Here is a 230686-nt window from a genome sequence, read left to right as displayed (position 1 = left end):
ATAATTACGTAACTGCTCGCAGATTTTCGTAACGCTCTGCAAAAACTAAAGGCCGCTTTCGCGGCCTTTTCCATTTCTGTTATCTGTCGTTTGTGCCTGTTTTCCGGGGCGGCTATCGTGGTGTGGCTGTCAACAAACAAGGAGATAACAGCATGAAATGTGGAATCAAAGTACTGCTCATTACACTGGCTATTGCCACCACCGGGATGAGCGCTGGCGCGCTGGCTGCAAAAGCACAGGTCGTACAAAGTCAGGCAGAGACACCAGCACAAACGAATGCTCCCGCCAAAACAACAGGGAGTAACAAAGCGGCTGACAATGATGGCTCGCGAGTCAGCATCAATTCAGCATCAGCAGAGGATATCGCTCGCGTGATGAATGGGGTAGGGCTGAAAAAGGCGCAGGCCATTGTCAGCTACCGCGAAGAGTATGGCCCCTTTAAAACGGTCGACGACCTGAAGCAGGTCCCGGGGATGGGTAGCTCACTGGTTGAGCGCAATCTCTCACACCTGACGTTGTAAATAAGCAATTTCTTGCACTGCTGCAAAAATTTGCCAGGATAATGAGGTCATACCAGTTGTGACCTCTAATCCTATAACAACACTAAAGGCTATTGCGCTATGCAGACAAAAATCAAAGTTCGCGGTTTCCATCTTGATGTATACCAGCATGTCAATAACGCCCGCTATCTTGAGTTTCTTGAGGAGGCTCGCTGGGACGGTCTGGAAAACAGCGAAAGTTTTCAATGGCTGACTGCGCATAACATCGCGTTCGTGGTCGTCAATATTAATATTAACTACCGCCGTCCTGCCGTACTGGGGGATGTGCTGACTGTCACCAGCCAGGTACAGCAGCTAAATGGGAAGAGTGGCGTGTTAAGTCAGGTAGTGACGCTGGATCCCGAAGGACAGGTGGTGGCTGATGCTCTCATTACCTTTGTCTGTATTGATCTTAAAACCCAGAAAGCGCTGCCGCTGGAAGGAGAGTTGCGTGAAAAGCTGGAGCAGATGATCGTGTAGGGTTTTTTTCCAGTTCACCTGTGCTGTCGACGCTCATTCGTCGACAGCACGGTAACTCTATTTCAGACCGGTTTTTTTCTGCATCGCGGCCATTACGCTGGCCTTATCGGCCAGGTAGTGATTAAGCCCGTTGGCACGCAGGTTACAAGCGGCGCACTGACCGCAACCGTCGCCTTTGATACCGTTATAGCAGGTGAGGGTTTCACTGCGAACCAGGTCCAGTTTGCCCCAGTAGTCCGCCAGTGCCCAGGTCTCTGCTTTATTCAGCCACATCAGTGGTGTTTCAAAGCGCGTCTCTTTCGCCATCCCAAGATTGACCGCGTGGTTTAGTGCCTTCACGAACTCGTCGCGGCAGTCCGGGTAGCCAGAGAAGTCGGTCTCACATACGCCGGTGATCACCGCTTCGGCTTGCACCTGGTAAGCATAAATCGCCGTCAGGGTCAGAAAAAGAATATTACGGCCAGGAACAAAGGTATTTGGGATACCGCTGGCGTCAGGTACATAGTCAGGTACAGGAATACTGTCGCGTGTGAGGCTACTGACGGCGAGTTCATTTAACAGCGTAACGTCCAGCACCTTGTGCGCGCGTGCGCCCAGTTTCAGAGCCAGTTCACGCGCAACGTCGATTTCAGCGCGATGGCGTTGACCGTAATCGAAAGTGACACAGTGAACTTCATCATACTGATGAAGGGCCTGAACCAGGCAGGTAGTAGAATCTTGTCCTCCGCTGAACACGACGACGGCACGTTTCATAAATCATCTCGATAGTTACGATAAAACGTTATGTTACCGCCTGACCACGACGGCGACCAGCTTCTTCACGATTTGGGGGCGGGCAGCCAGGCTTCGGTAAAATCAAACCAGCCGCGAGTGTTGAGCCGAATACCGTTGACCCCTGGCGGGGCGCTGATCTGGTATTGATAGTTGAACAGTGGCGTTAGTACAGCTTTTTCCATGAGCTGTGAGAAAATGGCTTTGAGCCCGGCATGTCTGGCCTGTTCGTCGGTCTGGGTCTGTACGGCGTCCAGAGTGGCCTGCAGATGGGCAAACTGCGGCGCGTTCAGCAGGTGTGCCCATAAGACGTCACAGCGCAGCCATTGTTCAAGCGTATATTCCGGCGCTTCGCCAATCAGTCTGTCCCCCATCATGATGTCAGCATCAGCAAGATTTTGGCATCCGTCCCAGGTTTTCGCATCGTAAAAGATGACCGTAAGCTCACAGCCCTGTTGCGCAAGATACAGTTTTAGTTGGCTTGCCATCGTATGTAACTCGACGGGCAAATGGTAAGCCAGTGTTAATTTTTCCGGCAGAGGTACATTCGTTAAATCAGGCCACTGCGGGATCGCCCAGCCGGGAAGTAACTCCTCTGTCGGGGTAATCAACCCTTCATCCAGTGGAAGCGTATGCAGAAGCGTTGAGAGATGGATGATATTGATGAGCCGCCGAGCCTGCATTTCACTCAGGCGCGGGCTTTGCTTCAGGGTGAGATAACAAAAACCCAGACTGGTGCTGTTAGTGACCAGACGCAGGCGCTCCAGTTCATCCGGCTCGCCAATGGCGATCTGCACCGGATGGCGACAGCTGGTACCTAACCCATAGTCAAACAGCGACGGTGTTATCCAGTATTCGATAGCTTTAAGCAATGGATGGCTGAGATGGTACTGTTCGTGGCTTTCAAGACGCACCAGGTCGGGGTCGTACACGCTGAGTCTGAAGGGGCCGCTACCCGTCATCGGCTGGTCGGGATGCGCAAGCCGGCTACAGTAGGTTGCCAACCGGTGCGCCAGCCAGAAGTCCGGTTGATGCAGGATAAAGGTCAGGCACTGGGGATGGGTGACTTCAATACGTAAGACGCTCTGGAACAACTTACGCAAGGAAGGCAGGGCAAGCAGTGCCATCAGGCTTTGTTGAAGCTGCATGGTTTCGACCTTATCACCGTTATGCCAGTGTAGCGTGGAGCGAATATAAAAATGCCAGCGCAAACCGTCCTCTGACACTTCCCAGTGATGGGCAAGATCGCCAGTTGGTTCACTGCTGTCGCCGTGAAAGCGTGTTAACCCGGAAAAAACCTGTCCTGCCAGGTGCTGTTCTGCCCGGCCGGGTAAAAAACCCGGATGAAGGGGATCCAGTGAGCGGTAATAGGGAATGCGCAGCGTCGGCGTATCGTTTTGCCATTGCCCGCCTAAGAACGGATGCAGCAATGAACGTAACTCTTGTGGCGCAAGCTGGGCCAGCTCAAGCGCATTGTGCTGCTGTCCATGCTTCAGAGCCTCTTCCATCATCGCATTGCGCAGCGACTCCGGGGTGACATGGAACGTCAGTTCACCGCGCTTTCCGCGACCAGACTGTGCACGCCAGGTAAGCCATCCCGCGTCATGAGCCTGACGCAGCAGCGTTCGAACATGTCTTTCACTACAGAAACAGCGGGTGGCCAGTTCGCTGATGGTGACGTGTTGTGTCGCGCCAGCGGAAGGCTGCCACAAACGGTGATACTGGTTGAGTCGGTTGAGCTGGCGCATGAGAAACCCGGAACAATATTTGTCATCTATTCACTATTACTTCCGTATATCTCACGTAATACTGAAGCACAAGTTAACCGCATCACACTTCAGGAGTAATCATGGCTCGGCTCGCTGCATTTGATATGGACGGTACGCTGTTAATGCCGGATCACCGTTTAGGGGAGAAAACCCTGAATACGCTGAAGCGCCTGCACGAGCGTGATGTCACTCTGACGTTTGCCACCGGTCGCCATGTGCTGGAGATGCGCCATTTACTGGGGGCGTTTTCCCTGGACGCTTTTCTGATCACGGGCAACGGGACGCGCATTCATTCCGTGGAAGGGGACGTTCTGCACCGTCAGGATCTTAACCCGGAAGTGGCGGATATCGTGCTACACAGTACCTGGGATACGCAGGCCAGCCTCCATGTTTTTAACGATAACGGCTGGTTTACCGGGCGTGAAATACCGGAGCTGTTGCATGCACATGTCTACAGCGGTTTTAAATATCAGCTTATCGATCTGCGTCGGATCCCTGCCCATGCGGTGACCAAAATCTGTTTTTGTGGCGATCATGACGATCTCTGTCGCTTGCGCATTCAGTTAAATGAGGCTCTGGGAGACAAGGCGCACCTGACCTTCTCGGCGGTGGATTGCCTGGAAGTGCTCCCCGTTGGCTGTAACAAAGGTTCTGCCCTGGCGGTACTGAGTGACCACCTGGGCTTCACACTGCAGGATTGTATGGCGTTTGGCGATGCCATGAATGACCGCGAGATGCTGGGCAGCGTGGGTCGCGGTTTGATAATGGGGAATGCGATGCCGCAGCTAATTGCAGAACTTCCTCATCTGCCTGTTATCGGGCATTGCGGTAACGAAGCGGTGTCCCATTTTTTGACGCATTGGCTGGACAACAACAACCTCCCATATTCCCCCGAATAGTGAGACCCTTCCAGCAAGCCAGACTTCGGTCTGGCTTTTTTTATTTCACCAGCTGTGCAATTTGCGCTTTCCAGGGCTCAATATCGCCGATATTTGCCTGCACCCATTGCGCATTGTAATAGGTCTCAAGGTAGCGCTCGCCGCTGTCGCAGAGCAGGGTGACGATGGATCCTGTTCGACCCTCTTCACGCATGCGTACCGCTAGCTGCAGGGCTCCCCACATATTGGTCCCGGTAGAAGCGCCGACTTTGCGGCCAAGCTGGGTCTCCAGCCAGTGCGCGGTGGCGACACTTGCGGCATCCGGCACGCGCAACATCTCATCCACCACATCCGGGATGAACGACGGTTCCACGCGTGGGCGGCCAATCCCTTCAATTTTACTGCCCACCGGGCTGCGCAGGCCGATATCGCGGTTCTGCCAGTAGTCGAGGAACACGGAGTTTTGCGGATCAACCACCATTAGTTGGGTGTCGTAGCCCTGGCAGCGGATATAACGCCCGATGGTGGCGGAGGTGCCGCCCGTCCCGGCGCTCATCACAATGTATGAGGGAATGGGATGCGGCTCGTGGGACATCTGACGGAAAATACTGTCGGCGATATTGTTATTACCGCGCCAGTCGGTGGCTCGTTCCGCAAAGGTGAACTGATCCATGTAGTGGCCGTTCAGCTCGTGTGCCAGCATTTCAGATGCCGCATAGATTTCACAGGCGCTTTCCACAAAGTGGCAGCGTCCGCCGTAGAATTCGATCTGTTCAATTTTACGTTTCGCCGTGCAGGAAGGCATCACGGCGATGAAGGGTAAACCCAGCAGGCGGGCAAAATAGGCTTCAGACACCGCCGTTGAACCGGATGAGGATTCAATGATGGTGGTACCTTCTTTAATCCAGCCGTTACATAAACCGTATAAAAACAGTGAACGCGCCAGGCGATGCTTCAGGCTACCGGTAGGATGGGTGCTTTCATCTTTCAGATAGAGCTGAATACCGTCAAATCCCGGCAGGGAAAATCGAATCAGGTGCGTATCCGCCGAGCGCTGATAGTCGGCATTGATTTCGCTGATGGCATGTTTAACCCAGGAGCTATTCATCGTAGTTATCCGTTTGTCATTTTGTGCCCAGCATAGCGAAAAGCACAGAAAAAATTGTTGCTATCTGGCCTTTAAAATAGAATGGAGGGAGAAAAATTTTCTCTGTGAGGTGGGTATGCTAGATAAAATTGACCGCAAGCTCCTTTCATTGCTGCAAAGTGACTGTACCCTCTCTTTGCAGGCGCTGGCAGATGCCGTTAATCTGACCACCACACCGTGCTGGAAGCGCCTCAAGAAGCTTGAAGATGACGGCATTCTTCTGGGACGCGTCGCGTTATTAGATCCCGAAAAACTGGGGCTTGGGTTAACGGCATTTGTGCTGATTAAAACCCAGCATCACAGCAGCGAGTGGTATTGCCGTTTTGTCACTCAGGTTTCTGACATGCCTGAGGTGCTCGGTTTCTGGCGTATGGCCGGAGAGTACGATTACCTGATGCGCGTTCAGGTAGCTGACATGAAGCGCTATGACGATTTTTACAAACGACTGGTGAACAGCGTGCCGGGCTTGTCGGACGTCACCTCGAGCTTCGCCATGGAACAGATTAAATACACCACAGCACTACCTATTGAATAACTTCGTAAAATACCTTCAGGAACAAACCGCGTGCGATTATTTGCCCAATTAAGCTGGTACTTTCGTCGGGAGTGGCAACGCTACCTCGGTGCAGTAGCCCTGCTTATTATCATTGCCATTCTGCAGCTGATCCCGCCGAAGGTGGTGGGCTACGTCGTGGATGGCGTCACCGAACAGCATTACACCACCGCACGGGTGTTGATGTGGGTTGGCACGCTGGTGCTGACGGCCGTCATTGTCTATCTGCTGCGCTACGTCTGGCGCGTGCTCCTTTTTGGCGCTTCCTATCAGCTGGCCGTTGAGCTGCGTGAAGATTTTTACCGCCAGCTGAGCCGACAACACCCAGAGTTTTATCTGCGACATCGCACCGGGGATCTCATCGCACGCGCGACAAACGACGTCGATCGCGTGGTGTTCGCCGCAGGAGAAGGGGTGTTAACGCTGGTGGATTCTCTGGTCATGGGGTGCGCAGTCCTGATTGTGATGTCGACCCAGATCAGCTGGCAGCTCACCCTGCTGGCATTGTTGCCGATGCCGCTGATGGCACTGGCGATCAACCGTTTTGGTGAGCAACTGCATGAGCGCTTTAAGCTGGCGCAGGCGGCGTTCTCTTCACTGAACGACCGTACGCAGGAGAGTATGACCAGCATCCGTATGATTAAAGCCTTTGGTCTGGAGGACCGGCAATCAGCACTGTTTGCCGCCGATGCCGCTGACACGGGGGCGAAGAACATGCGCGTCGCGCGAATTGATGCGCGTTTTGACCCGACAATCTATGTCGCGATCGGTATGGCAAACCTGCTGGCTATTGGTGGGGGGAGCTGGATGGTGGTACAGGGCTCGTTAACCCTGGGACAATTGACCAGCTTTGCGATGTACCTGGGGCTGATGATTTGGCCGATGCTGGCATTGGCCTGGATGTTTAACATCGTGGAGCGCGGCAGCGCCGCCTACAGCCGTATTCGCGCCATGCTGGCCGAAGCACCGGTGGTGAATGACGGCAACGAAGCCGTACCGGAAGGGCGCGGTGTCATAAATGTTGACGTCCGTAAGTTTGTTTATCCGCAAACGGAACATCCGGTACTGGAGAACGTTAGTTTTACGCTCAAGCCTGGTCAGATGTTGGGCATTTGTGGCCCAACAGGTTCTGGCAAAAGTACCGTGCTCTCATTGATTCAGCGCCACTTTGACGTCACGCAGGGCGATATTCGCTTCCATGATATTCCCCTGACGCAACTGCTGCTGGACGACTGGCGAGGTCGTCTGGCGGTCGTCAGCCAGACGCCGTTTTTATTTTCGGACACGGTAGCAAACAATATCGCCCTCGGACGCCCGTCGGCGACGCAGGAAGAGATTGAGCATGTGGCGCGTTTAGCCAGCGTACATGATGATATTTTGCGTCTGCCGCAGGGCTACGAAACGGAAGTCGGGGAACGTGGCGTCATGTTGTCCGGAGGACAAAAGCAGCGAATCTCAATTGCCCGCGCGCTGCTTCTCAATGCCGAAATCCTGATTCTTGATGATGCGCTTTCCGCTGTGGATGGGCGTACCGAGCACCAGATCCTGCATAACCTGCGCCAGTGGGGCGACGGACGTACGGTGATTATCAGTGCCCACCGTTTGTCGGCGTTGGCGGAAGCCAGCGAAATTTTAGTGTTGCAGCATGGGCACATTGCCCAGCGCGGGCAGCATGAAAAACTGGCTGAGCAATCGGGCTGGTATCGCGACATGTATCGTTATCAACAGCTTGAAGCGGCGCTGGATTATGCCCCGGAGCAGGATACGGAGGCCGCTAATGCGTAAATTTGGCTCGATGTGGCCGACGCTAAAACGTCTGCTGGCCTACGGTTCACCGTGGCGAAAACCGCTGTCTGTTGCCGTGCTGTTGCTCTGGATTGCGGCGATTGCTGAAGTCAGCGGTCCACTGCTTATTAGCTATTTCATCGACAATATGGTTGCCAAAAGCTACCTGCCTCTGGGGCTGGTGGCGGGCCTGGGTGTGGCTTACGTTGGCTTACAGCTGACGGCGGCGGGGCTTCATTATGCCCAGTCGTTGCTGTTTAACCGTGCAGCCGTGGGGGTCGTGCAGCAGTTGCGTACTGATGTCATGGACGCTGCGCTGCGCCAGCCGCTCAGTGAGTTTGATACCCAGCCGGTCGGGCAGGTGATATCGCGCGTGACCAACGATACGGAGGTGATCCGCGATCTGTACGTCACCGTGGTGGCAACCGTCCTGCGCAGCGCGGCGCTGATTGGTGCGATGCTGGTGGCGATGTTCAGCCTCGACTGGCGTATGGCATTGGTGGCGATCACCATCTTCCCGGCGGTGTTGATTGTGATGATTATCTATCAACGTTACAGCACTCCCATTGTGCGTCGGGTGCGAGCCTATCTGGCCGATATTAATGATGGCTTCAATGAAGTGATCAACGGCATGAGCGTCATCCAGCAGTTCCGCCAGCAGGCACGTTTTGGCGAGCGGATGGGCGAAGCCAGTCGTTCACACTATATGGCGCGTATGCAGACGCTGCGGCTGGACGGTTTCCTGTTGCGCCCGCTGTTGAGCCTCTTCTCCGCGCTGGTGCTCTGTGGTCTGCTCATGCTGTTTGGCCTGACCACTCACGGAACTATTGAGGTTGGGGTCCTGTATGCTTTTATCAGCTACCTTGGCCGCCTTAACGAACCGTTGATTGAGCTTACGACACAGCAGTCGATGCTCCAGCAGGCCGTCGTGGCAGGGGAGCGAGTGTTCGAGTTGATGGACAGACCGCGTCAGACCTACGGCAACGATGACCGCGCGCTGCAAAGCGGGGCCATTGCCTTTGATAACGTCTCGTTTGCTTATCGCGAAGACCGGCTGGTATTGCAGGACATCACGCTGGATGTCCCGTCGCGGGGCTTTGTTGCGCTGGTGGGGCATACCGGCAGCGGTAAGAGTACGCTCGCAAGCCTGTTGATGGGTTACTACCCGCTAAGCCAAGGTGAAATTCGCCTCGACGGACGCCCGCTCGCGTCTCTCAACCATAATGTGTTACGTAAAGGCGTTGCAATGGTGCAGCAGGATCCGGTCGTGATGGCGGATACCTTCTACGCCAACGTGACGCTGGGTCGGGACTATACCCATGAACAGGTCTGGGATGTGCTGGAGAAAGTGCAGCTGGCAGAGCTGGCTCGTGGGTTCAGCGACGGGATCAATACGAAGCTGGGTGAGCAGGGGAACAATCTCTCTGTTGGGCAAAAACAGCTTCTGGCGCTGGCGCGGGTACTGATTGAAACGCCGCAAATTTTGATTCTGGACGAAGCAACGGCCAGTATTGATTCCGGTACCGAACAAGCTATCCAGCAGGCACTTGCCGCCGTGCGTGACCATACGACGCTGGTGGTAATTGCCCACCGCCTTTCCACGATTGTTGATGCGGATACTATTCTGGTGCTGCACCGTGGACAAGCCGTTGAGCGCGGTACACACCGGGAGTTGCTGGAAGCAAAAGGGCGCTACTGGCAGATGTACCAGTTGCAACTGGCAGGCGAAGAGCTGGCTGCCAGCGTGCGCGAGGAAGAGTCACTGAGCGCCTGACGCACCAAAATGAGGCGGCGCACTAACAGTCATTCCTGTTGGTGCAAAACTGAAACGCACCGTGCACCGGCATGGTGCGTTTTTTTTCACCCGTTTGTTGATCAAGGCCGCGTAACGCTCCTTGCACCGCGATTCACCCTGTTTTTCATTTCTGGCACACCCCTTGCAATATCCTCTGCGTTAGCTGCGGCCATTACCGAATTCTGACTGGAGGGGATCTATGAAGCTGGTTACGGTTGTAATCAAACCATTCAAACTCGAAGACGTGCGTGAAGCGTTGTCTTCAATGGGTATTCAGGGACTGACTGTCACCGAAGTGAAAGGCTTTGGTCGTCAGAAAGGTCATGCCGAGCTTTATCGCGGGGCGGAATACAGCGTTAACTTCCTGCCAAAAGTAAAAATTGATGTCGCGATTGCTGATGACCAGCTTGATGAAGTCATCGATGTGATCAGCAAAGCGGCCTACACCGGCAAAATTGGCGACGGCAAAATTTTCGTTGCCGAACTGCAGCGCGTCATTCGCATCCGTACCGGCGAATCTGACGAAGCGGCACTGTAAGTAACTCCTGGCACACAGTGATAGGGATCGAGAAAATGAAGATAGCAACACTTAAAACGGGTCTGGGTTCGCTGGCACTGCTGCCGGGCCTGGCGCTGGCTGCTGCTCCTGCGGTGGCAGACAAAGCCGATAACGCCTTTATGATGATCAGCACCGCGCTGGTGCTGTTCATGTCTATTCCGGGCATCGCGCTGTTTTACGGCGGCCTGATCCGTGGCAAAAACGTTCTCTCCATGCTGACGCAGGTTGCCGTGACGTTTGCACTGGTCTGCGTGCTATGGGTGGTTTACGGTTACTCGCTGGCCTTCGGCACGGGCAACGCCTTCTTTGGCAACTTCGACTGGGTGATGCTGAAAAATATTGAGCTGACCGCGCTGATGGGCAGCTTCTACCAGTACATCCATGTTGCTTTCCAGGGCTCGTTCGCCTGTATTACTGTCGGGCTGATTGTGGGCGCGCTGGCTGAACGTATTCGCTTCTCTGCTGTGCTGATTTTTGTCGTGGTCTGGCTGACGCTCTCCTATGTGCCAATTGCACACATGGTCTGGGGCGGTGGTCTGCTGGCAACGCACGGTGCGCTGGACTTCGCGGGCGGTACCGTTGTACACATCAACGCCGCGGTAGCGGGTCTGGTAGGGGCCTACCTGATTGGCAAACGTGTTGGCTTCGGTAAAGAGGCGTTCAAACCGCACAACCTGCCGATGGTCTTTACGGGTACTGCGATCCTCTACTTTGGCTGGTTCGGCTTCAACGCCGGTTCGGCAAGTGCCGCGAACGAAATTGCTGCACTGGCTTTCGTGAACACTGTAGTGGCAACGGCGGGTGCAATCCTCTCCTGGGTGTTTGGTGAGTGGGCGGTGCGCGGTAAACCTTCCCTGCTGGGTGCCTGTTCAGGGGCGATTGCCGGTCTGGTTGGCATCACGCCAGCGTGTGGTTATGTAGGTGTAGGCGGTGCGCTGCTGGTCGGCCTGGTGTCCGGTCTGGCGGGTCTGTGGGGCGTGACTGCACTGAAACGTATTCTGCGCGTTGATGACCCTTGCGATGTGTTTGGTGTACACGGCGTGTGCGGCATCATCGGTTGTATCATGACAGGTATCTTCGCCGCGAAATCTCTCGGTGGCGTGGGTTATGCAGAAGGCGTCACCATGGCTCATCAGCTGCTGGTACAGCTGGAAAGTATTGCTATCACCGTTGTGTGGTCTGCTGTAGTGGCCTTCATTGGCTATAAACTGGCGGACATGACGGTCGGTCTGCGCGTACCGGAAGAGCAGGAACGCGAAGGTCTGGACGTCAACAGTCACGGCGAGAATGCGTATAACGCATAATAAACAGCAAAACGGCAACTTCGGTTGCCGTTTTTAATGGTTGTTCCCTCAGCCTCTATTACGCATCACCCCTTCCTGTACCGTCGAGGCCACCAGCACGCCATCCTGGGTATAAAACTCCCCACGTACAAACCCGCGTGCGCTTGATGCCGACGTACTTTCCACACTGTAGAGCAACCACTCATTCATGTTGAAAGGACGGTGGAACCACATGGAGTGATCAATCGTCGCAACCTGCATCCCTTTTTCCAGGAACCCGACGCCGTGCGGCTGCAGCGCCACCGGCAGGAAGTTGAAATCAGACGCATAACCCAGCAAATACTGATGAACGCGGAAGTCTTCTGGCACATTACCGTTAGCCCGGATCCAGACCTGGCGCGTCGGCTCGGCGGTGTGACCTTTCATCGGGTTATGGAACTCGACGGGACGGATCTCAAGCGGCTTGTCACAGAGGAACTTCTCTTTGACCTGCGGTGGAAGCAGATGCGCCAGCGCGCGGGCGATGTCGGTTTCAGATTTCAGCTCGTCGGGTACCGGGGCCGGAGGCATCGCCTTCTGGTGCTCATATCCGGTTTCAGGTGCCTGGAAAGAGGCGGTCATGTAAAAGATTGGCTTACCGTTCTGAATGGCTGCTACGCGGCGCGCGCTGAAACTGTTGCCATCTCGCAAGACTTCGACGTCATAAACAATCGGTTTTGCGCTATCGCCGGGGCGTAAGAAGTAGCTGTGGAATGAATGCACCAGACGGTCTGCCGGGACAGTCTCCTTTGCAGCGTACAGCGCTTGTCCAACGACTTGCCCGCCGAAGACCTGGCGTAAGCCCAAATCTTCGCTCTGTCCGCGAAAGAGTCCTTCCTCAATTTTTTCCAGATTCAGTAATGTCAGCAGATTGTTCAGTGCCTGACTCATAGTTGTCCTCAATAAACGCCGTAGCGAAAGATAGGCAGAGTATAACGCAGAAATGAAAGTGGTCCGATGGGTAGAATAATCTGAATATCGGGACGATCTCAGGCATTAATCAGTGATCTGTGCCACACTTGAATACGTTATGTGATTGAAACGACATCGGATGGGATCGATCCCGCTGGTGCATTGATGATAAGGAGACTTCAATGAAACTCGTGCCCATGCTAAGTGGTGTAGCTATTGCGGTGGCGTTGTCCGCCTGTGCCGGTAAGAGCGCCCAGGTGCCAGTGCCAGCAGCAGACCCAAACGGGATTAATACCCTTTCTCAGCAATCCATTCAGCAGCCTAACGTTTCCGGTACCATCTGGATTAAACAGAAAGTGGCCTTACCGCCGGATGCGGTATTAACGGTAACCCTGTCTGATGCTTCTCTGGCAGACGCGCCGTCGAAAGTGCTGGCGCAGCGTGCCGTCCGTACTGAAGGTAAGCAAGCACCGTTTAGCTTCGTGTTGCCGTACAACCCATCAGACGTGCAGCCTAATGCCCGTATCCTGCTGAGCGCAGCGGTAACCATTAACGGTAAGCTGGTCTTTATCACCGATACGGTCCAGGAAGCGATTAACAACGGTGGGACCAAAGTTGACCTGAACCTGGTGCCGGTGCAGCAGACCGAAGTCCCGGTTGCTCCGCAGACCAATCAGCCTTCCCTGCCAACCCCACCGACGCAGATGTAATTTCTGCATTGCCCCTCTCCTTCGGGAGAGGGGTCAATATACCCAGCGATACTTCTGTAAATCGATCTGCCCGGACCCCGACACCTGCACACCTTCTGAGAGTAATGCCTGACGTTGACGCTGGAGATCCGGACCCGTCAGCGAGATGACACCATGACGGTTCACCACCCGGTGCCAGGGCAGGGTACTCCCTTCCGGTAGTCTTTTCAAGACACCGCCCACCTGCCGCGCTGCACGCGGGGAACCCGCCAGACGCGCGACATCACCATAGGTGGTAACATAGCCTTCCGGAACAGAGGCCACGATTTGCCATACACGCTGTGGAAATGAGTCGTGTTCGTCCATACGTTCACCTGCGGGATTTACTGGACAGCCATGTTAAACGAAGATCGTCAGGATTGCTGCGCCAGTTTGCGCAAGAAACCAGCATCCGGTTCCTGGCAGCTTGCAATTGGGCGTTAGCACAGGGATAATGCGCCAGCGCGTTGGTTATCAACGCTCTCAATGGGGGCTCTGTTGGTTCTCCCGCAACGCTACTCTGTTCACCAGGTCAGGTCCGGAAGGAAGCAGCCAGGGCAGACGACGTGTGTGCCGGGATGTAGCTGGCAGGGCCCCCACCACTAATGGATAAGTACTTGATTATTAATGATAACAGTACTGACAGCCTCCTCCCAAAGCTCGAGTGGTACAAAAGTTGTGTATCACCTTAGGGCTGCACAATGTCTCTCATGCTCTCCCGACACGGGATTTGGTACTACCGAAAAGTTAATCTCATGCCATGCGGTAAACGCCGCGAGTATCGTCGTTCGTTAGGTACACGTTCAAAAACGGAAGCTCTAAAGCGTGTTGAACGTTTTGCAGATCGTCAATGGACGGTGGTTGATACTCCCGTAGTAGCCTCACCATTACAAGTTTTTGCACCAGCTTCTCTTGGCTTTGATGAATTAAAATATCAATCTGAACAGTACGTTACTTTCAAAAGTAAAGAAGTTGGGGAAAGAGAAACAGCATCAATACGACGCTGCTTGAACAGTTACTTCAAGTTTACCAACCAACCTGCAAGCAAAAGCCAGGCAGCAGCGTTTATTGCTGGGCTTGATCTATCAATTCCGACAAAGAATAAGTACGTTAAGAAAATTGGTAGCTTTTTCCGGTGGTTAAGTAATCGAGTGGATTTCGAGGTAAAGAACCCATTTGATGGTTTAATGCAGAAGGATAAGGAGTCTGCTGCCAGCAAACGCGGAAGTTACAGTGTTAGCCAGCTAAAGCGACTAATTTCTTCCCTGGAGTCATTGCCTGAGTGGAAACGATGGATCATTCTGTTAGGTCGTTTTACTGGGATGAGAGCTAATGAAATTTGTCAGCTATATCATTGTGACATAAAGAAAATCGATGAAATCTGGTGTGCAGTGGTTGATGATAGTCAAGAAGGGCAAACAGTCAAAACAGATAACAGTAAACGAAGTATTCCCTTGCACCAGGAGCTGATTTCTAACGGTTTTCTTGAGTATGTAGAGAATGCAAAAGGTCGTTTGTTCCCGCAACTGACATATTATAAAGGTTCATTCAGCCATTACTTCACTCGCTGGTTCAGCAGTTTCCGGAAGAGGATTTCTGTGCCTGAATTTCACTCACTCAGGCATTACGTTGCAACAGCGTTCAAAACGGCTGGTGTCGCAGAACAATTTGCGGGAGCATTTCTAGGGCATGCAAACAGTTCAATTACGTATAATCGCTATGGTAAATCTATTAGATTGTCAGAGCTTTATGCGTTATTGGTGCATCTTTAGTTTTGCTTCCGTGGTCGGTACTAGGATTCCTGGCTGGCAAAGTGACGTTCCGGTGGCTTGAGGTTCGATGTAAGGCAGTGTTCACGGGCTGAGGGGGAGACTGATACGGGGCACTAGATACTCAGGATGATGGTCTGGGGCCAGTACTGCATCGTGTTCTAGGGTATCATGAGCCTACTACAGCCATGTTTAAAATTCGTTTACTATGTAGTTCTTTTTGTTTCGTGTTCACTAAAAAACTGCCCATGACTAGCCCATTAAGAGTAGATGTTGATGCATGATATCCAAGCCAAGTTATCGTCAAATTTAATAGGTAGGCTACTGGGTAAAGACTGCATTTGTGTCCAGAATGACTTCCTGATCGCATTAAAGAATGATATTTCGATCGCATCAGATTCATTTCGTGAATGCAAAGGTTTTGCAACTTTGCAAAATGGTATCTTTGGTCAGGTCTTGGTCCTCAGTATTGGCAATAAGTCCGTAAAATATCGATTTCTCCAAAAGAGCGGCTCAGCAGAATTTCTGAAAGTCCTCAATGCATCCATTGCCGAATTCATCAACGACTATCTTTCTAAAACCTTCAATGAATTCGAAGCCTATGTGATTCGTGAGTACCCAAGAGACACCCGCATGGGCAGCATTTCACTGCTTTGCCAGAGTTTGAGTGAGTATTACCACGCACAAGCTGATGTATGGGATATGTGTCTAAAATCAGAGTCCATACAAAAAGTTAAGCAAATTGTCGGCTACCACCCAGTACAGGCGGAAGTTCTACGTGAATATCACGAGAATTTCCAGCTTGAAAAACGGATGTCATTCTTCGATCGGGTTGAATCAAACCCATTGACTCACGAACAACGTTTGGGTGTCTTGCGGTCTAATGATATGAACATGGTTTTGGCAGCAGCAGGCACGGGTAAAACATCCGTTATGGTTGCTAAGGCTCTTGATCTTATTGACCGTGGCTTGGCAAACCCTTCAGAAATACTAGTGCTGGCCTATAACCGTACGGCAGCCGAAGAGCTCAGAGAACGCCTTGTTGACAAAGCAGAATCAGGTCGTATCAAGTTAGAATCATTCCCACAAATATCGACATTTCATGCATTAGGCAGGTGGCTTCTACGTAATACCGGAGTACCAACCTACTTGAGTGAATTTACTCAAGACGAAATGAAATTCAAGCAGTGGGTTACTTCGTGGTTAGAAAAACACCTCGAATCAAATAGTACTAACTTACTGAACTTCATAAGCCTTTTCCCTCAACCTGTAAACCCTTTTGGCTTCAATACTCAAGCTGAATATGAAAGGTATGTTCGAGATAATGAGTTCAGAACCTTAAACGGTGAGAAAGTTAAAAGTTATCAGGAGCTTCTGATAGCTAATTTTTTGTACATGAATGGGGTTGCTTATACCTACGAAGCTCCTTATGTGAGTAAAAGACGTATCAATATTGGCTTCGACTATCGCCCTGATTTTTATATTCAAGACACAAATATTTACATTGAGCACTTCGGTATAGATCGTCAGGGGAAGACTCGGGCAGACATTGATGCAGCGAAATACAATGAAGCTATTCGTAACAAGCGTGTACTTCATGCTGAATATGGGACATCCCTTATTGAAACGTTCCATTATGAATGGATTGAAGAGAATCTGACTTCCAGCCTGAAAATTAAACTGGAGAAGCAAGGTATCATATGTAAGCCCATAAAATCAGAAGATGTGTTGAAAAAACTTCGCGAGGAAGGGCGTATAGCCGACTGGAGTGACCTATTGAAAAAGGCACTTCAAGCAATTCGAGTTGAGCGGTTGACGGAAGAGTTAATAGTGAACAGGCTTGAGAGGGCTGGTATAAGCCAACCTAAAAATGCCGCAACATTATTGGATGCATTACATCAAGGGTACATTCAAGAACTCAAAAATCAAAATGCCATTGATTTTGACGACATGATTATTCGAGCCATTCAGGTAATTGAAAATGAGGACTACATCCCTAAGTGGCGGTACATCCTGGTCGATGAATTCCAGGATATATCAGCGGCACGTATGGAGTTCATTAAAGCCATTATAGCGAAAGGGCCTGAACCATCCCTGACAGTAGTAGGGGATGACTGGCAGTCAATATATCGCTTCTCTGGTGGTAAGTTGGAGCTGACAACTAGATTTGGTGAAATGATCGGTCACTACACCGCTACCAAATTACAAAAAACCTTTCGCTACAACAACAGTATCGCAAACACTGCAGGGCAATTTATAATGGAAAACCCTGAGCAGTATAAAAAACACATCGAAACGCACACAAAGGTAAATCTGTCACAGATATATTTGCTGGATAGTAAACCTGAGAAACTGCAAGGAGTATACGAGCGAGTTAAGGAAGTCGTTCTGAAGATTAGAGAGAACGATGCCAATGGCAGTATCGCAGTCATTGCACGATATAACTACCTGATAAATGAAGCTAAAGAATTGTTGATTCATTCTCGGCTACAAAAAAATACTAGCTTTTGGACCTTTCATAAATCAAAGGGGCTAGAGGCAGATTACTGTATTCTTATTGGTTTCTTCCAGGGAAGGAAGGGATTTCCTAATGAAAATAAGGATGAAGCTATCATTGAAGCCTTACTCCCATCTCTGGATTCGTATCCTCATTCTGAAGAAAGACGTCTTCTGTACGTTGGTATTACACGTGCAAAGAAAAAGGTGTACATAATTGCTGATCCCACAGCTCCGTCTAGTTTCATTACCGAATTACTTGCTCCTAAGTACGATCTGAATATTGTGTCGGCAACATTTAAGGAGCAGTACAGGAAAATTTTCAAGTGCCCTAACTGTGAGGATGGGTACTTAAGGTTGATTAAAGGTGTCTACGGTGAATTCTACACATGCAGCACAGGGCTCGGGTGTAGCGTTGGTAAGGCTAGGGTTTGTTCAATGTGCCGGGCACCTTCTGTTGATTCTAGATACACAAGTACCTGTAATAACGTTGCATGTGGTAACTCGATTAAAATATGTGACAAATGTGGACGCCCAATGAAACTTCGTCATGGTAAAGATGGCGAATTCTGGGGATGCACAGGTTATGGAATCAATAACGATCAATGCAAAAACACGAATAAAAAGTAAAATAACGTTCTAAATCAAACTGTTATAGGAGGAGCCCGTGTCGGGAGAGCATGAGAGACATTGTGCAGCCCTAAGGTGATACACAACTTTTGTACCACTCGAGCTTTGGGAGGAGGCTGTCAGTACTGTTATCATTAATAATCAAGTACTTATCCATTAGTGGTGGGGGCCCTGCCATCAGCCAGTAGTACTGAATTGTGTAGAGTTATCATGAGATTACGTTTTGGTGCAACAAAGGTAATGTAGCACCTTGTGAAGCGTTGTCCAGTACTGAACCAGTACTGACAGCGTGACGGGTCATCGTGCGGCTTTATGAGGATGCAGCAGGTTAACGCAGGGGCATGAAACGGGATGGTTTGGTGAGGGGGGTACTGTCAGTACAGGTCAGTACTGGCTTCGGTCCCTTACCTATTGGTGGGGGGCAAGGGAACGTTTTTACTTATAGGGGGTAGGTAGTTATATATAATTACACTACCCCTATAAGTAAAATCCCCGCTCCCTTCCTGCACTGGTAGGCAAGGCGTTACGCCGCGTTACGCATGAACCATTCAGTTCTGGCTTTGTCGTAGTCCACGCCTTTTCCCAGTACTGGCACAGTGCCGCTTCTGAAAGGCATTGCTGTGTTCAATGTGTCATTGCTACCATATCCCCAGAACTATAAACACATGCACAGATAGCACAAAACACTGAGACGCGGTACTTTAATCAGTACAACTCTAAATTTGAAATAAACTCATTAAAGAGATACTTTTACCTTAACATCATTTATAGTCATAGTGAGCATTGATCAATTCATTGTATAAACTTGTGGCCTAAGGATATATTATCAACATGCTTAATCTCAGAATTAAAAAGTTAATATTTCATCTGGAATCAATAGAGTCAAAACATGAAGGGATAATTATATCCACTCTTACAAATAAAGATTCTGATTTGTATATAGCGGAACACATCCAAGAAATAGAAAAGAAAAAAATAAATCAAATTATTGAAAGCATTGCAAAACTAACAAAAAGTACACAGCAAGAAATAAGAAGCCGAGTTTTAAAAAAATTCTCAATCGCTGAAAGACAGTTAGTATCCACAACAACCTATGGTAAAATTATAGGAATAGATGCAAAGCACTGTCTTTTTGATTTTCTTCTAAAAAAAGGAGTTATAACAAAAGACAATAACAAGTACAAGCTGACTGATTATGGTATGGAATATGGTGATTATTTACATAATGAAAACGGAGAACAGTTTATTGGTTGGCATAAATCAAAGCTTGATACTATAACCAAAGAACTTTCAAGCATATATTTAGAAAAACTCACATTTAGACTTTTTCATATGACGCACATATCTAATCTAAAGGGAATAATGGAAGTCGGTATATTATCTCATGACATGGCTACTGATTATCTAGATATCAGTAATCATAATGTTAATAGTAGAAGAAACAAAAATGACAACCCTCACAAAATAAGCTTGCATAAATACGTTCCTTTGTACTTCAATCCTAGAAATGCAATGTTATTTGCATGCCAAAAAAAATACGGTGATAATATTGTTATTCTTGAAATTGATAACGAAGTTATTTCCAATGATTATACATTATTTTCTGAAGGTAATGCAGCAAGAAAAGACTCGAAAATAACAACCAACAAGTTGGATGTCAAAAATTTTCAATGGCATACAATAAACAGTTCCACTTGGACGAGTGATATTGATGGTATTAATGAAGATGTTAAGAGTCTAATTATGAGTGAATGTTTAATTTTAAACAAAATAGAAACCAATAAAATTATAAACATTCACTGCCAAAATGAATTGATAACATCTCAACTAAATGAAGATCCAAATATAAGAACAAAAGCAATAACAAATAAAGATCTATTCTTTTAATAATGTTTGCTCACAGCAAACAAATTGTTAAAATAGATTCCTTTGCATTCCTTTCGCAGTTTGCTTAGTACAAAATTGGTATATTTTTTCCAATGTTACAACACCAACCTCATCTATGTTAAGCAATTGATTTACTTGATAAAAATTATTATCACTGATAGATTTTAAAATGTTATCTATAATTGATCTTCTGATTTTAGTTTCATTCGATAAATGATCTAAATCTGTGTTTAGAATGATACTCTTTATTTTAAAAAATACATCATCATATGCTTTATCATCATACTCATAAATTTTCACTTCTAAATCTAATGGATTTAGATAATGCATCATAATCTCTAAGGATTTTTCTTTTTTTAGCCCACCTTTATCCGCTCCCAGTAAAGGAAAAGCTATAGATTTTATTTTCTTTTCTTCATAAGTCTCTGTAAATTTTTTCAAACCATCAATTAAGTATTTTTCTTTTGATGGATTTTTCCAATTATTTTTTGTAGGAAAATTTAAAATTCGTATATTTTCACTCTTATACAACCAAAGAAGACCTGGTTTCAAAAGATTTTTATTACATATCTCACGGTATTTAGAATACATTTCTGGGTAGCGAAGCCTAAACTCCAGAGCAAGCCCTGCCCCCATAACGCCAACACAGTTCACTGGATTAACTAATACCTCAACTCTTGAGGTAAAGATATTTCCTTTAATATATTCAACAGTCAAAATATGCTCTCACGTTTAACAATTAAAAAAATGATCTAAATCTATATGATCTGCGTCATCTGAGGAGTACCAGTAATCTATAATTTTTTGAACAATAATTATTCTAACTTTACTCTTTGTAATCATATTTGCTGGCAAATGCATTATAGCTCTTGTTAGCGATTGTTGTGGCCCGTCCGGGCCATCGACATCTTGAGACGAATTACTCATAGCAGCTTCAAATTCAGTAATGCTAAAAGCATTTTTGGACACAAATTCTTGTGCCTCGTCATTACCTAAGGATGCAGCTTCTAACTCTTCTAAGATGAACTGATAAGCAGTCTCTGCATTCTTAATTTTATTGTTAATTAAATTAAAGATCTGATCACAAACATCATAGATATAATCACTTTCAGAATTTTGTAATTCTTCAGCAATGCAATGTTGATAGATAGAGAAAATATCTTCTGAATTTTCACTCAAGTACTTAATCCCTTCAAAAGTTATAATACTTAAGTCATGTTCGCTGATGCCTTGATCTAATAAACAAGAGCAGTATCCTTTAGCAAAATGCCATAACTCGGTACCATTAAAATCAGGGGAACTTAATGATTTTATGTTTAAATATTTAAAGTAAGTTTTTTTTAATAATTTATACACCCAAGGATTTTTTTTATTTACATTGCTAATGTAAGCAACTACTACACAGTAGTCTTCAAATTTTTCAAAATCTGAAGATACTCTTACCATATACTGTTGTATTTTCTCTGACAAACTATCAGACATTTATACCTCGCCCCAAAACTCAGACATAATAATACCAACATTCTTATTTTTATATACATCACCGTCGAACAAATAAGCCTGTGTTTGGCCATTATTAACCATGAAGTGCTTATTGTCTTTCTTATATAAGTGAAATGTATAGTAGTATTGAGATGAATATTTTCCAGTTGATGAAAAAACATTATTAATGTTGTTTTTAGCCATGAATTTGAAAATCTCCGAGGCTACATAATTCAATCTTTCATCACGACCAGCTCCCACAGTAAACATCATGTAAGAATCTTGATCATCAAATGCAACGAATATCTCAATCACCTCATTTCCGCTCTTGAAGATAAAATTAACAACTCTACCATCTAGCTTCATATCATTATCTTTATCGACTATATAAAGCTCATCAACATAATTGTTGACATACATAATACTTTCATCCTTCACAATAAACATGATATCAACTTCGGCATCATCTAGCCTCATTCTACCGTTGTAATTAACTCTTTTATTTTCGCTGCCATTATTTTTTTTAATGAACAAGTCAAATAACCCCATGATATATCCCTTTCGTTTAAAATAAGTAAGTAGTCAAAAGTATATATTACCATATTTTACTGTAGTTTCAATGTGTAGTAGCCTGCCGCCTTTTTATGTTTTTTATCAATGAATTACTGTGATCCCTTGCATTAAATCGATGAATAAAATATGGAAATATTACCCCCTCAGCTGCCAGTCATGTTGACGCTACAATATCTTCTCAACAAACCAAGTAGCACGGTAAATGGAAGAATGATACGACCATAACGGGATTGTTAAAAACCGCCATACAACTGACCCAATAAGGCGTGCAAGACAAGAAATATTGCTTATTATCGGAGTTATATCAAGGATTAAAAAATTATTACGAGGATACCGCCCCTATACCTGGTGGAAAAGAAATTAGCGGCTCTGAGTTGATCTCAGCAGGGCTTCAGTACTGTCACGCTCCCCCAGCATCAGGATAGTAATGTCAGTAATGGATATAGCCCCGTATTACAATGCTTCAGCGTTTTATAGTTGTATCCGTTCGTGATACTGCCAGTACTGGCACACACAATCGTTATGGCACCACTCAACCACGTGAACACTATTCCACTGCTCCCTGTTGGCCTTTAATGCACTCCTGAACACGAACGCGGCTAAGGTTACTCGTTTTTAGTGAGGCAATATAATAATTACAGTAATTTTATTTGTGTCAGCAGAATGTTAAGCAATTACTTACCCAGATAAAAAATGCTTCATATTTTTAGCCCAGCGTTCTCATTTCGGACAACAGTTCAGTTTTTACTTCCCTTGGAACTAAAACCATTACGGCTAGCGAAGTGAAACCGACGCATTATCACACCTCTCATGGTAGTACCGGTATGTAGTACATTCAGTCTTAAAAGGATGTCGTTTTATGACCGACAAAAATGTTCATTTTATGTGCATAATTTCAGTCTCAAAAGTTTGATATAAAACAAGACCAGTCTTATAATAAAACAACTACCTTTAGAGACTGGGGACTATTATGGCTGTGATCGGATATGCTCGTGTAAGTACGGATGAACAGACTGTAGAAAATCAGCGGCAGCAACTTGCAGTCTATAATGTGGAACGCTGGTTTATTGATGAAGGTATCAGTGGAACAAAGGAAGCACTAAAGCGTGACGGGTTCGGTACATTGATGAACTATGTCCGCGAAGGGGATACTGTGGTTTGTGTGGCAATTGATCGTATTGGACGTAATACCATAGACGTATTGTCTACAGTCGAAGCACTGAAAACCAAAGGCGTTAAATTAATCAGCAACCGTGAAGGTTTTGATTTAAGTACACCAGCAGGTGAAGCCATGCTAACGATTATGGCAGCACTGGCAAAACTGGAATTAGCGACCTTGGCAGAACGTAGAGCAGCAGGTATCAAGCGAGCACAGGCGGCTGGTAAACATTGTGGTCGTCCAGCCAAAAGCGACAGTGCAACAGTAACAGGGCTCTTTAATGCTGGAAAGACCTGGCGAGAAATTGCAGAAATTACCGGGCTGAGTAAAGCAAGTATATATCGCCTGAGATCTCAGGTAATGGTGGCAGGACAGAATTGATTTTACGGTTCGTGCCAAAGGGATTGTTGTTAATCTATTGAATTATATAGCGTAACAACATAGACCTGACCAGTTCAGCAAGATGATATCAATACTGGCACCTGAAAAAGGCTGCATACGTGAAAGAACTTAGGAAAGTCTGGCGAAGGCAAAAGAACTTGGTGTCTCTATCGCTACCGTAAAGAGGTACTGGAACTATGCCCAGTGATAAAGATTTAATTACCTGTCGTGAAGAGCGAAAGGAGTTCTGGCGTTTTGTTGAAAAGTACTATCAAGATGAAGACGACATATTACTGTATGGTGTACTCGTTTGTGAGTTCGATACAGAACTTATACATAAAATATCCAAATGTGCTTTCCCGCCAGTGAATTCAGGCACGTACCATTAGGGGATGTTTTCCCGACATATAGCAGAAAGTATATCCCCTCAAGATTTGACGCCTTGGCTCCATAAGGATCGGTTGAATTTCATCCAACTTCCTATCAAACATACCCACGCATTTTTTTCAAAATACATGAAATTATTTCCACTTAGGTGGTACTATTATAAGTACCTTGCAGTGCTACTGCTGTACCTAAGAGATTGCTCGCTTGTACGATAAATACATATATATGAAGGCGAATAGGTTAACCCACACTTGTGGGATATTTCTTGTCCGTTCTTTTTCATTAAATGTAAACGTATAAGAGAGTACAAGATGAATAAGTTTAAAAAGACAAAAGTTGTGGCTGTTCGCATAAATGAACAGCAGTATGATGCATTGCATGTTCTCATTAATAATGGGAAGGCTCAATCAATATCAGGTGCAATTCAGTATCTGATAAGCCAGCATATAATCCTGGGTAATTAAGGTGCGTAAGTCTGTCAATCAATTGGCAGACTTACTAAACAATACCACGATGCTTAGCTCACAACGACATTGTTAACTCCTTCATTAGACGAATAATAATATTCCCATGCAAAGATGTAAGTTACAACAAGATCTGTACCTTACTGAGCAACAATTACAGTACTTGGGGATGATCCAAGCAAGCTTCAGTATTAAATTTAGCAAAATTAACTAATTTTTCTGGATAAAGTAATCCGTCGATGACTGTTAATTAATATCTGTACCCCCAATAAAAAACCAGCACTGGAAAGCACTGGGGCCTTCACAAACTAAGGATAAAATGAAAATGAAAACATTGAGTGCTATTTACACTACGCCTAGCCGCAGTCTAACAAATAAAGAATATAACATTTTTGGATTGAACCCTAAAAAAGGTGAACATTCAAAGATGATATGTGCGAATATGAACTGGGATGATATCGTTAAAAATTTTTCTGATTCTGAAAAATGGCAAAAAATTGGCGGCGATACCGAATCCACCAAGAGTGACCTGCTCATGATAATTTTCGGCAGAACTATAACCTCCGACATTGATCAATGGTGTACACGCAATAACACAAATATTGTGGCACGTTCCGGTTTCATTCTTGATTATGACGGAGAAGGTAATAAGTCCTTTAGTGATATTCAGAAGGTAATTAGTGAGTACGAGTATTTCCTGTTTTCAAGTCCGTCATACGGTATAAAACCAGGTGATCGTTGCCGCATCTACTTGCCTTTTGAGTGCGAGATATCTGCTGACGAATGGCAGGTTCGAAAAAAATCATTTGTACAATATTTCAATGACATAGGAATTACAATTGATGCAAGTTGTATGGTACTGAGTCAGGGACAGAATGAACCAGCATATGACGTTACTGCGTCTAAGCCGCCATATGCATATTACAACAAAGGACGGTTCATCAATCCGCTAGTTGATATCAAACATATTTCTCCGTCACAAATACCAAGACTGACAACTACCTATAACCCCACAAATACAAGTACGAGTTCCTTGACTGCACTGTTGCAAGAGGTCTGCAATCACAATGCTGGCTCACTGGCTTATTGTGACCGACGGACGTTGGCATCATTACTGGTATTACTGGGTGTTGAATATTACGAGATTGAACGAGTTCTGACTCACTGTTCACGCCCTGGGTTCACTCAGTCTAATACGGATATCATTGATGGTTGTGGCGTCTTCAGCAATCTATATGGCCTGTACAAGTTTGTATCAAAAGGATTCAGGATCCCAGAAGATATACTGCCTAATACGACGGCAATCGCTATTCCGCAGGTAGGTCCTGTGACACTCAGTACTGCATATCACTGGGACTATAAGAAAAAATTGATAAGTGAACAGACACTCAGTGATATAACTACAGAGATGCCTCATAACCAACTAGGAAAGCATTTAGTTGTCTGTGGTTGTGCAGTTGGTAAAACCTATGAATCCGCGAATAACTCCGACTCTTTGACAATCGTCCCTAATACTTCAATTGTTTCCCAGTATACAGCACCTGAATATATAGGAACGCCTGATGAAAATACGTTGGGCAGTAATATTTGCACATGGAACCAGTTAGAGAAGTTAGTTGGTAAAACACATGAACAATTGTCCATCATATTGGGTGATCGCAGAATATTAGATATAGATGAGTGTCACGGTCTATTTTGTGATTACTCGTATAAACGTAAGACCATAGATGCTATTTTCAAGGTGTTGAGTGCTGGGTATTTCAGACAGGTACGCTTTCTGTCAGGGACAATATTACCAACTGACTTCTACGGCATCAGCTTTGACAGTGTTTCATTTATTGAACGCACCAGCACAATGAAGAAGACTATAAATGTGATCTATTCACATAATCTGAGTAATAAGAAAACGAAGTATCCAGAATTCAATACTACTAACTGCTTTGATTTCATTGCCCGCAATAATACCGATGCCAAAAAGTTGATCCTGATAAATGACAAGAAAAAATGTGCCGCTATGTCCATTGCGTTGGAGAAAGCAACAGGCAAGAAATATCTGGTCGTTAATGCTGATCGGAAAGAAGAAACCGAAATAAAGGCGTTATTCTCTACTGGGTTGCTGGGTGAGTATGACGGAGTCATTGGTACTGCCTCAATATTCGAGGGATGGAACTGTAACGAAGTATGTGAATTTGGGGAGTGTCATATGATCGGAGATTTCAGTACCGCACGCATTCAGCAATTCACACATCGGTGGCGAAAATGTTCCAGCGTTAATGTCTACCACTACCGAAAGAAGCCAGAAAAATCGACAACTAAAACATTAGATGAATTACTGGGAAATATAGTAGACGAAGCTAACGCCCAGTTATCTATCGCTAATCGCCGTATTAATGGTGAATGCCCGGCATACATTGCAAAATATGCAATAGATAATAATTCAGCACTGATTAAGTACGACAAAGACCTGTCTCCTGATGCTTTCGTATTGAATGAGGTAGGGATCAGTTACAACCGTTTTGAAGAAATGGCACGATATGAGCAGTTAGATAGTAATACGTATTACTCAAATCTTATGCTCCACGGTTTTGAACTGGGGTTTGAAAAGACCGAGATGAAACCGTTTGGCGATTTTTACAAGGTGTTGGCGGATATAGAAAAGGTACACCGTGAGTTACGCACTGCGAAAATTGATCAAACCATTCAGTATTGGAAGAATAAGACTCCGGTCACTGAGATTACTGACCCGTGGATCAAGCTCCTGTACGGACGAATGGAGCAAATCAGTAACAGCAAATCCGGTATGGTTAGTGCTGATACAGTGCCTGAAGTACTGGAGGCGTACAAGAGTAATGAAAAGATATTGGAAGTGGTCGAATCTGACTATGATTTCAATGTAGATGGATCTCTGGTTCGTGAATATCTGAATAAAATTCTGCCTAGTTACTTGGTACTACCCGGCACGAAATATGACGGGTTATGGCTATCCCGTGAAAGCCGCGATAGGCTTGCCACTGAAGGGGTCAACTTCGTGCTTAAAGCTATCTATGGCGGTTCTGTAGCTGAAATGGTTGGTAGTCCCGAATGGCGTGGATTGATCGAATTAGATGGTAATAGTTGGAAATTTTGTCCAGATCATCAGGTGATTGGCAAGCTCCTTGGTAAGTGGTTTGGCTGTATTGAGCATAAACAGTTGTGTGTCGCGGGTAAGCGTGGCTACTACTGGCAGATCCACAAAATGCGTTCATGTTTGCCAGTACTGGGCAAACGCGTGGGCTACGACAAGGCCAGAACTGAATGGTTCATGCGTAACGCGGCGTAACGCCTTGCCTACCAGTGCAGGAAGGGAGCGGGGATTTTACTTATAGGGGTAGTGTAATTATATATAACTACCTACCCCCTATAAGTAAAAACGATCTCTTGCCCCATCAATAGTTAAGGAACCAATGCCAGTACTGAGCAGTACTGGCATTAATCTCCTTGAGCAGTACTGAACTCTGCTTCATGGGACCTGTCCCGATTGAACACTGCATACTCATCAGAAGCGATACGATGCCCGCCACGCTGGCAGTACTGGTAGTCAGTATTCGAACCAGTTCGTCCTGTCTCACGCCCCTTCATTAACCTGCGGCTGATCTTACCCAAGAATAGTGGACACGGGACTAAGTGAGTAAACTCTCATCCAGAGGTGACTAATGACAAAACCAGTATCAAGTCTCAGTGGCATCAGAAACGGTGTGGTTTTGAGGAGAGTATATGACCTTTGTTCAGGTGGCCAAATTCAGTAAACCACTACAACAATAGCGGAGCTATGTTCATTGTTAGTGAACGTACCGGACAATACTGTAAAAGTTAAAGGAAAATTTTAGCACTCAATAGTTGACAAATATAGCTAAGTGATAGAATTATCATTCATGACAGAATTTTTATAATTATCAAACATGAACCACTGCTCATCGGGAAGGATGAATGAAAATATCTCACATAGCACTAATCGTATCATTTATATGTTTTGGAAAAACAGCTACTGCCACTTCATTTGATTGCAATAAAGCAAGCGGGTATGTTGAGCTAACAATTTGCACTACGCCAGCATTATCTTCTTTAGATGATCAGTTAAATGTATTATATAAAAAAGTAAATCAATCCAAGCCCGAGAGTGCTCAGCTAATTAAAAAATCTCAATTGAGCTGGTTAAAGGATGTGCGGAATAAAGCAACAACGGCCCAAGGGATTACAAATGCATACACAGCACGAATTAATGACTTGAATATGATGTTAGGCGAAGGACATACAGTGCAAGTTCAACAATCAACTCCCGCACAAGCACCTATACAGCAAACATATCCTAAACAGCCACAGCCACAGCCACAGCCACAGCCACAAGATAATGTACCCCCTCCCCAACATAATGCTGATGATGTAGAGCAGAAAGAAAATAACATACCGAAAATCGCTTGGGAAAATAGTGATATGCAGGGCGGGGTTGAGCAAATATATAAACTCATTGAAAGGGATTTTAAAGAGAACCCAAACTTGACACTGAGCATACTTAAAAAAATTGACGCTAATAAAGATGATTTCGCTTCATTCATCGTATCCAAAAAAAGTTACATCGACTATGGTGTCAGTTTCGAAACAATGACGTCGGCCCTCAACAATTCAAACTGTAGACAGGAACATAAAGCACGAGAATCTTTGATTACAGCGTGGTACAAATCTAATGATTGGCGGCCCTTCAATGAGTTTCCTGAAAATATGAGAGCACAAGAACAAAATCGAAGAAATGAAATTAATGCAGAAGTTGGCAGAAGGCAGACTGAGTCAATTAATCTTTTTAACCAATGCACATATAATTCATTATCCTCGAACCCCAATCGACTTTCGAGGCCTAAACCTCCTGTTGAGAAACCTTACGGGGGCTGAATAAAATGTAATCATTCACTCAGCGGGATGCTGCAAACTGAATGGTTCATGCGTAACGCGGCGTAACGCCTTGCCTACCAGTGCAGGAAGGGAGCGGGGGTTTTACTTAGAGGGGTAGTGTAATTATATATAACTACCTACCCCCTATAAGTAAAAACGATCCCTTGCCCCCCACCAATAGGTAAGGGACCGAAGCCAGTACTCAGTACCCGCCTCACCAAACCATCCCATCTCATGTACCTGGGTTAACCTGCTGCATCCTCATAAAGCCGCACGATGACCCGTCACGCTGTCAGTACTGGTTCAGTACTGGACAACGCTTCACAAGGTGCTACATTACCTTTGTTGCACCAAAACGTAATCTCATGATAACTCTACACAATTCAGTACTACTGGCTGATGGCAGGGCCCCCACCCATTTGTGGCTCCGCAAGACTTACCCTGCTTCTCCTTCCCCTTAAACGGTTAGTCCACAATATTAGTACGCCTATATCGTGTAATATATATTTCATTGTATTGAAATATTATTGTCATAAACCTGTAATAATAGACTGTCATTTTATCATTGGATGTCTATTTTCTTCCATAACTCAAAAAAATATATATCTGGATAACATTGTTAACTTCGTGTATTAAATAAAACACTTATTCCGAAGGGAAGTGACAAACATGGCTACTGCGGTATTAAACGTTAAAATTGATGGCGCGCTAAAAGAAAGACTTCGTCACTATGCGGAAGTGAATAACGAGAATTTAAGCGTGACGACAGAGAAACTGCTGCTGCTGGCATTTGAAGCAGTAGAAGAGGCGGGAGTATCGGAAGAGGATATTGATAATCAGCATACGGAAGAAGAGAGTGTTTCTCCTTTTACTCCTAAAGAAATCAAAGCTCTACGTAAACTTCTGAAGAAGAGAAAATGAAACAACAACTGTCTACTGCCAGTGACTACAAAGAGGCCTGCGATTTGTTGCGTTCTGGCTACGTGAAGCATGTACGTCTTGGCTGGAATGTCGGTAGTGATGAGTTCTTTCGTATTGCGTCTGACTGGTGCGATACCGGCGCAAAAATAAAGAAAGACGGTGAAAACTTCGTTATTTCACTGAAAGGCTTTCCTATTCCTCCTCAGCACTAAATCCTGACAGGTGAAAACTGCTGACTGCATGTATTACAGTCAGCAGTTTTTATTTTATGATCAACTTCAAGTTTTTATATTACACCAGACTGCGTTTTACTGATGGCGCGTTTTTATTCAGGGAGAGCCAGAGTGGCTTAATCCTCAGTAAAGCCTGTTCAAGCTCTGTCGGTTCGAGCGAAAAAGGCATACGTAAATAGCGGTCGAACGCCCCCGATAAGCCAAACCGTGTACCGGTCCCCAGGTTGATCCCTAGTATTTCCGCTCGTGCGGCTAGCTGTGTTGCCTGCATACCAGGCAGTTCGATCCAGTATGAGAGTCCACCTTCCGCTTCATGAAATTTCCATTCCGGGAAATGTTCGCGTAGCAATTCACCACATCGATCACGTCGTTCTGCCAACATTTTTCGTCGGGCAGGGAGAAACGTCTCGCTATTGTTAATCAGCCACAGCGTCGCCAGTTGCTCCAGCAGCGGAGATCCCAGATCCAGGGTATCTCGGGTCTGAGCGAGTGTCGCGATGGTGCGCGAAGAGGCGCGGATCCAGCCGAGACGCAGCCCTCCCCAGAAACTTTTTCCGGCAGAACCTAACGTGATTACGTTGGCTTGCGGGTTAAACGAGGCCAGCGGTGGCGGTGGTGGTGAGTCAAACCAGAGATCGACCATCGTCTCATCCACCACCAGCGCCGTACGGGTCTGTGCGGCGATATCGGTTAGTGCCTGGCGGGTCGCTATATCCATACATCGCCCGGTTGGGTTATGAAAGTCTGGCATCAGATACGCCAGACGAGGCGCCGTCTGGGCAAGCGTTGCCGCAAAGCCATTCGTATCCCAGCCGGTTTCCGGCAGTGAGACCCCCACGGGCCGACACTGTGCCCCCTGAATGGCGGCAATCGCCAGCGGATAGGTGGGATGATCGACCACGACACGATCCCCCGGCCCGGTCATCATCCGCAGTACCAGCGCAAAACCACTGACGGCACCATTAACCACCATCACCTCGTCCGCCCTGGTCGGAAGACCACGCGCGGTATAGCGTGCAGCGATGGCTTCCCGCAGTGACGGCAGCCCAAGCTGATCGTAACCCGTCAGCGAGAGATGCTGGGTAATGGCCGTGAGCGCATGGGTATAAGCCTGGTGGATCTCTGGCCCGGCATTGAGCGCGGCAGTGGAGAGATCCAGCGCGGCGCTTGCCGCTGAAAGTGTTGGAACGGCGCGCGTATCCGGGAGGATCACGCGCGATCCGCTTCCGTGGCGGCTTTCGAGGAATCCCTCCTCGCGCAGATGGGCGAGGGCGCTGCTGATGGTGGTCCGGCTCACATCCAGCGCAGAGGCCAGTTCCCGTTCGCCTGGTAGCCGCGTATTCAGTGCCAGCCTGCCATCAAGGATCAACAGACGCAGCGCGTCGGCCAGTTGACGCCATAGCGGTGTGCGGGATGAGGTTTGCTGCCAGTGGCCTAAAAGGCGTACCAGAGACTGGCTTCCGAAGCGACGTGATGACATGTTCAGTCCACTATTTGAAAACTGGACATTAATCATAGTGCCATTTTAGGTCAGGATGAAAGCCTGGTTCACTGGAGAAGATAAAAAATGGTACGTCGCCTGCTACAACTCTATGTCGGTTTAGGATTGTATGGCCTTTCCACCGCAATGTTTATTCGTTCCGATTTGGGTGTCGATCCCTGGGATGTTTTTCACCTTGGGGTGGGGATACAGCTGGGAATGACTATCGGGACGGTGATCATTGTGACCGGCGCTGCGGTGCTGCTGCTGTGGATCCCACTGCGTCAGATGCCGGGCCTTGGCACAATCAGTAACGTGATTTGTATCGGTCTGGCGGCGGACGCCAGCATGGCGCTTATCCCGGAACTTGATTCCTTATCCGTTCGAATCGCTTTCCTGGTGTCGGGCATCGTGATGAACGCGATTGCGACCAGCATGTACATCGGTGCCGGTTTCGGACCTGGACCGCGCGACGGTCTGATGACCGGTATTCATGCCCGGCTGGGGTGGTCCATTCGCAGCGTGCGTACGTCAATTGAAGTGTCCGTCCTGCTGATTGGGTGCGTGCTTGGCGGCACGTTTGGTGTGGGAACCGTCTTGTATGCCCTGACCATTGGTCCGCTTATCCAGCTCTGTCTGCCCTGGTTCCGCCAGAAGCCGCGCATTGAGGAAGTATCTCAGCCGGAACGGGTTGTTTAATTTTGCGAAGCGCTCACATGCTTTAACGGCATCGCTGTGCCAGAATAGAAGCTTCTAAAATTGCGATGCCAGAATGCATGAAAGCAATCACACTCTATGATGTTGCCCTCCTTGCGGGGGTTTCTTATCAGACCGTGTCCCGCGTTATTAACGATGCGGAACACGTCTCTGCCCGCACGCGGGAAAAGGTGCAGCAGGCGATGGCGGAGCTGCACTATGTCCCTAACCTTCGGGCACAGCAGCTGGCGGGTAAACGCACCCGTACGTTGGGTCTCATCACTACCGACCTGGCCCTGCACGCGCCTTCACAAATTGTGTCGGCGGTAAAATTGCGTGCGTCGGAACAGGGGGCGAGCGTCCTTATTTCCATGGTTGAGCAACCGCAGCAGTGTCAGATCGCACTTCAGGCGTTGCTGGCGCAGCGCGTGGAAGCGCTACTGGTGAATGTGCCGCTTGACGATCGTCTCGCTGAACAGCTCAGGGCGCTGGCGTCACCCGTCCCGGTGCTGTTCATTGATGTATCGCCTGCAGCGCAGGTGAACAGCCTGGTGTTTAATGCCGCGCAGGGGGCACGTCTGGGCGTTGAGCATTTACTTTCATTAGGGCATCAACGCATTGCCCTCCTGAGTGGACCGGAAAGCTCGGTTTCTGCGCGGGCGCGTCTGGCGGGTTGGAAAGCTACGCTGGCAGAGGCTGGCCTTGAACCCATCGCGTTGGCATACGGTGACTGGAGTGCGGCTTGTGGATATGAGAAAGGATATCTGCTGTTATCGGCGGTGGAATTACCTGATGCCATTCTGGTAGCGAACGATCAAATGGCGCTCGGAGTAATGCGTGCCTGCGCAGAAAAGGGGATATCCATTCCCGGCCAGATATCCGTGGTTGGATTTGACGATACCGCAGACAGCGCCTGGTTTTCCCCGCCGCTGACAACCGTTCGCCAGGCGTTTCGTGAGGCGGGAGAGCAAAGTGTGGAGTGGCTGCTGGCGCCCACTCAGGGAGAAGAGTGCTGGCAGGTTCAGTTGCCTGTTACGCTGGTGACCCGTCATTCCAGCGCGCGCCGTGTGCCGCAGCAGGCAGAATATGAGGATCTCGCGCAGCAGCTCAGAAGCCTGGCGCTACGGGCTGAACAACTTGCCCGTAAATAAGACTTTTGTGATCTGACTCGCTACCCCACGATCGAACACTTTACCGTAACCCAGTGGCAGGGCATGTTAAGCAAAATTGTGAGCGCTTCGCAAAAGAGGTTGATATGCCCAACACACCATCGCTGACTCTCAGCGCAATTCTGGCCCGTCGGGACTGGGAAAACCCAGGGGTAACACAGTGGAACCGCCTGACCGCACACGCGCCGTTACACAGTTGGCTTCATGAACAACCTGCCCGGGATGATGCCGCATCTCTCAGCAAACGCTCCCTTAATGGGGAATGGCAATTTAGCTACTTTCCAGCGCCGGAGCAGGTTCCCCAGAAATGGGTGACAGAAGATTGCGCGGATGCTGTCACGATGCCCGTACCGTCTAACTGGCAGATGCAGGGTTTTGACACCCCCATCTACACCAACGTCACTTATCCAATACCTGTTAACCCACCTTTCGTTCCGCAGGAAAACCCGACTGGTTGTTATTCGCTCACATTTGAAGTGGATGATGCCTGGCTGCAGAGCGGGCAAACCCGGATTATCTTTGACGGCGTGAACTCGGCGTTTCATCTGTGGTGCAACGGGCAGTGGATGGGGTATTCACAGGACAGCCGACTCCCTGCCGAGTTTGATCTCTCGGCGGCATTACGCCCCGGACAAAACCGCCTGGCAGTTATGGTCTTACGCTGGTGTGATGGGAGTTATCTGGAAGATCAGGATATGTGGCGCATGAGCGGCATTTTCCGTGATGTGTCATTGCTGCATAAACCTGAGACGCAGATTGCCGATTATCAGGTGGCGACAGACCTGAATGCAGAGCTGGACCGTGCAGTGCTGAAGGTCGACGTCCAGCTTGCAGGCGCTGGTTTTACGGGCTGCGAGGTGGTCTTTACCCTGTGGCGTAAGGGGGAAAAATGCGCCAGCGCAACCCAATGCCCTGGGTCTGTTATTGTGGACGAGCGCGGCTGTTGGGCCGAGCGTTTAACGGTAGCCATTCCCGTTGATGCCCCAGCGTTATGGAGTGCTGAAACGCCGGAGCTCTATCGCCTGACCATCGCGCTTCGGGATGCGCAGGGCAATGTGCTGGAGATTGAAGCCTGCGATGTTGGCTTCCGTCGCGTTGAAATCAGTAACGGTCTGCTGAAACTCAACGGTAAAGCGATGCTGATCCGCGGGGTTAACCGGCACGAACATCATCCGGAAAATGGCCAGGTGATGGACGAAGCGACGATGCGGCGCGATATCGAAATCATGAAGCAGCACAACTTCAACGCTGTGCGCTGCTCGCACTACCCAAACCATCCGCTGTGGTACACGTTATGCGACCGCTACGGGCTATATGTCATTGACGAAGCTAATATCGAAACCCATGGCATGGTGCCGATGAGTCGCCTCGCAGACGATCCGCGCTGGTTGCCCGCTATGAGCGAGCGTGTGACCCGCATGGTGCAGCGCGATCGTAATCATCCCTCAATTATCATTTGGTCGCTGGGCAATGAGTCCGGGCACGGTGCAAACCACGACGCACTGTATCGCTGGGTGAAATCCACGGATCCAACGCGCCCGGTACAGTATGAAGGTGGCGGCGCGAACACAGCCGCGACCGATATTGTTTGCCCGATGTACGCCCGGGTCGATCAGGACCAGCCTTTCCCTGCTGTACCCAAATGGTCAATAAAAAAATGGATCGGCATGCCGGATGAAACGCGTCCGCTGATCCTCTGCGAATACGCCCACGCGATGGGGAACAGCTTCGGTGGGTTCGCGAAATACTGGCAGGCGTTTCGCAGCCATCCTCGCCTGCAGGGTGGCTTTGTCTGGGACTGGGTCGATCAGGCCCTGGTGAAGCAAGATGAAAATGGCAACACGTTCTGGGCGTACGGCGGGGACTTTGGCGATAAACCGAATGACCGTCAGTTCTGCCTCAATGGCCTGGTGTTCCCCGATCGCACGCCACATCCGGCGCTGTATGAGGCGCAGCGTGCGCAGCAGTTTTTCACGTTTACGTGGGTGAGTACGTCTCCGCGGGTAATCGCGGTAAAAAGCGACTATCTGTTCCGCCATACCGATAACGAGGTGCTGAGATGGACGATTACCCGGGATGGAAACGTACTGGACGCGGGCGAGGTCACACTCGCTGTTGCTCCTGGAGAGACTCAGCATGTGGAAATCGATCTTCCGGAGATCACGCCAGAGCCGGGTGAAGTCTGGCTGAATGTCGAAGTATTTCAGCCGCAGGCAACACCGTGGTCACCGGCAGATCATCGCTGCGCGTGGGAACAGTGGCCGCTTCCGGCTCCGCTGTTTATCTCTCCGCCAGCTCCCGCGGGTGTGGCTCCTGTTTTGACGCAAAACGATCGTATGCTTGAAATCACGCATCAGCAACAACGCTGGCAGTTCGACCGCCAGTCTGGGAACCTGACGCAATGGTGGCGTAATGGTGTTGAAACGCTGATTTCACCTGTGACGGATAACTTCAGCCGTGCACCGCTGGACAATGACATTGGTGTGAGTGAGGCGACGCGGATCGATCCGAATGCCTGGGTTGAGCGCTGGAAAGCGGCGGGTATATACGATCTTACTTCGCGCGTTCTGCAGTGTGGCTCAGAGCAGCACGCAGGTGAGGTGGTGGTGACCACCCTGCATGCTCTGGAGTTTCGCGGCAAAGCGCTGTTCCTGAGTCGTAAAATCTGGCGGGTGGACGATCAGGGCGTGCTGCATGGTGACATTCAGGTCGATATTGCGTCTGATATTCCGCAGCCCGCGCGCGTTGGACTGAGCGTTCATCTCCTCGAAACGCCGGAAAACGTCCACTGGCTTGGACTGGGACCACACGAAAACTACCCGGACAGAAAGCTGGCAGCACAGCAGGGGCGCTGGACACTACCACTGGAGGCGATGCACACACCGTATATTTTCCCTACGGAGAATGGTTTGCGCTGCGATACACGTGAAGTTGTGCTGGGAAGGCACCAGTTAAAGGGTAGGTTCCATTTCTCCGTGAGCCGCTACAGCCAACAACAGTTGCGTGAGACAACTCACCATCATTTGTTGTGTGAGGAGCCGGGTTGCTGGCTCAATCTCGATGCGTTCCATATGGGCGTGGGCGGCGACGACTCCTGGAGCCCCAGCGTCTCGCCGGAGTTCATCCTGCAGACACGCCAGCTTCGCTATACCTTCAGCTGGCAGCAGAACTCTTAACTGACCATGAAGATGCGGCCACAGAGCGTGGCCGCAGTCTTACGCCAGAATGCCGCTCAGGCCATGCAGGCTCATGTAAATCCCTACTATGGTAATCAGCGCAGCGGAGATCCATGGCGCTTTACGGGAGAATTCGCTAAACCCGGGCCAGCGTTTGGTCGCGTGCTTGAGGCTTAAGGCGGCAATTGCGCCGGAAGCCACCAGCGTGATCGCCAGGCCAATGCTGAAACTGAACACCAGCGTTGCGCCGAGGGCAAAATGCTTCAGCTGCAGGCAGATCAGCAGGACAGTTATTGATGCTGGGCAGGGGATAAGCCCCCCGGTCAGGCCAAACATCGCGATCTGCCCGGTGGTGACGTTTTGACCGTTGAAACGTCGGTTAATATCCTGTGCGTGCGCCCGTTGATGGGCGTCCTGCCACTCCTCCTCAACCAGTTGATGTCCATGGTGGTGATGCTCATGATGGTGGTCATGGTCATGGTCATGGTCATGGTGGTGATCGTGATGATGATCGTGCGGCTGACTCTCTTTCCAGGTTCGCCAGGCCATCCACAAGGCGATTGCTATGATCAATACCCCGGAGATCAGCTGGAACCAGGGTTCGGACGTGTGTGCATCCCATCCCTGACCAAACCATAAACCAGCCATGGCAATGATCCAGACCACCGCCGTGTGGGAAAGTGTTGCCGACAGACCGAGCATCACAGCCTGTTTCATCGTACCGCGGATTGCCACGATAAAGGCGGCCATCATCGTTTTTGAGTGGCCCGGCTCGAGGCCATGCAGCGCGCCGAGCAGGATAGCGCTGGGGACAAACAGCCAGGCGTTGCCCTGTTGCAGGAGTGAAGCAAAATCGTTCATCGAAGATTCCGGAATGGAAAGCGAGATCAAATACTACTCCCCCCCAGTAAATTAATACTACCCCCCAGTAGAAAAATACTCAGGGGGAGTAGAGCGTGATATGCTTTAAACGTCAAAAAAGAGAAGGGATCACCAGATGTCACATACCGTTCGCGACAAGAAAATGTTATTGACTCGCCTGAAGAAAATTCAGGGGCAGAGTAACGCCCTGGAGAAAATGCTGGACAGTGATCACGAATGCGCCGAGGTGCTACAACAGCTGGCGGCGATCCGTGGAGCGGTTAACGGCATGATGATGCAGGTGATCGAAGGGCATTTAACCGATCACGTGGTGAAAGAGCCCGAAGAAGCAAAGCGTGAAGCCGATCTTGGCGTGGTGTTACAGGTGATCAAATCCTACCTTAAGTAGAATGCAACCTGAGGTTATTTTCTGCCCAAAAAATAAATTCCGCTTTTGGTAGCGCCTTACTGTAGTACCACCCCTGTCCATACTGCACCCCGTGGCGGTGCAACCACTCGAGCTGTCCTGCGGTCTCAATCCCTTCCGCAACCATCGCCAGCTTCAGCGATTTCGCTATTTCAATAATGTGCGGGGTGACGTTTTTGTACTCCAGTGCATCCACAAACGATTTATCAATTTTTAGCGTATCGACATCAAGATCCTGCAGATAGCTCAGGCTGGAATAGCCAGTGCCAAAATCATCAATATAGACAGAGTGCCCTGAACGACGGAAGGCGGCGATGGCTGGCGCGCTGATTTTAGGATCGGCAAAGCCACGTTCGGTTAACTCAAGGGCGATTTGTTTCGGATGGACTGCCCACTTATTCAGTAATTGACCCAGCAGAGGTGGCAGATCGCCGGAGGTCAAATCCGCAGGCGCGAGGTTGATGGAGATATGCTGTTCCTCGTGAAGGTGCAGCCAGTTGCCCATATCTTCGAATACTTTTTCGATAACTAACTGGGTCAACTGCGAGATGAGCCCGGTTTGTTCAGCAAGTGGAACAAAAATATCTGGCGCGAGAATGCTCCCGTCTGGCTGAGGCCAGCGTGCCAGCGCCTCAGCACCCACAATTTTTCCGCTACAGAGTGCCACAATGGGTTGATAGTGAATCACAATGTCGCGGCTGTTAATGGCGTCAAGCAGGCGATTGCGCGGCGACTGGATACGGCGCAATACGCGCAAGACGAAGAACGCGGCAAGCAGGCTTATCAGTATGCCGAAAGGTAGCCAGAAAATAAGCTGCTGGTGCCAGGTTTCAGCCAGTGGCTTGAGTGCAGCCCAGGCCACGATCGTAAACCCTAACTCAGGCACCGGCTTCATGATGTACATTGACCCGTTGTACTGAATGCTGGAGACCTTCTGCCCCATAACCATGTTACGGATATGCGGATCAAGTTTGTTACTGCTGGCAAAAATGAGATGTGTTTTATGCCCCACCAGGGAGGCATTGATCGTGAGTTGACTGAAAGGGATTACATCGACAAGCGAGGCGGGATCAATCAGTACAAGGTAATGGCCTTTCCCCATGACAGCCATATAGCGGTTAAAGCCGAGATCGTTTTGTGTGGTCAGCCATGTGCTGTAACCATCTTCTGTAATACGCATCGGAGGGGGAAAAGAGACCGCTTTGCTGGTTTGCTCCAGGGAGGAGCAGAGGGGCTTAAGATTGTCGACATAGATAACTTCCTGGACATAACGCCACGAGAAAGCGGACCGGCGCATTTCCATTAAATGCGTAGGGCTACAGGGGACTCCCTTAAAGGCCTGCAAATGAGTTAGCGCCTCTTTTGCCTGCGCCATAACCATGTCAGTACGTACCAGTACACGTGAGGCATACCTGTCCAGCGCATCGACAAATTTTTCTTCTGCCTGGCGGTGCGCCAGCCAGATGCTAAGGCAAATGGGGATCAACACAGAAAAGATAAGTACGCCAGTCACCAGACTGACCATATGCCGGGTTTTCATGCTGTCGTTTCCTTCCTCATATGCCCGTTCCTGGGTACAGAGTTCCCTGCCTGAAGAGAAAGATTTTACCGCGAAATGATGTAGTTATAGCACGTGTGTAGCCTGGTTTTCATTTTATCTAAGGCAAATCAGAAAATAGCATCAGGATAGAGGGGGGTTGTTATTTCATCAGAGCTTCGATATCATTTTGTTATGTTATAACAAAACAAAAAGAGCTTACGATGAAACCAGATATCCATCCCGCCTATCGCACCGTGGTTTTCCACGATACCAGTGCCAATGAGTACTTTAAAGTTGGCTCGACCATAAAGACCGACCGCGAAATTGAACTCGACGGTGAAACCTATCCCTACATCACTATTGAGGTCTCTTCAAAATCGCATCCGTTCTATACCGGCAAGCAGAAAACGTTCTCTACGGATGGCAGTGCGGCACGCTTCCGCAAGCGTTTTGGTGGTTTTCTTAATGCGAAGCGGGGCTAACTATGCAGGTACTTAACTCATTACGTAGTGCGAAACAGCGTCACCCGGATTGCCAGATAGTCAAACGCAAGGGACGCTTATATGTGATTTGCAAATCTAACCCGCGCTTTAAGGCGGTTCAGGGACGTAAAAAAAGACGCTAGATGCGTGTTTCTCGCCAACTTTCCAGGGATCTTTTCTGTTTGCCATCGGCAGTAAAATTGTCGATGGCAAGCCACCCTTCAAAGACCTTCGCCAGCGCCGGCCACTCTTTGTCGAGTATCGAAAACCAGTCGGTATCCCGGTTATGACCTTTTGTGACCAGCGCCTGGCGAAAACGCCCCTCAAACTGAAAACCAAGACGCAGTGCCGCTTTGCGCGAAGGTTCGTTCAGACTGTTACATTTCCACTCATAACGGCGGTAGCCAAGAGTATCGAACACGTACTGCATCAGCAGATATTGCGCTTCTGTTGACTCTGGCGTGCGGCTTAACAGTGGGGAGAAATGAACGTGTCCCACTTCCACTACACCGTTTTTAGGATCGATCCGCATCAGGGCCAGTGTTCCGACAGGAGACTGTGTGTGGTTATTAATTACGGTAAAGTGAATGGGATCGGATAATTCACACACGCTCGCCACCCACCCGGCAAACTCACCCGCCGAGGCATCTGGCTCCCGTAGCAGCCATGTCCAGCTGCGGGTATCTTCGGCCCGGGAATAAGCGTTGAACAGTGCGTCGGCATGCTCCACTCGCAGAGGCTCAAGCCGACAATAGCGCCCCTGAAGGACGACCCGAGACGGGTGCTGACGAGGTTGCCAGTCGTTAAGAGGTTCACCCACTGGCTGACCAAACTGATTGAATGTCTTCATCTTAATGTCCGTGACGTTGAAAAGAGTTCCAGACTAGTGAGTTACTGGTTCCATAAAAAGAACCACTCGGCTATGTTTTGGTGGTACCAGGCGGAGGTGAGATGAATATACCCGGTGATGAATTTTATACGTTGCTCAATGCTGCTCTGAAAGCGCGTGGTGAGGAGACGCTTCAACGTACGCTCTATCTAACATTGCGGGAGGCCATACTGTGCGGCAGGTTACAGTCTGGCTGCCAGCTTGCGGGTTCGCGGACGCTGGCTCGTCAACTTTCTCTTTCGCGGAACACCGTGAATGCAGCGCTGGATCAGCTCACGCTCGAAGGATATTTACTGCGTAACCGACAGGGAACGCGTGTGGCACAGTTAGCTCACCGTTCTGTCGCCCGGGCATTGCCGGATTCTGTCATCACGCTCGCAAAGCGGGTCTCATTGTTACCTGCGCCAGTGGCCCGGGATACACCGGTTATGGCATTCACCCCCGGGACGCCTGCCATCAACTATTTTCCTCTACCGCTGTGGCGAAGATTGTTCGATCGCGTGTTGCGGGAGGAGGGGAGTAGCCTGTTGGGATATGGTTCACCTGCCGGGGAACCGTCGCTGCGGGCGGCCATTGCCCGTCATCTTGCCCTGTCTCGCGGAATTGACTGTGACGCCAGCCAGATTGTAATAACGGAAGGCGCGCTTGAAGGCGTCAATCTTTGCACGATGCTGTTGAGCGAGCAGGGAGATGTCGCGTGGGTGGAAAATCCCGGATATAGCGGGGCAAAAAGTGCTTTTGTAAAAAACGGTCTGAAGATGACGGCAATACCTGTTGATGACGAGGGAATGTGCTGGGAAGGGCTGGATGTTCCTTCCCCCTCGCTTATTTTCACCTCGCCTTCACATCAATTCCCTTACGGAAGCGTACTCAGTGCGCGGCGGCGTCTGGCATTGCTGGAACTTGCCCGGCAACATAACGCCTGGATTATTGAGGACGATTACGACAGTGAGTTCCGTTACACCGGTGAGCCCGTGCCGGCAATGTTGGGAATGGTAGCGAATGCCCCCGTTGTCTATCTGGGGACATTCAGCAAAACGCTGTTTCCGTCGCTCAGAATGGGGTTCATGGTGTTACCCCCGGCGCTGGGAAATGCGGCTCATCCGGCTATTGGTGCACTGTTACGCGGTGGACACCGTGCTGAACAGCGTACTCTGGCGCTGTTTATTGAAGAAGGCCATTATGCCCGTCATCTTGCCGCCATGCGTCGGCTCTATCGTAAACGTTACCGCCAGTTACGGGAGGTGCTGAGCGGGGAGCTTCATACTCCGCATCGCATTCTTGCTGGCGAGGGCGGAATGCACCTGACGCTGGCGATAGAAGGGATTGATGACCAGAAGCTGGTGGAGCAGGCGAGGGCGTTTCAGCTGGCCCCCGCTGCATTGAGCGGATATTACCTGGAGAAGAAGCAGGGGCAAACCGGTCTGGTATTAGGTTACGGCAATACCTCTGCTTCTCAGTTTGTGCCGGGGATCCGACGCCTGCAGGCCTTAATTACGCAGCAACAGGGCGAGAAAGGGTAAAGACATCGTAGAAAGAAAGCTGACCTTTGGTAGAGATCATTTTCTGTAGCTTCTCTTTTTGCACGTTTTCGACAGCCGGAGAGTGCATGATGCTGTCGATTAGCTCTGTTGGTACGTAACGGGTGTTGTACCATTCGCCGTTGTAGCAGACCCGAAAATCGAGTACGTCGATATCTTCGTAGCGGTAGCGGGGATTCACGTCGAAAAAGAAAAAGGCGTTAAATACAACAAACAGCACAACGAGTAGCCAGACGGAGTCCACCAGCGTTTCGGATTTCAGCATCACAATAAGCGTCGCCAGCCAGGCGGCATACATTGCAACAAAGAGTCCGGGATGTTTGCGGATAAAGCTAATGCTAAAGCGCGGGCGATTGTCGCGCTTTTCGCGGAGGTTGAGTTCGTCGATGGTGGCAGTGAGCAGGCGCTGTATCTCGGTCATTTTTTGCCTTCATGAGAGTTGACAATACAGGGGATCTGCCAATTTTAGGGGAGCCATTTGGTTGAAAAAAGTAACAGTATGGCGCTAAAAGACCATAACAGTTGACTCCCCGCAGCCTTACAGTTTTTTGATGATTTTTGCCGGGTTACCGCCAACGACGACATTGGTCGGGACGTCTTTCGTCACGACAGCGCCGGAGGCCACCACTACATTATCGCCAATGGTTACGCCGGGATTAATGACCGCACGTCCGCCAATCCAGACATTGTTACCGATTCTCACGGGTTTGCCAAACTCCACGCCGCTATTACGTTCTTCGGCGTCCAGTGGATGGGTTGCCGTATAAATATGAACTCCCGGCGCGAGCATGCAGTTATCACCAATGTGAATTGGGCACACATCGAGCATCACGCAGTCGAAGTTAGCGTAAAAGTCTTTACCCAGATAAATGTTATATCCGTAGTCGCATCGGAAGCTCGGTTCAATATAAGCCCCTTCGCTTTTTCCCAGAAGTTCCGCCAGAATGTTCTGGCGTTCTGTTTTTTCATCAGGTGCGGTGTGGTTATAACGATGAACCAGATGGCGGGCCCGCAGGCGGTCAGTCCGTAATGTCTCATCACCAGGGCGATAAGGTTCACCTGCAATCATCTTCTGTTTTTCAATGCTCATCCTGGAAACCTCTGTGAACGTATTTACCGCAGGGTAATATTAACCGCTCGACATGGGAACGTTCCCTAATAACCGATGTGACTATTGTCACAACATTGTTGTTGATGCGCATGTTTTACATGGAGACCTGGCTTTTGCACAGGGAGCATAGCTGGATAGGTGAATACAGTTCAGAACGTGGCGTAGAACTCTACAGGCACACTTCAAAGATTAACGAACAAATTTCCATACAGAAGTAGGAATTTTGTCATACAACTTATTCATCGTCAGCTCAGCAAGACGATGGTCTGCAGCTGAATAAAATACCGCCAGTTCATTATCAGAAAGCTCGTATTTATTCTTTTCAATGACACGTTCGAGCGTGTCAATTGACTGACAGCGTCGTAAGCGCATCAAATAATCGATCTTTGTGAGTGGTTTATCAGACATAAATTCACCTTAGTAATTGTAATAATTTTAACAGGAAAGACTAACCGGGTTAGCTCTGCTCACGTTGACGAAACAGCGGAATAGCCGGTTTCCCGATTTACGCCATTTTTGCAAATCCTGGGCGTTAATGCCGTAACTGCTGAACAACATAAAGGTGTCATCCAGGTATTCATCAATTTGCTCAATGAGCTTATTATCTTCATTGTACTTAATTTTATAATTAAGTGCGAAGGTTGCGATATGCTCTATAAGCTCATTCAACTGTAAATTGATGGCAGACGTTGGGTCGTTCACCCAGCCATGGTTGCTTTCATCAAGATTGGCAAGGCAGTCATGGTACAAGGATTCGCAGAGAAATTTCAACTGCGCGATATCATGCCTTTTTGGCGAGTACTCGTCCATAGCGCATCCCCTTCTGAGTGATTTCTTACTCACCGAACATCATTGTCGGGATGGATACAACATACTTAGCCACATGGGTGCTGTGTTCCTGATATCTCTAACTATAAGCCACTCCATTCAAGATTTCACCGCGCTATTACGAAAAATTACAAATAAAACCGCAGACTGCGAGCGTTTACGCAAATGTTTGTCCGGAAGTGAACATTTTGATCTAAATTAACAAAGAATTTTTTTTCGCTTCCTTACGTTTCATTGGTTTAGCTTAAACGATGGGAAGACGTCCTGGTCCGGAGTTCTGTTTGTCCGAACTTGTTGTTAGGAATATTCCTAATAGCTTAAGCGTGGAAATGAAATTAAAAAAATCCCGAATTCACCGATTAAGCGATCGGTTAATTATGATATGCCTAATAAACATGGCAGGAAATAAATGGAAAAACAATAAGCGTATTTTATGATTTTTTCAGGAAATGAAAAAGGCCGCTAATGCGGCCTTTTTATCATGTGAAACCGGTATCAGTGATGCTCTACTGAATGACTGTGTTCAACATCTTCATTCTTGCGGCTGAAGCGGCGGCGAACCACCACGAAGAACACCGGTACGAAGAAGATGGCCAGAACGGTCGCGGTGACCATACCACCCATTACACCTGTACCTACTGCGTTCTGCGCACCGGAGCCAGCACCAGAGCTGATAACCAGTGGCATAACGCCGAGGATAAACGCCAGAGACGTCATCAGGATTGGGCGCAGACGCATACGTACCGCCTCCAGCGTCGCCTCAATCAGGCCTTTACCTTCTTTCTCCATCAGATCTTTGGCGAATTCCACGATAAGTATCGCGTTCTTCGCCGACAAGCCAATGGTTGTCAGCAGGCCTACCTGGAAGTACACGTCGTTGGTCAGGCCACGGAAGGTTGCGGCAAGCAGTGCACCGATAACCCCCAGCGGAACCACCAGCATGACGGAGAACGGAATCGACCAGCTCTCGTACAGTGCTGCCAGACACAGGAAGACCACAATCAGTGAAATGGCGTACAGGGCAGGGGCCTGGTTACCGGACAGACGTTCCTGATAGGACATACCGGTCCAGTCGTAGCCAATTCCCGACGGCAGCTTGCTCGCCAGTTGCTCCATCATCGCCATCGCTTCACCGGTGCTTCGACCCGGAGCAGCCTGACCCAGGATTTCCATGGAAGGCAGACCGTTATAGCGCTCCAGACGCGGCGAACCGTATTCCCAGCGTGACGTAGAGAACGCGGAGAAAGGTACCATCTGGCCGTTACTGCCGCGTACGAACCAGTTATTGATATCGTTCGGCAACATACGGTATTGGGCTTCTGACATCACGTACACTTTCTTCACACGACCACGGTCGATGAAGTCGTTGACGTAGCTACCGCCCCAGGCTGCACCCAGAGTGGTATTGATGTCACTGATGGAAACGCCCAGGGCCTGAGCTTTCTCCTGATCAATGTCGATTTTGAATTGCGGCGTATCTTCCAGGCCGTTAGGGCGCACGCCAACCAGCAGGTCAGGGTGTTTTGCCACTTCGCCAAACAGCTGGTTACGTGCCTGCGTTAGTTTCTCGTGACCCAGACCACCCTGGTCAATCAGCTGGAAGTCGAAACCGGTCGCCGTACCCAGTTCAACAATCGCAGGCAGGTTGAAGGCAAAGACCATCGCATCTTTGATCTTCGAGAACGTGCCCATGGCACGGCCAGTAATCGCCTCGACCTTGTTTTCCTTACCTGGACGTTCAGACCAGTCTTTCAGGGAAACGAAGGCAATACCGGTGTTCTGACCACGACCCGCAAAACCAAAGCCGTTAACCGCAAATACGGATTCAACGTTGTCTTTCTCTTTGGTGAGGTAGTAGTCGGTCATCTCATCCAGTACTTTCTGGGTACGTTCTTGTGTCGCACCCGCCGGAAGCTGAGCCATACTCAGGAACACGCCCTGATCTTCGTCTGGCAGGAACGAGCTTGGCAGACGAACGAACAGATAGGCCATGCCCACCACGATGATGATATAGAGCAGCAGGTAACGACCGGTACTGCGCAGGATGTTGCCCACGCTGTCGGTGTAGTGGTGCGTACTCTTATCAAACATGCGGTTAAACCAGCCGAAGAACCCTTTATGCTCGCCGTGACCACCTTTCTGAATTGGCTTCAGCATGGTGGCACACAGTGCAGGTGTCAGGATCAACGCAACCAGTACCGACAGCGCCATTGCCGAAACAATGGTAATCGAGAACTGACGATAAATCGCACCGGTAGACCCCCCGAAGAACGCCATCGGGATAAATACCGCCGACAGTACCATCGCGATACCGACCAACGCGCCCTGGATCTGGCCCATTGATTTACGGGTGGCTTCCTTCGGCGGCAGACCTTCCTCCGCCATTACACGCTCAACGTTCTCTACTACCACGATGGCGTCATCCACCAGCAGGCCGATGGCGAGTACCATCCCGAACATCGTCAGGGTGTTTATCGAATAACCGAATATCGACAGGATGGCAAAGGTACCGAGCAATACAACCGGAACGGCGATGGTTGGAATCAACGTCGCGCGGAAGTTTTGCAGGAACAGATACATTACCAGGAATACCAGGATGATCGCTTCTACCAGGGTTTTAACCACTTCGTGAATCGAGATTTTAACGAACGGCGTAGTGTCATACGGGTAGACGATCTTCAGGCCTGACGGGAAGTACGGTTCCATCTTCTTCAGTTCTGCGCGGATCGCTGTAGCGGTGTCCAGGGCGTTAGCGCCTGTCGCCAGCTTAATACCCAGACCGGAAGCCGGTTTGCCGTTGTACTTCGCGATGATGTCGTAGTTCTCACCACCCAGTTCCACTTTTGCCACGTCGCGCAGGCGAACCTGTGAACCGTCCTGATTCACTTTCAGCAGGATCTTACTGAACTCATCGGCAGAGGTCAGACGCGTTTGCGCAATGATCGAGGCGTTAAGCTGCTGGCCTTTCACCGGTGGCGTACCCCCTAACTGACCGGCTGCAACCTGGGCGTTCTGGGCTTTAATGGCGCTGATGACGTCAACCGGCGTCAGCTGGAAGTTGTTCAGTTTGTTCGGGTCCATCCAGATACGCATTGCATACTGGGAACCGAACAGCTGAACGTCACCCACACCAGAAGTACGGCTAATGGCGTCCTTCATGTTGGCGCCCACGTAGTCGGAAATATCCTCCTGCGTCATGGTGCCGTTGGTGTTGATAACGCCGACAACCATCAGGAAGCTACTGGACGATTTCTCGACGCTCACGCCCTGCTGTTGTACTTCCTGCGGCAGCAGTGGCATCGCCAGCTGCAGTTTGTTCTGCACCTGAACCTGCGCGATGTCGGCATCAGTACCTGACTGGAAGGTCAGGGTGATCTGTACCGTACCGGTGGAGTCACTGTTTGAGGACATGTACATCAGGTTATCAATACCGTTCATGTTCTGTTCGATAACCTGAGTAACGGTATCCTGCACCGTTTTCGCATCAGCCCCTGGGTAGGTTGCGGAAATTGTCACCGCCGGTGGCGCAATGGTCGGATATTGCGCGACAGGCAGCTTCAGGATCGCAAGTCCCCCAGCCAGCATGATGATTATGGCGATCACCCACGCAAATATGGGGCGATCGATAAAGAAATTAGGCATGTCTTAACGGCTCCTGTTTAAGTTAAGACTTGGTTTGTTCTGACTGGCCAGCGGCCGAAGCTTGTTGTTTATCGTCAGATTTCACTTCCTGTGCTTTGACCTGCGCGCCAGGACGAACTTTTTGCAAACCAGTAATAATCACGCGATCGCCATCTTTCAGACCTTCCGTCACCAGCCATTTATCGCCAATCGCCTGTGATGCCGTGATATTACGTGTTTCGACTTTGTCATCAGCCCCGACAACCAGTGCGCTCGCATCGCCGCGAGGTGTACGGGTCACACCCTGCTGTGGAACCAGAATGGCGGTTGGGTTGGTCCCTTCTTCCAGACGTGCGCGAACAAACATACCTGGCAGCAGATTCTTGTCAGGGTTCGGGAAAATCGCACGTAAGGTGATGGAACCGGTGGTCTGGTCGACCGTCACGTCAGAGAATTCCAGCGTACCTTCCTGCGGGAACTTGATACCGTCGTTCGTCACCAGTTCCACTTTGGCTTTGCCGTTTTCCTGCTTCAGGGTGCCGTTAGCCAGCTCCTGTTTCAGACGCAGGAAATCGTTGCTCGACTGGGTCACGTCGACGTAGATTGGATCAAGCTGCTGCACAGTCGCCAGCGCAGTGGCCTGACCGTTCTGCACCAGTGCCCCTTCCGTAACGGAAGATTTGCCAATACGACCGCTAATCGGAGAGGTCACTTTGGTATAGGCCAGGTTAATGCGGGCGGTTTCGACAGCTGCTTTCGCTGCCACTACGGCCGCGTTAGCCTGCTGGGCATCTGCCAGGGCGGTATCGTAATCCTGTTGGCTGATGTACTTGGTACCGAGCAGTTTTTGGTAGCGGTTCAGCGTCAACTGGGCGATTTTGGCTGCGGCTTGTGCTTTCGCCAGGTCGCCTTTGGCGCTTTCATAAGATGCCTGATAGGTTGCCGGATCAATCTGATACAGAGACTCACCCGCTTTAACATCCCCGCCTTCGGTAAAGTTACGTTTCAGGATAATGCCACTCACCTGAGGACGAACTTCCGCAATGCGATATGCATTTGTACGGCCGGGTAATTCTGTAGTGATTTGAAGAGGTTCGGATTTGAGCGTCACAACGCCAACTTCTGGCATCTGCTGAGCTCCTTGTTGAGCCTGTTTATTGTCACATCCTGTAAGCGCTAAGCTGCCTGAGAGCATCAGAACGACCGCCAGAGGCGTTAACCCTCTGTTTTTGTTCATATGTAAACCTCTAGTGTCCGATTTCAAATTGATCAATGGTCCTGAGTCCAAAAACCCATTGCTGCGTTTATATTATCGTCATGCTATGGTACATACATTCACAAATGTATGTAAATCTGACTCCTGTAAATTCACCCACCTATGGCACGAAAAACTAAACAACAAGCGCTGGAAACCCGACAACACATTCTGGATGTGGCGATGCGTTTGTTCTCTCAGCAGGGTGTTTCATCAACCTCGCTGGCACAGATTGCTCAGGCCGCTGGTGTCACACGGGGAGCGATTTACTGGCATTTTAAAGACAAGTCAGATCTGTTCAGTGAAATCTGGGAGCTTTCAGAGTCCAGCATTAGCGATCTAGAGAGTGAGTATCGGGCAAAATTCCCTGACGATCCACTCTCAGTATTAAGAGAAATATTAGTATATATCCTTGAAGCGACAGTCGTTGAGGAACGTCGCAGGTTAATGATGGAAATTATTTTCCATAAATGCGAGTTCGTGGGTGAGATGGCAGTGGTGCAGCAGGCGCAGCGCAGTCTCAGCCTGGAGAGCTATGACCGCATCGAACAGAACCTGAGCGTGTGTATGCAGGCAAAGCTGTTACCGGCCAATCTGATGACCCGCCGGGCGGCTATTCTGATGCGCAGTTACATTTCAGGCCTGATGGAAAACTGGCTTTTTGCGCCGGAATCCTTTGACCTCAGAGAGGAAGCTCGCAGTTATGTGGCGATTTTACTGGAAATGCTACAGCTCTGCCCCACGCTGCGCAGCGACACACCTTCGTTAACGGCCTGATCCCTTTCCAGGATTTATCTCAGAGGATAACGTTCGCGCTATTCTGCTTCAGGCGAGCGTGATATTCTTCACGCCGGACTATTTTCGGTCATCTTCTGACATCATTCACGACTATGCTGCCCATCAATCGCTCGCAACATCCTGTTTTTGCATTGCTCCTTGCGATGCTGTTTTTCTTCGCCACGGCACCGCTTTCCTGGGCCCGTGCCGACAACAGCAATGATATTCCCTCGCGCGCTGATGTTCAGTCGCAACTCGACACTCTGAACAAACAGAAAGATCTCTCTCCTCAGGAGAAGCTTATCCAGCAGGATCTGACGGAAACGCTGGAAACGTACGATAAAATTGAGCGTGTCAAAGCTGAAACCGCGCAACTGCGTCAGAAGGTGGCTCAGGCTCCTGACAACATGCGCAAGGCAACGGATGCGCTGAATGCCCTGAGTGACGTCGATAACGACGATGAAACACGTAAAACACTCGCGACCCTTTCTTTACGTCAGCTGGAGTCGCGTGTCTCGCAATCACTTGACGATCTGCAAACCGCACAGTCCGATCTCGCAACGTATAATAGCCAACTTGTCTCACTGCAGACTCAGCCCGAGCGCGTGCAAAACGCAATGTACGCCGCGTCCCAACAGCTGCAGCAGATCCGTAACCGCCTGAATGGCACGACGGTGGGTGAGGGCACTTTACGCCCGACGCAGCAAACCCTGCTGCTGGTTCAGCAAACATTACTCAACGCGCAAATCGAACAGCAGCGTAAGAGCCTGGAAGGGAATACGGTGCTGCAGGACACGCTTCAGAAACAGCGTGATTACGTCACCGCGAATATTAATCGCCTGGAACACCAGCTGCAGCTGTTGCAGGAGGCGGTTAACAGTAAACGCCTGACGCTGACAGAAAAAACCGCCCAGGAGGCAGTATCACCTGACGAAACCGCTCGTATTCAGGCGAACCCACTGGTGAAACAGGAGCTCGAGGCTAACCATCAGCTCAGCCAGCGTCTGATACAGGCGACGGAAAGCGGTAACTCTCTGGTTCAGCAAAATATCAAAGTAAAAAACTGGCTGGACCGCGCGCTGCAGGCTGAACGCAACATTAAAGAGCAGATTGCGGTTCTGAAAGGCAGCCTCCTCCTGTCGCGTATTCTCTACCAGCAGCAGCAGACGCTCCCGTCTGCCGATGAACTGGAGGATATGACCAACCGCATCGCGGATTTGCGTCTGGAGCAGTTTGATGTCAACCAGCAGCGAGATGCCCTTTTCCAGAGCGATACCTTCGTCGCCAAAATTGAAGAAGGCCATTCCAGTGACGTGAACCCGGAAGTGCACGATGCGCTACTTCAGGTAGTGGATATGCGTCGCGAACTGCTGGACCAGCTCAACAAACAGCTGGGCAACCAGTTGATGATGGCCATTAACCTGCAGATCAACCAGCAGCAGTTGGTGAGCGTCTCGAAAAGTCTGCAGGAAATTTTGACGCAGCAGATTTTCTGGGTAAACAGCAACAAGCCAATGGACTGGGACTGGATTAAATCCTTCCCTGAAACGCTGAAAACGCAGATCAAGAGTATGAAAATTACCGTGAACTGGGAGAAAGCCTGGCCTGCGGTGATGATTGCCTTCCTGGCGGGATTACCGCTGCTGCTGATTGCCGGTCTGATCCGCTGGCGTCTGGGCTGGCTGAAGAAGTATCAGGCGAAACTGGCGTCCGAAGTGGGACAACTGCGAAACGATAGCCAGCTTCATACGCCGAAAGCGATTCTGATCGACCTCATCCGCGCCCTGCCGGTGTGCCTTATTATCCTGGCGGTAGGTCTGATTCTGCTCACGATGCAGCTTAACGTCAGCGATCTGCTGTGGGCATTCAGTAAGAAACTGGCGCTGTTCTGGCTGGTGTTTGGTCTGTGCTGGAAGGTACTGGAAAAAGACGGCGTGGCAGTACGCCATTTCAACATGCCTGCGCAGTTGACCAGCCACTGGCGTCGTCAGATTGTGCGTATCAGCCTGGCCCTTCTGCCGCTGCACTTCTGGTCGGTTGTCTCTGAACTTTCCCCGCTGCATCTGATGGATGATGTACTGGGGCAGTTGGTTATTTTGTTGAACCTGCTCCTGATTGCCATTCTGATGTGGCCGATGTGCCGCGATAGCTGGCGTGATAAAGAGTCCCACAATATTCGTCTGGCTACCGTGACGGTACTGGCAATCATTCCGCTGGCGCTGATGGTGCTCACGGCAACGGGCTACTTCTACACCACGCTGCGTCTGTCTGGTCGCTGGATTGAAACGGTTTATCTGGTGATCATCTGGAACCTGCTCTATCAGACCGTTCTGCGAGGTTTGAGTGTTGCGGCCCGTCGTATCGCCTATCGCCGTGCCATTGCGCGTCGTCAACATCAGGTAAAAGAGGGCGCGGAAGGGGCGGAGCCACAGGAGGAACCGACCATCGCCCTGGAGCAGGTCAACCAGCAGACGCTGCGTATCACCATGCTGGTGATGGTCGCTCTGTTTGCGGTGATGTTCTGGGCTATCTGGTCTGATTTAATTACCGTCTTCGCCTATCTGGACAGTATCACCCTCTGGCAATACAACGGTACCGAAGCCGGTGCTGCGGTCATGAAGAGCGTCACCATGGGCAGCCTGCTCTTTGCGCTGGTCTCGTCGATGGTGGCCTGGGCGCTGATTCGCAACCTGCCGGGCCTGCTGGAAGTACTGGTACTGTCGCGCCTGAACCTGCGTCAGGGGGCGTCCTATGCCATTACCACGATCCTCAACTACGTTATCATTATTGTCGGAGCGATGACGGTCTTTGGCTCGCTGGGCGTGTCGTGGGACAAACTGCAGTGGCTGGCTGCCGCGCTCTCGGTAGGTCTTGGTTTTGGCCTGCAGGAGATATTCGGTAACTTTGTATCCGGCCTGATCATCCTGTTCGAACGTCCAGTTCGTATCGGCGATACCGTCACCATCGGCACGTTCTCCGGTACGGTCAGCAAGATCCGTATTCGAGCCACCACCATTACCGACTTTGATCGCAAAGAGGTGATCATCCCGAACAAAGCGTTCGTGACCGAGCGCCTGATCAACTGGTCGCTTTCAGACACCGTGACGCGAGTAGTTATCCGCCTGGGCGTGGCCTACGGTTCGGATCTGGATAAGGTAAAAGAGGTACTGCTGCAGGCGGCGTCTGAACATCCGAAAGTGATGCACGATCCTGCGCCATCGGTCTTCTTCACGACCTTTGGGCCGAGCACCCTGGATCACGAGCTGCGGTTATACGTACGTGAACTGCGTGACCGCAGTTATACCGTGGATGAGCTGAACCGCTCTATCGATCGCCTGTGTCGTGAGAACGATATTAATATCGCCTTCAACCAGCTTGAAGTTCACCTGCGTAACGAGAAAGGTGACGAGCATACGGAAGTGAAGCGCGACATTAAGGGTGATGATCCTACTCCTGCCTAATCTATTTTCCCTCTCCCGGTGAGAGGGAGTTAGGGTGAGGGCTGTATTGCCCTCACCTTACCTTCAAAGTCTCGCCGTACAATCTCCAGCGCCTTGAGCACCGTCTCTGCGGGGATTTCATGATTCTCCAGTAACATAATCAAATCAACGGCCAGCTTGACCTCATCGGGTGCATTTTCCAGTGACATTTGTGTGGCTCCTGTTAACGGGTCAAACGTGCAATCACGCGTTCAATCTCATCCAGCGCCTGACGGCAGCGGACAAGGCGTCCTTCCAGCGCGCTAATCTCACGCATCAATAATTGCTGCTCTTCCAGCGTTTCACTGTTGCTCAGGCGCGCTTCCCGCTCGCGCTTCATCTCAAACAACCGGCGTTCAAACTCCTGGTTCTCCAGCCGCTTACGCTGCCATTTGCCGAGCCCCGGAGATGCACCGTCCCAGGCGCGCAGCGTCCAGGTGGCAATTTCCCGGCGCAGGGCGGTGATTTGCCCGGTGAGATGCTCTGCAAGCCAGGCCACCTGCTGTGTTTGCTTGTGCTCAACCGCGTGGCGAAGCTCATCAAGATGGGCCTGGGCTTCAGCAATATAATCCTGAATGAGCGTGCTTCGGGTGCGAAAAAGTTGCCGGTCAAAGCGCGGCTTCAGCGTGGCGTGCCCCATCAGAGGGGTAGCCTCTGCTCGCAGGGTGGTCAGCTGTTTTTGCAGCGTCTCCAGAAGCAAGGCTGTTTTCAAGGCGCTCTCCAGTGGTAAAGTAGCCGTTCAGTTTGATAACGATTCGCATTATGCAGCGTACTATTTTAATCATCATTGGCTGGCTGGCGGTAGTGCTTGGCACATTAGGTGTGGTTTTACCCTTGCTGCCGACCACGCCGTTTATCCTGCTGGCGGCCTGGTGCTTCGCCCGATCATCGCCGCGTTTTCACCACTGGCTGCTGTATCGCTCATGGTTTGGCGGTTATCTGCGCCACTGGCAAAAACACCGGGCCATGCCGCCCGGTGCTAAACCGCGCGCGATCGCGGTGATCCTCATCACCTTCGCTATTTCATTATGGCTGGTGAAAATGATGTGGGTACGGATCCTGTTGCTGGCGATCCTGACATGCCTGCTCATCTTTATGTGGCGAATCCCGGTGGTTGATGAAAAGCAACAAAAGCACTGACGCCTTATAATGTCTGTTGCAATTATCTCGCACAGACAGTAAATTCGACCGTTTTCGAGCACAGGTGCGCCTGGTTAAAGGTTAAACAATTGTTATCTTTAATCGACTCGTTGCGCGCTGTGAGTAACACTGTTTCATTTAGGCACAAACCGATGACCGCAACTGCACAGCAGCTTGAATATCTGAAAAACAGCATCAAAAGTATCCAGGACTATCCAAAACCTGGCATTCTTTTCCGTGATGTCACCAGCTTGCTGGAAGACCCGAAAGCGTACGCGCTCAGCATTGAACTGCTGGTTGCGCGTTATAAAAACGCCGGGATCACCAAAGTAGTAGGTACCGAAGCCCGTGGCTTCCTGTTTGGCGCACCGGTTGCGCTGGCGTTGGGTGTGGGTTTTGTTCCGGTACGTAAACCGCGCAAACTACCACGTGAAACCATCGCTGAAAGCTACGAGCTGGAATACGGCACCGATCAGCTGGAGATCCACGTTGATGCGATCGTCCCTGGCGACAAAGTGCTGGTGGTTGACGATCTGCTGGCAACCGGCGGCACCATCGAAGCGACCGTGAAGCTGATCCGTCGTCTGGGCGGTGAAGTGACCGATGCGGCATTCATCATCAACCTGTTCGATCTGGGCGGTGAACAGCGCCTGGAAAAACAGGGTATTACCAGCTACAGCCTGGTGCCATTCCCGGGTCACTGATCCCGATTTTCACAACCTCGCTCAATGGGTGAGGTTGTGATAGCATTCCCCTCCATAAATTCACCTTCCAGCGTTGCAGAGCCTGCCCATGAGTTATCAGGTGTTAGCCCGTAAGTGGCGACCACAAACCTTTGCTGACGTTGTCGGTCAGGAACATGTGCTGACGGCCCTGGCGAACGGCTTGTCGCTAGGTCGCATCCATCACGCCTATCTTTTCTCCGGCACCCGCGGCGTCGGCAAGACCTCTATTGCCCGTTTGCTGGCAAAAGGTCTGAACTGCGAAACCGGGATCACCGCCACGCCGTGTGGCGTATGCGATAACTGCCGCGAGATTGAGCAGGGGCGTTTTGTCGATCTGATCGAGATCGATGCTGCTTCACGCACGAAAGTTGAAGATACCCGCGATCTGCTCGACAACGTGCAGTATGCCCCGGCGCGTGGGCGCTTCAAGGTCTACCTGATCGATGAAGTGCATATGCTGTCGCGTCACAGCTTCAACGCCCTGCTGAAAACGCTGGAAGAACCGCCCGCGCATGTGAAATTCCTGCTGGCGACCACCGATCCGCAAAAGCTGCCGGTCACCATTTTGTCGCGCTGCCTGCAGTTCCATCTGAAGGCGCTGGACGTTGAACAGATCCGTGCTCAGCTTGAACATATTCTCGACGAAGAGAAAATTGTCCACGAACCGCGTGCTCTGCAGCTGTTGGCTCGTGCAGCGGACGGCAGCCTGCGTGATGCGTTAAGTCTTACCGATCAGGCGATAGCCAGCGGTGACGGCAAGCTCTCGACCGAGGCGGTCAGCACCATGCTCGGCACGCTGGATGACGATCAGGCGCTCTCTCTTATCGAAGCGATGATTGCCGCCAACGGCGAGCGTGTTATGTCGCAGGTCGATGCGGCCGCTGCACGGGGTATTGAATGGGAAGGGCTGCTGGTCGAGATGCTCAGCCTGCTGCACCGCGTGGCGATGCTGCAGCTTTCTCCGTCTGCCATTGGTGCGGATATGGCGGCTATCGAACAGCGGATGCGTGAACTTGCCCGCACCGTGCCGCCTGCTGATGTTCAACTTTACTACCAGACGCTGCTGATTGGCCGCAAAGAGTTACCGTTCGCGCCGGATCCGCGTATGGGTGTTGAAATGACGCTGTTGCGCGCGCTGGCGTTCCACCCGCGTATGCCGTTGCCGGAACCGGACGTGCCGCGACAATCCTTTGCTCCGGTCGCACCGACGGCGGTGATGTCACCGCAGCAGGTACCACCGCAGCCGACACCGCCGCCGCAGCAAAATGTGCCGCTGTCGGACGCCACCAGTTCGGTGCTTGCCGCGCGCAGCCAGTTGCAGCGTGCGCAGGGAGCAACCAAACCAAAAAAGAGTGAACCGGCAGCGCCTGCAAGAGCGCGGCCGGTTAACAACGCCGCGCTTGAACGACTGGCCTCGGTAACGGAGCGCGTACAGTCGCGTCCTGCACCCTCCGCGCTCGAGCAGAAAGCCCCGGTGAAAGAAGAGGCTTACCGCTGGAAGGCGACCACTATCATCGAAGAGGTGAAGGAAGAGGTCGCCACCCCGAAAGCGCTGAAAAAGGCGCTGGAGCATGAGAAAACGCCGGAGCTTTCTGCGAAGCTCGCCGAAGAGTCAATTGCGCGTGATGCCTGGGCCGCCGAGGTCAGTAAGCTTCAGTTGCCGAAGCTGGTGGAGCAGGTCGCGCTGAATGCCTGGAAAGAGCAGGACGGCAATCAGGTGCGTTTACACCTGCGTCCTGGTCAACGACACCTGAATTCGCCAGGCGCGCAAAAGGCGCTGGCCGAGGCGCTCACCGCATTACAGGGTGCACCGGTTGAATTGACTATCATTGAAGATGATAATCCGGCAGTGAAAACGCCGCTGGAGTGGCGTCAGGCCATTTATGAAGAGAAGCTCGCGCAGGCGCGCGAGGCAATTATCGCGGATAACAACATTCAGACCCTGCGCCGGTTCTTCGACGCCGATCTGGATGAAGAGAGTATTCGCCCCATTTGATCGTGAGTCTGACTTACGGTTGTAATCCTTAAACGTGAAAAAAGAGAGAAGCCTATGTTTGGTGGAAAAGGCGGTCTGGGTGGCCTGATGAAGCAGGCTCAGCAGATGCAGGAAAAAATGCAGAAGATGCAGGAAGAGATCGCTCAGCTGGAAGTCACGGGTGAATCCGGTGCCGGTCTGGTCAAAGTGACCATCAACGGTGCGCACAACTGCCGCCGCGTTGAGATCGACCCAAGCCTGCTCGAAGACGACAAAGAGATGCTGGAAGATCTGGTTGCAGCCGCGTTTAACGATGCCGCTCGCCGTATCGACGAAACTCAGAAAGAGAAAATGGCCTCTGTTTCCAGCGGCATGCAACTGCCACCTGGCTTCAAGATGCCATTCTGATGCAAACCAGTCCGCTGCTCACGCAGTTAATGGAAGCACTGCGCTGCCTGCCGGGCGTTGGCCCGAAGTCGGCGCAGCGCATGGCGTTTACGCTATTGCAGCGCGACCGCAGCGGCGGGATGCGCCTGGCGCAGGCTCTGACCCGCGCCATGTCAGAAATTGGTCACTGTGCGGATTGCCGTACCTTTACCGAGCAGGACGTGTGTAACATCTGTTCGAACCCGCGTCGCCAGGAAAACGGTCAGATTTGCGTGGTGGAGAGTCCGGCGGACATCTACGCCATTGAGCAGACCGGGCAGTTTTCCGGCCGCTATTTCGTGCTGATGGGGCATCTCTCCCCGCTGGACGGTATTGGCCCGGACGATATCGGTCTTGACCGCCTTGAACAGCGTCTTGAGTCCGAAACGATCAACGAAGTGATCCTCGCCACCAATCCTACGGTGGAAGGGGAGGCAACGGCCAACTACATCGCCGAGCTTTGCTCGCAGTACGGCGTTGACGCCAGCCGTATCGCCCACGGCGTGCCGGTGGGCGGCGAGCTGGAGATGGTCGATGGCACCACGCTGTCGCACTCTCTTGCGGGACGCCACAAGATTATTTTCTGACCAAACGGAGGCTGCGTCCGTGGCCTCCGCTTGAAATTTCCCCCCCTTATCCCCATCTCTCCCTCAACGTTTTAAAACCCCATTAAATGGCATTGTTGAGGTCGACTTAGATGAAAGGACAAGAAACCCGTGGTTTCCAGTCAGAAGTAAAACAGCTTCTGCACCTGATGATCCATTCCCTGTATTCCAACAAAGAAATCTTCCTGCGTGAGCTGATTTCCAACGCCTCGGACGCGGCGGACAAGCTGCGCTTCCGCGCACTGTCTAACCCGGATCTGTACGAAGGCGACGGTGAGCTGCGCGTGCGCGTCTCTTTCAATAAAGAGAACCGTACCCTGACCATCGCCGATAACGGCATCGGGATGAATCGCGATGAGGTCATCGACCATCTCGGGACCATCGCCAAATCTGGCACCAAAGCGTTTCTTGAGTCCATGGGCTCTGACCAGGCGAAAGACAGCCAGCTGATCGGTCAGTTCGGCGTTGGTTTCTACTCGGCGTTCATCGTCGCGGACAAAGTTACCGTGCGTACCCGTGCAGCAGGTGACAGCGCGGAAAATGGTGTGTTCTGGGAGTCCAAAGGTGAAGGCGAATACACCGTTGATGACATCACCAAGGCGGATCGCGGCACCGAAATCACCCTGCACCTGCGTGAAGGCGAAGATGATTTCCTGAACGACTGGCGCGTGCGCTCCATCATCAGCAAATATTCCGATCATATCGCCTTGCCGGTTGAGATTGAAAAACAGGAAGAGAAAGACGGCGAAACCGTGGTCTCCTGGGAGAAGATCAACAAGGCGCAGGCACTGTGGACGCGCAACAAGTCTGAAATCAAAGACGACGAATACAACGAGTTTTACAAACACATCGCCCACGATTTTACCGACCCACTGACCTGGAGCCACAACCGTGTGGAAGGTAAGCAGGAGTACACCAGCCTGCTGTACATTCCGGCACAGGCACCGTGGGACATGTGGAACCGCGATCACAAGCACGGCCTGAAGCTGTACGTACAGCGTGTGTTCATCATGGACGACGCCGAGCAGTTCATGCCGAACTACCTGCGTTTTGTGCGTGGTCTGATAGATTCCAACGATCTGCCGCTGAACGTCTCCCGCGAAATTCTGCAGGACAGCACCGTCACCCGTAACTTGCGCAACGCCCTGACCAAACGTGCGCTGCAGATGCTGGAAAAACTGGCGAAAGACGATGCGGAAAAATACCAGACCTTCTGGAAACAATTCGGCCTGGTGCTGAAAGAGGGCCCGGCGGAAGATACCGCGAATGTGGAGGCCATCGCCAAACTGCTGCGCTTCGCGTCTACGCACACCGACTCCTCCGCGCAGACCGTGTCGCTGGAAGAGTACGTCTCGCGCATGAAAGAAGGGCAGGAGAAGATTTACTACATCACCGCCGACAGCTACGCGGCGGCGAAGAGCAGCCCGCACCTCGAGCTGTTGCGCAAGAAAGGCATCGAAGTGCTGCTGCTTTCTGACCGCATCGACGAGTGGATGATGAACTACCTGACCGAGTTTGACGGTAAGGCGTTCCAGTCCGTTGCCAAAGCCGATGAGTCCATCGACAAGCTGGCGGATGAAGTGGATGAAAGCGCGAAAGAAGCCGAGAAGGCGCTGGAACCATTCGTTGAGCGCGTGAAAACCCTGCTGGGCGAACGTGTGAAAGAGGTGCGTTTCACTCATCGTCTGACTGATACCCCGGCGATCGTTACCACCGACGCTGACGAAATGGGCACCCAGATGGCGAAACTGTTCGCAGCAGCGGGCCAGGCGATGCCGGAAGTGAAATATATCTTTGAGCTTAATCCGGATCATCCTCTGGTGAAACGCGCGGCGGATACCCAGGACGACGCCCGCTTTGCCGAGTGGGTTGAACTGCTGCTGGATCAGTCCCTGCTGGCCGAACGCGGCACGCTGGAAGATCCTAACCTGTTCATTAAACGTGTGAATGCGCTGCTGCTGGCGTAATTGACCACGCCTCCCCTGGTCTTCTCCCTCTCCCGTGGGAGAGGGCCGGGGTGAGGGCACCAGACCCTACCCTCCCAAATAATCTCCCCCCGTTAACCGTTTCAGCCTTCCCGCCTTCCTTGAGCGATGCCCGTTCTGGTGGTATTGTTTAGCGCTTTTGAAAAATTGAAACGACTTTTGAGGGGATTTTCGCAATGCGTATTATTCTGCTTGGCGCTCCGGGCGCGGGTAAAGGAACTCAGGCTCAGTTCATCATGGAGAAATACGGTATTCCGCAAATCTCCACCGGTGACATGCTGCGCGCCGCTGTTAAATCTGGCTCCGAGCTGGGTAAACAAGCGAAAGACATCATGGACGCAGGCAAGCTGGTGACCGACGAGCTGGTTATCGCTCTGGTCAAAGAGCGCATTGCTCAGGAAGACTGCCGTAACGGTTTCCTGCTGGACGGCTTCCCACGCACCATTCCTCAGGCTGACGCCATGAAAGAAGCGGGCATCAACGTGGACTACGTTCTGGAGTTCGACGTACCGGACGAGCTGATCGTTGACCGTATCGTTGGCCGTCGCGTACACGCTGCTTCTGGCCGCGTTTACCACATCAAATTCAACCCACCTAAGGTTGAAGGCAAAGACGACGTGACCGGCGAAGAGCTGACTACCCGTAAAGACGATCAGGAAGAGACCGTGCGTAAGCGCCTGGTGGAATACCACCAGATGACCGCGCCGCTGATCGGTTACTACTCTAAAGAAGCGCAGGCGGGTAACACCAAATACGCGAAAGTTGACGGTACCAAAGCCGTTGCTGACGTACGTGCAGAGCTGGAAAAAATCCTCGGCTAATCGCACCTTTCTCACCCGGATCTCCGGGTGAGAAATATTCCCATCTTTCCTATCGCAGCAATGGGTTTCGTTTAAACGCATTTCCGCTACAATTGACAACCATTCAAATGGTTAAGAGGCGTGAATGAGTCAGGCGAAAACCGGCATCCTGCTTGCCAATCTGGGCACCCCAGAAGCACCTACATCAGACGCGGTAAAACGCTACCTGCGACAATTTTTAAGCGACACCCGCGTCGTGGATACCCCAAGACTGCTGTGGTGGCCGTTGCTCCGTGGCGTGATTCTGCCGATTCGTTCTCCGCGCGTCGCCAGGCTCTATCAGTCCGTCTGGATGGAAGAGGGTTCTCCGCTGATGGTCTACAGCCGTCGCCAGGAAAAGGCGCTGGCCGCACGCCTGCCGGATATGCCTGTTGCTCTTGGTATGAGCTACGGTAAACCTTCGCTGGAAAGCGCGGTCGAATCACTGCTGGCGCAGGGGGTTGACCACATTGTGGTGCTGGCGCTCTATCCGCAGTACTCCTGTTCGACGGTTGCTGCGGTATGGGATGAACTGGCGCGTATTCTGGCGACTCGCCGTCGCATACCTGGCGTGACCTTCATTCGCGACTACGCGGATAACGATCTCTATATCAAGGCGCTTGCCAACAGCGCGCGTGCGTCGTTCGAAAAACACGGCGAGCCGGATCTGCTACTGCTGTCTTATCACGGCATCCCGCAGCGTTTCGCTGACGAGGGGGATGATTACCCGCAGCGTTGTCGTGATACCACGCGCGAACTGGTTTCTGCCCTCGGCCTGCCGCCGGAGAAGGTGATGATGACCTTCCAGTCGCGCTTCGGTCGCGAGCCGTGGCTCACCCCATATACCGATGAAACGCTTAAGATGCTTGGTGAGAAAGGGGTGAAGCATATTCAGGTGATGTCGCCAGGCTTCTCGGCGGATTGCCTGGAAACGCTCGAAGAAATTGCTGTGCAAAACAGAGAGTTCTTCCTGGAAGCGGGGGGCACGAAGTACGAATACATTCCGGCACTTAACGACTCGCCTGAGCATATCGACATGATGGTCTCTCTGGTGACAAACAGTCGCTGATCGCACTTCGGGCCGGGTTTGTGCTACCATTCCCGGCCCATATTCTTCGTACAGTTCAGACCATGAAATTTCCCGGTAAACGCAAATCCAAACACTACTTTCCCGTTGATGCCCGCGATCCGCTCCTGCAGCAAATCCAGCCTGAAAATGAAACCAGTGCCGCATGGGTCGTTGGTATCGACCAGACGCTGGTGGACATTGAAGCGAAAGTGGATGATGCGTTTGTCGCCCGTTACGGTCTGAGCGCGGGTCACTCGCTGGTGATTGAGGACGACGTTGCCGAAGCGCTTTACCAGGAACTGGTGCGCGAAAACCTGATCACCCATCAGTTTGCCGGCGGTACCATCGGTAACACCATGCACAACTATTCCGTACTGGCTGATGACCGCTCGGTACTGCTGGGCGTAATGTGCAGCAATATCGAAATTGGAGGCTATGCCTACCGTTATCTGTGCAATACCTCCAGCCGTACCGATCTGAACTACCTTCAGGGCGTCGACGGGCCGATTGGCCGCTGCTTTACGCTGATCGGTGAGTCCGGCGAGCGTACCTTTGCCATCAGCCCGGGTCACATGAACAAACTGCGTGCCGAGAGCATCCCGGAAGAGGTGATTGCAGGCGCCTCGGCGCTGGTGCTGACCTCCTATCTGGTGCGCTGCAAACCGGGTGAGCCGATGCCGGACGCGACCATGAAAGCGATTGAGTACGCGAAGAAATACAATGTGCCCGTCGTTCTCACGCTGGGCACCAAATTCGTGATTGCCGACAATCCGGAGTGGTGGCAGGCGTTCCTGAAAGAGCACGTCTCGATTCTGGCGATGAACGAAGAAGAGGCGGAAGCGCTGACGGGCGAAAGCGATCCGCTGCTGGCGTCTGATAAAGCGCTGGAGTGGGTGGATCTGGTTCTCTGTACCGCAGGGCCGGTTGGGTTATACATGGCGGGCTTCACCGAAGAAGAGAGCAAGCGCAAAACCCAGCATCCATTGCTGCCTGGCGCGATCGCCGAGTTCAACCAGTACGAGTTCAGCCGTGGTATGCGTTTTAAAGACTGTGTTAATCCGCTGCGTATCTACTCGCACATCGCCCCGTATATGGGCGGGCCAGAGAAGATCATGAACACCAACGGTGCAGGTGATGGCGCGCTGGCCGCATTGCTCCATGACATCACCGCGAATGCTTACCATAAAACTAACGTCCCGAATTCCAGCAAGCACAAGTTCAACTGGCTGACCTATTCGTCGCTGGCGCAGGTGTGCAAATACGCTAACCGCGTGAGTTATCAGGTGCTTAATCAGCATTCCCCGCGCTTAACGCGTGGTCTGCCGGAACGGGAAGACAGCCTGGAAGAGGCTTATTGGGATCGTTGATTGCTAAAAGAAAACCCCGGTGGCACTACGCTTACCGGGGCTACTTGTAGGCCTGCTAAGCGTAGCGCCAGCAGGCTTTTTTAACCCGTCACCCCTTCTTCAGCCGGCGGTTTCTCCAGTAGCGTCAGCATCGTATTCGCAATCTCGCGCTCGCCCATCACGACCTTATCCGCACCGCGCTCGGTAATGTACTCCACCTCATCGTCATAATGTGCCCGGGCGATAATCTCAATCGTCGGGCACTTCTCGCGCGCGGAAGCCACAATTTCACCCGCTTCATAGCCGTTTGGGATGGTCAGCAGCAGCCAGCGTGCGCAGTCCAGATGCGCCAGATTCATGATCTCTTCGTTTGCCGCATTGCCCAGCACCGCTCGGATACCGCGCTCACGCAGCTCGTCGACGCGGGTGCGTGACGTTTCAATCACTACCAGCGGGATCCCTTGCGCCATCAGTTTCTCACCGAGCAGACTGCCTACGCGACCAAAACCAACCAGCAGGGCGTGATTACAAATATCTACCGGGATCTGCTTCTCTTCTTCGATAGCTTCTTCCAGCGTCTGTTCTTCCAGCGTTTCGGTTTTATCGAGGTATTTTTCCAGCAGTGCGAACAGGACTGGGTTCAGCATAATCGACAGGATTGCACCTGCCAGCACCAGGTTCTGCCCGGCTTGCGGTAGCAGGTTCAGCGCCATGCCCAGACCCGCCAGAATAAAGGCAAACTCACCAATTTGCGCCAGACTGGCGGCGATGGTCAGCGCCGTACGCGGGGAGTGGCCAAACATCCTTACCAGGAAGAAAGCCGCGAGCGACTTACCAAAGATAATAATCGCCAGCGTGCCCAGCACAGCCAGCGGCTGATGAATAAGGACCATCGGGTCAAACAGCATCCCGACGGAAACGAAGAACAGTACGGCGAAAGCATCACGCAGCGGCAGAGTGTCATGCGCCGCACGGTGGCTCAGCTCGGATTCGTTCAACACCATCCCGGCGAAGAATGCACCCAGCGCGAAGGAGACATCAAACAGCTCAACGGCACCAAAGGCGATACCCAGTGCCAGCGCCAGTACGGAGAGGGTAAACAATTCGCGTGAACCCGTCGCTGCGCTGCGGGACATGATCCACGGCACCAGACGGCGGCCCACCAGCATCATGATGGCGATAAACGCCACAACTTTACCGATGGTAATGCCCATATCCAGCGCCAGCGAGGCAAAGCCGACGTTGTCTTTTTCCATCATACCGGCGACAGCGGGCAGCAGTACCAGCGTCAACACCATCACCAGGTCTTCAACAATCAGCCAGCCTATCGCAATTTGTCCGCGTTGGCTGTCAATCAGCTGTCTCTCTTCAAGTGCGCGCAGCAACACCACGGTACTGGCGGTGGAAAGACACAGCCCAAAAACGATGCCGGTCATCAGCGACCAGCCAAGAATTGCTGAAAGCGCCATCCCCAGCAGCGTCGCTACCCCTATCTGGGCGATCGCTCCCGGTATGGCGATCGACTTTACCGCCATCAGGTCCTTCAGTGAAAAATGCAAACCGACGCCAAACATCAGCAGAATCACGCCTAATTCCGCCAGTTCAGGAGCCAGTTTGGTATCCGCAACGAAACCAGGCGTAAACGGTCCCGCCAGGACACCCGCTAACAAATAGCCGACAAGGGGAGAAATACGCAGTTTATTGGCAATCATGCCAAGGATAAAAGCGAGCACAAGGCCACCAACAATGGTGGTGATAAGCGGTGTGGCGTGATGCATTCCGTCTCCTTTCGTTGTGGGTGTTCCTTTTTGGCGCAAACCAAAAAACCGAGTAATAGTTTATGACAATTTTTACTCTTATGTTTATGAATAATTGTTGAAATTTGAATAAAACAGCAATAAGCACGAAAAAAAGCGCATTTTGATAAATTCAGCAGGGGGAGACAGAAGAAACCCTTATGGCATCAGGGTATCAGGTAGCCAAAGTAAAACTTTGGCTACCCGTAATTTACGCTTTGTGACGGTTATCAGGCAGGAATATGGTCAACATCCCAAGAAGTGGCAGGAAAGCGCAGATTTTATAAACCAGGAAGATACTGGTGTGATCCGCAACCATCCCTAACACTGCAGCACCAAGCCCACCCATGCCGAAGGCGAACCCGAAAAAGAGTCCGGAAACCATACCGATACGACCAGGTAACAGCTCTTGCGCATAGACAAGAATGGCGGAAAACGCGGAAGCGAGGATAAAACCAATAATCACGGTTAAAATTCCCGTCCATTCAAGGCTGGCGTACGGCAAAATAAGGGTAAACGGTGCCACGCCGAGAATAGAGCCCCAAATTACATATTTACGTCCAATCTTATCCCCAACAGGCCCGCCAATCACTGTCCCGGCAGCAACCGCAAACAGGAAGGCAAACAGGTGGATCTGCGCATTTTGTACCGATAATCCGAATTTTTGCATCAGATAAAAGGTGTAATAGCTGCTGATGCTCGCCATATAGAAATATTTCGAGAAAATCAGCACCAGCAGGACGGAAACCGCCAGGATAATCTTGTTACGCGGTAGAGGATTAATCACCTTCGCTTTAGGTTTACCCTTGTTCACCCGATGTTGAGCGGCATACCAGCGGCTGATCTGCGCCAGTACGATAATCGCCAGCAGTGCGGCTAGCACAAACCATGCCACGTTGCCTTTACCGTAAGGGGCAATAATCACCGCGGCCAATAGCGGGCCGAGAGAGCTACCAAAGTTACCGCCCACCTGGAAGAGTGACTGCGCCAGGCCGTGACGACCACCGGAGGCCATACGCGCCACGCGGGAGGATTCCGGGTGGAAGACCGACGAGCCGGTGCCCACCAGTGCGGCGGCGATCAACACCGCTTCAAAACTCCCAGCCATGGCCAGCAGTACCAGCCCGCTTAAGGTGAAACACATGCCAATCGGTAGCGACCATGGCATCGGGTATTTGTCCGTCCAGTAGCCCACTATTGGCTGCAGTAGCGAGGACGCGAGCTGGAAGGTCAGGGTGATCATCCCGATCTGCACGAAGGTTAAAGAGAACTCTGATTGCAGCAGCGGATAAATTGCCAGAATCAACGACTGGATCATATCGTTGAGCAGATGAGAAAGACTGATTGCACCTAAGACTTTAAAAGAGGTGCGCGATTTCGGCGGTGACGCCGGCACGCCCGGCACGGGCTGGGTTGATTCACTGATTGCCATAGAGAGAATTAGGTAATGACTCCAACTTACTGATAGTGTTTTATGTTCAGATAATGCCCGATGACCTTGTCATGCAGCTCCACCGATTTTGAGAACGACAGTGACTTCCGTCCCAGCCTTGCCAGATGTTGTCTCAGATTCAGGTTATGCCGCTCAATTCGCTGAGTGTAACGCTTGCTGATTACGTGCAGCTTTCCCTTCAGGCGGGATTCATACAGCGGCCAGCCATCCGTCATCCATACCACGACCTCAAAGGCCGACAGCAGGCTCAGAAGACGCTCCAGTGTGGCCAGAGTGCGTTCACCGAAGACGTGCGCCACAACCGTCCTCCGTATCCTGTCATACGCGTAAAACAGCCAGCGCTGACGTGATTTAGCACCGACGTAGCCCCACTGTTCGTCCATTTCCGCGCAGACGATGACGTCACTGCCCGGCTGTATGCGCGAGGTTACCGACTGCGGCCTGAGTTTTTTAAGTGACGTAAAATCGTGTTGAGGCCAACGCCCATAATGCGGGCGGTTGCCCGGCATCCAACACCATTCATGGCCATATCAATGATTTTCTGGTGCGTACCGGGTTGAGAAGCGGTGTAAGTGAACTGCAGTTGCCATGTTTTACGGCAGTGAGAGCAGAGATAGCGCTGATGTCCGGCAGTACTTTTACCGTTACGCACCACGCCTTCAGTAGCTGAGCAGGAGGGACAACTGATGGAGATGGAAGCCACGGGAGCACCTCAAAAACACCATCGTACACTAAATCAGTAAGTTGGCACCATTACCGAGAATTACCACGTCTTTAGTTATTAGGAATGCAGGATGTAATTATTATCCAACTAACATACCTGTCAGGGGCATTTGAAGAAAGTCGCAATTCTGAAAACTTATTTGTCTATTATTGTGAGTCATTGTAATTTTTGCCTTTGTCTATTGGTCAGGGAGAGAAAAGATGAAGTTAATGAAGCGGGGCGTCGCGCTGGCGCTTATCGCCGCATGGGGCCTGGTAAGCCTGCCCGCGCAGGCATACGAAAAAGATAAAACCTACAAAATCACCATTCTGCATACCAACGATCACCACGGGCATTTCTGGCGCAGTGAATACGGCGAATATGGTCTGGCGGCGCAAAAAACGCTGGTGGATGGTATTCGTAAAGAGGTGGCGGCTCAGGGCGGCAGCGTGCTGTTGCTGTCCGGGGGAGATATCAACACCGGGGTACCGGAATCCGATTTACAGGATGCCGAGCCCGATTTTCGCGGTATGAATCTGATTGGTTACGATGCGATGGCCGTCGGCAACCACGAGTTTGATAATCCACTAACGGTACTGCGCCAGCAGGAAAAACTGGCAAAATTCCCGTTCCTCTCCGCCAATATTTATCAGAAAAGCACCGGTGAACGCCTGTTTAAACCGTGGGCGTTGTTTAAGCGTCAGGATCTTAAAATCGCCGTCATCGGGTTAACGACTGACGATACAGCCAAAATTGGCAATCCTGAGTTCTTTACCGATATCGAATTCCGTAAACCGGCAGACGAAGCAAAGCTGGTTATTCAGGAATTACAGCAGAACGAAAAGCCGGATGTGATTATTGCCACCACCCACATGGGGCACTATGACAATGGTGAACACGGCTCTAATGCGCCAGGTGACGTGGAGATGGCGCGCAGCCTGCCGGCTGGCTCGCTGGCAATGATTGTGGGCGGTCACTCACAGGATCCGGTCTGCATGGCCTCCGAGAATAAAAAGCAGGTTGATTACGTGCCAGGCACGCCGTGTGCCCCAGACCGTCAGAACGGCATCTGGATTGTGCAGGCGCATGAGTGGGGCAAATACGTGGGCCGGGCGGATTTTGAGTTCCGTAACGGCGAGATGAAACTGGTGCATTACCAGCTCATCCCGGTCAACCTGAAGAAGAAAGTCACTTATCCTGACGGGAAAAGCGAGCGCGTACTTTACACCCCGGAGATTGCTGAAAACCAGCAGATGCTCTCCCTGCTGACGCCGTTCCAGAATAAAGGTAAGGCACAGCTGGATGTGAAGATTGGCACGCTCAATGGTCGTCTGGAAGGGGATCGTAGCAAAGTCCGCTTCGTGCAGACCAATATGGGGCATCTGGTGCTGGCAGCGCAAATGGCGCGTACCGGCGCTGATTTTGGCGTAATGAGCGGCGGCGGTATTCGTGATTCCATCGAAGGTGGAAACATTACCTATAAAGACGTTCTGAAGGTGCAGCCGTTCGGTAACGTGGTGGTCTATGCGGACATGAGCGGGAAAGAGGTCATGGACTACCTGACCGCCGTGGCGCAGATGAAGCCGGATTCCGGTGCCTATCCGCAGTTTGCCAACGTGAGCTTTGTGGCGAAAGACGGCAAGCTTAACGATCTGAAGATCAAAGGCGAACCGGTTGATCCGGCTAAAACGTACCGTCTGGCGACGTTAAGCTTTAACGCCACAGGTGGAGACGGCTATCCGCATATTGATAACAAACCAGGCTATGTGAACACCGGTTTTATCGACGCGGAAGTGCTGAAGCAGTTCATCGAGCAAAACTCGCCGATTGATGTGAATGCATACGAGCCGAAGGGTGAGGTGAGCTGGCAGTAGTGCGGTTGTTTTGCCGGGTAGCGGCTGCGCCTTACCCGGCTTTTCTCTTACTCCCGGCGTGCAATATCCGCAAATTTCGCGTCCAGCATTTTCGCCAGATCGCCCGCCGCGAGTTCAATATCCAGCCCGCGTTTGCCGCCGGATATAAAGATGGTTTCAAACTCCTGTGAAGGCGCATCTATCAGCGTCGGCAGACGTTTTTTCTGCCCGAGTGGGCTGATCCCGCCGACCAGGTAGCCCGTGGTGCGTTGCGCAACCATTGGGTCTGCCATATCCACTTTTTTCGCGCCCAGCGCTTTCGCCACTTTCTTCAAGTCAAGCTGCCCGGCGACGGGCGTAACCGCGACGGCGAGGTGCTTCATGTCGCCATTCACGGCGACCAGCAGCGTTTTATAGACCTGGTCAGCGTTCAGCCCCAGTTTGCGCACCACTTCATCACCAAAATTGGTTTCATTCGGATCGTGATCGTAGGTATGGATCCGGAAAGGAATTTTGTTTTTTTCGAGTAATTTAACGGCGGGAGTCATAGCTATCCTTCTTACGACAGACAATTCATGCTCACAGCATACGCCTGACGTTTGTCTAAAAAATAGCACCATCTTGCGCAATAGTATTGGCAGTGATGGTCACTTTGAGCGACAATCGGCTCAACCGAAGGTCTCCTTCGGCATAATAAAAACGATGAAATTCCTCTTTGACGGGCCAATAGAAATATTGGCCATTTTTTTATTTCAACAGTGACGGCAAATTCCCTTCTCCGTACAAATGTAATGCACCTACTGCGACAACGTAATGCCCGGCAGGTAAGGCATGCAGCGTCTGCTGCCAGGCTTTATTACGCGCATTCATCAGCACATCATATAACGATTCACTAAACGTCGACGGTAAAGCCAGCTTACTGTCTGCGGGCGGAGCATCAAGCCACCAGCCGATCATGGTCTGCAGCAGGCGCGCGTTGGTGTGCCAGTGGGTCAGGGTATCATCCAGCAGCATCAGACCGTCGTCAGGCAGTTGTCGCAACAGCGCAATCTGGCTGTCCGTCCCTTCCAGTTCGATGATCGGCATCCTGCGTGCCCTTGCCATATTCAGTAACTGGTAATCAATGCCGTAATCACCGCGCAGACCCAGACGTTGCGCCTGCGTGGCCTGAAGCACCATGGCAATTTGCCAGAGCGGCAGAGCGTCGATCATCGAGAGCGACACGCCCGTCTCATCCGCGACGCGCGTCAGTTCCGCGAGCAGAGCATCATCCAGACGTTCTGCCAGGCTGAGAGTGCTCTCCAGACCGGCAAACGGTGATTCATGGCCCGAAATGTCCGCCTCAACAACCAGCGCATCGGCGCGCTTGAGAAGTTTTATCAGACCAGGAGGCAGGGGAGACATATCCTGCGTGCCCATATGGATGCTGCCCACCAGGTGCAGGTGCTGGCCGCCAGGAAGCGAGATATCCAGACCGGGCCAGGCATAACGGCGGGGGAATAGGGCGCGAAACGATGTTTTTATACGATTAAACAGACTCATACGCGCTCCATGAACGGAAAGGTTCATGCTAGCGCGTACGAGAACAAGGTTCAATCTTTCGGTTTAAACCGCAACAGTCGGTTGGCGTTGCTCACCACGGTGATGGAGGAGAGCGCCATGGCTGCACCTGCGACCACCGGGTTCAGCAGCGTGCCGGTCAGCGGCCACAAAATCCCGGCGGCAATCGGAATGCCGAAACTGTTGTAGATAAATGCCCCCAGCAGGTTCTGCTTCATGTTGCGCAACGTGGCTTTTGAAATGGCCAGCGCATCAGCAACGCCCATCAGGCTATGGCGCATCAGCGTGATCGCTGCCGTCTCGATAGCGACATCGCTCCCGCCTCCCATGGCGATACCGACATCCGCCTGGGCCAGCGCAGGGGCATCGTTGATGCCGTCGCCGACCATTGCCACCTGACGCCCCTGGCTTTGCAGTTTCTTGATTGCGTCAGCTTTACCGTCCGGCAGTACGCCAGCAATGACCTCATCAATACCGGCTTCTTTCGCGATGGCGTTGGCGGTGGTCGGGTTATCCCCGGTCAGCATGACCAGGCGATAACCCGCGCGGTGCAGGCGTTTTAAGGCATCCACACTGTCCTGGCGAAGCGGATCGCGCACGGCCAGCAGCGCGGCGGCTTTGCCATCCACCGCCAGCAGAACCGGCGTGGCGCCCTGAGACGCCTGCGCCTTCAACTCGCTTTCCAGCTCGGCAGTATCAATACCGTTTTCATTGAGCAATGCCTGGTTGCCCAGCAGCAGCGCGTGGCCTTCTGCTTCACCGCTGACGCCGAGCCCGCGCAGGGTGCGGAAATTGCTCACCTGCGGCAGGCTGGCATTCCCGGCTTTCTCAATAATCGCGCGAGCCAGAGGATGGCTGGAGCCTTGCTCAAGCGCGGCAGCAAGACGCAGTGCGTCATTTTCTGCCATACCTGTCGTATTCACGGCCACAACTTGCGGTTTGCCTTCGGTCAGCGTGCCGGTTTTATCAAACACCAGCGTGTCGAGCGTACTGGCGCGTTGCAGGGCATCGGCATCACGCACCAGCACGCCAAACTCGGCGGCGCGACCGACACCGGAGATAATCGACATCGGTGTGGCAAGACCGAGTGCACAAGGGCAGGCGATGATCAGCACCGTGGTGGCAATCACCAGGGTATAAACAATCTGCGGCGCGGGACCGAAAAAGTACCAGATAGCTGCACTCAGCAGGGCAATACCGACCACGACCGGAACAAAAATGGCTGAGATTTTATCAGCAAGCTGGCCAATCTCCGGCTTGCTGCTCTGCGCCTGGCGCACCATGCGAATAATACGCGACAGCGTCGTGTGGCTGCCGACGGCGCTGGCGGTGAACAGCACGCTGCCGTCCTGCACCACCGTACCGGCATGAACGGCGTCACCGTGGGATTTCTGCTGTGGAATGGGTTCCCCGGTGAGCATCGCTTCGTCCAGCCAGGCATCACCCTGTGTGATAATACCGTCAACGGGAACGCGGTCACCCGTGGTCAGGCGCAGAGTCATACCGGGTTGAACCTCGGCCAGCGGGACGTTCTTTTCACCGTCCTCTGTGACTACCCGCGCGGTTGGCGGCGTTAAATCAAGTAATCTTTCCAGCGCTTTTGAGGAACGCTGACGCGCGCGCGCTTCGAGCATATGGCCTAAGTTGATCAGGCCGATAATCATCGCACTCGCTTCATAATAAAGATGTCGCGCCTCCATCGGGAACCACTGAGGCCAGACGTTAACGCTCATCGAATACAGCCATGCTGCCCCCGTACCAAGGGCAACCAGCGTATCCATCGTCGCAGTGCGATTCTTCAGGCTTTTCCAGGCGCTGGTATAAAAATGTCCGCCTGCAACGATCATCACCCCAAGGGTGATCAAACCGATCGCCAGCCACAGCGTGCGGTTATCGTCGGTGACCATCATGTTGTCGCCGAGCATGCCCCACACCATCACCGGAACCCCGACCAGCAGGGCCACTATTGCCTGCCAGCGGAAGCGTTTCATGGTGGCAACCGCCGTTTCCTGCTGACGTTCACGACGCTTTGCATCGTCTTCGATGGCTTCAGCGCCGTAGCCTGCTTTTTCAACGGCCTGCACTAAGTCTGCGGCGGAGGCACTGCCCATCACCAGCGCGGTGCGCTCCGCAAGATTGACCCGTGCCTGCGCGACGCCCGGTACGGCCTGCAAGGCGTTTTGTACCCGGGAGACGCAGCTGGCGCAGCTCATGCCGTTGATCAGCAGCTGTTGGCTGTCATCAATATCATCAGCTACCGGAAGCTCAGGAGTGGCCGCTGTCAGTGCTTCCGACGGGGATGATGACTCTGCCAGCGGTTTAGCCTTTGGGTGGCTCAGCTCCGCCCCGTAACCGGCCTGCTTGATGGTATCAATCAGCGCATCCGCGCTGGCGCTACCGGTTACGGCGGCATGATCGATGGTAACTTCAGCGCTTTCAACGTCAGGACGCTGTTCCAGACTTTCTTTAACGCGTTTGACACAGTGGCCGCAGGAGAGGCCGTCCAATGTCAGGTCAATAGTGTGAGACATAACAAAACTCCCGTATAATGATCTGGTCAGTTGTTGACCAACATAACGCTTTTGGCTAACTGTTATGAAGGTTAAACCTTCCATCAAGGGGAAGGTCAAGGGGGAAATGTGAATATCAGTGATGTTGCGAAAAAAACCGGCTTAACCAGCAAAGCGATTCGCTTTTATGAAGAGAAAGGGCTGGTGACACCGCCGCTGCGCAGCGAAAACGGCTACCGCAGTTACACGCAACTGCATCTTGACGAACTGACGCTGCTGCGTCAGGCAAGACAGGTCGGTTTTAATCTGGAAGAGTGTGGCGAGCTGGTGAATCTCTTTAACGATCCGAAGCGTCACAGCGCTGATGTGAAAAAGCGCACGCTGGAAAAGGTGGCTGAGATTGAACGCCACATCACCGAGTTACAGGCGATGCGCAAACAGCTGCTGGCGCTGGCGGAATCATGTCCGGGAGATGACAGCGCCGATTGCCCGATCATAGATAATCTTGCTGGCTGCTGCCATCGTAAGGCATCTGTTTAACAGGCTTTAACCCGCAGGGTGATTCCTTCTACCGCAACGACCTCAACCCGCGTTCCGGCGCTGAGGTCATCGTCGGCCACGACAGGCCACGAACTGTCGCCCACGCGCATATGTCCACGCCCGTTCACCAGCGCGGTGTCGAGCGTAAAACGCTGGCCGACAATCTGCTGCCCGCGCTGATTAAGGTGCGCATCTAACGGTTTCTGCTCGTTAACCCGTCGGTTAAGCCAGCGCCACCACAGCCATGCAGCCACCAGTGTCAGTACGGCAAACAACGCACCTTGCCACGCCCAGTCGAGCGGCAGAAGCCACACGAGCAGCCCGGTAATCACGGCGGCGACACCGCTCCAGAGCAGGTAGCCGTTACCGCCCAGCATCTCAGCGGCCAGCAATAACCCCCCGAGGCTTAGCCAGAAAGCGTGAGGATGTGCGGCGATGAGCTCAATCATTTTTTACGCTCGTTTCCGCTGTCTTTGATCAGTTCAGCGATCCCGGCAATAGAGCCCATGAGACTGCTGGCATCCAGCGGCATCATGACCACTTTGCTGTTGTTTGCTGAGCCGATCTGTTTCAGCGCGTCGGTATATTTTTGCGCGACAAAGTAGTTCACGGCCTGGATATCACCAGCGGCAATCGCCTCTGACACCATCTGGGTGGCACGAGCTTCCGCTTCGGCCGAACGTTCACGCGCTTCCGCCTGGAGGAACGCAGACTGGCGATCGCCCTCGGCTTTGAGGATCTGCGACTGTTTTTCCCCTTCCGCTTTGAGGATCTCGGCCTGACGTACCCCTTCGGCTTCAAGAATATAGGCACGTTTGGTTCGCTCGGCCTTCATCTGGGCGTTCATGGAGGCGATCAGTTCAGCCGGCGGGCGAACGTCGCGGATCTCAATACGGGTGACTTTGATCCCCCACGGATTCGTCGCTTCATCGACAATGTGCAGCAGTCGGGTATTGATGCTGTCTCGCTGTGAGAGCATCTCATCCAGCTCCATCGAACCCAGTACGGTACGGATATTGGTCATCGTCAGGTTAACGATAGCCAGCTCCAGATTGCTCACCTCATAGGCCGCTTTTGGCGCATCAATTACCTGAATAAAACAGACGGCATCAATGGTGACATTGGCGTTATCCTTAGAAATCACTTCCTGAGAAGGAATATCCAGAACCTGTTCCATCATGTTGATCTTACGACCAATTCTGTCCATGAAAGGGACAATCAGGCTTAAACCAGGTTGTAATGTGTTGGTGTAACGTCCGAAACGCTCGACTGTCCACTGGTAACCCTGCGGGACAATTTTGACGCCAGCGCCGACAATAACCAGCGCAACGAAAATAAGGACAGGAACAACGATGAGCATAAAAACCTCCTGTTTTGCATGCTGTGGCGGAAACCATATGGCTGTTTGTTGACCCTAAGTATACGAGGAAAGTCGCCATACAATCACTAATCGCCGTAGACTACTGCTAATTATTGGGATGAAGGCAGGAAATAACATGAAGGATAACAGCGCGATTTTAACAATCGCGGATGTAGGCTACCGTGTGGGTGAAACCACTATTCTGAATAATGTCAGCTTTACCGTTTCGCCGGGGGAGTTTCGTTTGATCACCGGGCCATCGGGCTGCGGGAAAAGTACGCTGCTAAAAATCATTGCCTCGCTGCTCAGCCCGACCTCAGGCAAGATTTTTTTTGAGGGGAAGGATATTGCAACGCTCTCTCCTGAGGCGTATCGCCAGCAGGTCTCATACTCGGTACAAACGCCCACGCTCTTCGGCGATACGGTGTATGACAACCTGATTTTTCCCTGGAAAATTCGCAATAAGACGCCCGATCCTGAGCGGTTATCGGCCGATCTGGAACGTTTTGGCTTGCCGCAGGAGACGCTGACCAAAGCCGTGAGTGAGTTGTCGGGTGGAGAAAAGCAACGCGTCTCGCTGATCCGTAATCTGCAATTTTTACCCAGGGTGCTGTTGCTGGACGAAATCACCAGCGCGCTGGATGAGGCCAATAAGCGCAACGTTAACGACATCATTCATCATTACGCCAGTAAGCAGAATGTTGCCGTGCTGTGGGTGACGCACGACGCTAACGAAATAACCCATGCGGATGACGTGATTACGCTCCAGCCGCACGGTGGGAAAATGCAGGAGGCTAACCGTGGGTGAGCATAATATTACCAATGAATCCCTGGCGTTTTCGATGGTGCTGGTGCTGATTGCGATTGTGGTCAGCTACCGGGAAAAGCTGGGGCTGGAAAAAGATATTCTGTGGAGTATCTGCCGGGCGGTTATTCAACTGATAATTGTCGGCTATGTGCTGAAGTATATTTTCAACGTCAACCACGCCGTGCTGACGCTGCTGATGGTGCTTTTTATCTGCTTTAACGCAGCGTGGAATGCGCAAAAACGCAGTAAGTACATTGATAAGGCCTTTATCTCGTCGTTTATTGCCATAACGACCGGGACGGCGCTCACGCTGGCAGTGCTGGTGCTCTCTGGTTCGATTGCGTTTACGCCAATGCAGGTCATCCCCATTTCCGGAATGATCGCCGGAAACGCGATGGTTGCCGTGGGGCTGTGTTACAACAATCTGGGCCAACGGTTCAGCAGTGAACAGCAGCAGTTGCAGGAGAAGTTAAGCCTGGGGGCAACGCCTAAAATGGCCTCGGCGCGGCTGATCCGTGAGAGCATCCGTTCATCGCTGATCCCGACGGTGGATTCTGCCAAAACGGTGGGACTGGTGAGCCTGCCGGGTATGATGTCGGGTCTGATTTTTGCCGGTATCGATCCGGTAAAAGCGATTAAGTATCAGATTATGGTAACGTTTATGCTGCTCTCAACGGCGAGCCTGTCAACCATCATTGCCTGTTACCTGACCTACCGGAAGTTCTATAACGCGCGCCACCAGCTGGTGGTGACGCAGTTGAAAAAGACGGGGTAATATCGGCTTTTATCGGCCCGGTAAGGCGAAGCCGCCCCCGGGCAAAGTGCATCAATACAGCAGCGCGTAAAGCTGACGACGATACTTCGACGCCAGCGCGTCGCCGGTGCCCAACGCGGCCAGAATTTCCTGGAACATCTTACGCGCCTGGCCGTCGGCGGCAGCCAGATCTTTTTGCAGATGGCTAAACAGCAGCTCCAGTGCTTCTTCGTTACGCCCTACCTGATGCAGCTGCAGCGCCAGCTGGCTTGCCAACGCGGCATCGGCCGGGTTGTCAGCTACCTGCTGTTGCAGCTGCTGAATTTCCGGGGTGTCTGCGGCCTGCTTCAGCAGCTCAATTTGCGCGACCAGCCCCTGGTAACGGGTGTCCTGATCCTGCAGTGGAACCGTCTTCAGCACGGCTTCTGCGTCTTCTGAGCGGTGTAGTGCAATCTGCGTTTCCGCCAGCAGCAGACCAATCTGGCTGTTTTGCTTCGACAACTGCCATGCCTCTTTGAGCAGCGGCAGCGCCTCGTCATATTTGCCTTCCTGCATTAGCGCCATGCCTTCCTGCGCTTTCAGCTCTTCTTCACGCGGCAGGACTTTATCCAGCAGAGCGCGAATAGCCTCTTCCGGCTGCGGCCCCTGGAAACCATCAACAGGCTGACCGTTCTGGAAAAGATAGACGGTTGGAATCGCGCGCAGACCAAACTGAGATGCCACCATTGGCTCGGCGTCACAATCCAGTTTGGCGAGAATGAACTGACCGTTGTACTGTGCGGCAAGGCTTTCCAGTACCGGCGTCAGCTGCAGGCAGTGCTGGCTTCGCTCAGACCAGAAGTAGAACAGCACCGGTTTGGTCATTGACTGTTCGAGGGTCTGTTGCAGGTTTGCTTCAGTAATATTGACGATATTCTGTACGGACATGCGGCTTTCTCTTTTGTCGGTTTGTTCTTTACATGGGGGTGAGCGTCGTTGCTTCAACTCAACCGTGTAAAATTTTGTCCATCATCCGGCCCGGCAGCAGGCGTTTTAACCAGCCTACGGCATGGGTGACCAGCGTCACCGGATAGCGCATTTTTGGATTTTCACTCTCAAAAGCATGGCGCACTTTCGCGACAACCGCTTCCGGCCCGAGGGTAAAACGTGCGGCGATGCCAGGGTTTTCGACCGGTTTGTCCGCCTGCGTCTGGTTGACGTTTTCGGTAAAGCGGGTGCGGATGGGGCCGGGTTCAATCAGGCTGACCTTAATGCCGCTGTGACGCAACTCCATGCGCAGGGCGTCAGACCAGGCCTCCAGCGCATATTTGCTGGCGGCGTAGGCGCCTCGGCCTGGGGTGGAGATCAGGCCCATCACCGAGGAGGTCATCACGATACGTCCTTCACCGTGCGGCAGCATGGCGGGGAGCAGGCGCATAGTCAGTTGATGCACGCCGAAGAAGTTGGTCGAAAACTGTTTTTCCAGCGTTTCGCGGGAGAGCGTATCCAGCGGGCCATACACGCCGTAGCCGGCATTGTTAAAGAGCCCGTACAGACGATTATCGGTCAGCGCGATCACTTCATCGGCGGCGCGTTCAACGCTCTCCGGCGAGTCCATATCCAGCAGCACGCCGGTAAAGCCCAGCCCGTTCATGCGTTCGACATCGTCGGGTTTGCGGCAGGCCGCCAGGACCCGAAACCCCTGGCGCTTCAGTTCGAGCGCGCTTTCCAGGCCGATTCCACTGGAACATCCTGTAATTAAGACCGATTTTTGCATAACTTTACCTGTCAGGATCTCCGCTTAATCAGGAGTCATGTTTAACTAAAGGGGCCAGCCGCGTTGCCATCCAGTCGGCAATAAACGGCTGAGCATCGCGATTGGGATGGATCCCATCGTCTTGCATCCATTGGGGTTTGAGATAGACCTCTTCCATGAAAAATGGCAGCAGCGGAATATCAAACTCTTTGGCAAGCTTTGGGTAGATCGCGCTAAAGGCCTCATTATACCGACGACCGTAGTTAGCGGGCAGGCGAATTTGCATCAGCAGCGGCTGGGCGTTTGCCGCCTTGATGTCCTGCAGAATGGTGCGCAGCGTCTGTTCTGTTTGCTGAGGCTGAAAACCGCGCAGGCCATCATTGCCGCCAAGCTCAACCAGCACCCATCGCGGCTGATGCTGTTTGAGTAAGGCAGGCAGCCGCGACAAGCCCTGCTGCGAGGTATCGCCGCTGATGCTGGCATTGATCACCGGCGTTGTGCTCTGCCATTTATCATTGAGCAAAGCAGGCCAGGCCGCGCTGGCGGCCATGCGATAGCCTGCACTCAGGCTGTCGCCGAGAACCAGTAACGTGTCCGCTGCCGCCGCGCGGAAGGTCATCAGAATCAAAAACAGGAAGGGCAAATGCCAGCGGAAAACAGTGTTGAAGTTCATCGTCTTAAGAAATCCGTCGGTCAGGGGGAACACGAGCTTTCCATCCTTACTGGAGTTGAACTCGTTGTCAAACGCGCTGAAACCATCGCGCTGATTGGCGAATCCGGTTCCGGTAAGTCTACGCTGCTGGCGATTTTGGCGGGTCTGGACGACGGAAGCAGCGGAGAGGTCCACCTTGTCGGGCAACCGCTGCATCAGCTTGATGAAGAGGCGCGCGCTGCGCTGCGTGCGCGACACATCGGTTTTGTTTTTCAGTCCTTTATGCTTATCCCGACGCTGAACGCGCTGGAAAACGTCGAACTCCCGGCGCTTCTGCGCGGCGAAAATAGCCGTGAAAGCCGCGCGCATGCAAAGGACTTACTGGAGCAACTGGGGTTGGGCAAACGCCTCGACCATCTTCCGGCACAGCTTTCCGGCGGGGAGCAACAGCGCGTGGCGCTGGCGCGCGCGTTTAACGGTCGTCCGGAGGTACTGTTCGCTGATGAGCCTACCGGTAACCTTGACCGTAAAACCGGGGACAAGATTGCTGACCTGCTGTTTTCGCTCAACCGTGAACATGGCACTACGCTGATCCTCGTGACCCACGACCCGCAACTTGCCGCCCGCTGTGACCGTCGTCTGCGGCTGGTCAACGGTGTTCTTCAGGAGGAAGCATGATTGCCCGCTGGTTCTGGCGCGAGTGGCGCTCGCCCTCGCTGCTGATAGTCTGGCTGGCCTTAAGCCTGGCGGTAGCGTGCGTGCTGGCGCTCGGCAGCGTCAGCGACCGCATGGAGAAAGGGCTCAGTCAGCAAAGCCGGGAGTTTATGGCGGGAGACAGGGCGCTACAAAGTTCACGCGCGGTTCCGCCGGGCTGGATTGATGAAGCGCGCAAGCGGGGGCTCAAGGTCGGGGAGCAGATAAGCTTCCAGACCATGACCTTCGCGGGCGAAACGCCGCAGCTGGCAAGCGTCAAAGCCGTCGATGACATCTACCCGATGTATGGCGAACTGCAAACCAGCCCACCAGGGTTGAAACCCAAACCCGGCACGGTGCTGCTGGCGCCGCGCCTGATGGCGCTGTTGAACCTGAAAACGGGCGACAGCATTGATGTCGGTGATGCTACGCTGAAAATTGCCGGGGAAGTGGTTCAGGAACCTGACTCCGGGTTTAATCCGTTCCAGCTCGCGCCGCGATTACTGATGAACACCGCCGATGTGGCGAAAACCAATGCCGTACAGCCGGGCAGCCGCGTCACCTGGCGCTATAAGTTTGGCGGCACGCCTGCCCAGCTTGACGCGTATGAAAAATGGCTTCTGCCGCAGTTAAAACCGGAACACCGATGGTACGGGCTGGAGCAGGACGAGGGAGCGCTCGGTAAGTCCCTCGAGCGTTCTCAGCAGTTCCTGCTGCTTTCGGCCCTGTTAACGCTATTGCTGGCAGTGGCGGCAGTTGCCGTCGCAATGGGGCACTACTGCCGCAGCCGTTACGATCTGGTGGCGGTTCTCAAAACGCTGGGTGCGGGCAGGGTGCAGTTGCGTAAGCTGATTGTCGGCCAGTGGCTGATGTTGCTGCTTTTCTCGGCCTTCACCGGCGGGGTAATGGGATTGCTGTTCGAAAAACTGCTGATGGTGATGCTGAAACCGGTGCTCCCGGCAGCATTGCCGCCGGCCAGCCTCTGGCCGTGGCTGTGGGCGATGGGCGCGATGACGGTAATCTCGGTGCTGGTGGGGCTCCGTCCGTACCGGCTGTTGATTGCGACGCAGCCGCTGCGTGTTTTACGCCGTGACGTCGTGGCAAACGTCTGGCCGCTGAAGTTCTACCTTCCTGTGATAATCGCGGTGGCGGTTGGGCTGCTGGCCTGGCTGATGGGGGGCAGCACTCTGCTTTGGGCAGTACTGTCCGGGGCAGTTGTTCTGGCGCTGCTGTGCGGCGTACTGGGCTGGATACTGCTCAATATTCTGAAAAAAATCACGGTAAAATCGCTTCCCGTGCGGCTGGCAGTGAACCGTCTGCTGCATCAGCCCTGGTCGACGCTCAGCCAGCTTTCGGCGTTTTCGCTGTCGTTTATGCTGTTGGCACTTCTGCTGGTACTGCGAGGCGATCTGCTGGATCGCTGGCAGCAGCAGCTTCCGCCGGAAAGCCCGAACTATTTCCTGATCAATATCGCGCCTGAGCAGGTCACGCCGCTGAAGGTATTTCTGTCGGAGCATCACATTATTCCTGAGTCGTTCTATCCCATCGTTCGCGCACGCCTGACGCAGATCAACGGTCAGTCAACGGAGGGGAACAAGGACGAGTCGCTTAACCGTGAACTGAACCTGACCTGGCAGGAAAAACGCCCCGATCATAACCCCATTACCGCCGGAACCTGGCCGCCGAAAGTGGGGGAAGTGTCGATGGAAGAGGGGCTGGCGAAGCGCCTGAGCGTTAAGCTGGGAGACAGCGTCACGTTTACCGGGGATACACAGGATTTTACCGCGAAAGTCACCAGCCTGCGTAAAGTGGACTGGGAAAGCCTGCGGCCCAACTTCTTCTTCATCTTCCCGCCGGGGGCGCTGGACGGACAACCGCAGAGCTGGCTGACCAGCTTCCGCTGGGAAAACGGCAACGGCATGCTGACGCAGCTTAACCGGGAATTCCCGACGGTCAGCCTGCTGGATATCGGGGCGATCCTGAAGCAGGTGGGACAGGTGCTGGAGCAGGTGAGCCGCGCACTGGAGGTGATGGTGGTGCTGGTTACGATCTGTGGCGTGCTGTTGCTGCTGGCCCAGGTACAGGTGGGGATGCGCCAGCGCCATCAGGAGCTGGTGGTTTACCGCACGCTGGGAGCCGGTAAGCGGCTGCTGCGGGCGACACTCTGGAGTGAATTCGCACTGCTGGGGCTGGTGGCGGGTCTGGTCGCGGCCATTGGTGCAGAGACGGCGCTGGCTGTCCTGCAGACAAAGGTCTTCGACTTCCCATGGGAGCCTGACTGGCGTCTTTGGCTGACATTGCCTCTCTTTGGTGCGGTACTGCTTTCCCTCTGTGGAGGCTGGCTCGGTACACGCTTGTTAAAGGGCAAAGCCCTGTTCCGCCAGTTTGAGAGTTGATTCAATGTGGTGATAATTACGCACCGGTTTTTATATCGGTGCGTAGTAATTTAATGGCACAAAAAGATAATACCCACTCATTTAGTAGCACAAAACATTAAAAAACCGTCCACACAGACTGATTATTTCCAGTTAATATTCACCCGCTAAATATTTAGCAGCGTGTCTATTAAGGAAAAATAATGACTATAAAAAAATCAGCGCTGGCGGTTACGATCGGCGCGGCAGTGGCATTGACTACCTTCGCTTCTCAGGCAGAAATCACCGTTCTTAAACAGGATCCTCAGGCGGGCGATCCACTGAGCCGTCTGAACTTCACCGTGGGCGGCAGTATCCGTCCTCAGTTCAACATGATGACGGGCGATGGCGACAAAGGTTCCTACAAACGTAATGGCTTCGACGGCGGTACCCGTTTCCGTTTCGCAGCCGATTACTACCTGTTTGATGACATCAGTTGGGTAAGCTACTACGAGCTGGGCGTGAACATTCCTGCGCTGTTCGACTGGGACAACCACTACAAAGAAGGCGCGAACAACACTACTCGCCGTATGTTGTACACCGGTCTGAAGAGCGATACCTGGGGTACGCTGACCTTCGGTCAACAGAACAGCGTTTACTATGATGTGGTTGGCGTGAAAACCGATATCTGGGACTACGACATGATCGGTCAGGCACCAGGTAACGGTATCAACGGTGACTACGACGGTTCTTATCGTTCACGCAACATGCTGAAATATAAGAAAACCGTTGGCGATGCTGACATTTATGCATCCTACCTGTTTGAAGACAGCGAATACCTGCCGGGCAACGGCCTGCGCTACAAGCGTAAAGGCGGCGGTTCACTGGGTCTGGATTATCACCTGACTAAAGATCTGACCTGGGGTACGGCGTGGAACTACACCCGCGCCGACATGCGTAACCCGGACAACGGCGACAGCAAAACCTACGATCAGAACATCCTCGGTACTGCGCTGAGCTGGAAACCTGACAACTGGACCTTCTCCTTTGGCGGCGGCTGGTACCAGAACTTCCTGACCACCAAAAAAGTGTCTGTTAACGACTACTTTGCGGGCGACGCGTGGGGTATTGAATACTTCGCAGGGTATAAATTCCCAATCAATCAGTATGCGGTTAAATCCATCCAGCCTTACTTCATGGGCGATCGCATCGAGTACGTGAACGGCCGTAACTACCAGCGCATCGACAACGGTGTGGGTATCAGCTTCCAGCTGGATTATGGTTTCCGCGTGGACTACGAGCACGTGTTCACCTCCAGCACCGACGATCTGGGCGATATGAACCTGGTCCGTCTGCGTTACGACTTCTAAGTCGTTTTGTAGGGTGCGGCCTGATGCCCTCACTCTGACCCTCTCCCACGGGGAGAGGGAACAAACATTAAAAACGGCAACCCTGGTTGCCGTTTTGCTTTTACCTCGCCACCCGGCTTTATTTTTCAGCGATCAAGCCACTCAGCAATTTCTTCGAACGTTCCGCGATAGACAATCTTTTCCGCTTTCTTTCCAAGCTGATAGCTGTACATCGGGTCGTAATAATCATTCAGCAACGGGGCAAGCCAGCGGAAGTGCGCGTCAGTGCTGCCAGAGCGTTGTTGTTCCAGCAGCGCGGAATCTAACAGCGCGGTGAATTCTGCATACCGCTGCAGCCCCAGACGGCGGCGAATGGCGAACAGGCCGTGGTGCAGATACTCGCTGTACTCTTTCCAGCCTGCTTCATCACCGTAAGCCGCAGAAAAATCTGCCCACATATGGTCGAAATACTCTTCTCGCAGGCGCTCAAGACGGATATCAAACGGGTCGTCGACGACAACGATAGGGGCTTCAACCATACGGTCGCGCAGGCACTCTGGCAGGTGGTTGGAACCAATCATCCGACCTTCATCTTCCAGCACCCAGCGTGCAGCGTCTTTTTTTAATAGCTCAACCGCAAGGTGATTTTCAAAGCTGGCCTGGGAAAGCTGCGGCGTGAGCGTGCGGCCAAACGATGAACCGCGATGGCGCGCCAGCCCTTCCAGATCAATGCCCTGGACATGTTGCTTAACCAGCAGGGTTTTACCGCTGCCGGTACAGCCACCGATAAGTACCATCGGTTTTTGTGACTGCTCGGTTGTGACCTGAATCGCCGTCTGACGCAGGGCTTTATAGCCGCCGCGGATCAGCGGGTAGTCGACACCCGCCTCTTTCAGCCATGCCTGTGAGATGTGCGAACGCTGGCCGCCGCGTGCGCAGCAGAGATAGCCCTCAGGATGGGCAAGGCTGGCCTCCCGCCAGGCGTTGATCCGTGCCTCACGCGTGGCGCCGTTCACCAGACTATGGCCGAGCGCCAGCGCGGCCTCGGGGCCCTGCCGCTTATAGCAGGTGCCGACGGCGGCGCGCTCGTCGTCGTTCATTAAGGGCAGGTTGAGCGCGGCGGGCATCGCGCCCTGTGCAAATTCGATCGGCGCGCGAACGTCGATTAAAGGGGTATCGGACGCGAGGATCGCGCGATAGTCCGTTCCATCGTTCATGGTTATTCCAGAAGAAAACTCAGCAGCAATGGGCGGGGATTGTACGCCGGGGAAGGGGAAGGTCAACTCCCCGGCGCAGGTGTGTTACTTGATCTTAGACTGTGCCCAGACAATTCCGCTCGCGTATTCCGGCGGCAGAAGAGGGATGATGGCTTCGAGGGTGGCGCTCAGACGGCCCGTGTCGCTGTCGTTCAGGTTCAGGTGACCGACCTTACGACCCGGGCGAACCTCTTTGTCATACCAGTGCAGGTGTACCAGCGGCAGCTTAAGCCAGTCGTAGTTCAGATCGGTGCCGATCAGGTTGATCATCACTGACGGGCTATTCACCACCGGCTGCGGCAGAGGCAGCTCAGTGATGGCGCGCAGGTGCAGTTCGAACTGGCTGATGGACGCGCCATTTTGCGTCCAGTGGCCGCTGTTGTGAACGCGCGGCGCAAGCTCGTTGATCAGCAGACCTGACGGGGTGATAAAGCACTCCATCGCCATTACGCCGACGTAGCCCAGTTCGTGCATGATGGCAGACAGCATGTCTTCCGCCTGTGCCTGTTGTTCCGCACTGGCCTGCGGAAACGCCACGCTGGTGCGCAGAATGCCGTCCTGATGCAGGTTATGCGTCAGCGGATAAAAGACGGTATGCCCGTCGTGCCCGCGCGCGCCAACCAGCGACACTTCGCCGCTAAAGTTGATGCCCTGCTCAACGATACACTCGCCGTAGCAATCATCCGGCAGTTCTGCCGTTTCATTTGCACGCAGGCGCCACTGACCGCGGCCATCGTAACCGCCCACGCGGCGCTTCACGATGGCCAGTTCGCCCAGCATCGCGAAAACATCATTCCACTCGCTTTTATCCGACAGGAGCTGCCACGGTGCAGTCGGCAGACCGAGCTTGTCGAACAGCTGTTTTTGCGTCAGACGGTCGGCAATAATCGGGAAAACATCGCGGTTAACAAAGGCGTTATGACGCGCCAGCTCGCGAGTCAGCGCCGTTTCCGGCCAGCGTTCGATCTCGGCGGTGATCACGCTCTGGTGGAACGGTACCGCTTCAGGTTCATCATCCAGCCCGACGGACCAGACGGAAATACCCAGCGGTTCACCCGCCTGGCGCAGCATACGGCCCAACTGACCGTTACCGAGGACGCAAACCTGCTTCATGCCGCACCCCGTGGGTCCGGATTGTCCAGCACCTCGTCGGTCTGTGCTTTACGCCAGTCAGCCAGACGCTGATGTAAGTCTTTATCATGCGTCGCCAGGATCTGTGCAGCCAGCAGGGCAGCATTTGCAGCACCCGCTTTACCAATCGCCAGCGTGCCGACCGGAATACCCCGCGGCATCTGCACGATGGAATAGAGGCTATCGACACCGCTCAACGCAGCGCTTTGTACCGGTACGCCCAGAACGGGGACCAGCGTTTTAGCGGCAATCATGCCTGGCAGATGTGCTGCGCCGCCCGCACCGGCAATGATCACCTCATAACCGTTCTCTTCAGCGCCTTCGGCGAAGCTGAACAGTTTGTCCGGTGTACGGTGTGCGGAAACCACTTCAACGTGGTGCGGAACATTCAGGATTTCAAAGATTTCGGCGGCGAACTGCATGGTAGCCCAGTCGCTTTTGGACCCCATCACGATGGCGACACGCGCCGGATTATTGCGGGAAGACATGCGTCTTAAAACTCCTGTGGTGCGAAACACACTGCTTTCGAGGGCACAGAGAATAGCATGTAATACGGGGAAGGAAAACGGTTGCGCGGTTAAAACTTGAGCCGTTGTGACCGCCAGGACATAACAAAACAGACCGCTATCTGGCGGTCTGTTTTCATCAATCAGGTGTCTTTATTTGGTCAGTTCTGCGGTCATGTATACGCGGTTGTTAACCTGTGCGCTGGTGATTTTGTAAGACGCACCTTGTTCAGCAGCCTGAGCGGCGATTTTCGCTTCTGCGCGGTCGAGGGTAGAAGCACTCGCGCTGACGCTCTGAGCGAAAGAACCAAAAGAGATCATAGAAAGAGCGGCAACTGCAACGAAAGTTTTGATGGATTTCATGGTCGTATTCCTGAAGTAATTTATCTGGGATAGGGCGTGTTGCCCTGATGTGATAAATATTAGGCTAACCATGGGCTGATTAAAATCGGAACAATTTGCCAATGTTTTTCAAAAAAATAGAATGATATTTGAGGAGTTAAAACGGAAAAGCGATCAGCTCTACACTCTCTGGTGTGACTTTGACCATGGACCCTTCACTGTGCCAGGCACCCAGTACGACGCGGTGGGCCGGTTCGCCGTTGGCGATAAGGGAATGTACATCGGGGCGATGAGTATGACCGTGGATCAGCCACTGGACGCGATGCTTTTCCATCACGTTGACCACTGTCTGCGGGTTGACGTCCATGATGGTCATGGATTTGCTGCTGTTGGCGGCTTTACTGCCCGCGCGCATTCTGGCTGCGATACGGTTGCGGATAAACAGCGGCAGGGCCAGGAACACTTTTTGGATCCACGGGGTGTGGACTTTGGCGCGAAACGCCAGGTAGCCGGTATCGTCGGTGCAGAGCGTGTCGCCGTGCATGATCAGGACCCTGCGGCCATAGAGGTCGAGCACCTGCTCTTCCGGCAGCAGCTTCATGCCGCTTTCGCGGGCGTAGCGCTTGCCGAGCAGGAAATCACGGTTGCCATGGATGAAGTAGCAGGGAACGCCGGAATCCACCAGCGCTTTAATGGCAGCAGCCATTTCCCGGTGCAGCGGGTTAGGGTCGTCGTCGCCAATCCAGGCTTCGAACAGGTCGCCCAGAATGTACAGCGCGTCGGCGCTTTTTGCTTCACCGCGTAAAAAACGCAGAAAACCGGCGGTGATCGCCGGTTCTTCTGTTTGCAGATGCAAATCCGCAATAAAGAGTGTCGCCACCAATTACTCGCTGATGGTCACGCTGGTAATCACTACGTCTTCTTTAGGAACGTCCTGGTGCATGCCGCTGCGGCCAGTAGAGACGGCTTTGATCTTATCAACCACGTCCATACCTTCAACCACTTCTGCGAATACGCAGTAGCCCCAACCCTGCAGGCTTTCGCCAGAGAAGTTCAGGAAGTCGTTGTCGGCCACGTTGATGAAGAACTGGGCAGTAGCAGAGTGAGGCGCCTGAGTACGGGCCATCGCCAGCGTGCCACGGGTGTTTTTCAGACCGTTGTTCGCTTCGTTTTTGATCGCTTCTTTGGTCTCTTTCTGGTGCATGCCAGGTTCAAAACCGCCGCCCTGGATCATAAAGCCGTTGATCACGCGGTGGAAAATGGTGTTGTTGTAGAAACCTTCGCGGCAGTAGTCCAGGAAGTTTTTAACTGTTTCAGGCGCTTTGTCATCAAAGGTTTTGATTACGATATCGCCATGATTAGTGTGGAAAGTAACCATTTTTGCATCCTGTTCCGTTATTGTGGTGCGTCAACCCGTGTTCGGGTCACATATAGGGGCTTGTTATAGCATAACCACAGGACGCGATCACCTTGCATTGTGTGCTGATCCTATTCCGAATTATGGGTATTATAGGGAACAAACAACCCACACACGTGTTTACATGGAATCTTCGATGTTAAAAATCTTTAATACAATGACGCGCCAAAAAGAGGAATTTAAACCTATCCATGCCGGGGAAGTCGGCATGTACGTGTGTGGTATTACGGTTTACGATCTCTGTCATATTGGCCATGGCCGTACCTTTGTCGCCTTCGATGTTGTTTCGCGCTACCTGCGTTTTCTGGGGTACAACCTGAAGTACGTGCGCAACATCACCGACATTGACGACAAAATCATTAAACGCGCTAATGAAAATGGCGAGAGCTTTGTGGCGCTGGTGGATCGCATGATCGTTGAAATGCACAAAGACTTTGATGCATTAAATATTCAGCGCCCGGACAGTGAGCCACGTGCTACCCACCATATTCACGAAATTATTGAAATCACCGAAAAGCTGATCGCACGCGGTCATGCCTACGTTGCGGATAACGGCGACGTGATGTTCTCCGTGCCGACGGACCCAACCTACGGTGCGCTTTCCCGTCAGGATCTGGATCAGCTTCAGGCCGGTGCCCGCGTTGACGTCGTTGACGTGAAGCGCAACCCGATGGACTTCGTGCTGTGGAAGATGTCCAAAGAGGGTGAACCGAGCTGGCCATCTCCGTGGGGCGAAGGGCGTCCTGGCTGGCACATTGAATGTTCGGCGATGAACTGCAAGCAGCTGGGCAACCATTTCGATATTCACGGCGGCGGCTCGGATCTGATGTTCCCGCACCATGAAAACGAAATTGCACAATCTACCTGTGCACATGGCGGCGAGTACGTTAATTACTGGATGCACTCCGGGATGGTGATGGTTGACCGCGAGAAGATGTCTAAATCGCTGGGTAACTTCTTCACCGTGCGTGACGTGCTGAAGTATTACGACGCGGAAACCGTGCGTTACTTCCTGATGTCCGGCCACTATCGCAGCCAGCTGAACTACAGCGAAGAGAACCTGAAGCAGGCGCGCTCGGCGCTGGAGCGTTTGTACACCGCGCTGCGCGGTACCGACAAGTCTGTTCCTGCTGCGGGCGGCGAAGCGTTCGAAGCGCGCTTCATTGAGGTGATGAACGACGACTTCAATACGCCAGAAGCGTACTCCGTGCTGTTCGACATGGCGCGCGAAGTGAACCGCCTGAAGTCAGAGGATATGGCGGCAGCGAATGCGCTGGCGTCCCATCTGCGTAAGCTCTCTTCCGTTCTCGGCCTGCTGGAGCAGGAGCCGGACGTGTTCCTGCAAAGCGGTGCGCAGGCGGACGACGGTGAAGTGGCGGAAATTGAAGCGTTGATCAACGCGCGTCTGGAAGCGCGTCAGGCGAAAGACTGGGCGGCGGCAGATGCGGCGCGTAACCGTCTGACCGAGATGGGCATCATTCTGGAAGATGGCCCGCAGGGAACCACCTGGCGCCGTAAGTAATCTTCCCCTCACCCTAACCCTCTCCCGCAGGGAGAGGGAATGGTCAGGTTTTCTCCCTCTCCCCGTGGGAGAGGGCCGGGGTGAGGGCATCAGCACGCACGTCTTCTCCACCACAGCAACCCCATCAGCACTACTCCCGGCAGCCACACCCACAGCAGTTCTGAAATGATTACCTGATGCCCGTACGGTGTGGTGTAGCGTGACAGCGCGAACGGTGCGACCTTAATCACCTGCCACGGCGCAAAGAAGCGTTCGTCTGACCATGGCCACAGCCAGCCAACCCCTTTTCCACCCGTGGTAATGGAATCCAGCAGGCTGTGCGACAGTAATGACACGGTTAAAAACAGCCAGCACCGGGTCAGGCTGGCTCTGAACCATCGTCGACCGATCAGCACGCAGAGTATCGGCATCACAAAGGCAAACAGCAGGGAGTGAGTAAAGCCGCGATGGCCGAAAACATTGCCGTAGGCAACGCCGAACTTAAACGCCAGCACGTCGGCGTCCGGCAACATCGCGAGGACAATTCCGGTGAACAGCAGACGAGGCGGAATAACTCTGGCTCCCAGGCCTAAACCCAGGCAAAGCGGAACAGCAGCGTGCGTAATAACGGTAGGCATTGACATTATCCATGGCAAATCATGGAAATATAGCGGTAATCTCGCGCTAACAGACCTGTGCTAAATTCTGGTTTTACGCCGATTCGCGTGCGATAAGCTGCCCGGAAAGCGTAATCCGCTGCGTTTGCAAGTCCGGCTCTTTCAGCTTGCGAATAATCAACCCGGCAGCCTGACGCCCCGTCTCTTCACTGGCGGAGGAGACGTAGGTCAATGACGGTGACGTGAGGTTTACGTGCAGCATATCTTCGAAACCGACCAGCGCGACCTGCTGCGTCAGAAACACGTCTTTACCCACCGTACGTCCTACCTGATGAATCGCTGATATAGAGCCGATCATGGCATCAGGCGAGTGGCAGAGCAGGGCGGTGATGGTGTTGTTTTTTTCCAGCAGTTGGCGGGTGGCGAAACCAGCGGCCAGCGTGTCATCACTGCAGGCCGGAGAGTATTCATCGCGCCAGACCAGCCCGTTTTGCGTCATCGCGCTGCGAAAACCGAGCAGACGCTGCTCGCGGATAAGGCAGCCTTCACGCCCGCCAATGTAGGCGATATTGCGATGGCCGCGCTCGATAAGATAACGTACAGCCAGATTTGCCGCCTGACGGTTATCACGCATCACCAGATTGCATTTTTCATCCAGCAACGACTGAGAGACCGCAACCAACGGCAGTGGGCAATGACGAATGTGTTCCGGCAGGGTGGATGTCCGGGTGTCAGAAGCCAGGTAAATCACACCGGCGACACCCTGCTGTTTAAACGACAGCAGGCAGCGCTCAAGATGGTCATAGTCATTCTGCGGCTGGCCGAGAAACACCATATACCCCTGTTTTTCCAGCTCCTGGACGATGCTCGCCATCACCTTGATGGAGAAGCTGTCGCTGAAGTCACGGAGGATAAGACCAATAAGATTGGAGGTGTTGGCGCGAAGGTTGGCGGCGGCGACGTTATGAACATAGCCCAGGGTATTGATGGCAGCGTTGACCTTCTCGATCGTTGCCTCTGAGATTTTCCCTTTCTGGCGCAACACCAGCGAGACGGTTGAGACCGAAACGCCCGCGTGCTTTGCGACATCAATAATGCTGACTTTCTTCAAAACCGCTCCCTGAAATTTGCCGATTATCAGCCAGATAAAACACGTCTCCCAGCGTACAGGAGACGTGTCGTTCAGGCATCTTATTATTTGCCGATCATGGTGGACATGGTCTGGGCGATAAACTGTGCTCTGGCACCGAAAATCACCTGAATACCGTTGTCGCCGACGAAGACCACGCCGCGCGCGCCAAGTCCGTTCAGGCCGTCTTTATCAACTGCCTCGCTTTTTGCCACTTCCAGACGCAGACGGGTGATACAGGCGCCGACGGAGTCGATGTTATGCGCTCCGCCCAGCAGGGTGATGATCTCGGTCGCGAGTTCGGAATCTGACTTCTCATCCGCATTGGCTGTCACTTCAGTGCGGCCCGGCGTTTTCACGTCGAAACGACGGATCACAAAGCGGAACGTGAAGTAATAAATCAGGCCCATTGGAATGCCGATGATAATGGCGTTCAGGAAATTGGTTTTGTAACCGTTAAACGACGGCAGGATCCCGAATGACAGATAGTCGATAAAGCCCGCGGAGAACGACTTGGCGATATGCGCATGCAGCAGATACATGGTCATATAAGCCAGGCCCGCCATGATGGCGTTAAAGACGTACAGAATCGGTGCCACGAAGATAAAGGTAAACTCAACCGGTTCGGTGATCCCCGTCAGGAAGCAGGTCAACGCCGCAGAGAACAGAATACCGGCCGCGATTTTCTTATTCTTCGTATGGGCTTCGTGATACATCGCCAGGCACGCCGCAGGCAGCGCGAACAGCATCAGCGGGAATTCACCCTGCATGAACTTACCGGCGTTCTGGTAGGTGTCGCTGCTGAAGGATTTGACCCCTTCTTCCAGCATCTTGAACCAGATGGTTTGGTCGCCGTGGATCACCTGGCCTGCCTGGGTGGTGTAATCCCCAAACGAATACCAGAAAGACGGGTACCAGATATGGTGCAGTCCGAGCGGGATCAGCGCGCGCTCCACCAGACCGAAGATAAAGGTCGACGCCGCCTGATTATCGCCGTTAACGATCACGGAGAGCGCGTCGATACCGGCCTGGATATGTTGCCAGATGTAGGGCAGCAGTAGCCCCATCAGGAACGAGAGGAACGCCGTTGCAATTGCCACGAAGCGCTTACCGGAGAAGAAGCCCAGGAACTCCGGGAGCTGCATGGTGTGGAAGCGGTTATAGCACCAGGCCGCGAGAATACCGCAGATCAGGCCGCCGAAGACGCCCATTTGCAGCGTCGGGATGCCGACCACCATGGCGTATTTCCCGCCCTGAGAGGCCATTTCCGGCGTGATGCTCAGCACGGTGCTAATGGTGATATTCGTGACAAATACCGATACCGCCGCAGACAGCGCAGCAATACCGGATTCAGACGCCAGACCGACGGCAGAGCCAATGGCGAACAGCATCGGCAGGTTATCAAAAATAACCCCGCCTGCGTTCATCATCAGCGGCAGGTGGAACTTATCGCCGAAGGCCAGCAACAGGCCCGCAGCGGGAAGCAGTGAAATTGGCAGCATCAAGGCGCGACCAATCATAGACAACTTAGACAGCGATTTAACAAACCCTGATATCAGACTCATGCTGATTTCCCCCGAGTAGCGCTTTTTTTAGCGCTGTTATTGTAAGTAGAACGTTTTAGTAGAACGTTCTACTTATCGTGGGCAAAGTGTGAAAAACGCGCAACTGAATTTTCACTATTCAACAGAGGAAATAGTGATTATTTGAAGTTGATCGATAAATAACCGTGATGGATGTGAGGGGATTTTTAACCCTCTCCTGCTGGGAGAGGGTTGGGGTGAGGGCGTCAAATGGCTCAGGCCGTAACGGTCACGCTCTGTCCTTCAAAGCTCACGGTCTGTCCCGCGACAATCTTGCAGCGCTTACGCGTTTCCACCACGCCGTCGACTTTTACTCGCCCGTCGGCGATCACGATTTTCGCCTGCGCGCCGCTTTCGCTCCAGCCTTCCAGCTTCAGCAGATCGCACAGCTCAACGTGTGGGTGTTTTCCTAATGAAAATGTCGCCATCTTACGCGTCCTCTACATCATGGTACTCTTCGCATGCCTGCAAAGTATTCTGAATCAATGTGGCAACCGTCATCGGGCCTACGCCGCCCGGTACTGGGGTGATGTAAGAGGCACGTGCCGCAGCATCTTCATACACTACGTCACCGACGACTTTGCCGTTTTCCAGACGGTTAATTCCGACGTCCACGACAATCGCACCCTCTTTAATCCATTCACCTGGAATAAAGCCCGGTTTCCCGACGGCAACGATCAGCAGATCGGCGTTCTCTACGTGGTGACGCAGATTTTTGGTGAAACGGTGGGTGACGGTAGTGGTGCAGCCGGCCAGCAGCAGTTCCATGCTCATCGGGCGGCCCACAATGTTGGAGGCACCAATGACCACGGCGTTCAGACCGTAGGTGTCAATGTTATAACGCTCCAGCAGCGTCACGATACCGCGTGGCGTACATGGACGCAGACGCGGTGCACGCTGGCACAGGCGGCCAACGTTGTACGGATGGAAACCGTCAACGTCTTTATCCGGTGCGATACGCTCCAGCACTTTCACGTTGTCGATGCCTGCTGGCAGCGGCAACTGAACCAGAATTCCGTCGATCTCTTTATCGGCATTCAGAGTGTCAATAAGTTCCAGCAGTTCTGCTTCGCTGGTGGTTTCTGGCAAATCGTAAGAGCGGGAGACGAAGCCCACCTCTTCACACGCTTTGCGTTTGCTGCCGACATAAATCTGTGATGCCGGGTTGCTGCCAACCAGCACAACGGCCAGCCCAGGGGCGCGTTTTCCGGCAGCTTTACGCGCCTTCACTTTTTCCGCAACCTCAGAGCGCACCTGCTGCGCAATCGTTTTACCGTCAATAATTTTTGCTGCCATCAGAAAGAGGATTCCGTCTGTAACGTTTGAAAGGGGGATTGCCTGTATTTTGTCAGAAGCGAGCGCCGCTGTCAGTCACCCTTTGCGAGTTTTCATCAGTAGGGCGTAAAAACCCTTCCAGATGGATGGTCAATTTCTTAGGCGGGATTAGGATGTGACCTGGAGAAATGGCAGCGTTTTGACATATTTAAAAACTGCGTCCTGAGCTACTTTGTCTCCTCCGAAATAAGCTTTCAATTCAACAATTGAACATATTTCTTATTCCCGATTATTAGCGGGAAGGGTTATTTACATTTTAAAGGAATAGACATGAAACTCAGCAACATTGCTTCTTCTGTTATTGCAACTCTGGCCCTGGTCGCGGGTGCCGCTCATGCAGATCCGGTTTCCGTAAATGGCGGTACTGTGCATTTTAAAGGTGAACTGGTTAATGCTGCATGTTCAGTAAATACCGATTCTTCCGAGCAGACTGTTAATCTCGGTCAGTACCGTACCGCGAAATTCACTAAAGTGGGCGACACTACCTCTAACATCCCATTCAACATTGAACTGAACGATTGCGATCCACTGGTAGCAAAAACCGCTGCTGTTGCGTTCACCGGTCAGATTGATGCAACTGACAAAACCCTGCTGGCAGTGACTTCCGGTAACAATGACAACACCGCGAAAGGCGTGGGTATCGAGATCCTCGACAGTAAATCCAGCGTTCTGACCCCAGACGGTGCAACCTTCTCTGCTGCGCAGAACCTGATCGAAGGAACGAACACCCTGCAATTCACCGCGCGTTATAAATCAACGGCTGCGACCACCGAGCCAGGCCAGGCAAACGCTGACGCCACCTTCGTTATGAAATACGAATAATTCGTACAGGGATGTCCAGGCCTCAGGGACGAGGCCGTCATACGCTAATGCCAGGAACGAAGGATGACAAAAACGGGAGCACTACTGCTTTTAACCCTTGCGATGGCTAACCAGGCATCGGCACATACTGTGGTGATCGAAGGCGGGAAAGTTCACCTCCGAGGTGAGCTGGTGAACGGCGGCTGCGCCGTGGCGCCCGACAGCCAGAATATGCGCATCGACATGGGACAGTATCGAACCAATTCATTTGCCGGGGTGGGCAGTTTTTCCACGGTGAATGTGCCCTTCACCGTGCGGCTACTGGATTGCAGCGTTGATGTCTCGCGCACCGTGGGGATCCAGTTTCAGGGCGTCACACCCGCAGAAGATCCGCAGGTTTTTCTGGCGACATCGCGGCCAGGTGAAACACCTGTCAGCAGCGGTGTGGGGCTGGCGCTCTTTGACGAACAACAACGTCAGATTATCCCAAATGCCACTGCCGTCAGCTGGTTGCCGGTAAATACCAGTGAACTCGCGTTTCATTTTAGCGCCCGCTATCGGGCTATTTCCGAACATCTCATGCCAGGCAATATTCAGTCGGATGTCTGGTTTACGTTGATTTATCCATAACACCTGCGAACACATTATTAAAGGTACGGTTGTGATGAATACCCGAATTAAACCAGGACTTTTTTTATCGTTTATTTTGATGATGGTTTCTGCTTGCGCGAATGCTTCCGGCGGTATTGCGCTGGGGGCCACGCGCGTTATTTATCCGGCAGATGCGAAGCAAACGTCGCTGGCGATCACTAACAGCAACAAACAAGAACGCTATTTAATCAACGCGTGGATCGAAAATGCGAACGGGCAAAAAGAAAAAACCTTTGCCGTCACACCGCCCCTGTTTGTGAGTGAGCCAAACAGCGAAAACACGCTGCGTATTATTTACGCCGGACCGACGCTGCCCGCCGACCGCGAATCGCTCTTTTACATGAACGTGAAAGCGATCCCGTCAGTGAACAAGGAGAAAACGGAAAACAATAACGTGCTGCAGCTGGCGATCCTTTCGCGTATCAAACTGTTTGTACGCCCGAACAATCTGGCGATGCAGCCGGAAGAGGCGCTCTCCCAGCTGCGTTTTGAGCGTACTGGCAACCACCTCAAAGTCAGCAACGCGTCTCCGTATTACATCACCCTGGTCAACATGAAGCTGGGTGGTAAGACGCTGGATAACCTGATGGTTGCGCCTAAAAACTCGGCACAGCAGGTACTGCCAGCCGGTGCGAGAGGCACGCTCTCCTGGCAGAGCGTGAATGACTACGGTGCCATTACACCGGCGCGTAGCGTCAACCTGTGAGCAGAGTCAGGGCGATGAAAAATCATCTGGGACGTTACTGCCCGGTTGCACTGGCGCTGATGGCCGCGCTCTGGCCGCAGGCTGGCTGGAGCGAAAGCTACTTCAACCCGGCCTTCTTGTCCGACGATACCGCCAGCGTGGCGGATTTGTCGCGTTTTGAACAAGGTCACCAGCAGGCACCCGGCGTTTATCGTGTGGATATCTGGCGTAACGATGAGTTTATCGGCACCCAGGACGTGCGTTTTGAGCAAGCCGAAAACACCCCGCCAGTGGCGGGCGGTTTATCGCCGTGCATCACGCGCGCGATGCTCGATCGCTTTGGTGTTAATGTTGCGGCATTTCCTGAACTGGCAAATGTACAGGGCGATACCTGCGTTCCGCTGACCACGGCCATTCCTGGTAGTGAGACGACATTTAACTTTGCCTCTCAGCGTCTGAACGTCAGCCTGCCGCAGGTGGCGTTGCAGAACAGCGCCCGTGGCTACATTCCGCCTGAACAATGGGATGAAGGCATTCCCGCCGCACTGTTGAACTACAGTTTCACCGGTAACCGGGGCAGCGAAGACGACAGTTATTATCTGAACCTGCAGAGCGGGTTGAACTATGGCGCCTGGCGTTTACGTAACAATGGTGCATGGCGTTACACGCAGAATAACGGGCAGCGACACAGCGAGTGGCAGAATATCGGTACCTGGGCGCAACGCACCGTTATTCCGCTTAAAAGTGAACTGGTGCTGGGTGACAGTAATACCGGCAATGATGTCTTCGACAGCGTCGGTTTTCGCGGTGGGCGGCTCTTTTCATCTGACAGCATGTACCCTGACAGCCTGCAGGGCTATGCCCCAACCGTACGCGGAATTGCCAGGACGCCCGCCAAAGTCGTGGTTCGTCAGAACGGCTATGTTATCTATCAAAGCTATGTCCAGCCCGGCGCGTTCGCCATTACCGATCTCAACCCGACCTCCTCAAGCGGTGACCTGGAAGTGACGGTCGAAGAGAAAGACGGTACCCAGCAGCGCTATACCGTGCCGTACTCCACCGTACCGCTCCTGCAGCGTGAAGGGCGCTGGAAATACGATCTTGTTGCCGGGGATTACCGCAGCGGTAACAGCGATCAGGATACGCCATTCTTTACTCAGGGAACCCTGATTACCGGTCTTGCCAATGGTTACACGCTGTACGGTGGTACCCAACTGGCATCTCGTTATACCGCGGTGGCTATCGGGGCCGGAAAAAACCTCGGTGACTGGGGCGCGGTCTCGCTCGATATTACCCACGCCCGCAGCCAGCTCGCGGACGACAGCAAACATGAAGGACAGTCTCTGCGCTTCCTCTATGCGAAATCACTCAACGGCTTCGGCACCAACTTCCAGCTGCTGGGTTACCGCTACTCCACAAAAGGGTTTTACACCCTGGACGATGTGGCCTGGCGCTCAATGGAAGGTTATCAGTATGCGGATAACCAGGATGATAACAGCGTCCCGGACGTGCAGAGTTATCACAACCTGACGTGGAATAAAAAAGGGCGTTTCCAGCTCAATGTGTCTCAGTCGCTGGGGGATTATGGATCGGTATATATCTCCGGCAGCGAGCAGAGCTACTGGGGAACCGACGAGACAAACCTCTGGTATCAGCTGGGGTATGCGGGGGGCGTGAAGGGGATCAACTACTCCGTTTCCTGGTCGTGGAACAAATCCGTCGGGATAGAAGGTACCGACCGGATCGCGTCGTTTAACGTCTCCGTGCCGTTTAGCCTCTTTACCCGTCAGGGATATCGCCGTGACAGCGCGATAGACCGCGCCTATGCCACGGCATCCGCCAGCCGAAACAGCGATGGCGATACAAGCTGGCAAACCGGCGTCAGCGGTACGCTGCTGGAGGATCGCAACCTGAACTACAGCGTGACCCAGGGACACACCAGCAATAATGGCTCAAGCGGTAGCGCCAGTGCCAACTGGCAGGCGACTTACGGCACGTTGGCCGCGGGTTATAACTACTCACGCGATCAGCACGATCTCAACTGGCAGCTCTCCGGGGGCGTGGTCGGTCATGCCGACGGGGTGACCTTCAGTCAGCCGCTGGGCGACACCAACGTGCTGATCAAAGCGCCGGGAGCATCGGGCGTCAGTGTGGAAAACCAGACCGGCGTGAAAACCGACTGGCGAGGCTACGCGGTTATGCCGTATGCCACCGTCTATCGCTACAACCGCGTGGCGCTGGATACCAACACCATGAGCAACAACACCGATATCGAAAACAACGTGAGCAGCGTGGTGCCAACCAAAGGCGCGCTGGTTCGCGCCAGCTTTGATACACGTATTGGTGTGCGAGCCCTGCTGACGGTGACACGCGGTAACCAGCCCGTGCCGTTCGGTGCCGTGGTGCGCGAAACCCAGAGTGGCGTCACAAGCATGGTGGGGGATGACGGGCAGATCTACCTGAGTGGGCTGCCGCTGGAAGGGGAACTGCTTATCCAGTGGGGCAACGGGGCGCAGTCCCAGTGCCGTGCACCTTACAGCTTGCCTGAACAGAGCCTGCAACAAGCGATCACACTTAAGGGGATCAGCTGTGATTAAAACCCAAATCTTTGCCCTGTCGCTTCTGGCGTTACTGCCCGCGACAAACGCATTAGCGACCGTGTGCGTCAATGAAAAAGGTGTACCGACGGAAGTGCATTACGACCTGACGGATAAATTTAATAGTTCGAATAACCAGATCGGGCAGGTCGTGACGCTCAGCGAGAAATCGCAGTGGGTAGGGGTGAATGCCGTCTGCCCAAAGGGCACAACCGGTAATACCACCAAACGCAGCTATGTGACAGATTACCCGATCACCGGGACCAGCGATGGTTACCAGTATCTGAAGCTTAATGACTATCTTGACGGGGCGATGAAAATCACGGACAGCTTTGCTGGCGCGTTTTATCCACCCAAAAACTATATCCAGATGGGGAGTCATCCGAACGTTTCAAAAAACAAACCGTTTGGTGTTCAGGATTCCAGCCTTATTTTCCGCCTTAAAGTGACGCGACGCTTTATCAATATGGTGGTGATCCCACGTGCCACCATGTTCCGTGTTTACGTCACCACCACGTCCTCCGATCCGTTAACCACGCCGGTCTACACCATCAGCTACAGCGGAACTATTCAGGTGCCGCAGAGCTGCGCCATCAATGCCGGTAATGTGGTTGAGTTTGATTTCGGCGACATTGGCGCCTCTTTGTTCAGCAAAGCGGGCGTGGGTAACAAGCCGGAGGGCGTCTCATCGCAAAGCAAAACCATCGCGATTAAATGCACCAACGTGGAGGCGAACGCCATGCTGACGATGCGTGTCGAGGCTGAAAAGGTCTCCGATAATGTACTGGTGTCCGATAACCCGGATGTAGGATTCATCATTGCCAACGAGAGCGGTGCGCCGCTCACGCCCAACAACCTGACGAGTAAAATTCCGTTCCGTCTCGACGACAGTGCGCAGGCGCAGGTGGGGATCCGGGTCTGGCCGGTGAGCGTGACGGGCAACAAGCCAGCGGAAGGGCGCTTTACCTCGCGCGGATATTTGCGTGTGGATTACGACTAAGGAGCCGATATGCGAAACGGGATCCGTTTTATCACCGTGGCGCTCTTTGCGCTTTGCACACAAGCTCAGGCGGAAACCGCGTTGGGCGAAATTAACATTCGACTCTACGGCAATATTGTCGATTTCACCTGTGTAGCAGAGGGGAGCGATAGCGACAAAACCGTCACGTTGGGCACCTGGCCGACTAAACAGCTGAGCTCCACCGGGAGCCGCACGCAGCCCATGCCGTTTACGCTGAAGCTGACTGGCTGTCCGCCGGGCGCTGCGTCGATCACGTTTTCAGGCAAAGCTGACGGAAGTAATAACGGGTTGCTGGCGTTGAATGACGCAAGTACAGCAAGTCATGTCGCCGTTGAGATCAGGGATGCGGATAAAACGCGCCTGCCGCTTCAACAGGCCAGCCAGCCAGTCACGGTTGATGCACAGGGGAATGCAATTCTGTCGTTTTATGCCAATTATATTGCCACTGCCGAAAACCCTCAGCCCGGACAGGCTGACGCTGATGCCACTTTCATGATTAACTATAATTAGCACTGACCGCACTCCCTGCAGCTCAGATAAGCTGCAGGGAGTGAATTCAGGTTATAGCAGTTCGTGCGCTTTGGCGTAATCAATTAATTCCACGATACTTTGCACGCCCAGCTTGGAATAAATGTTGGATTTGTGCGCACTAATGGTTTTGTTACTCAATAGTAGCTGTTCAGCTATTTCCTTATTGGATAATCCATTCGCCAGATAACGTAATACCGTGACTTCACGATTCGATAATGGCATATCCACTGCGATCCCTTTCCCTGAACCCTGGTGATTTATAAAATTCAGCGTTTCCGACGGGAAAAAAGAATAGCCCATCAGGATCATATCTACGGCATTGTAGATCTCACCCAGGTCTTTTCGTTTACTGACAAAGCCATTTGCCCCGGCTCGAATGGCACGGCCTGAGTAAAACAACTCTGATTTCGACGAGAGGAACAGAATCTTAATGTTTTTATTTAAGTTTCTGATTCTCTTTAGTAAAGCGAAAGCATCTGTACTGGTGAGTTCGATGTCAAGGATCACCATATCAATAGGGTGATTACGGATACAGTCAAGGACTTCATGGCTGTCGCCAGACTTGAGCTTGACGGTGATGTTTTTATTTTTCTGTAGCAGGACTTCTATCGACATTCTGACAATAGGGTGTTCGTCCATAATGATAACGGATGCCGGTTTCATTTTTAATGCCTCAGATTGTTAAAAGCGTTATGTAGAGTTTTGTAAAACTCACGAAATGCCGGAAGGATATAATGTGCAGATCCCTATACCGAAGTATTTCCCTGGAAAGAGCGAAAGCATCCTTGTTTACGTAATGAAAAGAACTATGCCTCAGCGCGGTCATCTCATTTGGCTGGTGTTGGCAAAAAGGTTTTTCTTATTCAGATTTGGTACGCATCTTATTATACAGGGTAAGTTTTTTCCGAAAACCCTGTAAATTAATATCCGCGTGTTGGTTTGTATTATCTTCTGGATCTGAATAGCTAATTTTTTAAAATTAGCGGAAATGTCCTGGTATCTCATTTACCGCATATTTTCGTCTTTATGTAATAACAAAAAATAACAGATATCTCTGTATGTTGATTAATTGTTAACAAAATTACGCCTTTTTTAAAGGGGCGAACCCGCTGTGGAGAGGTTAAAAATTACCCTCACAGGCCGTCAGACCTTCATCTGAAAGTTCTTACGTTGACTTGGATAACGGTGTCTGCTGTACAGGAGAACATGCTGACCGCTTCGCTTTTTACTCCTGGAAGGTGTCACCAAGCTGCTTGTTTTTACATCATTATCATCTTATTAACGCCTTCTGCATTCACTTAACGGATGGAGGAAAGTTCTGCTGTTTCGTCAATTTGTGGTATTTCACAAGGTTCACGCCCATAAATTAGGAATAGTTATAATTTCGATTTTATTGTTAAGAATTAACATTCTTGCAACGTAAGTGGTAAGTAAATTCCTAAACCGCTTTAGGAAATAAGGGGTTAGGATGTGAGTGAAAACGTGCAGTCTGAGAGGTTATTAAGAAGATGCAGTAATTCCTGGCGATGGCTTAGCCCGAGTTTCAGCAGGATGCAGCTAAGACGATAGATAATGCGGCTATAGGGACGATTCTGCATATGGGCAATCTGACGTAATGTCTTGCCCCGGGAAAGTTCCTGCAGGATGGGCCATTCATTGCGCGAGAACCAGTCTTTCCCGGTACCCTGCGGGGGGCGGGTATCCAGCAGGCTGTGCTGGAGCGCAGTGGCGTTCAGCTGACGTTCGAGCACATGAAAGGGACCTGCCGCTTTGCAGAAGAGGCGGGTGTCATAATTATCGGCCCGGACCAACAGCCAGGGCGTAAGGAAAGGAGGAAACAGGCTATGCCGTCTCAACTGATCCAGTTTCTCCAGAAGCCCCGTGGACCGGCTTTCAATATCCACGACCAGACGGGCTGATGGCCACTGCGACTGAGCGACAAGGGCATCGTCCAGCGTGGCGTAGTCGCAGCAACTGCTCAGGGGAAACTGCCCGTTGAGAAAACCGGTGCGCAGGAAGTGATCCTCCGTCACCAGAAGGATAAACGGGGCGTCTGTTTTGCGGGGCTGGCTGATGGACTGGCTCAAAAATTCGAGTCGGTCGAAAAAGGGGGGAGCAAAAGGCGAGTGCGTAAATCCCAATGCATCACTTCCTGTACGCCGCCGCCTGTAACGGCGCACTGTCATTCGCATGGTCTCCCTCCTGGAAATGGCTTTTTAATCCTCCGGCCATGTCCAGGACGGCCAGTAATACCCCTGGCCGAGATCTGCGCCCGCCTGCAGTGCCCAGGTGTGATCGCGCTCAGTTTCAATCCCTTCGATAAGCACTTTCCCGGCAAGCTGAAAGCAAAGTGAAACCAGTTGCCTCAGCGCAGGGGTGGCGCGTAAGCGCCAGAAAGCTTCTTTATCAATCTTGATGCCGCTTAACGGTAGGCGACAGGATATAAACGACGATATTAATACTTCATCAATATCATCCAGCCAGATGCTGTGCCCCTGCCTTCTGAGTTGCTGCAGGTTCTGAATGACGCTCTGTTTCTGTGCAACAGACAGCGCCAAAAAAGCCGCGAGATCGACGATCTCAATATTCAGCGGAGCCCCACTCAGCCGGATAAGTCGCTGAAAAGATTCTGACTCTGTCAGGACGGTTATCGGCAGATTAATAAAAAGGTTATGACAGTGCGGTGTATTTTTTAACGCGACAAGCTGCGCTTCAAGCAGGGTTATCGACTCTTCTGCGGACTGACGATGGAAAAACGCCTCACTGTGCCGCGTTTCGGACATGATGCTAAGCACCTCAGCGCCAATCTGACGCAAAGAGGTGAGGGCGACAATGGGCTCAAGTTTAATGCCGACGATGTCCTGAGAAAGGGTCTGTAGCTGGGGGGGCGTATAGATCAGGTTTTGCGCTGTCACTCCATTGTCCTGTTGTCTGTCAGCCTCCGGGCGGCCGGGATACCTCTTACTAGTGTGACGAGGTGACGTTCAGGAAAACAGCAGGCGTTACTTAAATGCCACTAAGCCTTTTCGCAGCGCATAATTTTACGGTGAAACTGATGATAATGTTGAAAAAACAGGCGTATTTACAACCGGCCAGGCGTAATTGGACATGAAAACGGAAAAGGCATTGACTCACCTGACATTGACCGTATAATTCTTCGCGTTTCACCACCGCGAAGTTCACTCTTCTCAGTGCGCCCTTAGCTCAGTTGGATAGAGCAACGGCCTTCTAAGCCGTAGGTCGTAGGTTCGAATCCTACAGGGCGTGCCATTATCACTTCTACTAACGTCTCTCAAAGTCTACTCAATCCAGTAATACCAAGCCACTCAGCTAAATCTAGCTCTCCCTGCGTCTACTAAATTGTATTGAAATCCACACCAAAGTGGGGGTACATTCGGGGGTATATGCAGGTTCAATGGAAAGAGATACCCCCAATGAAGTTAACGGCACGCCAGATAAGCACAGCTAAGCCTCAGGACAAGCCCTACAAACTGGCGGATGGCGGTGGCCTGTATCTGCTTGTTAACCCCAATGGTTCCCGATACTGGCGACTGAAGTACCGCCTCGCAGGAAAAGAAAAGCTCCTGTCTATTGGCGTTTTCCCTGATGTAACCCTCGCTGAGGCAAGAGATAAGCGAAATGAAGCGAAGAGATTACTCGCTAATGGTGAAGATCCGTCTGAGGTAAAGCAGGCGGAGAAGCAAGCCAGAATTCTCGCGGTGAATAACAGCTTTGAGTCTCTTGCACTTGAATGGCATGAACATAAGAAACCGAATTGGTCTTCCGGTTATGCTGACGACATTCTCGAATATCTGCGAAAAGATATTTTTCCTTATATCGGTAGAAAAGCTATTACCGATATCAAACCAATGGACATGCTTTCTGTTCTGAAGAAGATGGAGGAACGCGGTGTCCTGGATAAGCTCAAGAAAACGAGACAGGCTTGCCGCCAGATATTCACTTATGCTGTCATCACCGGCAGGGCCGAGTACAATCCAGTCACTGATTTGGCAGGAGCTCTGAAATCCCCCAAACAGCAACATTTTCCTCATCTCTCACCAGCTCAACTTGGACCCTTCAGACAAGCTGTCGACGCATATAGCGGTAGTAAAATTACCCGCATCGCGACATTACTACTCATGTACCTCAGTGTCCGAACCATCGAACTTCGTGCTGCTGAATGGCATGAATTTGATCTGAGCAAAGATCTCTGGTTAATCCCAAAAGAGCGCATGAAGATGCGCCGACCACACCTCGTTCCTATTCCGAGACAAGCCAAGGAGCTGTTACTCGAACTCAAAGAGATTACCGGTAGAGGAAAGTATGTTTTCCCGGGGCGTAATGACGCAGGGAAGCCGATGAGCGAAGCCAGCATTAACCAAGTGATTAAACGTATCGGCTATGCCGGTCAAGCTACAGGCCATGGCTTCAGGCACACCATGAGCACTGTGTTACATGAACAGGGATTCAATTCTGCCTGGATAGAGGCACAACTGGCACATTCTGACAGAAACACGATACGTGGTACCTACAATCATGCTCAGGTAATGACTCCAACTTACTGATAGTGTTTTATGTTCAGATAATGCCCGATGACCTTGTCATGCAGCTCCACCGATTTTGAGAACGACAGTGACTTCCGTCCCAGCCTTGCCAGATGTTGTCTCAGATTCAGGTTATGCCGCTCAATTCGCTGAGTGTAACGCTTGCTGATTACGTGCAGCTTTCCCTTCAGGCGGGATTCATACAGCGGCCAGCCATCCGTCATCCATACCACGACCTCAAAGGCCGACAGCAGGCTCAGAAGACGCTCCAGTGTGGCCAGAGTGCGTTCACCGAAGACGTGCGCCACAACCGTCCTCCGTATCCTGTCATACGCGTAAAACAGCCAGCGCTGACGTGATTTAGCACCGACGTAGCCCCACTGTTCGTCCATTTCCGCGCAGACGATGACGTCACTGCCCGGCTGTATGCGCGAGGTTACCGACTGCGGCCTGAGTTTTTTAAGTGACGTAAAATCGTGTTGAGGCCAACGCCCATAATGCGGGCGGTTGCCCGGCATCCAACACCATTCATGGCCATATCAATGATTTTCTGGTGCGTACCGGGTTGAGAAGCGGTGTAAGTGAACTGCAGTTGCCATGTTTTACGGCAGTGAGAGCAGAGATAGCGCTGATGTCCGGCAGTACTTTTACCGTTACGCACCACGCCTTCAGTAGCTGAGCAGGAGGGACAACTGATGGAGATGGAAGCCACGGGAGCACCTCAAAAACACCATCGTACACTAAATCAGTAAGTTGGCACCATTACCGGCTCGGAGGTAATGACTCCAACTTACTGATAGTGTTTTATGTTCAGATAATGCCCGATGACCTTGTCATGCAGCTCCACCGATTTTGAGAACGACAGTGACTTCCGTCCCAGCCTTGCCAGATGTTGTCTCAGATTCAGGTTATGCCGCTCAATTCGCTGAGTGTAACGCTTGCTGATTACGTGCAGCTTTCCCTTCAGGCGGGATTCATACAGCGGCCAGCCATCCGTCATCCATACCACGACCTCAAAGGCCGACAGCAGGCTCAGAAGACGCTCCAGTGTGGCCAGAGTGCGTTCACCGAAGACGTGCGCCACAACCGTCCTCCGTATCCTGTCATACGCGTAAAACAGCCAGCGCTGACGTGATTTAGCACCGACGTAGCCCCACTGTTCGTCCATTTCCGCGCAGACGATGACGTCACTGCCCGGCTGTATGCGCGAGGTTACCGACTGCGGCCTGAGTTTTTTAAGTGACGTAAAATCGTGTTGAGGCCAACGCCCATAATGCGGGCGGTTGCCCGGCATCCAACACCATTCATGGCCATATCAATGATTTTCTGGTGCGTACCGGGTTGAGAAGCGGTGTAAGTGAACTGCAGTTGCCATGTTTTACGGCAGTGAGAGCAGAGATAGCGCTGATGTCCGGCAGTACTTTTACCGTTACGCACCACGCCTTCAGTAGCTGAGCAGGAGGGACAACTGATGGAGATGGAAGCCACGGGAGCACCTCAAAAACACCATCGTACACTAAATCAGTAAGTTGGCACCATTACCGCGTTGCGCTTACCGGGCTTAAATGCTTATTTCGCGATAACACCTGCCAGAGATCGAATGTCGTTTCCGGTGGGGGACTGGTGAATACGCAGCCCAAATTCATCCACCACCGCGAAAATATGGTCGAAGATGTCGGCCTGAATCTCCTCATATTCTGCCCAGATCACCGTGTTGGTGAAGGCATATATTTCAATCGGCAGACCATTCGCGTCAGGCGCTAACTGGCGCACCATCAGCGTCATATCTTTGCGAATACGCGGGTGATTGCGCAGATATTCATTCAGGTAGGCGCGGAAGGTGCCAATATTGGTCATCTTACGCAGGTTTAATACCGACTCCCCTTCACCGTTCTCCTGATTCCACAGGTTTATTTCCTCGTGCCGCGCGGCCATATAGGGCTTAAGCAGCTTCGCCTGAATCAGGTGCTGCTGTTCCTGCTCGTTGAGAAAATGAATGCTTGTGGTATCAATATTCAGACTGCGCTTAATACGTCGCCCGCCTGAAGCCGACATTCCGCTCCAGTTGATAAAGGCATCGGACACCAGCGCCCATGTTGGGATCGTTGTGATGGTGTTATCGAAGTTTCTCACTTTCACGGTGGTCAGGCCAATATCCGTCACCGTGCCGTTTGCGCCGAATTTTGGCATTTCCAGCCAGTCGCCCAGCTTGAGCATATCGTTGGCGGACAGCTGTATTCCGGCGACCAGCCCCAGAATCGGATCTTTAAATACCAGCATGAGGACTGCGGCCATCGCACCCAGCCCGCTAATCAGAATGGCGGGGGATTGTCCAATCAGCAGGGAGATAATTAAGATCCCAACCAGAATCGCACTCACCAGCTTGATTCCCTGGAATATCCCCTTCAGCGGCAGCTGTGACGCGGTGGCCATTTTCTGCGACAGATTGAATATCACATCCAGCAGGGAGAAGAAGGAGAGAAGCGCATAGACCATTACCCACAGCTTCGCGCAGGTGGTGAGTATTTCAGCCGCTTCGCTGCCTTTTTGCAGCCACAAAACCGCCTGAACGTTAACGATTATCCCCTGAAGGGTAAAGGCCAGACGGTGAAATAACTTATTCTGGGTAATGATCTGTAACCACAAATGGCTACTGGCCTGCGCGCGTTTCTCAAAAACGCGCAGTACCCCTTTGTGCAGAATAAAATGAACGATAAGGGCAGTAAGAAAAATAATACCAAAGATAATCACTAAAGAAGTGGTGTGATTAATTTCAATGCCTAACTCTTCAACCTGAGCAATTAATTCCTGCATAACGTCTCCTGTATTGATGCAGCCCCATAATGGCGGCTGCAAACCTGTTATGCAAATCTGCCTGGCTTATTTAGTGACGTGGCAGGTCTTCACCACGGGCAGACACAGACGATGACGCATACGTAACGTCGCCAGCGCAAGGATAAGCATCAAACCTGTTTCGACGGCCAGGAAGAGGTTTATCGCCTGAGTATAATCCCCGTGATGATTCCTCAGCCCGTGCAGCAAAATTGCGCCGAAAATGGCCGGACCAAGACCGAGTGCCGCCTGCTGAAGCGTACTCAGGATCGCACTCGCGGCACCGGCATCATCAGGCTGGATGTCGCGCATCCCGATGCGGTAGAAGCTGTTGACGATCAGCGCCTGTCCATAGCCAACCAGGCCGGTCGCCGGAACCAGGGTCAGCGTTGTGTTGTTCATGCCCCAGAGGCGGAATGTGGCGATCAACGCCAGCAGGCCGATAATCTGGATCGCCAGCCCGGTCAGCAGGATCGTGCTGGTGCTGTAGCGGGCGATCATACGCGGGGCAAACCATGCTGAAATAAAGTAGGTCACACCCAGGGCGATAAAACTGTTCCCCGATTGCCACGGCGCCATCCCGAGACCGGTTTGCATGGTCAGCGCCATACAGAACATAAACCCGGACCAGACGCTGAAAAAGAGCATCGCAATCAGCACGCCAAAGCGAATGCTGCGAAGCTGTATCAGACGCGGTGGGATCAGCGGATGGGCATCCTCACGCTCTTTTTTACGGGCATTCAATACCATCAGATATCCCAGCGGGATAATCGCAATCAGCGCGGCCTTCAGCGGCCATGACCAGTGCCACTGCGGGCCGAGGGCCATCGGGAACAGCAGACAGCAGAGGATCACTGCCAGCAGGACGGTGCCCGCCCAGTCAATGCGCGACGGCGTTTCGCGACGGGTTTCCGGCACATAGCGACGGCTCAACGCCAGAACCACCAGACAGATTGGCACGTTGATAAAGAACGCGTTACGCCAGCCCAGCCCGGCGATATCCGCCGATACCAGCCAGCCGCCACCCATCTGCCCGACGATAAACGCGATCCCGCCGATCCCGCCAAACAGGCTTATCGCTTTGGCGTGGGCCGTACCTTTCAATGTGACATGCAGCGTGGCGAGAATTTGCGGCATGATCAATGCCGCGCCAGCACCCTGCACAATGCGCGCAGCAAGCAGTTGTTCAATATTCCCCGAAATCCCGCACAGCAGCGAGGCCAGGCCAAAGATTGCCACTCCCCACATAAACAGACGACGACGGCCAAGGTTGTCCCCCAGCTTGCTGCCGAGCGCGAGACAGACGGCGAAGGCCACGCCGTATAGGGCGACAATCAGCTCCAGCTCGGTGGCGGTGGCATGCAGAGAATGGGTGATGGCGTCCAGCGCCACGTTGGTGATTGAGGTATCAATCATGGGCAGCATCTGGCCGGTTAACAGCAATATCAGGCCTGCGCGACCCGGTGAAACAACTGACGTATTCATGGTAACTCCATTGCGTCATTCATCAGATGGTCGTAGCATCAACTATCTGATAAACGGGTACCAGTTCTTGCTTATACTGGTACTGGCACTACCATGCAGGGGGATTTATGGCGCTGATGTCTGAACCTGTCGTCTCACTTCAGGATGACACCCGAAAACAGCTGGGGGCATTTCTGCGTGCCCGTCGCGAAAGCCTTGATCCGCAGCGTCTAGGCCTTCCGCGCAGTGGTCGTCGACGCACGCCAGGGTTGCGCCGGGAAGAGGTCGCTCTGTTGGCTGACGTGGGTGTGACCTGGTACACCTGGCTTGAGCAGGGCCGGGATGTTAATCCTTCCAGCGCGGTCATGGCCGCCGTCGCAAAAGCACTGCAATGTACCCCGACTGAAGCACGGCACCTGTTTGTGTTGGCCGGATTACCGCCGGGTGAAGCACCGCAGGCGACCTGCTGCGAGGGGATCAGCGAAGGTACGCGCCGCCTGCTGGATACGCTGATGCCAAAACCGGCCAGTATTCAGAAACCGAATTTCGACATCGTGGCGTGGAACGACAGCTTTGGTCATCTGATGGGGGTCGATTTCAATGCTATCCCACCGGAAGATCGCAACTGTATTTATCTGTTCCTCACGCATCCTGCGTGGCGTGCCCGGCTTGGCCGGCGCGACGATGTACTGCCGATATTTGTCTCCTATTTCCGGGCGGCGATGGCCGAGCATCGGGGTGACCCGCTCTGGGAAGCTAAACTGGCACGCTTCTTCGCGGTATCTGACGAGTTTAAAACCCTGTGGCACCAGCGCAACGAGGTGCGCGGCGTGGAAAACCAGCTCAAGCTATTCACCCACCCTGAACTTGGGGAGTTTACCCTGCAACAAATGTACTGGTACTCTGCTCCTCGCAACGGTTCGCGACTGCTGGTTTATCTGCCAGTGGATGACGTGGGGGAGAAAGCAGTGGAATGGCTGGCGGAGCAGGCTAAATGAAGGTGACCCGAAAACAGGAGCGACTTTTACGTCGCGCACTCGATGAGTGGCAACAGGACGGTGTGTTAACCCACGACGAACACCAACGGCTGACCGGGACCCTGAAACGCGTCTCCTTGGACTGGCAGCGCCTTAGCCGCTACGCCTTCTGGACGGCGCTCGCCTGTGTGATCATCGCCATTGGCAGCCTGTTCTCCGACAGTGAGTTGATGGCGCGTATTATCGAATTCTTCGCTTTCTCTTCTTTCGCCCGCATCGGGTTACCGGCGGTGATTGCGGTGCTGTTTTACCTGTGGGGATTCAGCCGACAGCGGCGGGAAACCCAGTGGCACTACAGTACTGAGGCGATCCTGTTCCTTGGGGTCTTCTTTACCGCCATCGCGCTCTGGCAGCTTGGCGAACGGCTCGATAACGGCAGCGGCCACGTTGCGCCGTTGTTCCTGGCAGGCTGTGTGATTTACGGGCTGGTGGGCTTTTTTGGTCGCTCGGGGCTGGTGTGGCTGTTTTTCCTGCTCTCACTTGGCAACTGGTTTGGTGCTGAGACGGGCTATGTATCCGGCTGGGGCGCGTACTGGCTGGGGATGAACTACCCGGTACGGTTTATCTTCTTCGGTGGCGGACTGCTGGCGTTGTGCTGGGTTCTGCGGGCGTTATTGCAGGCGCGACAGCTCTACACGACCAGCAAAGCAATTGGGTTAACGTACCTGTTTGTCGCCCTGTGGATCATGTCGATATTTGGCAATTACGATATTGATAACTGGTACAGCGTGACGCAGGCATCGCTTCTGCCGTGGGCGCTGCTGTTTGCGGTGGCTGCGGTAATCTGTATTTATATCAGCCTGAAAACCGACGACGGTATGCTGCGCGGCTTTGGTCTGACGTTTCTTGCCATCAACCTTTATACCCGCTATTTCGAGTACTTCTGGGACGGCATGAATAAGGTGGTGTTCTTCCTGATTCTGGCGGCGTCGCTGGCGGTGATAGGGCGGTATGCGGAGCGGATTTGGCATGCTGGCGGCCGGTAAAACGTAACGGGCCGCACTGAGCGGCCCGTTTTGTTTAGCACTCGGTCACAACCGTGCTCAGCGGCAGGCGAGATTTCGGCAGCGTGGCATTGAAATCTTCCACGCTGTGGTGGCCAACAGGCACCACCACCAGGCTGGTAAAGCCTTTCTCTTTCAGACCAAATTCTTCGTCGAGGATCGCGGCGTCGAAACCTTCAATCGGTACTGCATCCAGACCCATCGCCCCCACACCCAGCAGGAAGTTACCGACGTTCAGATAAACCTGTTTCGCCATCCACTGGTCGTCATCTTTCAGATCCACGCGGTGCATGTCAGCAAAATAGGTGCGGCCTTTGTGGTTCGCGGCTTTCGCTTCAGATGTCGCAAAGCGGCCATCAGCTTCTTCCTGATCCACAACGCGTTCCAGCCAGGCATCATCCATCGCCGTTTTCGCGCAGAACACTACCACGTGAGAAGCATCCAGCATTTTGCGTTCGTTGAAGACATAGGTGCCCGCAGCAGACTTCGCCACGCGTGCTTTACCTTCCTCGGTGCTGGCAACAATAAAGTGCCACGGCTGGGAGTTGGTGCTGGACGGGCTGTACTGCAGCAGGGTTTTGATTTTTTCCGCTTCTTCAGCGGTCAGTTTTTTGCTTGCGTCGAACGCCTTGGTGGAGTGGCGTTTCAGGGCGACAGAAATGATATCCATAACAACTCCTGGTGATGAAATTCGCCCGTGCGCGGGCGCGAAAGGTGAGCAGATTACAGCGCGACGCGGAAAAAGATAAGTGCAATTCGAGCGCTTATTCTGTTCGTCTCAGACGAACAATCAAGCCGGACGGATCCACTTCTGGTCTTTTTTCGGTAGCTTATCCACCACCAGATGCCAGGAATCATTGATGAGGTCGGTAACCAGGTCCGGTGTCACATCGTCAGTGCCGTAAAGGGAAATCCAGTGCTTTTTACTCAGATGGTAGCCCGGCTCTATCCCGCGATAGATCTGCTGATTAAGCAGGGATTTCTCCGGGTCTGATTTCAGGCTGACGTGTGGTCTCCCGTGCGCGACGGCCACAATCATGAAAATTTTTCCGCCTACTTTAAACACGTCAAACTCCGGCCCGAAAGGCCAACAGTGTTCGGTGAACGGCAGCTCCAGCGCCACGCGTTTTGCGTGCTCCTGCAAGGCCTTACTCTCCATCGCTCTCCTCCTGGGCAAGCCCGCGCCACATCACCTCAAAGCCGAGCGCTTTAAAATCAACGGCGCGGGAAGGATCGCGGGTGGCAAATTCCATCGTCGCTTCGGCCAGCGATAAAAACAGCGCATCGCCGAACGTTTTAAATTCATCAGACATAAATACATGACGCACCGAGCGGCGGCAGAGTTCATGCAGCTCGGGGAACATCTCTTTCACAGCCTGCTCAGTTTCAGCGTTGATCTTTTCACTCACGCCAAGCTGGCGAATCGCGGCGTGGGCGAGAGGGTTTTTGATCCCCCAGTCAACGTAGCTGTTCCAGATGTTTCGCGTGTGCTCTTTTGGCGTGGTAAGGCTGCGATCCAGGTTGGACAGCATTGCCTGACAGAGATCCTGCTTCAGGTGCAAATAGAGGGCATTCAGCAGATCGTCTTTGGTAGCAAAGTAGCGAAACAGAGTCCCTTCGGCGACGCCCGCGTTTCGGGCGATGAGTGCCGTTGAGGCGGCAATACCTGACTGTGCAAACGCCACCGTTGCGGCTTCCAGCAAGGCCTGTTTTTTATCTTCACTCTTCGGACGTGCCACTAAATTTTTCCCCCTGTCAATTATAAAAACCCTGATTGAAACACGTGCTTTGACACGCTGCAACGCGGAATGTCAAAGATCGAAAACGTCTTGACGACTTTATCATCACATCTATAATGAGTGCTTACTCACTCATAATCAAGTTTACCCCGCGCAAACCATCGGATGGGGCGCGTTTTCGGGTCAGGATATGAAAAAGCCTCAATTCATCTGCGTGGTGTTTGTCATGATTATTGCTTCAGCTGCAAGTTTACCATTTGTCCTGAATGCCGGATTTGGCCAGTCCCCGCAGGGGGCTCAGCTCACGGAAGTCGAGGCTTCCCCACAGCATCGTGACGGGAAATTCCATAATACGTTGCCGACACCGGGTTATAACGGTGACAAAAATATGCTGGTGGCGATGTGGGAGTTTCTGACCCAAAAAACGGAAAACGCACGCCCGGCTCAGCCGCTGCCGATGGTGAAAACCGATCTTGCGAGCCTGCCGCTGGAGCAGGACACCCTAGTGTGGCTTGGTCACTCTTCCTGGTATCTCCAGCTGGCGGGCAAACGCATTCTGATCGATCCGGTGCTGGGTAACTACGCCGCGCCGTTCTCGTTCCTGAATAAAGCATTTGCCGGCGAGTACCCGTGGCGCGCTGAGAGCATGCCGGAAATCGACCTGCTGATTATCTCGCACGATCACTACGATCATCTGGATTACGCCACCATCAGGGCATTACTGCCGAAAGTGAAGCGTGTGGTGACACCGCTGGGTGTCGGATCTCACCTGCGTTACTGGGGGATGAAACCAGAGATTATCGACGAGCGAGACTGGAACCAGTCGGTGCACATCAGTGATGAATTGACGGTGCATGTACTGCCGGCGCGTCACTTCTCCGGACGCGGTATCAAACGCGATCAAACCTTGTGGGGCAGTTTTATGTTCGTTACGCCAGAGCAGAAGGTTTACTACAGCGGTGACTCCGGGTACGGCCCACACTTCAGGGCTATCGGCGAACAGTTTGGCGAGGTGGATTTAGCCATTATGGAAAACGGCCAGTACGACCAGGACTGGAAGTACATCCACATGCTGCCGGATGAAACGGCGCAGGCTTCAGCCGATCTTAATGCAAAAGCCGTCGTGCCCGGGCATAACGGGCGCTTCGTACTGGCGAAACACACATGGAACGACCCGCTGATCCAGCTGGCAAAAGCCAGCAAGGACAAAAACTATCGGCTGCTGACACCGGAGCTGGGTGAGCCTGTTCGGGTGAGCGATACCACGCAAACATTTCGTGAATGGTGGGAATAATGTTTAAACGAGAAGCAGAAGGGGAGAGCTGTATGACCATTTCCGCTCAAGTCATTGATACCATCGTCGAGTGGATCGACGACAACCTGCATCAGCCATTACGTATTGACGAGATTGCTCGCCACGCGGGTTACTCGAAATGGCACCTGCAGAGACTCTTTATGCAGTACAAAGGGGAGAGTCTGGGACGTTATATCCGTGAACGCAAGCTGTTGCTGGCGGCGCGCGATTTGCGCGAATCAGACGAGCGCGTCTATGAAATCTGCCTGCGCTACGGGTATGACTCGCAGCAGACGTTTACGCGCATCTTTACCCGCACGTTCAACCAGCCGCCCGGAGCATACCGCAAAGAGAATCATAGCCGGGCGCATTGAACATATCGAAATTCAGGCCGGGTAAGGCGTAGCCATTACCCGGCTTTTTTATGGCTTACGACGCCAGTGAAAACCAGCGACGCCAGACGAAACGCAACACGAAGAATTCGATAACCCCAAGCAGTAAAAACCACAGGCAGAACAAAATGGTGTAAAGCTGGTTAAGATCGACCATATGGAAGGTGGTAACCAGTTTCTCCGCCAGCACCAGCCCAGGCGAGGGCGCAGGAAGCAGCAGGCACGAAAGCAGGGCCAGCAATAAAATGCCTCCCGCGGTGAGCAGTGATTCTAACGGGTGTTTCATCTTAATGTTAATCGTCAGTTAAAAATGTCATTGTCCGGCATCCCGGAACGTAAAGCAATATAAACCCGCCTACTCGATTTCAAGAAAATAATCGCCGTAATCTGTGTGTCAATCACAGGAATAAAATATTATCCGGCAGACAATTAAATTAATATCGCGTTATGTCAATAAATGTCTGCGTTACGAAAATAATTTTACAAATGTATAGGTGCTATAACCAATTAACGTGGCAATAACAATGGCTGCGATAATGTATAACGCCAGGCGGCGCCCGCGATAAATACCAAACATGGTTCCTCCTCGTTTAGATTTGGTTTAGAAACATTTTGTAAAAATTAGCTCATCGAAATAGTTTTAAGCAGTTTTGAATAACCGAGACGCAATTATATTGCGGTAGATCAATTTTACCCGCAAGACTTTAAAATGAATTTATTTAAGCCAGAAAGGAATTCAGGCTTCTCTTCACCGGATATTGAAGGAAAAATACGATGACTGAAAAAAAATTGTCCCCAAACGTGCCGCCTTCCGGCGGGCTGGCATATCAGCAGAGCGTCGAGCAGGTGCTTACCCACACGCAGAGCCAGGCCAGCGGTCTGGACCGTGTAGAGGCGCAGGCGCGTCTGCAAAAATCAGGTCCGAACGCGCTGCCGGAGAAAAAAGGTAAACCCGCCTGGCTGCGTTTTTTGGCCCATTTTAATGATGTGCTGATTTATGTCCTGCTGGCCGCCGCCGTATTAACGGCAGTAATGGGCCACTGGGTTGATACGCTGGTTATTTTGGGTGTCGCAGTCATTAATGCGTTAATTGGCCATGTTCAGGAAAGTAATGCGGAAAAATCCCTGAAGAGTATTCGCAATATGCTCTCCAGTGAGGCGCGCGTTATTCGCAACGGCAATCATGAAACTATACCGACAACTGAAATAGTCCCGGGCGATATTATCGTATTACGTGCGGGAGATCGTATTCCGGCGGATATGCGTCTCATCGAAGCGCATAATTTACGGGTAGAAGAAGCGATTTTGACCGGTGAATCCACGGTTGTGGATAAACACATTTATCCGCTGAACGGTGAATTACCGTTGGGCGATCGTACCAACATGGTCTTCTCAGGAACGACCGTAAGTGCGGGCGGCGGCGTTGGCGTGGTCACCGCGACCGGTAAGGATACGGAACTCGGCCACATCAACCAGATGATGGCGGGCATCGAAAAGCACCGCACGCCACTGCTGGTACAAATGGACAAGCTGGGTAAAGCGATCTTCGTCATTATTCTGGCAATGATGGCTGCGCTGTTTGTTTTCAGCCTGGTATTTCGTGAGATCCCGATGGGCGAGTTACTGCTCTCCCTGATTAGCCTGGCGGTAGCATCCGTACCGGAAGGCCTGCCGGCGATTATCTCCATCATCCTTTCTCTGGGCGTGCAGGCGATGGCGCGTAAGCGGGCCATTATCCGCAAACTGCCGACGGTGGAAACTCTGGGAGCAATGACCGTGGTCTGCTCGGACAAAACCGGCACCCTGACCATGAACGAGATGACGGTAAAAGCCATCATCACCGCTGACAGCTGCTATCGTGTAGATGGTAACAGCTACGAGCCGGTGGGCAATATTTACCTGGAGGAGAGCGACGAGCCCATACAAATCCAGCCTGGCACCGTGCTGGAGCAGTACCTGCGTACCATTGACCTGTGTAATGACAGCCAGCTGATTCAGGACGAGCGCGGTCTGTGGGGGATTACCGGCGGGCCGACCGAAGGCGCACTAAAGGTACTGGCAGCGAAAGCTCATCTTGAGCCGGTCATGACCACGCTGGTTAACAAGATCCCGTTTGACTCGCAGTATAAGTACATGAGTACTCACTACCAGGTCGGCAGTGAGGAGCAGATTTTAATTACCGGCGCGCCAGATGTGATTTTCGCCCTGTGCGCGCAGCAGCAGAGCCGTAACGGTACACAAGATTTCGACCGCGCGTACTGGGAAACCGAGATGGAGCGCTATGCGCGCCAGGGGCTGCGTATGGTGGCAGCAGCGTTCAAACCGACGAGCGGCGAGCAGGCGTTAACCCACGATGCGCTGAAGCACGGTCTAATCTTCCTCGGTATTGCCGGGATGATGGACCCACCGCGTCCGGAAGCCATTGCGGCGATAAACGCCTGTCAGCAGGCGGGGATCCGCGTGAAGATGATCACCGGCGATCACCCGCAGACGGCAATGAGCATCGGCCAGATGTTGGGGATCAGTAACAGCGAGCAGGCCGTAACGGGTTATCAGCTGGAGAAAATGGACGACGCCGGGCTGGCTGAAGCCGCGGTGAAGTATGACATCTTCGCCCGTACCAGCCCGGAGCATAAGCTGCGCCTGGTGAAAGCGTTGCAGGATAAAGGTGAAATCGTCGGCATGACCGGTGACGGTGTTAATGATGCCCCGGCGCTGCGTCAGGCGGACGTGGGCATCGCGATGGGCATCAAAGGCACGGAAGTGACCAAAGAGGCTGCGGACATGGTCCTGACGGACGATAACTTCGCCACCATCGCCAGCGCGGTGAAAGAGGGGCGTCGCGTTTACGACAACCTGAAGAAGACCATCCTCTTCATTATGCCGACCAACCTCGCGCAGGGGCTGCTGATTGTCATTGCGCTGCTGGCAGGAAATATCATTCCGCTGACCCCGGTGCTGATTTTGTGGATGAACATGGCCACTTCCGCCACGCTCTCCTTCGGCCTGGCCTTTGAGGCCGCCGAACGCAACATCATGCGTCGTCCACCACGTAAGACCGGACAGCACGTGATGGATGCCTACGCCGTGTGGCGCGTGGCCTTCGTCGGCACCATGATTGCCATTGCGGCCTTTGCACTTGAAGCCTGGCTGGCCCCGCGCGACCACAGCGCGGAGTTCATCCGCACCGTGCTGCTACAGATGCTGGTCTGTGCCCAGTGGGTTTACATGATTAACTGCCGCAACACGGAATCATTCTCCCTGAACCGCGGCCTGCTGGCGAACAAAGGGATCTGGCTGGTGACGGGTGTGCTGTTCCTGCTTCAGGCGGCGATTATCTACCTGCCATTTATGCAGATGCTGTTTGGTACGGAAGCCTTACCGCTGCGTTACTGGTTCGTGACCCTGGCGGTCGCTGGTGTGATGTTCTTTGTCGTCGAAATCGAGAAGCGACTGACCCGCAGGTTCCGTAAGGCTGTATAACGTAAACACCTCTCCCCAGGTGGGGAGAGGGTTACGGAGCGGTTGCCCATAGTTCGCAATGTTTTTGCACCAGGGAGATAAGTGAGCCACCGTCTGCAATAAAGTCCCGCATGCGTTGCGCTTCGCTTTTGCCCTGCTTTAACAGCAGGGCAATTTCCGTTATCGCACTTGTCGCGCCGAGTTTCTCGGCCGACGGTGCAACCTGCTCCAGCAGCAAGTCGATCTCTTCTGCAACAGTCTTCTGCTCGCCGGTGTAAACGTCCGTCAGAATGCCCTCTAACCCGTAACGGCATGCCTGAAAACGGTTAAAACGATACAGCAGAAAATCCCGCTCCTGATGCTTATAGGGCCGCGCGGTCAATAGCCAGTGTGACGTAGCCTGAATTAACCCGGCAATATTGATCGCGTGGCCGAGCGTCAGCGGGGTATCCATCACCCGCACCTCCACGGTGCCAAAATGTGGGCTGGGACGAATATCCCAGTGCAGATCTTTAATGCTGTCGACCATGCTGGTGGCACTCAAACGGCGGAACAGCCCTTCAAACTCCTGCCAGTTGTTAACCCACGGCATTTGGCCGTTATCCGGGAATCCGGAAAAGATATTAAGCCGCGACGAGGCAAACTTCGTGTCTGTGCCCTGCATGTACGGCGATGCCGCCGCCAGGGCAATGAAGTGCGGCACAAAACGTGACAGGCCGTGCAGCAGATAAATGGCGTCATCCCCGGTCCGGCAACCGATATGCACATGCTGGCCGAACACCGTCGCCTGCAAAATCAGGTAGCCAAAGCGCTCCAGCGTGATGTTATAGCGCTCGTCGTCGCACACTTCCTGACGCTGCCATTTCTGGAACGGATGCGTTCCGCCGCCGCAAATCTGAATATGCTGATCCGCTGCCGCTCGCAGGATGCTTTGCTGAATCACAGAGAGCTGTGCTGCCGCCTGGTCGATGTTCTGACACACCCCAGTAGCGATTTCGAGCATGCTTTCGGTGATGTCGTGTTTGACTTCACCGCCTTTGATGTCGTTTTTAACGGCGGCGATAAGGGCTGAGGAGTCCTGGCTGAGATCGTATCCAGGCGGGTTCACCACCTGCAGTTCGAGTTCGATGCCAAGAGTGAAAGGTTCGGAGGAATGGAAATCGGGTAAAGGCATGGCGCACTCCGTTGTCTGTTATGTGTTGAGTATAGACAACGAGGGTGGCGCGCTCGTCTCAGGGTGGTATAACTGTTAGCAGGCTTAGCAAAAGGGGAGTGACTCATGTCTGACTATCCAACCATTGCGCTGATTGGACCCGGTGCTATTGGGACCACCATTGCCGCAGTGCTGCATGACGCTGGCCGCACGCCGCTGTTGTGCGGACGCACCGCGCACCCGGAATTACGTTTGCGTCACGATGAGGGGGAAACGGTGGTGCCCGGTCCGGTATTAACGGATCCGAGTATCATTACACTCCCCGTTGATCTCGTTTTTGTGGCGGTAAAAACGACGCAAAATGCCGACAGCGCCGGATGGCTGCGCGTGCTGTGTGACGAAAACACCGTGGTCTGCGCCCTGCAAAATGGCGTTGAGCAAAAAGCTCAGCTTGAGTCGTGGGTCAACGGCGCAACGGTACTGCCGTCGGTGGTCTGGTTCCCGGCGCAGCGTGAGCCGGATGCCTCAGTATGGCTGCGCGCCAAACCGCGTCTGACATTGCGGGATGTCCCGCAGGCACAACGAGTGGTCGATGCCCTGCGTGGCACACGCTGTGCGGTTGAACTGTCGGCAGATTTCTCCAGTGTGGCATGGCGCAAACTGCTGCAAAATGCGGTGGCTGGCCTGATGGTGCTGGCCAATCGTCGCGCCGGGATGTTCTCTCGCGAGGATATTAGCGAGCTGGCGCTTGCGTATTTGCGTGAAGGGCTGGCCGTCGCTCGTGCCGAGGGGGCAAACCTGGACGATGAGGTGGCACAAGAGATCCTGACAAACTTCCAGCATGCACCTGCCGATTTAGGCACATCGATCCTCGCAGATCGTCAGGCCAACCGGCCGCTGGAGTGGGATATTCGTAACGGTGTTATTCAACGTTATGGTCGCGCGCACGGTATCCCGGTTCCCATTAGCGACGTGGTAGTGCCACTGCTGGCGGCAGGGAGTGAAGGTCCGGGATAAAGGAGAAAGCGGTCTTAGAGAGAGGGGAGCGCTGGCATCCATTGCGGGGCATTCAGAATCGATCGTTGATGTCTGATTAATATACCCCCTATTTCCTTCTATTGATGTGGCAAGTCATTACAGAGTTCTTGTAATTCATTGAACAGTCTTGCCACATGGAAACCGTCGCACACGGAATGGTGTACCTGAACAGCGAGAGGTAACAGTACTTTCCCATCTTGTTCGTAATATTTTGCGAGAGTGAACATCGGAGCAAAAAAGTTCTGCATATTAGCAACGTTGACATTAAAACTGGTAAAACTCACCCAGGGAATAGCCGAGACGAAAAATATATTTTCCCGAGACTCTTCCTTAGGCCAATATGCAAGGCTATTACCATAACGTGCAACGTCTTCTGAATAAGTATTCTGGAAGTGTTGAATATTGCCATCGTAATGGCTCCACATTGACGAAAAGGTCTCTGTTTCATTATGGAAAATAGTATAGTTGGGATGAATTTCATTCCAAATGACAAGCTCATTGTGCTTTATGGCCATACGAAACTCCGTATGTCGGTTGACAATTTTAGCAAGGAGGAAAATCATCGTAGGGTAGAATTTCCAGCCAACCTCTTTTATATGTTTCAGCAGCGCGGTAATGTCTATCAGAACCGTTTGGTTAAATGTACTTTGAGCAAACCCCTGAAATACCTCAAAATGCTCCTTTCTTGCCCAACGCGATAAATCAACGGGTGTATATTCTGGAATTATTTTTTTCATTTTTTATCCTTTTGCTGGCAAGCCGACAGGTTCCGAACCGTGCTGGTCGAGAACGCACTGGTGAGAGTAGCGCATCCTTATACGGGAAGAAAGGAGATGTCAGAGCATATCCGCTCTGCTGCCCGGCGAAACTGGCGCCTGATATGCACTGGCATATGGCACGTTTTCCAAACCGAAATCTGCCCGCCAGAATTGTCCTCTTAAGCCATAGCAGAGCTCTGATGCCGAGCTTTTCAACAGGGTAAAGCTGTGCAAGCCAAAATCACCGGCTGCCTGAGCCTGCTGATTGCGCAGGATTTTTAGTGGAATTTTCCTTAATGCCATTAAGCGCCGAATAACGGCATCTTGCTGGATATCAAAACTGGCAATTAACGGCAGAATAGCGTCAGGGCGGGTAACGAATCCTGGATTCAGCATCTCTTTTCCTTGTCCTCCCGTGAGCACAGCCAGAGTAACAGATGGCTTACCACAGGTAATTACCAGGAAAATAGAGTTGTATTTGGCCGAAATTCTGCTCTTTCACAACTCCGCCCGCCGCCAGGCCATGTGATGCAGTATTGCGAGGCGGCTTCCGGAAAGAGCATGCCGGGGTGTTTTCCCGGCCTGCAACACGATGAATAACAGGTTTGCGAAATTACCCTGCGGCCTGCTGCTTATACATCTCCACGAGTTTCTTTTTTTGCTCCTGTGTGAGCATTTTACTGACATTGGTGTAGTACGTAATTCGACAATGTGCCGCCTGTTCATGCAGTCCATTCTGGATCGCTATTTGTTGCTTAAATACTTTCTCATCCACGTTACCCGTTTTAACCATTTTTAAAAACGCCTGCGGATTAAATTGGCTTGCATCGATATTGTTCATGCACTCCTGTGCATCAGCATGCAGGTTAATGAGCTGCGTTTTTTGCGATTTATCTAGCTGTAACACGCTGCCAAACGTTTCTGGTTGAGGTGCCAGTGGCTCCGCAGCCAGCGTCATGCCTGAGAAGATGAAAGTCGATAAGCCTAATATGATAGTAGGAAATTTCATGGGATATTTCTCCATTTGAATAAGTGGTATTCACTGTAGCTGATATAGCTTCCTTAAAAAGTCTCATTTGGAACTTTCACCGAAATTATGGGGCGAAAAAACTCTGCCACCAATATGCCGTGGCAGAGAAACCGGACTTTCAAGGATGGAACGTATCTGACGATACGCAATAAACAGTAAGGTGAAATGATTATTCAGGTCAATTTTTACAAAGTACCAAATGACACTCCCGTTATTTATTCGGGCCGATATAGTTCGTGGCGATATAAAAAAAACAAACTTCGGACTGAAAGGCTAAAGAGATGAAAAACAATTATTCCCGTTTACTCGGAGGGCTGGTCATATCCTGCTCTCTAATACTCACCGCGTGCGACCGCAATTCGCCTGCGCCCGGCGCACAGGCTCCCCATCCGGTGGGTGTGGTTACGCTGCGCAGCCAGTCACTGCCTGTACAAACCGAACTTCCAGGTAGGGTATCGGCATTTCGGGTGGCTGATGTGCGTCCGCAGGTCAGCGGCATCATCCTGAAGCGAAATTTCGTGGAGGGGAGTCATGTACATGAGGGCGAGTCCATGTATCAGATAGATCCTGCGTCCTATCAGGCCGCGCTGAACAGTGCCAAAGGCGATCTCGCAAAAGCCACCGCCGCGGCCACTCAGGCGCATCTCACGGCGAACCGCTACCGCGCGCTGATAAAAACCCATTATGTCAGCCAGCAGGACTATGACACGGCGATGGCTAACGCCCAGCAGGCTGATGCCCAGGTTGTAGCCCAGAAAGCGGTGGTCGAACAGGCGCAAATCAACCTCAACTACACCAAAGTGACCTCTCCAATTTCAGGCATGATTGGTAAATCTTCCGTAACCGAAGGGGCGCTGGTCACCGACAGTCAGTCTTCAGCGCTTGCGACGGTGCAACAACTGGATCCGGTTTATATCGATGTGACGCAGTCCAGCGATGATTTTCTGGCGCTGAAAAGCGAGATGGCAAAAGGCCAGATCACACAGCAGAACGGGCAGGCAGACGTCATGCTGCAGCTGGATAATGGTCGTCTGTATCCCAGTAAGTGCCAGCTTGAGTTTTCTGATGTCACTGTTGACCAAACAACAGGGTCGATTACGGTGCGCGCGGTGTGTCCAAACCCTGACAGCACGTTGCTGCCGGGAATGTTTGTCCGTGCGCATCTCACTGAAGGGATGCGTACCGATGCCTTGCTGGTGCCGCAGCAGGCCATTACCCGTACACCGCGCGGTGATGCAACGGCGATGGTGGTGGACAGCCACAACCGGGCGCAGATGCGTCGCGTTCAGGCTGCGCAGGCCACGGGTAATCAATGGCGTGTCACGGCGGGGTTATCGGCAGGTGACCGGGTGATCGTTACAGGTCAGCTGATGCTGCGACCGGAGATGACCGTTTTGCCAACCGAAGATGACAGCATGGCAGCATGGGCACCTGGCAATCGTGCGGGGGGCAAATAATGTCGAACTTCTTTATTAGCCGTCCGATTTTTGCCTGGGTGATCGCCATTGTGTTGATGCTTGCCGGTGGCCTGTCGATCCTGAAGCTGCCTGTGTCGCAATATCCGACTATCGCACCACCCGCTGTGCAGATCACCGCCAGCTATCCGGGAGCTGATGCCAAAACCGTGGAAGACACGGTGACGCAGGTTATCGAACAGAAGATGAACGGCCTCGACGGCCTGATGTATATGTCTTCCAACAGCGACGCGATGGGCAATGCCACTGTGACGCTGACATTCAAAAACGGAACCGATCCTGATATCGCCCAGGTTCAGGTGCAAAATAAGCTGCAGCTGGCGATGCCGCTTCTGCCTGCCACGGTGCAGAGTATGGGCATTAATGTTCAGAAAGCCAGCAGCAGCTTTTTGATGGTTGTCGGGTTCACCGGTGAGAAGGGCAGTGCCTTAACACAGGCCGATCTGGCCGATTATGTGGCATCGACCGTGCAGGATCCGATCAGCCGGACGCAGGGCGTTGGGCAGGTGCAGCTGTTTGGTGCGCAGTATGCCATGCGCGTGTGGCTTGATCCGAACAAGCTGAACAACTACCAGCTCACCACGGAAGAGGTTGTAAAAGCGATCAAATCGCAGAATAACCAGATTGCGGGTGGACAGCTTGGGGCGTTACCGGCTCCGGCATCCCAGCGTCTGAATGCTTCTATCATCGCTCAGACCCGCTTAAGCACGCCGGAGCAGTTCGGTAACATTATTCTGCGCGTCAATGAAGATGGCTCAGAGGTTCGCCTGCGTGATGTGGCGCGCGTTGAGCTGGGCAGTGAAAACTACAGCTCCAGCGCAGAATACAACGGCGAGGCAGCGGCTGGGCTGGGGATCAAACTGGCCACTGGCGCGAACGCGCTCGACACAGCGAAAGCCATAAAAGCCGAAATTAACACGCTGAAACCGTTTTTCCCGGCGGGAATGAAGGTGGTATATCCGTACGACACCACACCGTTTGTGAAAATATCTATCCACGATGTGGTGAAAACGCTGCTTGAAGCGATAGTGCTGGTGTTCCTGGTCATGTACCTGTTTATGCAGAACATCCGTGCCACCCTGATCCCGACCATTGCTGTACCTGTGGTGTTGCTGGGCACGTTCGGGGTGCTGGCCGCTTGTGGGTTCTCCATCAACACACTGACCATGTTCGGGATGGTTCTGGCGATAGGCCTGCTGGTCGACGATGCCATTGTGGTGGTCGAAAACGTCGAGCGCGTGATGACCGAGGAGGGGCTTTCCCCCGTCGAAGCGACCCGCAAATCAATGGGGCAGATCCAGGGGGCACTGGTCGGTATTACGATGGTTCTCTCCGCGGTATTTGTACCGATGGCCTTCTTTGGCGGCTCGACAGGGGCGATTTATCGCCAGTTCTCTGTCACCATCGTGTCGGCGATGGTACTGTCCGTGACGGTGGCCATGATCCTGACGCCGGCGCTGTGTGCCACTCTTCTGAAGCCGGGCAACCATGCGCCGCAGCGGGGCTTTTTTGCCTGGTTTAACCGGATGTTCGACACCAATGCCGATCGCTATCAGAACGGTGTGGCGCGCATCGTCAACAAGACCGGGCGCATGATGGCAATTTACCTGCTGATTGTCGCCGGCATGGCCGCGATGTTTGTTTTCCTGCCAACCTCTTTCCTGCCAGATGAGGACCAGGGGGTATTTATGAACATGGTGCAGTTGCCTGCCGGGGCGACGCAGTCACGGACCCAGGCGAGTCTGGATAAGGTGACGCGCTACTATCTGCATAATGAAGCAGCGAATGTGAATTCGGTGTTCACCGTGGCGGGCTTTGGTTTTAACGGCAACGGTCAGAACAACGGTATTGCTTTTGTCAGCCTCAAAGACTGGTCTCAGCGTCACGGTGCCGCAAACCGCGTGGAGGCGATAATTCAACGTGCCAATCATACGTTTGCCCGCACGATTCATGACGGCGTCGCTTTCGCCTTTAATCTGCCTGCCATTACGGATTTGGGCACCGCCACTGGCTTCGACTTTGAGCTGATCGACAAAGCCAACCGTGGCCATGCCGCGCTGACGCAGGCGCGAAATCAGCTGCTGATGATGACGCGTAAGTTCCCCAATGTGGTGACCAAAGTCCGGCCAAACGGGCTGGAAGATGCCCCGCAGTTGAAACTGGATATCGATCAGCAAAAAGCGGAAGCACTGGGCGTGAGCAATGACGCAATCAATAACACCATCTCTACTGCACTGGGTGGCACCTACGTGAACGATTTCCTCGACAGGGGGAGAGTGAAAAAAGTCTACGTGCAGTCCGATCAGGCGTATCGCATGCTTCCGGATGACATCAACAGCTGGTACGTCAAGGGGAACCACAACCAGATGGTACCGTTCTCGGCATTTGCCCGCGCCCGCTGGGAATATGGTTCACCACGCCTGGAGCGTTACAACGGCCAGTCATCCATGGAGATTCTGGGTGAGCCTGCACCCGGGCGCAGTTCAGGGCAGGCAATGATGCTGATGGAAAAACTGGCCGCCAAACTGCCAACCGGGTTTGGCTATCAGTGGACCGGCATGTCCTGGCAACAGCAGCAGTCGGGCAATCAGGCTCCCGCGCTGTACGCCATCTCACTGGTGGTCGTGTTCCTCTGCCTTGCTGCCCTGTATGAGAGCTGGTCCGTTCCGTTCGCCGTGATGCTGGTGGTGCCGCTGGGTATCATTGGCGCACTAGCAGGGGCCATGCTGCGCGGCCTGAACAATGATGTTTACTTCCAGGTTGGGCTGCTGACCACCATCGGTTTGTCGGCGAAGAACGCTATCCTGATCGTCGAGTTTGCCCGGGATCTGATGCTAAAAGAGGGGATCCCTCTGCTGGAGGCCACGTTGCAGGCGGTACGCATGCGACTGAGACCGATCCTGATGACCTCGCTGGCCTTCATTCTGGGTGTCCTGCCGCTGGTGATCAGCGATGGTGCAGGAAGCGGTGCCCAGAATGCCGTCGGTACTGGGGTGATGGGCGGGATGATCAGTGCCACGTTACTCGCCATCTTCTTCGTCCCGGTGTTTTACGTGGTGGTGATGAGGCTGGTGGCCCGTAAAAAATAGCACTTAATAGCGCAGCGGAAGGTGAACAATACGGATCAGTTTCCCTCGCTGCGCTTCCACGTAGCCGCCTTCGGTCAGGTCTTTGAGGATCCGCAGGACTGTGCTGCGGGACAGCTTAGTGGTGGACTGAATATAACTGAGGATGGAGCGTGCCTGACGAAAGTCATCGTCTTTTAACTCCAGTTCCAGCAGCTTACCACGGACAGTATCGTAAGCATTGTCGTTAAGCAGATGCAGGTCTCGCCAGGTGGAGAAGTGCAGATGAAACGCCAGTACGGTCGCGGCATCCTGCCATAGCAAGGGCTGCTCACTGAATACCTGCTGCGCTTTTTGGCCAGACAGCACATAAACCTCGCTCTCAGGTGCAAAGCGAACGTAGGTCGTGTCGCCCAGAGGCATCAGTATCTCAGCAAGCCCGAAGATATGTGGCGCGGTGGCCATACTGAGTTCCAGGTCATCCTGCTTACGGTGAAGCCAGAAATGACCTTCGGTCAGCAGATAGATCTCCGGACCATTTTTATAAAAACTCCGTGGACGGCGGACCAGCATCTTTTCAGCCTGCGGAAGCAGGGCATCCAGCAGGCGTTGAATGTTCTCCTGCGGTTTGAGCGCCAGTATTTTTTTCAGTGTGAGCTGGAATGTATCGGCGGTCGGTGTGGTCATGGCGATGTTTTTTTATGCTTGCGGGTGAGTAAATCAGTATCGCAGAACGCAAAATTATCGTCCATGTTCCTCATATCAGCCTCACAAGAAACCGTGCGATATCGGTACAGAGAACTGGAGCACTCCCGCATGGTCGGTGGGGCAATAATCTGGGGATAGTCAGCCTTAAACACATATGCGAAACTTACCGCTTCTGAAAAAATGTGGTGGGACCCGCTCAATGTCAGAACCATCTTCGCAGTGCCTTTTCAGTGAAGGACTGATCAACTTTCCTGATGGCTATCAGGATCGTACCGTAAACGTATTCGCGCCGCCCGCGGCGGATGCACCAGCGTTCAATATCTCCCGCGATGCCCTCAACCCCGGCGAAACGCTTGCCGCGTATATCGATCGCCAGCTCGCCCTGATGGAAAAACACATCAAAGGCTGGAAGCAGGGTGAGCGCAGCGACGCGACGCTTGGCGACAGCCTTTTACAGGGTGAAATTGTCCATGCCAGCTACCTGCGCGACGGGAAACGCGTCTGGCAGCAGCAGGCCGTGTTTACTGTCGACAGCCATAAAATTCTGGTGTTCACCATGACCTGCACGCACGTGCTGGACGATGCCGACAGCGCGCTGTTTGGCGAACTTCTCAGGAGCTTCCGCTTCCACCAGTAACTTCAGGGATCGTTGTTATGTTTGAAGCAGCACGCGTTGGTGATGATATCGGCCACTCCGGTGCGCTGGCCGGGATGATTGGCGGAACGATTGTCGGTGGTCTGATTGCCGCCGCAGGGGGGATTCTGGCGGGGGCCATGTTTATTGCCGGCCTTGGCGCATCCTGTCTTGGTGTGGGCGTCCTGCTCGTCGGCGCCAGCCTGGCCGTGGGGTATTACACCGGGGAGCTGGCGACCGCCGCCCGGGACAGCATCGCGGACGCCGGGGCATCCAGCATGACGAAGAAAGGCGTCATCACCTCCGGCTCGCCCAATGTGTTTATCAACGGTAAACCTGCCGCCATGGCCACGGACAGCGCGGTGAAGTGCTCTGACGACGGCTCGCAGCAGATGGCCGAAGGCTCCTCGCGGGTCTCTATTAACGGTCTGCCTGCGGCCCGTATCGGGGATCGAACCACCTGCGACGCGAAGGTGATGACCGGTTCGGACAACGTCATCATCGGCGGCGATCCGCAGCAAACCCTGCCCATTCAGTCTGAAGTCCCGGAGTGGCTCTACAAAGTCTCCGATCTTACCCTGCTGTTCGCCGGGCTTATCGGCGGCTGGGGCGGTGCGGCCGGCAAAGTCGGGGCGCTGTCTAAGCTGCTGGGCAAAATCCCTGGCATTAATAAGCTGGCCCGTATCGCCTGCCGCGCCGGCACGCTGATGACCGGCGTGGCGGCGGCGGGGATCATTGCCCGCCCGGTGGATATTGTCAGCGGACAGAAGTTTCTCAGCGGGGATGACGAGCTGGATTTCGTCCTGCCTTCCCGTCTGCCGGTGCGCTGGCAGCGCTACTGGCGCAGCGGCAACCCCGGCGACAGCGTACTGGGCCGCGGCTGGAGCCTGTTCTGGGAAAGCCGCCTGGAGCCGTATCAGGACGGCCTGGTGTGGCGCGCACCGTCTGGCGATTACGTCGCCTTCCCGAAGGTCCCGAAAGGGCTGCGCACCTACTGCGAAAGCGAAAAAAGCTGGCTTGAACATCACTCTGACGACAGCTGGTCGGTGTATGACGTCAGCGGCGAGCGCTGGCATTATGCGCCGCTGCAGGATGATGCCCCGTCACTGCTCCAGCGCCTCTCTGAGCCCTGCGGCAACGATATTCTCTTCGAGTGGAATGCGGATAATACCCTGCATGCCCTGACCGACAGCGCGGGTCAGCGCGTGGTCTGCCGCTACGACCGTGACAGACTCGCCAGCGCCTGGCTGGATGACGAGATCTGCCTGGTCAGTTACGCTTATGATGAACAGCGCCGGCTGGTCTGTGTGACCGGCCGGGGCGGTAGCGTGCGCCGACGCTTCCGCTGGCAGGACGGGCTGATGAGCGCCCACGAGGACGCCAACGGCCTGCTGAGTGAATACCGCTGGCGCGAAATTGACGGCCTGCCTCGCGTGGTCGGCTTCCGCCATAGCGGCGGTGAACAGCTGACGTTCGAATATGATTTTGATAACGGCATCCGTCGGGCCATCCGCGACGACGGCGCGCAGGCGCACTGGCTGGTGGATGACGACGACAACGTTGCGCGCTTCACGGATTACGATGGTCGCCAGACGACGTTTGTCTACCGCGACGGCGAGCTCTGCGACGTCATTCTGCCCGGCGGTGCGGTGCGCCGCAGCACGTGGGACAAATATGGCCGTATGACCAGCGAGACGGACCCGGCGGGTCGCCGCACGGAGTATCACTGGCATCGCCTGACCGACCGCATCACCCGCACGGTGTACCCGGACGGCACCTCATCGCAGTCAATGTACGACCTTCGCGGTCGCCTGCTGTCGGAAACGGATCCGGCCGGTAGCACCACCGCGTATCGCTATCCCGACAATGAAGAAAACCTGCCGGAGAGCATCACCGACGCCATCGGCGGCGTGGTGCGCCTTGTCTGGAATCACCAGGGGCTGCTGACGCAGCGCACCGACTGCTCCGGCAGCGTGACCCGCTTCACCTACGACCGCTTCGGGCAGCTGATTGCCAGCGAGGATGCAGAAGAGAATACCACGCGGCGGGAGTGGAGCCGTGCCGGGCTGCTGAGCGCCGTGATCCATCCGGACGGCAGCCGCGAGTCGCTGGTGTGGAACGAACGCGGCCAGCTCACGGGCTGGCGCGACCCGCTGGAAAGCGAGGTGAGCTGGGCCTATAACGCGCTCGGCTTCCCGGTCAGCCTTACCGACCGTATTGGCCGCGTGCGCCAGTGGCGCTATGACCCGCGCGGTAACCTGCTGCGACTCGATAACGGCAACGGGGCGGAATACCGCTTCACCTACGACGCCGTGGGTCGCCCGCTCAGCGAAACGCGCCCGGACGAGACCGTGCGCCATATGGAATGGGATGCGCGAGGGTTCCTCTGCGCGCTCGAAGAAAACGGACGGCCTGCCGCCGATGGCGGTATCGCCCGTCGCGTCCAGCAGTTCAGCTATGACGACAGCGGGCTGCTGATCGGACGCACTCAGCGTCACGCGGAGTACCGCTACTTCCGCGACCTGAGCGGTCAAATCACCCGCATCCGCCGTACGCCGACAGCTGAGGGCGTTGCTCTGGGTATCGAAAGCGATGAGATCGTTTACCGCCACGATACCGCCGGACGCGTGTTGAGCGAATCCGGCATTAACGGCGCGGTCGGTTACGAATGGGATGCCCTGAGCAATCTGACCAGCCTGACGCTGCCCGGCGAGCAAAAGCTGGCCTGGCTGCACTACGGCTCCGGCCACGTCAGCGCTATCCGCTTCGGACAGCAGCTGGTGACCGAGTTCACCCGCGACCGCCTGCACCGTGAAGTTCGCCGCACTCAGGGCGCGCGCGAGCAGCTCCGCCAGTATGACAGCCTCGGCAGACGCACCCTGCAGCGCAGCGAACTGAGCACGAACGTGACCCTGCCGGAGCAGACGCTACTGGAACGCCTGTATCGCTACACCGCGCGCGGTGAGCTTTCCGGCGTCAGCGACACCCTGCGCGGAGAGGTGGACTACGGCTACGACGCCGAAGGGCGTCTGCTGAAGCACTACGAGGCCCGACAGGGGCACAGCCGCGCGCAGTTCAGCTATGACGCCGCGGATAACCTCGCTGCCAATGACGACGCGGTACCGGTGACGGATAACCGCCTGCAGCACTGGCAGGCGCTGTTTATGAAATACGACCACTGGGGCAACCTGGTCAGCCGCCGCAACGGGCTGTATGAGCAGCATTATGTCTATGACGCCGAGAACCGTCTGGTATCCGCCCGCGGAACCGGGCCGGAAGGGCGCTTTGAGGCGCGCTATCACTATGACGCGCTGGGTCGCCGTACGCGCAAAATCGTCACCACAGCGCATGGCACCAGCGACACCCGCTTCCTGTGGCAGGGCTACCGCCTGCTGCAGGAGCAGCAGAACGCCGGGCAGTGCAGCACCTATATTTACGACCCGAATGAAGCATGGAGCCCGCTGGCGCGTGTGGATCACCTTCGTGACCAGAGCAGCGGTGAGATTTACTGGTTCAACACCGACCTGAACGGCGCGCCGCTGGAGGTGACCGACGAGCATGGCGCAGTGCGCTGGAGCGGGCAGTACGGCAGCTTTGGCGAGGTGCGCCATCAGAGCGAAGGGTTCTCGAGAGTCGTAAATCGCACGGCGATGGCACACCAGCCGCTTCGCTATGCCGGACAGTACGCTGACGGTGAGACGGGACTGCACTATAACCTGTTCCGCTACTACGACCCGCAGGTCGGGCGGTTTATTGTGCAGGATCCGATTGGGTTGAATGGCGGGTGGAACCTTTATCAGTATGCGCCGAACCCGTTGGGGTGGATTGATCCGCTTGGGTTGTCATTTGGCACTGGCAAAGGCACTCATACCGCCCATGCAACGCTTTTTGACAGTGAGGGTAATGTCAAAGCTCAAGGTATTTGGCAGAGCGGGAACATGACTCCAGAGGAAAAAGCTCTGGGCTTCCCACAAAGTTCCTTGGCAACACACACGGAAGCAAGAATCACCAGAGAACTTGATCAGATAGCGTCGCCTGGGGATAAACTGGTTATCGATGGACAGTATCCACCGTGTACATCATGTCGTGGTAAAATGAACACCTTTAAATTGAATACTGGCGCAGATGTCGTCTACAACTGGCCTTCCGATACTGGTCAGATTAATGAATGGCAGGCTTCTGGTAAAAAATCAGCCAGGCGAAAAAACTGCTCAGGATGAGGATAGCGAATGCGTAATGTTAAAAATTTTGCTGCAACGTGTATCAATTGCACTGAAGAAGACGATGTTCTTACCATTGGGGTAGGAGATGACGACTATGATCCTAAAAACTTTATCATTATCGGACGATTCGATGAGGATGAGTTACCTGTTAACGAATGTATTGGATTCCAGAGTGAGTCAACGGAATATGAGTTAACAGACTCTATTCGTTCCGTTCAACTCACAGATGACAAACTTGTGATCGTACTTAATGATGATGCCGCAAAAAAAATTGGCATCAGCGAATATCACGTGGTCATTCCTGCTGCAAAAGATTCTAAATCGCTTGCAAAGTATTTAAGGGAAATGTTTGATGGCAGTGATGTGCCGCTACAATTACCGTAAGGTTTTAGCCACTACATGGCTATCTTAGCACCTGTTCTTTAAAATGATGCAGGCAGGCCATTTCGAATAGAGGGCACATGTGTTGAGCCAAAATTTAATGGTGAATAGGATGGCTGCGTCAATTTTTTCATAACAAATGCCATCCTAATCCATTTTCCACAGAAGCTCTCACCTGCACGCCAAAACGCTTCGTCAGCGCTTGCATATAATCCAGAGTTAACGTGCGCTGTCCGCTCAGGATCCTATTCATCAGAGACTTCTTTCCAATCGCATTTTCGAAATTGCTCTGAGTGAGTTGATACTGATCCATAAGCGTTCTCAATAATGCAACGTCTGACGGAATGCTGATAATACAAGCATTAAATTCTGCAAACTCCAGAGACTCTTTTTCGTATTTATCGATTTGATGGTAAGTATCTCTACCAGAGGGCTATAGGCTTAGAATTTGTTCAGATTCTCCACCAATATTATATGGAAACGTGTGAACGGTGGGGCCGCTTCATGCTAGGAGCGGACATTGCTGACATCAAAATGTGTTAATCAACCGGGAACGGTCAAACCTTCAGTTCACGTTAACAGTGGATGAGGATATTTCGTTGCCTGCACCAAATTATGTTGGTGTTCCCACAGTCGTGACACGACGTTGAATGTTCCCAAACACACAGGAAACAGAAAATGAACGTGAATTCTGAGATTTTGAAACTCTGGCAATCAAGGGGCGAAAATGAGCGCACCGGATCCGATGCGGAGAGGGTTGCAGATATTGCCTGGGAGCAGGGATTACAACTTCACCGCAACCGGCTGGAACATTACCAGAGAGTGATGTACCTCATAGGCCATCGCAATATCGGCTAACTCATACAGGCCGCGCATGCGGCCTTTTTAGTCTGGATATTGAACATCTACTTCATTTTTTCTAATCTCTGATGAGATTTTTGAGCACGCTTTTATTAATTCATCCAAGACAATAGCGAGTTTGGCAAAATCATAATTGCTAAAATTCTTACTTCCTGGTTTTAGTTTCATGAATTTTTTCGTGTAATAGTCTTTATTTTCCAGCGCTCCTTGATAAGCATCACTTTCTTTTTTGTAATTTGACCACCGGATTTTCGCTTCATCATAATCAGAAAATCTTAGATCCAGATAGCATTCAATCGCTACAGCTCGGCCATTGATGTTTTCATAGGTAACGCCGTGAGGACCAATAGCTGGAAATTGATTGAAATGAGGAAGATCAGGAAGATGAATGCAGCTAATATTGGGAGGTAATGCGAGTTTGCGGATTTTGTCATATGCTTCAATCCCTTCGCAATCATTATCTAACACGAAAACAATCAGGTTTTGAATGTCGATTTTTACGAGCCCAGCAGCGAACTTAACCAGATTTCCTGAACCAGTGAACGGGTACCCTTCACTCATGTCGATAAAGTGAAAAAAATCTTCTATATCAGGCCGTAAGAGGTGCAGTGCGTATTTGATGACGTTGGAGTCGGTGCTTCCCTCGGTGGCAATCAGGAACTTGGCACGTCTGTGAGCATTTACCTGAATATCTTTTATATTAGCATAACCAGCAGAAACTAGATCTCCGTAATCCCAAGTGACGAATTCTTTATGATTATTTGGGTTTTCGGCCAAAAGTCGCATCACTGAATATGGATGTAGTATGCTAACTAAAGTCCCAAAAGCAGTCTTTTCAGACCATGCCTTATCAAAGATATTGTCGTATTGGGGTATCCTGCTTAATAATTCATAATTATTAAATCGGCCCATGATAAGCTCGCGTTCTTTTTCCCTATCTTTTAAGTTAATATAATCATCGTTAAGTTCGCTAATATTTACGCTCTTGATAAAGTTGACGAATTCATCAAAGCTCATCATGTTACTAATTGGCTTTGCATATTCTGGACAGGATTCGTTAAATTCCTCTTGGTATTCAACTGAATCTTTAGCCATGAGATCATACTCATAGCGTATATTTTCAAGGGTGAAACCCAACAATTCCAATCGGTAGGCAACTTGCTCCAAAGGCTTACGCAACACAGTACGACAAAGGATGCCATTAGGAGTGTCGAAGTCCTCTCCTTCCTCTATTTGATCTTCATTTAGTGGTTTGACGTGATGATCGGCACTTTGAAACAGGGCTCCATGATCTATACCCAGCGAGTTCTTACTCCAATCTAGCTCCATTCCTGACACTTCAAGAGAAATTACAGTACCCATAGTTCACCTTTGAATGGCATTTTCCGTTGTACCGGAATACGGCTTTGTTGAATAAATCGAACTTTTGCTGAGTTGAAGGATCAGATCACGCATCCTCCCGACAACACAGACCATTCCGTGGCAAAGCAAAAGTTCAGAATCACCAACTGGTCCACCTACAACAAAGCTCTCATCAACCGTGGCTCCCTCACTTTCTGGCTGGATGATGAGGCGATTCAGGCCTGGTATGAGTCGGCAACGCCTTCATCACGAGGAAGGCCCCAGCGCTATTCTGATCTCGCCATCACCACCGTTCTGGTGATTAAACGCGTATTCCGGCTGACCCTGCGGGCTGCGCAGGGTTTTATTGATTCCATTTTTGCCCTGATGAACGTTCCGTTGCGCTGCCCGGATTACACCAGTGTCAGTAAGCGGGCAAAGTCGGTTAATGTCAGTTTCAAAACGTCCACCCGGGGTGAAATCGCACACCTGGTGATTGATTCCACCGGGCTGAAGGTCTTTGGTGAAGGCGAATGGAAAGTCAGAAAGCACGGCAAAGAGCGCCGTCGTATCTGGCGAAAGTTGCATCTTGCTGTTGACAGCAACACACATGAAGTTGTCTGTGCAGACCTGTCGCTGAATAACGTCACGGACTCAGAAGCCTTCCCGGGCCTTATCCGGCAGACTCACAGAAAAATCAGGGCAGCCGCGGCAGACGGGGCTTACGATACCCGGCTCTGTCACGATGAACTGCGCCGCAAAAAAATCAGCGCGCTTATTCCTCCCCGAAAAGGAGCAGGTTACTGGCCCGGTGAGTACGCAGACCGCAACCGTGCCGTTGCTAATCAGCGGCTGAGCGGAAGCAATGCACGGTGGAAATGGACAACGGAATATAACCGTCGCTCGATAGCGGAAACGGCAATGTACAGAATGAAGCAGTTGTTGGGAGATTCACTGACGCTGCGTGACTACGATGGTCAGGTAGCGGAAGCTATGGCCATGGTGCGTGCGTTGAACAGGATGACAAAGGCTGGGATGCCAGAAAGCGTGCGTATTGCCTGAAAATCCAGCCAGCTACAGGGTCGTTCGCACGAAATCTTATTTATTCAACAAAGCCCCGGAATACTACCAATACGCCGATTGGGCATCCATGATTTGAACTGGCTTCTATACTCTGTTTTTAGCAAATTGGACTTACGCCACCCTAGTTGCATCTACTTCTCGCTCACAAGGAGCCCTCAGCAACGCTATCTCGTCCGCGCCGTGCCAGAAGCAGACGTTGACAGCAACTCATAATGCTAATTTTCAGGGAGTGGATCGTCATGTACTGAATTGAGCCTAAGTTACAGATGATACTGGCTGTAAAAGCAGGAGAGGAATTATTTACTCTATTGTGATAAGAGCGTTTTTATATTAATATCTTACATACAAACAGATGGCAGAATAAACATTCAATAAGGTTCTATATGTCTGAAATAACTTCAGCTCCTGCTGTTATGGCGGCACTAGTATCTGCATTAGTTACGGTTTTATTATTTTTTATAAAAGGTCTATGCACACCTTTATGGAATAAGTATTTACTTGTTTACAAAATCAAAGTTGAACATAGCTACGAACAAAAGAAGAAAATAAAAGAGGCGATATCAAAATATAAAATGCCTTTACTCGATTCAGCTGAGTCATTGAATCATAGGCTATGGAATTTTTCAGTAAATTGCACTAAAGGATGGCATAATTTTAAAAACAATGAATCAATTGGTGATAAATATTACCTGCAAACTTTTTGTTATCGATTTTTAGCATTTTATGCATGGTGTGTAAAATTCGAAAGAGAGTTGATATATTTAGATGTAACCCTTTCAGAAAAGAACGATCTTTATTTTGTAAAGTATATTAAAACCATGCTAAATATATTTTGCGATGCTTCGATGTTGAGTGGGACTGGTTATGACAATGAGCATGCTGTAGACCATTTTTTCAAGGATGACCTTATTGGCATTGTGGAAAAAATGATTACGCCTACAGGAGTTATTAATTATTCAGAATTTAAATCTAAATCAGATCCTGAATTAGACTATACACAGGTTTGCAAGTATATATCCGCCATAATGAGTGACAAATCTTGCAATAAATGGCATTTAATTAACTGTTTCCATTTTATCCTGATGGCCTTTTTGTCAAAATATGGATATGACTATCAAAGAACTGGGTTGTTTAAACTATATAAGCTGCGCTGCTCAGAACCTCAAAATAAGCTGATAAATAATTTTGAAATGTTATTATTAAATTCAAAATTAAATAAATGCAAAGAAATAAAGAAAGCAATAGCCATTCTTGAATGCAAATCTAAAATTGCCAATCTCTGTAATTTCCTGAAATTAATAAAAGAGAATTAGCTTGTGATGCATCAAACTAGTTGTTCTGTACGATAGAAAATGAGAGAACTCAAGTCCGCATTGTGAATAGTGTTTGAGCTGAAAATATCGCTAAGACCCTGAAAATTTTTTGGAGAAGCAGATTTTAATGTCCGCTTCTCGCTCTTAACAGACATTCAACATTAACTTTTTACTTTGCGTAAGGTCGAAATTCTGCTTTTTATCTAGCAGAACTCCGGCCTCCCATTACCCACCTCAGCGCGCCGTTATATAAGGCTCCTTCACAAACTCCGCCAACAGCCAGACCATATCATGCAGTAGCCCGATGAGTTCTTTCACCACGCTCGCAGGCAGTGTCCCGCCCATCACCGCCAGCGTTAACGCCACAGCATAATCCACCTGCAACGCCGTCTCCTGCCAGCAGTCCGGCACGCAGGAAACGATCTTCTCCCCCGCGATGAGCCGTTCAACCAGATGTGGGGGAAGTTCCGTATCGCAACGTTCACGCAGGCGTTTAAGCAGCGCCAGCAAACGCTCGCAAAGAATGGAAAAGGTCACGGGATCGTCAGTTTCAACCAGCACGCTCACACAGGCGGCGCAGGTGTCAGCCAGTTCGAAGAGATCTGCGGAATCGCAAAGCTGAAGATTGATGAGGTGATGAACAGCGCTTTCTTCAGAGAGCGCATAAGAAAAGTTAGGTGTAGTAGCCATTTAGCATCCTCGTTGTGCAAAAAAATGTCATGTTATGCTAACGGGTTCCTACGCCCGGTTACGGATGTGCCGCAACGCAGGCACTTTACGACCGTGAAGAAGGGATGAAAAGGGATGCCTATGAATTACATAAGGTTGCTTGCAGGTTTGCGAGGCGGCTTCCAGAAGGGCATTGCCGGGTGGCGGTTACGCCTTACCTGGCCTACAAAACCAAACACCAAACCTCCCCGCGACACGAACCGTAGGCCCGCGCAAGCGCAGCGCCGCCGGGCACAGTTTGCACCGCCGTAACTCCTTACGCAGACCTTTTCATTTTGAGCAACACTTCCAATAACGTCTGAGTTGCTCGGGAGGATTTGCTCGCCGCCGAACAAACCACCCCAAACTCACGGTACAGCGAAGGCGTCACGGGCACGACGCACAAACCGCGTAATTCAACCGGCAGGGCGGATTCTGGTATAAGCGCGACGCCCATGCCTTCGCGTACCAGCAGGCAGGCGCTGATCCAGTCCCGGACGGTCACGCGTACGTCAGACAGCCGCAAGCCTGCCTGTTCCATCAGGCTTTTTCCATTAACGGCGCAACCGCCGGTTGCGAGCACGAAGGGCTGGTCTGCCAGTTCCTCAAGGGTGATGCCCCGCGAACGCGCATAGCGAGCCTGACGGTGACTGGCTGGCAGCACCGCGACCCACGCATCTTGTCCCAGGAGCGCTTCAGCACGCCCGGGAACAGGGTTCATTACCACGCCCAGATCAACCGTATCTGCCGCCAGCCACTCTTCGACTTCCTGGTCCGTCCCTTCCAGTACAACCACCTCGATTTCAGGATGCAGGCGCTTAAAATCGCGCAGTAGTCCGGGCAAAAATGTGGATGTCACCGAAGGAAAACTGGCAAGACGAATGCGCCCGCCGCTCAGCCCCCGGCTCTCATCCGCCAGTGCACGGATGGCATCCAGCCGCGCCAGCATACTCCTTGCTTCTTTGACAACCTGCTCGCCCAGGGCAGTCACGCCGATGTGGCGTCGCTCTCGCGTGAATATCGCAAATCCTAATGAGGCCTCTAACTGAGCGATCGCCTGGCTGGCACCCGACTGCGTCATGCCAACCTCTTCAGCGGCACGAGAAATATTACTTGCATCGGCCACTGCAACCAGTAAGCGCCAGTGTAAAAGATTCATCATGGGTATCAGTAGCTCAGCTAATGGCTAATTTATGAATCATTAATTTTACAGCGAGATCGGTTTTAAGCACAGTGATGCAAACCGAATCTTCATCACACAGCCGCTTTAACGGAGAGATTATGAAACTCTATTACGCCCCGGATACCTGCTCACTCTCACCCCATATCGTGCTTTGCGAACTGGCGATTGAGTTTGAACTGATTAAAGTGGACAACAGGAGCAAGCTTACCGCTGACGGGCGCGACTTCCTGACCATCAACCCCAAAGGTTATGTCGCAGCGCTTGAGCTGGATGACGGGAAAATCCTGACCGAGGGGCCAGCCATTTTGCAGTACCTGGCAGACCTCAAGCCAGAAAGTGGGCTGGCACCGCGAGCAGACAGCTGGGAGCGAGTGCGGCTTCAGGAATGGCTAAACTTTATCACCAGCGAAATACACGCTGGTTTGGCACCTCTCTTCAACAATATGTTGCCGGAAGAGGCCAAATCGATTTTTCGTGAGAAGCTGTTCAGGCGGTTCAGTTTTCTTCAGGAAACGCTCTCCACTAGCGCTTATCTGACGGGATCGGCATTCAGCGTGGCAGATGCCTATCTTTTCACCGTGCTGGGATGGTGCACATTCTTCTCAATTGAACTCAACGACTGGCCCGCGCTACTGGCGTACAGGGAAAAAATCAGTGCCCGGCCCGCTGTGCAGGCCGCATTGCGTGCGGAGGAGAAAGTCTAGGTCTGCGTATTCCGCCGCAGGTATTAATGCCTGAAGCAGGAGGCAAGTGAGGGTGTGGAGTCAGGATGGGTTAGCATACTGTCACTCTGCATCTGATTGCATGGCGCTTTTCACGGCATCCTGCTTCCCGGGATTGCATTGCTGTTTTGTTCCTGGAAGATAAAATTTTCCCGACGCGTCCGGATCTGTTCCGCCCGGACAACCCGCACGGCCCGGAGCTGAGACGGTGCCATCCGAACCGTTTCCTCCATCCGAACCATTTCCTCCATCCCCACCATCCCCACCATTACCGCCACCAGCTGCATTTACAGCAAATGCGCCGAGTATGAGCAAAAATGTAATAACTCGTATAGTCATCAAAACCTCCAGTGCTCAGGGCATTTCACAGGAATCCCTCACTTCTGATTTTCAACATGCAACCTGACAGCCTCCAGCGTCCTTCTACGGATCCAGCCGCTCCCTGCCCGTATTGCCAGCCAGTAGGCCGCCATTTTGAGTTGAGTACGTTTGTCCGGACAATAGACGAAGGTCTCAGTACAGAGTTCATGTTGACCTGGCGCCAGTTCCGCTACCTGGTAGCGCAGCAACAGTTTTGCGCTGCCCGGCCCGGCGGGTGCCTGAAAAGCAATCGCATCGGGCGCGTTTTCCAGACCGAAATCTGTCCGCCAGAATTGCCCTCTTAAGCCAAAGCAGAGCTCGGATGCTGAGCTGTGCAACAGCGTAAAACTGTGCAGCCCAAAGTTGCCCGTCGAGTTAGTCTGCTGATTGTGCAGAAATTTCTGCGGTAATTGCCGCAAAGACATCAGCCGCCGAATGACGGGGTCTTGCTGGACGTCAAAGCTTGCAATCAACGGCAGAATATTTTCAGGGTTGGAAGTATGAATGACCGCTCGATGTTTCTCATGGAACTGAAACTGGGGTAAAAAAGCAGGGACATCCCGCCAGAGAGCAAGCGCTTTGCGGGTAACGAATCCGGGGTTCAGCATTTCACGTCCTTGTCATCCTTTGCACTCTGTCAGAGTAACAGATGGCATGCGGCAAACAATTACCAGGAAAACGTAGTTCCGGAGCGTATATCAATAAAACAGCAAAGTCCTGGATCCGACCCCGCGTTGCCTGCAACAACTTTCCAAACTGCACCCGATGCGTTTATGGTGTTGTTTCACCCTCACAGGGCATCAGGTGTCATATATGTCGAATGCAAAAGCTAACAAAGACTGGGTCAGACTGGCGCAACAACCCGGAAAAATAGAGCGCATAGAGGCGTATTTCAGCGGGCATGGCTATGAGCCGCATCGTCACGACACTTATGCCATAGGCCGGACCTTATCCGGGGTGCAGAGTTTTCACTATCGGGGAAGTAAACAACATAGCCTGCCGGGCGGGACAATGGTCCTGCACCCTGACGAAATACATGACGGAGAGGCGGGAACGAACGACGGATTCCAGTATCGGATGTTGTATATCGATCCGGCGTTAATTCAAAAAATCCTGGGCGGAAAACCTTTGCCGTTTATTCCCGGCGGAATTTCATCCGATCCCCGGCTTTTTGCAGCGACCGAACCGCTGTTAAAAGCGCCGGAAGAATCTTTCGATACGCTGGAAGAAGACGATGCGCTCTACGATCTCGCCCACACGCTCGCCGTCGTGGGAGGACAACGTTTTCGCCGGAATCGGGTGGATTATCAATCCGCAGAACGCGCGCGCGAATATATACACACTGGATTCATTCACAATATTACGCTGGATACTTTATCCGCCGTCAGTGGCAGAGATCGCTGGAGCCTCAGCCGGGATTTTCGTGCGCTTTATGGAACGAGTCCTTATCGCTATGTGACCATGCGTCGACTTGTATACAGTCGACGCCTGATTCAGGCGGGCCTGTCGCTTGCTGAGGCTGCCGCTGCAGCGGGGTTTTCAGATCAAAGTCACATGACTCGTCAGTTCATCAAAACGTTGGGTATGTCGCCGGGGCGCTGGCAAAAATTCATTAAAGGTCATCCTGCCTGATTTGCACGATCGTTCAAGACCGGCACGCCGGCCTTATTCTATCCTGGATGCTTCTCAACCATAGGAAGTGTCGCAATGTATAGTCCTGTTAATTTAGACAATAAATTCTCTCTCTTCGACGCGCACTGGCAGCCGAAAGTCATCGCTCAGATGAATGACTATCAGTTTAAAATCGTCAAAATATCGGGTGATTTTATATGGCACGCGCACCCTGAAACCGATGAGGCATTCATCGTGGTCGAGGGCGTGTTACGTATTGATTTTCTTGACGGACATGTGCTCGTCAATCCAGGGGAAATGTACGTTGTGCCAAAAGGCGTTGAACATAAAACGTCTGCTGAAACGACGGTAAAAATGATGATGATAGAACCGTGTGGGGTCCTGAATACCGGACACGAAGGTGGGGAGCGCACCGCAGAGAACGACGTCTGGATTTGACGACGGAGGCTATGTTGCCGGGTGGCGGCTGCGCCTCACCCGGCCTACAAAAGCCACCAACCAAACCGGCTGCTACCCCTCACTCATCATCGCCAGAAACCGCTTCACCGTTCGCGAGCGTTCAAAGCGTCGCCAGCAGAGCGCGATATCGGTGTAAAGCGCCGGTGATCTCAGTACGTGGTAGGTAACATTCGGCGGAGAAATGGCCGCCATGGATTTCGGTACCAGCGCGAAGCCGCCGCCGGCGGAAACCATGCTCAGAGAGGACGAAAGCTGTGATGACTGCAGCGCGTGCTGCACGTCGATCCCGGCCCGTTCGCAGCAGCCGTAAACCCGGTCGTACAGGCCGGGCGCGACCTCCTGCGGGAACAGCACCACTGGCGTATCCCGGAGTTGATCCAGCGCCAGATCGCCGCACGCCGCCAGCGAATGGTCGCGATGCAGCGCCACCACCATCGGCTCCCGGTCGAGGATTTTTAACTCGAATGCCTTGCTGCTCTCGCACGGCAGACGCACGAAGGCGATATCCAGCTCACCCTCCGCCAGCATCGTCGTCAGCGAAGACATATTGGCTTCCACCTGGTGAACCTGTACCGCCATGTTCTGCACCTGATACTGGCGGATCAGCGCGAAAATTTTGGGATGAAAAGCGTCGGAGCTGGTGATGCCAATCGACAGATTACCGTTCAGCCCGCGCGCGATTCCGCGGGCCTTTTCCAGCGCGGCGTCGCTCAGCGCCAGGATCTTGCAGGCATCCTCATAGAACGCTTCCCCCGCTTCGGTCAGCTCCACGCCCCTCGTCAGGCGTCTGAACAGCGGCGTGCCCACTTCCTCTTCGAGCCGTTTGATCTGCTGACTCAGAGGAGGCTGAGAAATACCCAGCGCTTTGGCCGCTTTGGTGAAGTGTCGCTCGCGAGCAACCGCGACGAAATACCGCAGATAACGAAGTTCCATATCTAAAACGTCTCAAACCAGCATGGATTCTATATTGGAACTCTCTGCTGAATCGGGTCAACATTTATTTAACCTTTCTAAATAAAGTTGAAGAGGACGAGCATGATGATGCATTCATCTGCCTGCGACTGTGAGGCCAGTTTGTGCGAGACCCTGCGAGGGTTCTCCGCTCAGCATCCTGACAGTGTGATCTATCAGACATCGCTAATGAGCGCCCTGCTAAGCGGCGTGTACGAGGGGAACACCACCATCGCCGATCTATTGGCACACGGTGATTTTGGTCTGGGCACTTTCAACGAGCTGGATGGCGAAATGATTGCCTTCAGTAGCCAGGTGTACCAGCTGCGCGCCGACGGCAGCGCCCGCGCCGCGAAGCCGGAGCAGAAAACGCCGTTTGCAGTGATGACCTGGTTCCAGCCGCAGTATCGTAAAACCTTTGATGGGCCGGTCAGTCGCCAGCAGATCCACGACGTGATCGACCAGCAAATCCCCTCCGATAACCTGTTCTGCGCGCTGCGTATCGACGGTAACTTCCGCCATGCCCATACCCGCACGGTACCACGTCAGAAGCCGCCGTACCGGGCGATGACAGACGTGCTGGACGACCAGCCAGTGTTCCGCTTCAACCAGCGGAAAGGTGTACTGGTCGGGTTCCGCACGCCGCAGCATATGCAGGGTATTAACGTGGCGGGCTACCACGAACATTTCATCACCGACGACCGTCAGGGCGGGGGCCATCTGCTCGACTACCAGCTGGAGAGCGGCGTGCTGACCTTCGGTGAAATTCACAAGCTGATGATTGACCTGCCCGCCGACAGTGCGTTTTTGCAGGCCAACCTGCACCCCAGCGATCTTGATGCAGCGATCCGTTCCGTCGAAAACTAACAGGAGAACTACCGTGAACAGTGAGAAACAGTCACGTCAGTGGGCGCATGGCGCCGATATGGTTGTCGGCCAGCTGGAAGCGCAGGGCGTGAAGCAGGTGTTCGGTATTCCGGGGGCGAAAATCGACAAAGTCTTTGATTCCCTGCTGGACTCCTCCATTGAGATCATTCCCGTGCGCCACGAAGCGAATGCGGCGTTTATGGCGGCGGCGGTAGGGCGCCTGACCGGCAAAGCCGGGGTAGCGCTGGTCACCTCCGGGCCGGGTTGTTCCAACCTGATCACCGGCATTGCCACCGCCAACAGCGAAGGCGACCCGGTGGTAGCGCTGGGCGGGGCGGTCAAGCGAGCGGATAAAGCTAAGCTGGTGCACCAGAGCATGGACACGGTCGCCATGTTCAGCCCTGTCACCAAATATTCGGTGGAAGTCAGCTCTCCGGATGCGATTGCCGAAGTGGTATCGAATGCATTCCGTGCCGCCGAGCACGGCAGACCGGGGGGCGCGTTCGTCAGCCTGCCGCAGGATATTGTCGACCAGCCCGCGACAGGCGCGATTTTGCCTGCCAGCGGCGCAGCACGAATGGGCCCGGCACCGGAGTCAGCGGTTAACGACGTGGCAAAGCTAATTGAAAAAGCCAAAAACCCGGTCATCCTGCTTGGCCTGATGGCCAGCCAGCCCGCTAACAGTGACGCACTACGTAAGCTGCTGGAGAAAAGCCGCATTCCGGTCACCAGTACCTATCAGGCTGCCGGGGCGGTGAACCAGGAGCACTTCACCCGCTTTGCCGGACGCGTCGGTCTGTTCAATAACCAGGCGGGCGACAGGCTGCTCCATCTGGCGGATCTGATCATCTGCATCGGCTACAGCCCGGTGGAGTACGAACCGTCTATGTGGAACAGCGGGGATGCCACGCTGGTGCACATTGATGTGCTGCCTGCCTATGAAGAACGTAACTATGTGCCGGATCTTGAGCTGGTGGGAGACATCGCCGAAACGCTCAATCTGCTCTCCAGCCGGATCGATCATAAGCTGGAGCTGAGTCCACGCGCCTCTGACATCCTGGTCGATCGTCAGCATCAGCGCGATCTGCTCGATCGTCGTGGCGCATCGCTTAACCAGTTTGCCCTGCATCCGCTGCGCATCGTGCGTGCCATGCAAGACATCGTGAACAGCGACGTCACGCTCACCGTGGATATGGGCAGCTTCCACATCTGGATCGCCCGTTATCTCTACAGTTTCCGGGCACGTCAGGTGATGATTTCCAACGGTCAGCAGACCATGGGCGTCGCGCTGCCGTGGGCCATTGGCGCATGGCTGGTGAACCCGGGTCGCAAGGTGGTTTCGGTCTCCGGTGACGGCGGTTTCCTGCAGTCGAGCATGGAGCTGGAAACCGCTGTACGTCTCAACGCCAACGTGCTGCACATCATCTGGGTGGATAACGGCTACAACATGGTCGCCATTCAGGAAGAGAAAAAATACCAGCGTCTTTCCGGCGTGGAGTTTGGCCCGGTCGATTTCAAAGTGTATGCCGACGCCTTTGGTGCGAAAGGTTTTGCCGTGGAGAGCGCCGATGCGCTTGAACCGACGCTGCGTGCAGCAATGGATGTCGATGGCCCCGCCGTGGTGGCCATTCCCGTCGACTATAGCGATAACCCGCTGCTGATGGGCCAGCTCCATCTCAGCCAGATTTTGTGACTCAATATAAGGACAGAGAAATGCAAAAAGTTGCTCTCGTAACAGGCTCAGGCCAGGGGATTGGTAAAGCGATTGCGCTGCGCCTGGTGAAAGATGGCTTCGCCGTCGCCATTGCGGATTACAACGAGGAAACGGCGAAAGCGGTTGCCGATGAAATTACCCGTAACGGCGGTCGTGCTGTCGCCGTGAAGGTGGATGTTTCGAACCGCGATCAGGTATTTGCGGCGGTGGAGAAAGCGCGTACCGCACTGGGCGGTTTCAATGTGATCGTGAATAACGCCGGGATCGCGCCTTCCACGCCAATCGAGTCGATTACACCGGAGATTGTCGACAAGGTTTACAACATTAACGTGAAAGGGGTGATCTGGGGCATCCAGGCTGCGATCGATGCTTTCCGTAAAGAGGGGCACGGCGGCAAGATCATCAACGCCTGCTCTCAGGCGGGCCATACCGGCAACCCGGAACTGGCGGTGTACAGTTCCAGCAAGTTCGCGGTGCGCGGCTTAACCCAGACGGCAGCACGGGATCTCGCGCCGCTGGGGATCACCGTTAATGCCTATTGCCCGGGGATCGTTAAAACGCCAATGTGGGCGGAGATCGACCGTCAGGTGTCCGAGGCGGCGGGTAAACCGCTCGGCTACGGGACTGAAACCTTTGCCAAACGCATTACGCTTGGCCGTTTGTCTGAACCAGAAGATGTCGCCGCCTGTGTTTCATACCTCGCCGGGCCAGATTCCGACTATATGACCGGCCAGTCGCTCTTAATTGATGGTGGGATGGTGTTTAACTAAATACTAATAAGCTCTGACATGAGTTTTCCCCTGCACCCGTGCAGGGGCTTTTTTTTGTCTCCTCCGCCATTGTGCATTACACTGCGCGCTGCAAAACTTTAGTCATTACGATCTGACAGGCGGTAACAGCGATGAACGGTACAATCACAACGTGGTTTAAAGATAAAGGCTTTGGATTTATCAAAGATGAAAACGGCGACAACCGCTATTTTCATGTGATTAAGGTCGCGAACCCTGATCTGATTAAGAAAGATGCGGCGGTGACCTTCGAGCCAACCACCAACAACAAAGGCCTTTCCGCCTATGCGGTGAAGGTGATCCCGGAAAGTAAACACCTCTATATTGCCGGCGAGCGCGTGAAGCTCACCTCGATCAAATCCTTCGTGGTGTTTAACGAAGAAGAACCGGTTGATACTAAAATCGACAAAGAGAACGCGGTGCTGTCGGTGGGGCTGCTGATGAACAGCATTAAGCCGAAGTCCGAGAAAAAGCCGGGCGAAATGCGCACGGTGAAGAAGCTGGCGATCACCACCTTCCAGAACACGACGCTGATCTTCACCGAAGATGAGATCGACATTGATGCTACGGTGAAGCTGCTGAAGTGATTTTTTTGCCGGGTGGCGGTTCCGCTCTACCCGGCCTGCTAATCCTCTCTTTTCGCCCGCTTTTTAACCTGCTATAACAAACTCCTTACCTTTCAGGGAGTCACCGTCGTGCCCGAAATCAATCAACATGGTCAAACCGTTAACGATATCGTTCCTGGCTGGAAAGGCGCGCGCGTATTAACCCGCACGCCGCTGTTTGGCCAGTATTGCCGTCTTGAGCCGCTGGATGTCGATCGCCATGCAGCCGATCTCTATGACGCCTACGCGCTGGGCGACGACAGCGACTGGACATGGCTTGCCAGCACGCAGCCTGAAAGCGTGCAAGCCACCGCACACTGGGTGCTGGGAAAGGTGCTGGATGACGAGCTGGTGCCGTTTGCCGTCATTGATTTACGCACTGAACGTGCGGTGGGGCTGGTGAGCTATATGGCTAACGAGCGGCTGCTGGGGTCGGTTGAAATCGGTCACGTGACCTGGTCGCGCAAAATGAAAGGCTCCCGCATCGGTACTGAAGCGGTGTGGCTGCTGCTGAAAAATGCGTTTGAGCACGGCTACCGTCGTCTGGAGTGGAAGTGCGATTCAATGAACGTTGCGTCACGCAATGCGGCGGAGCGGCTGGGGTTTGTCTGGGAAGGGCGCCTGCGCCAGAAGCTGGTTCGCAAAGGGCGCAACCGCGACAGCGATATGCTTTCTATTATTGACGGCGAATGGCCGCAAAGAGACGCCGAACTGCGCGCCTGGCTGGCGGCGGAGAATTTTGACGGGGAAGGACGGCAGATTAAGCGGCTTGAGGCGTTTCGGAAGTAATTTTCCCTCTCCCGTATGGGGTGAGGGATCCCCAGTAATTTTTTAACCAAAAGCGAAGAATATTGCTTCAGGAAAATTAATGGCTTACAGCGATGCCCTGGTCCGGCTGTAAATCGCTGAGGTGTTTCCTGCAGGCCGGGGCGAGGCGCAGGGATGCGCCGAGAGGGCGGGCTTTACATGGATGTTTCCTCCGCCCGTCCCCGACAAGCCGGAAGGAATAAGCCGAAGGTACCGCGAAGCGGCGATTTACCGCCGGGAGCCCGGGTCGCCAGGGCGGCGGCGATTGAGCCGCCATGGCACGTTCACAGGTGCTGTCCTTACAGAGTAGCAAAGTACATAAAGTGAACGGAATAACCTCCGCTGCCGTATGTTCCCCCTCACCTCGCCCTCTCCCTCAAGGGAGAGGGGGTCGTCCGTGCTGGTATTATTTTGTGGGGATCCCTCAGCCCGTATGGGAGAGGGTTAGAGTGAGGGGAAATATTCTCAGCGGCGAACCGGTGCCCCGTTCGCCACATAATACGCCGCCGTGCTCTTCGCCAGCGGCTCGCGACCGCGAATGGCGTCGGCAACCTTCTCGCTAATCATAATGGTGGTGGCGTTCAGGTTGCCGGTGATGATCTGCGGCATAATCGACGCATCCACCACGCGTAACCCTTCCAGACCGTGAACGCGGCCTTCACCGTCGACCACCGCCATCTCGTCATAGCCCATCTTGCAGGTGCCGCACGGATGGAAGGCAGTTTCGGCGTGGTTGCGCACGAACTCGTCCAGCTGTTCATCGGTCTGGCATTCGATACCCGGGCTGATTTCGCGGCCACGGTATTTGTCCAGCGCCGGCTGGTGCATGATCTCGCGGGTGATGCGGATCGCGTCGCGGAACTCCTGCCAGTCCTGCTCGTGGGACATATAGTTGAACAGGATCGCCGGATGCTGGTGCGGATCGCGCGATTTGATGCGCACGTGCCCACGGCTCGGTGAGCGCATGGAGCCAACGTGGCACTGGAAGCCGTGCTCTTTTACTGCGTTCGAACCGTTGTAGTTAATCGCCACAGGCAGGAAGTGGTACTGAATGTTCGGCCACTCAAACTCTTCGCGGCTGCGGATAAACCCGCCCGCCTCGAAGTGGTTGCTCGCGCCCACGCCGGTGCCGTTAAACAGCCACTCGGCACCAATCTTCGGCTGGTTCCACCACTGCAGGGCAGGGTAGAGGGAAACGGGCTCTTTGCATTCATACTGCAGGTACATCTCCAGGTGATCCTGCAGGTTTTCACCCACGCCGGGTAAATCATGCACCAGCGGGATATCGAACTGTTTCAGCAGCTCCGCGTTGCCCACGCCGGAGCGCTGGAGGATTTGCGGAGAAGCAATGGCTCCGGCGCACAGCAGCACTTCTCTGTTAGCGGTGGCTTTCGACGGTATGGTGCTTTCGCCCTCCAGCCACTCGACGCCTACCGCGCGTTTGCCGTCAAAGAGGATGCGATCGGTCATGGCGTGGGTGCGGATGGTCAGGTTCGGGCGCGGTTTCGCCTGATCCAGATAGCCGCGCGCGGTGCTGGCGCGTCGGCCCTGCGGCGTCACCGTGCGGTCCATCGGGCCGAAGCCTTCCTGCTGATAGCCGTTGAGATCGTCCGTGCGCGGGTAGCCCGCCTGCACGCCCGCTTCCACCATCGCCTCAAACAGCGGGTTTACGCCAGGTTTGGAAGTGGTGACGCTGACAGGACCGTCGCCGCCGTGGTAGTCGTTCGGCCCTACGTCGCGGGTTTCTGCTTTACGGTAGTAGGGCAGGCAGTTGAGGTAGCTCCAGTGCTCAAGGCCCGGCTCTTTAGCCCAGTTGTCCAGATCCATCGCGTTACCGCGGATGTAGCACATGCCGTTGATCAATGACGAGCCGCCCAGCCCTTTGCCGCGCCCGCACTCCATACGGCGGTTGTTCATGAAGGGTTCTGGCTCGGTTTCGTACGCCCAGTTGTAGCGCTTGCCCTGCAGCGGAAACGCCAGCGCGGCGGGCATCTGGGTGCGGAAGTCAAAGCGGTAATCCGGCCCGCCCGCCTCAAGCAGCAGCACGGTGGTGTTTGGATCTTCGGTCAGTCGCGTTGCCAGTACGTTACCGGCAGAGCCGGCCCCGATAATGATGTAGTCAAATTGCAAATAAACCTCCCGGTTAAAATATGGACTGGAATTTACCCATCTCAACCTGGATGGACTTCACCTGGGTGTAGCTCTGCAGCGTCATCACGCCGTTCTCACGGCCAATGCCGGAGTGTTTGTAGCCGCCGACCGGCATCTCTGCGGCGGATTCACCCCAGGTGTTGATCCAGCAGATGCCCGCTTCGAGCTGATGAATGGCACCGTGCGCGCGGTTCAGGTCGGCCGTGACGATACCCGCCGCCAGTCCGTAGTCGGTATCGTTGGCGCGGCGGATCGCTTCTTCTTCGCTTTCATAGGTGAGGATGGACATCACCGGGCCGAAGATCTCTTCGCGCACGATGGTCATCTCGTCGGTGCAGTTGGTGAACACGGTCGCGGCAACCCACGCGCCGTTATCGAAGCCTTCACCCTTCAGCACGTCGCCGCCGCACAGCACGCGCGCGCCTTCCTCTTTGCCTTTGGCGATGTAGCGCAGCACGCTGTCGCGGTGCGGAAAGCTGACCATCGGGCCAAAGTTGGTGCGTTCATCGAACAGATCGCCCGCGCGGATACGGCCCACGCGTTCAACGATTTTCTGCTCAAACGCGGCTTTAAACTTCGCAGGCACGAACACGCGGGTGCCGTTGGTACATACCTGGCCGGAGCTGAAGAAGTTGGCCATCATGGCGATGTCTGCCGCGAGATCGAGATCCGCGTCGTCAAAAATAATCAGCGGGGATTTGCCGCCCAGCTCCATCGTCACCTCTTTCAGGGACGAGGCCGCCGAGTTGGCCATCACTTTTTTGCCGCTGGCGACGCCCCCGGTAAAGGAGACTTTCGCGATGCCCGGATGCTCGGTCAGGTACTGACCGGTCTCCGCACCCACGCCCGGCAGGACGTTAAACACGCCGTCCGGCAGGCCCGCTTCGGTGTAGATCTCGGCAAGCTTGAGCGCGGTAAGCGGGGTCACTTCGCTTGGCTTGAAGATCATCGCGTTACCTGCCGCCAGAGCCGGAGCAGATTTCCACAGGGCGATCTGGATCGGGTAGTTCCACGCGCCGATGCCCGCCACCACGCCCAGAGGTTCGCGACGGGTGTAGACGAACGAACTGTCACGCAGGGGGATCTGGCTGCCTTCCAGCGCCGGGATCAGCCCCGCGTAGTACTCCAGCACGTCCGCGCCGGTGACGATGTCGACGGTTGAGGTTTCGGAATACGCTTTACCGGTGTCGAGGGTTTCCAGCTTCGCCAGTTCGTCATTACGTTCGCGGAGGATGTCGACAGCTCGGCGCAGAATGCGCGAGCGCGCCATTGCGGTCATCGCTGCCCAGATTTTTTGCCCGCGTTTTGCGCTTTCCACGGCGCGGTCGACATCTTCACGCCCGGCCGCCTGAACGCTTGCCAGGACTTCACCGTTGGCCGGGTTGATGGTCTCGAAGGTGCGACCGCTGGTGGCGGATGTATAACCACCATTGATATAAAGCTGCTGTTCTGCCATTCGGGACATAAATTCTCCTCGGTTATTCGGTCGGTAAATGCTGGCTGATAAAGTGGCTGGTAAGTGACTGGGCCAGGGCTTTATCCAGAGGCTTGCCGCTCAGCGCGGCGCGCAGCCATAGCCCGTCGATCAGCGCCGCCAGGCCATAGCCCGCCTCCTGGGCCTGCTCGCGCGGCAGTTCGCGGCGGAACTCGTACACCAGGTTCGAAAGCAGACGGCGGCTGCTCACCTGCTGCAGGCGGTAGAGCATCGGCTGGTGCATGCTGCTTGCCCAGAAGGCCAGCCAGGCCTTCATCGCCGCGCTGCTCACCTGGGTCTCATCAAAGTTACCGCCAACAATCGCCTGCAGACGCTGCTCCGCGCTGCCGTTCGGCAGGGCGTGCAGGCGGCTCAATACCGCATCGCGCAGCTGGCCGGTGATGTCGCGCATGGTCGCTTCCAGCAGACCATTTTTATCTTTGAAATAGTGACTGATGATCCCCGTGGAAACGCCCGCCCGACGGGCGATCTGCGCGATGGTTGCATCGTGCATTCCCACTTCATTTATTGCTTCCAGCGTGGCGTCAATTAGCTGCCTGCGCCGGATCGGCTGCATCCCCACTTTGGGCATTTTTGCCACTCCATTCATCAGCGTTGGTTATACATTAAAGCGGTTTTTGATTGGACGTTCAATATAAAATGTGTCTTAATTGTTGCGGATTTGGATTTTAATAGTTACAAAAACAGTGAGGATACTGGATGACAGACCTTTCACAAGACAGAGAAAAAGACAAAATCAACCCGGTCGTTTTTTATACTTCCGCCGGGCTGATTTTGTTGTTTTCCCTGATGACGATCTTCTTTAGCGGTTTTTCTGCCGAGTGGATTGGACGCACCCTTAACTGGGTGTCGAAGACCTTCGGCTGGTACTACTTACTGGCGGTGACGCTCTATATTGTCTTTGTCGTCTGTATTGCCTGCTCGCGCTTCGGTTCGGTGAAGCTTGGGCCAGAGCAGTCAAAACCCGAGTTCAGCCTGCTGAGTTGGGCCGCGATGCTGTTTGCCGCGGGCATTGGCATCGACCTGATGTTCTTCTCCGTGGCGGAACCGGTCACGCAATATATGCAGCCGCCGGAAGGGGCTGGGCAGACGATGGAGGCCGCGCGTCAGGCGATGGTCTGGACGTTGTTCCACTACGGCTTAACCGGCTGGTCGATGTACGCTCTGATGGGGATGGCGCTCGGATACTTTAGCTATCGTTATAATTTACCCCTCACCATCCGCTCTGCGCTGTACCCAATTTTCGGGAAAAAGATAAACGGGCCGATTGGTCACAGCGTCGACATTGCGGCGGTGATCGGTACCATCTTTGGTATCGCGACGACGCTCGGCATCGGTGTGGTGCAACTCAACTACGGCCTGAGCGTGCTGTTTGATATTCCGGATTCGATGGCTGCCAAGGCGGCGTTGATTGCGCTGTCGGTGATTATCGCCACCATTTCGGTGACGTCGGGCGTGGATAAAGGCATTCGCGTGCTCTCCGAGCTGAACGTGGCCCTGGCGCTTGGTTTAATTCTGTTCGTGCTGTTTATGGGGGACACTTCATTCCTGCTCAATGCGTTAGTGCTTAACGTCGGCGACTACGTGAACCGTTTTATGGGGATGACTCTGAACAGTTTCGCCTTTGATCGCCCGGTCGAATGGATGAACAACTGGACGCTGTTCTTCTGGGCGTGGTGGGTGGCGTGGTCGCCATTTGTTGGCCTGTTCCTGGCACGTATTTCACGTGGCCGCACCATCCGCCAGTTTGTGATGGGCACGCTGATTATCCCGTTCACCTTTACTCTGTTGTGGTTGTCGATTTTCGGCAACAGCGCGCTGCATGAGATTATTCATGGCAACGCGACCTTCGCGCAGGAAGCGATGGCGCACCCGGAGCGCGGCTTCTACAGCCTGCTGGCGCAGTACCCTGCGTTCACCTTTAGCGCCTCCGTGGCAACCATTACCGGCCTGCTGTTCTACGTTACCTCTGCGGATTCCGGTGCGCTGGTGCTGGGCAACTTCACTTCGAAGCTGAAAGATATCAACAGCGATGCGCCGAACTGGCTGCGCATCTTCTGGTCCGTCGCCATCGGCCTGCTGACGCTCGGCATGTTGATGACCAACGGCATCTCGGCGCTGCAGAACACCACGGTGATCATGGGGCTGCCGTTCAGCTTCGTTATCTTCTTCGTGATGGCCGGGCTCTATAAGTCCCTCAAGGTGGAAGATTACCGCCGCGAAAGCGCCAGCCGTGACACCGCGCCGCGCCCGATGGGCGCACAGGACAGGCTGAGCTGGAAGAAACGCCTGTCGCGCCTGATGAACTACCCGGGCACGCGCTACACCAAACAGATGATGGAGACGGTCTGCTTCCCGGCGATGGAAGAGGTGGCGCAGGAACTGAAGCTGCGTGGTGCCTACGTGGAGCTGAAAAACCTGCCGCCGGAGGAGGGAGAGACGTTAGGGCATCTGAATCTGCTGGTGCATATGGGCGACGAGCAGAACTTTGTCTACCAGATCTGGCCGCAGCAGTATTCGGTACCCGGCTTTACCTACCGGGCGCGCAGCGGGAAATCGACCTACTACCGGCTGGAAACCTTCTTACTGGAGGGTAGCCAGGGGAATGATTTGATGGATTACAGCAAGGAGCAGGTGATCACGGACATTCTGGACCAGTATGAACGGCACCTGAACTTTATCCATTTGCACCGGGAAGCGCCGGGGAATAGCGTGATGTTCCCGGATGTTTAAATTGAGAGTCGGTTAATGAACGGCGCTATATCTTCGATATAGCGCCGATTTTTTATCAAAATTCCCGCCATTTACTTGTAAATGGTACATTTTGATGATATCAAAAATAGCTAGTTTGAAGTTTGCGATAAAAACAAGCCTAAGGAAGCAGTAAATGGAAATTACCTCGCTAACAAATATTTATAAATTATTTATTCCATTACTACCATACTTGAAAAGGTTTATTACCAATGAAACCTTCTTCTCTTTATCAGATGATAAGAAGGCTGAAGCAGTAGATTTTCTAATCGAAAGTGCTAATGAAGAAAGTTCATTAAGAAAATACAAGCAAGAGCTTAAATTGTCTCATTATAAATTATGTGACAATTTCCAGCTGAACATATATATATTGGAATACTTTCTTGCAAACAAAAAAGAACGAGGAAAGTTTTGTAAGACCTTGTTTCTAGTGAAAGGCTTTTATGAGTATCAAAATGCAGAGGTTAATCTTAAAAATAACATACTTTGGTTGCCATTTGTAATGTTTATTGTGGGTGTGCTTTCGGGTTGGGGGGGGATTATGTCATGGATTAACATAACAGCCAGCCCACTGAAATGGATGTTTATCGCTGGGTGTAGTCTTATATGTATCCAATATGTTTATTATGCTGTTTATTGTTTGTTAAATTACATAAACTTAAGGTGTAAGGTGAAAGATTTTAACTTTTTTATAACCTTATATCGTTTGGATAAGACACTAAATAAGTTACTCTAAAACTTGGCCTTTAAAATAACAAGTCAATTCTCAAAGCGCTATGCATGAAATTATTGATTTATATAAAACTCGGTGATTAATAAAGGAAGAATATTCGTCTTGCGGTTTTTTCGAGTCTCGTCGCATTTTTCATATATTTACTACTGAAGATTACCTGTGCATTTATCCATGGTGATATAATTTCGGCAATTAACACAGCAATGTGAGCTATGAACAGGATATAAAAAAGTAAGAAAAGGAATCGCGGTACAAAGGTGTGCGACCACCTCCATACCGCTAACCACAAACAACTAAACAGGAGTTGGTTATGGCTGCGAAGAATTCTATGCCAGAGCGGGTTATTGCCCAAACAGAAAATGCAGATTTAGAAATTCAGCAAGAAAATCGCGAGAAGCTACGCAAAAAACGCATCCGGGCGTTACATAACGAACCGGTTCACTCTGCGTATCTTCATGAAAGAGGAGAGGCGGGTTCCGCCTGTGTGGAACTTTATACCCGAATGGAGCGCAACTATCTGCCGTTAACCGGCGCGTGGTTAACCCGCGCAGGGTTTAAAGCAGGAATAGCCGTGAAGATCCGCGTGATGCCAGATTGTATTGTGATTACGCCGCAAAATTCCCGTGAGCTGTGGGGCTGTCTGGAAGGCGTCAGCGCAACATATACAAATAAGCTAAAGCTGATGAAGTGGCTGGAGACGTTTCCGGGAGCGTTAATTGATACGGGGGATTTGCCCGTGAACGAAAGTGAAAAAGGGGAGCGGTAAACATCACGAGGCGAGCCTGGGAATGCCAGGATCGCGCTTTGAGCAACCACATACATTAATATTTTATTAGATCAATCAGGATAGTTATGTGCTGGTTTTTTCTTTCTGCTCAGGTTTCATCCATGCATCGTCATATCTAATATTTCCTTTCACATAGTTCCATTCAATACCCCGGAATCGCAGGCCTACTACTTCATGCATGTTAGGCGCAGAACTACCTGGATAGTATACATGCGTAAAATCTAAAGATGAGATTACCACGCTATCAAGGGTAATGATGTAGATCTCACTTTCTACTCCCGCTTCAATAATTTCATAATATTTGATGATGGCTTTCTGCAGTCGTTTTCCCTCGCAAGCGGCAACGGCAAGATAAGGACTGATTTTATCTAATTGCTTATGCAGCGTAACCGGGCCATGCTGTCGTGTTCCGGTCATATTTCCGGTATGGCTATCGACGGCTAGTTTTATGCCGTAGCTGCTGTTCATGATTTCTATAGCACCTTCTCGACCTGGCATCATACATTCACCCTGTACGAGCATCCCGTGCTCATCGTAGAGAAATAGGTAAGCGGGTAGTGACATTATCGTTCTCCTAAATTTATTAGCTTGCCATTTTTATCGATATCGAACTGATGTACATATTCTTTACCATTTAAGCCGTAATGAATTACGTAAGTATGTTCATTCTCCCATTTAATATTCATACAGGTATCAGGATAGGAAGCGTTTAAATCACCGTATCCGGAACCCGTCACTATGCTTATCTGATGGGCTTTGCTTGAATAAATTGTATAATATTTCAAAATGTCATTTTTATTTATGCTGAAACAAATATGATTGCCGTTAATAAAAGTTAGTCGTGTTTTAGGTGCTCTTTTACCACCGGGGCAACCGGTAATTGAAATACACATAGCAATAATAAACAGCAGTTTTTTCATCCGGGAAATCCTTTTAAAACTGTTTTGTATTTATTCAGGAGGTAATAGAGCGTTTCTTTAAGATGCAGATCCCGGTATTGTAATAAACTCTGATTTTTGTCCAGACCGAAGTATTTCAATAACCAATAATCGCTTACAATTGATGCTTGCTGCTCTAACCCATAATGCAATAAATCTACTTTATCTAAGCTATAAGTATAGTCAGCAATACCGGAAAATAATCCTCTGGTTCTGACAAACATCCCCTTTTGTGTTTGCCAGACGTGCATCATCTCATGCATAAATCTATGTTTCTTAACTAAGTCGTCCTCTAATGAGAAATCAGGTGAATAAGTTTCTTCTCTAAACCACATTTCACCATTGGGACTCATCGCTATATCGACAGGCTGGAGATTAAAAGGAAGATAACTTTCCCTGTGCACCCACACCAGATGATAATGGATACTGTAACCGTAAAGCGTCTTCGCGAGGGCTATCTCACCGATGGTGAGTTGTCGGATACCGCCTGGGTTAATCGGGGTTCCTGAGGTGGGAATAATGCGTTCATTTACCGGCATTATAAATCCATTTTAATAGTGTGGCTATTGGTGTTTTATCCTACTCCTGCAGAAAAGGAAAAGAAGATTGATATATTCCTAAAAAGTGTTTTTTGCATTGCGAGAAATAAAAGAAGTGAAATAGTGGCTGAATAAAGATTTTCGTTGCCTGACGCGCGTTACAGCAAAGTGATGACTTGATTACCATCAAGTAACCAGTGAACTGTAAATAGCGTGTTTTCATTAAACTCCGCCTGTGGTCGGGTCAGTGCCAGCGTAAGTGTTTTCTCATTGAGTCTTGTTATGCGGGCACAGTCAAAACCCATGTAAGTATTCACCTTCGGGAAGAGAGCCTTAAATAAACTTTCCTTGGCGCTAAAAGCGAGCGTTAGCGCCAACGCAAAAGGGTAACCCGAACGCGTCAGGCACATCGCTTCCTGCGCATTAATGATGCCGTCCTGGATTTCGCGGGCTTCACGGTCTGGAAGAATGGCTTCGCAATCAATACCGATCAGGGCATCTGGATGACGGACAACAACCGCCATCGCCTGCGTGCCGCTGTGGGTGATACTGCCCGACACACCTTCCGGCCAGAGCGGTTCGCCGCTGGGGCCAATGCCCGGAATCGCGCGTTCATTTATCGCACCGAGCGCATGCGCGGCGGCGATGCGCCCGGCCAGATGCTCGGCTTTGCGTTTGCGCCCGGCGTTTGAAAGCTCGGCGTGGTGGGGGAGCCAGAGGAGATCGGCGTCGGCGAAGGTGGCTGTGTCGAAGGTGATGTGGTGGACGGTGTGGCCGGCGAGAATGAACGTGCTGTGGGTGGTGTGCATGTTTTTCCTCTCTCAGCAAATAGTGCGGCCTGATGTCCTCACCCCGTCCCTCTCCCAACGGGAGAGGGGGGAGTTACTGCCTGTATCAGAATCGCGTATTCACGCTCATATACCAGGTGCGACCCGGTTCATTATACGTATACGCACCCGCACCGTACATATACGCACCGGTGGTGGCGTTGCCCGTGGTCTGGGCATTACCCGCGCGCCACTGGCGTTTGTCGAAGACGTTGTCGACGCCGCCGGTCAGGCTGACGTTTTTGGTCATGTCCCAGGTCGCGCTCAGGCCAACGATGCTATAAGGGCTCACTTCGTCTTTCTCAGACCCGGTCACAGGCTGACCTTTGTAGTTGTACTTCTTCGGCTGCTGCTTGCCGTACCAGGTGAAGGTCGACTGGAGCGATACATCCTGGTGGACCTGCCAGCTCAGAGTGGAGTTCAGCGTGTACTCCGGGATGATCGACAGACGGTCACCGGTCTCTTTGTTCTTGCTTTGTAGCATGTAAGTGATGTTATTGGTCCAGTTGATCGTGTCGCTAACGGGCACGTTCAGGGAGCCTTCCAGACCTTCAACCACCGCTTTCGGCACGTTTTCCCACTGGTAGATATCCGTCTGCACTTTACCGGAAGAGGTGTGACCCACCGGCGCGTAACCCGCTTCAATCTTGTCGCGATAGTCGTTGCGGAACCAGGTCACGCCAGCCAGCCAGCCGTCGCGTTTCCACTCAAGACCGATCTCTTTGTTGATGCTGGTTTCCGCTTTCAGGTCGTCGTTACCCATCATGTAACACCCGACGCCATCAGAGCTGGCATAGCAGCCCTGGCCTTTGCTGTACAGCAGGTAGTTTGGGTTGGTTTGGTACAGGCTTGGTGCTTTGTAGGCGCGCGCAATCCCCATCTTCAGCGTGAAGTCATTTCCCAGGCCTTGCGACAGGTTCAGGGATGGGCTCCAGTTGTTGCCCACAATCGTGTGGTGATCGAAGCGCAGCGCCGGTGTCAGCATGGTACTGTCGGTCAGCTCCATGTTGTTCTCGGCGAACAGAGAGAAGATCTCCGCTGAAGAGTACGGGCTACGATCGTCGCTCATGCCAGGGATCTTACCGCCTTGCTGAGTCTGCGTATTGGAGGTGGAGTCCTTCATACGCTGCTGGTTCCACTCGGTGCCCAGCGTCAGGTTCTGGTTAACGAGGAAATCAATCGGCAGGTTGATTTCGCTGTGCAGCATCACGTCGGCCAGGTCGGTGTCGGTGAATTTATTGCTGTTGAACAGGCCTTCCAGCCCCCCCGCAAGCCCTTCGCCCAGGCGCGAGTTGCGGGTGTGTTCGTACTGTGCCCAGTTGCTGGTGGTAATGCCGTTATCCCAGCCACCGTTCCATGTCACCGCAAAGTTCTGACGATAAATACGGTTGGTCTCTTTGCCGTAGTTTTTCTTCACCAGGCCGCTGGAACTGTTGTCATTGTTGGTGTTCTGGGTATCGCCTGCGTAGAGGTTGTTCTGGCGGCTGTAGCCTGCTTCAAACTCCAGAGACTGCATCGGCGCGAAGTCCCAGCGTACCACGCCGTTGATATCTTTGTTCTCCACACCTTCACGGCCTGCCGGCAGCGTGTCGGCGTAGGCACCGGTACGGTCAGACTGGTGACCCTGGTTGATGTCCCATGCGTCGGCCTGGGTTTTGTCCAGATTGCCATACATGCGGAAGCTGAAGTCACCGCCCAGCGGGCCGCTCAGGCTGAAGTTGGTGCGTTTGGTGGACCCTTCATCCTTGTGTTCTGGCGCATTCAGGTAGGTGTTCCAGGAGCCGTGCCACTGGTCGTCGAATTTTTTGGTGATGATGTTCACCACGCCGCCTGCCGCGCCGTTGCCGTAGCGCGCGGCGGCCGGGCCACGGATGACTTCGATGCGTTCGATCATCTCCGGTGGGACCCAGCCGGTATCCCCGCGTGTATCACGCTCGCCGCGCCAGCCCAGACGGATGGAGTTACGGCTGGTCACCGGTTTGCCGTCAATCAGGATCAGGGTGTTTTCCGGCCCCATGCCACGGATGTCGATCTGACGATTATTACCGCGCTGGCCGCTGGTTGAGTTCCCGGTCAGGTTAACGCCCGGCATGGTACGGATGATTTCAGCCACGTCGCGTGCGGGTGGATTTTTACGAATTTCATCGGCGGTAATGGTCGATACACCCGGCGCCTGCAGATTCTGCTCGGCGGCGGTGATCACCATCGTGTCTTCGTGCTGCGCGGAGGCGGTATTGTCGTCTGCCAGAGCGGGTAGCGCGACGCCGTAAATCCCTAAATTGGCCAGCAAGGCCAGAGAGTGAATCTTCTTATTCATTGTACGTCCTGCTTTTATGGTTGTTTTATGAGCGCTTCCCACAGCGCGGGCACTACGCTATTGCAAATGCAAATAGTTATCAATAATATTATCAATAAAATTTGCTCTGAAACAAAAAAGACTGTTAAACATGAGGTTATAAGGGTGACGGCGTTAACAACGGGAAGTGAAGCGTGGTGGCAGTCGAAAAAGGGGCCTGAATGGAAGCCGGGAAAGGGAAAATATCGCGTCACGTTCTGGTGGCGTGACCCGGCAGGAACGCAAAGAACGTCACCGATCAAACGCGTCTGGCTCTACGTCACTGGCGTAACAGACCACCATCAAAATGCCCGACCGCAGTCCCTCGAACGCATTCCCGATACCGATGTCTGGCAGTGGCAGGGTGAGTTCAGCCCCGAATGGCGGGGGAGCTACTGTTTTATCCCCTCCGATAACGAAAACGATTTTGCCAATACCGTGTTTGAAGGCGAGCAGCCGGAGCGTATGGCGCTGCGTGAAGGCTGGCGCAGGCTGCTGCCGCACGCGGTTTCCGACCCGCTGAATCCGCAGAGCTGGCGCGGCGGTCGCGGTCATGCCGTCTCGGCGCTGGAGATGCCGGACGCGCCCGTTCAGCCCGGCTGGGATCGTCCCGATACGCCGTATCAGCCGCCGGTCTGCATTGAGTGGAACAGCACGCGTCTGAACAACCGCCGCCGCGTGTGGATTTTTACCACCGGAGATGACGACCCCGAGCGCCCGCTGGCGGTGCTGCTCGACGGGCAGTTCTGGGCCGAAAGCATGCCGGTCTGGCCTGCGCTGACGTCGCTCACCACCGAGCGCAAACTGCCGCCTGCGGTCTACGTATTAATCGATGCGATTGACATGGAACATCGCAGCCGCGAACTGCCCTGTAACCCCGATTTCTGGCTGGCGGTGCAGGAAGAGCTTCTCCCTCTTGTAAAAAAACGTGCGCCATTTAGCGACCGCGCCGACCGTACCGTGCTGGCGGGACAGAGCTTTGGCGGACTCTCTTCGCTTTATGCTGGCCTCAACTGGCCGCAGCGCTTTGGCTGCGTGCTGAGCCAGTCCGGCTCGTACTGGTGGCCGCACCGTGGCGGGCAGCAGGACGGGTGCCTCATTGAACAGCTCAGAGCGGGTGAGCTAACCGCGAGAGGGCTGCGTATCGTCCTTGAGGCCGGGCGCAACGAGCCGCTGATTTTCAATGCCAATCAGGCGATTTACGCCGAACTACACGCGCAGCAGCCGATTTTCTGGCGTCAGGTTGACGGCGGGCACGATGCGCTTTGCTGGCGCGGTGGGCTGACGCAGGGGCTGATGACCCTCTGGCAGCCGCTCATTCAATAACGGAGTCTGTATGGAATTCAGCAATCCTTTCGATAATCCGCAGGGACAGTTCGCCATTTTGCGTAACGACCAGGGGCAATACAGCCTGTGGCCGCAGCAGTGCGAACTGCCCGCTGGCTGGCGTGTGGTATGTGAAGCACAGTCGCAGGAAGCGTGCCAGCAGTGGCTGACCGGGCACTGGCAAACGTTAGAACCGTATCATTATGCGGGGGAGAACGCATGAACCGTCTTCCTCTCGTCGCCGCCCAGCCGGGGATCTGGATGGCGGAACAGCTGTCCACGTTGCCCAACGCCTGGAGCGTGGCGCACTACACCGAACTGAAAGGCGATATTGACGCGCCGCTGCTGGCCAAAGCCATTCTTGAAGGCATGATGCAGGCCGATACCCTGCGCATGCGTTTCGCAGAAGATAACGGTGAAGTGTGGCAGTGGTTGGATGAGTCCATGATGTTGCCGGAACCCACCGTCATTCGCGTCGGCTCACACGATGACGCTGTGGCGCTGATGACAGCCGATCTCAACCAGAACCTGCGTGTAGACAGCGGCCAGCCGCTGGCGTTTCACCAGCTGATTCAGGTTGCTGAAAGCCACTGGTACTGGTATCAGCGTTATCACCACCTGGTGGTGGATGGCTTCAGCTTCCCGGCGATTACGCGCCATATTGCCGCGATTTATGCTTCATGGAAAAACGGCGAACCCACGCCAGAATCCCCGTTTACGCCTTTCGCTGAGGTGGTGGAAGAGTACCAGCGCTATCGCGACAGCGAGGCGTATCAGCGTGATGGCGCTTTCTGGGCTGAACAGCGGAAAGCGCTTCCTTCCCCCGTTTCGCTCTCTTCCACGCCGCTACCCGGGCGTGCAGCAACCACCGACATTCTGCGTCTGAACATGACCGCTGACAGCCGTGCCTTTAGCCAACTGGCACAGGCGGGAGGGCAGGTGCAGCGTACCGATCTGGCGCTTGCGCTGGTGGCGCTGTGGCTCGGGCGCCTCACCGGACGGCTGGACTACGCCGCCGGGTTTATCTTTATGCGCCGCATGGGGTCCGCCGCGCTGACCGCCACCGGACCGGTACTCAACGTCCTGCCGCTGGCGGTAAATATCCATCCGCAGGAGAGCCTTCCAGAGCTGGCATTGCGCCTGGCGAACCAGTTGAAAAAAATGCGCCGCCACCAGCGCTACGACGCCGAGCAGATCGTGCGCGACAGCGGGCGCGCCGCAGGCGACGAAGCGCTGTTTGGCCCGGTGCTGAACATTAAGATGTTCGATTATCAGCTGGATATCGACGGCGTAGAGGCCACCACCCACACGCTGGCAACCGGCCCGGTGAACGATCTGGAGCTGGCATTGTTCCCGGACGAGCAGGGTGGGTTGAGCATTGAGATCCTCGCCAATAAACAGCGCTACGATGAAGCAACGCTCGCCCGCCACGTTTCGCGCCTGAACGCGATGCTCATGCAGTTTGCCGCCAACCCGGACCTGCGCTGCGGCGAAGTGGAAACCGTTTCGGAGCAGGAATATCAACAGTTGGCCCGCATCAACGATACCGGGCTGACGCTGCCGTCCACCACGCTGGCGGATCTGGTTGCGAATCAGGCAAGCAAAACGCCGGACGCCCCTGCGCTGGCGGACGCGCATATTGAACTGAGCTATCGCCAGATGCGTGAGCAGGTTGTCGCGCTGGCAACGTTACTGCGCGAACGCGGCGTGAAGCCGGGCGACAGCGTGGCGGTGGCCTTACCGCGTTCGGTGTTTTTGACGCTGGCTCTGCACGGCATTGTGGAAGCGGGCGCTGCCTGGCTGCCGCTGGATACCGGTTACCCGGACGACCGTCTGCGGATGATGCTGGAGGATGCGAAACCGTCGCTACTGATCACCACCGACGAGCAGCTCCCGCGCTTTAGCGATCTCCCGATCACGGCGTTTAGTTACAACACACTGTTACCTGCTGCGGATGCGGAACCGCTGCGCCTGGCGAAGCCGGAGCAGACTGCGTACATCATTTTTACCTCTGGCTCTACTGGCCGCCCGAAAGGGGTGATGGTTGGACATACTGCCATCGTAAACCGCCTGAAGTGGATGCAGGATCACTACCCGCTGGACGCCAGTGACGTGGTAGCGCAGAAAACGCCGTGCAGCTTTGATGTCTCGGTGTGGGAGTTCTGGTGGCCGTTTATTGCAGGGGCGAAGCTGGTAATGGCCGAGCCGGAAGCTCACCGCGATCCGCAGGCGATGCAGACCTTCTTCGCGCAACACGGTGTGACCACCACTCACTTTGTACCGTCGATGCTGGCGGCATTTGTCGCCTCGCTGACGCCGGAGAACGTCGACTGTTGTCAGTCGCTTAAGCAGGTCTTCTGCAGCGGTGAAGCTCTGCCGACGGCGCTTTGCCGGGAATGGGAGCAACTGACCCATGCGCCGCTACATAACCTCTATGGCCCGACGGAAGCGGCAGTGGACGTCAGCTGGTATCCGGCGTATGGCCCTGAACTGGCGGCGGTGGAGGGCAACAGCGTGCCAATTGGCTTCCCGGTGTGGAACACGGGGCTGCGCATTCTGGATGCGATGATGCGCCCGGTGCCGTTTGGCGTAGCGGGCGATCTCTATCTTACCGGTATTCAGCTGGCGCAAGGGTATCTGGGACGTCCTGATCTGACCGCCAGCCGATTTATCGCTGACCCGTTCGCGCCGGGTGAACGTATGTACCGCACCGGTGACGTCGCCCGCTGGCTGGATAACGGCGCGGTGGAGTATTTAGGCCGCAGTGACGATCAGCTGAAAATTCGCGGCCAGCGCATCGAACTGGGTGAAATCGACCGGGCGATGCTGTCCCTGCCGGACGTCGCGCAGGCCGTGGCGAATGCCTGCGTGTTCAACCAGGCGGCGGCAACGGGGGGAGATGCCCGTCAGCTGGTGGGGTACGTTGTCTCCGAATCCGGTTTGCCGCTGGATCGTGATACCTTGCTGGAATCGCTTAAAGCGCGGCTTCCGCCGCATATGGTGCCGGTGGTGCTTTTGCAAATCAGTGCGCTGCCGTTAAGCGCGAACGGCAAGCTTGACCGCAAGGCGCTGCCGCTGCCGGAGCTCACCCGTCAAACTTCCGGCCGCGCGCCGGAGACGGGCACCGAAGTTGCCGTCGCGCAGGCGTTTTCTGCGCTACTAGGCTGTGAGGTGAATGATATCGAAGCCGATTTCTTCGCCCTCGGAGGACACTCTCTGCTGGCGATGCGCCTGGCGGCACAGCTCAGCCGCGCGTTTGCCCGCAAGGTGACGCCGGGGCAAATTATGGTCGCCTCGACGGTGAGCAAGCTTAGCGCGCTGTTAGATTCACAGATGAGCGACGAGCAGGTGCAGCGTTTGGGGTATGAAACCCTACTGCCGCTGCGAGAAAGCGGTGGTCCTACGCTGTTCTGCTTCCACCCTGCGTCCGGCTTTGCCTGGCAGTTCAGCGTGCTGGCGCGCTACCTTAGCCCGCGCTGGTCGATAACGGGCATTCAGTCCCCGCGCCCGGACGGACCAATGCAGCAGTGCGCCGATCTGGATGGTGTGATCGAACATCATCTGGCAACGCTGAGTGCCCAGCAGCCGCAGGGGCCGTATTACCTGATCGGCTATTCCCTCGGCGGTACGCTGGCTCAGGGCATTGCGGCCCGACTGCGCGAGCAGGGTGAAGAGGTGGCATTCCTCGGCCTGCTGGATACCTGGCCGCCGGAAACCCAGAACTGGGCGGAGAAAGAGGCCAACGGCCTCGACCCGGAAGTGTTGGCGGAAATTGAGCGCGAGCGTCAGGCGTTTATCGCCGCGCAGCAGGGACAAGGCTCCAGCGAGCTATTCAGTGCCATTGAAGGCAACTACGCCGATGCGGTGCGGCTACTGACCACGGCGCACAGCGCGCGCTTTGAGGGTAAAGCGACGCTGTTTGTTGCCGAACGCACGCGAACGATGGACCCGCAGCAGGCCTGGTCGCCGTGGGTGGCGGAGCTTGAGGTGTATAGTCAGGATTGCGCCCACGTGGATATCATTTCACCGCAGGCGTTTGAGAAGATAGGACCAGTGTTGAGGGAGATTTTGGGGTAACGTTTAAAGCCCCTCACCCTAACCCTCTCCCTGTGGGAGAGGACCGGGGTGAGGGCATCAGACCGCACGCTTGCCTAACGGCACTACCAGCGGCGTGCCTGCCACCGGATCGTCAATAATCATGCAGCGCATCCCATAGATCCGCTCGATCAGCTCTGGTGTCACAATCTCTCCCGGTGCGCCCTGCGCCACAATTTCGCCATCGCGCAGCGCAATCAGGTGCGTGGCGTAGCGGCAGGCCTGATTCAAATCGTGCAGTACCGCCGCCAGGGTATACCCCTGAGTGCGGTTGAGATCGCTCAGCAATTCGAGCAAATCAATCTGATGGCTGATGTCCAGCCATGTCGTCGGCTCGTCCAGCAGCATGATGGACGTCTCCTGCGCCAGCACCATCGCGATCCACGCGCGCTGGCGCTGCCCGCCGGAGAGGGTATCCACGCTTTGCCGGGCGAGATCGGTAATGCCCGTCGCCTGCATCGCGCGGGTCACCGCATTGTCATCCTCTTTACGCCAGCGGGTAAACAGCGGCTGATGCGGATAGCGTCCGCGAGAGACCAGCTCCTGCACCGTGATATCGCCCGGCGTAGTGGCGTTTTGCGCCAGCAGCCCAATGCGCCTGGCCACTTCTTTGCTGGCGAAGTGCTGGATGTGCTCGCCGTCGAGGTACACGCTGCCTTCAACTGGCGTCATCAAACGGCTGAGGGTGCGCAGCAGGGTCGATTTTCCGCAGCCGTTCGGGCCGATAATCGCCGTAAAGTGGCCGTCCGGAATAGCAACGGTTAAGTCACGGGCAATGATTTTTTTGCCGTAACCCAGGGTTAAGTTGTCGCCGCGCAAGCGGGAAGCTAAGTCAGTCATTTCTTGCGTGACTCCTGAACTAACAAGACGATGAGGTATATACCGCCGAGGCTGACGGTCACGACGCCCACCGGAAGTTGATAAGGCATAAACAGCTGTTGGGCGCAGAGATCGGCGGCCAGCAATAACAATGCGCCACACAGCGCCGCCTGGGTTAAGCCCCAGCGCGCAGTGCCGCTAAGACGCCGGGCAATATGCGGTGCCACCAGGGCGATAAACGAGATTGGCCCGGCAATCGCCGTCGCCGCTGCGGTCAGTAAGACGGCGACCAGCATCAGCATCAGGCGCGAACGTTCAACACTCACACCCAGGGCGCAGGCACTGTCATCACCCATCTCCAGCAGACGCATACGGCGCACCAGCAGCAGGGCACCGATAAACATCAGAACAATCAATGGTGCCGCGGGCCAGGTTTTGCCCCATGTCAGGCCATTCAGGGAACCGGCGTACCACAGTCCCGCAGAGAGCGCAGTTTCCAGTGACGCCTGTAACAAAAGCCAGGTATTAAACGCCATCAGCATTGCACGCACGCCGATGCCGATGATGATCAGACGAAAGGTGTCGATACCGTTACGCCAGGCAAGCGCCCAGATAATCAGCGAGGTCAGAATGCCCCCGGCCATTGCGGTAAAGGTAATGGCCGTCAGGTGCTGACCAAACAGCACCATTGCCACTAATACGCCGCTCCAGGCACCGGTATTGAGGCCCATCACGTCCGGGCTGCCGAGCGGGTTGCGCATCAGCGACTGGAAAATCGCGCCGCTCACCCCGAGCGCCGCGCCCACCAGTATCGCCATCGCCACGCGCGGCAGTCGCCACTCCGTCACCACCAGGGTTATAGCGCGCGGCGCGCTGCCGAGCAGGGCGTTAAACACCTGGGTGAAATCGAGCATCACCGCGCCGCTGCGCAGGCTCCACGTTGCCAGCAGCAGAATGGTGATAACCAGCAGGGAGACACAGGCGACTAAACGTCGGGATGGGGCCATCATGCGCCACCTCCGCGTCGGCGGCGTACCAGGAAAATCAGCACCGGCGCACCGATAAAGGCGCTGACCACCGAGACGCGCAGCTCGCCGGGGACCAGCAAACGTCCCAGGATATCGGCAAACAGCAGCAGGGCAGGCGTTGCAAGAAGCGTGACCGGCAGTGACCAGCGGTGATCTGCCCCCACCAGCCAGCGCGCCACGTGCGGCATCATCAGGCCGATAAAGGCGATTGGGCCGACGACCGCCGTAGCGCTGCCGCACAGGACGGTAATGGCAAGAAGACCAATGAGTTGGGTACGTGCAACCCGATTACCAAGCGCAGTGGCGGTATCGCTGCCCAGGCTCAGGCTATTCAGCGCCCGGCTTAAAAACAGCGCGACGGCGGCAGCGATGATCACCGGGAGCACCACTACCTTTAAGGTTTCCAGCGTACGGATATCCAGCGAGCCGGCCTGCCAGAAGCGCAGCTGGTCGTAAACGTCCGGGTTGAGCAGGGCGATGCCGTTGGATAACCCTTCCAGCACCGCCGCGAGCGCGACACCCGCAAGGGTCAGACGTACCGGGCTGAGTTGCCCGCCGCCCTGGCTGCCGGTAAACGCCACCACCAGCGAGGCCACCAGCGCGCCGCAAAAGGCCATCACCAGCTGTTCAGACGCTGACGTTAACCCGAACATGGCCGCGCCGAGCACAATGGCAAAACTGGCACCGCTGTTGACGCCCAGAATACCAGGGTCGGCCAGCGGGTTGCGGGTGAGGGTTTGCATCAGAGCACCCGCAAGGCCCAGCGCGCCACCGGCCAGCAGTCCGGCAAGCGTGCGGGGCAGTCGGGCGTCGAGCACGATGATGCAGTCGGCGCTCTGGCAGGTGCCGGTGAGCGCATCAACGATAACGGACGCGGGCAGCGGCTTAGCGCCGACCAGCAGGCTGAGTGCAATCGCAAGGATCAACAGCAGCAATAAAACGGGCACGGCAATGGCGCGCACCGAAGAAGAGGAAAACGACATAGCAACATCCATGATTTGATAATGATAGTGATTATCGTTATCTATCTTATTTAGCTATGTTAGCATGTGCGCCCATGGAATGGGTAGAATTACACTCAAGGCTTTGTCATGAATCAAAAATCCTGGCTGCTCAACCTCAGCCTGCTTAAAACGCACCCTGCATACCGGGCAGTTTTTATCGCCCGCTTTATCTCCATTTTATCTCTCGGCCTGCTCGGCGTTGCCGTACCGGTACAGATCCAGACCATAACGGACTCCAGCTGGCTGGTGGGGTTATCGGTTACCTTTACGGGCGGGGCGATGTTTATCGGACTGATGGTCGGCGGCGTGCTGGCGGACCGCTACGAGCGTAAAAAGCTGATCCTGCTGGCGCGCGGCACCTGCGGCGTGGGGTTTATCGGGCTGTGTCTGAACGCCATGCTGCCCGAACCCTCGCTTGTGGCGATTTACGCCCTCGGGTTGTGGGACGGCTTTTTTGCCTCGCTAGGGGTAACGGCACTACTGGCTGCCACCCCCGCGCTGGTCGGGCGCGAGAACCTGATGCAGGCGGGGGCGATTACCATGCTTACCGTGCGTCTGGGCTCGGTGATTTCGCCGATGCTCGGCGGTCTGCTGCTGGCGACCGGTAACGTGGCGTGGAACTATGGACTGGCGGCGGCGGGCACCTTCATCACCACGCTGACGCTGTTGCGCCTGCCGTTGCTGCCGCCACCGCCGCAGCCGCGCGAGCATCCGCTGAAATCTCTGATGGCCGCTATTCGTTTCCTGTTCAGCAACCCGCTGATTGGCGGGATTGCGCTGCTCGGTGGCCTGCTGACGATGGCCAGCGCCGTGCGCGTGCTGTACCCGGCGCTGGCGGGAGAGTGGCAGATGAGCGCCTCGGAGATTGGCATTCTCTACGCCGCCATTCCGCTTGGCGCGGCGTGCGGGGCGCTGACCAGCGGTAATTTGGCGCAGAGTGTACGCCCGGGGCTGATTATGCTGCTTGCCACGCTGGCCTCGTTTATCGCCATTGGTTTCTTCAGCCTGATGCCGGTGTGGGCACTGGGCGTGATTTGCCTGGTGATCTTCGGCTGGCTGAGTGCTATCAGTTCGCTGCTGCAATATACCCTGATTCAGACCCAGACACCGGAAGGAATGCTGGGGCGAATTAATGGCCTGTGGACGGCACAAAACGTAACGGGCGATGCGATTGGTGCGGCGATCCTCGGTGGGCTGGGGGCAATGATGACTCCGGTGGCGTCGGCGAGCAGCAGCGGGTTTGTATTAGCCGTTGTTGGCGGGATCCTGTTAATGGTATTAGCAGAATTGCGCCGGTTCAGACAGGAGGTTGTGTTGAACGACGGTGCGGCCTGACGCCCTCACCCCGACCCTCTCCCACCGGGAGAGGGAGGGAAATTGCTTACTTAAACAGCGCATTCAATCTGTCTAATACCAACATCGCGCTGTAATAATCCAGGCGGAACGTCTCTGTTCCCAGCGCCCAGACGCGTTTGTTCTCCACCGCAGGCAGATGCGCCAGCAGCGGATTGGCGTAAATCGCGTCGACATCTTTCTGGTCACCGGCAAACACAAACAACCCTTCACCGTTAAGCCCCGTTGCCAGGTTTTCGCCGCCCAACTGGATGATGTCGTGGCGTTTACCCTGGCTTTTTGATGTGTGTAATCCGGCGGGCATTTCCGCCAGCGTAAAGCCTAGCTGGTGCAGCAGCTTGCCCTGAGCTGATTCACTCGTCCATAGGTTGGCGCTGTGCGCGGCGGCGGTGTAGACGATGGCGTTTACCGGTTGCGGCGGCAGCTTCATCTGCTGTTTCACCTGCGCGAGCTGTTTATCGAACGCCGCGATGCGCTCTGCGGCCTGCTTTTCCTGCCCGGTGATGGTGCCCAACTGCGTCAGCAGTTCCTGCCAGCTTTTATCGTCGTAATTGATCACCAGCGTCGGGGCAATGGCGGAGAGCTGGTCGTAGAGCGCCAGCGCAGAATCCCCGCCGGTGGCGCCGATCAAAATCAGATCCGGCATTTGCGCGGCGACCGCTTCGGCGCTGGGTTCCCCAATATAAAGACGCGCAACGCTGCGCTGTTTCGCGATATCCCCCCACTGACGTAAAAAGCCCTGTGCATCTGCCACGCGGTTGTTGGGCGTGGTGGCGCCGCTGGCAACCACCGGGGCATCAATCGCCAGCAGGGAACCCGTTAACGTCACGCTGGTTGAGACAATACGCGCCGGTTTGCTCTCCAGGGTATGCACGCCACGGCTATCGGTGACCTGGCGCGGCCAGTCTACGGCGGTGGCTGAGGTTAGTCCTAAAACAAAAAGTCCTGTTAAAAAAAGGGCATTGCGGCAAACGGCAGGGAATTTCACTGAGCGGCATCCTGTTTTTGTTGAAGATAATGCTTCTCATTTTCATGGTTGTGAGAAAGGGATGCAAGCGTTTGTCGCACAAGTATTTACCCGATGGTTGACAGCGGAGCGCTGTGGGATTAGGTTAGCCGACGAAAACATAAATGATAATCATTATTGCTTCTTTTATCATTTCAGGAGGATGATATGGATACGTCCCTGGCTGAGGAAGTTCAGCACACCGCGACCACGCTGCAATCAGACAGCTTTTTCTTTATGTCGCCTTACCGCAGCTTTACCACGTCCGGCTGTTTTGCCCGTTTCTCTGAATCTGCCGTCGGTGGTGATGATCTGACTGGCCACTTCCAGCAAAAATTAGCGCAGGCCTTCCGGGATGCAAAAGCCAGCGGTATCGCGCATCCGGTGATGGTGGGGGCTATTCCGTTCGATACCCGCAAACGGTCGTCACTGTTTATTCCACAACGCTGGCAGACCTTTTCCCGTCCTGCACGTCAGCAATCCGCTCGCTATTTTTCCGGCTCGCAGGCGCTGAAGGTGGAGCAACGCACCGAAATTCCCCCGCAGCCTGTTTTTGAAGAGATGGTCGCCCGCGCCGCCGCACTTACCGCCACACCTCAGGTGAACAAAGTGGTGCTCTCGCGCCTGATTGATATCGCGACCGACAAGCCTCTGGATAGCGGTGCTCTGATGGAGCGTCTTATCGCCCAGAACCCGGCGAGCTTTAACTTCCATGTGCCGCTGGAAGAGGGGGGCGTGCTGCTGGGAGCAAGTCCGGAACTGCTGTTGCGAAAAGAGGGGGCGCATTTTAGCTCGCTCCCGCTGGCAGGCTCTGCGCGTCGTCAGCCCGACGATGTGCTTGACCGTGAGGCGGGCAATAAACTGCTCGCCTCTGAGAAGGATCGCCACGAACACGACCTGGTCACTCAGGCGATGAAATCTACTCTGGCGCCGCGCAGCCACCATCTCAGCATGCCTGATTCTCCGCAGTTGATCACGACACCCACGCTGTGGCATCTGGCGACGCCAGTGGAAGGTAACGCGCGAGAAAACGAAAACGCCCTGAGCCTGGCCTGCCTGTTGCACCCGACCCCGGCACTGAGCGGGTTCCCGCATCAGGCGGCAAAAGAACTGATTGCCGAACTGGAGCCGTTCGATCGTGAACTGTTCGGCGGCATCGTCGGTTGGTGCGATAGCGAAGGTAACGGTGAATGGGTAGTGACCATCCGCTGCGCGCGTCTGCATGAGAAGTCTGTTCGCCTGTTTGCCGGGGCGGGCATTGTGCCTGCTTCCTCCCCGGTGGGCGAGTGGCGCGAAACCGGTGTGAAGCTCTCCACCATGCTCAACGTTTTTGGTTTGCATTAAGGAATACTCATGATCATCCCCTTTACCCGATGGCCCGAGGAATTTGCCCGGCGCTACCGAGAAAAAGGCTACTGGCAGGATTTGCCCCTGACCCACATCCTGACGGATCGTGCGGATAGCGACGCGGTGGCGATTATCGACGGCGATCGTCGCATTACCTACCGCGCGTTTAATCAGGCGGTGAACAATCTGGCGTCGGCTTTACAGATGCAGGGACTGCATCGCGGCGAAACGGCACTGGTTCAACTCGGTAACGTGGCCGAATTCTACATCACCTTTTTCGCGCTGCTGCAAATCGGCGTGGCTCCGGTTAACGCGCTCTTTAGCCATCAGCGCAGCGAGTTAAATGCCTATACCACGCAAATTAAACCCGCCGTACTGATCGCCGATCGCGACCATGCGCTTTTTACTGACGATGTGTTTCTCAATACCTTTACTGATGAACATCGCTCGGTCCGCGTCGTGCTGCTGCGTGGCGATAAAGGGGAACATGCGCTGGAAACGGCGATTGCGCGTCCGGCTGACAACTTCATCCCGAACCCGACGCCCGCCGACGAAGTTGCCTTCTTCCAGCTCTCCGGCGGCAGCACCGGCACGCCGAAGCTAATCCCGCGCACGCACAACGATTACGACTATAGCATCCGTCGTAGCAACGAGATCTGCGGCATTACCGCTGAAACCCGTTACCTGAACGCGCTGCCTGCGGCGCATAACTACGCCATGAGCTCGCCGGGATCGCTTGGCGTCTTCGCGGCGGGTGGTTGTGTGGTGCTGGCGAACGATCCGAGCGCCACGCTGTGCTTCCCGCTGATTGAACAGCATCAGATTACTGTCACCTCGCTGGTGCCACCCGCGGTCAGTCTCTGGCTACAGGCGATTGCCGAAGGAACCGGAAACACTCAACTGAAATCACTCACGCTGTTGCAGGTGGGGGGCGCACGGTTATCCGCTACGCTCGCCGCGCGTATTCCGGCTGAGATTGGTTGCCAGCTTCAGCAGGTGTTTGGCATGGCGGAAGGGCTGGTGAACTACACCGCCCTCGACGACTCCCCGGAACGCATCATCAACACTCAGGGACGTCCGATGTGTCCGGACGACGAAGTGTGGGTGGCTGATGAGCACGGTCATCCGCTGCCGCGCGGCGAAGTCGGGCGTTTGATGACCCGCGGGCCGTACACTTTCCGCGGCTATTTCAACAGTCCGGAACACAACGCCAGCGCCTTTGATGCCAACGGCTTTTACTGCTCCGGCGATCTGATCGCCATTGACGAACAGGGCTACATCACCGTGCAGGGGCGTGAGAAAGATCAGATCAACCGCGGCGGGGAGAAGATCGCCGCCGAAGAGATCGAAAACCTGCTGCTGCGCCACGAGGTGGTGATCCACGCTGCGCTGGTAAGCATGGAAGACAGCCTGCTTGGCGAAAAGAGCTGTGCGTATCTGGTGGTGAAACAGCCGCTGCGCGCGGTCGAAGTGCGCCGCTTCCTGCGCGAGCAGGGCGTCGCAGAATTCAAACTGCCGGACCGGGTGGAGAGCGTTGATGCGCTCCCGCTAACGCCTGTCGGTAAAGTCGATAAGAAACAGTTGCGCCTGTGGCTTGCTGAACGCGCCCGGGGCTAAGGAACAGAGTATGGCTATCCCAAAATTAACCGCCTATGCGCTACCAACCGCCGCAGAGCTGCCGACCAGTAAAGTGAACTGGGCGTTTGAGCCAGATCGTGCCGCGCTGTTGATCCACGATATGCAGGAGTACTTCCTGAACTTCTGGGGCGAAAACAGCACGATGATGCAGCAGGTGGTAGCGAATATTGCGAAACTTCGCGCGTACTGCAAAGAACATAACATCCCGGTGTATTACACCGCGCAGCCAAAAGAGCAGAGCGATGAAGATCGCGCCCTGTTGAACGACATGTGGGGGCCGGGTCTGACCCGTTCTCCCGAGCAGCAACGTATTGTGGCGGAGCTGGCGCCGGACGAAGCGGACACGGTGCTGGTGAAATGGCGTTACAGTGCATTCCACCGCTCGCCGCTGGAACTGATGCTGAAAGAAACGGGCCGCAACCAGCTGCTGATTACCGGCGTGTACGCCCACATCGGCTGCATGACCACCGCTACCGATGCCTTTATGCGCGACATCAAGCCGTTTTTTATTGCCGACGCGCTGGCGGATTTCACCCGCGACGAGCACCTGATGTCGCTCAACTATGTGGCGGGCCGCTCCGGGCGCGTGGTGATGACCAACGAGTTGCTGCCGTCGCTCCCGGTATCGAAAGCCGCGCTGCGTGACGTTATTCTGCCGCTGCTGGACGAATCCGATGAACCGATGGATGACGAAAACCTGATCGACTATGGCCTGGATTCGGTGCGCATGATGGCGCTGGCTGCCCGCTGGCGTAAAGTGCATGGCGACATTGACTTCGTGATGCTGGCAAAAAATCCAACCATCGATGCCTGGTGGGCGCTACTTTCCCGTGAGGTGAAGTAATGGCGGGGTTCGATTTTAGCGGTAAAAGCGTCTGGGTGACGGGCGCAGGTAAGGGTATTGGTTATGCAACGGCACTGGCGTTTGTGGATGCCGGGGCTAAGGTCACGGGTTTCGACCTGGCCTTTCCACAGGACGACTATCCGTTCGCCACTGAAAAGCTGGATGTGGCGGACGCCGAACAGGTGGCTGATGTTTGCGGACGCATGTTTGCAACCCTCGACCGCCTTGACGTGCTGGTGAATGCCGCCGGTATTCTGCGCATGGGGGCAACGGATCGGCTCTCACAGGAGGAGTGGCAGCAGACCTTTGCGGTTAACGTCGGCGGGGCGTTTAACCTGTTTCAGCAGACGATGGGACACTTCCGTCGCCAGCAGGGCGGGGCAATTGTCACCGTTGCCTCTGATGCGGCGCACACGCCGCGCATCGGGATGAGTGCCTATGGTGCCTCGAAAGCCGCACTGAAAAGCCTGGCTCTGACCGTCGGGCTGGAACTGGCGGGCAGCGGCGTGCGCTGTAACCTGGTGTCGCCGGGCTCAACGGACACCGATATGCAGCGCACGCTGTGGAAAAGCGACGATGCAGAGCAACAGCGCATTAGCGGCTTCGGCGAGCAATTTAAGCTTGGCATCCCGCTGGGTAAAATCGCCCGTCCGCAGGAGATTGCCAACACCATTCTGTTCCTGGCATCTGACTACGCCAGCCATATTACCTTGCAGGATATTGTGGTGGACGGCGGTTCCACGCTGGGGGTGTAATGATCTGGAAACGTCATTTATCGCTTGAGGCATTGAATGCCACCAGTCTGAACACCCTGGTGGCGCATCTGGGGATCGTTTATACCCGCCTCGGTGACGACACGCTGGAAGCCGAAATGCCGGTGGATGTGCGCACGCATCAGCCATTTGGCCTGCTGCACGGCGGTGCCTCAGCGGCGCTGGCCGAAACGCTGGGCTCAATGGCCGGTTTTCTGATGACCCGCGACGGGCAGAACGTGGTGGGAACCGAGTTGAATGCCACGCATCATCGCGCGGTGTCTCAGGGTAAGGTGCGTGGCGTGTGTCAGCCGCTGCATCTCGGGCGCTCCAGCCAGAGCTGGGAGATTGTAGTGTTCGACGAGCAGGGACGGCGCTGTTGTACCTGCCGGTTGAGTACGATGGTATTGGGCTAAGCCATTCAACTGATAGTGATCGGCTTAACACTGTGATGTAAATGTCTGGTTTGACCACACATTATTGCGTTTCAAAGTTGTTAAATTTTTGCCGTTGTTCTAGAAACAAAATGTAACATCTCACTGTTTCACAACAACGGACAACAACTATGAACAACTCAGGGAAATACCTTATATGGGCAGGGCTCTCCGTTGTGGGAGCTTTTGCCCTGGGCTATATCGCCCTCAATCGGGGGGAACAGATCAATGCGCTCTGGATAGTCGTCGCCTCCGTCTGCATTTATCTGATCGCGTATCGTTTTTATGGCCGCTTTATCGCGAAAAATGTGCTGGCAGTTGACGCCACACGTATGACGCCCGCTGTCCGTCATAACGACGGGCTGGACTATGTTCCTACCGATAAGAAAGTGTTGTTCGGCCACCACTTTGCCGCTATTGCCGGGGCAGGCCCGCTGGTGGGGCCGGTGCTGGCTGCGCAAATGGGTTATCTGCCGGGGATGATCTGGATCCTCGCCGGCGTTGTGCTGGCAGGGGCAGTGCAGGACTTTATGGTGCTGTTCGTCTCCACCCGTCGCGACGGGCGTTCACTGGGTGAACTGGTGAAAGAGGAGATGGGTGCAACCGCTGGGGTGATCGCGCTGGTGGCGACCTTTATGATCATGGTGATCATTCTGGCGGTGCTGGCGATGATCGTGGTGAAAGCGTTAACCCACAGCCCGTGGGGGACGTACACCGTCGCCTTCACCATTCCACTGGCCATTTTCATGGGGATCTACATTCGTTACCTGCGTCCGGGACGTATTGGTGAAGTGTCGGTGATTGGCCTGGTGTTGCTGGTGTTCGCCATTATTTCCGGCGGCTGGGTAGCGGAAAGCCCAACCTGGGCACCGTTCTTCGACTTTACTGGCGTACAACTGACCTGGATGCTGGTGGGATACGGCTTTGTGGCGGCAGTGTTGCCAGTCTGGTTGCTGTTGGCCCCGCGTGACTACCTCTCTACATTCCTGAAAATTGGCACCATCGTTGGGCTGGCTATCGGCATTCTGATTATGCGCCCGACGCTGACCATGCCTGCGCTGACCAAATTTATCGACGGCACTGGCCCGGTCTGGACCGGCAATCTGTTCCCGTTCCTGTTTATTACCATCGCCTGTGGTGCGGTGTCTGGCTTCCACGCCCTGATTGCCTCCGGGGCCACGCCGAAAATGCTTGCCAATGAAAATCAGGCCTGCCTGATTGGCTACGGTGGCATGCTGATGGAATCCTTCGTGGCGATCATGGCGCTGGTCTCCGCCTGTATTATCGATCCGGGCGTGTACTTTGCGATGAATAGCCCAATGGCGTTACTGGCTCCAGCCGGAACCGTTGACGTGGTCGCCTCTGCGGCTCAGGTGGTGAGCGGCTGGGGCTTTGCCATTACGCCGGATACACTGACCAGTATTGCTAATGAAGTCGGCGAACAGTCGATTATTTCTCGTGCGGGCGGTGCACCAACGCTGGCAGTGGGTATGGCCTACATTCTGCACGGCGCACTGGGCGGGTTGATGGACGTGTCGTTCTGGTATCATTTCGCCATTCTGTTTGAAGCGCTGTTTATTCTTACCGCAGTAGATGCCGGTACCCGTGCAGCACGCTTTATGTTGCAGGACCTGCTGGGCGTTATCTCCCCGAACCTGAAACGGACTGATTCGTTACCGGCCAACCTGCTGGCAACGGCGCTGTGCGTGCTGGCGTGGGGCTATTTCCTGCATCAGGGCGTGGTGGATCCGCTGGGCGGGATTAACACCCTGTGGCCGCTGTTCGGTATCGCCAACCAGATGCTGGCAGGCATGGCGCTGATGCTCTGCGCGGTGGTACTGTTCAAGATGAAGCGCCAGCGTTACGCGTGGGTGGCGTTGCTGCCAACGGCGTGGCTGCTGATTTGTACCCTGACGGCGGGCTGGCAGAAAGCCTTCAGCCCGGATAACAAAGTGGGCTTCCTGGCCATTGCCAACAAGTTCCAGGCGATGATCGACAGCGGTAAGATCCCGGCGCAGTACACGGAGTCTCAGCTGTCACAGCTGGTGTTTAACAACCGTCTGGATGCCGGGTTGACCATCTTCTTTATGGTGGTGGTCGTGGTGCTGGCGTTGTATTCTCTCAAAACCGCGCTGGCAGCGCTGAAAGAAGACAAGCCGACGGCGAAAGAGACGCCGTATGAGCCAATGCCTGAAAACCTGGAAGAGATTGTTACCCAGGCGAAAGGGGCGCATTAACCTGTGTGCCGGGTGGCGGTTTCGCCTTACCCGGCCTACTTTTCCTGTGAGATCTGAATTATGTTCGACACCCTTTCCAAAGCAGGTAAGTACCTGGGACAAGCCGCCAAAATGATGATTGGCGTGCCGGACTACGACAACTACGTCGAGCATATGCGCGTCACCCATCCCGACCAGACGCCGATGACCTACGAAGAATTTTTCCGCGATCGCCAGGATGCCCGCTACGGCGGCAAGGGCGGCGCGAAGTGCTGTTAACCCTCTTTCGGTAAATAGAGGCTGATTTGCTCCTGCTTGCAGCCATAAATTGCCGCGAGTTTTTCGCGAGTGCGTTTTTGCGGACGGGAGTCCAGGGCTTCCAGCTGTGACACGGCGGACTGGGTGATGCCGAGTTTTTCCGCCACCTCTTGCTGGGATAACCCGCGCAGGATACGCCACGCGGCCTGCAGGCTGACGTTCTCGTTATGCATGACGTCGCACACTTCTCCCGGTAAACCTACGTTATCGTAGATATCTGATTCATAGGGGATGTCTTCCCAGTCGTTTTCATCCTCGTCGTCATACTCAAGTGTGGCTAAGCGCATGCGAAAATATTCACTATAAGGAATGACAACATACTGTTTTTTTCCTTCTTCATCCTTTATGAACTGAACAGTCATATTCCGTATGCTCCTCATGAAGGTAGGTGGTGGTTGTCCGGCGTTTTACCGCGACTACGTAGCAGATATCACCCGGCGGATCCCCGAAGGTGTAAATGACCCTGTAATCACCGAATCGCAACCTGTAGTGGTTTTCGGGAGAAGATAATTTTTTGATATCCGCGACAGGTGATGTTTTATCATCCATCTTCTCCAGCCTGAATTTAATGCGGTTCTGATATCGCGTATCGATTTTAGAAAATTGCTTCTCTGCACTCTTTGACCAGACAATTTTCATCCGTACCTCCACTGTACGCCCACACAAAATATAAGGAAATAATAAGACTATTAGATAAATTCCGAATTTCTTATGGGGTACTGTAGAGCGGAGAAATAACGGGAGAAAGCGGCAAAACGCGAATCGTCGAAGCTGCTCGAAAAGGCCTCTGCCGGACGACAGAGGCTTGCATCATGTGTGCGATCAGGCGTTCAAACCGCCGTCAACATCCAGCCCTGTGCCGGAGATCTGTCCGGCTGCCGGGCTCGCCAGGAAGGTCACGGCGGCGGCAATGTCCTCAGGTTGACCGTAATGACCAATGGCAATCATCTGGCGCTGGGCTTCAGCCTGTTCACCGTCCTCGGGGTTCATATCGCTGTTTGTCGGGCCTGGATGGACAAGATTAACGGTAATCCCTCGTGGTCCCAGATCGCGGGCCAGTCCTCGGGTGAAAGAGTTGAGGGCGGATTTGGTCATGGCGTAAACGGCGATACCGGGCATCGCCACCCGGTTAGCGAGACAACTGCCGATATTGATAATGCGCCCGCCGTCGGACATATGCACCAGCGCTTCCTGAGTCGTGAGCACCACGCCACGAATATTGACGTTAATCATCGCGTCAATATCCGCAATCGTCAGGGCTTCCAGCGGGCCACCGCGCGCAATCCCGGCGTTGTTCACAAGGATATCCAGGCCTCCGAGGGTACGCGCCGCGTGAGTCACGGCCTCCTGAATGGCCTCGGCGCTGGCGCTGTCGGCCTGAACCGCCTCACAGCGCCGCCCAAGCGCTTGTATCTCACTGGCGACGGCATGGGCTTTATCATAGGATTTTTCATACGTAATAACTACATCGGCACCGGCGCGTGCCAGTGACAGCGCAATCGCACGACCCAATCCACGGCTGGCGCCGGTAACCAGCGCCCTCTTACCTGTTAAATCGATCTGCATGATGACCTCGTTGCGAAAGTGGTGAGAATCATCATTAGGTATAGACGGTTCGGGAGATTAACGGCTGAAGGATTCCACCTTCTCAAACGCAGTGCGCAGAACTTCAGGCGTGAGCGTAACCGGCAAATAGTGAATCGACTCCACCGGACGCAGGGTATGAGCAATCACCTTGTCCAGCTCTTCACGGTTGTGGATATCCACTTCCAGCTCACGCAGCGTGGTTGGCAGATTAAAGCGCTGATACGCCGCCACCAGTTGCGCCAGCACATCGTCCTGGCCGAGAAGGGCACTTTGCACCAGAATGCCGTACGCCACTTTGGTGCCATGCAGATATTTTTCGGTTTGCGGTAACACGGTTAACCCGTTATGTACGGCATGCGCAGCCGCTACACGGGTATAGCGCTCGCCCAGACCGCCGACCATCCCACCACCGGCGATAATCGCGTCCACCACGTCCCTGAACGCCTGCGTCTGTTTACCGTGCTGCTGGTCAGCCAGCGCCTCTTCGCTGCGTTCCAGCAGTACGTCACGAATAGCCAGTGCGCCGTTGATCCCAAGACGCACGGTCAGCGGCAGGTTTTCAGGCTGTGGTGCCAGCACGACCGCTTCATACCATTTCGCCAGCGTATCGCCGATGCCCGCCAGCAGGTATTCCGCCGGAGCATTCAGGATGATTTTCGGCTCCACCAGCACCAGGAAATTGGCATCATCGAAGATTTCGAACTGCAGTGCCTGACCCGCATCGTTATACCAGACGGAAAGCGGCGTCCATGCGGCACAGGTGGCGGCGATGGTTGGAATGGCAACCACTGGCACACCCAGACGGCGCGCCACGGCTTTGGCGGTATCGAGCAACGCCCCGCCGCCAACGCCAATCACTACGCTGCGGTCATCGCCTGATTCATTCACCAGATGGGTAACATCCCGCTCGCTACAGTGGCCCTTAAACAACAGATGTTTTGCGCCCGCGGCGTTAAAACTCTCTGGCAGGAAAGGACGGGCTCCCTCAATGGCGCGTTCGCCGTAAATCCACACCGCGCGGGAAAGCTGCTCTGGGGTAAAGAAATCATTCAGATGCGCAAGGCTGCCGGGGTGTGAGAAGTAGTTCGCCGGGCCTGGAACGACGCGGATATCGGTATTGCTCATGGTGTTGTCCTTAATTTTAGGAAGCGCTAACCTGATGTTATGTCTGGACATCCAGATGGCTAATAATATTTTGCTTTATCTTATGCCTTTTCCGTCGTTGTCAGTCAACCGGAGCTGTGAAAAATTCAATAAATCAGAATATTAATGAAGGATTTAACGCGGATGGTTTCCAGTCGCCTTGAGATGCGCGGTATCAGCCTGGCCTTTTCTGGCTTTCAGGCGCTGTCGCGCGTGGATTTCACGCTGATCGGCGGAACCGTACACGCGCTGACCGGTGCTAATGGTGCAGGAAAATCGACGCTGATGGCGGTGCTGTGTGGGACGCACGATCATTATGAAGGCGAGATCTGCATAAACAACCAGCCGGTGACAATCCGCGAGCCGCTTGACGCCAAACGGCTGGGCATTCACCTGGTGCAGCAGGAAGTGGACGTGGCGCTGATCCCGGGCTTAAGCATTGCTGAAAACATTATGCTCGATCAGCTGGCACAGCCGGGGCATGGCTACCACTGGCGTGCTATTCGCCAGCAGGCGCGCCAGGCGCTGGCGCAGCTGGATGTGACGCTGGATGTACGCCGCTCAATCGATAGCTGCACCCTTGCTGAAAAACAACAAATTTTGCTGGCGCGCGCGCTGTCGCACCACTGCCGTTTTTTGATCCTCGACGAGCCAACCGCCCCGCTGGATACCCATGAAAGCGAGCGTCTGTTCACGGTGGTGAAACGCCTGCAGCAGCAGGGCATCGGCGTGGTGTTTATCTCCCATCGCATTCATGAACTGAAAGCTATCTGCGACACCTTAACGGTGCTGCGGGACGGCAAGCTGATTGAGTCAGGTCCGATGGCGGAGCTCAGCGGCGAAGCGATCGTCGAGAAAATGCTCGGTCACGTGCTGAGCGATATCTACCCGCCTGCGCGGCCTCCACACAGTGAAGAAACGCTGCTGCGGGTTGAGGGGTTGCACGATGAAGCGCTGCTGAAAGATATCTCCCTGCACCTGCGTAAAGGCGAAATTCTCGGCATTGCCGGGCTGGCGGGCGCAGGCAAGACCGAACTCTGCAAGGCGCTGTTTGGCGCCAGCAAAAGCCGCGTGGCGCGCGGTGAGCTGAATCATGAATCCTGGCAGCCGCGAGACCCGGCAGATTCGGTACTGCGCGGTCTGGCGCTGGTGCCGGAAGAACGACGCAAAGAGGGCATCTTTATTGATGAGCCGGTAAGCATGAATCTGTCGGTGACGGCGGATAACTCTTTTTCGCGCTGGAGCCTGTTTGGCCATCGCCAGGCGTGGCGCTGGGCGGAAGAGGTGATTGCCCGCGTAGGTGTACGAGCGCGCGGGCCGGGGCAGATGTTGCGCCGCTTGTCCGGTGGGAACCAGCAGAAGGTCGCCATCGGCAAGTGGCTGCGCAATGACGCCAGCGTGCTGATATTCGACGAGCCGACCAAAGGCGTGGATGTGAAAGCCAAAACCGATCTGTTCCAGCTCATTGACGGCCTGGCCCGCGAGGGCAAAGGCGTCATTTATGCCTCCGGTGAATTTGCCGAGCTGGTGGGCTTGTGTGACCGCATCTGCGTGCTGTGGGACGGACGCATCGTGGCGGAAATCGCCGGGGCCGAGGCCCGCGAAGAGACACTACTTTATTATTCAACCGGAGGAACGGCGTCGTGAGCAAGGCCCTTTCAGTGAACGCGGCGGCGTCTGGCCGTCAGCAGATTTTCGATTTTCTCTACAAGTGGGGCATGCTGTTGACCGTTGTCGCGCTGGTGGCCGTCTTTGGCCTGGCGTCGGACAGCTTCCTCGATCCGAACAACATCATCAACATTCTGCGCTCGATTGCCATCGTGACGGTGATTGCCATTGGCGTGTCGATTTCGCTGACCATCGGCGGGTTTGATCTCTCCGTTGGGTCAACTGCGTCGCTGGCGAACGCACTGGTGATTTCGCTTTTCGTCTGGCACGGCTTCGGCACCACCGAGTCGATTCTGATCACCCTTGCGCTCTGTACGCTGGTGGGGCTGTTCAATGCCTTTCTGATCGTCATCCTGCGAATTCCGGACATGCTGGCTACGCTTGCCAGCCTGTTCGTGATTCAGGGGGTAGCGATGACCTACAGCTATGGCGGGTCGATCACTGAAAATATGGTGCTGCCGAGCGGCGACATGGCGGAAGGAACCATTCCGGCGTCGTTCAGCCTGCTGGGGCAGGTGCCAACCATCGTGATCATTATGCTGGTGGTGACCATTGTGGCCCAGCTTGGCCTTTCGCTGACCACCCACGGTCGACGCATGTATGCCATTGGGGGTAACCCTGAAGCGGCGCGTCTCTCTGGTATTCGCACCACGCGCTACAAGGTGGCGGCATACGTGATTGCCTCTTTGCTGGCTGGACTCGGCGGCATTTTGCTGGCGTCACGCATTGGCTCGTCGCAGGTGAATGCGGGCGGGGGCTATCTGATGGATGCGGTGGCGGCCGCGTGGATCGGTTTCTCGCTGGCAGGCTCCGGCAAACCGAACGCGCTCGGGACACTGGTTGGGGCGGTGATCCTTGGTGTGCTGTCGAACGGACTGGTGATGCTGTCGGTGCCGTACTACGCCATGGACATTATAAAAGGGCTGGTGCTTGCCGTAGCGCTGGCGATTACCTACATACAAAAACGCTAACGATTTATAACAACACAACGGGATAACAGAATGAAAAAAATCGCACTCTCTTTGGTGGCATTAGGGTTATTGACTGCACTGCCAGGCTATGCGGCGACGCCGGCGCCAGTTCCGGCAGCCATTGCAAACCACGAAGGCCCGATCCGCATTGCCGTGATCCGCAACCTCGGCTCCGACGACAACACTACCCAGTTTGTCGCCGGTGCCATTCAGGAAGGGAAAAAGCTCGGCTTTAAGGTCAGCACCTTTTTAAGCAACGGTGATGACGCCAAATTCCAGGACTTTGTGAACCAGGCGATTAGCCAGAAGTATGACGGGATCATCCTCTCTCAGGGCCGCGATCCGTATTCGACGGCGCTGGTGAAGAAAGCGGTGGATGCCGGGATTAAGGTTTCGGTGTTTGATACCGCCGTTAACGGCGAGATCCCGGGCGTGACCGTCACCCAGCAGGATGATGCCTCTCTGACAAATCTCTCCTTCGGCCAGCTGGCGAAAGATTTCAACGGCAAAGCCAACATCGTCAAGCTGTGGGTGGCTGGCTTCCCGCCAATGGAACGCCGTCAGGCCGCGTATAAAGAGCTGCAAAAGCAGTACCCGGATATCAAAGAGCTGGAATCCATTGGCGCAGTGTCTTCTGACGTGCAGGGCGACACGGCCAACAAAGTGGGTGCGATTCTGGCGAAATACCCGAAAGGTAAAATCGACGCCATCTGGGGAACCTGGGATGCGTTCAGTCAGGGTGCGTATAAAGCCCTGAAAGAGAATGGCCGCACCGAAATCAAACTCTACAGCATCGATATCTCCAACCAGGATCTCCAGCTGATGCGTGAACCGGGCAGTCCGTGGAAAGTGAGCGTGGCAGTCGATCCGAAGCTGATTGGTGCCACCAACGTGCGTCTGGTGGCGAACAAGATTGCCGGTGAAGCGACGCCAGCAACCTACGACTTCAAAGCTGCGGCGATCCCGCAGGCGCTGTTGACCGCCCAGCCGGGCGCGGTGAACGTGGCGTCTCTGGGTAAAATTATTCCGGGCTGGGGCCAGACCGAAGATTTTATCGCGCCGTGGTTTGCGACGCTGGAAGCGAAACATAAATGAGTGTTCTGCCCGCGCCTGATTACAGCCGCAATATGCGGCTGATTGGCCATAGCGACCAGGGCGGTCGCCCGGACGGCGTGCAGCTGATGGTGCATCGCGGTTTTGCCTATATTGGCCATATGGTGTCGCAAGGGTTTTCGATTGTGGACGTGCGTGACCCGAAAAACCCAAAAGCCGCAGGCTACGTGCCTGCGCCGCCGGGTACCTGGAACGTTCATTTGCAGGCACACGACGACCTGCTGCTGGTGATTAACGCCCGCGATCTGTTTGCCGATGCCCGTTTCGCCGACGAGAAGGTCTACTACACCCGTCAGGTGGGGGAGACCGTCAGCGATGTTCGGGATAAAGGCTGGAGCGCCGGGCTGCGGGTATTTGATATTTCCATACCGGACAAGCCGCGCGAAATCGGTTTTCTGTCACTGAACGGTATCGGTATTCACCGCATCTGGTACGTCGGCGGGCGCTGGGCTTACGTCTCGGCGCTGATCGATGGTTTTACCGATTACATCTTTCTGACCATCGATCTGGCCGATCCGCGCAAGCCCGAGGTGGCGGGGCGCTGGTGGCTGCCGGGGATGAACCAGGCCGAAGGCGAGCAGCCGGAGTGGCCGGAAGGCAAACGCTACGCGCTGCACCACGCGATCATCGCCGGGGACACGGCCTACGGTAGCTGGCGTGATGGCGGGCTGACGTTGTTGGACGTGAAAGACCGCACCCAGCCGAAGCTGATTAGCCACCGTAACTGGAGCCCGCCGTTTGGTGGCGGCACCCACACTGCGCTGCCGTTGCCGGACCGCGATCTGCTGGTGGTGCTCGACGAAGCGGTGTTGGATAACCAGGAAGACGGTGAGAAGCTGATCTGGTTGTTTGATATTCGCGAGCCAGCGAACCCAGTGAGTATTTCGACCTTCCCGCAGCCGGATGAGATTGATTACGTGGCGAAAGGGGCGCACTTCGGCCCGCATAATCTGCACGAGAACCGGCCGGGGAGCTTCGTCAGTTCAACGCTGATTTTTGCCACGTATCAGAATGCGGGTGTGCGCGCGTATGACATCTCCAATCCGTACCGTCCGGTAGAAACCGGAGCGCTGGTGCCTGCCGCGCCGACGAAGATGATGGATACGCGGCCGAATCGCCCGCAGGTGATCCAGTCCTGCGATGTCTTTGTGGACGCGCAGGGGATTATCTACAGCACGGATTATAACGGCGGGTTGTCGGTGATTGAGTATCTGGGGTAGGTTTTGCCCCTCTCCCACAGGGAGAGGGAGAAACTTAGCTGTACTGACGCACCCTTGCCACCAGCTCTTCCGCACTGTCGATGCGCTCGGCAAGCACAATCAACGCTCTGCCGAGCGTAATGGCGTGGCGCAGGCATTCGTGGCGCATGGCGTCGTCCTGAATGGTGTCGATATCCGCCACGTGGGAAAGCCCGACGCTGCGGCGAATCAGCTCGGTGCCGCAGAACCCGATGGCGTCATGCCAGACCTTTTTCAGGAACGCGGAGGCGTAGCCCGGTGTGCTGAGCGCGGTGTCGCGGGCTTTCTCGTTTGCCAGCGCCTGGAAGCGTTCAGCGAAGGTCGTCCACAGCTCCTGAATATCCGTCAGACGCTGCTCCCGGGCGGCAGCGGCATCGCGAATACCCAGATGCCCAGGCAGGCCGCAGAAGTTCAGCAGCAGGTTGCCGATGGCGGTGCCGACATCAAAGCCAATCGGACCGAAGTAACCGAACTCGGCGTCGATGGCCTTCAGGCTACCGTCTGCCACGAAAATCGAGCCGCTGTGAATATCGCCGTGAAGCAGCGCTTCAGCGTGGGAGAAGAAACGGTGCTTGAGTGACGCCACCGCGATTTTTAGCTGAGCATCTTCACGCAGAGCAGCAACGTCGTTTTCCAGCTCGGCAGGGTAGTTGTTGCGCTCGTGGATCTGGTACGGATCGTTGAAGAACAGATCTTCAGTGATTTCGCACATCTCCGGGTTAATGAACTTTGCCACCTGTGCTTTTTTATCGTGCGGGTGCAGATAGAAATCGCTGGTGTGGAACAGCGTGTGCGCGAGATATTCCCCCAGTTGGCGCGCGGCCTGCGGGTAGTAGCGGTTATTAATCAACTCGCCGCGCCAGATGTTATGGCTGGAGAGATCTTCCATCACCATCACCGCCAGTGCCGGGTCGAAGTGGTGGATTTTCACGGTGTGCTGCGGGCTATGCTGGTAATGCTCGACGAGGGTTTGCGCTTCAAGACGGGCGCGATCCAGCGTCAGCGGCCAGGACTCGCCAACACAGCGGACGTAAGGCAGGGCCTGTTTCACGATGATGCGGCTCTCGCCCTGGGTATCGAAAATTTTGAACACCAGATTGAGGTTGCCGTCGCCCACTTCCTGCGCTTCGACCAGTGAGGAGGGATCGTCAAGGCCGCCAAACTGCTTTGCATACTCCACGGCGTCCTGGGCGGTAAAGGTACGGTATTGCGACATTGCTGCTCCTCACGGGTTTGCTAATAAAGACATGTAGACGTCTATACTTCTGGATTTCATCCTGACACAATGTGCTACATCAACGCAACAGAGAATTAACGACATGCAGACATTACAGACGACCAGCCTGCGGGTGGCGGAAAATCAGCTATTTATTCTCGATCAGCAGGCGCTTCCGCAGGAGAAACGCTGGCTGGACGCCTCTACGGTAGAGTTGCTGGTGGGGCATATTCACGCCCTGCGGGTGCGCGGCGCGCCGCTGATTGGTCTCTCTGCAAGCCTGCTGCTGGCGCTGCTGGCTGAAAACGGCAAAAGTCGAGACGAACTTGCACTGGCACTGGAGACACTGCGCGCCTCCCGCCCCACGGCGGTGAATCTGATGAACAACCTCGACCGCATGAAGCTGGCGCTATGGCAGGAAGATTTTGTTTCGGCGCTGGTGGCGGAAGCGCTGCGTCTGATCGACGAAGATAAACAGCTTTGCGAGGCCATTGCGAAAGCCGGTAGTGCGTTGGTTAAACCCGGCAGCCGCCTGCTGACCCACTGCAACACCGGCGGGCTGGCAACGGCAGGCGTTGGTACGGCGCTTGGGGTGATTGCCCGTGCTCATCAGGAAGGTAAGATCAGCAACGTCTGGGTGGATGAAACGCGTCCTCTGTTGCAAGGCGGAAGGTTGACCGCATGGGAGCTGGGTGAGCTGGGGGTACCGTATCAGCTGATTACCGATTCCATGGCCGCGAGTCTGATGGCAAAAGGGCTGGTAGACGCCGTATGGGTAGGTGCAGACCGCATTGCCGCTAACGGTGACGTGGCGAACAAAATCGGCACTTACTCGCTGGCGGTGCTGGCGAAATTCCACGGCATTCCGTTCTACGTGGCCGCTCCGCAAACCACGCTCGACCCGGATTGCCCAAACGGCGAAGCTATCCCAATAGAACAGCGAGCCGCCAGCGAAGTGACGGGTGTCGCGGGAAGTTTTGGCGCGGTGCAGTGGGCACCGGAAAACGCACGGGTTTATAACCCGGCGTTTGACGTTACGCCTGCATCGCTTATTAGTGGATGGGTGCTGGATACCGGCGTAGTGATGCCAGAGGACGTGGCAAAGGGGCAATTTGCCTGAGCCTGGCTATCCTTTAAGGGTTTCCCTTTAGAGGACAGAATCGTGAAGCTTGATCCCAACACAGACCTAAAACTGGAACGCGTGGTGGATGCACCACGCGACCTGCTGTGGCTCTGCTGGACCACACCGGAACACATCAAAAATTTCTTTATCCCTGTCCCTCATAAAGTGACCGAATGCGACCTCGACCTGCGCGTGGGCGGACGGTTCAACACGGTCTTTGAGGTGGATGGACAACGGATGGACAACAAGGGCGTCTTTCTGGAAATCGACCCGGGCAGGAAGCTGGTCTTTACCGATGGTTACACCGAAGACTGGAAACCGGCAGAAAAACCCTTTATGACAGCAATCCTGCTGCTGGAAGATGCGGGAGAGGGCAAAACCCGTTACACCGCGATTGCCCGCCATCCCACGGCGGAAATCCGTGAACAGCACGAGCAGATGGGCTTCCACGAAGGGTGGGGGATTGTGCTGGATCAACTGGTGGCGTATGTGAAGGGGCTCAACACATAGTGCGCGCTGATGCCCTCACCCCGGCCCTCTCCCAATGGGAGAGGGAGTAAACTGCTGCGTCATGCGAGTTTCGGATACGCATCTGCAATGGCATCACCGGTAAACTGCGCAATCCATCCCTCCGGGTTATCGAAAATACGGATCGCCGTAAAGTTCGGCTCTGAACCCATATCAAACCAGTGGGGCGTGCCAGCGGGTACGGAAATCAGGTCGTTTTTCTCGCACAGCACCTGATACACCTCATCGCCAATGTGCAGGCAGAACAGCCCAGCACCTTCCACGAAGAAACGCACTTCATCTTCGCCGTGGGTGTGTTCATTCAGGAACTTCGCGCGCAGCGCCTCTTTCTGCGGGTTGTCGGCGCGCAGGCTGATCACGTCCCAGCTCTGATAACCTTTCTCCGCCACCAGCTTGTCGATGGCATGCTGATACGCCTCGATCACGGCTTCCGGCGCAGGGTCGCGGCCTAAATCACGATCCGCAGCCCAGCGTTCAAACCGCACGCCTTTGGCGTTGAGCTGCTGGGCGATCTCGGCTGCGTTGGTGCTGTGCCACTGGTGTTGACTGGCGTCTTTATCGGAATAAATGGTTAATGCGCTCATGAAGGGATCTGCTCCGGATTAATCTCGTCGAACTGGTGTACCTGATGGTGATGGCTTGCGCCGTCATCATCACCACGAATCAGTTGCAGGGTGCGAAAGCCTGCCTGTTCAGCGGCGTCCAGCTCCTGATGAATATCCGACAGGAACAGGATCTGCGACGGGGCAATACCCGTTTGCGTCGCAATGTTCTGATAAGACTGCACGTCGCGCTTGGCACCAATGTGGGTATCAAAATAACCGCTGAACAGATGAGTAATATCACCTTCGTCGCTGTAGCCAAATAACAGTTTCTGCGCAGCAACGGAGCCAGAGGAATAAACATAAAGATCAATGCCTTGCGCTTTCCATTTTTCCAGCGCAGGCAGCACGTCCGGGTAGAGATGGCCGGTAAAGTCACCGTTCACATAGCCGTCGTGCCAGATGATGCCCTGCAGGGCCTTCAGCGCAGTGGATTTGCGATCTTCATCCATAAAGGCAAACAGGGCCTCGATAAGCTCGCTGGTACTGGCATGCGGGTTGCTGATTTCATCACGCAGATTGTCCAGAATGGAGTTGACCGGCTCGGCGTACTGCTGGGCAGTCACGAAGGCCGCCAGCCGTTCACGCGCGTAGGGGAACAAAACATCGTGGACAAAACGGATATCGCTGGTGGTGCCTTCAATATCCGTCACAATTGCGCGAATCATACTCTCTCCAGTTGTCGTAAACGCATTTCGCATTCAAATAAGAATTCTAGCCCTTCCAGATGACGGCGGGCTTCTGCCACGTCACGTCCCCAGCAGGTTAAGCCATGGCCGCGCAGAAGAAAACCATAATTAAGCGGGCGTTCCTGAGCGTAATGGGCGATTCGTGAGGCGAGGGCGTCAATATCCTGGTCATTGTCAAATACCGGGATAGCGACGGTATCCAGATGCGAGGTCTGTCCGGTAAGGGATTTTTGCATCTCGAAACCGCTGATTTTCAGCTCGGCTTCTTTGACCAGACGGGATAACACCGTGGCGTTGACGGTGTGGACATGCAGCACCGCGTTGGCCTCCGGGAACAGGCGGTAAATCAGCGTATGGAGGCCGGTTTCTGCTGACGGCTTACGGCCCGACGGTGCACGATTGGTGGCGATCTCCACCTGCAAAAAATCGTCTGTGGTGAGGCTGCCTTTATCTTTGCCGGACTCACTGAGCCAGCAATGCTGCGCGTCCTGACGTACCGACATATTACCGCCGGTAGCAGGCGCCCAGCCTTTGGCGCCAATCCAGCGGCAGGCATCGACCAGGTGTGTGAGTTGCAGGTTGTCTGTCATTTTCCTTTTGCCCTCCCGGACAGGAATATGGATATGGTTTAGACGTCTAAGCGTCTTGATTGCCAAAGACTAACATCGTGTTATAGTGGCAGCAACATAAGTATTACAAGCAGGCACACTAGAATGAGCAACAACGCATTGATTCCGCAGAGTAAACTTCCCAATCTTGGCACCACCATCTTCACGCAGATGAGTGCGCTGGCGCAGCAACATAACGCCATTAATCTTTCGCAAGGGTTCCCGGATTTTGACGGCCCGGCTTTTCTGCAGGAACGTCTGGCGTACCATGTTGCACAGGGGGCGAATCAGTATGCGCCGATGACGGGCGTACAGGCGCTGCGGGACGCCATTGCGGACAAGACGGCCGAGTTATATGGCTATAAGCCCGATGCGGCCAGCGACATTACGGTAACCGCCGGGGCGACCGAAGCGCTGTATGCGGCTATTACTGCGCTGGTGCGTACGGGCGATGAGGTTATCTGCTTTGACCCGAGCTACGACAGCTATGCGCCTGCGGTTGAACTTTCCGGCGGCGTGGTGAAACGTGTTGCGCTCCAGCCACCGCATTTCCGCCCAGACTGGCAGGCATTTGAGGGGCTGCTGAGCGAAAAAACTCGCCTGGTGATTCTGAATACACCGCATAACCCGTCTGCGACGGTGTGGCAGAAAGCTGATTTCGCGGCGCTGTGGCAGGCCATTGGTGACCGTGAAATTTACGTGCTGAGCGATGAAGTCTACGAGCACATCTGCTTTGCCGAAGAAGGGCACGCCAGCGTGCTGGCCCATCCGCAGCTTCGCGAGCGGGCGATCGCCGTCTCGTCATTCGGTAAAACTTACCATATGACAGGCTGGAAAGTGGGCTACTGCGTGGCACCGGCAGCCATCAGTGCTGAATTGCGTAAAGTGCACCAGTACCTGACGTTTGCGGTGAACACGCCGGCTCAACTGGCACTGGCGGATATGCTGCGAGCAGAACCAGAGCATTATCGCGATCTGCCCGATTTCTATCGTGAACGTCGGGATCTGTTTGTGAATGCGCTGAGTAAAAGCCGTCTGGAAATTTTACCGTCTGAAGGTACGTACTTCCTGCTGGCAGATTACAGTGCTATTTCGGATCTGGATGATGTGAGTTTCTGCAAGTGGTTGACAAAAGAGGTAGGTGTGGCTGCCATTCCTCTGTCGGTTTTCTGCGCCGATCCCTTCCCGCATAAACTTATCCGCCTTTGCTTCGCAAAGCAGGAATCGACGCTACTGGCGGCTGCAGAGCGCCTGAACACACTCTGATTATTTTACCGTCCAGGCTTCTGAGTAACGACGGTCTGCAAACAGTTCCAGCAGACCGTTGATTTGCTTGAGACGCAGGACCTCGTCGCTGTCCATACCGAGCTCTTTGCTAATTTTCTCATCATTCCAGCCAAGCTGTGCCAGTTCACGGACGATGTCTGACATGGCATTGATCTGGTGTCGACCACGCGCCCGGTTGTGACGAATGGTTGCGGCCATACGGTTATTTTTATCCTGTCGGTCCTGGCGCAGGCAGGTGACGGGTAGGTATCCCTTGAGCTGATGCTTTAGTGCCGCCCGATGGGTGCCGATTTCATGGCGATGAAAACCATCCACGATTTCGTAGTGCTGCGGTTCACTTTCTGTTACCACGATAGGTTGGGTGAATCCATCAAGTTCCAGCGATTGACTGAGCAGCCGCTTTTCAGGAGGTGCAACATTATTGGGGTTGTAATCGTTGGCGGTAATCGCGTCCTGCCTAATCCAGAGGACACAGTCTATAGGTTGCTCGCGAAAAGGGCTGTTTCGATGTATTGCTTCACGAAATGCATTTATGGCATTAATTCGCTCCTCTTCGGGAAGTGACTGAAGATACGTTTCCATCTCGGTAATTATTCTTTGTCGCATAAAATGCCCCACTCCTTGCGTTTAGCCTTCATTCTGTCGCTGTAGCGTTGATAATATTTGGGCTTATTAGGGCTGAATGACAACGCCCTGCACCAGTAATCGTTATTGAGTAAAACCTTGCAGATACGGCGCCATGAAGGGATGTCTCTGGAGCCGATATCACCGTCCTGCGTATCGGGAATATCGGCCATACCCCTCTTCTGATACCAGTGCAGGTAAATGGCGATTTTATTGCGGTAATGTTCTGCTGTATTTTGCGGCATGCTGTCGAGGAGCAGCATGGCATATTCGCGCCAGCAAAGGTGTTCGGGTTTGAGGATTTTCCTGTGACCATAAAAATGGTTATCGTGACCGGCATAGATCCCTCCGCTGCGCACGCCGCTTACCCGTTCACACATGGCCGCCCAGCGTTCAGGCTCAACAACATGGTAGAGCCACAACCCCTGGCGTTGCTCCGGGCCAAAGGGTTCACAGATGCGCATATAGCGAAGCGGCACCCCAGCCTGGAACATCAGGTCATAGAGCGGGTTATAACAACATCCCGATTCGGCGAACCAGGTCCAGATATCGGCGGTTTTCCAGTCGTAGAGAGGGTAGATATACCAGGCGTGTCCACCCGGTGCGACGCTCGTCCAGGGTTTATCATCTGCAAACCGCTGCTTACGTGCCGAAGCGATAGCCAGAAAACGGTTGTAAGACTCATCGGCGCGAATACCAATCAGCACGGCGGCCGGGCGATTGCATGAGTACCAGTCGGAGAAACAGCGGACAAAGGTCTCAAACGTCATTCCTGGCTGGTAGAAAGGAAAATAGTTGGGATCGGTTATCGCATCTTCTGGTGGCTGGCGAACCCAACGGGTACCGGGTTCCCAGCATTGCCATTCCGGCTGGAATTGTGACAGCGAATTTTGCGTTGTCAGGGGAAGCGCCACCCACCAGAAATGGTCAATAACATCGCTGTACAGTTCGCGCATATGTTCAACATGGGTGATGGTATGGGAAAATTGTGCTTCCCAGTCGATAAAGAGCACATCTATTTTGGTTTTCATCAGACGTGCCTGCCGGGCAACAAGATGAAGCATGACGGTGGAGTCTTTACCCCCCGAAAAAGAGACGCAGGTCCTGGGTAAATGCTCGAGAGTCCATTTTATTCGCTCCCGTGCGGCAGTGAGAACATCCTGATTCAGAGGGGACTTATAAATTGACATGGTTATTCTCATCCTGAGTAATAATTACCAGACGTTAGTATCAAGACTGGAGAAAGGATTGTATCAGTCAAAAAAATAAATGAATGTAAAAAATAATGCGTTTATTTATATAACGACGGTGTATGTTTTTGAAAGCTTGTGGCTCCGAATTTTGTGCCGGGGCCACGAAAAAACTCATGGTAAGGTTATTTCCTCAATGAAACTTGCGAATGCTGAGCTGTTTAACGCAGAGCGATTATACATCATGTAAATATCAACGCCTGGGAATTGGATGTCAGTTTCGATTTTACGTAATTTCAGTGCGGAACCATATTGTTCGAAGGCCGGTGTGGGCGCTAACCCTATGAGGTCGGATGAACTGATCATCGACAGAAGCGATATAAAAGAGTCGCTGCGGTAGACAACATTTCTTTCGGTTAAAATGTTTTCGGCCTTTTCCTGGTAGTCTTTGACGCTGCTCTCATCGCTCAGGTAGGCGGTGAAATTTTCATTCAGAATCTCTTCACGCGTGGGATTTCCGCTCAAGCGGGGATGATCCTCCCGACAAACGAGCACAAAAGGCAGCTTATGGAAAAGGCTGGAGGCAATAGAGCGACTGCTGGAGGAGGCAAAAGAAAATATCAGGTCGGCTCTTCGGTAAGCGAGGAGATCTTCTGCGGAATCAGGCGCAAGAAAAACATCATGTAATTCAACAGAATAGTTGTACTTGTTCATGAGCAGTTTCATTGGCTCAAGCATGGTTTTGGTGCTCATAAACTGCGGGCAGTAAACGACAAAGTTCTTCTTCAACCCGCTGCTGTGCATGATATTGATGGTCTGCTCAAGCTGGTTCAGGTTCTGTTCCAGATGATGATGCAAATTGACGCCGACGGTCGTGGGCGTGATCCCTTTACCGGAACGGATAAACAGAGGATCGTTGAGTTGTCCTCGCAGGCGTTGCAGTGACTGACTCACGGCAGAGGGGGTGATATACAGCGTCTCGGCGGCTTTACTGATACTAAGATGTTGGTAAATGCACTCGAAAATGACTAACAGATTAAGATCGAATTTTTTAAGGTCGTAGAGGTTTGCCATGTTTCGTCCTGAGAATGCTGTGTTTGCTACGGTTATCACATCACTGATAACTATAGTTTGAAGTTAACCATTTACAATCCTTGTGGCTAACACTCTTAATATTAATTTAAACGCATCTTAATATATCACGGTATCAGATTATTGAAATAGTGCTTCAAAGGTGATTAAGGTAATTTTATCTTGGAAGTTCAGGCGGTCGTTTTAAATAACAACTGTCATTTATAAATGACGATATTTTTATCACGAAAATAAATGTATGACGCGCCGGAATGATGTTAGGCGTAACCTATTGCAGCCATAGACAGGAATGTCGCTCTTATGGATTGCCCAATACCTGCACGGGTGGTGTAATCAAACCGCTGTTACTGCCTTGATATAAAGGGTTGTAGAGCGCAACGCAACGCCAGTTTCGGCTGGCACTGAATGTACCCGCGGGGAATTCAGGTATCAGGGCCGCCCGTTGAGGCGGCCTTTTTACTTTTGGCGTTTCCTTTAAAAGGTTCACCTTATTGTCTTGTTGGTGTTGTTAGGTATCGCTGATTGATTTGATAACGCAAACGCATTAGCCCCGATGAGCAAAGTTGGTTACCTTACTTCTCAACGAAAACACGGAGGAAGTACAGATGTCTTTGATTAATACCAAAATTAAACCTTTCAAAAACCAGGCGTTCAAAAACGGTGAATTCATTGAAGTCACTGAGAAAGATACCGAAGGTCGCTGGAGCGTGTTCTTCTTCTATCCGGCTGACTTTACTTTTGTTTGCCCGACCGAACTGGGTGACGTTGCAGACCATTACGACGAACTGCAGAAGCTGGGCGTAGACGTTTACTCTGTGTCCACCGACACTCACTTCACTCATAAAGCATGGCACAGCAGCTCTGAAACCATCGCGAAAATCAAATACGCGATGATCGGCGACCCGACTGGCGCCCTGACCCGTAACTTCGACAACATGCGTGAAGATGAAGGCCTGGCTGATCGTGCGACCTTTGTCGTTGACCCACAGGGCATTATTCAGGCTATCGAAGTTACCGCTGAAGGTATCGGCCGTGATGCTTCTGACCTGCTGCGTAAAGTGAAAGCTGCTCAGTACGTAGCGTCTCACCCAGGCGAAGTGTGCCCGGCAAAATGGAAAGAAGGCGAAGCGACTCTGGCTCCATCCCTGGACCTGGTCGGTAAAATCTAAGTCTTGTCCACCCAATGGGCGCATCCGCGCCCATTTCATTCCAGCACCATGATGCAAGTTGCGTTCAGGCCGCCTGTATAAGGCAGCTTGCATGATGACGTTTTAAGAGAGGGAAGAACAATGCTCGACACTAATATGAAAACCCAGCTCAAGGCCTATCTTGAGAAACTGACCAAACCTGTTGAGCTGATTGCCACGCTGGATGACAGCGCGAAATCGGCAGAGATCAAGGAACTGCTGACAGAGATCGCTGAACTGTCACCGAAAGTGACCTTCAAAGAAGATAATGCGCGTGCCGTCCGCAAGCCGTCTTTCCTGATTACCAACCCGGGTTCTGACCAGGGGCCGCGCTTTGCCGGTTCTCCGCTGGGGCATGAATTTACGTCGCTGGTGCTGGCACTGCTGTGGACTGGCGGTCATCCGTCAAAAGAAGCGCAGGCGCTGCTGGAACAGATCCGTGATATCGACGGTGATTTTGAGTTTGAAACCTATTATTCACTCTCCTGCCACAACTGCCCTGATGTGGTGCAGGCGCTGAACCTGATGTCGGTTCTGAACCCGCGCATCAAACACACGGCGATTGACGGTGGTACGTTCCAGAACGAAATCACCGATCGCAACGTGATGGGGGTTCCGGCTGTATACATGAACGGTAAAGAATTTGGCCAGGGCCGCATGACGCTCACCGAAATCGTTGCCAAAGTGGACACTGGCGCTGAAAAACGTGCGGCGGAAGAGCTGAACAAACGCGATGCTTACGACGTGCTGATCGTCGGTTCCGGTCCGGCGGGCGCGGCAGCGGCGGTTTACTCTGCCCGTAAAGGGATTCGTACCGGTCTGATGGGCGAGCGCTTTGGCGGCCAGGTACTGGATACTGTGGACATCGAAAACTACATCTCCGTACCGAAAACTGAAGGCCAGAAGCTGGCCGGTGCTCTGAAGGCGCACGTTAGCGATTATGAGGTTGACGTTATCGACAGCCAGAGCGCCAGCAAACTGGTGCCGTCTGCAATAGAAGGCGGTTTACACCAGATTGAAACGGCCTCCGGCGCGGTATTGAAGGCACGCAGCATCATCATTGCCACCGGTGCAAAATGGCGCAATATGAACGTCCCGGGAGAAGATCAGTATCGCACCAAAGGCGTGACCTATTGTCCTCACTGCGACGGCCCACTGTTCAAAGGTAAACGCGTGGCGGTGATCGGCGGCGGGAACTCGGGTGTGGAAGCGGCTATTGACCTGGCCGGTATTGTTGAACATGTGACTTTGCTTGAGTTCGCGCCAGAAATGAAAGCGGATCAGGTGCTGCAGGACAAAGTGCGCAGCCTGAAAAACGTCGACATCGTACTGAATGCGCAGACCACAGAAGTGAAGGGTGACGGCAGCAAAGTAACCGGACTGGAATACCGTGACCGCGTGAGTGGCGATGTGCATAACGTTCAGCTTTCCGGGATCTTCGTACAGATTGGTCTGCTGCCGAACACCACCTGGCTGGAAGGTGCAATTGAGCGCAACCGCATGGGTGAAATCATCATTGATGCGAAGTGTGAAACCAGCGTAAAAGGCGTGTTTGCGGCGGGTGACTGTACGACTGTGCCGTACAAACAGATCATCATCGCCACTGGAGAAGGGGCTAAGGCGTCGCTGAGCGCGTTTGACTATCTGATCCGCACCAAAACCGCATAACAAAAGAAAGTAAGACTACACCTGCAAAATCAAGAGGCCACCCAAAGGTGGCCTCTTTTTTTATCTCACCACCATCACCGGAATATGCGTGTGACGGATCACGCTGGAGGCGTTTGAACCCAGCAGATGTGTGGTGATAGAAGGGTTGCGCGAACCAATGACCACCACGTCTGCTTTCAGTTCGCTTGCCAGTTCGTTAACGGCATCGCGCACGCTGCCGAACCTGACATGGGTTTTGATGCGTGAAGGATCGATACTGAAATGGCTGGCCATGGTTTGCAGGCGATTTTCAGCTTCGTGCTGCAGATGTTCTTCGAAGCGACGCACATCAGCAGCAAAGCGGTGCAGGCTCAGGCTGGCGGAACCGGGCAATACGTGCAAAAGATGGATAACACCGTCCTTCTGCGCCAGAAACTCCGCATGGCGTACCGCTTTGTCGCTCAACTCCATCTCAAAAACATCAACCGGCATAATGATTCTCTGATACATACCCGTTTCTCCTTGTTTATAAACGCTAAAAACATTCAAGCATAAAATGATTCAGGTTTCTGATAGCTGTCTGGCACTTTTTCAAGCCATGGAATATTTTACGTTTGAGAAGCAGGAGAAAAACGCGTTACCAGTAGCGCTCAAGATAGAGCACTGCCGTGACGATGATCGCCACAAAAATCAGAAAAATAAGTGTGATAGCCAGTATCTCACTCATGACCGTCCCCACGGCACCAAAACAGATTAAGCGTGGATTAAGGCCTTTTCGCGCGATATAAGCATTTCGGGTGAATTTGCGGAAAGAGGATGCGGCTGCATCCTCTGTGCAAAGCGTGGGCGCTTGTTCAGAAGGGGTTAACGCAGGTAATCGCCTGCGGCTTCTGGCTGGTAGATCAGTGCCAGCACTTCCAGGTGGGTAGAGGTACCTCCCGGTAACTCCCAGTGGATGGTATCCCCTGTGCGCAGCCCCAACAGTGCGGCCCCCACCGGTGCCAGAACGGAAAGCTGTGTGCTGCTGTCTGTCATCTGCGCCGGGTAAACCAGCGTGCGGGTCAACTCTTCACCGGTAGTCAGATTGCGGAATTTTACCTGGCTGTTCATGGTGACGACGTCATGCGGCATCGACTCTGGCGTGCACATTTGCGCCCGGTCGAGCTCCTCGTTCAGGGCGTCAGCCACCGGAAGTGAGGCGAATTCTGCTTTTTCCAGCAGTCTGTCGATACGTTCTGCGTCGAGTTCATTGATGATAATTGTAGGTCTGGACATTTTTTACTCCATGTCGTTAATACTGCGTGTAACGCAGAAACCAATCCAAAAGAAAACCCTCGCCGTCTGGCAGCGAGGGTTTAACTCTCCCGATAATACTGGCTGAGCGTGCAAGTTTGAAGTGATGAAAGTCACATTCATGGTCCATATGAATTTTCGCTGAAATTTATTCAGTCTTCATTCCTGGCAGAATACGTTACGCTGAGAGTTCTGAATCCGGGCGTTGCCCTCCAGGGAGAGAAAACTATGTACTTCTACCAACCGTCTCAGGGACACGGCCTGCCGCATGACCCGCTGAACGCCATTATTGGCCCACGTCCGATTGGCTGGATCTCATCCTGCGACCATGCAGGTCAACTGAACCTCGCACCGTATAGCTTCTTTAACTGCTTTAACTATCGCCCGCCGATCATCGGTTTTTCCAGCAATGGCTGGAAGGACAGCGTGCGTAATATTACCGAAACAAAAGAGTTCGTCTGGAACCTGGCGACGCGCGATTTAGCCGAAGCAATGAATGAAACCTCCGCCACACTTCCTCACGGGGAAGATGAATTTACCTTTGCCGGGTTGACGCCTGCGACCGGCCAGTTGGTGCGCGCGCCACGTGTGGCAGAAAGCCCGGTGAACTTTGAGTGTCGCCTGTCGCAGTGCATTCAGTTGACCGGGGCCGATGGTACGCCGGTAGACACCTGGCTGGTATTGGGAGAGGTGGTCGGTATTCACATTGCCGAAACGCTGCTGGAAGAGGGGATATACCAGACGGCGAAAGCGCAGCCCATCCTGCGTGCGGGTGGGCCGACGGCTTACTATTCCATCAGTGACAGCCACCGCTTTGACCTGGTGCGTCCTGATGCGCGCAGGGGATAAGATGCCAGATAGCCCGCTTCCCGCCGATCAGCAGTTTTTCGCCGACCTGCTTAGCGGGCTGGTGCTGAACCCACAGCAACTGGGGCGGGTCTGGTTTGCGAACTCGCCCGCTTCAGTTCCCGCTGGGTGTTTCCGCTCTGAATGGCCGCGGCTTGATGTGGTGCTGCGCGGTGTTTATGGCAACCCATTGCTCCCCGAACAAAAGGCGATCCGTCAGGGAGAGATGCTCTTTATTCCTGCTCAGGCGGCAACGATGCCGGTGTTTGAAAAGCCGGTGATGCTGTTGAGCATTGTTTTTGCATCTTCCTGGCTTGGACTGGCATTTCAGGCTCACCGGAGTGGGCAGCCGCAGCGGAAAGTCGAACTTCCTCACCTGGAAAGAGGTGAGTGCGCGGCGATGCTGATGGCGCTCACGCATCTGAGCGCATCACCTCAGGATCAGGAAATCATTCAGCCGCTGGTGCTTAGTCTGCTTCACTGGTGTCGTAAGGTCGTCTCTCTTCGCCAGGAAAAAGGTCTCTCCCGTGGCGATTTCCTTTATCAAAGCATCTGCAACTGGTTGCAGGAAAATTATGCGGAAGCGATTTCGCGTGAGAGCGTCGCCGCATTGTTTAATATTTCCCCCAATCATCTTTCACGCCTGTTCTCACAGCAGGGCACCATGAGTTTTGTGGATTATGTTCGCTGGGTAAGGATGGGAAAAGCCCGAACGATCCTGCAAAAATACCATCTGCCGGTCAGTGAAGTGGCGAAGCGCTGCGGTTATCCCGACAGCGACTATTTTTCCCGGCTGTTCCGACGTCAGTTTGGGCTGACGCCGGGGGAGTACCGCGCGCGTTTTCAGTAGCGATCAAACGCTGATTTCGGCGTTCAGCAATGCCAGGAGGCTATGCGGAGAATCCGCCGCGAACAGCGCCTCACGAAACGCCTTATTGACCAGCTTACGTGCCAGCTGAGAGAAGACTTTGACGTGGTTAATCCCTTCCTGGGTGCCGAGCGTTAGCATGATAACCAGCTCGACCTCACCCATATCCGACTCCCAGTCAATCGGCTTTTCCAGGCGAGCGATGCTAATACTAGAGTGGCGGATCCACTGCGATTTGGTGTGCGGAATGGCCACGCCAAACCCGACAGCAGTCGTAACAATCTCTTCGCGCTGCCAGAGATCTTCTTCCAGCTCCAGCGGGTTCTCCGTGCGCCCCTGAATAGCCAGATTACCGCACAGGAACTGGAGCACCTGCTCTTTTGAGGTGAGCGGTTCGTTGAATACGATGGTTTCCAGGGCCAGTAGCGGGCGTGGCGGTTCTTCTGGGGTGAAATCACCCAGCAGCGTCTCTATTTCCTCCGAGCTACGGCATTCACAGGCTTGCTCTGCGAGTTCCCGGCAGGCATCGCTTTCAAGCACGCGAAGTTGGGCTTTCACCGCCGGAATACGAGGCCCGCTCATGCTGAACTCATCAATGCCCAGACCCAGAAGCAGAGGAAGATAACGACGTTCGCCACCGAGTTCGCCGCATATCCCGACCCATTTTCCGTGGCGATGCGCGGCGCTAACAATCTGGCGCACCATGCGTAAAAACGATGGGGTGATCGGGTTATAGAGCGGGGATACGCGCGGGTTGTTGCGATCAACCGCGTAAAGATACTGGGTCATATCGTTTGAACCAATGCTGAAAAAATCGACCTCATCGCAGAAGTGGTCGATGATAAAACAGACGGAAGGCACTTCGACCATAATCCCCAACGGCAGATGTGAGGTATGCCGCAACCCTTGCGATGTCAGCTCTTCACGGACGTTTTGCAACACCTGTTTGACCCATAAAATTTGATCAAGGCTATGCACCATCGGGATCATTAACAGCGCATTGCCGCTGGCACCCGCGCGTAAAATTGCGCGAAGCTGAGTGCGAAAAAGATGAGCAAATTCCGGGTATATGCGCACTGCACGATAGCCGAGGAATGGATTATCTTCCTGCGGGATATTGAGGTACGGGATCTGCTTATCGCCGCCAATATCCATCGTGCGGAAGATAACCGGTTTACCAACCGCTGAGAGCAACACCTGCTGGTAGGCTTCAAATTGTTCCTGCTCGTCCGGGGCCGTATCGCGATCCATGTAGAGCATTTCAGTCCGAAACAGGCCAACCCCCTGCGCTCCACAGGCGAATGCGCCGGGCGCTTCCAGTGCGCTGCCGATATTCGCGGCGATATCTACCGGAACGTTATCCCGGGTAAGGGCTGGCAGCCCGGCGTCTTTTATTTGCTGCTGGTGGCGAATATCAGCGAGGCGTTGCGCCACGCTATAGTAGTGAGTCACGGCCTCGTTGGGCTCCATGACCAGTACGCTACAGACGCCATCCAGAATCACCGGTTTTCCTGTAAAGGGTTCCAGCGAGGCCACCGTCATGCCGCTCAGCACAGGAATCGAGGCGGCGCGGGCGAGAATTAAGGTGTGCGAGGTCCGGCCCGTTTTCTCCAGTACCATCCCTTTCAAATACCGGGTATCGAGACTTAAAAACTGGCTTGGGGTTAAATCTTCCGCCACCAGGATGGTCGGCTCGCTCATGACAAAGGTCGATGCAGGCTGAAGCTCAGGCCAGGTGATGCTCAGCAGCTGTTCAGTAATGTCGCGGATATCACTGACGCGCTCGCGAAGGTAGTCGCTTGCCGAGAGCGAAAGCTTATTGCAGATCTGCTCCATGTTGCGAATGATCGCTTCAGCAAGGCTCAGACGGTCTTCATTCATCAGACGGCGGATGTTGCCGCCGAACTCGTCATCCTGAATCAGAGACAGATGGGCGCTGATTATCGTTTTACTTTCGCCGCCCAGCCCGCGCAGGCGCTGGTTGAGTTGTTCTGCAAGCGTCGCAAGGCTGTGTTCCAGGCGAGTAATATCTTCCGGGGACGCCGGATTCTGCCGATAACGTTGCAGGTTATCGCTCTGCCAGCCCCGCAATGTACCGGCGCCAATGCCGCTGGCCAGCGTGACGGCATGGTGAAGTTGCGGATTAAGCCGCGCGAGCGAGCGGGGCAGGGGATGCGCAACGTGCGGCGCATCGCCAGAGGGGATACTGTCGCTGTCGATAAAGGCCGAATTCACGTACAGCTCAAGCGCGCGTCTGGCCTGCTCTTCGTCGCTGCCGCTGATTTCCAGCACGCAGCTGTCGTTAAACAACGTGCCTGTACTGATAAGTGCCAGCGAACTTTTGCCATCGGCGTGGGTGTTGAGCCGCTTATTGATAAAGCGAATATCGCTGCGCCACGCGTTGCACTGCTCTTTTAACGCCCAGGCCGGGCGGGCGTGCAGGCCATTGGGGAGCGGGCAGAAAAACTCAATCGAAAGCATACTTCCTCCTGACTGCGTGAGATCAGCATCTGAAATCCGTCAGATGAGCCACGGTCTCACGGTTCATGCTTGCCGTCAGCGCGACAAGCAGTTGATGGGTGTGGTCAATGTCTGTTTCATCGGCAATGGATGCCGCGCAATGTCCGTGTCGGGTCGGGGGGCCCAGCACCACGGTCGGCACGCCTGTGCCTGAGAGGTGAACCGCACCGCCGTCGGTACCGCCGTTGCTGAACATATCTTTTTGCAGCGGGATCCCTAATGGACGCGCCACCTTTTCAATGAGCGCCGTTAGCTTTGGCGGTGCAATAAGCGTCTTGTCATACAGCACCAGCATGGGCCCAGCGCCAATCTGGCGGTGGTTTGCGTTGCCAAAATCGAAGTTTTTTGACCAGCAGGCGGTATCGAGCACCAGCGCGATATCAGGATGAACAACCTGGCTGGCGGTCTGCCCGCCGCGCAAGCCCACTTCTTCACTGGAACTTGCCACCAGCCAGAGCTCGCAGTCGAGCGGAGCCTGGTGCAGTTCGCGCAAAAGGGTGATTAACAGGTAACAGCCCAGACGATCATCGAAGGCTTTGCCCATCACCCGGTTGTGAGGAAGGCGGTGAAAAGGTGTATCAAAGGTGACTGAGTCGCCTGCATCAATGCCACTGGCAAATACCTCTTCCGCTGAGGTTGCGCCAATATCGACGCGCAGGTTTTCGACCGTATTGCCTTTCACATCCCCATCCAGCAGACCATGTATTTTGACGCCAGCTCGCGTGGTGATACGTACCGGCTGAAGTGTGCGTGCCATCATGCGTACATTGCCAATGGGCAGGACATCGATAGCCCCTTCCCGGGATATGCTGCGTACCATAAAACCGACTTCATCCATATGGGCGCAAATCATCACCTTCGGCCCGTTATTCTGATTAACGCGAATAAGGACAGAGCCGAGGCCGTCAAACTGCACCTCTTTATGGTACTGATGCGCTTGTGCGATCAGAATGTTGCGCACCTCCTGCTCTGAGGCGGCTATGGCATCGGCTTCGCTCAACGCGCGCAATAATTCTCTGTCCATCAGTGTTCCCCCGTCAGCATCAGTGTTTTGTCCATGGTGTAGAGCACCTCTGCGCCCGTTTCGGTCACCAGTACCACATCTTCAATCCGCACTCCGCCCAGACCGTCGAGATAGATGCCGGGTTCGACGGTCAGCAACATGCCGGGCCGCAGGCGTGTGGTATCGGTCGGGGAGAAGCGTGGATTTTCATGGACATCGATACCGATGGCGTGCCCGGTATTGTGACCGAACTGTGGGCCGTAACCGGCACGCTCGATGACGGAGCGCGCCGCGCTATCAACCCGATGGCAGGGAACGCCCGGGCGAATCGCCTGGATTGCGGCGAGCTGAGCATCCAGAACTGTCTGGTAGATGGCATAAAGCGGGTGATCCTCTGGACTCTGGTTAAGCCCGGCGATAAGGAACGTCCTCGTCATATCCGAACAATATCCCTGGTGTTGGGCGCCAAAATCGAGGGTGACAAGTTCTCCGGCCATTATTACTTTGTCAGACGCTTTCCCGTGCGGCAGTGCCCCGCGCGGACCGCTGGCAACGATGGTGTCAAAAGAGGATTTATCCGCCCCCTGTTGTTTCATAAACCACTCCAGCTCCGCGGCAACGTCGCGCTCGCGCATTCCAGGCTGAATAAAACGCCGGATATGGTGCGCGGCACTGTCAGCAATCCGGCAGGCCGCGCGGATATGCGCGATTTCTTCCGCGCTTTTTATTTGCCGCAGATCGTCGAGGGAGATACTGCAAAGCGTCGCATGAAGCGCATCTCGCCACTGGCTGCCCGTGTGCCAGCTGACGTGATCGCCTTCGAACCCGATGACGGCGAGGTTTTCATCGGCAATAAGGCGATTTATCGCGACGCTGAACGGGTTAGCGGCATCGAGCAGATGCATCTGGTAACCCGACGTACGCGAGGCGATATCGTTGTAGTAGCGGAAATCCGTGAGGATATGCGCGCCCGTTAGCGTCACCAGCACGTAACCTGACCTGGTTGAAATGCCCAGGTGAGGCTGTTTGTTCTGACGCGAAGAAATCAGCACGCCATCCAGTTTTTCTGCTGCCAGCCAGTCGCGAAGCCTTGTCAGTAAATCCATCTTGTTAACTCCGTTACAGCGTATCGATGGCGAGTTTTCCGCGCTTATGCATGTTATTGCGGATAGCCACCACCAGCAGGGCAGTAATGACGGCACCCACCAGGATGCTGAGGATATAGGCACTCAGATTCGTCACCAGCGGCCACGCCCAGATGGCGGATTCCGGGAACCACTGAACGGCACCGAGTGCGGTCGCGGTCATCGCCCCGGCGATAGCCCCTGTCATGTAAGCGGGCAGCGTAGCGAGCGGGTTTTCCAGCAGGAACGGAATGGCCCCTTCGCTGATCCCCATAAACGCGAGGAACATGGCGGTTTTACCCTGCGGATAAAGCTGCGGACTGAACAGACGTTTGCCGGTCAGGCGGTGGTCGATAAGCGTCGCCAGGCCCAGGCCAATTGGTGGGATGACAATGGCCACGGCGCGTGACGTAATCGGCAGCACATGGTCTGTCGTCAGTCCCAGGCCGACAAACCCGGCTGCTTTGTTGATCGGGCCACCGAGGTCAATCGCCGTTGCGGCCGCCATTCCAATGGCATACATCATCGAACCGGCCTGACCTGCGGCGAGCAGCAGGGCATGCATTCCGGCATTTAACCAGCCGCCAATCGGAGTGATGACGTAGTACATCGCCAGCATCACAAACAGGGCAGAGAGGATCGGTATCAGAAAGGTACTTTTGAAGGCCAGCAGGTACTGCGGTACGCTGATTTTGGTGTTCAGCCATTTCACCAGATAGCCTGCGGCGATGGCGATAATCAGCGCGCCAATAAAGGTGGACGGTACGGGTTTAGTCGCAAGCCAGGTCAGTTTTTCCGGATCAAAGTTAAGTACCAGCGTTGGCTGTGTGGCGACCAGCCCGCCAATAAACCCAGCCGGGAAAGCCAGTTTACCGCCAATGGAGTTTGCAACAAACGCCGAGAACATCGGAATGGCGAAGCTGAACAGCAGGCCGCCGAAGGATTCGGTCAAATAACCGAATTTCAGCACGGAGAGGTTAAACCCGGTGAATTTACCCGAGTTCAGGGCGTCCATAATGCCGGTATCCGGCGGAATTTCCAGCCAGACATAGGCGATAAGTTGTGAAATAGCGAGAATTACCCCGCCCATGATGAGCGTCGGCACCATGCGGGAAATACCCGACATAATATGCTGAGGAAGTTCTTTCCAGAAGGTATTGCCCGCGGCAACAGGCGCGGGTTTGATGACGAGCGTGTCGCCCTCGTGATTTTCCGGGCGAAGCGCACTGCGTTTTTTAATTGCCATGACGAAACCCCTGCGTGTGAAGGTTATTGTTGTTCTGCCGCTAGCATCTCTTCGATCTCTTTCAGGGTACCCGACGCATTTTTAATGGCGTCCTGAAGCGTGATTTCATAGACGTCGCGCGTTTCAAAGCGCTCGTTATCTTCCGGGGTGATGGCAATGGCGTGGATGATGATGTCGGCTTCGGCGATATCCTGTGCCGTTAAACGATTCTGGATGCCGTCGGCTCCCTGGGTTTCGATTTTGACCTCGTAACCCGCTTCCACGGCGGCTTCTTCCAGGGCCTGAGCGGCCATAAAGGTATGTGCCAGACCCATTGGGCATGCGCACAAGGCGATCAATTTTTTAGTCATGTCTGTTTCCTCCTGTAGATGACACCGGGATTATGGCGGGGAGGATTCGAGGGTGTTTACCAGACATATCACGCAATTACTGGATAAATAATGCGTGCGATCGGAAGTGTGACGTTTGTCTTCATATCACACAAATGAATGGATGCCGGGCAAGGTAGCCCGGCAGAGTCGGTCAGTAACCCGCCTTATCAATGACGAATTGTGTTCCGCAGTTACCAGGATGTGGCTGCGGTGCAAATGATGTCGCAGAAAGTGGATTATTAATGGTGTCAGCCTTCAGCGAAACCTGCATTTCGGTCAGATAAGCCGGATTACCATTGCAGGTCAGCTTGAACGCTTTGATATTCTCCTTGCTCCAGCTTTTGGCAACGGCATTGTCAAAATCGCTGCGAGTAACGGTTTTACCGTAGTTATCCGCCAGGAATTTACCGACCTCGCTGTTTTTTATTTCCTGATTCATTCGCACCATCGTGCCGAAATAGGCATCGGGATCAAAACCAAAGCAGACGCCATGTTTGGCATATTCGTAACGTTCCAGACAGGAGTTACCACCTGCGCCGGGCATCACGCTATTCAGCTTCGCGGCACCGGAAAGCGACAGTCCGGTTTCGGCGGCAGCGCATTTTCGGCTGGCTTTCGCTTCTGGCATATTTGGAATGGGGCGCGTGGCGCAGCCGAAGCGCATCCAGCGACGTTCATCCACGCCACGTGCGGCAATAGATTTCGGCAAACCAGGCCATAACCCGTGGACAGTCAGAAAATCAGCTTTATTTTCACGCTCTTTTTGCAGTCGGCATTCGTCAGGCTCATTGCGGTTACGTTCGACCATACTCTGACAAAACCCGGTTTGCCAGGACAGCGCCAGCACATAGCGATCGAAATCGCCATACTGCGTTGCCTTGAGCGGATCGGCCTGTGTGGAGAAGACACAAAGTGCCAGCGCCATTGCGCCAGACGGGATTACGATATCCTTCCTGAACATGTGATTTCCTGATCGAATAAACATGATTAATTTCTGGAAATTATTAAAGCACAAAAAGCGCCCGCAGGCGCTTTCTGGATATCCGTAATTTAACTTAAGCGGCACCGGGAACCAGCACCTCCGTGGCAATAATCACGATAATCAGGCCAACAATAACCGGTACGGAGGTACGTTTTACCACTTCGAATGGCGAAATTTTTGCCATCCCGGCAACGGCGACGACGACGCCGGATACAGGGGAAATGGTACGACCCAGGTTCGACGCCTGCAGCATCGGAATGGAAAGATACGCTGGATTAATCCCGGAAGAGTGAGCCAGTTTCGGGATCATCTCAACGAAGGCATAGAAAGGCGCGTTACCGGAACCCGTTGTCATGGCCGCCAGCATGGTGAGCACCACCAGCACCAGCATCAGGATAATACTGGCGGAGCCGAATGAGGTCGCGATGGAGATCAGGCTCTGAATAAAACCGATAGTGCTCAACCCCTGGGCAAAGACACCCGCGGCAACCAACAGCATAACAACGCCAGCAAACGCATCTGCCATACCGCGATACGCCACTTCCAGGCCAGAGAAGACTTTTTGTGTATTAAAGCCGCGTACAAATTCCAGCACTGCGGCCAGCAGCATACAGATGACCAGAATGGTAATGATATGTAGCTGAGGGCCCCATTTACCGTCAAAAATCAGCACACCTATAATCGGCGTGAACGGCAGAATGGCGTAAAACGCTGGCGCTGTCGTGGTGATTTCACTTACATCCATCATTTCATGGCTGATGTTTTCTTTCTTATCGAGATAGCGTTGCCAGAAGAAATGCGCAATCCCCATTCCCACAATAGCAACAATTGATATTGGCAATGTGGTTTTAAAGGCAAAGTCGATAAGCGACATTTCCGCTGCCTTTGCCGCCAGCACGACGTCGCCAGAAGTAGGGGAGAGAATAATGGCTGCCGGAGACGCGCAAATTGCCGCCGCCGCACCACGGCTAATACCGACATTCACCATCACCGGGAACAGCGTGGCCATTAGCAGGACGCCAAGTCCGGTTGCCGACGAAACGGCCAGTGACATCAGGCAGGCGAGGAAATAGGCTGCGACCATCAGCAGATACGGAGAGTTAATATATTGCAGGGGTTTAGAGGCAAGCTTAACGACCATGTCGTTGGCGCCGATATGGGTCATGTAGGCCGCAAACCCGCACAGCATCATGATCATCATACCCAGGTCGCCGCCGCGGCTCATGAGTAATATTTTAATGTATTCAACAATATCGGTAGCAGTGTAACCCGTGCTGCTTGCGCTGGCCGGTAACACCTGATGACCCATTATGGCGCTGATAATCAGCAGTGTTAAACCACCGACAAATAATACGCCTGTTGCCGAGTATCCCTTAATGATGTAGCGAGCTACACCGACAATGACGACGACCCCAATAAGGAGTTCGATTAACGTAAGCATGATTTCCCCTGTATCTCTGCTGCCCTTGAGCACAAATAATCAAAAAAAGAAGGATGAAAATGTGCCGAATTAATGGCCTGTTCTTGCTGATTAAAATCAATAAATAGATGACTAAAGAGCAGTCAGACAGTGTTTTTGCCACGGCTTATACATTTATATCATGAGGGGCTTGACCAGTAGTAACACCGCAATTTGTCTTTACAATGATAATGAAATGTTAATTTTTTGTAAGTTGCTGAGTGTTTGTATTACCAGGGAATAAATTCGCTAATGACACACTCTTAGTGTGATTATTCGCGCTTGCTGGTGGACTATTTTAAGAATATTCCCTCAGGAGTGCGAATAATTAGGAATAATACTGATGCTGTTAAGCGTTGATTAAACTAATTTATGGTAAACTTTGCCTCGAATACTAAGAATGGTAATTGCATTGTGATCGTACGTAATACATTTTTCTCTATTTTGTTGTTTATTTTTGGGCAGTTAACGTTCTCCTCCGTTGCACAGGCAGAGGACAACGCAAAGGATAAAGGCTGGTTCTCTACCTTCACGGATAATGTTTCTCAGACCTGGACCGCGCCTGAACATTATGATCTCTATGTTCCGGCAATAACGTGGCATGCACGTTTTGCTTATGACAAAGAGAAGACAGATAAATACAACGAGCGCCCGTGGGGGGCTGGTTTTGGTCAGTCGCGCTGGGATGAAAAGGGCAACTGGCATGGCATCTATCTGATGGCCTTTAAAGATTCGTTTAATAAATGGGAACCGATTGGGGGTTATGGCTGGGAGAAAACCTGGCGTCCGTTAGCGGACGAGAACTTCCACGTTGGTTTAGGTTATACCGCCGGCGTCACTGCACGTGACAACTGGAATTACATCCCGATCCCGGTGCTGCTTCCGCTTGCCTCTATTGGCTATGGCCCCGCAACGTTCCAGATGACCTACATCCCGGGGACTTACAACAACGGAAACGTTTACTTCGCCTGGATGCGTTTTCAGTTTTAACTGACAAAACGTTACATGATGGTGAAAAAACGCGCAGACGTTGATTCATAAGCGATAAAAATCTGTCAGTGAAAATTAACGCGACTTTAGTCACTTTTTATCAAAGATCCGCTGGACAAAAGGTCTCACAATTGATGTACTGGTAACCGACACAGCATTTGTGTCGTTTTTTAATGTAAAGGTAATTTTGATGTCTAAGATTAAAGGTAACGTTAAGTGGTTTAATGAGTCCAAAGGATTCGGTTTCATTACTCCTGAAGATGGCAGCAAAGACGTGTTCGTACACTTCTCTGCAATCCAGTCTAATGGTTTCAAAACTCTGGCTGAAGGTCAGCGTGTAGAGTTCGAAATCACTAACGGTGCCAAAGGCCCTTCTGCTGCTAACGTAATCGCTCTGTAATTCAGACGCGTCAGCAAGAATTTCAAAACCCGCTCACAGAGCGGGTTTTTTTCGTTTTGAATCAGCCAAGCAGATACATTTTCAGGAAGCTGGCAACGATCAGCACGCTTAACAACACCATTCCTGCGCTCATCAGACTCTGTTTCATTCTGTCACCCTCGTTCAGCACTGGAGCCAGAGTGACAGAGAAAAATTAAGGCAACATTAACGGTTCGACAGTTAATGCGTACTTGCGGAGGAAAATAGCCAGAATGCGATCCCCGTCATCGCAAAGGAGCCGAGCATGTTAATCGCGATATTCGTCAGCGCCCAGCCGATACGGCCTTCCTGAAAGAGAAACACCACTTCTGCAGAGAACGTCGAGAAGGTGGTTAACCCGCCGCAGAAACCCGTCGTAATCAGGACTTTCCACATCGGGTCGATGTGTGTCATTCGGTTAAACCAGGCCAGCCCCATACCAATAATGAAAGCACCAATCAGGTTTGCGGCAAGTGTTCCCATGGGTATAGCCTGATGAAGGGGGTTAAACCGCATACTCAGAAACCATCGCGCAACGCTACCCGTTCCCCCACCAATAAAAACGGCTAAAAGTAGTTGTAACACGCTAAATACCTGCTATTTGATGTGTAAGAGTAGCGAGTTTAACGCTGTTTATGATGAGGGGACAAATATGTATGTTGCAGTTGGACAGTTTGCGGTCACGCCAGACTGGCACAAAAATGCGCTCACGTGCGTCAACCTGATGAAGCAGGCCTGGCAGAAAGGCGCGTCGTTGCTGGTGCTCCCTGAGGCGCTGCTGGCCAGGGATGATAATGACCCGGATTTATCCGTGAAGTCCGCGCAGTTGCTGGACGGTGAATTTTTACAGCAATTGCTCGCCCAGAGCGCGGGTAATACGATGACGACGATATTAACGATCCATGTTCCCTCAACGCCGGGTCGAACAGTCAATACGCTTGTGGCTATCCGTGGCGGGGCCATTGTCGCACGTTACGCCAAACTTCATCTCTATGATGCGTTCAGCATTCAGGAGTCACGGCTTGTTGATCCTGGTGACTGTGTTCCGCCGCTACTGGATATTGACGGGTTTAAGGTTGGGTTGATGACGTGCTACGATTTACGTTTTCCGGAGCTGGCGCTCAATTTGGCGCTACAAGGGGCGGACATTCTGGTATTGCCTGCGGCTTGGGTGAAAGGGCCGTTAAAAGAGCATCATTGGGGAACATTGCTTGCGGCGCGCGCACTTGATACCACTTGTTATGTCGTTGCCGCAGGGGAGTGCGGTAATAAAAACATCGGGCAAAGCAGGGTGGTCGATCCGCTGGGGGTGACGATTGCTGCTGCAGCGGAAACCCCTGTGTTGCTGGTCGCGGAGATTAATTTAGAACGGATTGCGCTTGCACGTCAGCAATTACCTGTTCTTCATAACCGTCGGTTTGCGCCACCGCAATTATTGTGATGTTTTTTTCAACAATGCTTGATTCACCTTGTTACAGATTGCTATTGTGTGCACGCGTCAAATGACCGTTAATACAATCAGGTTTTGGCGCTGAATGCGGCCTGTTTTAAGTAAAGAAGGTATCTATGGGTGAGATTAGTATTACCAAACTGCTGGTGGTTGCCGCACTGGTCGTCCTGCTGTTTGGTACCAAGAAGTTACGCACGCTGGGTGGTGACCTGGGGGCTGCCATCAAAGGCTTTAAAAAAGCAATGAACGACGATGATGCGGCAGCCAAGAAAAGCGCTGAGGATGACGTCCCGGCAGACAAGCTTTCTCACAAAGAGTGATAGCAATGCCTGAGGGCTTGCGAAAAAAAACCGGCTCATGAGGCCGGTTTTTTCGTATTACTGTAAATGAATATTACAGAATTATTTAACTTCTTCGCCTTTCGCCTGCATATCGGCATGGTATGAGGAGCGAACAAATGGGCCGCATGCTGCGTGGGTAAAGCCCATCGCCATCGCTTCGGCTTTCATCTCATCAAACTCGTCCGGGCTTACGTAGCGCTGTACCGGAAGGTGGTGGCGGCTTGGCTGCAGATATTGTCCCAACGTCAGCATAGTGACGCCGTGGCGACGCAGATCGCGCATTACCTCAATGATTTCATCATTGGTTTCACCCAGGCCAACCATCAGGCCAGACTTGGTTGGAATATGCGGATGCGCCTCTTTGAAGCGCTCCAGCAGCTTCAGGGACCAGTTATAATCTGCACCTGGACGTACCTGGCGGTAGATACGTGGTACGTTCTCCAGATTGTGGTTAAACACATCTGGCGGCGTCGCGGTCAGGATGTCCAGCGCACGGTCCATACGGCCGCGGAAGTCAGGAACCAGCGTCTCGATTTTGATGTTCGGGCTTTTCTCACGAATGGCAGTAATACAGTCAGCAAAGTGCTGAGCACCCCCATCACGCAGATCGTCACGGTCAACAGATGTGATGACGACATAACGCAGCGCCATGTCGGCGATGGTCTGTGCCAGTTTTTGAGGCTCGTTAGCGTCGGGCGCTACCGGACGGCCATGAGCAACATCGCAGAACGGGCAGCGGCGGGTACAGATGGCACCCAGAATCATAAACGTCGCGGTGCCGTGATTGAAACATTCAGCAAGGTTCGGACAAGAGGCTTCTTCACAGACGGAGTGAAGGCCATTCTTGCGCATCGCCGCTTTGATCCCCTGGATACGCGAAGAGTCGGCCGGAAGTTTGATTTTCATCCATTCCGGTTTTCTTAACAGCGCCTCGCGCTCTGTAGCCACGTTTTTAACCGGGATAAGGGCCATTTTATCGGCATCGCGGTATTTAACACCGCGTTCCATCACAATGGGTTTACTCATAGCGTGCGTGTTCCAGTTGCGAATATCGAAGGAAAGCGTTTCAATTCAAGGGAATGTTGTATTTATCAACTATTTTTGAACGAACGACAGGCAGTATATCATTGAAACGGTCGTTAAAGCAGCCTGCCAGGTCGCCAATTTGTAAAATAGTTGTTGTTTTGTGCCTTTTGCCCTGCCTCTAGCAGGGGCTTGTGCTGGCTAAATCTGTCAGAAGGCCTGACGGATAATGCGGATGACGTTTTCCAGTACCGGATCGCGCAAACTCAGTTTGTTGTAATGCAGTGAAATCTCGATAGATTCCGCATTAAGTTGACTGAGGGGAATGCTGTCCAGCGGCCAGCATTTTCGCAGCAGGCTGTACAGGCGTGAAGGCATGATACAGAGCATGTCACTGCTGCCAATCAGGGATGCGGTGGTAAACATATTGTAACTGCTGAAACTGATCTGACGTTCCGGGAAGATTTCATCAATCCGCTGGCGCAGGGCATGATTAGACTGCCCATCGGTCATGAATGATGAATGATCATAGTTGCGCAAGTTTTCGATGGCCAATGGCTCGCTAAGAGCAGGATGATGTTGGCGGCAAACCAGAACCAGGTTATCTGCATAAAGCACATTTTGCCCGAGTGCTCTGGCGCTAAAGCTGCCGCTATCAATAATCAGGTCTGTCTGAAACTGAGCAAGCTGAATATCAGGTTCATTGAGAGGAACATTGCGAAGCAGGAGCTGCGGCACTTGCTCTTTCACGGCCTGGAAGATCGCAGGCATCACCAGTACACCCACAGAGGGGGAGCAGCCGATGGTGATGGTTCTCTGCTTATCGTAGCTCCCGGTTAAATCCAGTGCGCCCAGGATCGACTCCAGCCCCTGGCTGATGTACTCGTGGAGATGTGTGGCGTAAGCCGTTGGCGTCACCCCCTGACCCTTACGGATAAATAACGGGTCGGGAAATATAGCACGTAGTTTTTGGATTGACTGACTTATTGCTGATGGCGTGAGATTAAGAATTTTCGCAGCATTAACGATACCCTTATGGACATATACTGCCTCAAAAATAGTCAGTAAATTGAGATCAATATTACGTAAAGTCCGAAAAATTTGCGGCTTGTCTTCGCCACCAGGTTCATTCAGGCGTTTAGCTGGTAAATTAGTAGACTCCACGCTTTTACTCCGTATACATTCACATTATGAATGATAGTTGAATTTATTTATTATGCCTGTAGAGATTCGTAAAGTGTTGGTTTTGTTTTACTTGTCTATCAAAAACAAACAGTTGTGTGATTATCACTCAAGTTACTTAGTTCCTGCGTATCGCGCTTGCTGGAGGCTAAATAATATGTAACGGTAATATTCGGGCGCTTCGAAAATATAGAATCTGTGGTTTATTGTAAAGCGTAAAAGCGGTAAATAAACACTGGCCCGTCAAATTATCGAGCCATGTTGTATAATATATTAAGCAGGGATATATTCGTATGGGGGATTGTTAAGTAGTGCTAACATGTGCTTCAAAAGGACAGGGCGAATATTTTCTGGCGCAGCCGTGTCGACCCACTGGCACATTTGTGTCATTTCCATGCCGGCGTAGCCACAGGGGTTTATGCGCTGGAAAGGCGTAAGATCCATATTAATATTCAACGCCAGACCGTGAAATGAACAACCTTTTCGAATACGCAGTCCCAGAGAGCAGATCTTCATTTCGCCGACGTAGACACCAGGTGCATCGGCACGCGGGTGAGCGTCAATGCCGTATTCCGCCAGCGTATTGACGACAGTGTGTTCCAGTAAGGTAACCAGTTCACGCACACCCAGTTTTCTGCGCTTCAGATTAAGCAGGACGTACATCACCTGCTGCCCCGGCCCGTGATACGTTACCTGTCCGCCGCGGTCGCTCTGAATAACCGGGATATCACCCGTCATTAATAAGTGTTCCGCTTTTCCCGCCTGGCCCTGTGTAAATACCGGCAGGTGTTCGACCAGCCAGATTTCATCAGGGGTGCTGTCATCGCGTGAATCGGTGAAGTCATGCATAGCCTGGGAGACAGGCTCATAAGGTTGCAGCCCGAGGTGACGGACCAGAATTTTATCCTGATACAAAACTGTGTCTCCGAAGACGAAGGACATAAGATGAGAGGGAGTATATCACAGCGGGGAGAAGGGTTACCCGGCAAAGCGGGTAACCTCAAAGGGACTACAGCACCATACGAACAATTTCGATATTGCCGAGTTCTTCGTACAGCGTCTCAACCTGCTCAATGTGAGTCGCAGTAATGGTAATAGAAACCGAGTGGTAGTTGCCCTTGCTGCTTGGTTTTACTGACGGAGAGTAGTCACCCGGCGCATGGCGCTGTACCACTTCAACCACCTGATCAACCAGCTCAGGTTTCGCCAGACCCATTACTTTGTAGGTAAACGGGGTAGGGAATTCAAGCAGTTCGTTAAGTTTGGTTTTCATGTCAGCTCCGGCGTAACGTCAAAAAGAATAACTCCCACGTCAGGTGGGAGTTATCAGGATACTTAGTATATGGGGATCAAAATCACACTTTCAAGTGTTCGATTTTTAACCAAACCAGTGATGGAACATCAATTTAATGTAATCAATGATTTTGCCGAAGAAATTGCCTTCAGGAATTTCTTGCAGGACAACCAGTGGACGCTGATCGATAGTCTTGCCATCCAGCTGGAAGTTGATCGTGCCCACCACCTGGTTTTTCTGCAGTGGCGCATGCAGTTCGGTGCTGTTCAGTACATAGCTGGCTTTCAGATCTTTCATTCGACCGCGTGGAATGGTCAGGTACAGGTCTTTATCAACGCCGAGGGAGGCACGGTCGTTATCGCCGAACCAGACAGGTTCAGAAGCAAACTCTTTACCTGCTTTCAGTGGGTTTACGGTTTCGAAGAAACGGAAGCCCCAGGTCAGCAGTTTTTTGCTTTCTGTTTCACGGCCTTTAAAGGTGCGGCCGCCCATCACGGCGGAGATCAGGCGCATCTGGCCTTCTGTCGCAGAGGCCACCAGGTTGTAGCCGGCTTTGTCGGTGTGACCGGTTTTGATACCGTCAACGTTCAGGCTGTTATCCCACAGCAAGCCGTTACGGTTGGTCTGACGAATACCGTTGAAGGTGAACTCTTTCTCTTTATAGATGGAGTACTCATTAGGTACGTCGCGGATCAGTGCCTGACCAATCAGCGCCATATCACGTGCGGAGCTGTACTGGCCATCGGCGTCCAGGCCATGCACGGTCTGGAAATGACTGTTTTTCAGACCCAGCGCGGTAACATAGCTGTTCATCAGACCTACGAAGGCATCCTGACTACCGGCGGCGAAATCGGCCATGGCTACGCAGGCATCGTTACCAGACTGCAGGTTGATACCACGGATCAACTGAGAAACAGGAACCTGCATACCTGGTTTCAGGAACATCAGCGAGGAACCTTTGAAAACAGGGTTCCCGGTTGCCCACGCATCATTACCGATGGTGACCAGATCTGATTCTTTGAATTTACCCGCTTTCATCGCCTGGCCGATAACGTAGCTGGTCATCATTTTGGTCAGGCTAGCCGGGTCACGGCGAGCATCGGCGTTCTGTTCCGCCAGCACTTTGCCAGAGTTGTAGTCGATCAGGATGTAGGATTCAGCATCAATTTGCGGAACGCCAGGGATCATGGTCTTGATATTCAGGTCATCGGCGTGAGCTGCAGAGAGTGCAGTAGCGCAAAGGGCCGTGGTCAGCGCCATGCGCTGCACAAAACGAGCGGAAAAAGTGGTCTTCATGGTCAGAACTACGACATCCGTGATGGAATTAAAAAAAGTGCCCTACTATAGCAAATGCTATTCAGGCAGGCATCCGACTTTAAGCATGAGTTTGTGAATGTGTTTTACACAAACTGACAATTCGGATACCGCCGGTTCATTATTTCGCAACAGCGATAAATGACTGAAGTTGAGCTTCATTCTGCAGACGCTGCTGCAAGGACGCTGCCTGCGATTTGCTGGCAAACGGCCCCATTTGAATACGCCAGACCGCGCCATTCTGCTCAACGCGTCCTGGTACGCCAAACTGCTGGCTCAGACGCTGCTGATACTGTTTGGCTCGGGCCTGATCGCTCACTGCGCCTACCTGAACCACATAACTGCCACTGGCCGCTGCTGGAGCAGCAACTGGCGCACTTTGCGTCACGGCTGGGGCTGTTACAGGAGCTGGCTGGGTAGCCGGAGCGGTAACAGGAGCGGGTGCTGGTGTAGGTTCACTGCCTTCCAGCACGCCTGCGGCTAAGGTCGTTGGTGCGCCAAGGAAGCCGCTACTCTTTACCGGCGCGCCGGTCGAGTCATCGCTTTGCAGGGTATCATTGCTGATGGCGCGGATCTCCCCACCTGGCTGAGCAGGCTCTGCCGGTGAAGAGGCGCTCCCCATTCCACCGTCAAGATTTGGGCGGTCAGGAAGGGCATAAGTCTGTTTAGCCACCGTGGTACATGCTGTGCCTGGGCCGGACAGCGAACCATCCTGCGCTACAATAATCGGATCAATACGGACTTTGGTATTGTTTGAGGTGTTCAGGCGGTCAGCGGATGCGCGGGACAGAGATATCACTCGGTCATTACCGTACGGGCCGCGATCGTTAATTTTCACGACGATCATTCGCCCATTCGCCAGGTTCGTTATACGAGCATAGCTTGGGATCGGCAGCGTTGGGTGCGCTGCGGTAAGCTGCATTGGGTCAAAGGCTTCGCCTGATGCAGTCAGGTTACTACCGGGTTCAGCATCATAAATGGCGGCAAAGCCTGCCTGACTGAAACGAGAAGGATCCTGAACAATTTTGTAGCTTTTGCCGTCGCGCTCGTAATCCTGATTCGCGCTGGCATTTAGCGGTTCATAAACGGGATCGGCACCGCTGATTTCAACGATCGGGCCATTACAAACCGCAGGCTGCGGTGGCGCGACGGTTGCCTGTTGCTGACCATCATCACTTGTGCAGGCCGCAAGTAAACTTGCCGCGATGCAGATCCCCAGCCACTGCTTACGCATTCCGATCCCCTTATTTTTATACGCTTTTTGACAACATTTTTCTGTGGGTATGTATCGACATCACGATACCAAACCCGGCCATCAACACGATCAGTGCCGAGCCTCCGTAACTCACCAGCGGCAGCGGTACGCCTACTACTGGCAGAATACCACTCACCATACCAATATTTACGAAGACATAAACGAATAAAATCAACATTAACCCGCCAGCCATGACGCGACCAAAGGTGGTTTGCGCACGAGCGGCAATCCACAATCCGCGCATGATTAGCAGCACGTAGAGCGCCAGCAATATTAAGATGCCAACCAGTCCCAGCTCTTCCGCCAGTACCGCAAAGATAAAGTCAGTGTGGCGTTCCGGTAAAAATTCCAGCTGAGACTGGGTGCCGTGTAGCCAGCCTTTACCACGTAGGCCACCTGAGCCAATCGCAATCTTGGACTGAATAATATGATAGCCCGCACCAAGCGGATCGGTTTCTGGATCGAGCAACATCATTACGCGCTGGCGCTGGTAATCATGCATCAGGAAGAACCAGAGAATGGGGATGAAAGCCGCAATCAGCACCACCGCGATACCAATCAGACGCCAGCTTAAGCCCGACAGGAAGAGAACAAACAGGCCGGAGAGGGCGATTAAGATTGAGGTGCCAAGGTCAGGCTGCGCGGCAACCAGCAGTGTCGGCAGGAAAATCAGCACCAGCGCGATGGCGGTATTTTTTAGCGACGGCGGGCAGACGTCACGGTTGATAAAGCGCGCGACCATCAATGGAACGGCGATTTTGGCAATTTCAGAAGGCTGGAAGCGAACCACACCCAGATCCAGCCAGCGCTGTGCGCCTTTAGAGATAGCGCCGAAGGCGTCAACCGCAACCAGCAACACAATACAGAATATATACAGGTACGGTGCCCAGCCTTCATAGACGCGCGGCGGGATCTGCGCCATGACCACCATAATGACCAGACCCATCGCAATCTGGCCGATTTTGCGCTCCATCATGCCGATGTCCTGGCCACTGGCGCTCCAGATAACCAGGGCGCTGTAAACCAGCAGAGCCAGCAGGATCAGCAACATGGCTGGGTCGATGTGGATTTTATCCCACAGCGATTTCTTATTTGGATTATCCGTCATGATTATTGGTCCTCCGCCGCAGCGGCGGCCGGGTTTTCAGCCGGCAGTTCGGTGTTGTTATCACCCAGCATAATGTGGTCAAGGATCTGGCGCATGATGGTCCCGACTGCTGGTCCGGCACCGCCGTTCTCCAGAATCATTGCCACCGCCACCTGCGGGTTATCATAAGGGGCAAATGCCGTCATCAGTTTATGGTCACGCAGTCGTTCGGCAATGCGGTGCGCGTTATAGGTTTCATTGGCTTTCAGACCAAACACCTGCGCAGTACCTGATTTCGCGGCCACTTTATACGGCGTACCAGCGAAATACTTATGCGCGGTACCGTTAGGGCGGTTTGCTACGCCGTACATACCGTCTTTAGCGATTTCCCAGAAGCCGGAGTGAATATCCCCCACAGGCGCTTCATGCGGCTGGTTCCAGGGCACTTTTTTACCGTCTTCAACCGTACTCAGTAGCAGGTGTGGAACTTTCACGACACCGTCATTGATGAGGATCATCATGGCTTTGTTCATCTGAAGCGGTGTTGCTGTCCAGTAACCCTGTCCGATACCCACCGGAATGGTATCGCCCTGATACCATGGTTTTTTAAAGCGTTTCAGCTTCCATTCACGCGTTGGCATATTACCGGAACGTTCTTCTGCAAGGTCAACGCCGGTGTAGTGCCCATAACCGAATTTGCTCATCCACTCTGAGAGGCGGTCAATCCCCATGTCATACGCCACCTGATAGAAGAAGGTATCCGCAGACTCCTCCAGCGATTTGGTGACGTTCAGATGACCGTGGCCCCATTTTTTCCAGTCACGGTAGCGTTTTTCAGAACCAGGCAACTGCCACCAGCCCGGGTCAAACAGGCTGGTATTACGGTTGATAACACCGGCACTCAATGCAGAAACCGCCACGTACGGTTTAACCGTTGACGCTGGCGGGTAAAGACCCTGTGTCGCGCGGTTCACCAGCGGCGTATTAGGGTCATTCAGCAGACCGGAATAGTCCTTACTGGAGATGCCATCGACAAACAGGTTCGGGTCATAACTTGGCATTGAAACCATTGCCAGAATGCCACCGGTACGCGGATCGGTGACCACAACGGCTGCTCGGCTGCCTGCCAGCAGGGTTTCAATATACTGCTGAAGCTTAAGATCGAGCGTCAGATACACATCATGTCCCGCCTGAGGCGGCACTTCTTTAAGCTGGCGAATAACGCGGCCACGGTTGTTAACCTCAACCTCTTCATAGCCAGTCTGTCCGTGCAGAACATCTTCGTAATAACGTTCAATCCCCAGCTTACCGATATCGTGCGTCGCGGCGTAGTTCGCCAGTTTGCCGTCTTTATCGAGACGATCGACGTCTTTATCGTTAATTTTGGAAACGTAGCCAATCACATGCGTCAGCGCAGAGCCATAAGGGTAGTAGCGACGTTTGTAACCCTTCACTTCCACGCCGGGGAAACGGTACTGGTTTACCGCAAAGCGGGCAACCTGGACTTCCGTCAGATTGGTTTTTACCGGAATGGAGGTGAAACGGTGAGAGCGGGCCCGTTCTTTTTTGAAAGCGGCGATATCGTCATCGTTAAGATCGACAACGCTTCTCAGCGCTTCCAGCGTATCCTGAACATTATCGACCTTTTCCGGCATCATCTCTATTTGATAGATGGTGCGGTTTAACGCCAGCGGTGTGCCGTTACGGTCGTAGATGATGCCGCGGCTGGGGGCGATTGGCACCAGCTTAATACGGTTTTCGTTTGAACGCGTCTGGTAATCGGTAAAGCGGACAATTTGCAGATTATAAAGGTTGGCGATCAGCACGCCGGTAAGCAGCAAAATCCCCGTAAAGGCGACCAGCGCCCGGCGCACAAACAGCGCGGACTCAGCCGTATAGTCGCGAAAAGAATTCTGTAGTTTCATCCGCTGCTTAATCTACCCTGGTCAAGTCACTATTCGCGGTGATAGGGGTGGTTGGTCGTAATGCTCCACGCGCGATACAGGCTTTCTGCCACCAGTACCCGAACGAGCGGATGGGGAAGCGTCAGCGCGGAGAGAGACCAACTTTGTTCTGCTGCCGCTTTGCAGGCAGGGGATAACCCTTCTGGCCCGCCAATCAACAGACTGACGTCACGGCCATCCTGCTTCCAGCGCTCCAGTTCGTGCGCCAGCTGCGGCGTATCCCAGGGTTTTCCTGGAATATCGAGGGTGACGATGCGGTTTTTGCCTGCGGCAGCCAGCATCAGTTCGCCCTCTTTATCAAGAATACGTTTGATATCGGCGTTCTTGCCGCGCTTTCCGGCGGGGATCTCCACCAGTTCGAACGGCATGTCTTTTGGGAAACGACGCAGATACTCAGTAAAACCGGTTTGTACCCAGTCCGGCATTTTGGTGCCGATGGCGACCAGTTGCAACTTCACGCATTAACCCCAGAGTTTTTCCAGCTCATACAGGCGACGGCTCTCTTCCTGCATGACATGGACAATCACATCGCCGAGGTCGACAACCACCCAGTCAGCCGTCGCTTCACCTTCAACACCAAGCGGCAACAGCCCTGCTGCACGTGATTCCTGAACCACGTGATCGGCAATCGAAACAACATGACGCGTAGAAGTACCGGTGCAGATAATCATGCAGTCGGTAATACTGGATTTACCCTTAACGTCGATAGCGATGATGTCCTGACCTTTCAGGTCATCAATTTTGTCAATAACAAAATCCTGGAGTGCTTTACCCTGCAAGTTTTCCCCCTGGGGTGAACGAGATTGTATAACTATGAATTCGTGGCCAGACAGTATACCTGAACTAGCGCCTGTGTCGGGACAAATGTCTCCGGCCGGGCTTTTGAAGGCGGGTATCATCCCACCCTCCGCCTGAGATTGCATCGCCATTTTTGTAAAACAATTTCTGTAAAGCAATGATCGGCGGGAAAGTCTGGCAGCGGAGGATAACAGTATGGCTTACTCTGTCAAGGCAGGATAATCAATAAGCCACTTTTTATGGTCCCGGGTCAGGCATCTGCGCTTTTCTGATACAACCCATGTGCGTGAATATACGCCAGTACCGATGCGGGCAGCAGATCGTCACACGCTAAACCCTGTTGCAGGCGCTCACGAATGAGGGTCGCAGAGATATCGAACCACGGTGTTTCTGCCAGATAAATTTTCCCGGCAGGCTGATTGTGGAGATCTTCAACATTATCGGTGAGATGGTCTTCCAGCCATTGCTGATATTGCTCTTCGCGCATCGTCAGCGGATAACCCGGACGGCGGCAGACAAGCAGGTGGCTGTTCTCCAGAATGGTTTCATACTGATGCCATGTGGGGAGATTTAGCAGTGAATCCTGGCCAATAATGAAGGCCAGCGGCTTGTCAGGGCCTTGTTCAGTCCGCCACTCCTGCAGCGTCTGTGACGTCCAGGAGGGAGTATCGCGACGTAGCTCCCGTTCATCAAGTTTGAAAAGCGGTTTATCCGCAATGGCCAGGGCCAGCATCTCTTTGCGTTGCTCGCTGGTCGCCTCAGGCTGGGGACGGTGTGGCGGAACATTATTGGGCATAATGGTGACGCGCTGAAGCCCGATCAGATTCGCCAGAATTTCGACTGGCTTCAGATGCCCGTAATGTACCGGGTCGAAGGTGCCACCATACAGGGCCTGTAAAGAATGCATGCTATCCATCAATAAATACGTCTGCGAGCGCCTTGTGGCAGAGCAGCAGAGAAAGGCTTTCCAGCTCTGCCCAGACCGACTGGCCGTAATCTTGTTTTAACGTGAGCTCAGCGCGCATCAGCAGCTGAACAGCCTGTCGCAGCTGTTCATGACTCAGGCGGTTAATGGCCTCTGTCGTCATAGCACGGCGATTTTGCCATACGCGGTGTTTATCAAACAGCGAACGCAACGGCGTATGGGCAGACTGACGCTTTAGCGTAATCAGCAGCAGTAATTCGCGCTGCAGAGTACGTAGCAGAATAACGGGTTCGCTCCCTTCGAGGCGCAGTTGTTGCAGAATATGCAGGGCGCGTTTGCTTTTCGCCGCCAACAACGCATCCACCCAGTGGAATGGCGTGAAGTGCGCGGCATCGTTAACGGCCTGTTCGACACGCGGTAGGGTGAGTTTACCATCCGGCCAGAGCAGGGAGAGTCTGTCCAGCGCCTGAGCCAGGGCCAGCAGATTTCCTTCATAGCAGTAGCAAAGCAGTTGATTCGCGGCGTCATCCAGTTGAAGGTTGTTTTGCTTCGCTCTCGCCGCCACCCATTTGGGTAGATGCGTTTGCTCAGGCGTCTGACAGGTGACCAGCACTGCGTGAGTCGCGAGCTGGGTAAACCAGGCTGCATTTTCCTGTGCTTTAGTGAGCTTGTTGCCGCGCACGATGAAGAGCAGATCGCTGTGCAACAGGCTCACCAGCGTAGCGAGTTGTTCATTCATGGCCGCGTTAGGACCATTTTCCGGCAGCAGGATCTGGATAGTCTGGCGCGACGCGAAAAGACTCATCGCCTGGCAAAGCGAGAAGAGGGCGTTCCAGTCGGTGTTGTTATCCAGTTGAACGGTGTGATGTTCATCAAATCCCTGTGCCGCCGCCGCATGGCGCACGGCATCCAGGCTTTCCTGAAGTAATAGCGGATCGTTTCCAAGAAGCAAATACGCCGCGCGCAGCCCTTCATTGAGCTGCGCGCGAAGTTGTTCAGGATACAGCCTGATCATCATTTACCCAGAGAGTTAGCAGCGGGAAGCGTGCCAGCAACCGGTTTTTCAACAATGTCAGAACCTTGCTTGGTTGACGCTGCAACACTTGGCAGTTTACGGATCAGCTGTTCCGCTGCCTTGTCGTACATTTCGTTGATAATAATCTGCTGTTCGGCATCTTTTGCCAGCGCCGTCTGCGGATTATCGAAGAACGAACGGTACACTTTCGTGCTGATCGGATAAATATCTTTACCCGGGATCAGAACTGCCGCATCGACCGTTAACACCATCTGATACTCTGCGGTGCGGCCATCCTGGAAGATAGAGGCTGTATCTCTCGACAGACCGCCTCCTATCACACGCAGAGACGGTACATCCTGGCGAAGCGTTTGTTTCTCAACAATTTCAACACCGTTCAGACGCAGCTGGTTACGAATTGCCCGGCTGAGTGGGCCATTCGGATCCCCGGAATCAAAGATCATCGTTTTCATCTGAGCAGGCACCGCCGTGGTATTGCGCAGGTGCCAGCCACAGCCAGCGGTGACAAGCACCGCCAGAGATAAGAGTATTGTTGCCAGTTGTCGCACGTTTCCTCCCGCGCTTAGCCAACGACCAGATTCAGCAATTTACCCGGTACGTAGATCACTTTACGTACGGTAACGCCCTCAAGATATTTTGCGACCAGAGGTTCCTGGCCCGCGCGTTCGCGAACCTGTTCTTCGGTTGCATCGACCGCCACGGTAATTTTACCGCGTACTTTGCCGTTTACCTGAACGACAACCAGCGTAGTGTTTTCCACCATCGCGGCTTCGTCGGCCTGTGGCCATGGCGCATTGTCGATATCGCCTTCGCCTTTCAGCTCCTGCCACAGGGTGAAGCTAACGTGCGGAGTGAACGGGTTAAGCATGCGAACGACGGCCAGCAACGCTTCACGCATTAAGGCACGATCCTGCTCGCCGTCCTGCGGAGCTTTCGCCAGCTTATTCATCAGTTCCATAATAGCTGCAATTGCAGTGTTAAAGGTCTGACGACGACCAATATCATCGGTCACTTTCGCAATCGTTTTATGAACATCACGACGCAGCGCCTGCTGATCTTCAGTCAGTGCAGCGGCGTTCAGTGCCGGAGCATCGCCCTGTGCGGTGTGTTCGTAAACCAGTTTCCAGACGCGTTTCAGGAAGCGGTTTGCACCTTCCACACCCGATTCCTGCCACTCCAGGGTCATGTCCGCCGGAGAAGCAAACATCATGAACAGACGCACGGTATCCGCGCCGTAACGTTCAACCATCACCTGTGGGTCGATGCCGTTGTTTTTGGATTTAGACATCTTGCTCATGCCGGTATAGACCAGTTCATGACCTTCGGCGTCTTTCGCCTTCACAATGCGGCCTTTCTCGTCACGCTCAACGATAGCATCAACCGGAGACACCCAGTTACGCTCGCCGTTAGCACCCACGTAGTAGAAGGCATCAGCCAGTACCATACCCTGACAGAGCAGCTGTTTTGCCGGTTCGTCAGAGTTCACCATGCCGGCATCGCGCATCAGTTTGTGGAAGAAGCGGAAGTAGAGCAGGTGCATGATGGCATGTTCGATACCACCGATGTAAATGTCTACCGGCAGCCAGTAGTTCGCTGCATCAGAGTCCAGCATACCCTCTTTATACTGCGGGCAGGTGTAACGCGCATAGTACCAGGAGGACTCCATAAAGGTGTCGAAGGTGTCGGTTTCACGCAGCGCAGGCTGGCCGTTGACGGTGGTTTTTGCCCACTCAGGATCGGCTTTGATCGGGCTGGTGATGCCGTCCATGACCACGTCTTCTGGCAGGATCACCGGCAGTTGATCTTCCGGCGTTGGCATCACGGTGCCGTCTTCCAGCGTCACCATTGGAATTGGTGCACCCCAGTAACGCTGGCGGGAAACGCCCCAGTCGCGCAGACGGAAGTTAACTTTACGCTCGCCCACGCCCAGAGAGGCCAGTTTGTCTGCAATGGCATTAAAACCATCTTCGAAGCTCAGGCCGCTGAATTCACCGGAGTTAAACAGGGTGCCTTTTTCAGTCAGCGCTTGCGCGGACAGGTCTGGTTCAGAACCATCGGCGGCCAGGATAACGGCTTTAATCGGCAGGTTGTATTTGGTCGCAAACTCGTAGTCGCGCTGATCGTGGCCTGGAACAGCCATGACTGCACCTGTACCGTATTCCATCAGAACGAAGTTCGCGGCCCAGACAGGGATCGCTTCGCCTGTCAGTGGGTGCTTAGCATAGAAGCCTGTCGCAACCCCTTTTTTCTCCATCGTCGCCATGTCGGCTTCGGCCACTTTGGTGTTGCGGCATTCGTCGATGAAGGTGGCCAGTTCCGGATTGTTCTCCGCCGCTTTCTGCGCCAGAGGGTGACCCGCAGCCACGGCCAGGTAGGTCGCGCCCATGAAGGTGTCTGGACGGGTGGTGTAGACGGTCAGGGTCTGGTCGTAGTTCTCAACGTTGAAGGTGATCTCCACGCCTTCAGAACGGCCGATCCAGTTGCGCTGCATGGTTTTAACGGTATCTGGCCAGTGATCCAGCGTATCCAGATCGTTCAGCAGTTCGTCAGCATAGGCTGTGATTTTGATAAACCACTGTGGGATCTCTTTACGCTCAACTTTGGTATCACAACGCCAGCAGCAGCCATCAATAACCTGTTCGTTCGCGAGAACAGTCTGGTCATTTGGACACCAGTTAACAGCAGAGGTCTTCTTATACACCAGGCCTTTTTTGTACAGCTCGGTGAAGAATTTCTGTTCCCAGCGATAGTATTCCGGGGTGCAGGTTGCCAGCTCGCGGCTCCAGTCATAGCCAAAGCCCAGCATTTTAAGCTGGTTTTTCATGTACGCGATGTTGTCATACGTCCATGGGGCAGGTGCGGTGTTGTTTTTTACCGCAGCGCCTTCAGCAGGCAGACCGAACGCGTCCCAGCCGATTGGCTGCAGAACGTTTTTGCCCAGCATACGCTGGTAGCGGGCGATCACATCACCAATGGTGTAGTTACGCACGTGGCCCATGTGTAGTCGACCAGAAGGATAGGGAAGCATCGACAGGCAGTAATACTTCTCTTTGCTCTCGTCTTCGGTTACTTCAAAGGTGCGCTTCTCGTCCCAGTGTTGCTGGACTTTTGATTCTATCTCTTCCGGGCGGTATTGCTCTTGCATGGCAGCCAGTGGTCCTGTTTTCAATACAGCTACAAATGTAGCCAATGGATGTGGTATTTCAGATCCGCATAGCATAGCCCAAACGTCCGCGTCAAAACAGCCTTTCGCACAAATGCACATTGCAGGAATTTACCGGGTCTGTGCTTCACCTGACAAAGCGGCGACGAAATAAGGTCTATTATTAGAAATAGTTACTTACCCGGGAGGCAAAATGATGAACAAGGTTGCTCAATTTTACCGCGAACTGGTGGCGACACTGACGGAACGGCTGCGTAACGGCGAGCGCGATATTGACGCGCTGGTGGAGCAGGCTCGTGCCCGCGTGACGCAAACGGGTGAGTTAACGCGCACCGAAGTGGAAGAGGTCACCCGCGCGGTACGCCGTGACCTGGAAGAATTCGCACGCAGCTACCAGGAGAGCCAGGATGAGGTCACTGACAGCGTGTTTATGCGGGTGATTAAAGAGAGCCTGTGGCAGGAACTGGTGGATATCACCGATAAAACGCAGCTGGAGTGGCGCGAGGTGTTTCAGGATCTGAACCATCATGGTGTGTATCACAGCGGTGAAGTGGTTGGCCTGGGGAATCTGGTCTGCGAGAAATGCCATCACCATATTGCAGTGTATACGCCGGAAGTGCTGCCGTTATGTCCGAAATGTGGGCACGATCAGTTTCAGCGTCGACCGTTTGAGCCATAAATAAAAGTAAAACGGCAACTATGTTGCCGTTTTTAGTGTCTGCCCCCTCTCACCTTGGGAGAGGGGTAGGGTGAGGGCATCAGGCCGCAGCGTAGTACTTGAGCCTCTCCGCCAGCAAATCCACAAACGCCTGCCGATCGATATCCACCATCACCGTGGTATTCGGCGCATTCCCCGTCAGTGAGTAGTAATCCACTACAGTCATCCCCTGGGTATATTTCCCCTGCGTCTCCACACCGACCCAGCGTTCCACTGTGGTAAACATCTCCGGTTTCAGTAGCCAGGCAATGGTGCATGGATCATGCAGGGGCGCGCCGTGGAAGCCCCACTTCTCGGCTTTGTGATATTCCATAAAGAAGTCGAGCAGTTCGGCCACAGTTGTCGCAACCGGGTTGCCCACCGAGCGGAAACGCTCAATATCGTCCGCCATAATCTGCGCTCGAAGGGTAACGTCCAGTCCCGCCATCACAACCGGCAAGCCGGACTGGAAGACAATCTCAGCGGCTTCCGGGTCGACAAAGATGTTGAACTCCGCCGCAGGCGTCCAGTTACCCAGCCCCATTGCGCCACCCATTATCACGATACGGGAAATTTTACTGTGCAGCTCCGGATGACTGTTAAGCAGCAACGCAACGTTGGTTTGCGGACCGGTTGCCACCAGCGTTACCGGCTCGGCACTTTCACGCAGCACCTTCGCCATCAGCTCCACGGCAGTGCAGTGTTGCGGTGCGAAACCCGGCTCCGGCAGTGCCGGGCCGTCCAGCCCGCTCTCACCGTGAACGTTGTCGGCAATGATCAGCTCCCGCATCAGCGGTTTCACGGCCCCGCCGGCGACAGGAATATCGGTGCGTTTGAGCAGTGTTAGCATGCGCAGGACGTTACGCAGGGTTTTTTCAGGCGTCTGGTTTCCGGCGGACGAGGTGACGGCTTTGACGTCAAGTTCAGGGGAGGCAAGAGCGAGGACGAGCGCG

General features: G+C 53.4%; 216 protein-coding genes, 1 tRNA gene, 1 other RNA gene and 1 other annotated feature (2 of these 219 cut by a window edge). Of the genes, 105 read left to right on the top strand and 113 right to left on the bottom strand.

Annotation, left to right across the window (positions count from 1 at the left end; genetic code table 11):
- The 3 genes from ppiD to AC0XWG_RS01905 all read left to right on the top strand — a co-directional run.
- Positions 1 to 4, top strand: partial view of a peptidylprolyl isomerase gene (gene ppiD, locus AC0XWG_RS01915; protein ID WP_128348512.1) — the final stretch only. 1868 nt of this gene lie to the left of the window's left edge; 4 of the gene's 1872 nt are visible here — the last part of the coding sequence; the start codon falls outside the window, past its left edge; the stop codon is at positions 2 to 4.
- Between the two features lie 148 nt (positions 5 to 152).
- Entirely contained in the window at positions 153 to 521 is a 369-nt protein-coding gene (locus tag AC0XWG_RS01910; protein ID WP_028017638.1) for a helix-hairpin-helix domain-containing protein, read from the top strand.
- A gap of 99 nt (positions 522 to 620) precedes the next feature.
- Positions 621 to 1019, top strand: a complete 399-nt coding sequence (locus tag AC0XWG_RS01905) for a YbgC/FadM family acyl-CoA thioesterase (RefSeq protein WP_028017637.1) — start codon at positions 621 to 623, stop codon at positions 1017 to 1019.
- Positions 1020 to 1076: 57 nt separating this feature from the next.
- Here AC0XWG_RS01905 and queC read toward each other — a convergent pair whose 3' ends face one another.
- Positions 1077 to 1772, bottom strand: a complete 696-nt coding sequence (queC, locus tag AC0XWG_RS01900) for a 7-cyano-7-deazaguanine synthase QueC (protein WP_049007491.1) — start codon at positions 1770 to 1772, stop codon at positions 1077 to 1079.
- Positions 1773 to 1837: 65 nt separating this feature from the next.
- A complete protein-coding gene (locus AC0XWG_RS01895) occupies positions 1838 to 3538 on the bottom strand; it encodes an SgrR family transcriptional regulator (RefSeq protein WP_128348513.1) in 1701 nt (566 codons plus the stop codon).
- Between the two features lie 101 nt (positions 3539 to 3639).
- Between AC0XWG_RS01895 and cof the strand changes: the two genes are divergently transcribed.
- Positions 3640 to 4458 carry an HMP-PP phosphatase gene (gene cof, locus AC0XWG_RS01890; protein WP_114977941.1) on the top strand — a complete coding sequence of 273 codons (819 nt, stop codon included), beginning with the start codon at positions 3640 to 3642 and terminating at the stop codon, positions 4456 to 4458.
- A gap of 40 nt (positions 4459 to 4498) precedes the next feature.
- On the opposite strand, the gene AC0XWG_RS01885 is transcribed toward cof, so the two are convergent.
- Entirely contained in the window at positions 4499 to 5545 is a 1047-nt protein-coding gene (locus AC0XWG_RS01885) for a PLP-dependent cysteine synthase family protein (RefSeq protein WP_128348515.1), read from the bottom strand.
- Positions 5546 to 5660: 115 nt separating this feature from the next.
- On the opposite strand from AC0XWG_RS01885, the gene AC0XWG_RS01880 reads away from it, so the two are divergent.
- The 5 genes from AC0XWG_RS01880 (at position 5661) to amtB (ending at position 11580) form a co-directional block, all read left to right on the top strand.
- Positions 5661 to 6119, top strand: coding sequence for an Lrp/AsnC family transcriptional regulator (locus AC0XWG_RS01880; protein ID WP_015571267.1), 459 nt, complete (start codon positions 5661 to 5663; stop codon positions 6117 to 6119).
- 30 nt (positions 6120 to 6149) lie between these two features.
- The gene (locus AC0XWG_RS01875) at positions 6150 to 7922 is read left to right on the top strand and encodes a SmdA family multidrug ABC transporter permease/ATP-binding protein (protein WP_475680326.1); all 1773 of its coding nucleotides are present in this window, start codon (positions 6150 to 6152) and stop codon (positions 7920 to 7922) included.
- Positions 7915 to 9696, top strand: a complete 1782-nt coding sequence (locus AC0XWG_RS01870) for a SmdB family multidrug efflux ABC transporter permease/ATP-binding protein (protein ID WP_475680325.1) — start codon at positions 7915 to 7917, stop codon at positions 9694 to 9696. The genes AC0XWG_RS01875 and AC0XWG_RS01870 overlap by 8 nt, the downstream gene beginning before the upstream one ends.
- A gap of 220 nt (positions 9697 to 9916) precedes the next feature.
- Positions 9917 to 10255 (top strand): P-II family nitrogen regulator, encoded by a 339-nt coding sequence (glnK, locus tag AC0XWG_RS01865; RefSeq protein ID WP_008503304.1) that lies wholly within the window; start codon positions 9917 to 9919, stop codon positions 10253 to 10255.
- A 35-nt stretch (positions 10256 to 10290) separates the two neighbouring features.
- Complete coding sequence (gene amtB / locus AC0XWG_RS01860; protein WP_028017630.1) at positions 10291 to 11580, top strand: ammonium transporter AmtB; 1290 nt, start codon at positions 10291 to 10293, stop codon at positions 11578 to 11580.
- Between the two features lie 48 nt (positions 11581 to 11628).
- Here the strand turns inward: amtB and tesB are convergent, their stop codons facing one another.
- A complete protein-coding gene (tesB, locus tag AC0XWG_RS01855; RefSeq protein WP_028017629.1) occupies positions 11629 to 12489 on the bottom strand; it encodes an acyl-CoA thioesterase II in 861 nt (286 codons plus the stop codon).
- Between the two features lie 203 nt (positions 12490 to 12692).
- On the opposite strand from tesB, the gene AC0XWG_RS01850 reads away from it, so the two are divergent.
- Positions 12693 to 13220, top strand: coding sequence for a YbaY family lipoprotein (locus AC0XWG_RS01850; protein ID WP_028017628.1), 528 nt, complete (start codon positions 12693 to 12695; stop codon positions 13218 to 13220).
- A 33-nt stretch (positions 13221 to 13253) separates the two neighbouring features.
- Here AC0XWG_RS01850 and AC0XWG_RS01845 read toward each other — a convergent pair whose 3' ends face one another.
- Positions 13254 to 13565 (bottom strand): MGMT family protein, encoded by a 312-nt coding sequence (locus tag AC0XWG_RS01845; RefSeq protein WP_028017627.1) that lies wholly within the window; start codon positions 13563 to 13565, stop codon positions 13254 to 13256.
- A 169-nt stretch (positions 13566 to 13734) separates the two neighbouring features.
- On the opposite strand from AC0XWG_RS01845, the gene ffs reads away from it, so the two are divergent.
- The 4 genes from ffs to AC0XWG_RS01825 all read left to right on the top strand — a co-directional run bounded on the left by ffs (position 13735) and on the right by AC0XWG_RS01825 (position 20020).
- Positions 13735 to 13831: signal recognition particle sRNA small type (gene ffs, locus AC0XWG_RS01840), an RNA gene on the top strand.
- A gap of 108 nt (positions 13832 to 13939) precedes the next feature.
- Complete coding sequence (locus tag AC0XWG_RS01835; protein ID WP_343195443.1) at positions 13940 to 15010, top strand: site-specific integrase; 1071 nt, start codon at positions 13940 to 13942, stop codon at positions 15008 to 15010.
- Between the two features lie 273 nt (positions 15011 to 15283).
- Entirely contained in the window at positions 15284 to 18133 is a 2850-nt protein-coding gene (locus tag AC0XWG_RS01830) for a UvrD-helicase domain-containing protein (RefSeq protein WP_475680324.1), read from the top strand.
- An 831-nt stretch (positions 18134 to 18964) separates the two neighbouring features.
- Positions 18965 to 20020, top strand: coding sequence for a DUF4433 domain-containing protein (locus AC0XWG_RS01825; RefSeq protein WP_068815359.1), 1056 nt, complete (start codon positions 18965 to 18967; stop codon positions 20018 to 20020).
- Between the two features lie 27 nt (positions 20021 to 20047).
- On the opposite strand, the gene AC0XWG_RS01820 is transcribed toward AC0XWG_RS01825, so the two are convergent.
- The 3 genes from AC0XWG_RS01820 to AC0XWG_RS01810 are packed head-to-tail and all read right to left on the bottom strand — an operon-like array spanning position 20048 to position 22051.
- Entirely contained in the window at positions 20048 to 20737 is a 690-nt protein-coding gene (locus AC0XWG_RS01820; protein WP_068815358.1) for a macro domain-containing protein, read from the bottom strand.
- 15 nt (positions 20738 to 20752) lie between these two features.
- Positions 20753 to 21502: a hypothetical protein gene (locus AC0XWG_RS01815; RefSeq protein ID WP_248232171.1), complete on the bottom strand. Its 750-nt coding sequence runs from the start codon at positions 21500 to 21502 to the stop codon at positions 20753 to 20755.
- A complete protein-coding gene (locus AC0XWG_RS01810) occupies positions 21503 to 22051 on the bottom strand; it encodes a hypothetical protein (protein WP_068815355.1) in 549 nt (182 codons plus the stop codon).
- Positions 22052 to 23045: 994 nt separating this feature from the next.
- On the opposite strand from AC0XWG_RS01810, the gene AC0XWG_RS01805 reads away from it, so the two are divergent.
- From AC0XWG_RS01805 to AC0XWG_RS01785, 5 genes are all read left to right on the top strand, one after another.
- Positions 23046 to 23615 carry a recombinase family protein gene (locus tag AC0XWG_RS01805; RefSeq protein ID WP_086076596.1) on the top strand — a complete coding sequence of 190 codons (570 nt, stop codon included), beginning with the start codon at positions 23046 to 23048 and terminating at the stop codon, positions 23613 to 23615.
- A gap of 1170 nt (positions 23616 to 24785) precedes the next feature.
- A complete protein-coding gene (locus AC0XWG_RS01800) occupies positions 24786 to 27785 on the top strand; it encodes a hypothetical protein (protein ID WP_414658780.1) in 3000 nt (999 codons plus the stop codon).
- A gap of 647 nt (positions 27786 to 28432) precedes the next feature.
- Entirely contained in the window at positions 28433 to 29389 is a 957-nt protein-coding gene (locus tag AC0XWG_RS01795; RefSeq protein ID WP_258096917.1) for a lysozyme inhibitor LprI family protein, read from the top strand.
- Between the two features lie 669 nt (positions 29390 to 30058).
- A complete protein-coding gene (locus AC0XWG_RS01790) occupies positions 30059 to 30310 on the top strand; it encodes a hypothetical protein (RefSeq protein WP_028017626.1) in 252 nt (83 codons plus the stop codon).
- Positions 30307 to 30522, top strand: coding sequence for a hypothetical protein (locus AC0XWG_RS01785; RefSeq protein ID WP_028017625.1), 216 nt, complete (start codon positions 30307 to 30309; stop codon positions 30520 to 30522). Before AC0XWG_RS01790 ends, AC0XWG_RS01785 begins: the two co-directional genes overlap by 4 nt.
- Before the next feature lie 79 nt (positions 30523 to 30601).
- Here AC0XWG_RS01785 and yczR read toward each other — a convergent pair whose 3' ends face one another.
- Positions 30602 to 32023: a MocR-like transcription factor YczR gene (gene yczR, locus AC0XWG_RS01780; protein ID WP_475680323.1), complete on the bottom strand. Its 1422-nt coding sequence runs from the start codon at positions 32021 to 32023 to the stop codon at positions 30602 to 30604.
- 87 nt (positions 32024 to 32110) lie between these two features.
- Between yczR and yczE the strand changes: the two genes are divergently transcribed.
- From yczE to AC0XWG_RS01765, 3 genes are all read left to right on the top strand, one after another.
- Positions 32111 to 32722 (top strand): membrane protein YczE, encoded by a 612-nt coding sequence (yczE, locus tag AC0XWG_RS01775; protein ID WP_028017623.1) that lies wholly within the window; start codon positions 32111 to 32113, stop codon positions 32720 to 32722.
- A gap of 77 nt (positions 32723 to 32799) precedes the next feature.
- Positions 32800 to 33870 carry a LacI family DNA-binding transcriptional regulator gene (locus tag AC0XWG_RS01770; protein ID WP_475680322.1) on the top strand — a complete coding sequence of 357 codons (1071 nt, stop codon included), beginning with the start codon at positions 32800 to 32802 and terminating at the stop codon, positions 33868 to 33870.
- 104 nt (positions 33871 to 33974) lie between these two features.
- Complete coding sequence (locus tag AC0XWG_RS01765) at positions 33975 to 37064, top strand: beta-galactosidase (RefSeq protein ID WP_475680321.1); 3090 nt, start codon at positions 33975 to 33977, stop codon at positions 37062 to 37064.
- Positions 37065 to 37103: 39 nt separating this feature from the next.
- Here the strand turns inward: AC0XWG_RS01765 and AC0XWG_RS01760 are convergent, their stop codons facing one another.
- Complete coding sequence (locus AC0XWG_RS01760) at positions 37104 to 37925, bottom strand: nickel/cobalt efflux protein RcnA (protein ID WP_128348953.1); 822 nt, start codon at positions 37923 to 37925, stop codon at positions 37104 to 37106.
- A gap of 136 nt (positions 37926 to 38061) precedes the next feature.
- Here AC0XWG_RS01760 and AC0XWG_RS01755 point away from each other — a divergent pair, with 136 nt between their 5' ends.
- Positions 38062 to 38334, top strand: a complete 273-nt coding sequence (locus tag AC0XWG_RS01755) for a metal-sensing transcriptional repressor (RefSeq protein WP_028017619.1) — start codon at positions 38062 to 38064, stop codon at positions 38332 to 38334.
- Here the strand turns inward: AC0XWG_RS01755 and AC0XWG_RS01750 are convergent.
- A complete protein-coding gene (locus AC0XWG_RS01750) occupies positions 38327 to 39892 on the bottom strand; it encodes an EAL domain-containing protein (RefSeq protein ID WP_028017618.1) in 1566 nt (521 codons plus the stop codon). The genes AC0XWG_RS01755 and AC0XWG_RS01750 overlap by 8 nt on opposite strands.
- A 221-nt stretch (positions 39893 to 40113) precedes the next feature.
- On the opposite strand from AC0XWG_RS01750, the gene AC0XWG_RS01745 reads away from it, so the two are divergent.
- Both AC0XWG_RS01745 and ykgO read left to right on the top strand, forming a co-directional pair.
- On the top strand, positions 40114 to 40374 hold the full coding sequence (locus AC0XWG_RS01745; protein ID WP_010428154.1) for a type B 50S ribosomal protein L31: 261 nt from the start codon (positions 40114 to 40116) through the stop codon (positions 40372 to 40374).
- A 2-nt stretch (positions 40375 to 40376) separates the two neighbouring features.
- Positions 40377 to 40517 (top strand): type B 50S ribosomal protein L36, encoded by a 141-nt coding sequence (ykgO, locus tag AC0XWG_RS01740; protein ID WP_003859006.1) that lies wholly within the window; start codon positions 40377 to 40379, stop codon positions 40515 to 40517.
- Here ykgO and AC0XWG_RS01735 read toward each other — a convergent pair.
- The gene (locus AC0XWG_RS01735; protein WP_475680320.1) at positions 40514 to 41224 is read right to left on the bottom strand and encodes a GNAT family N-acetyltransferase; all 711 of its coding nucleotides are present in this window, start codon (positions 41222 to 41224) and stop codon (positions 40514 to 40516) included. The two genes, ykgO and AC0XWG_RS01735, sit on opposite strands and share 4 nt — an antisense overlap.
- Positions 41225 to 41325: 101 nt before the next feature.
- Here AC0XWG_RS01735 and pdxR point away from each other — a divergent pair, with 101 nt between their 5' ends.
- A complete protein-coding gene (gene pdxR / locus AC0XWG_RS01730; RefSeq protein WP_475680319.1) occupies positions 41326 to 42786 on the top strand; it encodes a MocR-like pyridoxine biosynthesis transcription factor PdxR in 1461 nt (486 codons plus the stop codon).
- Here pdxR and AC0XWG_RS01725 read toward each other — a convergent pair.
- From AC0XWG_RS01725 to acrA, 6 genes are all read right to left on the bottom strand, one after another.
- On the bottom strand, positions 42758 to 43225 hold the full coding sequence (locus AC0XWG_RS01725) for a YlaC family protein (RefSeq protein ID WP_028017615.1): 468 nt from the start codon (positions 43223 to 43225) through the stop codon (positions 42758 to 42760). The genes pdxR and AC0XWG_RS01725 overlap by 29 nt on opposite strands.
- A 117-nt stretch (positions 43226 to 43342) precedes the next feature.
- A complete protein-coding gene (maa, locus tag AC0XWG_RS01720) occupies positions 43343 to 43894 on the bottom strand; it encodes a maltose O-acetyltransferase (protein WP_028017614.1) in 552 nt (183 codons plus the stop codon).
- 210 nt (positions 43895 to 44104) lie between these two features.
- On the bottom strand, positions 44105 to 44323 hold the full coding sequence (locus tag AC0XWG_RS01715; protein WP_008499287.1) for an HHA domain-containing protein: 219 nt from the start codon (positions 44321 to 44323) through the stop codon (positions 44105 to 44107).
- A gap of 27 nt (positions 44324 to 44350) precedes the next feature.
- Positions 44351 to 44725 (bottom strand): Hha toxicity modulator TomB, encoded by a 375-nt coding sequence (tomB, locus tag AC0XWG_RS01710; protein ID WP_008499288.1) that lies wholly within the window; start codon positions 44723 to 44725, stop codon positions 44351 to 44353.
- A 513-nt stretch (positions 44726 to 45238) separates the two neighbouring features.
- A complete protein-coding gene (gene acrB, locus AC0XWG_RS01705; RefSeq protein WP_028017613.1) occupies positions 45239 to 48385 on the bottom strand; it encodes a multidrug efflux RND transporter permease subunit AcrB in 3147 nt (1048 codons plus the stop codon).
- Between the two features lie 22 nt (positions 48386 to 48407).
- Positions 48408 to 49601, bottom strand: coding sequence for a multidrug efflux RND transporter periplasmic adaptor subunit AcrA (gene acrA, locus AC0XWG_RS01700; RefSeq protein ID WP_128348589.1), 1194 nt, complete (start codon positions 49599 to 49601; stop codon positions 48408 to 48410).
- A 141-nt stretch (positions 49602 to 49742) separates the two neighbouring features.
- Here acrA and acrR point away from each other — a divergent pair, with 141 nt between their 5' ends.
- Together acrR and mscK are read left to right on the top strand one after the other, a co-directional pair.
- Positions 49743 to 50396 (top strand): multidrug efflux transporter transcriptional repressor AcrR, encoded by a 654-nt coding sequence (gene acrR, locus AC0XWG_RS01695; RefSeq protein WP_028017611.1) that lies wholly within the window; start codon positions 49743 to 49745, stop codon positions 50394 to 50396.
- Positions 50397 to 50509: 113 nt separating this feature from the next.
- Complete coding sequence (mscK, locus tag AC0XWG_RS01690) at positions 50510 to 53857, top strand: mechanosensitive channel MscK (protein ID WP_028017610.1); 3348 nt, start codon at positions 50510 to 50512, stop codon at positions 53855 to 53857.
- A gap of 29 nt (positions 53858 to 53886) precedes the next feature.
- Here mscK and rsmS read toward each other — a convergent pair whose 3' ends face one another.
- Both rsmS and priC read right to left on the bottom strand, forming a co-directional pair.
- Positions 53887 to 54045, bottom strand: a complete 159-nt coding sequence (gene rsmS / locus AC0XWG_RS01685; protein WP_032666839.1) for a pleiotropic regulatory protein RsmS — start codon at positions 54043 to 54045, stop codon at positions 53887 to 53889.
- A gap of 14 nt (positions 54046 to 54059) precedes the next feature.
- Positions 54060 to 54587, bottom strand: coding sequence for a primosomal replication protein N'' (priC, locus tag AC0XWG_RS01680; RefSeq protein WP_208594354.1), 528 nt, complete (start codon positions 54585 to 54587; stop codon positions 54060 to 54062).
- Between the two features lie 50 nt (positions 54588 to 54637).
- On the opposite strand from priC, the gene AC0XWG_RS01675 reads away from it, so the two are divergent.
- From AC0XWG_RS01675 to AC0XWG_RS01635, 9 genes are all read left to right on the top strand, one after another.
- A complete protein-coding gene (locus AC0XWG_RS01675) occupies positions 54638 to 55015 on the top strand; it encodes a DUF454 family protein (RefSeq protein ID WP_028017608.1) in 378 nt (125 codons plus the stop codon).
- 152 nt (positions 55016 to 55167) lie between these two features.
- Positions 55168 to 55719 carry an adenine phosphoribosyltransferase gene (gene apt, locus AC0XWG_RS01670; protein WP_028017607.1) on the top strand — a complete coding sequence of 184 codons (552 nt, stop codon included), beginning with the start codon at positions 55168 to 55170 and terminating at the stop codon, positions 55717 to 55719.
- Positions 55720 to 55807: 88 nt separating this feature from the next.
- Positions 55808 to 57736 (top strand): DNA polymerase III subunit gamma/tau, encoded by a 1929-nt coding sequence (dnaX, locus tag AC0XWG_RS01665; RefSeq protein WP_028017606.1) that lies wholly within the window; start codon positions 55808 to 55810, stop codon positions 57734 to 57736.
- Positions 57066 to 57130: a sequence feature (DnaX frameshifting element), on the top strand. Its footprint overlaps the gene before it by 65 nt.
- A gap of 54 nt (positions 57737 to 57790) precedes the next feature.
- The gene (locus tag AC0XWG_RS01660) at positions 57791 to 58123 is read left to right on the top strand and encodes a YbaB/EbfC family nucleoid-associated protein (RefSeq protein WP_003858972.1); all 333 of its coding nucleotides are present in this window, start codon (positions 57791 to 57793) and stop codon (positions 58121 to 58123) included.
- Entirely contained in the window at positions 58123 to 58728 is a 606-nt protein-coding gene (recR, locus tag AC0XWG_RS01655) for a recombination mediator RecR (protein ID WP_028017605.1), read from the top strand. Before AC0XWG_RS01660 ends, recR begins: the two co-directional genes overlap by 1 nt.
- Before the next feature lie 110 nt (positions 58729 to 58838).
- Entirely contained in the window at positions 58839 to 60713 is a 1875-nt protein-coding gene (gene htpG / locus AC0XWG_RS01650) for a molecular chaperone HtpG (protein ID WP_028017604.1), read from the top strand.
- Positions 60714 to 60907: 194 nt separating this feature from the next.
- Positions 60908 to 61552 (top strand): adenylate kinase, encoded by a 645-nt coding sequence (gene adk / locus AC0XWG_RS01645; protein WP_022647279.1) that lies wholly within the window; start codon positions 60908 to 60910, stop codon positions 61550 to 61552.
- 124 nt (positions 61553 to 61676) lie between these two features.
- Positions 61677 to 62639 carry a ferrochelatase gene (gene hemH / locus AC0XWG_RS01640; RefSeq protein ID WP_028017603.1) on the top strand — a complete coding sequence of 321 codons (963 nt, stop codon included), beginning with the start codon at positions 61677 to 61679 and terminating at the stop codon, positions 62637 to 62639.
- Between the two features lie 62 nt (positions 62640 to 62701).
- Positions 62702 to 64006 carry an inosine/guanosine kinase gene (locus AC0XWG_RS01635; RefSeq protein WP_134707209.1) on the top strand — a complete coding sequence of 435 codons (1305 nt, stop codon included), beginning with the start codon at positions 62702 to 62704 and terminating at the stop codon, positions 64004 to 64006.
- Between the two features lie 80 nt (positions 64007 to 64086).
- On the opposite strand, the gene ybaL is transcribed toward AC0XWG_RS01635, so the two are convergent.
- The 3 genes from ybaL to AC0XWG_RS01620 form a co-directional block, all read right to left on the bottom strand.
- Entirely contained in the window at positions 64087 to 65763 is a 1677-nt protein-coding gene (gene ybaL, locus AC0XWG_RS01630) for a YbaL family putative K(+) efflux transporter (protein WP_108090675.1), read from the bottom strand.
- 229 nt (positions 65764 to 65992) lie between these two features.
- On the bottom strand, positions 65993 to 67213 hold the full coding sequence (locus AC0XWG_RS01625) for an MFS transporter (RefSeq protein ID WP_028017600.1): 1221 nt from the start codon (positions 67211 to 67213) through the stop codon (positions 65993 to 65995).
- Positions 67214 to 67239: 26 nt separating this feature from the next.
- Positions 67240 to 67937 (bottom strand): IS1 family transposase gene (locus tag AC0XWG_RS01620; protein WP_223216367.1). Its coding sequence is split into 2 segments (ribosomal slippage): positions 67240 to 67688 and positions 67688 to 67937, totalling 699 coding nucleotides; the frame shifts between segments, so codons are not numbered across the junction.
- A gap of 221 nt (positions 67938 to 68158) precedes the next feature.
- Here AC0XWG_RS01620 and ushA point away from each other — a divergent pair.
- Positions 68159 to 69811 carry a bifunctional UDP-sugar hydrolase/5'-nucleotidase UshA gene (gene ushA, locus AC0XWG_RS01615; protein WP_407220233.1) on the top strand — a complete coding sequence of 551 codons (1653 nt, stop codon included), beginning with the start codon at positions 68159 to 68161 and terminating at the stop codon, positions 69809 to 69811.
- A gap of 47 nt (positions 69812 to 69858) precedes the next feature.
- Here ushA and ybaK read toward each other — a convergent pair whose 3' ends face one another.
- The 3 genes from ybaK to copA all read right to left on the bottom strand — a co-directional run bounded on the left by ybaK (position 69859) and on the right by copA (position 73881).
- Positions 69859 to 70338: a Cys-tRNA(Pro)/Cys-tRNA(Cys) deacylase YbaK gene (gene ybaK, locus AC0XWG_RS01610; protein ID WP_028017598.1), complete on the bottom strand. Its 480-nt coding sequence runs from the start codon at positions 70336 to 70338 to the stop codon at positions 69859 to 69861.
- A gap of 199 nt (positions 70339 to 70537) precedes the next feature.
- A complete protein-coding gene (locus AC0XWG_RS01605; RefSeq protein ID WP_128348583.1) occupies positions 70538 to 71332 on the bottom strand; it encodes a TraB/GumN family protein in 795 nt (264 codons plus the stop codon).
- 50 nt (positions 71333 to 71382) lie between these two features.
- A complete protein-coding gene (gene copA, locus AC0XWG_RS01600) occupies positions 71383 to 73881 on the bottom strand; it encodes a copper-exporting P-type ATPase CopA (protein ID WP_108090673.1) in 2499 nt (832 codons plus the stop codon).
- A gap of 108 nt (positions 73882 to 73989) precedes the next feature.
- Here copA and cueR point away from each other — a divergent pair, with 108 nt between their 5' ends.
- Positions 73990 to 74400: a Cu(I)-responsive transcriptional regulator gene (cueR, locus tag AC0XWG_RS01595; protein WP_049007462.1), complete on the top strand. Its 411-nt coding sequence runs from the start codon at positions 73990 to 73992 to the stop codon at positions 74398 to 74400.
- Here the strand turns inward: cueR and AC0XWG_RS01590 are convergent.
- Both AC0XWG_RS01590 and AC0XWG_RS01585 read right to left on the bottom strand, forming a co-directional pair.
- Positions 74397 to 74849, bottom strand: coding sequence for an NfeD family protein (locus tag AC0XWG_RS01590; RefSeq protein WP_028017594.1), 453 nt, complete (start codon positions 74847 to 74849; stop codon positions 74397 to 74399). The genes cueR and AC0XWG_RS01590 overlap by 4 nt on opposite strands.
- Entirely contained in the window at positions 74846 to 75760 is a 915-nt protein-coding gene (locus tag AC0XWG_RS01585) for an SPFH domain-containing protein (protein WP_024906863.1), read from the bottom strand. Before AC0XWG_RS01585 ends, AC0XWG_RS01590 begins: the two co-directional genes overlap by 4 nt.
- A gap of 136 nt (positions 75761 to 75896) precedes the next feature.
- On the opposite strand from AC0XWG_RS01585, the gene fetA reads away from it, so the two are divergent.
- Both fetA and fetB read left to right on the top strand, forming a co-directional pair.
- Complete coding sequence (fetA, locus tag AC0XWG_RS01580; RefSeq protein WP_049007461.1) at positions 75897 to 76568, top strand: iron efflux ABC transporter ATP-binding subunit FetA; 672 nt, start codon at positions 75897 to 75899, stop codon at positions 76566 to 76568.
- On the top strand, positions 76561 to 77343 hold the full coding sequence (fetB, locus tag AC0XWG_RS01575; protein WP_028017592.1) for an iron efflux ABC transporter permease subunit FetB: 783 nt from the start codon (positions 76561 to 76563) through the stop codon (positions 77341 to 77343). The genes fetA and fetB overlap by 8 nt, the downstream gene beginning before the upstream one ends.
- Positions 77344 to 77394: 51 nt before the next feature.
- Here the strand turns inward: fetB and AC0XWG_RS01570 are convergent, their stop codons facing one another.
- The 3 genes from AC0XWG_RS01570 to tesA are packed head-to-tail and all read right to left on the bottom strand — an operon-like array spanning position 77395 to position 79730.
- Positions 77395 to 78249, bottom strand: coding sequence for a co-chaperone YbbN (locus AC0XWG_RS01570; protein ID WP_023293125.1), 855 nt, complete (start codon positions 78247 to 78249; stop codon positions 77395 to 77397).
- Positions 78250 to 78307: 58 nt separating this feature from the next.
- Positions 78308 to 79078, bottom strand: a complete 771-nt coding sequence (locus AC0XWG_RS01565; RefSeq protein WP_134707213.1) for an SDR family oxidoreductase — start codon at positions 79076 to 79078, stop codon at positions 78308 to 78310.
- A gap of 28 nt (positions 79079 to 79106) precedes the next feature.
- Positions 79107 to 79730, bottom strand: coding sequence for a multifunctional acyl-CoA thioesterase I/protease I/lysophospholipase L1 (tesA, locus tag AC0XWG_RS01560; RefSeq protein ID WP_028017590.1), 624 nt, complete (start codon positions 79728 to 79730; stop codon positions 79107 to 79109).
- Between tesA and ybbA the strand changes: the two genes are divergently transcribed.
- From ybbA to AC0XWG_RS01545, 3 genes are all read left to right on the top strand, one after another.
- Positions 79701 to 80387 (top strand): putative ABC transporter ATP-binding protein YbbA, encoded by a 687-nt coding sequence (gene ybbA, locus AC0XWG_RS01555; protein WP_475680318.1) that lies wholly within the window; start codon positions 79701 to 79703, stop codon positions 80385 to 80387. The two genes, tesA and ybbA, sit on opposite strands and share 30 nt — an antisense overlap.
- The gene (gene ybbP / locus AC0XWG_RS01550; RefSeq protein WP_475680317.1) at positions 80384 to 82798 is read left to right on the top strand and encodes a putative ABC transporter permease subunit YbbP; all 2415 of its coding nucleotides are present in this window, start codon (positions 80384 to 80386) and stop codon (positions 82796 to 82798) included. Before ybbA ends, ybbP begins: the two co-directional genes overlap by 4 nt.
- A 182-nt stretch (positions 82799 to 82980) precedes the next feature.
- Positions 82981 to 84126 (top strand): porin, encoded by a 1146-nt coding sequence (locus AC0XWG_RS01545; protein ID WP_049007457.1) that lies wholly within the window; start codon positions 82981 to 82983, stop codon positions 84124 to 84126.
- A 125-nt stretch (positions 84127 to 84251) separates the two neighbouring features.
- On the opposite strand, the gene mnmH is transcribed toward AC0XWG_RS01545, so the two are convergent.
- The 6 genes from mnmH to ppiB form a co-directional block, all read right to left on the bottom strand.
- The gene (gene mnmH / locus AC0XWG_RS01540) at positions 84252 to 85322 is read right to left on the bottom strand and encodes a tRNA 2-selenouridine(34) synthase MnmH (RefSeq protein WP_049007456.1); all 1071 of its coding nucleotides are present in this window, start codon (positions 85320 to 85322) and stop codon (positions 84252 to 84254) included.
- An 84-nt stretch (positions 85323 to 85406) separates the two neighbouring features.
- Positions 85407 to 86474 carry a 5-(carboxyamino)imidazole ribonucleotide synthase gene (purK, locus tag AC0XWG_RS01535; RefSeq protein WP_475680316.1) on the bottom strand — a complete coding sequence of 356 codons (1068 nt, stop codon included), beginning with the start codon at positions 86472 to 86474 and terminating at the stop codon, positions 85407 to 85409.
- Positions 86471 to 86980 carry a 5-(carboxyamino)imidazole ribonucleotide mutase gene (purE, locus tag AC0XWG_RS01530; protein ID WP_028017586.1) on the bottom strand — a complete coding sequence of 170 codons (510 nt, stop codon included), beginning with the start codon at positions 86978 to 86980 and terminating at the stop codon, positions 86471 to 86473. Before purE ends, purK begins: the two co-directional genes overlap by 4 nt.
- Before the next feature lie 171 nt (positions 86981 to 87151).
- A complete protein-coding gene (locus tag AC0XWG_RS01525; protein ID WP_028017585.1) occupies positions 87152 to 87361 on the bottom strand; it encodes a YdgH/BhsA/McbA-like domain containing protein in 210 nt (69 codons plus the stop codon).
- A 136-nt stretch (positions 87362 to 87497) separates the two neighbouring features.
- Entirely contained in the window at positions 87498 to 88220 is a 723-nt protein-coding gene (lpxH, locus tag AC0XWG_RS01520) for a UDP-2,3-diacylglucosamine diphosphatase (protein ID WP_134707216.1), read from the bottom strand.
- A 3-nt stretch (positions 88221 to 88223) separates the two neighbouring features.
- The gene (gene ppiB / locus AC0XWG_RS01515) at positions 88224 to 88718 is read right to left on the bottom strand and encodes a peptidylprolyl isomerase B (protein ID WP_475680315.1); all 495 of its coding nucleotides are present in this window, start codon (positions 88716 to 88718) and stop codon (positions 88224 to 88226) included.
- Between the two features lie 175 nt (positions 88719 to 88893).
- Between ppiB and cysS the strand changes: the two genes are divergently transcribed.
- On the top strand, positions 88894 to 90279 hold the full coding sequence (cysS, locus tag AC0XWG_RS01510) for a cysteine--tRNA ligase (protein ID WP_475680314.1): 1386 nt from the start codon (positions 88894 to 88896) through the stop codon (positions 90277 to 90279).
- An 89-nt stretch (positions 90280 to 90368) separates the two neighbouring features.
- Here cysS and AC0XWG_RS01505 read toward each other — a convergent pair whose 3' ends face one another.
- The 5 genes from AC0XWG_RS01505 to folD form a co-directional block, all read right to left on the bottom strand.
- Entirely contained in the window at positions 90369 to 90896 is a 528-nt protein-coding gene (locus AC0XWG_RS01505) for a metal-dependent hydrolase (RefSeq protein WP_475680313.1), read from the bottom strand.
- Positions 90897 to 90969: 73 nt separating this feature from the next.
- Positions 90970 to 91986 carry a Mal regulon transcriptional regulator MalI gene (gene malI / locus AC0XWG_RS01500; protein ID WP_049007453.1) on the bottom strand — a complete coding sequence of 339 codons (1017 nt, stop codon included), beginning with the start codon at positions 91984 to 91986 and terminating at the stop codon, positions 90970 to 90972.
- 83 nt (positions 91987 to 92069) lie between these two features.
- Entirely contained in the window at positions 92070 to 93569 is a 1500-nt protein-coding gene (locus AC0XWG_RS01495) for a PTS transporter subunit EIIC (protein WP_128348572.1), read from the bottom strand.
- Between the two features lie 233 nt (positions 93570 to 93802).
- Positions 93803 to 94015 carry a ribosome-associated protein YbcJ gene (gene ybcJ / locus AC0XWG_RS01490; protein WP_023310640.1) on the bottom strand — a complete coding sequence of 71 codons (213 nt, stop codon included), beginning with the start codon at positions 94013 to 94015 and terminating at the stop codon, positions 93803 to 93805.
- A gap of 1 nt (position 94016) precedes the next feature.
- The gene (folD, locus tag AC0XWG_RS01485; protein ID WP_008499332.1) at positions 94017 to 94883 is read right to left on the bottom strand and encodes a bifunctional methylenetetrahydrofolate dehydrogenase/methenyltetrahydrofolate cyclohydrolase FolD; all 867 of its coding nucleotides are present in this window, start codon (positions 94881 to 94883) and stop codon (positions 94017 to 94019) included.
- 309 nt (positions 94884 to 95192) lie between these two features.
- Here folD and fimA point away from each other — a divergent pair, with 309 nt between their 5' ends.
- The 6 genes from fimA to sfmF all read left to right on the top strand — a co-directional run bounded on the left by fimA (position 95193) and on the right by sfmF (position 101187).
- A complete protein-coding gene (fimA, locus tag AC0XWG_RS01480) occupies positions 95193 to 95744 on the top strand; it encodes a type 1 fimbrial major subunit FimA (RefSeq protein ID WP_028018406.1) in 552 nt (183 codons plus the stop codon).
- A gap of 63 nt (positions 95745 to 95807) precedes the next feature.
- Positions 95808 to 96353: a type 1 fimbrial protein subunit FimI gene (gene fimI / locus AC0XWG_RS01475; RefSeq protein ID WP_049007451.1), complete on the top strand. Its 546-nt coding sequence runs from the start codon at positions 95808 to 95810 to the stop codon at positions 96351 to 96353.
- A gap of 34 nt (positions 96354 to 96387) precedes the next feature.
- Positions 96388 to 97080 carry a type 1 fimbria chaperone FimC gene (gene fimC / locus AC0XWG_RS01470; RefSeq protein WP_475680312.1) on the top strand — a complete coding sequence of 231 codons (693 nt, stop codon included), beginning with the start codon at positions 96388 to 96390 and terminating at the stop codon, positions 97078 to 97080.
- 14 nt (positions 97081 to 97094) lie between these two features.
- Positions 97095 to 99656: a fimbrial biogenesis usher protein gene (locus AC0XWG_RS01465; protein WP_028018409.1), complete on the top strand. Its 2562-nt coding sequence runs from the start codon at positions 97095 to 97097 to the stop codon at positions 99654 to 99656.
- On the top strand, positions 99649 to 100656 hold the full coding sequence (gene fimH / locus AC0XWG_RS01460; protein ID WP_128348569.1) for a type 1 fimbria D-mannose specific adhesin FimH: 1008 nt from the start codon (positions 99649 to 99651) through the stop codon (positions 100654 to 100656). The genes AC0XWG_RS01465 and fimH overlap by 8 nt, the downstream gene beginning before the upstream one ends.
- A 9-nt stretch (positions 100657 to 100665) precedes the next feature.
- Complete coding sequence (gene sfmF, locus AC0XWG_RS01455; protein ID WP_128348568.1) at positions 100666 to 101187, top strand: fimbria assembly protein; 522 nt, start codon at positions 100666 to 100668, stop codon at positions 101185 to 101187.
- 51 nt (positions 101188 to 101238) lie between these two features.
- On the opposite strand, the gene fimZ is transcribed toward sfmF, so the two are convergent.
- The 3 genes from fimZ to AC0XWG_RS01440 form a co-directional block, all read right to left on the bottom strand.
- Entirely contained in the window at positions 101239 to 101871 is a 633-nt protein-coding gene (gene fimZ, locus AC0XWG_RS01450) for a fimbria biosynthesis transcriptional regulator FimZ (protein WP_049007446.1), read from the bottom strand.
- Positions 101872 to 102671: 800 nt separating this feature from the next.
- Complete coding sequence (locus AC0XWG_RS01445; RefSeq protein ID WP_108090665.1) at positions 102672 to 103400, bottom strand: helix-turn-helix transcriptional regulator; 729 nt, start codon at positions 103398 to 103400, stop codon at positions 102672 to 102674.
- Between the two features lie 24 nt (positions 103401 to 103424).
- Positions 103425 to 104123, bottom strand: a complete 699-nt coding sequence (locus AC0XWG_RS01440; RefSeq protein ID WP_028018415.1) for an EAL domain-containing protein — start codon at positions 104121 to 104123, stop codon at positions 103425 to 103427.
- Between the two features lie 278 nt (positions 104124 to 104401).
- Between AC0XWG_RS01440 and AC0XWG_RS01435 the strand changes: the two genes are divergently transcribed.
- Together AC0XWG_RS01435 and AC0XWG_RS01430 are read left to right on the top strand one after the other, a co-directional pair.
- Positions 104402 to 104478, top strand: a tRNA-Arg gene (locus AC0XWG_RS01435).
- A 164-nt stretch (positions 104479 to 104642) separates the two neighbouring features.
- Positions 104643 to 105773, top strand: a complete 1131-nt coding sequence (locus AC0XWG_RS01430) for a tyrosine-type recombinase/integrase (protein ID WP_475680311.1) — start codon at positions 104643 to 104645, stop codon at positions 105771 to 105773.
- On the opposite strand, the gene AC0XWG_RS01425 is transcribed toward AC0XWG_RS01430, so the two are convergent.
- The 4 genes from AC0XWG_RS01425 to AC0XWG_RS01410 all read right to left on the bottom strand — a co-directional run bounded on the left by AC0XWG_RS01425 (position 105767) and on the right by AC0XWG_RS01410 (position 110069).
- Positions 105767 to 106464 (bottom strand): IS1 family transposase gene (locus AC0XWG_RS01425; RefSeq protein WP_223216367.1). Its coding sequence is split into 2 segments (ribosomal slippage): positions 105767 to 106215 and positions 106215 to 106464, totalling 699 coding nucleotides; the frame shifts between segments, so codons are not numbered across the junction. The genes AC0XWG_RS01430 and AC0XWG_RS01425 overlap by 7 nt on opposite strands.
- Positions 106465 to 106542: 78 nt before the next feature.
- Positions 106543 to 107240, bottom strand: a protein-coding gene (locus AC0XWG_RS01420) for an IS1 family transposase (RefSeq protein ID WP_223216367.1) whose coding sequence is annotated in 2 segments (ribosomal slippage) — positions 106543 to 106991 and positions 106991 to 107240 — 699 coding nt in all. Because the reading frame shifts where the segments join, the coding sequence is not laid out codon by codon here.
- A gap of 81 nt (positions 107241 to 107321) precedes the next feature.
- Positions 107322 to 108566, bottom strand: coding sequence for a mechanosensitive ion channel family protein (locus AC0XWG_RS01415; protein WP_108090661.1), 1245 nt, complete (start codon positions 108564 to 108566; stop codon positions 107322 to 107324).
- A gap of 66 nt (positions 108567 to 108632) precedes the next feature.
- Entirely contained in the window at positions 108633 to 110069 is a 1437-nt protein-coding gene (locus tag AC0XWG_RS01410) for an MFS transporter (RefSeq protein WP_475680310.1), read from the bottom strand.
- A gap of 107 nt (positions 110070 to 110176) precedes the next feature.
- On the opposite strand from AC0XWG_RS01410, the gene AC0XWG_RS01405 reads away from it, so the two are divergent.
- Together AC0XWG_RS01405 and AC0XWG_RS01400 are read left to right on the top strand one after the other, a co-directional pair.
- A complete protein-coding gene (locus AC0XWG_RS01405; protein ID WP_475680309.1) occupies positions 110177 to 111046 on the top strand; it encodes a helix-turn-helix transcriptional regulator in 870 nt (289 codons plus the stop codon).
- Positions 111043 to 112071, top strand: coding sequence for a DUF2157 domain-containing protein (locus AC0XWG_RS01400; RefSeq protein ID WP_475680308.1), 1029 nt, complete (start codon positions 111043 to 111045; stop codon positions 112069 to 112071). The genes AC0XWG_RS01405 and AC0XWG_RS01400 overlap by 4 nt, the downstream gene beginning before the upstream one ends.
- A 34-nt stretch (positions 112072 to 112105) precedes the next feature.
- Here the strand turns inward: AC0XWG_RS01400 and nfsB are convergent, their stop codons facing one another.
- From nfsB to AC0XWG_RS01385, 3 genes are all read right to left on the bottom strand, one after another.
- Entirely contained in the window at positions 112106 to 112759 is a 654-nt protein-coding gene (nfsB, locus tag AC0XWG_RS01395) for an oxygen-insensitive NAD(P)H nitroreductase (RefSeq protein WP_108090658.1), read from the bottom strand.
- Positions 112760 to 112879: 120 nt separating this feature from the next.
- Positions 112880 to 113248, bottom strand: coding sequence for an MmcQ/YjbR family DNA-binding protein (locus tag AC0XWG_RS01390; RefSeq protein WP_108090657.1), 369 nt, complete (start codon positions 113246 to 113248; stop codon positions 112880 to 112882).
- Positions 113238 to 113828 (bottom strand): TetR/AcrR family transcriptional regulator, encoded by a 591-nt coding sequence (locus AC0XWG_RS01385; protein WP_028018444.1) that lies wholly within the window; start codon positions 113826 to 113828, stop codon positions 113238 to 113240. Before AC0XWG_RS01385 ends, AC0XWG_RS01390 begins: the two co-directional genes overlap by 11 nt.
- A 190-nt stretch (positions 113829 to 114018) precedes the next feature.
- Here AC0XWG_RS01385 and AC0XWG_RS01380 point away from each other — a divergent pair, with 190 nt between their 5' ends.
- Together AC0XWG_RS01380 and AC0XWG_RS01375 are read left to right on the top strand one after the other, a co-directional pair.
- Positions 114019 to 115122, top strand: coding sequence for an MBL fold metallo-hydrolase (locus AC0XWG_RS01380; RefSeq protein ID WP_028018443.1), 1104 nt, complete (start codon positions 114019 to 114021; stop codon positions 115120 to 115122).
- 32 nt (positions 115123 to 115154) lie between these two features.
- Positions 115155 to 115496: a RamA family antibiotic efflux transcriptional regulator gene (locus tag AC0XWG_RS01375; protein WP_028018442.1), complete on the top strand. Its 342-nt coding sequence runs from the start codon at positions 115155 to 115157 to the stop codon at positions 115494 to 115496.
- 55 nt (positions 115497 to 115551) lie between these two features.
- On the opposite strand, the gene AC0XWG_RS01370 is transcribed toward AC0XWG_RS01375, so the two are convergent.
- Positions 115552 to 115800, bottom strand: a complete 249-nt coding sequence (locus AC0XWG_RS01370; protein ID WP_028018441.1) for a DUF1158 domain-containing protein — start codon at positions 115798 to 115800, stop codon at positions 115552 to 115554.
- Positions 115801 to 116288: 488 nt separating this feature from the next.
- On the opposite strand from AC0XWG_RS01370, the gene AC0XWG_RS01365 reads away from it, so the two are divergent.
- Positions 116289 to 118997 carry a cation-transporting P-type ATPase gene (locus AC0XWG_RS01365; protein ID WP_475680307.1) on the top strand — a complete coding sequence of 903 codons (2709 nt, stop codon included), beginning with the start codon at positions 116289 to 116291 and terminating at the stop codon, positions 118995 to 118997.
- Positions 118998 to 119028: 31 nt separating this feature from the next.
- Here the strand turns inward: AC0XWG_RS01365 and AC0XWG_RS01360 are convergent, their stop codons facing one another.
- Positions 119029 to 120150 (bottom strand): YbdK family carboxylate-amine ligase, encoded by a 1122-nt coding sequence (locus tag AC0XWG_RS01360; RefSeq protein ID WP_475680306.1) that lies wholly within the window; start codon positions 120148 to 120150, stop codon positions 119029 to 119031.
- A 105-nt stretch (positions 120151 to 120255) separates the two neighbouring features.
- Here AC0XWG_RS01360 and AC0XWG_RS01355 point away from each other — a divergent pair, with 105 nt between their 5' ends.
- A complete protein-coding gene (locus AC0XWG_RS01355; RefSeq protein ID WP_475680305.1) occupies positions 120256 to 121146 on the top strand; it encodes an oxidoreductase in 891 nt (296 codons plus the stop codon).
- Between the two features lie 98 nt (positions 121147 to 121244).
- On the opposite strand, the gene catA is transcribed toward AC0XWG_RS01355, so the two are convergent.
- The 3 genes from catA to AC0XWG_RS01340 all read right to left on the bottom strand — a co-directional run bounded on the left by catA (position 121245) and on the right by AC0XWG_RS01340 (position 122934).
- The gene (gene catA, locus AC0XWG_RS01350) at positions 121245 to 121904 is read right to left on the bottom strand and encodes a type A chloramphenicol O-acetyltransferase (protein ID WP_475680304.1); all 660 of its coding nucleotides are present in this window, start codon (positions 121902 to 121904) and stop codon (positions 121245 to 121247) included.
- Positions 121905 to 122003: 99 nt separating this feature from the next.
- Complete coding sequence (locus AC0XWG_RS01345; RefSeq protein ID WP_306671812.1) at positions 122004 to 122321, bottom strand: hypothetical protein; 318 nt, start codon at positions 122319 to 122321, stop codon at positions 122004 to 122006.
- Positions 122322 to 122538: 217 nt separating this feature from the next.
- A complete protein-coding gene (locus AC0XWG_RS01340) occupies positions 122539 to 122934 on the bottom strand; it encodes a Spy/CpxP family protein refolding chaperone (protein WP_164881355.1) in 396 nt (131 codons plus the stop codon).
- A 302-nt stretch (positions 122935 to 123236) separates the two neighbouring features.
- Here AC0XWG_RS01340 and AC0XWG_RS01335 point away from each other — a divergent pair, with 302 nt between their 5' ends.
- Both AC0XWG_RS01335 and AC0XWG_RS01330 read left to right on the top strand, forming a co-directional pair.
- Positions 123237 to 124412 carry an efflux RND transporter periplasmic adaptor subunit gene (locus tag AC0XWG_RS01335; protein WP_475680303.1) on the top strand — a complete coding sequence of 392 codons (1176 nt, stop codon included), beginning with the start codon at positions 123237 to 123239 and terminating at the stop codon, positions 124410 to 124412.
- Complete coding sequence (locus AC0XWG_RS01330; RefSeq protein ID WP_114978022.1) at positions 124412 to 127519, top strand: efflux RND transporter permease subunit; 3108 nt, start codon at positions 124412 to 124414, stop codon at positions 127517 to 127519. Before AC0XWG_RS01335 ends, AC0XWG_RS01330 begins: the two co-directional genes overlap by 1 nt.
- Before the next feature lie 3 nt (positions 127520 to 127522).
- Here the strand turns inward: AC0XWG_RS01330 and AC0XWG_RS01325 are convergent, their stop codons facing one another.
- Positions 127523 to 128182: a helix-turn-helix domain-containing protein gene (locus AC0XWG_RS01325; protein ID WP_128348668.1), complete on the bottom strand. Its 660-nt coding sequence runs from the start codon at positions 128180 to 128182 to the stop codon at positions 127523 to 127525.
- Between the two features lie 220 nt (positions 128183 to 128402).
- Between AC0XWG_RS01325 and AC0XWG_RS01320 the strand changes: the two genes are divergently transcribed.
- From AC0XWG_RS01320 to AC0XWG_RS01305, 4 genes are all read left to right on the top strand, one after another.
- On the top strand, positions 128403 to 128840 hold the full coding sequence (locus AC0XWG_RS01320) for a DcrB-related protein (protein ID WP_128348667.1): 438 nt from the start codon (positions 128403 to 128405) through the stop codon (positions 128838 to 128840).
- Between the two features lie 17 nt (positions 128841 to 128857).
- Positions 128858 to 133057: an RHS repeat-associated core domain-containing protein gene (locus AC0XWG_RS01315; protein WP_475680302.1), complete on the top strand. Its 4200-nt coding sequence runs from the start codon at positions 128858 to 128860 to the stop codon at positions 133055 to 133057.
- A 9-nt stretch (positions 133058 to 133066) separates the two neighbouring features.
- Positions 133067 to 133444 carry an Imm10 family immunity protein gene (locus AC0XWG_RS01310; protein ID WP_128348665.1) on the top strand — a complete coding sequence of 126 codons (378 nt, stop codon included), beginning with the start codon at positions 133067 to 133069 and terminating at the stop codon, positions 133442 to 133444.
- Positions 133445 to 134119: 675 nt separating this feature from the next.
- Entirely contained in the window at positions 134120 to 134299 is a 180-nt protein-coding gene (locus tag AC0XWG_RS01305; RefSeq protein WP_128348664.1) for a hypothetical protein, read from the top strand.
- Between the two features lie 27 nt (positions 134300 to 134326).
- Here the strand turns inward: AC0XWG_RS01305 and AC0XWG_RS01300 are convergent, their stop codons facing one another.
- Positions 134327 to 135664 carry a HEPN/Toprim-associated domain-containing protein gene (locus AC0XWG_RS01300; protein ID WP_128348663.1) on the bottom strand — a complete coding sequence of 446 codons (1338 nt, stop codon included), beginning with the start codon at positions 135662 to 135664 and terminating at the stop codon, positions 134327 to 134329.
- 72 nt (positions 135665 to 135736) lie between these two features.
- Between AC0XWG_RS01300 and AC0XWG_RS01295 the strand changes: the two genes are divergently transcribed.
- Together AC0XWG_RS01295 and AC0XWG_RS01290 are read left to right on the top strand one after the other, a co-directional pair.
- Complete coding sequence (locus AC0XWG_RS01295) at positions 135737 to 136705, top strand: IS5 family transposase (protein WP_000654811.1); 969 nt, start codon at positions 135737 to 135739, stop codon at positions 136703 to 136705.
- Positions 136706 to 137109: 404 nt separating this feature from the next.
- On the top strand, positions 137110 to 138039 hold the full coding sequence (locus AC0XWG_RS01290) for a hypothetical protein (RefSeq protein ID WP_475680301.1): 930 nt from the start codon (positions 137110 to 137112) through the stop codon (positions 138037 to 138039).
- A 234-nt stretch (positions 138040 to 138273) separates the two neighbouring features.
- Here the strand turns inward: AC0XWG_RS01290 and AC0XWG_RS01285 are convergent, their stop codons facing one another.
- Positions 138274 to 138729, bottom strand: coding sequence for a hypothetical protein (locus AC0XWG_RS01285; RefSeq protein ID WP_475680300.1), 456 nt, complete (start codon positions 138727 to 138729; stop codon positions 138274 to 138276).
- Positions 138730 to 139024: 295 nt separating this feature from the next.
- On the bottom strand, positions 139025 to 139909 hold the full coding sequence (locus AC0XWG_RS01280) for a LysR family transcriptional regulator (RefSeq protein ID WP_475680299.1): 885 nt from the start codon (positions 139907 to 139909) through the stop codon (positions 139025 to 139027).
- Between the two features lie 119 nt (positions 139910 to 140028).
- On the opposite strand from AC0XWG_RS01280, the gene gstA reads away from it, so the two are divergent.
- Entirely contained in the window at positions 140029 to 140634 is a 606-nt protein-coding gene (gene gstA / locus AC0XWG_RS01275; protein ID WP_134707271.1) for a glutathione transferase GstA, read from the top strand.
- Positions 140635 to 140715: 81 nt separating this feature from the next.
- Here the strand turns inward: gstA and AC0XWG_RS01270 are convergent, their stop codons facing one another.
- On the bottom strand, positions 140716 to 140991 hold the full coding sequence (locus tag AC0XWG_RS01270; RefSeq protein WP_075204635.1) for a hypothetical protein: 276 nt from the start codon (positions 140989 to 140991) through the stop codon (positions 140716 to 140718).
- A 38-nt stretch (positions 140992 to 141029) separates the two neighbouring features.
- Complete coding sequence (locus tag AC0XWG_RS01265; protein ID WP_028019538.1) at positions 141030 to 141620, bottom strand: hypothetical protein; 591 nt, start codon at positions 141618 to 141620, stop codon at positions 141030 to 141032.
- 205 nt (positions 141621 to 141825) lie between these two features.
- Between AC0XWG_RS01265 and AC0XWG_RS01260 the strand changes: the two genes are divergently transcribed.
- Together AC0XWG_RS01260 and AC0XWG_RS01255 are read left to right on the top strand one after the other, a co-directional pair.
- Positions 141826 to 142644: an AraC family transcriptional regulator gene (locus tag AC0XWG_RS01260; protein ID WP_475680298.1), complete on the top strand. Its 819-nt coding sequence runs from the start codon at positions 141826 to 141828 to the stop codon at positions 142642 to 142644.
- Positions 142645 to 142719: 75 nt separating this feature from the next.
- Complete coding sequence (locus AC0XWG_RS01255; RefSeq protein ID WP_028019536.1) at positions 142720 to 143082, top strand: cupin domain-containing protein; 363 nt, start codon at positions 142720 to 142722, stop codon at positions 143080 to 143082.
- 72 nt (positions 143083 to 143154) lie between these two features.
- Here the strand turns inward: AC0XWG_RS01255 and AC0XWG_RS01250 are convergent, their stop codons facing one another.
- Positions 143155 to 144036 (bottom strand): LysR family transcriptional regulator, encoded by an 882-nt coding sequence (locus AC0XWG_RS01250; RefSeq protein ID WP_108090644.1) that lies wholly within the window; start codon positions 144034 to 144036, stop codon positions 143155 to 143157.
- A 105-nt stretch (positions 144037 to 144141) separates the two neighbouring features.
- Here AC0XWG_RS01250 and budA point away from each other — a divergent pair, with 105 nt between their 5' ends.
- The 5 genes from budA to AC0XWG_RS01225 all read left to right on the top strand — a co-directional run bounded on the left by budA (position 144142) and on the right by AC0XWG_RS01225 (position 148817).
- The gene (budA, locus tag AC0XWG_RS01245; protein ID WP_028019534.1) at positions 144142 to 144921 is read left to right on the top strand and encodes an acetolactate decarboxylase; all 780 of its coding nucleotides are present in this window, start codon (positions 144142 to 144144) and stop codon (positions 144919 to 144921) included.
- A 13-nt stretch (positions 144922 to 144934) separates the two neighbouring features.
- Positions 144935 to 146614 carry an acetolactate synthase AlsS gene (alsS, locus tag AC0XWG_RS01240; protein WP_475680297.1) on the top strand — a complete coding sequence of 560 codons (1680 nt, stop codon included), beginning with the start codon at positions 144935 to 144937 and terminating at the stop codon, positions 146612 to 146614.
- A gap of 20 nt (positions 146615 to 146634) precedes the next feature.
- Positions 146635 to 147405 (top strand): (S)-acetoin forming diacetyl reductase, encoded by a 771-nt coding sequence (locus AC0XWG_RS01235; protein ID WP_028019532.1) that lies wholly within the window; start codon positions 146635 to 146637, stop codon positions 147403 to 147405.
- Positions 147406 to 147536: 131 nt separating this feature from the next.
- Complete coding sequence (locus tag AC0XWG_RS01230) at positions 147537 to 148010, top strand: cold-shock protein (RefSeq protein WP_028019531.1); 474 nt, start codon at positions 147537 to 147539, stop codon at positions 148008 to 148010.
- 108 nt (positions 148011 to 148118) lie between these two features.
- Entirely contained in the window at positions 148119 to 148817 is a 699-nt protein-coding gene (locus tag AC0XWG_RS01225) for a GNAT family N-acetyltransferase (protein ID WP_128348658.1), read from the top strand.
- 483 nt (positions 148818 to 149300) lie between these two features.
- On the opposite strand, the gene betA is transcribed toward AC0XWG_RS01225, so the two are convergent.
- From betA to betI, 3 genes are read right to left on the bottom strand one after another with little or no spacing between them, the layout of a single operon-like run.
- Positions 149301 to 150965 carry a choline dehydrogenase gene (gene betA / locus AC0XWG_RS01220; protein WP_475680296.1) on the bottom strand — a complete coding sequence of 555 codons (1665 nt, stop codon included), beginning with the start codon at positions 150963 to 150965 and terminating at the stop codon, positions 149301 to 149303.
- A 13-nt stretch (positions 150966 to 150978) separates the two neighbouring features.
- On the bottom strand, positions 150979 to 152451 hold the full coding sequence (betB, locus tag AC0XWG_RS01215) for a betaine-aldehyde dehydrogenase (protein ID WP_128348656.1): 1473 nt from the start codon (positions 152449 to 152451) through the stop codon (positions 150979 to 150981).
- A 13-nt stretch (positions 152452 to 152464) separates the two neighbouring features.
- A complete protein-coding gene (gene betI / locus AC0XWG_RS01210; protein ID WP_475680757.1) occupies positions 152465 to 153052 on the bottom strand; it encodes a transcriptional regulator BetI in 588 nt (195 codons plus the stop codon).
- A 128-nt stretch (positions 153053 to 153180) separates the two neighbouring features.
- On the opposite strand from betI, the gene betT reads away from it, so the two are divergent.
- The 3 genes from betT to AC0XWG_RS01195 all read left to right on the top strand — a co-directional run bounded on the left by betT (position 153181) and on the right by AC0XWG_RS01195 (position 156731).
- A complete protein-coding gene (betT, locus tag AC0XWG_RS01205) occupies positions 153181 to 155214 on the top strand; it encodes a choline BCCT transporter BetT (protein ID WP_475680295.1) in 2034 nt (677 codons plus the stop codon).
- A 154-nt stretch (positions 155215 to 155368) separates the two neighbouring features.
- Positions 155369 to 155968 carry a hypothetical protein gene (locus AC0XWG_RS01200; RefSeq protein ID WP_257246848.1) on the top strand — a complete coding sequence of 200 codons (600 nt, stop codon included), beginning with the start codon at positions 155369 to 155371 and terminating at the stop codon, positions 155966 to 155968.
- 307 nt (positions 155969 to 156275) lie between these two features.
- Positions 156276 to 156731, top strand: coding sequence for a SymE family type I addiction module toxin (locus AC0XWG_RS01195; protein ID WP_128348991.1), 456 nt, complete (start codon positions 156276 to 156278; stop codon positions 156729 to 156731).
- A gap of 84 nt (positions 156732 to 156815) precedes the next feature.
- On the opposite strand, the gene AC0XWG_RS01190 is transcribed toward AC0XWG_RS01195, so the two are convergent.
- The 5 genes from AC0XWG_RS01190 to AC0XWG_RS01170 all read right to left on the bottom strand — a co-directional run bounded on the left by AC0XWG_RS01190 (position 156816) and on the right by AC0XWG_RS01170 (position 161373).
- Positions 156816 to 157316, bottom strand: coding sequence for an Hcp family type VI secretion system effector (locus AC0XWG_RS01190; RefSeq protein ID WP_049007992.1), 501 nt, complete (start codon positions 157314 to 157316; stop codon positions 156816 to 156818).
- Positions 157316 to 157672, bottom strand: coding sequence for a putative T6SS immunity periplasmic lipoprotein (locus tag AC0XWG_RS01185; RefSeq protein WP_049007994.1), 357 nt, complete (start codon positions 157670 to 157672; stop codon positions 157316 to 157318). Before AC0XWG_RS01185 ends, AC0XWG_RS01190 begins: the two co-directional genes overlap by 1 nt.
- On the bottom strand, positions 157669 to 158229 hold the full coding sequence (locus AC0XWG_RS01180; protein ID WP_256067711.1) for a type IV secretion protein Rhs: 561 nt from the start codon (positions 158227 to 158229) through the stop codon (positions 157669 to 157671). The genes AC0XWG_RS01185 and AC0XWG_RS01180 overlap by 4 nt, the downstream gene beginning before the upstream one ends.
- A gap of 158 nt (positions 158230 to 158387) precedes the next feature.
- Positions 158388 to 159038, bottom strand: coding sequence for an enterobactin synthase subunit EntD (gene entD, locus AC0XWG_RS01175; RefSeq protein WP_475680294.1), 651 nt, complete (start codon positions 159036 to 159038; stop codon positions 158388 to 158390).
- Between the two features lie 85 nt (positions 159039 to 159123).
- Positions 159124 to 161373: a TonB-dependent siderophore receptor gene (locus AC0XWG_RS01170; RefSeq protein ID WP_108090632.1), complete on the bottom strand. Its 2250-nt coding sequence runs from the start codon at positions 161371 to 161373 to the stop codon at positions 159124 to 159126.
- A gap of 144 nt (positions 161374 to 161517) precedes the next feature.
- On the opposite strand from AC0XWG_RS01170, the gene fes reads away from it, so the two are divergent.
- From fes to entF, 3 genes are read left to right on the top strand one after another with little or no spacing between them, the layout of a single operon-like run.
- Positions 161518 to 162717 carry an enterochelin esterase gene (gene fes, locus AC0XWG_RS01165; protein ID WP_108090631.1) on the top strand — a complete coding sequence of 400 codons (1200 nt, stop codon included), beginning with the start codon at positions 161518 to 161520 and terminating at the stop codon, positions 162715 to 162717.
- Between the two features lie 10 nt (positions 162718 to 162727).
- Positions 162728 to 162940 carry an MbtH family protein gene (locus AC0XWG_RS01160; RefSeq protein ID WP_475680293.1) on the top strand — a complete coding sequence of 71 codons (213 nt, stop codon included), beginning with the start codon at positions 162728 to 162730 and terminating at the stop codon, positions 162938 to 162940.
- Entirely contained in the window at positions 162937 to 166794 is a 3858-nt protein-coding gene (gene entF, locus AC0XWG_RS01155) for an enterobactin non-ribosomal peptide synthetase EntF (protein WP_475680292.1), read from the top strand. Before AC0XWG_RS01160 ends, entF begins: the two co-directional genes overlap by 4 nt.
- A gap of 57 nt (positions 166795 to 166851) precedes the next feature.
- Here the strand turns inward: entF and fepC are convergent, their stop codons facing one another.
- From fepC to fepD, 3 genes are read right to left on the bottom strand one after another with little or no spacing between them, the layout of a single operon-like run.
- Positions 166852 to 167652, bottom strand: coding sequence for an iron-enterobactin ABC transporter ATP-binding protein (gene fepC, locus AC0XWG_RS01150; protein ID WP_028019518.1), 801 nt, complete (start codon positions 167650 to 167652; stop codon positions 166852 to 166854).
- A complete protein-coding gene (gene fepG, locus AC0XWG_RS01145) occupies positions 167649 to 168641 on the bottom strand; it encodes an iron-enterobactin ABC transporter permease (protein ID WP_475680291.1) in 993 nt (330 codons plus the stop codon). Before fepG ends, fepC begins: the two co-directional genes overlap by 4 nt.
- Entirely contained in the window at positions 168638 to 169642 is a 1005-nt protein-coding gene (fepD, locus tag AC0XWG_RS01140) for a Fe(3+)-siderophore ABC transporter permease (protein WP_475680290.1), read from the bottom strand. Before fepD ends, fepG begins: the two co-directional genes overlap by 4 nt.
- Before the next feature lie 108 nt (positions 169643 to 169750).
- Between fepD and entS the strand changes: the two genes are divergently transcribed.
- Positions 169751 to 170998 (top strand): enterobactin transporter EntS, encoded by a 1248-nt coding sequence (gene entS / locus AC0XWG_RS01135; RefSeq protein ID WP_128347782.1) that lies wholly within the window; start codon positions 169751 to 169753, stop codon positions 170996 to 170998.
- Positions 170999 to 171044: 46 nt separating this feature from the next.
- On the opposite strand, the gene fepB is transcribed toward entS, so the two are convergent.
- Positions 171045 to 172004 (bottom strand): Fe2+-enterobactin ABC transporter substrate-binding protein, encoded by a 960-nt coding sequence (fepB, locus tag AC0XWG_RS01130; protein ID WP_475680289.1) that lies wholly within the window; start codon positions 172002 to 172004, stop codon positions 171045 to 171047.
- Between the two features lie 186 nt (positions 172005 to 172190).
- Between fepB and entC the strand changes: the two genes are divergently transcribed.
- The 7 genes from entC to AC0XWG_RS01095 all read left to right on the top strand — a co-directional run bounded on the left by entC (position 172191) and on the right by AC0XWG_RS01095 (position 179532).
- On the top strand, positions 172191 to 173366 hold the full coding sequence (gene entC / locus AC0XWG_RS01125) for an isochorismate synthase EntC (protein WP_128347784.1): 1176 nt from the start codon (positions 172191 to 172193) through the stop codon (positions 173364 to 173366).
- Between the two features lie 12 nt (positions 173367 to 173378).
- Complete coding sequence (gene entE / locus AC0XWG_RS01120; RefSeq protein WP_475680756.1) at positions 173379 to 174986, top strand: (2,3-dihydroxybenzoyl)adenylate synthase EntE; 1608 nt, start codon at positions 173379 to 173381, stop codon at positions 174984 to 174986.
- A 10-nt stretch (positions 174987 to 174996) separates the two neighbouring features.
- Positions 174997 to 175851 (top strand): isochorismatase, encoded by an 855-nt coding sequence (locus tag AC0XWG_RS01115; RefSeq protein ID WP_475680288.1) that lies wholly within the window; start codon positions 174997 to 174999, stop codon positions 175849 to 175851.
- Positions 175851 to 176606, top strand: coding sequence for a 2,3-dihydro-2,3-dihydroxybenzoate dehydrogenase EntA (entA, locus tag AC0XWG_RS01110; RefSeq protein WP_475680287.1), 756 nt, complete (start codon positions 175851 to 175853; stop codon positions 176604 to 176606). The genes AC0XWG_RS01115 and entA overlap by 1 nt, the downstream gene beginning before the upstream one ends.
- On the top strand, positions 176606 to 177019 hold the full coding sequence (entH, locus tag AC0XWG_RS01105; RefSeq protein ID WP_028019509.1) for a proofreading thioesterase EntH: 414 nt from the start codon (positions 176606 to 176608) through the stop codon (positions 177017 to 177019). Before entA ends, entH begins: the two co-directional genes overlap by 1 nt.
- Positions 177020 to 177168: 149 nt before the next feature.
- The gene (gene cstA, locus AC0XWG_RS01100) at positions 177169 to 179274 is read left to right on the top strand and encodes a pyruvate/proton symporter CstA (protein ID WP_475680286.1); all 2106 of its coding nucleotides are present in this window, start codon (positions 177169 to 177171) and stop codon (positions 179272 to 179274) included.
- A gap of 60 nt (positions 179275 to 179334) precedes the next feature.
- Positions 179335 to 179532 (top strand): YbdD/YjiX family protein, encoded by a 198-nt coding sequence (locus AC0XWG_RS01095; RefSeq protein WP_006177086.1) that lies wholly within the window; start codon positions 179335 to 179337, stop codon positions 179530 to 179532.
- On the opposite strand, the gene AC0XWG_RS01090 is transcribed toward AC0XWG_RS01095, so the two are convergent.
- From AC0XWG_RS01090 to AC0XWG_RS01075, 4 genes are all read right to left on the bottom strand, one after another.
- Positions 179529 to 179933, bottom strand: a complete 405-nt coding sequence (locus AC0XWG_RS01090) for a helix-turn-helix domain-containing protein (protein ID WP_028019507.1) — start codon at positions 179931 to 179933, stop codon at positions 179529 to 179531. The two genes, AC0XWG_RS01095 and AC0XWG_RS01090, sit on opposite strands and share 4 nt — an antisense overlap.
- Positions 179908 to 180210, bottom strand: a complete 303-nt coding sequence (locus tag AC0XWG_RS01085; protein ID WP_114978065.1) for a type II toxin-antitoxin system RelE family toxin — start codon at positions 180208 to 180210, stop codon at positions 179908 to 179910. Before AC0XWG_RS01085 ends, AC0XWG_RS01090 begins: the two co-directional genes overlap by 26 nt.
- 183 nt (positions 180211 to 180393) lie before the next feature.
- On the bottom strand, positions 180394 to 181137 hold the full coding sequence (locus tag AC0XWG_RS01080) for an SDR family NAD(P)-dependent oxidoreductase (protein ID WP_049008033.1): 744 nt from the start codon (positions 181135 to 181137) through the stop codon (positions 180394 to 180396).
- A 57-nt stretch (positions 181138 to 181194) separates the two neighbouring features.
- The gene (locus AC0XWG_RS01075) at positions 181195 to 182283 is read right to left on the bottom strand and encodes an oxidoreductase (protein WP_407220302.1); all 1089 of its coding nucleotides are present in this window, start codon (positions 182281 to 182283) and stop codon (positions 181195 to 181197) included.
- Positions 182284 to 182445: 162 nt separating this feature from the next.
- Between AC0XWG_RS01075 and AC0XWG_RS01070 the strand changes: the two genes are divergently transcribed.
- Genes AC0XWG_RS01070 through AC0XWG_RS01055 form a run of 4 tightly spaced genes read left to right on the top strand, consistent with a single transcriptional unit; the run spans position 182446 to position 187273 of the window.
- Positions 182446 to 183948 carry a sugar ABC transporter ATP-binding protein gene (locus AC0XWG_RS01070; RefSeq protein ID WP_128347894.1) on the top strand — a complete coding sequence of 501 codons (1503 nt, stop codon included), beginning with the start codon at positions 182446 to 182448 and terminating at the stop codon, positions 183946 to 183948.
- A complete protein-coding gene (locus tag AC0XWG_RS01065; RefSeq protein ID WP_028019502.1) occupies positions 183945 to 184940 on the top strand; it encodes an ABC transporter permease in 996 nt (331 codons plus the stop codon). Before AC0XWG_RS01070 ends, AC0XWG_RS01065 begins: the two co-directional genes overlap by 4 nt.
- Before the next feature lie 30 nt (positions 184941 to 184970).
- Entirely contained in the window at positions 184971 to 186035 is a 1065-nt protein-coding gene (locus AC0XWG_RS01060) for a sugar ABC transporter substrate-binding protein (RefSeq protein WP_128347788.1), read from the top strand.
- Positions 186032 to 187273 carry an LVIVD repeat-containing protein gene (locus AC0XWG_RS01055; RefSeq protein WP_128347789.1) on the top strand — a complete coding sequence of 414 codons (1242 nt, stop codon included), beginning with the start codon at positions 186032 to 186034 and terminating at the stop codon, positions 187271 to 187273. Before AC0XWG_RS01060 ends, AC0XWG_RS01055 begins: the two co-directional genes overlap by 4 nt.
- 34 nt (positions 187274 to 187307) lie before the next feature.
- On the opposite strand, the gene mtnK is transcribed toward AC0XWG_RS01055, so the two are convergent.
- Entirely contained in the window at positions 187308 to 188507 is a 1200-nt protein-coding gene (mtnK, locus tag AC0XWG_RS01050; RefSeq protein WP_475680285.1) for an S-methyl-5-thioribose kinase, read from the bottom strand.
- Positions 188508 to 188610: 103 nt separating this feature from the next.
- On the opposite strand from mtnK, the gene mtnA reads away from it, so the two are divergent.
- Together mtnA and AC0XWG_RS01040 are read left to right on the top strand one after the other, a co-directional pair.
- Positions 188611 to 189627, top strand: coding sequence for an S-methyl-5-thioribose-1-phosphate isomerase (gene mtnA / locus AC0XWG_RS01045; RefSeq protein WP_128347791.1), 1017 nt, complete (start codon positions 188611 to 188613; stop codon positions 189625 to 189627).
- Between the two features lie 42 nt (positions 189628 to 189669).
- Complete coding sequence (locus tag AC0XWG_RS01040) at positions 189670 to 190140, top strand: SRPBCC family protein (protein WP_028019497.1); 471 nt, start codon at positions 189670 to 189672, stop codon at positions 190138 to 190140.
- Between the two features lie 59 nt (positions 190141 to 190199).
- On the opposite strand, the gene AC0XWG_RS01035 is transcribed toward AC0XWG_RS01040, so the two are convergent.
- The 3 genes from AC0XWG_RS01035 to AC0XWG_RS01025 are packed head-to-tail and all read right to left on the bottom strand — an operon-like array spanning position 190200 to position 192039.
- On the bottom strand, positions 190200 to 190742 hold the full coding sequence (locus AC0XWG_RS01035; protein ID WP_108090611.1) for a 1,2-dihydroxy-3-keto-5-methylthiopentene dioxygenase: 543 nt from the start codon (positions 190740 to 190742) through the stop codon (positions 190200 to 190202).
- A complete protein-coding gene (gene mtnC, locus AC0XWG_RS01030) occupies positions 190739 to 191428 on the bottom strand; it encodes an acireductone synthase (protein WP_028019495.1) in 690 nt (229 codons plus the stop codon). Before mtnC ends, AC0XWG_RS01035 begins: the two co-directional genes overlap by 4 nt.
- Positions 191425 to 192039 carry a methylthioribulose 1-phosphate dehydratase gene (locus AC0XWG_RS01025; protein WP_475680284.1) on the bottom strand — a complete coding sequence of 205 codons (615 nt, stop codon included), beginning with the start codon at positions 192037 to 192039 and terminating at the stop codon, positions 191425 to 191427. The genes mtnC and AC0XWG_RS01025 overlap by 4 nt, the downstream gene beginning before the upstream one ends.
- A 123-nt stretch (positions 192040 to 192162) precedes the next feature.
- Here AC0XWG_RS01025 and AC0XWG_RS01020 point away from each other — a divergent pair, with 123 nt between their 5' ends.
- Complete coding sequence (locus AC0XWG_RS01020) at positions 192163 to 193323, top strand: pyridoxal phosphate-dependent aminotransferase (protein ID WP_475680283.1); 1161 nt, start codon at positions 192163 to 192165, stop codon at positions 193321 to 193323.
- Here AC0XWG_RS01020 and AC0XWG_RS01015 read toward each other — a convergent pair whose 3' ends face one another.
- The 3 genes from AC0XWG_RS01015 to citR form a co-directional block, all read right to left on the bottom strand.
- Complete coding sequence (locus AC0XWG_RS01015) at positions 193324 to 193950, bottom strand: IbrB-like domain-containing protein (protein WP_028019492.1); 627 nt, start codon at positions 193948 to 193950, stop codon at positions 193324 to 193326.
- The gene (locus tag AC0XWG_RS01010) at positions 193935 to 195158 is read right to left on the bottom strand and encodes a phosphoadenosine phosphosulfate reductase (protein WP_134707301.1); all 1224 of its coding nucleotides are present in this window, start codon (positions 195156 to 195158) and stop codon (positions 193935 to 193937) included. The genes AC0XWG_RS01015 and AC0XWG_RS01010 overlap by 16 nt, the downstream gene beginning before the upstream one ends.
- Positions 195159 to 195332: 174 nt before the next feature.
- On the bottom strand, positions 195333 to 196232 hold the full coding sequence (citR, locus tag AC0XWG_RS01005; protein WP_134707302.1) for a DNA-binding transcriptional repressor CitR: 900 nt from the start codon (positions 196230 to 196232) through the stop codon (positions 195333 to 195335).
- Between the two features lie 623 nt (positions 196233 to 196855).
- On the opposite strand from citR, the gene ahpC reads away from it, so the two are divergent.
- The gene (ahpC, locus tag AC0XWG_RS01000; protein ID WP_008501015.1) at positions 196856 to 197419 is read left to right on the top strand and encodes an alkyl hydroperoxide reductase subunit C; all 564 of its coding nucleotides are present in this window, start codon (positions 196856 to 196858) and stop codon (positions 197417 to 197419) included.
- A 120-nt stretch (positions 197420 to 197539) separates the two neighbouring features.
- Positions 197540 to 199105, top strand: coding sequence for an alkyl hydroperoxide reductase subunit F (ahpF, locus tag AC0XWG_RS00995; RefSeq protein WP_108090605.1), 1566 nt, complete (start codon positions 197540 to 197542; stop codon positions 199103 to 199105).
- A 60-nt stretch (positions 199106 to 199165) separates the two neighbouring features.
- On the opposite strand, the gene uspG is transcribed toward ahpF, so the two are convergent.
- The 3 genes from uspG to rnk form a co-directional block, all read right to left on the bottom strand.
- On the bottom strand, positions 199166 to 199594 hold the full coding sequence (uspG, locus tag AC0XWG_RS00990) for a universal stress protein UspG (RefSeq protein ID WP_028019488.1): 429 nt from the start codon (positions 199592 to 199594) through the stop codon (positions 199166 to 199168).
- A 127-nt stretch (positions 199595 to 199721) separates the two neighbouring features.
- Positions 199722 to 199811, bottom strand: a complete 90-nt coding sequence (gene yldA / locus AC0XWG_RS00985) for a small membrane protein YldA (RefSeq protein ID WP_272910382.1) — start codon at positions 199809 to 199811, stop codon at positions 199722 to 199724.
- A gap of 137 nt (positions 199812 to 199948) precedes the next feature.
- Entirely contained in the window at positions 199949 to 200359 is a 411-nt protein-coding gene (gene rnk, locus AC0XWG_RS00980) for a nucleoside diphosphate kinase regulator (RefSeq protein ID WP_028019487.1), read from the bottom strand.
- Positions 200360 to 200605: 246 nt separating this feature from the next.
- Here rnk and AC0XWG_RS00975 point away from each other — a divergent pair, with 246 nt between their 5' ends.
- Both AC0XWG_RS00975 and AC0XWG_RS00970 read left to right on the top strand, forming a co-directional pair.
- Positions 200606 to 201226 carry a flavin reductase family protein gene (locus tag AC0XWG_RS00975; RefSeq protein WP_049008058.1) on the top strand — a complete coding sequence of 207 codons (621 nt, stop codon included), beginning with the start codon at positions 200606 to 200608 and terminating at the stop codon, positions 201224 to 201226.
- A gap of 1 nt (position 201227) precedes the next feature.
- Positions 201228 to 202073, top strand: coding sequence for a helix-turn-helix transcriptional regulator (locus AC0XWG_RS00970; RefSeq protein WP_241659974.1), 846 nt, complete (start codon positions 201228 to 201230; stop codon positions 202071 to 202073).
- 3 nt (positions 202074 to 202076) lie between these two features.
- Here AC0XWG_RS00970 and ptsP read toward each other — a convergent pair whose 3' ends face one another.
- From ptsP to dcuC, 7 genes are all read right to left on the bottom strand, one after another.
- Complete coding sequence (gene ptsP, locus AC0XWG_RS00965) at positions 202077 to 204572, bottom strand: phosphoenolpyruvate--protein phosphotransferase (RefSeq protein ID WP_128347798.1); 2496 nt, start codon at positions 204570 to 204572, stop codon at positions 202077 to 202079.
- Between the two features lie 22 nt (positions 204573 to 204594).
- Entirely contained in the window at positions 204595 to 205635 is a 1041-nt protein-coding gene (ypdE, locus tag AC0XWG_RS00960) for an aminopeptidase (protein ID WP_128347799.1), read from the bottom strand.
- Entirely contained in the window at positions 205635 to 206720 is a 1086-nt protein-coding gene (ypdF, locus tag AC0XWG_RS00955; RefSeq protein WP_128347800.1) for an aminopeptidase, read from the bottom strand. Before ypdF ends, ypdE begins: the two co-directional genes overlap by 1 nt.
- A 13-nt stretch (positions 206721 to 206733) precedes the next feature.
- Positions 206734 to 207984: a PTS fructose transporter subunit IIC gene (locus AC0XWG_RS00950; RefSeq protein WP_475680282.1), complete on the bottom strand. Its 1251-nt coding sequence runs from the start codon at positions 207982 to 207984 to the stop codon at positions 206734 to 206736.
- A gap of 23 nt (positions 207985 to 208007) precedes the next feature.
- The gene (locus tag AC0XWG_RS00945; protein ID WP_049008068.1) at positions 208008 to 208334 is read right to left on the bottom strand and encodes a PTS fructose transporter subunit IIB; all 327 of its coding nucleotides are present in this window, start codon (positions 208332 to 208334) and stop codon (positions 208008 to 208010) included.
- A 172-nt stretch (positions 208335 to 208506) separates the two neighbouring features.
- A complete protein-coding gene (rna, locus tag AC0XWG_RS00940; protein WP_032667027.1) occupies positions 208507 to 209316 on the bottom strand; it encodes a ribonuclease I in 810 nt (269 codons plus the stop codon).
- A 94-nt stretch (positions 209317 to 209410) separates the two neighbouring features.
- Positions 209411 to 210778, bottom strand: a complete 1368-nt coding sequence (dcuC, locus tag AC0XWG_RS00935; protein ID WP_049008070.1) for an anaerobic C4-dicarboxylate transporter DcuC — start codon at positions 210776 to 210778, stop codon at positions 209411 to 209413.
- A gap of 390 nt (positions 210779 to 211168) precedes the next feature.
- Here dcuC and pagP point away from each other — a divergent pair, with 390 nt between their 5' ends.
- The gene (pagP, locus tag AC0XWG_RS00930; RefSeq protein ID WP_164881335.1) at positions 211169 to 211786 is read left to right on the top strand and encodes a lipid IV(A) palmitoyltransferase PagP; all 618 of its coding nucleotides are present in this window, start codon (positions 211169 to 211171) and stop codon (positions 211784 to 211786) included.
- Positions 211787 to 211976: 190 nt separating this feature from the next.
- Entirely contained in the window at positions 211977 to 212186 is a 210-nt protein-coding gene (gene cspE / locus AC0XWG_RS00925) for a transcription antiterminator/RNA stability regulator CspE (RefSeq protein ID WP_002439184.1), read from the top strand.
- 219 nt (positions 212187 to 212405) lie between these two features.
- Here cspE and crcB read toward each other — a convergent pair whose 3' ends face one another.
- Complete coding sequence (crcB, locus tag AC0XWG_RS00920) at positions 212406 to 212789, bottom strand: fluoride efflux transporter CrcB (RefSeq protein WP_028019482.1); 384 nt, start codon at positions 212787 to 212789, stop codon at positions 212406 to 212408.
- Positions 212790 to 212856: 67 nt separating this feature from the next.
- Between crcB and AC0XWG_RS00915 the strand changes: the two genes are divergently transcribed.
- Positions 212857 to 213645 carry a deaminated glutathione amidase gene (locus AC0XWG_RS00915; protein WP_128347802.1) on the top strand — a complete coding sequence of 263 codons (789 nt, stop codon included), beginning with the start codon at positions 212857 to 212859 and terminating at the stop codon, positions 213643 to 213645.
- 125 nt (positions 213646 to 213770) lie between these two features.
- Positions 213771 to 213974: a twin-arginine translocase subunit TatE gene (gene tatE / locus AC0XWG_RS00910; protein WP_023310742.1), complete on the top strand. Its 204-nt coding sequence runs from the start codon at positions 213771 to 213773 to the stop codon at positions 213972 to 213974.
- An 81-nt stretch (positions 213975 to 214055) separates the two neighbouring features.
- Here tatE and lipA read toward each other — a convergent pair whose 3' ends face one another.
- The 14 genes from lipA to leuS form a co-directional block, all read right to left on the bottom strand.
- Positions 214056 to 215021 (bottom strand): lipoyl synthase, encoded by a 966-nt coding sequence (lipA, locus tag AC0XWG_RS00905; protein WP_028019480.1) that lies wholly within the window; start codon positions 215019 to 215021, stop codon positions 214056 to 214058.
- A gap of 207 nt (positions 215022 to 215228) precedes the next feature.
- A complete protein-coding gene (locus AC0XWG_RS00900) occupies positions 215229 to 216182 on the bottom strand; it encodes a YbeF family transcriptional regulator (RefSeq protein WP_128347803.1) in 954 nt (317 codons plus the stop codon).
- 291 nt (positions 216183 to 216473) lie between these two features.
- Positions 216474 to 217115, bottom strand: a complete 642-nt coding sequence (gene lipB, locus AC0XWG_RS00895) for a lipoyl(octanoyl) transferase LipB (RefSeq protein WP_128347804.1) — start codon at positions 217113 to 217115, stop codon at positions 216474 to 216476.
- A 94-nt stretch (positions 217116 to 217209) separates the two neighbouring features.
- The gene (gene ybeD, locus AC0XWG_RS00890) at positions 217210 to 217473 is read right to left on the bottom strand and encodes a DUF493 family protein YbeD (RefSeq protein ID WP_003858718.1); all 264 of its coding nucleotides are present in this window, start codon (positions 217471 to 217473) and stop codon (positions 217210 to 217212) included.
- 105 nt (positions 217474 to 217578) lie between these two features.
- Positions 217579 to 218790 (bottom strand): D-alanyl-D-alanine carboxypeptidase DacA, encoded by a 1212-nt coding sequence (dacA, locus tag AC0XWG_RS00885; RefSeq protein WP_028019477.1) that lies wholly within the window; start codon positions 218788 to 218790, stop codon positions 217579 to 217581.
- Positions 218791 to 218929: 139 nt separating this feature from the next.
- Positions 218930 to 220042, bottom strand: coding sequence for an endolytic peptidoglycan transglycosylase RlpA (gene rlpA / locus AC0XWG_RS00880; protein ID WP_049007946.1), 1113 nt, complete (start codon positions 220040 to 220042; stop codon positions 218930 to 218932).
- Between the two features lie 16 nt (positions 220043 to 220058).
- Positions 220059 to 221171 (bottom strand): peptidoglycan glycosyltransferase MrdB, encoded by a 1113-nt coding sequence (mrdB, locus tag AC0XWG_RS00875; protein WP_028019475.1) that lies wholly within the window; start codon positions 221169 to 221171, stop codon positions 220059 to 220061.
- Positions 221172 to 221173: 2 nt separating this feature from the next.
- Complete coding sequence (mrdA, locus tag AC0XWG_RS00870) at positions 221174 to 223075, bottom strand: peptidoglycan DD-transpeptidase MrdA (RefSeq protein WP_475680281.1); 1902 nt, start codon at positions 223073 to 223075, stop codon at positions 221174 to 221176.
- A gap of 29 nt (positions 223076 to 223104) precedes the next feature.
- Positions 223105 to 223572 carry a 23S rRNA (pseudouridine(1915)-N(3))-methyltransferase RlmH gene (gene rlmH, locus AC0XWG_RS00865; protein ID WP_128347806.1) on the bottom strand — a complete coding sequence of 156 codons (468 nt, stop codon included), beginning with the start codon at positions 223570 to 223572 and terminating at the stop codon, positions 223105 to 223107.
- Positions 223573 to 223575: 3 nt separating this feature from the next.
- Positions 223576 to 223893: a ribosome silencing factor gene (rsfS, locus tag AC0XWG_RS00860; protein ID WP_003858696.1), complete on the bottom strand. Its 318-nt coding sequence runs from the start codon at positions 223891 to 223893 to the stop codon at positions 223576 to 223578.
- A gap of 269 nt (positions 223894 to 224162) precedes the next feature.
- On the bottom strand, positions 224163 to 224828 hold the full coding sequence (gene nadD / locus AC0XWG_RS00855; protein WP_049007950.1) for a nicotinate-nucleotide adenylyltransferase: 666 nt from the start codon (positions 224826 to 224828) through the stop codon (positions 224163 to 224165).
- Entirely contained in the window at positions 224821 to 225852 is a 1032-nt protein-coding gene (gene holA, locus AC0XWG_RS00850; RefSeq protein WP_128347895.1) for a DNA polymerase III subunit delta, read from the bottom strand. The genes nadD and holA overlap by 8 nt, the downstream gene beginning before the upstream one ends.
- Positions 225852 to 226421 carry an LPS assembly lipoprotein LptE gene (lptE, locus tag AC0XWG_RS00845; protein ID WP_028019471.1) on the bottom strand — a complete coding sequence of 190 codons (570 nt, stop codon included), beginning with the start codon at positions 226419 to 226421 and terminating at the stop codon, positions 225852 to 225854. Before lptE ends, holA begins: the two co-directional genes overlap by 1 nt.
- 14 nt (positions 226422 to 226435) lie before the next feature.
- Positions 226436 to 229018: a leucine--tRNA ligase gene (leuS, locus tag AC0XWG_RS00840; RefSeq protein ID WP_164881336.1), complete on the bottom strand. Its 2583-nt coding sequence runs from the start codon at positions 229016 to 229018 to the stop codon at positions 226436 to 226438.
- Between the two features lie 214 nt (positions 229019 to 229232).
- Between leuS and AC0XWG_RS00835 the strand changes: the two genes are divergently transcribed.
- Entirely contained in the window at positions 229233 to 229715 is a 483-nt protein-coding gene (locus tag AC0XWG_RS00835; protein ID WP_028019469.1) for a zinc ribbon-containing protein, read from the top strand.
- 79 nt (positions 229716 to 229794) lie between these two features.
- Here the strand turns inward: AC0XWG_RS00835 and rihA are convergent, their stop codons facing one another.
- On the bottom strand, positions 229795 to 230686 hold the 3' portion of the coding sequence (rihA, locus tag AC0XWG_RS00830) for a pyrimidine-specific ribonucleoside hydrolase RihA (RefSeq protein ID WP_475680280.1). It continues 50 nt past the right edge of the window; only the last 892 of its 942 coding nucleotides appear in the window; the start codon falls outside the window, past its right edge; its stop codon occupies positions 229795 to 229797.

The organism is Enterobacter sp. DVT3837, assembly GCF_056238685.1.
The sequence above is the reverse complement of the archived record's forward strand: the minus strand, read 5'-3'. Positions and strand labels throughout refer to the sequence as shown.

Coding starts and splice junctions, on each gene's coding strand:
- AC0XWG_RS01810 (WP_068815355.1), bottom strand. CDS start 22,051: ATGGGGTTATTTGACTTGTTCATTAAAAAAAATAATGGCAGCGAAAAT.
- ahpF (WP_108090605.1), top strand. CDS start 197,540: ATGCTCGACACTAATATGAAAACCCAGCTCAAGGCCTATCTTGAGAAA.
- sfmF (WP_128348568.1), top strand. CDS start 100,666: ATGCGAAACGGGATCCGTTTTATCACCGTGGCGCTCTTTGCGCTTTGC.
- AC0XWG_RS01765 (WP_475680321.1), top strand. CDS start 33,975: ATGCCCAACACACCATCGCTGACTCTCAGCGCAATTCTGGCCCGTCGG.
- AC0XWG_RS01085 (WP_114978065.1), bottom strand. CDS start 180,210: ATGAAAATTGTCTGGTCAAAGAGTGCAGAGAAGCAATTTTCTAAAATC.
- entA (WP_475680287.1), top strand. CDS start 175,851: ATGGCGGGGTTCGATTTTAGCGGTAAAAGCGTCTGGGTGACGGGCGCA.
- holA (WP_128347895.1), bottom strand. CDS start 225,852: ATGATCAGGCTGTATCCTGAACAACTTCGCGCGCAGCTCAATGAAGGG.
- fepD (WP_475680290.1), bottom strand. CDS start 169,642: ATGTCGTTTTCCTCTTCTTCGGTGCGCGCCATTGCCGTGCCCGTTTTA.
- dnaX (WP_028017606.1), top strand. CDS start 55,808: ATGAGTTATCAGGTGTTAGCCCGTAAGTGGCGACCACAAACCTTTGCT.
- AC0XWG_RS01115 (WP_475680288.1), top strand. CDS start 174,997: ATGGCTATCCCAAAATTAACCGCCTATGCGCTACCAACCGCCGCAGAG.
- AC0XWG_RS01605 (WP_128348583.1), bottom strand. CDS start 71,332: ATGAGTCTGTTTAATCGTATAAAAACATCGTTTCGCGCCCTATTCCCC.
- betT (WP_475680295.1), top strand. CDS start 153,181: ATGACAGACCTTTCACAAGACAGAGAAAAAGACAAAATCAACCCGGTC.
- acrB (WP_028017613.1), bottom strand. CDS start 48,385: ATGCCTAATTTCTTTATCGATCGCCCCATATTTGCGTGGGTGATCGCC.
- mtnA (WP_128347791.1), top strand. CDS start 188,611: ATGCAGACATTACAGACGACCAGCCTGCGGGTGGCGGAAAATCAGCTA.
- AC0XWG_RS01525 (WP_028017585.1), bottom strand. CDS start 87,361: ATGAAATCCATCAAAACTTTCGTTGCAGTTGCCGCTCTTTCTATGATC.
- fimZ (WP_049007446.1), bottom strand. CDS start 101,871: ATGAAACCGGCATCCGTTATCATTATGGACGAACACCCTATTGTCAGA.
- ybaL (WP_108090675.1), bottom strand. CDS start 65,763: ATGCATCACGCCACACCGCTTATCACCACCATTGTTGGTGGCCTTGTG.
- AC0XWG_RS01095 (WP_006177086.1), top strand. CDS start 179,335: ATGTTCGACACCCTTTCCAAAGCAGGTAAGTACCTGGGACAAGCCGCC.
- AC0XWG_RS01800 (WP_414658780.1), top strand. CDS start 24,786: ATGAAAATGAAAACATTGAGTGCTATTTACACTACGCCTAGCCGCAGT.
- AC0XWG_RS01635 (WP_134707209.1), top strand. CDS start 62,702: ATGAAATTTCCCGGTAAACGCAAATCCAAACACTACTTTCCCGTTGAT.
- AC0XWG_RS01590 (WP_028017594.1), bottom strand. CDS start 74,849: ATGATTGAGCTCATCGCCGCACATCCTCACGCTTTCTGGCTAAGCCTC.
- citR (WP_134707302.1), bottom strand. CDS start 196,232: ATGGCAAACCTCTACGACCTTAAAAAATTCGATCTTAATCTGTTAGTC.
- pagP (WP_164881335.1), top strand. CDS start 211,169: ATGGTAAACTTTGCCTCGAATACTAAGAATGGTAATTGCATTGTGATC.
- AC0XWG_RS01090 (WP_028019507.1), bottom strand. CDS start 179,933: ATGACTGTTCAGTTCATAAAGGATGAAGAAGGAAAAAAACAGTATGTT.
- mtnK (WP_475680285.1), bottom strand. CDS start 188,507: ATGTCGCAATACCGTACCTTTACCGCCCAGGACGCCGTGGAGTATGCA.
- acrR (WP_028017611.1), top strand. CDS start 49,743: ATGGCACGAAAAACTAAACAACAAGCGCTGGAAACCCGACAACACATT.
- AC0XWG_RS01190 (WP_049007992.1), bottom strand. CDS start 157,316: ATGTCACTACCCGCTTACCTATTTCTCTACGATGAGCACGGGATGCTC.
- leuS (WP_164881336.1), bottom strand. CDS start 229,018: ATGCAAGAGCAATACCGCCCGGAAGAGATAGAATCAAAAGTCCAGCAA.
- cspE (WP_002439184.1), top strand. CDS start 211,977: ATGTCTAAGATTAAAGGTAACGTTAAGTGGTTTAATGAGTCCAAAGGA.
- AC0XWG_RS01570 (WP_023293125.1), bottom strand. CDS start 78,249: ATGTCCGTACAGAATATCGTCAATATTACTGAAGCAAACCTGCAACAG.
- AC0XWG_RS01725 (WP_028017615.1), bottom strand. CDS start 43,225: ATGACCGAGATACAGCGCCTGCTCACTGCCACCATCGACGAACTCAAC.
- nadD (WP_049007950.1), bottom strand. CDS start 224,828: ATGGATAGCATGCATTCTTTACAGGCCCTGTATGGTGGCACCTTCGAC.
- entC (WP_128347784.1), top strand. CDS start 172,191: ATGGATACGTCCCTGGCTGAGGAAGTTCAGCACACCGCGACCACGCTG.
- betB (WP_128348656.1), bottom strand. CDS start 152,451: ATGTCCCGAATGGCAGAACAGCAGCTTTATATCAATGGTGGTTATACA.
- AC0XWG_RS01445 (WP_108090665.1), bottom strand. CDS start 103,400: ATGCGAATGACAGTGCGCCGTTACAGGCGGCGGCGTACAGGAAGTGAT.
- AC0XWG_RS01835 (WP_343195443.1), top strand. CDS start 13,940: ATGTCTCTCATGCTCTCCCGACACGGGATTTGGTACTACCGAAAAGTT.
- ybcJ (WP_023310640.1), bottom strand. CDS start 94,015: ATGGCGACATTTTCATTAGGAAAACACCCACACGTTGAGCTGTGCGAT.
- AC0XWG_RS01715 (WP_008499287.1), bottom strand. CDS start 44,323: ATGTCTGATAAACCACTCACAAAGATCGATTATTTGATGCGCTTACGA.
- AC0XWG_RS01035 (WP_108090611.1), bottom strand. CDS start 190,742: ATGAGCGCATTAACCATTTATTCCGATAAAGACGCCAGTCAACACCAG.
- betI (WP_475680757.1), bottom strand. CDS start 153,052: ATGCCCAAAGTGGGGATGCAGCCGATCCGGCGCAGGCAGCTAATTGAC.
- lipA (WP_028019480.1), bottom strand. CDS start 215,021: ATGAGTAAACCCATTGTGATGGAACGCGGTGTTAAATACCGCGATGCC.
- AC0XWG_RS01895 (WP_128348513.1), bottom strand. CDS start 3,538: ATGCGCCAGCTCAACCGACTCAACCAGTATCACCGTTTGTGGCAGCCT.
- yczR (WP_475680323.1), bottom strand. CDS start 32,023: ATGTCATCACGTCGCTTCGGAAGCCAGTCTCTGGTACGCCTTTTAGGC.
- AC0XWG_RS01310 (WP_128348665.1), top strand. CDS start 133,067: ATGCGTAATGTTAAAAATTTTGCTGCAACGTGTATCAATTGCACTGAA.
- AC0XWG_RS01235 (WP_028019532.1), top strand. CDS start 146,635: ATGCAAAAAGTTGCTCTCGTAACAGGCTCAGGCCAGGGGATTGGTAAA.
- AC0XWG_RS01750 (WP_028017618.1), bottom strand. CDS start 39,892: ATGAAAACCCGGCATATGGTCAGTCTGGTGACTGGCGTACTTATCTTT.
- dacA (WP_028019477.1), bottom strand. CDS start 218,790: ATGAAGACCACTTTTTCCGCTCGTTTTGTGCAGCGCATGGCGCTGACC.
- budA (WP_028019534.1), top strand. CDS start 144,142: ATGATGCATTCATCTGCCTGCGACTGTGAGGCCAGTTTGTGCGAGACC.
- mrdB (WP_028019475.1), bottom strand. CDS start 221,171: ATGACGGATAATCCAAATAAGAAATCGCTGTGGGATAAAATCCACATC.
- AC0XWG_RS01430 (WP_475680311.1), top strand. CDS start 104,643: ATGAAGTTAACGGCACGCCAGATAAGCACAGCTAAGCCTCAGGACAAG.
- AC0XWG_RS01625 (WP_028017600.1), bottom strand. CDS start 67,213: ATGGCAATCAGTGAATCAACCCAGCCCGTGCCGGGCGTGCCGGCGTCA.
- AC0XWG_RS01335 (WP_475680303.1), top strand. CDS start 123,237: ATGAAAAACAATTATTCCCGTTTACTCGGAGGGCTGGTCATATCCTGC.
- purK (WP_475680316.1), bottom strand. CDS start 86,474: ATGAAGCAGGTTTGCGTCCTCGGTAACGGTCAGTTGGGCCGTATGCTG.
- AC0XWG_RS01305 (WP_128348664.1), top strand. CDS start 134,120: ATGAACGTGAATTCTGAGATTTTGAAACTCTGGCAATCAAGGGGCGAA.
- AC0XWG_RS01020 (WP_475680283.1), top strand. CDS start 192,163: ATGAGCAACAACGCATTGATTCCGCAGAGTAAACTTCCCAATCTTGGC.
- ptsP (WP_128347798.1), bottom strand. CDS start 204,572: ATGCTTTCGATTGAGTTTTTCTGCCCGCTCCCCAATGGCCTGCACGCC.
- htpG (WP_028017604.1), top strand. CDS start 58,839: ATGAAAGGACAAGAAACCCGTGGTTTCCAGTCAGAAGTAAAACAGCTT.
- AC0XWG_RS01180 (WP_256067711.1), bottom strand. CDS start 158,229: ATGCCGGTAAATGAACGCATTATTCCCACCTCAGGAACCCCGATTAAC.
- AC0XWG_RS01850 (WP_028017628.1), top strand. CDS start 12,693: ATGAAACTCGTGCCCATGCTAAGTGGTGTAGCTATTGCGGTGGCGTTG.
- AC0XWG_RS01380 (WP_028018443.1), top strand. CDS start 114,019: ATGAAAAAGCCTCAATTCATCTGCGTGGTGTTTGTCATGATTATTGCT.
- AC0XWG_RS01070 (WP_128347894.1), top strand. CDS start 182,446: ATGGTTTCCAGTCGCCTTGAGATGCGCGGTATCAGCCTGGCCTTTTCT.
- fepC (WP_028019518.1), bottom strand. CDS start 167,652: ATGACTGACTTAGCTTCCCGCTTGCGCGGCGACAACTTAACCCTGGGT.
- AC0XWG_RS01565 (WP_134707213.1), bottom strand. CDS start 79,078: ATGCAAAAATCGGTCTTAATTACAGGATGTTCCAGTGGAATCGGCCTG.
- acrA (WP_128348589.1), bottom strand. CDS start 49,601: ATGAACAAAAACAGAGGGTTAACGCCTCTGGCGGTCGTTCTGATGCTC.
- entD (WP_475680294.1), bottom strand. CDS start 159,038: ATGCACACCACCCACAGCACGTTCATTCTCGCCGGCCACACCGTCCAC.
- AC0XWG_RS01755 (WP_028017619.1), top strand. CDS start 38,062: ATGTCACATACCGTTCGCGACAAGAAAATGTTATTGACTCGCCTGAAG.
- rna (WP_032667027.1), bottom strand. CDS start 209,316: ATGTTCAGGAAGGATATCGTAATCCCGTCTGGCGCAATGGCGCTGGCA.
- adk (WP_022647279.1), top strand. CDS start 60,908: ATGCGTATTATTCTGCTTGGCGCTCCGGGCGCGGGTAAAGGAACTCAG.
- AC0XWG_RS01290 (WP_475680301.1), top strand. CDS start 137,110: ATGTCTGAAATAACTTCAGCTCCTGCTGTTATGGCGGCACTAGTATCT.
- yldA (WP_272910382.1), bottom strand. CDS start 199,811: ATGAGTGAGATACTGGCTATCACACTTATTTTTCTGATTTTTGTGGCG.
- AC0XWG_RS01010 (WP_134707301.1), bottom strand. CDS start 195,158: ATGTCAATTTATAAGTCCCCTCTGAATCAGGATGTTCTCACTGCCGCA.
- mtnC (WP_028019495.1), bottom strand. CDS start 191,428: ATGATTCGCGCAATTGTGACGGATATTGAAGGCACCACCAGCGATATC.
- AC0XWG_RS01905 (WP_028017637.1), top strand. CDS start 621: ATGCAGACAAAAATCAAAGTTCGCGGTTTCCATCTTGATGTATACCAG.
- AC0XWG_RS01910 (WP_028017638.1), top strand. CDS start 153: ATGAAATGTGGAATCAAAGTACTGCTCATTACACTGGCTATTGCCACC.
- AC0XWG_RS01360 (WP_475680306.1), bottom strand. CDS start 120,150: ATGCCTTTACCCGATTTCCATTCCTCCGAACCTTTCACTCTTGGCATC.
- fimI (WP_049007451.1), top strand. CDS start 95,808: ATGACAAAAACGGGAGCACTACTGCTTTTAACCCTTGCGATGGCTAAC.
- AC0XWG_RS01845 (WP_028017627.1), bottom strand. CDS start 13,565: ATGGACGAACACGACTCATTTCCACAGCGTGTATGGCAAATCGTGGCC.
- mrdA (WP_475680281.1), bottom strand. CDS start 223,075: ATGAAACTACAGAATTCTTTTCGCGACTATACGGCTGAGTCCGCGCTG.
- AC0XWG_RS01025 (WP_475680284.1), bottom strand. CDS start 192,039: ATGACAGACAACCTGCAACTCACACACCTGGTCGATGCCTGCCGCTGG.
- AC0XWG_RS01345 (WP_306671812.1), bottom strand. CDS start 122,321: ATGCTGAATCCAGGATTCGTTACCCGCCCTGACGCTATTCTGCCGTTA.
- tatE (WP_023310742.1), top strand. CDS start 213,771: ATGGGTGAGATTAGTATTACCAAACTGCTGGTGGTTGCCGCACTGGTC.
- maa (WP_028017614.1), bottom strand. CDS start 43,894: ATGAGCATTGAAAAACAGAAGATGATTGCAGGTGAACCTTATCGCCCT.
- AC0XWG_RS01230 (WP_028019531.1), top strand. CDS start 147,537: ATGAACGGTACAATCACAACGTGGTTTAAAGATAAAGGCTTTGGATTT.
- ppiB (WP_475680315.1), bottom strand. CDS start 88,718: ATGGTTACTTTCCACACTAATCATGGCGATATCGTAATCAAAACCTTT.
- rnk (WP_028019487.1), bottom strand. CDS start 200,359: ATGTCCAGACCTACAATTATCATCAATGAACTCGACGCAGAACGTATC.
- dcuC (WP_049008070.1), bottom strand. CDS start 210,778: ATGCTTACGTTAATCGAACTCCTTATTGGGGTCGTCGTCATTGTCGGT.
- AC0XWG_RS01770 (WP_475680322.1), top strand. CDS start 32,800: ATGAAAGCAATCACACTCTATGATGTTGCCCTCCTTGCGGGGGTTTCT.
- AC0XWG_RS01075 (WP_407220302.1), bottom strand. CDS start 182,283: ATGAGCAATACCGATATCCGCGTCGTTCCAGGCCCGGCGAACTACTTC.
- AC0XWG_RS01365 (WP_475680307.1), top strand. CDS start 116,289: ATGACTGAAAAAAAATTGTCCCCAAACGTGCCGCCTTCCGGCGGGCTG.
- AC0XWG_RS01300 (WP_128348663.1), bottom strand. CDS start 135,664: ATGGGTACTGTAATTTCTCTTGAAGTGTCAGGAATGGAGCTAGATTGG.
- glnK (WP_008503304.1), top strand. CDS start 9,917: ATGAAGCTGGTTACGGTTGTAATCAAACCATTCAAACTCGAAGACGTG.
- AC0XWG_RS01805 (WP_086076596.1), top strand. CDS start 23,046: ATGGCTGTGATCGGATATGCTCGTGTAAGTACGGATGAACAGACTGTA.
- cof (WP_114977941.1), top strand. CDS start 3,640: ATGGCTCGGCTCGCTGCATTTGATATGGACGGTACGCTGTTAATGCCG.
- hemH (WP_028017603.1), top strand. CDS start 61,677: ATGAGTCAGGCGAAAACCGGCATCCTGCTTGCCAATCTGGGCACCCCA.
- nfsB (WP_108090658.1), bottom strand. CDS start 112,759: ATGGATATCATTTCTGTCGCCCTGAAACGCCACTCCACCAAGGCGTTC.
- AC0XWG_RS00945 (WP_049008068.1), bottom strand. CDS start 208,334: ATGACTAAAAAATTGATCGCCTTGTGCGCATGCCCAATGGGTCTGGCA.
- ushA (WP_407220233.1), top strand. CDS start 68,159: ATGAAGTTAATGAAGCGGGGCGTCGCGCTGGCGCTTATCGCCGCATGG.
- AC0XWG_RS01160 (WP_475680293.1), top strand. CDS start 162,728: ATGGAATTCAGCAATCCTTTCGATAATCCGCAGGGACAGTTCGCCATT.
- gstA (WP_134707271.1), top strand. CDS start 140,029: ATGAAACTCTATTACGCCCCGGATACCTGCTCACTCTCACCCCATATC.
- ybbP (WP_475680317.1), top strand. CDS start 80,384: ATGATTGCCCGCTGGTTCTGGCGCGAGTGGCGCTCGCCCTCGCTGCTG.
- AC0XWG_RS01015 (WP_028019492.1), bottom strand. CDS start 193,950: ATGCGACAAAGAATAATTACCGAGATGGAAACGTATCTTCAGTCACTT.
- entS (WP_128347782.1), top strand. CDS start 169,751: ATGAATCAAAAATCCTGGCTGCTCAACCTCAGCCTGCTTAAAACGCAC.
- recR (WP_028017605.1), top strand. CDS start 58,123: ATGCAAACCAGTCCGCTGCTCACGCAGTTAATGGAAGCACTGCGCTGC.
- AC0XWG_RS01270 (WP_075204635.1), bottom strand. CDS start 140,991: ATGACTATACGAGTTATTACATTTTTGCTCATACTCGGCGCATTTGCT.
- AC0XWG_RS01265 (WP_028019538.1), bottom strand. CDS start 141,620: ATGCTGAACCCCGGATTCGTTACCCGCAAAGCGCTTGCTCTCTGGCGG.
- AC0XWG_RS01320 (WP_128348667.1), top strand. CDS start 128,403: ATGTCAGAACCATCTTCGCAGTGCCTTTTCAGTGAAGGACTGATCAAC.
- AC0XWG_RS01400 (WP_475680308.1), top strand. CDS start 111,043: ATGAAGGTGACCCGAAAACAGGAGCGACTTTTACGTCGCGCACTCGAT.
- AC0XWG_RS01660 (WP_003858972.1), top strand. CDS start 57,791: ATGTTTGGTGGAAAAGGCGGTCTGGGTGGCCTGATGAAGCAGGCTCAG.
- queC (WP_049007491.1), bottom strand. CDS start 1,772: ATGAAACGTGCCGTCGTCGTGTTCAGCGGAGGACAAGATTCTACTACC.
- AC0XWG_RS00975 (WP_049008058.1), top strand. CDS start 200,606: ATGTACTTCTACCAACCGTCTCAGGGACACGGCCTGCCGCATGACCCG.
- AC0XWG_RS01325 (WP_128348668.1), bottom strand. CDS start 128,182: ATGACCACACCGACCGCCGATACATTCCAGCTCACACTGAAAAAAATA.
- AC0XWG_RS01185 (WP_049007994.1), bottom strand. CDS start 157,672: ATGAAAAAACTGCTGTTTATTATTGCTATGTGTATTTCAATTACCGGT.
- ypdF (WP_128347800.1), bottom strand. CDS start 206,720: ATGGATTTACTGACAAGGCTTCGCGACTGGCTGGCAGCAGAAAAACTG.
- AC0XWG_RS01280 (WP_475680299.1), bottom strand. CDS start 139,909: ATGATGAATCTTTTACACTGGCGCTTACTGGTTGCAGTGGCCGATGCA.
- AC0XWG_RS01340 (WP_164881355.1), bottom strand. CDS start 122,934: ATGAAATTTCCTACTATCATATTAGGCTTATCGACTTTCATCTTCTCA.
- purE (WP_028017586.1), bottom strand. CDS start 86,980: ATGTCTTCCCGCAATAATCCGGCGCGTGTCGCCATCGTGATGGGGTCC.
- AC0XWG_RS01375 (WP_028018442.1), top strand. CDS start 115,155: ATGACCATTTCCGCTCAAGTCATTGATACCATCGTCGAGTGGATCGAC.
- AC0XWG_RS01285 (WP_475680300.1), bottom strand. CDS start 138,729: ATGGCTACTACACCTAACTTTTCTTATGCGCTCTCTGAAGAAAGCGCT.
- ybbA (WP_475680318.1), top strand. CDS start 79,701: ATGCCAGCGGAAAACAGTGTTGAAGTTCATCGTCTTAAGAAATCCGTC.
- ybaK (WP_028017598.1), bottom strand. CDS start 70,338: ATGACTCCCGCCGTTAAATTACTCGAAAAAAACAAAATTCCTTTCCGG.
- AC0XWG_RS01370 (WP_028018441.1), bottom strand. CDS start 115,800: ATGAAACACCCGTTAGAATCACTGCTCACCGCGGGAGGCATTTTATTG.
- AC0XWG_RS01390 (WP_108090657.1), bottom strand. CDS start 113,248: ATGGAGAGTAAGGCCTTGCAGGAGCACGCAAAACGCGTGGCGCTGGAG.
- fepG (WP_475680291.1), bottom strand. CDS start 168,641: ATGATGGCCCCATCCCGACGTTTAGTCGCCTGTGTCTCCCTGCTGGTT.
- AC0XWG_RS01880 (WP_015571267.1), top strand. CDS start 5,661: ATGCTAGATAAAATTGACCGCAAGCTCCTTTCATTGCTGCAAAGTGAC.
- AC0XWG_RS00915 (WP_128347802.1), top strand. CDS start 212,857: ATGTATGTTGCAGTTGGACAGTTTGCGGTCACGCCAGACTGGCACAAA.
- AC0XWG_RS01795 (WP_258096917.1), top strand. CDS start 28,433: ATGAAAATATCTCACATAGCACTAATCGTATCATTTATATGTTTTGGA.
- yczE (WP_028017623.1), top strand. CDS start 32,111: ATGGTACGTCGCCTGCTACAACTCTATGTCGGTTTAGGATTGTATGGC.
- AC0XWG_RS01080 (WP_049008033.1), bottom strand. CDS start 181,137: ATGCAGATCGATTTAACAGGTAAGAGGGCGCTGGTTACCGGCGCCAGC.
- ybeD (WP_003858718.1), bottom strand. CDS start 217,473: ATGAAAACCAAACTTAACGAACTGCTTGAATTCCCTACCCCGTTTACC.
- AC0XWG_RS01495 (WP_128348572.1), bottom strand. CDS start 93,569: ATGAGTCTGATATCAGGGTTTGTTAAATCGCTGTCTAAGTTGTCTATG.
- folD (WP_008499332.1), bottom strand. CDS start 94,883: ATGGCAGCAAAAATTATTGACGGTAAAACGATTGCGCAGCAGGTGCGC.
- mnmH (WP_049007456.1), bottom strand. CDS start 85,322: ATGAACGATGGAACGGACTATCGCGCGATCCTCGCGTCCGATACCCCT.
- AC0XWG_RS01790 (WP_028017626.1), top strand. CDS start 30,059: ATGGCTACTGCGGTATTAAACGTTAAAATTGATGGCGCGCTAAAAGAA.
- cstA (WP_475680286.1), top strand. CDS start 177,169: ATGAACAACTCAGGGAAATACCTTATATGGGCAGGGCTCTCCGTTGTG.
- uspG (WP_028019488.1), bottom strand. CDS start 199,594: ATGTATCAGAGAATCATTATGCCGGTTGATGTTTTTGAGATGGAGTTG.
- AC0XWG_RS01315 (WP_475680302.1), top strand. CDS start 128,858: ATGTTTGAAGCAGCACGCGTTGGTGATGATATCGGCCACTCCGGTGCG.
- fimC (WP_475680312.1), top strand. CDS start 96,388: ATGAATACCCGAATTAAACCAGGACTTTTTTTATCGTTTATTTTGATG.
- AC0XWG_RS01735 (WP_475680320.1), bottom strand. CDS start 41,224: ATGAAGACATTCAATCAGTTTGGTCAGCCAGTGGGTGAACCTCTTAAC.
- AC0XWG_RS01745 (WP_010428154.1), top strand. CDS start 40,114: ATGAAACCAGATATCCATCCCGCCTATCGCACCGTGGTTTTCCACGAT.
- tomB (WP_008499288.1), bottom strand. CDS start 44,725: ATGGACGAGTACTCGCCAAAAAGGCATGATATCGCGCAGTTGAAATTT.
- AC0XWG_RS01815 (WP_248232171.1), bottom strand. CDS start 21,502: ATGTCTGATAGTTTGTCAGAGAAAATACAACAGTATATGGTAAGAGTA.
- AC0XWG_RS01055 (WP_128347789.1), top strand. CDS start 186,032: ATGAGTGTTCTGCCCGCGCCTGATTACAGCCGCAATATGCGGCTGATT.
- AC0XWG_RS00950 (WP_475680282.1), bottom strand. CDS start 207,984: ATGGCAATTAAAAAACGCAGTGCGCTTCGCCCGGAAAATCACGAGGGC.
- AC0XWG_RS01060 (WP_128347788.1), top strand. CDS start 184,971: ATGAAAAAAATCGCACTCTCTTTGGTGGCATTAGGGTTATTGACTGCA.
- AC0XWG_RS01760 (WP_128348953.1), bottom strand. CDS start 37,925: ATGAACGATTTTGCTTCACTCCTGCAACAGGGCAACGCCTGGCTGTTT.
- copA (WP_108090673.1), bottom strand. CDS start 73,881: ATGTCTCACACTATTGACCTGACATTGGACGGCCTCTCCTGCGGCCAC.
- AC0XWG_RS01405 (WP_475680309.1), top strand. CDS start 110,177: ATGGCGCTGATGTCTGAACCTGTCGTCTCACTTCAGGATGACACCCGA.
- AC0XWG_RS01830 (WP_475680324.1), top strand. CDS start 15,284: ATGCATGATATCCAAGCCAAGTTATCGTCAAATTTAATAGGTAGGCTA.
- rsmS (WP_032666839.1), bottom strand. CDS start 54,045: ATGTCACTGGAAAATGCACCCGATGAGGTCAAGCTGGCCGTTGATTTG.
- AC0XWG_RS01170 (WP_108090632.1), bottom strand. CDS start 161,373: ATGAATAAGAAGATTCACTCTCTGGCCTTGCTGGCCAATTTAGGGATT.
- mscK (WP_028017610.1), top strand. CDS start 50,510: ATGCTGCCCATCAATCGCTCGCAACATCCTGTTTTTGCATTGCTCCTT.
- catA (WP_475680304.1), bottom strand. CDS start 121,904: ATGAAAAAAATAATTCCAGAATATACACCCGTTGATTTATCGCGTTGG.
- entH (WP_028019509.1), top strand. CDS start 176,606: ATGATCTGGAAACGTCATTTATCGCTTGAGGCATTGAATGCCACCAGT.
- fimA (WP_028018406.1), top strand. CDS start 95,193: ATGAAACTCAGCAACATTGCTTCTTCTGTTATTGCAACTCTGGCCCTG.
- AC0XWG_RS01785 (WP_028017625.1), top strand. CDS start 30,307: ATGAAACAACAACTGTCTACTGCCAGTGACTACAAAGAGGCCTGCGAT.
- AC0XWG_RS01260 (WP_475680298.1), top strand. CDS start 141,826: ATGTCGAATGCAAAAGCTAACAAAGACTGGGTCAGACTGGCGCAACAA.
- AC0XWG_RS01885 (WP_128348515.1), bottom strand. CDS start 5,545: ATGAATAGCTCCTGGGTTAAACATGCCATCAGCGAAATCAATGCCGAC.
- AC0XWG_RS01250 (WP_108090644.1), bottom strand. CDS start 144,036: ATGGAACTTCGTTATCTGCGGTATTTCGTCGCGGTTGCTCGCGAGCGA.
- AC0XWG_RS01255 (WP_028019536.1), top strand. CDS start 142,720: ATGTATAGTCCTGTTAATTTAGACAATAAATTCTCTCTCTTCGACGCG.
- entF (WP_475680292.1), top strand. CDS start 162,937: ATGAACCGTCTTCCTCTCGTCGCCGCCCAGCCGGGGATCTGGATGGCG.
- AC0XWG_RS01825 (WP_068815359.1), top strand. CDS start 18,965: ATGCTTAATCTCAGAATTAAAAAGTTAATATTTCATCTGGAATCAATA.
- AC0XWG_RS01415 (WP_108090661.1), bottom strand. CDS start 108,566: ATGCAGGAATTAATTGCTCAGGTTGAAGAGTTAGGCATTGAAATTAAT.
- ypdE (WP_128347799.1), bottom strand. CDS start 205,635: ATGGACAGAGAATTATTGCGCGCGTTGAGCGAAGCCGATGCCATAGCC.
- AC0XWG_RS01585 (WP_024906863.1), bottom strand. CDS start 75,760: ATGCTCATCGTTGTTCCTGTCCTTATTTTCGTTGCGCTGGTTATTGTC.
- AC0XWG_RS01675 (WP_028017608.1), top strand. CDS start 54,638: ATGCAGCGTACTATTTTAATCATCATTGGCTGGCTGGCGGTAGTGCTT.
- tesA (WP_028017590.1), bottom strand. CDS start 79,730: ATGAACTTCAACACTGTTTTCCGCTGGCATTTGCCCTTCCTGTTTTTG.
- amtB (WP_028017630.1), top strand. CDS start 10,291: ATGAAGATAGCAACACTTAAAACGGGTCTGGGTTCGCTGGCACTGCTG.
- AC0XWG_RS00970 (WP_241659974.1), top strand. CDS start 201,228: ATGCCAGATAGCCCGCTTCCCGCCGATCAGCAGTTTTTCGCCGACCTG.
- rlpA (WP_049007946.1), bottom strand. CDS start 220,042: ATGCGTAAGCAGTGGCTGGGGATCTGCATCGCGGCAAGTTTACTTGCG.
- tesB (WP_028017629.1), bottom strand. CDS start 12,489: ATGAGTCAGGCACTGAACAATCTGCTGACATTACTGAATCTGGAAAAA.
- AC0XWG_RS01505 (WP_475680313.1), bottom strand. CDS start 90,896: ATGCCTACCGTTATTACGCACGCTGCTGTTCCGCTTTGCCTGGGTTTA.
- AC0XWG_RS00835 (WP_028019469.1), top strand. CDS start 229,233: ATGAACAAGGTTGCTCAATTTTACCGCGAACTGGTGGCGACACTGACG.
- ykgO (WP_003859006.1), top strand. CDS start 40,377: ATGCAGGTACTTAACTCATTACGTAGTGCGAAACAGCGTCACCCGGAT.
- cysS (WP_475680314.1), top strand. CDS start 88,894: ATGTTAAAAATCTTTAATACAATGACGCGCCAAAAAGAGGAATTTAAA.
- pdxR (WP_475680319.1), top strand. CDS start 41,326: ATGAATATACCCGGTGATGAATTTTATACGTTGCTCAATGCTGCTCTG.
- apt (WP_028017607.1), top strand. CDS start 55,168: ATGACCGCAACTGCACAGCAGCTTGAATATCTGAAAAACAGCATCAAA.
- AC0XWG_RS01870 (WP_475680325.1), top strand. CDS start 7,915: ATGCGTAAATTTGGCTCGATGTGGCCGACGCTAAAACGTCTGCTGGCC.
- fetA (WP_049007461.1), top strand. CDS start 75,897: ATGAAGGATAACAGCGCGATTTTAACAATCGCGGATGTAGGCTACCGT.
- AC0XWG_RS01545 (WP_049007457.1), top strand. CDS start 82,981: ATGACTATAAAAAAATCAGCGCTGGCGGTTACGATCGGCGCGGCAGTG.
- AC0XWG_RS01355 (WP_475680305.1), top strand. CDS start 120,256: ATGTCTGACTATCCAACCATTGCGCTGATTGGACCCGGTGCTATTGGG.
- AC0XWG_RS01195 (WP_128348991.1), top strand. CDS start 156,276: ATGGCTGCGAAGAATTCTATGCCAGAGCGGGTTATTGCCCAAACAGAA.
- ahpC (WP_008501015.1), top strand. CDS start 196,856: ATGTCTTTGATTAATACCAAAATTAAACCTTTCAAAAACCAGGCGTTC.
- AC0XWG_RS01330 (WP_114978022.1), top strand. CDS start 124,412: ATGTCGAACTTCTTTATTAGCCGTCCGATTTTTGCCTGGGTGATCGCC.
- AC0XWG_RS01410 (WP_475680310.1), bottom strand. CDS start 110,069: ATGAATACGTCAGTTGTTTCACCGGGTCGCGCAGGCCTGATATTGCTG.
- AC0XWG_RS01465 (WP_028018409.1), top strand. CDS start 97,095: ATGAAAAATCATCTGGGACGTTACTGCCCGGTTGCACTGGCGCTGATG.
- AC0XWG_RS01200 (WP_257246848.1), top strand. CDS start 155,369: ATGGAAATTACCTCGCTAACAAATATTTATAAATTATTTATTCCATTA.